205 protein-coding genes, 1 tRNA gene and 8 pseudogenes (1 of these 214 cut by a window edge) are annotated in these 230,686 nt (G+C 61.7%); 124 read left to right on the top strand and 90 right to left on the bottom strand.

Annotated elements, in window-relative coordinates:
* The 4 genes from AABE10_RS01070 to AABE10_RS01055 form a co-directional block, all read left to right on the top strand.
* A protein-coding gene (locus tag AABE10_RS01070) for an ABC transporter substrate-binding protein (RefSeq protein WP_342931452.1) crosses the window boundary here: on the top strand, positions 1-808 show its 3' portion. The gene continues 383 nt to the left of window position 1, outside the view; 808 of the gene's 1,191 nt are visible here — the last part of the coding sequence; the start codon falls outside the window, past its left edge; its stop codon occupies positions 806-808.
* Between the two features lie 155 nt (positions 809-963).
* Entirely contained in the window at positions 964-2,043 is a 1,080-nt protein-coding gene (locus AABE10_RS01065; protein WP_342931451.1) for an ABC transporter ATP-binding protein, read from the top strand.
* Positions 2,040-2,927: an ABC transporter permease gene (locus tag AABE10_RS01060; RefSeq protein WP_090864117.1), complete on the top strand. Its 888-nt coding sequence runs from the start codon at positions 2,040-2,042 to the stop codon at positions 2,925-2,927. Before AABE10_RS01065 ends, AABE10_RS01060 begins: the two co-directional genes overlap by 4 nt.
* Entirely contained in the window at positions 2,927-3,832 is a 906-nt protein-coding gene (locus AABE10_RS01055; RefSeq protein ID WP_342931450.1) for an ABC transporter permease, read from the top strand. The genes AABE10_RS01060 and AABE10_RS01055 overlap by 1 nt, the downstream gene beginning before the upstream one ends.
* A 116-nt stretch (positions 3,833-3,948) precedes the next feature.
* Here AABE10_RS01055 and AABE10_RS01050 read toward each other — a convergent pair whose 3' ends face one another.
* Entirely contained in the window at positions 3,949-4,554 is a 606-nt protein-coding gene (locus AABE10_RS01050; RefSeq protein ID WP_342931449.1) for a short chain dehydrogenase, read from the bottom strand.
* Between the two features lie 303 nt (positions 4,555-4,857).
* Positions 4,858-5,307 (bottom strand): DUF3005 domain-containing protein, encoded by a 450-nt coding sequence (locus AABE10_RS01045; RefSeq protein WP_342931448.1) that lies wholly within the window; start codon positions 5,305-5,307, stop codon positions 4,858-4,860.
* Positions 5,308-5,596: 289 nt separating this feature from the next.
* On the opposite strand from AABE10_RS01045, the gene AABE10_RS01040 reads away from it, so the two are divergent.
* The 4 genes from AABE10_RS01040 (at position 5,597) to AABE10_RS01025 (ending at position 8,877) form a co-directional block, all read left to right on the top strand.
* Positions 5,597-5,830: a hypothetical protein gene (locus AABE10_RS01040; protein ID WP_090864124.1), complete on the top strand. Its 234-nt coding sequence runs from the start codon at positions 5,597-5,599 to the stop codon at positions 5,828-5,830.
* Between the two features lie 189 nt (positions 5,831-6,019).
* Complete coding sequence (epsC, locus tag AABE10_RS01035) at positions 6,020-6,952, top strand: serine O-acetyltransferase EpsC (protein WP_342931447.1); 933 nt, start codon at positions 6,020-6,022, stop codon at positions 6,950-6,952.
* 72 nt (positions 6,953-7,024) lie between these two features.
* Complete coding sequence (locus tag AABE10_RS01030; protein ID WP_342931446.1) at positions 7,025-7,852, top strand: AraC family transcriptional regulator; 828 nt, start codon at positions 7,025-7,027, stop codon at positions 7,850-7,852.
* Between the two features lie 101 nt (positions 7,853-7,953).
* Positions 7,954-8,877 (top strand): DMT family transporter, encoded by a 924-nt coding sequence (locus AABE10_RS01025; RefSeq protein ID WP_342931445.1) that lies wholly within the window; start codon positions 7,954-7,956, stop codon positions 8,875-8,877.
* An 80-nt stretch (positions 8,878-8,957) separates the two neighbouring features.
* Here the strand turns inward: AABE10_RS01025 and folE are convergent, their stop codons facing one another.
* Both folE and AABE10_RS01015 read right to left on the bottom strand, forming a co-directional pair.
* On the bottom strand, positions 8,958-9,587 hold the full coding sequence (gene folE, locus AABE10_RS01020; RefSeq protein WP_342931444.1) for a GTP cyclohydrolase I FolE: 630 nt from the start codon (positions 9,585-9,587) through the stop codon (positions 8,958-8,960).
* A 111-nt stretch (positions 9,588-9,698) separates the two neighbouring features.
* The gene (locus AABE10_RS01015; RefSeq protein ID WP_342931443.1) at positions 9,699-10,622 is read right to left on the bottom strand and encodes a LysR family transcriptional regulator; all 924 of its coding nucleotides are present in this window, start codon (positions 10,620-10,622) and stop codon (positions 9,699-9,701) included.
* A 497-nt stretch (positions 10,623-11,119) separates the two neighbouring features.
* Here AABE10_RS01015 and AABE10_RS01010 point away from each other — a divergent pair, with 497 nt between their 5' ends.
* The 9 genes from AABE10_RS01010 to AABE10_RS00970 all read left to right on the top strand — a co-directional run bounded on the left by AABE10_RS01010 (position 11,120) and on the right by AABE10_RS00970 (position 20,148).
* Positions 11,120-11,821 carry a 3-oxoacid CoA-transferase subunit A gene (locus tag AABE10_RS01010; protein WP_152758285.1) on the top strand — a complete coding sequence of 234 codons (702 nt, stop codon included), beginning with the start codon at positions 11,120-11,122 and terminating at the stop codon, positions 11,819-11,821.
* A gap of 15 nt (positions 11,822-11,836) precedes the next feature.
* A complete protein-coding gene (locus AABE10_RS01005) occupies positions 11,837-12,496 on the top strand; it encodes a 3-oxoacid CoA-transferase subunit B (protein ID WP_342931442.1) in 660 nt (219 codons plus the stop codon).
* 171 nt (positions 12,497-12,667) lie between these two features.
* Complete coding sequence (locus AABE10_RS01000; RefSeq protein ID WP_342932222.1) at positions 12,668-14,050, top strand: 3-carboxy-cis,cis-muconate cycloisomerase; 1,383 nt, start codon at positions 12,668-12,670, stop codon at positions 14,048-14,050.
* 4 nt (positions 14,051-14,054) lie between these two features.
* A complete protein-coding gene (gene pcaD / locus AABE10_RS00995; protein WP_342931441.1) occupies positions 14,055-14,846 on the top strand; it encodes a 3-oxoadipate enol-lactonase in 792 nt (263 codons plus the stop codon).
* Positions 14,843-15,238 (top strand): 4-carboxymuconolactone decarboxylase, encoded by a 396-nt coding sequence (pcaC, locus tag AABE10_RS00990; protein WP_342931440.1) that lies wholly within the window; start codon positions 14,843-14,845, stop codon positions 15,236-15,238. Before pcaD ends, pcaC begins: the two co-directional genes overlap by 4 nt.
* A gap of 126 nt (positions 15,239-15,364) precedes the next feature.
* Positions 15,365-17,284: an ABC transporter permease gene (locus AABE10_RS00985; RefSeq protein ID WP_342931439.1), complete on the top strand. Its 1,920-nt coding sequence runs from the start codon at positions 15,365-15,367 to the stop codon at positions 17,282-17,284.
* On the top strand, positions 17,281-18,084 hold the full coding sequence (locus AABE10_RS00980) for an ABC transporter ATP-binding protein (protein ID WP_342931438.1): 804 nt from the start codon (positions 17,281-17,283) through the stop codon (positions 18,082-18,084). Before AABE10_RS00985 ends, AABE10_RS00980 begins: the two co-directional genes overlap by 4 nt.
* Positions 18,081-18,794, top strand: a complete 714-nt coding sequence (locus AABE10_RS00975; RefSeq protein ID WP_342931437.1) for an ABC transporter ATP-binding protein — start codon at positions 18,081-18,083, stop codon at positions 18,792-18,794. Before AABE10_RS00980 ends, AABE10_RS00975 begins: the two co-directional genes overlap by 4 nt.
* A gap of 133 nt (positions 18,795-18,927) precedes the next feature.
* A complete protein-coding gene (locus tag AABE10_RS00970; RefSeq protein ID WP_342931436.1) occupies positions 18,928-20,148 on the top strand; it encodes an ABC transporter substrate-binding protein in 1,221 nt (406 codons plus the stop codon).
* Between the two features lie 138 nt (positions 20,149-20,286).
* On the opposite strand, the gene AABE10_RS00965 is transcribed toward AABE10_RS00970, so the two are convergent.
* Positions 20,287-20,538: a hypothetical protein gene (locus AABE10_RS00965; RefSeq protein WP_087735112.1), complete on the bottom strand. Its 252-nt coding sequence runs from the start codon at positions 20,536-20,538 to the stop codon at positions 20,287-20,289.
* A gap of 283 nt (positions 20,539-20,821) precedes the next feature.
* Here AABE10_RS00965 and AABE10_RS00960 point away from each other — a divergent pair, with 283 nt between their 5' ends.
* Positions 20,822-21,403: a DUF6496 domain-containing protein gene (locus tag AABE10_RS00960; protein WP_342931435.1), complete on the top strand. Its 582-nt coding sequence runs from the start codon at positions 20,822-20,824 to the stop codon at positions 21,401-21,403.
* A 57-nt stretch (positions 21,404-21,460) separates the two neighbouring features.
* Here AABE10_RS00960 and AABE10_RS00955 read toward each other — a convergent pair whose 3' ends face one another.
* Positions 21,461-22,789 (bottom strand): aspartate aminotransferase family protein, encoded by a 1,329-nt coding sequence (locus AABE10_RS00955; protein ID WP_342931434.1) that lies wholly within the window; start codon positions 22,787-22,789, stop codon positions 21,461-21,463.
* 175 nt (positions 22,790-22,964) lie between these two features.
* Between AABE10_RS00955 and AABE10_RS00950 the strand changes: the two genes are divergently transcribed.
* Positions 22,965-24,383: a PLP-dependent aminotransferase family protein gene (locus AABE10_RS00950; protein ID WP_342932221.1), complete on the top strand. Its 1,419-nt coding sequence runs from the start codon at positions 22,965-22,967 to the stop codon at positions 24,381-24,383.
* A 51-nt stretch (positions 24,384-24,434) separates the two neighbouring features.
* Here AABE10_RS00950 and AABE10_RS00945 read toward each other — a convergent pair whose 3' ends face one another.
* The 4 genes from AABE10_RS00945 to AABE10_RS00930 all read right to left on the bottom strand — a co-directional run bounded on the left by AABE10_RS00945 (position 24,435) and on the right by AABE10_RS00930 (position 27,702).
* Positions 24,435-24,857: a hypothetical protein gene (locus AABE10_RS00945; RefSeq protein WP_342931433.1), complete on the bottom strand. Its 423-nt coding sequence runs from the start codon at positions 24,855-24,857 to the stop codon at positions 24,435-24,437.
* Between the two features lie 43 nt (positions 24,858-24,900).
* Positions 24,901-26,007, bottom strand: coding sequence for a GGDEF domain-containing protein (locus AABE10_RS00940; RefSeq protein WP_342931432.1), 1,107 nt, complete (start codon positions 26,005-26,007; stop codon positions 24,901-24,903).
* Positions 26,008-26,016: 9 nt separating this feature from the next.
* On the bottom strand, positions 26,017-26,724 hold the full coding sequence (locus tag AABE10_RS00935) for a hypothetical protein (protein WP_342931431.1): 708 nt from the start codon (positions 26,722-26,724) through the stop codon (positions 26,017-26,019).
* A 363-nt stretch (positions 26,725-27,087) separates the two neighbouring features.
* Positions 27,088-27,702, bottom strand: coding sequence for a LysE family translocator (locus tag AABE10_RS00930; RefSeq protein WP_342931430.1), 615 nt, complete (start codon positions 27,700-27,702; stop codon positions 27,088-27,090).
* 249 nt (positions 27,703-27,951) lie between these two features.
* Here AABE10_RS00930 and AABE10_RS00925 point away from each other — a divergent pair, with 249 nt between their 5' ends.
* Complete coding sequence (locus AABE10_RS00925; protein WP_342931429.1) at positions 27,952-29,199, top strand: GNAT family N-acetyltransferase; 1,248 nt, start codon at positions 27,952-27,954, stop codon at positions 29,197-29,199.
* 50 nt (positions 29,200-29,249) lie between these two features.
* On the opposite strand, the gene AABE10_RS00920 is transcribed toward AABE10_RS00925, so the two are convergent.
* Positions 29,250-30,158 (bottom strand): LysR family transcriptional regulator, encoded by a 909-nt coding sequence (locus AABE10_RS00920; protein WP_342931428.1) that lies wholly within the window; start codon positions 30,156-30,158, stop codon positions 29,250-29,252.
* A gap of 134 nt (positions 30,159-30,292) precedes the next feature.
* Here AABE10_RS00920 and AABE10_RS00915 point away from each other — a divergent pair, with 134 nt between their 5' ends.
* Both AABE10_RS00915 and AABE10_RS00910 read left to right on the top strand, forming a co-directional pair.
* The gene (locus AABE10_RS00915; RefSeq protein WP_342931427.1) at positions 30,293-30,934 is read left to right on the top strand and encodes a glutathione S-transferase; all 642 of its coding nucleotides are present in this window, start codon (positions 30,293-30,295) and stop codon (positions 30,932-30,934) included.
* Positions 30,935-30,994: 60 nt separating this feature from the next.
* Positions 30,995-33,064, top strand: coding sequence for a pyridoxamine 5'-phosphate oxidase family protein (locus AABE10_RS00910; protein ID WP_342931426.1), 2,070 nt, complete (start codon positions 30,995-30,997; stop codon positions 33,062-33,064).
* A 24-nt stretch (positions 33,065-33,088) separates the two neighbouring features.
* Here AABE10_RS00910 and AABE10_RS00905 read toward each other — a convergent pair whose 3' ends face one another.
* The 7 genes from AABE10_RS00905 to AABE10_RS00875 form a co-directional block, all read right to left on the bottom strand.
* A complete protein-coding gene (locus AABE10_RS00905; RefSeq protein WP_342931425.1) occupies positions 33,089-33,445 on the bottom strand; it encodes a hypothetical protein in 357 nt (118 codons plus the stop codon).
* 48 nt (positions 33,446-33,493) lie between these two features.
* A complete protein-coding gene (locus AABE10_RS00900; protein ID WP_342932220.1) occupies positions 33,494-34,213 on the bottom strand; it encodes an RNA polymerase sigma factor in 720 nt (239 codons plus the stop codon).
* Positions 34,214-34,254: 41 nt separating this feature from the next.
* On the bottom strand, positions 34,255-34,587 hold the full coding sequence (locus AABE10_RS00895; RefSeq protein ID WP_342931424.1) for a cupredoxin family copper-binding protein: 333 nt from the start codon (positions 34,585-34,587) through the stop codon (positions 34,255-34,257).
* A complete protein-coding gene (locus AABE10_RS00890) occupies positions 34,584-35,111 on the bottom strand; it encodes a DUF4142 domain-containing protein (RefSeq protein ID WP_342931423.1) in 528 nt (175 codons plus the stop codon). Before AABE10_RS00890 ends, AABE10_RS00895 begins: the two co-directional genes overlap by 4 nt.
* 190 nt (positions 35,112-35,301) lie before the next feature.
* Positions 35,302-37,119 (bottom strand): chloride channel protein, encoded by a 1,818-nt coding sequence (locus AABE10_RS00885; protein WP_342931422.1) that lies wholly within the window; start codon positions 37,117-37,119, stop codon positions 35,302-35,304.
* A gap of 24 nt (positions 37,120-37,143) precedes the next feature.
* A complete protein-coding gene (locus AABE10_RS00880) occupies positions 37,144-37,557 on the bottom strand; it encodes a MarR family winged helix-turn-helix transcriptional regulator (RefSeq protein ID WP_152758233.1) in 414 nt (137 codons plus the stop codon).
* Between the two features lie 119 nt (positions 37,558-37,676).
* A complete protein-coding gene (locus AABE10_RS00875; RefSeq protein ID WP_428983249.1) occupies positions 37,677-38,849 on the bottom strand; it encodes an HPP family protein in 1,173 nt (390 codons plus the stop codon).
* Between the two features lie 430 nt (positions 38,850-39,279).
* Between AABE10_RS00875 and AABE10_RS00870 the strand changes: the two genes are divergently transcribed.
* On the top strand, positions 39,280-39,699 hold the full coding sequence (locus AABE10_RS00870; protein WP_342931421.1) for a phasin family protein: 420 nt from the start codon (positions 39,280-39,282) through the stop codon (positions 39,697-39,699).
* A gap of 19 nt (positions 39,700-39,718) precedes the next feature.
* Here the strand turns inward: AABE10_RS00870 and AABE10_RS00865 are convergent, their stop codons facing one another.
* Positions 39,719-40,783, bottom strand: coding sequence for a putative zinc-binding metallopeptidase (locus tag AABE10_RS00865; protein ID WP_342931420.1), 1,065 nt, complete (start codon positions 40,781-40,783; stop codon positions 39,719-39,721).
* 338 nt (positions 40,784-41,121) lie between these two features.
* On the opposite strand from AABE10_RS00865, the gene AABE10_RS00860 reads away from it, so the two are divergent.
* The 11 genes from AABE10_RS00860 (at position 41,122) to AABE10_RS00810 (ending at position 55,902) form a co-directional block, all read left to right on the top strand.
* The gene (locus AABE10_RS00860; protein WP_342931419.1) at positions 41,122-44,559 is read left to right on the top strand and encodes a transglutaminase family protein; all 3,438 of its coding nucleotides are present in this window, start codon (positions 41,122-41,124) and stop codon (positions 44,557-44,559) included.
* Between the two features lie 42 nt (positions 44,560-44,601).
* On the top strand, positions 44,602-47,226 hold the full coding sequence (locus AABE10_RS00855; protein WP_342931418.1) for a circularly permuted type 2 ATP-grasp protein: 2,625 nt from the start codon (positions 44,602-44,604) through the stop codon (positions 47,224-47,226).
* Positions 47,227-47,231: 5 nt separating this feature from the next.
* Positions 47,232-48,122: a transglutaminase family protein gene (locus tag AABE10_RS00850; RefSeq protein ID WP_342932218.1), complete on the top strand. Its 891-nt coding sequence runs from the start codon at positions 47,232-47,234 to the stop codon at positions 48,120-48,122.
* A gap of 97 nt (positions 48,123-48,219) precedes the next feature.
* Positions 48,220-48,645 carry a MarR family winged helix-turn-helix transcriptional regulator gene (locus AABE10_RS00845; RefSeq protein WP_342931417.1) on the top strand — a complete coding sequence of 142 codons (426 nt, stop codon included), beginning with the start codon at positions 48,220-48,222 and terminating at the stop codon, positions 48,643-48,645.
* A gap of 63 nt (positions 48,646-48,708) precedes the next feature.
* Entirely contained in the window at positions 48,709-49,152 is a 444-nt protein-coding gene (locus AABE10_RS00840; protein ID WP_342932217.1) for a MarR family winged helix-turn-helix transcriptional regulator, read from the top strand.
* 73 nt (positions 49,153-49,225) lie between these two features.
* Positions 49,226-50,341 (top strand): HlyD family secretion protein, encoded by a 1,116-nt coding sequence (locus tag AABE10_RS00835; protein WP_342931416.1) that lies wholly within the window; start codon positions 49,226-49,228, stop codon positions 50,339-50,341.
* A gap of 22 nt (positions 50,342-50,363) precedes the next feature.
* The gene (locus AABE10_RS00830) at positions 50,364-51,944 is read left to right on the top strand and encodes a DHA2 family efflux MFS transporter permease subunit (protein WP_342931415.1); all 1,581 of its coding nucleotides are present in this window, start codon (positions 50,364-50,366) and stop codon (positions 51,942-51,944) included.
* A gap of 56 nt (positions 51,945-52,000) precedes the next feature.
* Complete coding sequence (locus tag AABE10_RS00825; RefSeq protein WP_342931414.1) at positions 52,001-53,458, top strand: efflux transporter outer membrane subunit; 1,458 nt, start codon at positions 52,001-52,003, stop codon at positions 53,456-53,458.
* A gap of 67 nt (positions 53,459-53,525) precedes the next feature.
* On the top strand, positions 53,526-54,710 hold the full coding sequence (locus AABE10_RS00820) for a thiolase family protein (protein ID WP_342931413.1): 1,185 nt from the start codon (positions 53,526-53,528) through the stop codon (positions 54,708-54,710).
* Positions 54,711-55,142: 432 nt separating this feature from the next.
* Positions 55,143-55,394, top strand: a complete 252-nt coding sequence (locus AABE10_RS00815; RefSeq protein WP_342931412.1) for a hypothetical protein — start codon at positions 55,143-55,145, stop codon at positions 55,392-55,394.
* Positions 55,395-55,425: 31 nt separating this feature from the next.
* Positions 55,426-55,902 carry a lytic transglycosylase domain-containing protein gene (locus tag AABE10_RS00810; protein WP_342931411.1) on the top strand — a complete coding sequence of 159 codons (477 nt, stop codon included), beginning with the start codon at positions 55,426-55,428 and terminating at the stop codon, positions 55,900-55,902.
* Positions 55,903-55,998: 96 nt separating this feature from the next.
* Here the strand turns inward: AABE10_RS00810 and AABE10_RS00805 are convergent, their stop codons facing one another.
* A complete protein-coding gene (locus AABE10_RS00805) occupies positions 55,999-57,462 on the bottom strand; it encodes a sugar transferase (RefSeq protein ID WP_342931410.1) in 1,464 nt (487 codons plus the stop codon).
* 481 nt (positions 57,463-57,943) lie between these two features.
* On the opposite strand from AABE10_RS00805, the gene AABE10_RS00800 reads away from it, so the two are divergent.
* The 15 genes from AABE10_RS00800 to AABE10_RS00730 all read left to right on the top strand — a co-directional run bounded on the left by AABE10_RS00800 (position 57,944) and on the right by AABE10_RS00730 (position 77,169).
* Positions 57,944-58,087, top strand: a complete 144-nt coding sequence (locus AABE10_RS00800; protein WP_342931409.1) for a hypothetical protein — start codon at positions 57,944-57,946, stop codon at positions 58,085-58,087.
* A gap of 114 nt (positions 58,088-58,201) precedes the next feature.
* On the top strand, positions 58,202-58,513 hold the full coding sequence (locus tag AABE10_RS00795) for a hypothetical protein (protein WP_342931408.1): 312 nt from the start codon (positions 58,202-58,204) through the stop codon (positions 58,511-58,513).
* A gap of 102 nt (positions 58,514-58,615) precedes the next feature.
* Positions 58,616-59,281: a hypothetical protein gene (locus AABE10_RS00790; protein ID WP_342931407.1), complete on the top strand. Its 666-nt coding sequence runs from the start codon at positions 58,616-58,618 to the stop codon at positions 59,279-59,281.
* Positions 59,271-62,285 (top strand): YjbH domain-containing protein, encoded by a 3,015-nt coding sequence (locus tag AABE10_RS00785; protein ID WP_342931406.1) that lies wholly within the window; start codon positions 59,271-59,273, stop codon positions 62,283-62,285. The genes AABE10_RS00790 and AABE10_RS00785 overlap by 11 nt, the downstream gene beginning before the upstream one ends.
* A 141-nt stretch (positions 62,286-62,426) precedes the next feature.
* A complete protein-coding gene (locus tag AABE10_RS00780) occupies positions 62,427-64,982 on the top strand; it encodes a polysaccharide biosynthesis/export family protein (RefSeq protein WP_342931405.1) in 2,556 nt (851 codons plus the stop codon).
* A 6-nt stretch (positions 64,983-64,988) separates the two neighbouring features.
* On the top strand, positions 64,989-66,197 hold the full coding sequence (locus tag AABE10_RS00775; protein ID WP_342931404.1) for a Wzz/FepE/Etk N-terminal domain-containing protein: 1,209 nt from the start codon (positions 64,989-64,991) through the stop codon (positions 66,195-66,197).
* Positions 66,198-66,381: 184 nt separating this feature from the next.
* Positions 66,382-67,542: an O-antigen ligase family protein gene (locus AABE10_RS00770; protein WP_342931403.1), complete on the top strand. Its 1,161-nt coding sequence runs from the start codon at positions 66,382-66,384 to the stop codon at positions 67,540-67,542.
* 27 nt (positions 67,543-67,569) lie between these two features.
* Complete coding sequence (locus AABE10_RS00765; protein ID WP_342931402.1) at positions 67,570-68,376, top strand: glycosyltransferase; 807 nt, start codon at positions 67,570-67,572, stop codon at positions 68,374-68,376.
* An 8-nt stretch (positions 68,377-68,384) separates the two neighbouring features.
* Entirely contained in the window at positions 68,385-69,545 is a 1,161-nt protein-coding gene (locus tag AABE10_RS00760; protein WP_342931401.1) for a glycosyltransferase, read from the top strand.
* A gap of 110 nt (positions 69,546-69,655) precedes the next feature.
* Positions 69,656-70,966: a hypothetical protein gene (locus AABE10_RS00755; protein ID WP_342931400.1), complete on the top strand. Its 1,311-nt coding sequence runs from the start codon at positions 69,656-69,658 to the stop codon at positions 70,964-70,966.
* A 5-nt stretch (positions 70,967-70,971) separates the two neighbouring features.
* Positions 70,972-71,880 (top strand): glycosyltransferase family A protein, encoded by a 909-nt coding sequence (locus AABE10_RS00750; protein WP_342931399.1) that lies wholly within the window; start codon positions 70,972-70,974, stop codon positions 71,878-71,880.
* 195 nt (positions 71,881-72,075) lie between these two features.
* Positions 72,076-73,335 carry a translocase gene (locus tag AABE10_RS00745; RefSeq protein WP_342931398.1) on the top strand — a complete coding sequence of 420 codons (1,260 nt, stop codon included), beginning with the start codon at positions 72,076-72,078 and terminating at the stop codon, positions 73,333-73,335.
* A complete protein-coding gene (locus AABE10_RS00740; RefSeq protein WP_342931397.1) occupies positions 73,332-74,564 on the top strand; it encodes a capsular biosynthesis protein in 1,233 nt (410 codons plus the stop codon). Before AABE10_RS00745 ends, AABE10_RS00740 begins: the two co-directional genes overlap by 4 nt.
* A gap of 1,293 nt (positions 74,565-75,857) precedes the next feature.
* Positions 75,858-76,793 carry a 2-dehydropantoate 2-reductase gene (panE, locus tag AABE10_RS00735; RefSeq protein WP_342931396.1) on the top strand — a complete coding sequence of 312 codons (936 nt, stop codon included), beginning with the start codon at positions 75,858-75,860 and terminating at the stop codon, positions 76,791-76,793.
* Positions 76,794-76,869: 76 nt separating this feature from the next.
* A complete protein-coding gene (locus tag AABE10_RS00730) occupies positions 76,870-77,169 on the top strand; it encodes a hypothetical protein (RefSeq protein ID WP_342931395.1) in 300 nt (99 codons plus the stop codon).
* Between the two features lie 78 nt (positions 77,170-77,247).
* Here AABE10_RS00730 and AABE10_RS00725 read toward each other — a convergent pair whose 3' ends face one another.
* From AABE10_RS00725 to AABE10_RS00695, 7 genes and pseudogenes are all read right to left on the bottom strand, one after another.
* Complete coding sequence (locus AABE10_RS00725) at positions 77,248-78,765, bottom strand: OprD family outer membrane porin (RefSeq protein ID WP_342931394.1); 1,518 nt, start codon at positions 78,763-78,765, stop codon at positions 77,248-77,250.
* Between the two features lie 155 nt (positions 78,766-78,920).
* Entirely contained in the window at positions 78,921-79,919 is a 999-nt protein-coding gene (locus AABE10_RS00720; protein WP_342931393.1) for an oligopeptide/dipeptide ABC transporter ATP-binding protein, read from the bottom strand.
* The gene (locus tag AABE10_RS00715; protein ID WP_342931392.1) at positions 79,916-80,905 is read right to left on the bottom strand and encodes an ABC transporter ATP-binding protein; all 990 of its coding nucleotides are present in this window, start codon (positions 80,903-80,905) and stop codon (positions 79,916-79,918) included. Before AABE10_RS00715 ends, AABE10_RS00720 begins: the two co-directional genes overlap by 4 nt.
* A gap of 13 nt (positions 80,906-80,918) precedes the next feature.
* A complete protein-coding gene (locus tag AABE10_RS00710; RefSeq protein WP_342931391.1) occupies positions 80,919-81,803 on the bottom strand; it encodes an ABC transporter permease in 885 nt (294 codons plus the stop codon).
* Between the two features lie 11 nt (positions 81,804-81,814).
* Positions 81,815-82,753 (bottom strand): ABC transporter permease subunit, encoded by a 939-nt coding sequence (locus AABE10_RS00705; protein ID WP_342931390.1) that lies wholly within the window; start codon positions 82,751-82,753, stop codon positions 81,815-81,817.
* Between the two features lie 18 nt (positions 82,754-82,771).
* Positions 82,772-83,530 (bottom strand): annotated as a pseudogene (locus AABE10_RS00700) (peptide ABC transporter substrate-binding protein); the annotation flags it as partial.
* 39 nt (positions 83,531-83,569) lie between these two features.
* Positions 83,570-83,758, bottom strand: coding sequence for a hypothetical protein (locus AABE10_RS00695; RefSeq protein WP_342931389.1), 189 nt, complete (start codon positions 83,756-83,758; stop codon positions 83,570-83,572).
* A 341-nt stretch (positions 83,759-84,099) separates the two neighbouring features.
* Here AABE10_RS00695 and AABE10_RS00690 point away from each other — a divergent pair, with 341 nt between their 5' ends.
* From AABE10_RS00690 to AABE10_RS00660, 7 genes are all read left to right on the top strand, one after another.
* Positions 84,100-85,620: an oligopeptide:H+ symporter gene (locus AABE10_RS00690; protein WP_342931388.1), complete on the top strand. Its 1,521-nt coding sequence runs from the start codon at positions 84,100-84,102 to the stop codon at positions 85,618-85,620.
* Between the two features lie 176 nt (positions 85,621-85,796).
* Complete coding sequence (locus tag AABE10_RS00685; RefSeq protein ID WP_342931387.1) at positions 85,797-87,302, top strand: PLP-dependent aminotransferase family protein; 1,506 nt, start codon at positions 85,797-85,799, stop codon at positions 87,300-87,302.
* A gap of 229 nt (positions 87,303-87,531) precedes the next feature.
* Positions 87,532-87,984 (top strand): HU family DNA-binding protein, encoded by a 453-nt coding sequence (locus tag AABE10_RS00680; RefSeq protein ID WP_054919981.1) that lies wholly within the window; start codon positions 87,532-87,534, stop codon positions 87,982-87,984.
* Positions 87,985-88,355: 371 nt separating this feature from the next.
* A complete protein-coding gene (locus AABE10_RS00675; protein WP_342931386.1) occupies positions 88,356-89,765 on the top strand; it encodes a circularly permuted type 2 ATP-grasp protein in 1,410 nt (469 codons plus the stop codon).
* A gap of 124 nt (positions 89,766-89,889) precedes the next feature.
* On the top strand, positions 89,890-90,840 hold the full coding sequence (locus AABE10_RS00670; protein ID WP_342931385.1) for an alpha-E domain-containing protein: 951 nt from the start codon (positions 89,890-89,892) through the stop codon (positions 90,838-90,840).
* 13 nt (positions 90,841-90,853) lie between these two features.
* Positions 90,854-91,660, top strand: coding sequence for a transglutaminase family protein (locus tag AABE10_RS00665; protein WP_342931384.1), 807 nt, complete (start codon positions 90,854-90,856; stop codon positions 91,658-91,660).
* A 549-nt stretch (positions 91,661-92,209) separates the two neighbouring features.
* Positions 92,210-93,112, top strand: a complete 903-nt coding sequence (locus tag AABE10_RS00660) for a hypothetical protein (protein ID WP_342931383.1) — start codon at positions 92,210-92,212, stop codon at positions 93,110-93,112.
* Positions 93,113-93,178: 66 nt separating this feature from the next.
* On the opposite strand, the gene AABE10_RS00655 is transcribed toward AABE10_RS00660, so the two are convergent.
* From AABE10_RS00655 to AABE10_RS00635, 5 genes are all read right to left on the bottom strand, one after another.
* Entirely contained in the window at positions 93,179-94,822 is a 1,644-nt protein-coding gene (locus AABE10_RS00655; RefSeq protein ID WP_342931382.1) for a DUF2334 domain-containing protein, read from the bottom strand.
* Between the two features lie 24 nt (positions 94,823-94,846).
* On the bottom strand, positions 94,847-95,194 hold the full coding sequence (locus tag AABE10_RS00650) for a hypothetical protein (RefSeq protein ID WP_342931381.1): 348 nt from the start codon (positions 95,192-95,194) through the stop codon (positions 94,847-94,849).
* A 63-nt stretch (positions 95,195-95,257) separates the two neighbouring features.
* Positions 95,258-96,583 (bottom strand): non-hydrolyzing UDP-N-acetylglucosamine 2-epimerase, encoded by a 1,326-nt coding sequence (wecB, locus tag AABE10_RS00645; protein ID WP_342931380.1) that lies wholly within the window; start codon positions 96,581-96,583, stop codon positions 95,258-95,260.
* A 23-nt stretch (positions 96,584-96,606) separates the two neighbouring features.
* Positions 96,607-98,292, bottom strand: coding sequence for an NfrA family protein (locus AABE10_RS00640; RefSeq protein WP_342931379.1), 1,686 nt, complete (start codon positions 98,290-98,292; stop codon positions 96,607-96,609).
* Complete coding sequence (locus AABE10_RS00635) at positions 98,289-100,379, bottom strand: glycosyl transferase family protein (protein ID WP_342931378.1); 2,091 nt, start codon at positions 100,377-100,379, stop codon at positions 98,289-98,291. Before AABE10_RS00635 ends, AABE10_RS00640 begins: the two co-directional genes overlap by 4 nt.
* A 27-nt stretch (positions 100,380-100,406) precedes the next feature.
* Between AABE10_RS00635 and glmS the strand changes: the two genes are divergently transcribed.
* Entirely contained in the window at positions 100,407-102,224 is a 1,818-nt protein-coding gene (gene glmS / locus AABE10_RS00630) for a glutamine--fructose-6-phosphate transaminase (isomerizing) (RefSeq protein ID WP_342931377.1), read from the top strand.
* Between the two features lie 43 nt (positions 102,225-102,267).
* Here glmS and AABE10_RS00625 read toward each other — a convergent pair whose 3' ends face one another.
* Positions 102,268-103,329, bottom strand: coding sequence for a helix-turn-helix transcriptional regulator (locus tag AABE10_RS00625; protein WP_342931376.1), 1,062 nt, complete (start codon positions 103,327-103,329; stop codon positions 102,268-102,270).
* 584 nt (positions 103,330-103,913) lie between these two features.
* Positions 103,914-104,813, bottom strand: coding sequence for a hypothetical protein (locus tag AABE10_RS00620; protein ID WP_342931375.1), 900 nt, complete (start codon positions 104,811-104,813; stop codon positions 103,914-103,916).
* A gap of 374 nt (positions 104,814-105,187) precedes the next feature.
* On the opposite strand from AABE10_RS00620, the gene AABE10_RS00615 reads away from it, so the two are divergent.
* Entirely contained in the window at positions 105,188-106,099 is a 912-nt protein-coding gene (locus AABE10_RS00615; protein ID WP_342931374.1) for a proteasome-type protease, read from the top strand.
* A gap of 123 nt (positions 106,100-106,222) precedes the next feature.
* On the opposite strand, the gene AABE10_RS00610 is transcribed toward AABE10_RS00615, so the two are convergent.
* On the bottom strand, positions 106,223-107,407 hold the full coding sequence (locus tag AABE10_RS00610; RefSeq protein WP_342931373.1) for a porin: 1,185 nt from the start codon (positions 107,405-107,407) through the stop codon (positions 106,223-106,225).
* A 396-nt stretch (positions 107,408-107,803) separates the two neighbouring features.
* Positions 107,804-109,246: a YihY/virulence factor BrkB family protein gene (locus AABE10_RS00605; protein ID WP_342931372.1), complete on the bottom strand. Its 1,443-nt coding sequence runs from the start codon at positions 109,244-109,246 to the stop codon at positions 107,804-107,806.
* 266 nt (positions 109,247-109,512) lie between these two features.
* Here AABE10_RS00605 and fdnG point away from each other — a divergent pair, with 266 nt between their 5' ends.
* The 8 genes from fdnG (at position 109,513) to AABE10_RS00565 (ending at position 119,740) form a co-directional block, all read left to right on the top strand.
* Positions 109,513-112,584 carry a formate dehydrogenase-N subunit alpha gene (gene fdnG / locus AABE10_RS00600; protein ID WP_342931371.1) on the top strand — a complete coding sequence of 1,024 codons (3,072 nt, stop codon included), beginning with the start codon at positions 109,513-109,515 and terminating at the stop codon, positions 112,582-112,584.
* 9 nt (positions 112,585-112,593) lie between these two features.
* On the top strand, positions 112,594-113,532 hold the full coding sequence (gene fdxH / locus AABE10_RS00595; protein ID WP_342931370.1) for a formate dehydrogenase subunit beta: 939 nt from the start codon (positions 112,594-112,596) through the stop codon (positions 113,530-113,532).
* Positions 113,529-114,164 (top strand): formate dehydrogenase subunit gamma, encoded by a 636-nt coding sequence (locus AABE10_RS00590; protein WP_342931369.1) that lies wholly within the window; start codon positions 113,529-113,531, stop codon positions 114,162-114,164. The genes fdxH and AABE10_RS00590 overlap by 4 nt, the downstream gene beginning before the upstream one ends.
* 88 nt (positions 114,165-114,252) lie before the next feature.
* Positions 114,253-115,185, top strand: a complete 933-nt coding sequence (gene fdhE / locus AABE10_RS00585) for a formate dehydrogenase accessory protein FdhE (protein WP_342931368.1) — start codon at positions 114,253-114,255, stop codon at positions 115,183-115,185.
* 30 nt (positions 115,186-115,215) lie between these two features.
* Positions 115,216-116,661, top strand: a complete 1,446-nt coding sequence (gene selA, locus AABE10_RS00580) for an L-seryl-tRNA(Sec) selenium transferase (RefSeq protein WP_342931367.1) — start codon at positions 115,216-115,218, stop codon at positions 116,659-116,661.
* Positions 116,658-118,598, top strand: a complete 1,941-nt coding sequence (selB, locus tag AABE10_RS00575) for a selenocysteine-specific translation elongation factor (protein ID WP_342931366.1) — start codon at positions 116,658-116,660, stop codon at positions 118,596-118,598. The genes selA and selB overlap by 4 nt, the downstream gene beginning before the upstream one ends.
* A gap of 131 nt (positions 118,599-118,729) precedes the next feature.
* Positions 118,730-118,825 (top strand) — tRNA-Sec (locus AABE10_RS00570).
* Positions 118,826-118,894: 69 nt separating this feature from the next.
* Positions 118,895-119,740 (top strand): hypothetical protein, encoded by an 846-nt coding sequence (locus tag AABE10_RS00565; protein WP_342931365.1) that lies wholly within the window; start codon positions 118,895-118,897, stop codon positions 119,738-119,740.
* A gap of 114 nt (positions 119,741-119,854) precedes the next feature.
* On the opposite strand, the pseudogene AABE10_RS00560 reads toward AABE10_RS00565, so the two are convergent.
* Positions 119,855-120,236, bottom strand: a pseudogene (locus tag AABE10_RS00560) (LysR family transcriptional regulator); the annotation flags it as partial.
* Positions 120,237-120,318: 82 nt separating this feature from the next.
* Between AABE10_RS00560 and AABE10_RS00555 the strand changes: the two are divergent.
* Entirely contained in the window at positions 120,319-120,723 is a 405-nt protein-coding gene (locus AABE10_RS00555; RefSeq protein ID WP_342931364.1) for an SAM-dependent methyltransferase, read from the top strand.
* Positions 120,724-121,126: 403 nt separating this feature from the next.
* Here the strand turns inward: AABE10_RS00555 and AABE10_RS00550 are convergent, their stop codons facing one another.
* Positions 121,127-121,924, bottom strand: a complete 798-nt coding sequence (locus tag AABE10_RS00550; protein WP_342931363.1) for an IclR family transcriptional regulator — start codon at positions 121,922-121,924, stop codon at positions 121,127-121,129.
* Between the two features lie 106 nt (positions 121,925-122,030).
* Here AABE10_RS00550 and AABE10_RS00545 point away from each other — a divergent pair, with 106 nt between their 5' ends.
* From AABE10_RS00545 to AABE10_RS00480, 14 genes and pseudogenes are all read left to right on the top strand, one after another.
* The gene (locus AABE10_RS00545; protein ID WP_342931362.1) at positions 122,031-124,013 is read left to right on the top strand and encodes a flavin-containing monooxygenase; all 1,983 of its coding nucleotides are present in this window, start codon (positions 122,031-122,033) and stop codon (positions 124,011-124,013) included.
* Positions 124,006-125,223 carry a CaiB/BaiF CoA-transferase family protein gene (locus AABE10_RS00540; protein WP_342931361.1) on the top strand — a complete coding sequence of 406 codons (1,218 nt, stop codon included), beginning with the start codon at positions 124,006-124,008 and terminating at the stop codon, positions 125,221-125,223. The genes AABE10_RS00545 and AABE10_RS00540 overlap by 8 nt, the downstream gene beginning before the upstream one ends.
* Positions 125,223-126,089 carry a patatin-like phospholipase family protein gene (locus AABE10_RS00535; protein ID WP_342931360.1) on the top strand — a complete coding sequence of 289 codons (867 nt, stop codon included), beginning with the start codon at positions 125,223-125,225 and terminating at the stop codon, positions 126,087-126,089. The genes AABE10_RS00540 and AABE10_RS00535 overlap by 1 nt, the downstream gene beginning before the upstream one ends.
* A gap of 23 nt (positions 126,090-126,112) precedes the next feature.
* Positions 126,113-126,694: a nuclear transport factor 2 family protein gene (locus tag AABE10_RS00530; RefSeq protein ID WP_342931359.1), complete on the top strand. Its 582-nt coding sequence runs from the start codon at positions 126,113-126,115 to the stop codon at positions 126,692-126,694.
* A gap of 33 nt (positions 126,695-126,727) precedes the next feature.
* Positions 126,728-127,729 (top strand): tripartite tricarboxylate transporter substrate binding protein, encoded by a 1,002-nt coding sequence (locus AABE10_RS00525; RefSeq protein WP_342931358.1) that lies wholly within the window; start codon positions 126,728-126,730, stop codon positions 127,727-127,729.
* A 69-nt stretch (positions 127,730-127,798) separates the two neighbouring features.
* Positions 127,799-128,773, top strand: a complete 975-nt coding sequence (locus AABE10_RS00520; protein ID WP_342931357.1) for a Bug family tripartite tricarboxylate transporter substrate binding protein — start codon at positions 127,799-127,801, stop codon at positions 128,771-128,773.
* Between the two features lie 67 nt (positions 128,774-128,840).
* On the top strand, positions 128,841-129,608 hold the full coding sequence (locus tag AABE10_RS00515) for an SDR family NAD(P)-dependent oxidoreductase (protein WP_342931356.1): 768 nt from the start codon (positions 128,841-128,843) through the stop codon (positions 129,606-129,608).
* 16 nt (positions 129,609-129,624) lie between these two features.
* Positions 129,625-130,806, top strand: a complete 1,182-nt coding sequence (locus AABE10_RS00510; protein ID WP_342931355.1) for an acetyl-CoA C-acyltransferase — start codon at positions 129,625-129,627, stop codon at positions 130,804-130,806.
* A 19-nt stretch (positions 130,807-130,825) separates the two neighbouring features.
* On the top strand, positions 130,826-131,317 hold the full coding sequence (locus AABE10_RS00505; protein ID WP_342931354.1) for a tripartite tricarboxylate transporter TctB family protein: 492 nt from the start codon (positions 130,826-130,828) through the stop codon (positions 131,315-131,317).
* 3 nt (positions 131,318-131,320) lie between these two features.
* Entirely contained in the window at positions 131,321-132,850 is a 1,530-nt protein-coding gene (locus tag AABE10_RS00500) for a tripartite tricarboxylate transporter permease (protein ID WP_342931353.1), read from the top strand.
* 600 nt (positions 132,851-133,450) lie between these two features.
* Positions 133,451-134,089 (top strand): hypothetical protein, encoded by a 639-nt coding sequence (locus tag AABE10_RS00495; protein ID WP_342931352.1) that lies wholly within the window; start codon positions 133,451-133,453, stop codon positions 134,087-134,089.
* Complete coding sequence (locus AABE10_RS00490; RefSeq protein WP_342931351.1) at positions 134,019-134,366, top strand: hypothetical protein; 348 nt, start codon at positions 134,019-134,021, stop codon at positions 134,364-134,366. The genes AABE10_RS00495 and AABE10_RS00490 overlap by 71 nt, the downstream gene beginning before the upstream one ends.
* 350 nt (positions 134,367-134,716) lie before the next feature.
* On the top strand, positions 134,717-135,076 hold the full coding sequence (locus AABE10_RS00485; RefSeq protein ID WP_342932273.1) for a hypothetical protein: 360 nt from the start codon (positions 134,717-134,719) through the stop codon (positions 135,074-135,076).
* Positions 135,051-136,114, top strand: a pseudogene (locus tag AABE10_RS00480) (glycosyltransferase). Before AABE10_RS00485 ends, AABE10_RS00480 begins: the two are co-directional and overlap by 26 nt.
* A 591-nt stretch (positions 136,115-136,705) precedes the next feature.
* On the opposite strand, the gene AABE10_RS00475 reads toward AABE10_RS00480, so the two are convergent.
* The 6 genes and pseudogenes from AABE10_RS00475 to AABE10_RS00450 form a co-directional block, all read right to left on the bottom strand.
* Positions 136,706-137,821 (bottom strand): succinylglutamate desuccinylase/aspartoacylase family protein, encoded by a 1,116-nt coding sequence (locus AABE10_RS00475; RefSeq protein WP_342931350.1) that lies wholly within the window; start codon positions 137,819-137,821, stop codon positions 136,706-136,708.
* Between the two features lie 93 nt (positions 137,822-137,914).
* On the bottom strand, positions 137,915-138,691 hold the full coding sequence (locus tag AABE10_RS00470) for an ABC transporter substrate-binding protein (RefSeq protein ID WP_342931349.1): 777 nt from the start codon (positions 138,689-138,691) through the stop codon (positions 137,915-137,917).
* A gap of 79 nt (positions 138,692-138,770) precedes the next feature.
* Positions 138,771-139,538: an ABC transporter ATP-binding protein gene (locus tag AABE10_RS00465; protein ID WP_342931348.1), complete on the bottom strand. Its 768-nt coding sequence runs from the start codon at positions 139,536-139,538 to the stop codon at positions 138,771-138,773.
* A gap of 31 nt (positions 139,539-139,569) precedes the next feature.
* On the bottom strand, positions 139,570-140,283 hold the full coding sequence (locus AABE10_RS00460; RefSeq protein ID WP_342931347.1) for an ABC transporter permease: 714 nt from the start codon (positions 140,281-140,283) through the stop codon (positions 139,570-139,572).
* The gene (locus AABE10_RS00455) at positions 140,280-140,969 is read right to left on the bottom strand and encodes a histidine ABC transporter permease HisQ (RefSeq protein WP_342931346.1); all 690 of its coding nucleotides are present in this window, start codon (positions 140,967-140,969) and stop codon (positions 140,280-140,282) included. The genes AABE10_RS00460 and AABE10_RS00455 overlap by 4 nt, the downstream gene beginning before the upstream one ends.
* A gap of 798 nt (positions 140,970-141,767) precedes the next feature.
* Positions 141,768-142,070 (bottom strand): annotated as a pseudogene (locus AABE10_RS00450) (ribbon-helix-helix domain-containing protein).
* Between the two features lie 954 nt (positions 142,071-143,024).
* Here AABE10_RS00450 and AABE10_RS00445 point away from each other — a divergent pair.
* The 3 genes from AABE10_RS00445 to AABE10_RS00435 all read left to right on the top strand — a co-directional run bounded on the left by AABE10_RS00445 (position 143,025) and on the right by AABE10_RS00435 (position 147,340).
* On the top strand, positions 143,025-144,485 hold the full coding sequence (locus AABE10_RS00445) for a methyl-accepting chemotaxis protein (protein WP_342931345.1): 1,461 nt from the start codon (positions 143,025-143,027) through the stop codon (positions 144,483-144,485).
* Between the two features lie 128 nt (positions 144,486-144,613).
* The gene (locus AABE10_RS00440; protein ID WP_342931344.1) at positions 144,614-146,680 is read left to right on the top strand and encodes a putative bifunctional diguanylate cyclase/phosphodiesterase; all 2,067 of its coding nucleotides are present in this window, start codon (positions 144,614-144,616) and stop codon (positions 146,678-146,680) included.
* 186 nt (positions 146,681-146,866) lie between these two features.
* Positions 146,867-147,340, top strand: a complete 474-nt coding sequence (locus AABE10_RS00435; RefSeq protein ID WP_342931343.1) for a helix-turn-helix transcriptional regulator — start codon at positions 146,867-146,869, stop codon at positions 147,338-147,340.
* Here AABE10_RS00435 and AABE10_RS00430 read toward each other — a convergent pair.
* Positions 147,232-148,080: a hypothetical protein gene (locus tag AABE10_RS00430; RefSeq protein WP_342932272.1), complete on the bottom strand. Its 849-nt coding sequence runs from the start codon at positions 148,078-148,080 to the stop codon at positions 147,232-147,234. The genes AABE10_RS00435 and AABE10_RS00430 overlap by 109 nt on opposite strands.
* Positions 148,081-148,298: 218 nt before the next feature.
* Between AABE10_RS00430 and AABE10_RS00425 the strand changes: the two genes are divergently transcribed.
* Complete coding sequence (locus tag AABE10_RS00425) at positions 148,299-148,919, top strand: hypothetical protein (protein WP_342931342.1); 621 nt, start codon at positions 148,299-148,301, stop codon at positions 148,917-148,919.
* A gap of 36 nt (positions 148,920-148,955) precedes the next feature.
* Here the strand turns inward: AABE10_RS00425 and AABE10_RS00420 are convergent, their stop codons facing one another.
* From AABE10_RS00420 to AABE10_RS00405, 4 genes and pseudogenes are all read right to left on the bottom strand, one after another.
* Complete coding sequence (locus tag AABE10_RS00420) at positions 148,956-149,219, bottom strand: hypothetical protein (protein ID WP_342931341.1); 264 nt, start codon at positions 149,217-149,219, stop codon at positions 148,956-148,958.
* Between the two features lie 82 nt (positions 149,220-149,301).
* Positions 149,302-149,709, bottom strand: a pseudogene (locus tag AABE10_RS00415) (MBL fold metallo-hydrolase RNA specificity domain-containing protein); the annotation flags it as partial.
* 95 nt (positions 149,710-149,804) lie between these two features.
* Positions 149,805-149,993, bottom strand: a pseudogene (gene actP / locus AABE10_RS00410) (cation acetate symporter); the annotation flags it as partial.
* Entirely contained in the window at positions 149,902-150,354 is a 453-nt protein-coding gene (locus AABE10_RS00405; protein ID WP_342932271.1) for a hypothetical protein, read from the bottom strand. The pseudogene actP and the gene AABE10_RS00405, both read right to left, overlap by 92 nt.
* Positions 150,355-150,494: 140 nt before the next feature.
* On the opposite strand from AABE10_RS00405, the pseudogene AABE10_RS00400 reads away from it, so the two are divergent.
* Positions 150,495-150,995: pseudogene (locus AABE10_RS00400) on the top strand (Crp/Fnr family transcriptional regulator); the annotation flags it as partial.
* Positions 150,996-151,054: 59 nt separating this feature from the next.
* On the opposite strand, the gene AABE10_RS00395 reads toward AABE10_RS00400, so the two are convergent.
* The 5 genes from AABE10_RS00395 to AABE10_RS00375 all read right to left on the bottom strand — a co-directional run bounded on the left by AABE10_RS00395 (position 151,055) and on the right by AABE10_RS00375 (position 157,146).
* Entirely contained in the window at positions 151,055-152,335 is a 1,281-nt protein-coding gene (locus AABE10_RS00395) for a serine hydrolase (protein ID WP_342931340.1), read from the bottom strand.
* 29 nt (positions 152,336-152,364) lie between these two features.
* Complete coding sequence (locus tag AABE10_RS00390; protein WP_342931339.1) at positions 152,365-153,561, bottom strand: serine hydrolase; 1,197 nt, start codon at positions 153,559-153,561, stop codon at positions 152,365-152,367.
* Between the two features lie 55 nt (positions 153,562-153,616).
* Positions 153,617-155,023 carry a dihydropyrimidinase gene (gene hydA, locus AABE10_RS00385; protein ID WP_342931338.1) on the bottom strand — a complete coding sequence of 469 codons (1,407 nt, stop codon included), beginning with the start codon at positions 155,021-155,023 and terminating at the stop codon, positions 153,617-153,619.
* Positions 155,024-155,033: 10 nt separating this feature from the next.
* On the bottom strand, positions 155,034-155,762 hold the full coding sequence (locus AABE10_RS00380) for a maleate cis-trans isomerase family protein (protein WP_342931337.1): 729 nt from the start codon (positions 155,760-155,762) through the stop codon (positions 155,034-155,036).
* Positions 155,763-155,847: 85 nt separating this feature from the next.
* The gene (locus tag AABE10_RS00375; protein ID WP_342931336.1) at positions 155,848-157,146 is read right to left on the bottom strand and encodes an MFS transporter; all 1,299 of its coding nucleotides are present in this window, start codon (positions 157,144-157,146) and stop codon (positions 155,848-155,850) included.
* A gap of 207 nt (positions 157,147-157,353) precedes the next feature.
* Between AABE10_RS00375 and AABE10_RS00370 the strand changes: the two genes are divergently transcribed.
* Positions 157,354-158,067 (top strand): GntR family transcriptional regulator, encoded by a 714-nt coding sequence (locus AABE10_RS00370; RefSeq protein ID WP_342932216.1) that lies wholly within the window; start codon positions 157,354-157,356, stop codon positions 158,065-158,067.
* Positions 158,068-158,286: 219 nt separating this feature from the next.
* Here AABE10_RS00370 and AABE10_RS00365 read toward each other — a convergent pair whose 3' ends face one another.
* Positions 158,287-158,538, bottom strand: coding sequence for a hypothetical protein (locus AABE10_RS00365; RefSeq protein WP_342932270.1), 252 nt, complete (start codon positions 158,536-158,538; stop codon positions 158,287-158,289).
* Here AABE10_RS00365 and AABE10_RS00360 point away from each other — a divergent pair.
* Positions 158,443-158,916 carry a class I SAM-dependent methyltransferase gene (locus tag AABE10_RS00360; protein WP_342932215.1) on the top strand — a complete coding sequence of 158 codons (474 nt, stop codon included), beginning with the start codon at positions 158,443-158,445 and terminating at the stop codon, positions 158,914-158,916. The genes AABE10_RS00365 and AABE10_RS00360 overlap by 96 nt on opposite strands.
* Before the next feature lie 314 nt (positions 158,917-159,230).
* A complete protein-coding gene (locus AABE10_RS00355; RefSeq protein WP_342931335.1) occupies positions 159,231-161,267 on the top strand; it encodes a hybrid sensor histidine kinase/response regulator in 2,037 nt (678 codons plus the stop codon).
* A 50-nt stretch (positions 161,268-161,317) separates the two neighbouring features.
* On the opposite strand, the gene AABE10_RS00350 is transcribed toward AABE10_RS00355, so the two are convergent.
* The 4 genes from AABE10_RS00350 to AABE10_RS00335 are packed head-to-tail and all read right to left on the bottom strand — an operon-like array spanning position 161,318 to position 164,793.
* Complete coding sequence (locus AABE10_RS00350) at positions 161,318-162,484, bottom strand: ABC transporter ATP-binding protein (protein WP_342931334.1); 1,167 nt, start codon at positions 162,482-162,484, stop codon at positions 161,318-161,320.
* On the bottom strand, positions 162,481-163,134 hold the full coding sequence (locus AABE10_RS00345; RefSeq protein WP_342931333.1) for an ABC transporter permease: 654 nt from the start codon (positions 163,132-163,134) through the stop codon (positions 162,481-162,483). The genes AABE10_RS00350 and AABE10_RS00345 overlap by 4 nt, the downstream gene beginning before the upstream one ends.
* 25 nt (positions 163,135-163,159) lie before the next feature.
* Positions 163,160-164,077 (bottom strand): glycine betaine ABC transporter substrate-binding protein, encoded by a 918-nt coding sequence (locus AABE10_RS00340; protein ID WP_342931332.1) that lies wholly within the window; start codon positions 164,075-164,077, stop codon positions 163,160-163,162.
* A complete protein-coding gene (locus AABE10_RS00335) occupies positions 164,074-164,793 on the bottom strand; it encodes an ABC transporter permease (protein WP_342931331.1) in 720 nt (239 codons plus the stop codon). Before AABE10_RS00335 ends, AABE10_RS00340 begins: the two co-directional genes overlap by 4 nt.
* 817 nt (positions 164,794-165,610) lie before the next feature.
* Between AABE10_RS00335 and AABE10_RS00330 the strand changes: the two genes are divergently transcribed.
* From AABE10_RS00330 to AABE10_RS00310, 5 genes are all read left to right on the top strand, one after another.
* Positions 165,611-167,164, top strand: a complete 1,554-nt coding sequence (locus AABE10_RS00330) for a hypothetical protein (protein ID WP_342931330.1) — start codon at positions 165,611-165,613, stop codon at positions 167,162-167,164.
* A gap of 39 nt (positions 167,165-167,203) precedes the next feature.
* Entirely contained in the window at positions 167,204-168,373 is a 1,170-nt protein-coding gene (locus AABE10_RS00325) for an FUSC family protein (RefSeq protein WP_342931329.1), read from the top strand.
* A 36-nt stretch (positions 168,374-168,409) separates the two neighbouring features.
* Positions 168,410-169,642: an acyltransferase gene (locus AABE10_RS00320; RefSeq protein ID WP_342931328.1), complete on the top strand. Its 1,233-nt coding sequence runs from the start codon at positions 168,410-168,412 to the stop codon at positions 169,640-169,642.
* A gap of 67 nt (positions 169,643-169,709) precedes the next feature.
* Positions 169,710-170,723 (top strand): AraC family transcriptional regulator, encoded by a 1,014-nt coding sequence (locus AABE10_RS00315; RefSeq protein ID WP_342931327.1) that lies wholly within the window; start codon positions 169,710-169,712, stop codon positions 170,721-170,723.
* Between the two features lie 181 nt (positions 170,724-170,904).
* Positions 170,905-172,695: an acyl-CoA dehydrogenase gene (locus AABE10_RS00310; RefSeq protein WP_342931326.1), complete on the top strand. Its 1,791-nt coding sequence runs from the start codon at positions 170,905-170,907 to the stop codon at positions 172,693-172,695.
* Positions 172,696-172,910: 215 nt separating this feature from the next.
* Here AABE10_RS00310 and AABE10_RS00305 read toward each other — a convergent pair whose 3' ends face one another.
* The gene (locus AABE10_RS00305; protein ID WP_342931325.1) at positions 172,911-173,252 is read right to left on the bottom strand and encodes a helix-turn-helix transcriptional regulator; all 342 of its coding nucleotides are present in this window, start codon (positions 173,250-173,252) and stop codon (positions 172,911-172,913) included.
* A gap of 80 nt (positions 173,253-173,332) precedes the next feature.
* On the opposite strand from AABE10_RS00305, the gene AABE10_RS00300 reads away from it, so the two are divergent.
* From AABE10_RS00300 to AABE10_RS00290, 3 genes are all read left to right on the top strand, one after another.
* On the top strand, positions 173,333-174,151 hold the full coding sequence (locus tag AABE10_RS00300) for a hypothetical protein (protein ID WP_342931324.1): 819 nt from the start codon (positions 173,333-173,335) through the stop codon (positions 174,149-174,151).
* 265 nt (positions 174,152-174,416) lie between these two features.
* Positions 174,417-174,647, top strand: a complete 231-nt coding sequence (locus AABE10_RS00295) for a hypothetical protein (protein ID WP_342931323.1) — start codon at positions 174,417-174,419, stop codon at positions 174,645-174,647.
* Positions 174,648-174,716: 69 nt separating this feature from the next.
* Positions 174,717-174,977: an H-NS family nucleoid-associated regulatory protein gene (locus AABE10_RS00290; RefSeq protein WP_342931322.1), complete on the top strand. Its 261-nt coding sequence runs from the start codon at positions 174,717-174,719 to the stop codon at positions 174,975-174,977.
* Here AABE10_RS00290 and AABE10_RS00285 read toward each other — a convergent pair.
* Positions 174,974-176,386: an MFS transporter gene (locus tag AABE10_RS00285; protein ID WP_342931321.1), complete on the bottom strand. Its 1,413-nt coding sequence runs from the start codon at positions 176,384-176,386 to the stop codon at positions 174,974-174,976. The genes AABE10_RS00290 and AABE10_RS00285 overlap by 4 nt on opposite strands.
* A gap of 267 nt (positions 176,387-176,653) precedes the next feature.
* Here AABE10_RS00285 and AABE10_RS00280 point away from each other — a divergent pair, with 267 nt between their 5' ends.
* Positions 176,654-177,544, top strand: a complete 891-nt coding sequence (locus tag AABE10_RS00280; protein WP_342931320.1) for an alpha/beta hydrolase — start codon at positions 176,654-176,656, stop codon at positions 177,542-177,544.
* Positions 177,545-177,638: 94 nt separating this feature from the next.
* Entirely contained in the window at positions 177,639-178,526 is an 888-nt protein-coding gene (locus tag AABE10_RS00275) for a ketopantoate reductase family protein (protein ID WP_342931319.1), read from the top strand.
* A gap of 40 nt (positions 178,527-178,566) precedes the next feature.
* On the opposite strand, the gene AABE10_RS00270 is transcribed toward AABE10_RS00275, so the two are convergent.
* Positions 178,567-178,917 (bottom strand): VOC family protein, encoded by a 351-nt coding sequence (locus AABE10_RS00270; RefSeq protein ID WP_342931318.1) that lies wholly within the window; start codon positions 178,915-178,917, stop codon positions 178,567-178,569.
* A 22-nt stretch (positions 178,918-178,939) separates the two neighbouring features.
* Complete coding sequence (locus AABE10_RS00265; RefSeq protein WP_342931317.1) at positions 178,940-179,569, bottom strand: glutathione binding-like protein; 630 nt, start codon at positions 179,567-179,569, stop codon at positions 178,940-178,942.
* 71 nt (positions 179,570-179,640) lie between these two features.
* Between AABE10_RS00265 and AABE10_RS00260 the strand changes: the two genes are divergently transcribed.
* Positions 179,641-180,333 (top strand): TetR/AcrR family transcriptional regulator, encoded by a 693-nt coding sequence (locus AABE10_RS00260; RefSeq protein ID WP_342931316.1) that lies wholly within the window; start codon positions 179,641-179,643, stop codon positions 180,331-180,333.
* 116 nt (positions 180,334-180,449) lie between these two features.
* Positions 180,450-180,788, top strand: coding sequence for a DUF4148 domain-containing protein (locus AABE10_RS00255; RefSeq protein WP_342931315.1), 339 nt, complete (start codon positions 180,450-180,452; stop codon positions 180,786-180,788).
* Positions 180,789-180,895: 107 nt separating this feature from the next.
* Here the strand turns inward: AABE10_RS00255 and AABE10_RS00250 are convergent, their stop codons facing one another.
* The 3 genes from AABE10_RS00250 to AABE10_RS00240 all read right to left on the bottom strand — a co-directional run bounded on the left by AABE10_RS00250 (position 180,896) and on the right by AABE10_RS00240 (position 183,070).
* Positions 180,896-181,963, bottom strand: a complete 1,068-nt coding sequence (locus AABE10_RS00250) for a hypothetical protein (RefSeq protein ID WP_342931314.1) — start codon at positions 181,961-181,963, stop codon at positions 180,896-180,898.
* Positions 181,964-182,213: 250 nt separating this feature from the next.
* Positions 182,214-182,726 (bottom strand): phasin family protein, encoded by a 513-nt coding sequence (locus AABE10_RS00245; protein WP_342931313.1) that lies wholly within the window; start codon positions 182,724-182,726, stop codon positions 182,214-182,216.
* A gap of 143 nt (positions 182,727-182,869) precedes the next feature.
* A complete protein-coding gene (locus tag AABE10_RS00240) occupies positions 182,870-183,070 on the bottom strand; it encodes a hypothetical protein (RefSeq protein ID WP_342931312.1) in 201 nt (66 codons plus the stop codon).
* Between the two features lie 798 nt (positions 183,071-183,868).
* On the opposite strand from AABE10_RS00240, the gene AABE10_RS00235 reads away from it, so the two are divergent.
* Positions 183,869-184,786 carry a LysR family transcriptional regulator gene (locus AABE10_RS00235; protein ID WP_342931311.1) on the top strand — a complete coding sequence of 306 codons (918 nt, stop codon included), beginning with the start codon at positions 183,869-183,871 and terminating at the stop codon, positions 184,784-184,786.
* A gap of 60 nt (positions 184,787-184,846) precedes the next feature.
* Here AABE10_RS00235 and AABE10_RS00230 read toward each other — a convergent pair whose 3' ends face one another.
* Positions 184,847-185,674 carry an SDR family oxidoreductase gene (locus AABE10_RS00230; RefSeq protein WP_342931310.1) on the bottom strand — a complete coding sequence of 276 codons (828 nt, stop codon included), beginning with the start codon at positions 185,672-185,674 and terminating at the stop codon, positions 184,847-184,849.
* A 128-nt stretch (positions 185,675-185,802) separates the two neighbouring features.
* Between AABE10_RS00230 and AABE10_RS00225 the strand changes: the two genes are divergently transcribed.
* Complete coding sequence (locus AABE10_RS00225) at positions 185,803-186,840, top strand: LacI family DNA-binding transcriptional regulator (protein ID WP_342931309.1); 1,038 nt, start codon at positions 185,803-185,805, stop codon at positions 186,838-186,840.
* An 11-nt stretch (positions 186,841-186,851) separates the two neighbouring features.
* Here AABE10_RS00225 and AABE10_RS00220 read toward each other — a convergent pair whose 3' ends face one another.
* The 7 genes from AABE10_RS00220 to AABE10_RS00190 all read right to left on the bottom strand — a co-directional run bounded on the left by AABE10_RS00220 (position 186,852) and on the right by AABE10_RS00190 (position 192,557).
* A complete protein-coding gene (locus AABE10_RS00220) occupies positions 186,852-188,099 on the bottom strand; it encodes an NAD(P)/FAD-dependent oxidoreductase (RefSeq protein ID WP_342931308.1) in 1,248 nt (415 codons plus the stop codon).
* Complete coding sequence (locus AABE10_RS00215; protein WP_342931307.1) at positions 188,096-188,443, bottom strand: MocE family 2Fe-2S type ferredoxin; 348 nt, start codon at positions 188,441-188,443, stop codon at positions 188,096-188,098. Before AABE10_RS00215 ends, AABE10_RS00220 begins: the two co-directional genes overlap by 4 nt.
* A gap of 32 nt (positions 188,444-188,475) precedes the next feature.
* Entirely contained in the window at positions 188,476-189,507 is a 1,032-nt protein-coding gene (locus AABE10_RS00210) for a fatty acid desaturase (protein WP_342931306.1), read from the bottom strand.
* 207 nt (positions 189,508-189,714) lie between these two features.
* Positions 189,715-189,849 (bottom strand): hypothetical protein, encoded by a 135-nt coding sequence (locus AABE10_RS00205; protein ID WP_342931305.1) that lies wholly within the window; start codon positions 189,847-189,849, stop codon positions 189,715-189,717.
* A gap of 176 nt (positions 189,850-190,025) precedes the next feature.
* Complete coding sequence (locus AABE10_RS00200) at positions 190,026-191,162, bottom strand: porin (protein ID WP_342931304.1); 1,137 nt, start codon at positions 191,160-191,162, stop codon at positions 190,026-190,028.
* A gap of 215 nt (positions 191,163-191,377) precedes the next feature.
* A complete protein-coding gene (locus tag AABE10_RS00195; protein ID WP_342931303.1) occupies positions 191,378-191,788 on the bottom strand; it encodes a DoxX family protein in 411 nt (136 codons plus the stop codon).
* A 43-nt stretch (positions 191,789-191,831) separates the two neighbouring features.
* Complete coding sequence (locus AABE10_RS00190) at positions 191,832-192,557, bottom strand: pirin family protein (RefSeq protein WP_342931302.1); 726 nt, start codon at positions 192,555-192,557, stop codon at positions 191,832-191,834.
* Between the two features lie 156 nt (positions 192,558-192,713).
* Between AABE10_RS00190 and AABE10_RS00185 the strand changes: the two genes are divergently transcribed.
* The 4 genes from AABE10_RS00185 (at position 192,714) to AABE10_RS00170 (ending at position 198,128) form a co-directional block, all read left to right on the top strand.
* On the top strand, positions 192,714-193,604 hold the full coding sequence (locus AABE10_RS00185) for a LysR family transcriptional regulator (RefSeq protein ID WP_342931301.1): 891 nt from the start codon (positions 192,714-192,716) through the stop codon (positions 193,602-193,604).
* A gap of 201 nt (positions 193,605-193,805) precedes the next feature.
* Complete coding sequence (locus AABE10_RS00180; RefSeq protein ID WP_342931300.1) at positions 193,806-194,003, top strand: DUF3311 domain-containing protein; 198 nt, start codon at positions 193,806-193,808, stop codon at positions 194,001-194,003.
* Positions 194,000-195,475: a monocarboxylate uptake permease MctP gene (mctP, locus tag AABE10_RS00175; protein ID WP_342931299.1), complete on the top strand. Its 1,476-nt coding sequence runs from the start codon at positions 194,000-194,002 to the stop codon at positions 195,473-195,475. Before AABE10_RS00180 ends, mctP begins: the two co-directional genes overlap by 4 nt.
* 160 nt (positions 195,476-195,635) lie before the next feature.
* A complete protein-coding gene (locus tag AABE10_RS00170) occupies positions 195,636-198,128 on the top strand; it encodes a transglycosylase domain-containing protein (protein WP_428983248.1) in 2,493 nt (830 codons plus the stop codon).
* Positions 198,129-198,136: 8 nt separating this feature from the next.
* Here AABE10_RS00170 and AABE10_RS00165 read toward each other — a convergent pair whose 3' ends face one another.
* From AABE10_RS00165 to AABE10_RS00155, 3 genes are all read right to left on the bottom strand, one after another.
* Complete coding sequence (locus AABE10_RS00165) at positions 198,137-198,952, bottom strand: hypothetical protein (protein ID WP_342931298.1); 816 nt, start codon at positions 198,950-198,952, stop codon at positions 198,137-198,139.
* 19 nt (positions 198,953-198,971) lie between these two features.
* Positions 198,972-200,435, bottom strand: coding sequence for a hypothetical protein (locus AABE10_RS00160; RefSeq protein WP_342932213.1), 1,464 nt, complete (start codon positions 200,433-200,435; stop codon positions 198,972-198,974).
* Positions 200,436-200,623: 188 nt separating this feature from the next.
* On the bottom strand, positions 200,624-201,523 hold the full coding sequence (locus tag AABE10_RS00155; RefSeq protein WP_342931297.1) for a DUF72 domain-containing protein: 900 nt from the start codon (positions 201,521-201,523) through the stop codon (positions 200,624-200,626).
* A gap of 423 nt (positions 201,524-201,946) precedes the next feature.
* On the opposite strand from AABE10_RS00155, the gene AABE10_RS00150 reads away from it, so the two are divergent.
* The 3 genes from AABE10_RS00150 (at position 201,947) to AABE10_RS00140 (ending at position 204,851) form a co-directional block, all read left to right on the top strand.
* Positions 201,947-202,255, top strand: coding sequence for a hypothetical protein (locus AABE10_RS00150; protein WP_090866828.1), 309 nt, complete (start codon positions 201,947-201,949; stop codon positions 202,253-202,255).
* Positions 202,256-202,605: 350 nt separating this feature from the next.
* The gene (locus AABE10_RS00145; RefSeq protein WP_342931296.1) at positions 202,606-204,258 is read left to right on the top strand and encodes an acyl-CoA synthetase; all 1,653 of its coding nucleotides are present in this window, start codon (positions 202,606-202,608) and stop codon (positions 204,256-204,258) included.
* 338 nt (positions 204,259-204,596) lie between these two features.
* The gene (locus AABE10_RS00140; protein ID WP_342931295.1) at positions 204,597-204,851 is read left to right on the top strand and encodes an H-NS family nucleoid-associated regulatory protein; all 255 of its coding nucleotides are present in this window, start codon (positions 204,597-204,599) and stop codon (positions 204,849-204,851) included.
* A gap of 227 nt (positions 204,852-205,078) precedes the next feature.
* Here AABE10_RS00140 and pcaG read toward each other — a convergent pair whose 3' ends face one another.
* Both pcaG and pcaH read right to left on the bottom strand, forming a co-directional pair.
* Positions 205,079-205,678, bottom strand: a complete 600-nt coding sequence (gene pcaG, locus AABE10_RS00135; RefSeq protein ID WP_342931294.1) for a protocatechuate 3,4-dioxygenase subunit alpha — start codon at positions 205,676-205,678, stop codon at positions 205,079-205,081.
* Between the two features lie 3 nt (positions 205,679-205,681).
* Positions 205,682-206,386: a protocatechuate 3,4-dioxygenase subunit beta gene (gene pcaH, locus AABE10_RS00130; RefSeq protein ID WP_342931293.1), complete on the bottom strand. Its 705-nt coding sequence runs from the start codon at positions 206,384-206,386 to the stop codon at positions 205,682-205,684.
* Positions 206,387-206,494: 108 nt separating this feature from the next.
* Between pcaH and pcaQ the strand changes: the two genes are divergently transcribed.
* Together pcaQ and AABE10_RS00120 are read left to right on the top strand one after the other, a co-directional pair.
* Positions 206,495-207,565 carry a pca operon transcription factor PcaQ gene (pcaQ, locus tag AABE10_RS00125; RefSeq protein WP_342931292.1) on the top strand — a complete coding sequence of 357 codons (1,071 nt, stop codon included), beginning with the start codon at positions 206,495-206,497 and terminating at the stop codon, positions 207,563-207,565.
* Positions 207,566-207,696: 131 nt separating this feature from the next.
* Positions 207,697-208,824: a 4-hydroxyphenylpyruvate dioxygenase family protein gene (locus tag AABE10_RS00120; RefSeq protein ID WP_342931291.1), complete on the top strand. Its 1,128-nt coding sequence runs from the start codon at positions 207,697-207,699 to the stop codon at positions 208,822-208,824.
* Between the two features lie 28 nt (positions 208,825-208,852).
* On the opposite strand, the gene AABE10_RS00115 is transcribed toward AABE10_RS00120, so the two are convergent.
* Positions 208,853-209,491 (bottom strand): XRE family transcriptional regulator, encoded by a 639-nt coding sequence (locus AABE10_RS00115; RefSeq protein ID WP_342931290.1) that lies wholly within the window; start codon positions 209,489-209,491, stop codon positions 208,853-208,855.
* 338 nt (positions 209,492-209,829) lie between these two features.
* Here AABE10_RS00115 and amaB point away from each other — a divergent pair, with 338 nt between their 5' ends.
* Both amaB and AABE10_RS00105 read left to right on the top strand, forming a co-directional pair.
* Complete coding sequence (amaB, locus tag AABE10_RS00110; RefSeq protein WP_342931289.1) at positions 209,830-211,329, top strand: L-piperidine-6-carboxylate dehydrogenase; 1,500 nt, start codon at positions 209,830-209,832, stop codon at positions 211,327-211,329.
* A 127-nt stretch (positions 211,330-211,456) separates the two neighbouring features.
* The gene (locus AABE10_RS00105; protein WP_342931288.1) at positions 211,457-212,629 is read left to right on the top strand and encodes an FAD-binding oxidoreductase; all 1,173 of its coding nucleotides are present in this window, start codon (positions 211,457-211,459) and stop codon (positions 212,627-212,629) included.
* Positions 212,630-212,675: 46 nt separating this feature from the next.
* On the opposite strand, the gene AABE10_RS00100 is transcribed toward AABE10_RS00105, so the two are convergent.
* The 4 genes from AABE10_RS00100 to AABE10_RS00085 all read right to left on the bottom strand — a co-directional run bounded on the left by AABE10_RS00100 (position 212,676) and on the right by AABE10_RS00085 (position 215,744).
* Positions 212,676-213,185: a metal-dependent hydrolase gene (locus AABE10_RS00100; protein ID WP_342931287.1), complete on the bottom strand. Its 510-nt coding sequence runs from the start codon at positions 213,183-213,185 to the stop codon at positions 212,676-212,678.
* 128 nt (positions 213,186-213,313) lie between these two features.
* Entirely contained in the window at positions 213,314-213,652 is a 339-nt protein-coding gene (locus AABE10_RS00095) for a sugar ABC transporter ATPase (RefSeq protein ID WP_342931286.1), read from the bottom strand.
* 350 nt (positions 213,653-214,002) lie between these two features.
* On the bottom strand, positions 214,003-215,157 hold the full coding sequence (locus AABE10_RS00090) for a porin (RefSeq protein ID WP_342931285.1): 1,155 nt from the start codon (positions 215,155-215,157) through the stop codon (positions 214,003-214,005).
* 221 nt (positions 215,158-215,378) lie between these two features.
* A complete protein-coding gene (locus AABE10_RS00085) occupies positions 215,379-215,744 on the bottom strand; it encodes a hypothetical protein (RefSeq protein ID WP_342931284.1) in 366 nt (121 codons plus the stop codon).
* Between the two features lie 98 nt (positions 215,745-215,842).
* Between AABE10_RS00085 and AABE10_RS00080 the strand changes: the two genes are divergently transcribed.
* The gene (locus AABE10_RS00080; RefSeq protein WP_342931283.1) at positions 215,843-216,346 is read left to right on the top strand and encodes a hypothetical protein; all 504 of its coding nucleotides are present in this window, start codon (positions 215,843-215,845) and stop codon (positions 216,344-216,346) included.
* 42 nt (positions 216,347-216,388) lie between these two features.
* Here the strand turns inward: AABE10_RS00080 and AABE10_RS00075 are convergent, their stop codons facing one another.
* Complete coding sequence (locus AABE10_RS00075) at positions 216,389-216,823, bottom strand: HIT family protein (RefSeq protein ID WP_342931282.1); 435 nt, start codon at positions 216,821-216,823, stop codon at positions 216,389-216,391.
* Positions 216,824-217,425: 602 nt separating this feature from the next.
* Positions 217,426-217,863, bottom strand: a complete 438-nt coding sequence (locus AABE10_RS00070; protein WP_342931281.1) for a hypothetical protein — start codon at positions 217,861-217,863, stop codon at positions 217,426-217,428.
* A gap of 345 nt (positions 217,864-218,208) precedes the next feature.
* Between AABE10_RS00070 and AABE10_RS00065 the strand changes: the two genes are divergently transcribed.
* From AABE10_RS00065 to AABE10_RS00045, 5 genes and pseudogenes are all read left to right on the top strand, one after another.
* Positions 218,209-218,898, top strand: coding sequence for a CDP-alcohol phosphatidyltransferase family protein (locus AABE10_RS00065; RefSeq protein ID WP_342931280.1), 690 nt, complete (start codon positions 218,209-218,211; stop codon positions 218,896-218,898).
* Positions 218,895-219,752: a HalD/BesD family halogenase gene (locus AABE10_RS00060; RefSeq protein ID WP_342931279.1), complete on the top strand. Its 858-nt coding sequence runs from the start codon at positions 218,895-218,897 to the stop codon at positions 219,750-219,752. The genes AABE10_RS00065 and AABE10_RS00060 overlap by 4 nt, the downstream gene beginning before the upstream one ends.
* The gene (locus tag AABE10_RS00055) at positions 219,749-220,753 is read left to right on the top strand and encodes a flippase-like domain-containing protein (protein ID WP_342931278.1); all 1,005 of its coding nucleotides are present in this window, start codon (positions 219,749-219,751) and stop codon (positions 220,751-220,753) included. Before AABE10_RS00060 ends, AABE10_RS00055 begins: the two co-directional genes overlap by 4 nt.
* Positions 220,754-220,774: 21 nt before the next feature.
* Complete coding sequence (locus tag AABE10_RS00050) at positions 220,775-221,539, top strand: phosphocholine cytidylyltransferase family protein (RefSeq protein WP_342931277.1); 765 nt, start codon at positions 220,775-220,777, stop codon at positions 221,537-221,539.
* 152 nt (positions 221,540-221,691) lie between these two features.
* A pseudogene (locus AABE10_RS00045) lies at positions 221,692-223,095 on the top strand (MFS transporter).
* 56 nt (positions 223,096-223,151) lie between these two features.
* On the opposite strand, the gene ehuA reads toward AABE10_RS00045, so the two are convergent.
* From ehuA to ehuB, 4 genes are all read right to left on the bottom strand, one after another.
* Positions 223,152-223,976: an ectoine/hydroxyectoine ABC transporter ATP-binding protein EhuA gene (ehuA, locus tag AABE10_RS00040; RefSeq protein ID WP_342931276.1), complete on the bottom strand. Its 825-nt coding sequence runs from the start codon at positions 223,974-223,976 to the stop codon at positions 223,152-223,154.
* A 59-nt stretch (positions 223,977-224,035) separates the two neighbouring features.
* On the bottom strand, positions 224,036-224,695 hold the full coding sequence (gene ehuD / locus AABE10_RS00035; protein ID WP_342931275.1) for an ectoine/hydroxyectoine ABC transporter permease subunit EhuD: 660 nt from the start codon (positions 224,693-224,695) through the stop codon (positions 224,036-224,038).
* Entirely contained in the window at positions 224,692-225,363 is a 672-nt protein-coding gene (gene ehuC, locus AABE10_RS00030; protein ID WP_342931274.1) for an ectoine/hydroxyectoine ABC transporter permease subunit EhuC, read from the bottom strand. The genes ehuD and ehuC overlap by 4 nt, the downstream gene beginning before the upstream one ends.
* Before the next feature lie 126 nt (positions 225,364-225,489).
* Positions 225,490-226,344 carry an ectoine/hydroxyectoine ABC transporter substrate-binding protein EhuB gene (ehuB, locus tag AABE10_RS00025; RefSeq protein WP_342931273.1) on the bottom strand — a complete coding sequence of 285 codons (855 nt, stop codon included), beginning with the start codon at positions 226,342-226,344 and terminating at the stop codon, positions 225,490-225,492.
* 221 nt (positions 226,345-226,565) lie between these two features.
* Between ehuB and AABE10_RS00020 the strand changes: the two genes are divergently transcribed.
* The 4 genes from AABE10_RS00020 to AABE10_RS00005 all read left to right on the top strand — a co-directional run.
* The gene (locus AABE10_RS00020) at positions 226,566-227,963 is read left to right on the top strand and encodes a PLP-dependent aminotransferase family protein (protein WP_342931272.1); all 1,398 of its coding nucleotides are present in this window, start codon (positions 226,566-226,568) and stop codon (positions 227,961-227,963) included.
* A gap of 184 nt (positions 227,964-228,147) precedes the next feature.
* On the top strand, positions 228,148-229,122 hold the full coding sequence (gene eutB, locus AABE10_RS00015; protein ID WP_342932212.1) for a hydroxyectoine utilization dehydratase EutB: 975 nt from the start codon (positions 228,148-228,150) through the stop codon (positions 229,120-229,122).
* Between the two features lie 159 nt (positions 229,123-229,281).
* The gene (locus AABE10_RS00010; protein ID WP_342931271.1) at positions 229,282-230,283 is read left to right on the top strand and encodes a cyclodeaminase; all 1,002 of its coding nucleotides are present in this window, start codon (positions 229,282-229,284) and stop codon (positions 230,281-230,283) included.
* 9 nt (positions 230,284-230,292) lie between these two features.
* Positions 230,293-230,686 (top strand): aminopeptidase P family N-terminal domain-containing protein (locus AABE10_RS00005; RefSeq protein ID WP_342931270.1); only part of this gene is annotated, 394 nt, incomplete at its 3' end.

Below are 230,686 nucleotides of genomic sequence, written 5' to 3'. Positions count from 1 at the left end.
CGTGCTCGACAAGTACGCGCCGGGTCCGCGCAAGATGCAGGACATCGCGCAAGGCTTTGGCATCGAAGTCGCATACATGCCGGCCGGTCCGCTGATCGAATACAACCCCGCCAAGGTCAGCGATCCGCCCAAGACGCCCGAGCAACTGCTCCAGTGGTGCAAGGCGCATCCGAACAAACTCATCTACGCGCGTCCGGCGAATTCCGGCCCGGGCCGCACGTTCCTGATGGGTCTGCCGTACGTACTCGGGGATAAAGACCCGAAAGATCCCGTCAACGGCTGGGACAAGACGTGGGCGTTCCTCAAGCAGCTGAACGATTGCATTCCTTACTATCCGGGCGGCACGTCAGCCGTGATGAAGGAGCTGGGCGAAGGCACGCGCGACATGACCGTGACGGTGACGGGCTGGGACATCAACCCGCGCGCGCTCGGCATTGTGCCGGCCGAGTTCAAGGTGCAGGCGTTCGACAACATGACGTGGGTGAACGACGCGCACTACATGGTGATTCCGAAGGGCGTGCCGAAGGAAAAGCTCGACGTGCTCTACAAGCTGATGAACTTCATGCTGGAGCCCGCGCAGCAGGCGATGACCTATGACGACGGCTACTTCTATCCGGGCCCGGCCGTCAAGGGCGTCACGGAAGCACAGGCGCCGGAGCACAGCCAGGAAGTGCTGAAGAAATTCGGCCGTCCCGAATACGCGAAGCTGCTCGCCGATCGTCCGCACGTTCTGCCGTTGAGCGCGGCGGCGATGGTGGCGGCGTTCCAGAAGTGGGATCGCGAAGTCGGCGCGCAGAAGACGAAATAAGACCGATAGCGCACCGTCACCGCGCCACACGGGGCAGCCGGTGCTCGTGTACCTTGCACGTTGTGCATGTTGTGCGCGCATCGGCGATTGTGACGGCGGGCCGCGAGCAGACCGTGCTTCGCGGCGCTGCCATGCAACATCGTAGGGAAGCGACCATGAAGCATCAATTTGAGCAGTTGCGCCTCGAGTCCGTCTGCCGCAATTTCGTCAATGCCGAAGGGCAGCCGGTAGCCGCGTTGCAGGGTCTCGATCTGAATATCCGCCGCGGCGAATTCATCGCGTTGCTGGGTCCGTCGGGCTGCGGCAAGTCGACGGCACTCAACTGCATCGCGGGGTTGCAGCCGCTGTCGGGCGGCGGCATCTGGCTCGACGAAAAACGTATCGACGTGCTGCCACCCGAAAAGCGCGGCTTCGGCATGGTGTTCCAGAACTACGCGCTGTTTCCGCACATGTCGGTGCTCGACAACGTCGGCTTCGGGCTGAAGATGCGCGGCGTCGCGAAGTCCGAAACGACGAAGCGCGCGCGAGAAGCGCTGCAACTCGTGCAACTGGTCGGCCACGAGAAGAAGCTGCCGGGCCAGCTGTCGGGCGGCCAGCAGCAGCGCGTCGCGATTGCGCGGGCGATCGTGATCGAGCCGCCTTTGATTCTGATGGACGAGCCGCTGTCGAATCTCGACACGAAGCTGCGCATCGAAATGCGCGCCGAGATTCGCCGCATTCATACGCAACTGGATCGCGCGACTATTTACGTGACGCACGATCAGGACGAAGCGCTGTCGATGGCCGACCGCATCGTCGTGATGCGAGAGGGCGTCGTGCAACAGGTCGCGACACCGAAGGAAGTCTACGGACGTCCGAAGAATCTGCACGTCGCGCGTTTCATGGGCTATCGCAACGTGCTGCCGTTCACGCTCGAAGGCACGCAGGGCGAAGGCGTGGCCGTCGAGGCAAACGGCGTGCGCCTGATCGGCACGGCGATGGACGGTTTCAGCAGCAAGCGCGTCGCCGTTGCGCTGCGTCCCGAGGACATGGAGCGCGCCGCGCCCGGTTCGCAGAACGCGTTCGACGCGCAGGTGACGACCGTCGAGTACGGCGGCCGCGATTCGCTGATTCGCGTGAAGAGCGCATTCGGCGAACTGTGGGCGCGCGTCGCGGGCGAATTCACCGAAGGCGAGCGCATCACGCTGCGCGTGCCGCCGGCGCGCACGCTGGTCTACGACGGAGAAGCGTCATGAGCACGGTGACGTCCGCCGCTTCCCGAGCGCTCGCTGCGCCGCGCGACGGCAAGGCGTGGCTCGTGTCGCCTGCCTTGCTGTTCATCCTTGCGCTCTTCGTCTATCCGTTCGTCTACGGGCTCGCGCTGTCGTTCAGTCCGATGGAAGGCGGCGGCATGTGGGCGAACTATGCGAAGTTCTTCAGCGACACGTCGATGTGGCCGACCATCCTCGTCACGCTGAAGCTCGCCGTGCCCGCGACGCTGATCAACGTCGGCGTGTCGGTGCCCGTCGCGTTCGCGCTGCGGCGTCCGTCGCCGTATCAGAAGTTCGTGACGACCTTGCTCGTGATTCCTATCACGCTCGGCACCGTGCTGATCGCCGACGGCATGCTCACGTACTTCGGCCCGAACGGATGGTTTCCGCAGGCGTTGCAAGGGCTGCATCTCTATACCGACGAAGTGCGCCTCACGCACAATTTCTGGGGCGTGCTGATCTCGCTGATCGTGTCGGGCTTTCCGTTCGCGTTCCTGCTCACGTTGTCGTACGTGACGGGCATCGATCCGACGCTCGCGAGCGCCGCCGCGACGCTCGGCGCGAATCCGTGGCAGCAGTTCCGGCAAATCTATCTGCCGCTGCTGGTGCCGGGGCTGACGATGGCGGCTTGCCTGTCGTTCGTGCAAGCGTTTTCGGTGTTTCCGTCGGCGGTGCTGCTGGGTGCGCCCGCTGGGCCGACGCGCGTGATGTCGATCGCTGCCGCCGAGGCTGCGTTCGAAAACTACGATTACTCGCTGGCTTCGGCGATTGCGATCGTGATGGGATTCGTGCAACTGGTGATCGTCGCCGCGATGCTGGGCGCGCGCCGCTTCTTCTACAGCGGACCGGCGACGGGAGGTAAGGGCTGATGGCAACCGATCGTCAAGTCGCGCATCCGTGGCCCGCCGCGCCGCAAGGGCAAACGGTGAAGTCGATGAAACCGCACGTCAGTCTGCGCGACCGCGTGTACAAGGCACTCGTCTGGGGCGCGATGATTTTCTTCCTGTTGAACATCGTGTTGCTGATCGCGACGGTCGCCGTCAATTCGATCGCGACGCGCTGGTTCGGCACGTTGCTGCCGCAGGGCTTCACGCTGCACTGGTATGCGCAGGCGTGGAGCGACTTTCAGCTCGCAGCCGTGCTGTGGGTGACGGTGGAAGTGGTCGGCGCGGTGGTGCTGCTGTCTATCATCCTCGGCGTGCCCGCCGCTTACGCGCTCGCGCGCGTGCAGTTTCGCGGCAAGCGTTTCGCGATGCTCGTGTTCCTGCTGCCGCTGATGGTGCCGCCCGTCACCTACGGCATTCCAATGGCCACCGTGATGTACAAGATCGGGCTCGCCGGCACGCTCGTCGGCGTGATCCTCGCGAACCTCGTGCCCGCGCTGCCGTTCGTCATACTCGTGATGACGCCGTTCATCGAGCAGATCGACCCGAATCTGGAGTCGGCGGCGCGCATTTTCGGCGCGAACACGTTTCGCTATTTCCGCTATGTGCTGCTGCCGTTGCTGGTGCCCGGCATGCTCGCGGCGGGCCTGCTCGTGCTGGTGCGCACGATCGGCATGTTCGAGCTGACGTTCTTCACAGCGGGGCCATCGACGCAAACACTCGTCGTCGCGTTGTACTACGCGGTGTTTTCGACAGGCGTGCGCGCGCCGCAATCGATCGACGCAATGGCGATGATCTACATGGCGATTACGCTGATCTGGGTGTTGATCGCGTTGCAGTTCGTGAGCCCGACGCAGATCGTGTCGCGCGTCAAGGAGCAGCGGGCATAGGCGCCCGCTTGCTTGTGCGCGTGGGCTTGCGCGCGTTGACCGGACTTAAATGGACCGGACGCGATAGCCCACGCTCAATACCCCGCGTTCAGCAGCCCAGCCTCAACAAGTCCCGCTCAATAGCCCACGCGATAAACCCGCCCCGTCTGCGCGCCCTCGACGCTGCGCAGATAGGCCTGCGCGGCCTTGCTTGCGTCGACGGGTTCGAAGCCGCGGAAGAACGGCGCATAACTTTCCATCGATTCGGTCAGCACGGTCGGACTGACTACGTTGATGCGGATGCCGCGCGGCAGCTCGATCGCCGCGCCGCGCACGAAGCCTTCGAGTGCGAGGTTCACGGTGGTCGCGCTGACGCCCTGGCTGATCGGCTCGTCGGCGAGAATGCCGCTCGTCAGCGTGAACGAGCCGCCGTCGTTCACGTACTTTTGCGCGGCGAGCACGAAATTGACCTGTCCCATCAGCTTGTCGCGCAGACCGATCCAGAACTGCTCGATCGTCATCCCGGTCAGCGGGCCGAAATGGACTTTGCCCGTCGCCGTGACGACGGCATCGACGTTGCCGATCTCCTGAAACAGCCGTTCGATGCTCGCCGGGTCCGTGCCGTCGACCTGATGCGCGCCGCGCATCGCGCCCACTTCGATGACTTCGTGACGCGCCTTCAATGCGGCGGCGACGGCCTGGCCCAGCGTGCCCGTTGCGCCGATCACGACGACTCTGCTCATGTGCTGCTCCGTGATGTCAATGAGATGCACCGATTATGCGGACTGCAATGCCGCCGAAAAAGGGATGTAAGCGACGAGGTCATGAAACCAGCGGTTTCGAATCGCGTGCGCGAATGCCCAACGAAACAACGCGCGATGATTACGCCAGCACACGCAAACGTTAGCTATCGCACAGACGAACGTTGCGAGAGCGGCTAACGCGCGATTGAAACGACAACGCGAAAATGCGCGCAGCGCCAGCCGCGCGAAAGCCTGTAAATGTCGGCGACGCATCAACGGCCAGACGCGCCGCCCGGACGACGCTTACTCGTCGCGTTCGAGCTCGATGACGCGCGTCGGCCGTTGATGATTGAGCGCGAAGTGCATGCGTCCGCGCAACTGATCGCCCGTATGCGAATACGACCGGTGGAAGCGGTCGTCGAAGCGTTCGACCGTCGCGGGCGCGATCATGCCCTTGTCGATCACACGATACCCCGGCTCCAGCGCGAGCAGCAGATGGTTGCCGCCGATACGGCTGTCGAACCCCGCCAGCTCCGCGAACGGATCGTCGGGCACGCTGTTGACGAGCGTCGCGTTGCTCGTCGTGACCTCATCGGGGCCGATGGGCGCATGGCCCGCGATACGCGCGGCTTCGTGGTTCTTGCTGTCGGTATCGACGGTGCTGTCGTGCGTGCGATCGTTATGCATTTCGGCGCTGCGCGCCATGGCGGTTCCGGACTGCGTCGCGGGCACCGGGCGTGTATTGAGGCTCATGTCGTGTCCTCCTTTGCTTGTGGTCCCAAACATAGGATAGGAGCAAAACCCGTTCCGTGCGAGCGTACGATTACCTGTAGGACCACGCGCGACGGCCTTTCGGGCGACCGGCAAATTTTTGCTAATTTTTTCGTGGACGTCCAATTTCTACAGAGTATGATTCCTGTTCGACGAGCGCAGCAACATCCAGCATGACCGCGGCGACCTCGCGGACTGTTTCAGCCCACGGCACTGCACTCGCGAGAGAACCATAAGGACCATCTATGGGGCAGTCAGGGGCGGGTGACTCATGCACGTTGATGCTGCATTCACACATCGTGGCTACTTGCTTAACTGCGCGCCGGCGCGCGCGGGCGATGGAACATGGCAACCGTATGTCGTCGTATCGCGTTCCAGCGATGGCGAACTGGTCGCGAACCGTTTCTTCCCCACTGACCTCCGTTTCACCGACGAAGCCGCTGCTATTGCGCACGCGCGCGACTGGGCCGTGCGCTGGATCGACGCGAGCAGCCTGACGGTCTAACACTGCATTGCGCGCCCTTTAGCACTTCACTTGCTGTGCGATGCCGCGCGTGACGCGGGCCGCATCGCTCGTCTTGCATCGCATGCCTTATGCAACGCGCACAAGCGCCGCACGGCATGCGGCGAAACGCGGTAATCTCCGGGGACAGTTCACTCTCATCGCGCCTCGCGCGCGAACGATGTTGTCGCCATGTCAAATGTTTCTTCTCATAACTGGGGCCTCGAACAGATCGTCGCCGATTTGCGCGCGTCGCGTGAAGAGTTGCATCGCACGCGCCATCCGCGCGGCATTCGCGAGCTGCCATCACGCGATGCCGTGATCAACATCGTCGGCGGATTGCGCGCCGCGCTTTTCCCGACGCACTACGGCGCGCCCGATCTGACCGACGAGAGCGTCGATTACTACGTCGGCCATACGCTCGAAAGCACGTTGCGCCTGCTCGCCGAACAGATCCGCCGCGCGTTGCGCTTTCTGCCCGAGCACGCCGAGACCACGGATGCCGAACTGAGCGCGCGCGCGTTCGATGTCGCGCGCGACTTCGGCAAGCAGTTGCCCGCGATCCGCGCGCTGCTCGTCAGCGACATTCAGGCTGCCTACATCGGCGACCCCGCCGCGCAGCACATCACGGAGATCCTGCTGTGCTATCCGGGCATCTGGGCGATGACGCATCACCGGCTCGCGCATGCGCTGCATCGGCTCGGCGTGCCGCTGCTCGCGCGCTTCATCAACGAGATCGCGCATTCGGCGACGGGCATCGACATACACCCCGGCGCGCAGATCGGCCCGAGCTTTTTCATCGATCACGGCACGGGCGTCGTGATCGGCGAAACGGCGATCATCGGAGAGCGCGTGCGTGTCTACCAGGCGGTCACGCTCGGCGCGAAAAGCTTTGCCGCAGATGAAGACGGCACGCTCGTGAAGGGCAACGCTCGCCACCCGATCGTCGAAGACGACGTCGTCATTTATGCGGGCGCGACGATTCTGGGCCGCGTGACGATCGGACGCGGCTCGGTGATCGGCGGTAACGTGTGGCTCACGCATAGCGTGCCGCCTGGCAGCAGCGTGTCGCAAGGCAAGATCCGCGAAGGCGAACGCGTGCGCAACGATGAAGGGCGCCGTTGATGGATGCATGTTCGATCGCGCGATGGATCGCGCCATTCGAACCGCGTCCGTTTGATATGAGCGAATGAAACGATGAAACCGCGAGGACGCGTCCAGATGCTGCGTTGTGCGCTCGACGGCGTCGAGGCGACGGCCGCGCATACGACGCATGCGTTCGCGCGTCACTCGCACGATCGCTTCGGCATCGGTGTCGTGATCGCGGGCGGGCAGCGTTCGGCAAGCGGGCGCGGCCCCGTCGAAGCGCGCGCGAACGACGTCATCACGGTCAACCCCGGCGAAGTGCACGACGGCAGCCCGCTCGACGAACACGGACGCGCGTGGCGCATGCTCTACTTCGAGCCGTCGCTCGTGTACGCGACGCTCGCCGAATGCGCGCATGCGCCCGTGCGCGAAGTGGAGCTGACGCGGCCCGTGCTGAACGATCCGCAACTGTCCGCATGCGTTACGCGCCTGTATTCGGCAGCGGTGAGCGCGGCGAACGAACGGACGCGCTTCGACGACTTCGCATGCGAAGAAGCGCTGCTCGCGCTATTCTCATATGTGGGCCGTCATCACGCGACGCCGTTCGCACCTGAACGCAAACGCATCGGCCCGATCGTCCGGGCAAGAAGCCGCATCGACGACGATCCCGCGTCGTCCGCGACGCTCGCGGACCTCGCCGCCGAAGCGGGCATGAGCCGCTTCCAGTTGCTGCGCAGCTTCGCGCATGAAGTCGGCTTGCCGCCGCACGCATACCGGATGCAGCGGCGCGTCGCGCTCGCGCGGCGGCTCATCGCCAACGGGACGGCGCTCGCGGATGCCGCAGCCTGCGCCGGTTTCTCGGACCAGAGCCACATGACACGCGCGTTCGTGCGGCTCCTCGGCGTCACGCCTGCGAGCTACGCGGCTGCTGTCCGCTGATTCGCGCGGCCGCTCGGCATAGAGTTCTGCAATAACGTTCAAGACCGCGTACTCGCGCGCAACATACGCTCCTCGCATCATTCGATATGAGGAGGCGCGGCATGCATGCGCGTTATGTCGGCTATGTCTTTTGCGCGCTCGCGATGATCGGCGTGGGCAGCACGGTCGTCGTCAGCAAGGCAATCGCGGGCGGCTTGCCGCCGTTCTCGGCGACTGCGCTGCGCTTCGCGATCGCGTTCCCGGTTTTCATCGCGATGATGCGCGCGCGGAAGCTTCCGTGGCCGAAGCTCGATGCGCACGACCGGTGGCTCGCGATTGCTCAGGCGGGCGCCGGGAGCGTCGGCTATACGGTTTGCCTGATCGGCGGGATGCGGCTCGCTTCGGCCGCGGATGCGGGCGTGATCGCGGGCACGCTGCCGGCCGTGTCGGCGACGGTGGCCGCACTGGCGCTCGGCGAGCGGCCGTCGCCCGCGCTGCTCGGCGCGATCGTGCTCGCGACAGGCGGCGTGCTCGCCTGCACCGTGCGGCTCGACGATCTGACGGCGTCGCGCGGCGCGCATTCTCTTGCGGGCAACGCGCTGGTGTTCGCGGCCGTCGTCTGCGAGGCGCTGTTCATTCTGCTCAACCGCAAGCTGCGTGCGCCTGTCGCCGCATTGCCGCTGTCGGCGCTGATGAGCGGGATCGGCTTTCTCGTCGCCATCGTGCCCGCATGCTTCGAAGCGCCGTGGCGTCTGCCGTTTGACGCGAGCCTGACGGCGGCGCTTGCGGGCGTCGTCTATTACGCGCTGGTGCCGACGGTGCTGGGTTTCGTGCTGTGGTACGCGGGCGCGGCGCGTGTGAGCGGCGCGGAGGCGGGGCTCGTGACGGCGCTCGTGCCCGTATCGACACTTGCGCTTGCGGCCGGCGTGCTGCACGAGCCGATTAGCCGGGCGCAGTTGATGGGCGTTGCGTGCGTGCTCATGGCCATGTTGCTCGCCACATTCGGGCAACGCAGGCCGATGAGCGCGCGTCGCGCGGCCGGTTAGGGCTGGCGACGCGGCGTTACGACATTTCGATGCAGCGGCGCGTCCGAATGCATGTCGGAAAGAACGGCGCTGCAAGCCGCTCAGGTGTTCGCCACGCTCACCGAAGTCGGGCTGTTGACGATCGACAGAAACTCGCGGCGCGTCGACGGGTCTGTGCGGAACGTGCCGAGCATGCGTGACGTGACCATCTCGACGCCCGCCTTGTGTACGCCGCGCGTCGACATGCATTGATGCGACGCTTCGAGAATCACGCCGACTCCCTTCGGCTGCAATACTTCGTTGAGCGTATCGGCGATCTGCACGGTCATCTTTTCCTGAATCTGCAGACGCTTGGCGAACGCATCGACGAGCCGCGCGAGCTTCGAAATGCCGACCACGCGATGCTCGGGCAAATAGGCGACATGCGCGCGCCCGATGATGGGGACCATGTGATGCTCGCAATAGCTCTCGAAGCGGATGTCCTTCAGCACGATCATCTCGTCGTAGCCGTCCACTTCGGAAAACGTGCGGGCGAGAATGTCGCGCGGCTCCACGTCGTAGCCCGCGAAAAATTCCTCATACGCACGCACGACGCGCGCCGGCGTATCGATCAGCCCTTCGCGCCGCGGATCGTCGCCGGCCCAGCGCAGCAGCACGCGCACCGCATCTTCGGCTTCCTCGCGGGTCGGACGGTTGGGTGTGACGGCGGGTGTTTTTGTCTTCGTAGTCATCCCTCGCTCCAGTTCCAGTAAAACGCGCATCGTACGTTGGGGCATTGTTCCATGTTTCGCGACCCCACGCCCGATATGGATATCCGTGCGTTCGGGAGCCACTTCGATGCGCTACTTCGGCCACTCGTCTTTCGCATCGTTGAACAGTTCCGCGACGACGCTGCGCAGCCAGCTCGCGCGCGGATCGTTGTGAAACTTGCGATGCCAGTGCTGGCGCAAGTCGAAACGGGGCAACGGCAAGGGCGGTTCGACCAGCGTGATCGACGCGTGTTCCGATACGTAGGCGAAGCCGATCGCGTGCGGCACCGTCGCGACGAGATCGCTGCGCGCAAGGATGAACGGCAGGCTCATGAAGTGCGGCGTCTCCAGCACGGCGCGGCGGCGAATGCGCTTTTTCTCCAGATACCGTTCGAGCACTTCCTGGCTGCGTCCTTCGGCGCGCACGACGGCGTGCCCGAGGCCGACGAACTGTTCGAGCGTGAGCGGCGCGCCCGCGAGCGGATGATCGCTGCGCAGCAGACAGATGAAGCGGTGCGTGAAGAGGCGCTGCTGGAAGAAGTTGTTGCCGGACAGATCGGGAAAGTAGCCGACGGCCAGATCGATGTCGCCCGATTCGAGGCCGCGTTCGACTAGCGCGGGCGGCGGCGACACCGAGCGCAGGTTGGCATGCGGCGCGCGCTCGGCGAAAAGCTGCAACAGGCGCGGCAGAAACACGATCTCGCCGACATCGGACAGCGCGAGCGAAAAGGTATGCGTCGATGTCGCGGGATCGAAGTCCTGCGTTTCGAGCATGCCTTTTTCGATGCGCGCGAGCGCCTCGCGAGCGGCGGGAATCAGCGCGAGCGCGCGCGGCGTCGGTTCCATGCCGCGCGACGTGCGCACGAACAAAGGATCGTTGAAGTACTCGCGCAGCCGGCCGAGCGCGGTGCTCACGCGCGGCTGGCTCACGCCGAGACGCTCGGCGGCGCGGCTCACGTTGCGCATGTCTTCGAGCGCGACGAGGTAGGGGATCAGGTTGAGATCGAGTTCGGCCATGCTGGGGCGCGGGCTTTGCGATGGCCCGCGCAGTATCGAAAAAACGTATACAACGTAGCCTGGCAATCGCGCTGCCGTATATCAGGGAAAGCGCCGACGACGGCTTGATGCGTTCCGATGCGGCCTCGCGGATGTGGGCGGAGAATGATGCGGGACTCGCGTTCGCCGATGGACGGGCGCGCGAAACCCAACGTCACGCAACGCCCGCGTAGGGCAAACCACGAATCCGTTGCCTTGACAAGAGACGCGCGCGCAAACCATAATGCGCCGGTACGTTCGCTAAACGAAACTGTGTTCGTATAAAGAACTTTTCGGGCATTCAGTGCGCGGCAGAAGCGGAAGGCGAACCAAACTCATGCGGCCTGCAGCAGGTCTGCATGCCGTCAGCAGGGCGTGAAGGACGAAAGCGGACGTGGAGACCGTCCGGCGCGCAAATCCGTCGAGCGGTTGGCGGGTTACGCGGCGCGCGGAACGACGCGTTCCAGAGGAAATTCGACATGATCAACAAGATTTTCGAGTCACTCCAGTCGGCGGTCGCCGACGTGCATGACGGCGCGACCGTCATGATCGGCGGCTTCGGGACGGCGGGCATGCCTTCCGAACTGATCGACGCGCTCATCGAGCAGGGCGCAAAAGAACTCACGATCGTCAACAACAATGCCGGCAACGGCGACACGGGCCTCGCGGCGCTGCTCAACGCGAAGCGCGTGCGCAAGATCATCTGCTCGTTCCCGCGTCAGACCGACTCGTATGTATTCGACGCGCTCTATCGCGCCGGCGAAATCGAACTGGAACTCGTGCCGCAAGGCAATCTGGCCGAGCGCATCCGCGCGGCGGGCGCGGGCATCGGCGGCTTCTTCACGCCGACGGGCTACGGCACGAAGCTCGCCGAAGGCAAGGAGACGCGCGTGATCGACGGCAAGCACTATGTGCTGGAATCGCCGCTGCACGCGGATTTCGCGCTGATCAAGGCCTACAAGGGCGACCGCTGGGGCAACCTCGTCTATCGCAAGACCGCGCGCAACTTCGGGCCGATCATGGCGAGCGCCGCGAAGACGGCGATCGTGCAGGTATCGGAAGTGGTGCCGCTCGGCGCGCTCGATCCCGAAGTGATCGTGACGCCGGGCATCTTCGTGCAGCGCATCGTCGAAGTGCCGCAAGCGGCGCATCAATCGCAGCGTCCCGAGCAAGCCGCCTGAAGGAAGGAGAACGACATGAAACGACTGACCCGCGATGAAATGGCGAAGCGCGTCGCGCAGGACATTCCTGAAGGCGCTTATGTGAACCTCGGCATCGGCGTGCCGACGCTGGTGGCGAACCACCTGGACGCGAACAAGGAAATCTTCCTGCACAGCGAAAACGGCCTGCTCGGCATGGGCCCGGCGCCCGCGAAAGGCGAGGAAGACGACGAGCTGATCAACGCCGGCAAGCAGCACGTCACGCTGCTGACGGGCGGTGCGTTCTTCCACCACGCGGATTCGTTCGCAATGATGCGCGGCGGCCATCTCGACTACTGCGTGCTCGGTGCGTTCCAGGTGTCGTCGAAGGGTGATCTCGCAAACTGGCACACGGGCGCGCCCGACGCGATTCCCGCTGTGGGCGGCGCGATGGATCTGGCCATCGGCGCGAAGCAGGTGTTCGTGATGATGGAGCATCTGACGAAGCAGGGCGAAAGCAAGATCGTCGCGGAGTGTTCGTATCCTGTGACGGGCGTCGGCTGCGTCGACCGTATCTATACGGACCTCGCGATGATCGACGTGACGAAGGACGGCCTCGTCGTGCGCGAAATCTTCTCCGATATCGACTTCGCGGAACTGGAAAAGCTGACGGGCGTCGCGCTGATCGACGGCACGCAGCAGGCTCGCGCGGCTTGAGGCTCGCGCAAGGCCACGCCTCCGCCTGAAGGAAAGCGCGGGAAAACGCGCGCAAGAGCGCGCGTGACCTCCGCACGGCGTTCAGCGACAATGAAGCCGAACGTCGCGCGCTTTCAGGCGCCGCATTCAGGCGCGATATCGACGCGCTTTCATCCCGAAGCACTGACCATCATGCTAGAAGCCAGCGCCCGCCTGACCATCCTGATCTGCGGCACGCCGCCGATGAACGACATCTGGTCGCCGCGCGCGACGCTGCAACGGATGCTGGACGTCGAAGCCGCGCTTGCGCGCGCATCGGCTGCGCACGGCGTGATTCCGCAGTCGGCCGTCGCCGCGATCGAATCGACGTGTCATGCTGAAAAACTCGATGCCGATGCGCTCGCACGCGATGCCGCGCTCGGCGGCAATCTCGCGATTCCCCTCGTCAAGCAGTTGACCGCGCGCGTGAAAGACGCCGACGCGGAAGCGTCGAAGTTCGTCCATTGGGGCGCGACGAGCCAGGACATCATCGATACGGCGACGGTGCTGCAACTGCGCGATACGTTCGATCTGCTCGACAGCGCTTTGTCGTCGACATGCGATGCGATCGCCGCGCTCGCGCAGCAGCATCGCGCGACGCCGATGATCGGCCGCACGTGGCTGCAACAGGCGCTGCCTATCACGCTCGGCCTGAAGTTCGCGCAATGGCTCGATGCGCTGCTGCGTCATCGCGAACGGCTCGACGCGCTGCGCGAACGCGTGCTCGTGCTGCAATTCGGTGGTGCTGCGGGCACGCTCGCGAGCCTGCGCGACAAAGGAAGCGCGGTTGCCGAAGCGTTGGCAAAAGAGTTGAAACTGGATACGCCCGCTGTGCCGTGGCACACGCAGCGCGACCGCATCGCCGAAACGGCGGCATTCTTCGGCATGCTGATCGGTACGCTCGGAAAGATCGCGCGCGACATCTCATTGCAAATGCAGACGGAGCTCGGTGAACTCGGCGAACCGGCTGCGGCCGGCAAGGGCGGTTCGTCGACGATGCCGCACAAGCGCAACCCAGTCGGCTGCGCGGCGGTGCTGACGGCGGCAACGCGCGCGCCCGGTCTGGTCGCGACGGTGTTCGCGGGCATGGTGCAGGAGCACGAACGCGCGCTCGGTGGCTGGCAGGCCGAGTGGGACGCGCTGCCCGATCTCGCGCGTCTCACGGGTGGCGCGCTCGCGAACATCGAGCAGATCGCGAAGGGACTCCAAGTGAACGTCGAGCGGCTCGCGGAGAATCTGAACGTGACGCACGGTCTGATTCTCGGCGAAGCGGTGATGCTCGCGCTCGGCGACAAGATCGGCCGGCTCGATGCGCATCATCTCGTCGAGCAGGCATCGAAGGAAACGGTGAAATCCGGCAAGACGCTCTTCGACGTGCTGGCTGCCGATGCATCCGTCACCCGGCACCTGCCCGTCGATCAACTGCGACGTCTGCTCGATCCCGCTCATTACGTCGGCAGCGCGCACGCTTTCGTGGACGCCGTGCTGGCTCTTCATACCGCGCGCAAAGAACGCGTGACACAACATCAGGAGTAAAGGAATGCCCTACGCCGCAGTGAATGGCATCGAGCTTCATTACCGGATCGACGGCGACCGTCACGGCAGCGCGCCGTGGCTCGTGTTGTCGAACTCGCTCGGCAGCGACCTGTCGATGTGGACGCCGCAAGTCGCCGAGTTCTCGAAGCACTTCCGCGTGCTGCGCTACGACACGCGCGGCCATGGCCACTCGGAAGCGCCGAAGGGACCGTACACGATCGAGCATCTGACGGGCGACGTGATCGGCCTGCTCGACACGTTGAAGATCGCGCGCGCGAATTTCTGCGGCGTATCGATGGGCGGGCTGACGGGCATCGGCCTCGCGGCGCGTCACGCGGACCGCATCGATCACATCGTGCTGAGCAACACGGCCGCGCGCATCGGTTCGCCGGAAGTGTGGGTGCCGCGCGCGGCGCGGGCTCGCAGCGAAGGCATGCTCGCGCTGTCGGATGCCGTGCTGCCGCGCTGGTTCACGGCCGAATTCATCGCACGCGAGCCGATCGTGTTCGGCTTTATCCGCGATGTGTTCGTGCATACCGACAAGGAAGGCTATGCGTTGAACTGCGAAGCCATCAACGCGACCGACTTGCGCCCCGAAGTGCACGGCATCAAGGCGCCTGCGCTCGTGATCTCCGGCACCCACGATCTGGCCGCGACGCCTGCGCAAGGCCGCGAGCTGGCTTCGGGGATCGCGGGTGCGCGTTACGTCGAACTGGACGCGTCGCACATTTCGAACATCGAAGTAGCGGACACGTTCACGAAGACCGTGCTCGATTTCCTGAAGGGGCAGCGATGAACGACGAACAACGTTACGAGGCAGGCATGGGCGTGCGCCGCGCGGTGCTGGGCGATGCGCACGTCGACCGGTCGATTGCGAACCGCACGGAAGTGACGGAAGAGTTTCAGAACCTCATCACGCGCTATGCGTGGGGCGAGATCTGGACGCGTGACGGCTTGCCGCGCCATACGCGCAGCTTGCTGACGATTGCGATGATGGTTGCGTTGAACCGCAGCGAGGAACTGGCGTTGCATCTGCGTGCCGCGCGGAATAATGGCGTGACGCGGGACCAGGTGAAGGAAGTGTTGCTGCAGACGGCGATTTATTGTGGGGTGCCGGCGGCGAATTCGGCGTTTCATCTCGCTGATAAGGTTTTTCGGGAGCAGGATGAGGAGGTGGTCAAGGGTTGATTGTTTGAATCTGCGACGGACAAAGTAATACGAAGAAAAGGCCGTCGCGGATACTAATGCACCTGCAACCCCCACCCATTTCCTGTATATGATGCAGCCCATCGCAACTCAACGCCGACGGGCACGATGCTTCCCAACCTGCTGGTCCAACTCGTCAACGGACTCGCCGACGCCTCCGCGCTCTTTCTCGTCGCGGCGGGCCTGTCGCTGATCTTCGGCGTCACGCGCATCGTCAACTTCGCGCACGGCTCGTTCTACATGCTGGGCATCTACGTTGCCTACAGCTTCGCGAGCCGCTTCGGCGCAAGCGTCGCAGGCTTCTGGCTGTCGATGCTCGCAGCCGCCGCCGTGACGGGCATATTGGGCGCGCTCGTCGAGTTGCTGGTGCTGAGGCGCATCTATCAGGCGCCTGAGCTGTTTCATCTGCTCGCGACGTTCGCGCTCGTGCTGATCATTCGCGATGCCGCGCTCGCGGTCTGGGGACCGCAGGACCTGTTCGGCCCTCGCGCGCCGCATCTTGCGGGTGCCGTCGACCTGCTGGGCCATCGGCTGCCGACATATGACATCGCGCTGATCGTCATCGGGCCGCTTGTGCTTCTGCTGCTGTGGTACGCGTTGACGCACACGCGATGGGGCACGCTCGTGCGCGCGGCGACGCAGGATCGCGAAATGCTCGGCGCGCTCGGCATCGATCAGGCGTGGCTGTTCACGGGCGTGTTCTTCGTCGGCGCGTTTCTCGCGGGGCTCGGCGGCGCGTTGCAGGGGCCGCGCATGTCCGCGAATCTCTCGCTCGATCTCGAGACCATCGGCAATGCATTCGTCGTCGTGGTGGTCGGCGGGATGGGTTCGATTCCGGGCGCGTTCGTCGCGGCGCTGTTGATCGCGGAAATCAAGGCGCTGTGCATCGGCATCGGGCACGTTTCGCTGTTCGGCGTCGATCTTTCGTTGAGCCGCTTCACGCTCGTCGCGGAGTTCGTCGTGATGGCCGTCGTGCTCGTCGTGCGGCCCTGGGGTTTGCTCGGGCGCGCCACGTCCGCCGTGCGCGCGATGTCCGTCGCCGAAGCGCCGCTCAAGCCCGCGGGCAAGCCTCTGAAGTGGCTGGCCGTGTGCGTGCTTGCCGCGCTCGTGCTCGCGCCGCTCGCGGCCAACGCGTTTCCGTACCTGCCCGTGCTGCTCGTCGAAATCCTGATCGCCGTTCTGTTCGCCGCAAGCCTGCACTTCATCATGGGACCGGGCGGCATGCATTCGTTCGGCCATGCCGCGTATTTCGGCCTGGGCGCATATGGCGCGGCGCTGTTTTTGAAAGTACTCGATTTGCCGATGGAAGCGGCGTTCGTCCTCGGCCCATCGCTGGCCGTGCTCGGCGCGCTCGTGTTCGGCTGGTTCTGCGTGCGGCTGTCGGGCGTGTATCTGGCGATGCTCACGCTCGCGTTCGCGCAGATCGTGTGGTCGGTCGTCTATCAATGGGATGACGTGACGGGCGGCAGCAACGGCGTTTTGGGCTTGTGGCCGTCGAACTGGCTGTCGTCGCCCGTCGCGTACTACTATCTGACGCTCGGGTGCGCCGCACTCGGCGTGTGGCTGTTGCGCCGCATGCTGTTTTCGCCGCTCGGTTACGCGATGCGCGCGTCGCGCGATTCTGCGTTGCGCGCCGAAGCGATCGGCATCGACACCAAGCGCGTGCAGTGGGCCGCGTTCGTGATCGCATCGCTGTTTTGCGGGCTCGCTGGCTCGCTTTACGCGTTTTCCAAGGGCACGATTTCGCCGGAGGTGATCAGCGTGAGCCGGTCAGTCGATGGACTCGTGATGGTGCTGCTCGGCGGCATTCAGACGTTGACGGGCCCCGTCGCGGGCGCGGCGTTGTTCACGTGGCTGCAGGATGCCGCCGCGCGGCAGACGGACTATTGGCAGGCGCTGCTCGGCGTCGCGATCCTGCTGCTCGTAATCGCGTTTCCGCAAGGCATCGTGGGCTTTGTTCGCGAACGCTTAGAGCGCGACGACTCGAACGAAGCAGGGCATCGGCAAGCAACGGGAGGCGGACGATGAGCCTTCTGCGCGTGTCGAATCTGTCGATGTCGTTCGGCGGCGTGAAAGCCGTCGACGATGTGTCGTTCGACGTTCAGCCCGGTGAACTGCTCGCGTTGATCGGCCCGAACGGCGCGGGCAAATCGACTTGCTTCAACATCGTCAACGGACAGCTGCGTCCTTCGCATGGCTCGGTTGTGCTCGACGGCCATGAACTCGTCGGCATGCGGCCGCGCGATATCTGGCGGCGCGGCGTCGGCCGCACGTTTCAGGTGGCCGCGACGTTCAATTCGATGACCGTGCTCGAAAACGTGCAGATGGCGCTCGTGTCGCGCGAAAAGCGCCTATACGGTTTGTGGAAACCGGCCGCGTCGTGCTTCGAAGACGAAGCGATGGCGCTGCTCGATCAGGTCGGCATGACCGCGCATGCGCGGCGCGCATGCAGCGTGCTCGCGTATGGCGACGTGAAGCGCGTCGATCTCGCCATCGCGCTCGCCAACCGCCCCAAGCTGCTGCTGATGGACGAACCGACCGCGGGCATGGCGCCGAAGGAACGCAACGATCTGATGGCGCTGACGAAGCGTCTCGTCGCGGAGCGCGGGATCGGCGTGCTGTTCACCGAGCACAGCATGGACGTGGTGTTCTCGTACGCGGACCGCGTGATCGTGCTCGCGCGCGGCAAGCTGATCGCGCAAGGCGACGCGGACACGATACGCAACGACGCGAACGTGCAGGCCGTGTACTTCGGCACGGGCAAGACTTTTCAGCCGCGCGCATCGCTGTCGCACGACGGCGCGACGCAAACGGAGCCGCGCGCGTGAACGCACCGATGCTGAAAGTCGACAAGCTGAACGCGTACTACGGGCGTGCGCATATCCTCTTCGACGTGAGCCTAGAAGTGGGGCGCGGCGAAGTCGTCGCGCTGATGGGCCGCAACGGCGCGGGCAAATCGACGACGATGAAAGCCATCATGGGCCTCGTGCCGCGTCGCGAAGGCGTGATCGAGTTCGACGGGGCAACTATCTCGACGCTCGCTTCGCACAAGATCGCGCGCATGGGGCTCGGCTATGTGCCGGAAGACCGCCGCGTGTTTGCGGACCTGACCGTGATGGAGAATCTCGACACGGGACGTCAGCCGCCGCGCGAAGGCGCGCCCACGTGGACGCCCGAAAAGCTCTTCAGGCTGTTTCCGAATCTCGGCGAAATGCCAAAGCGCCTCGGCGGCCAGATGAGCGGCGGCGAGCAGCAGATGCTGACGGTCTCGCGCACGCTGATGGGCAATCCGTGGCTGGTGCTGCTCGACGAGCCGTCCGAAGGCGTCGCGCCCGTGATCGTCGAACAGATGGCGAACATGATTCTCGAACTGAAACGCGAAGGGCTGTCGATCCTGTTGTCCGAGCAGAACCTGCATTTCGCGGAACTCGTCAGCGATCGCGCTTATGTGCTGGAAAAAGGCCAGATACGCTTTGACGGCACGATGCGCGAACTTGCGCAAAACGATGTCCTCCGGCGCGCCTATCTGAGCGTTTGATGGGTTGACGGCCTCGTATCGAGCGACTCGCGTTGAAAGCGTGTCCGCGAAACTCCGGTACGATGCACCGTCCGGCGGCTTGGGTTCGTCTCGTCTCGCCGCATCGCTCAACTGACAATAAACGGAGTTACGCATGACCTCGCGCGCAGCCTGGATCTCTCGCATGACCGCTTCGCTGACTGTCTCGCTGGCGCTGTCCCTCACGGCGACAGGCGCATCGGCGCAGCAGACGATCAAGATTGGCGAAATCAACAGCTATAAGGCGCAGCCCGCTTTTCTGATGCCGTACCGGAACGGCTGGAATCTCGCGCTCGATCAGGTGAACGCGGCGGGCGGCGTGCTCGGCAAGAAGCTCGAAGTGGTTTCGCGCGACGACAACGCGAATCCCGGCGACACGATCCGCGTCGCGCAGGAGCTGATCGCGCGCGAGCAGGTGCAATTGCTGTTCGGCGGCTATCTGTCGAATACGGGTCTCGCGCTGACGGACTTCGCGAAGCAGAAGCGCATTTTCTTCCTCGCCGCCGAGCCGCTGACCGACAAGATCGTCTGGGCCGACGGCAACAAGTACACGTACCGTCTGCGTCCGTCCACTTACATGCAGGTCGCGATGCTCGTGCCCGAAGCGGCGAAGCTGAAAAAGAAGCGCTGGGCGCTCGTGTATCCGAACTATGAATACGGGCAGTCGGCTGTGGCGACGTTCAAGAAGCTGTTGAAGGCCGCGCAGCCCGACGTCGAGTTCGTCACCGAGCAGGCGACGCCGCTCGGCAATCTCGACGCGGGCGCGACCGTGCAGGCGCTCGCCGATGCGAAGCCCGACGCGATCTTCAACGTGCTGTTCAGCGCGGACCTCGGCAAGTTCGTGCGCGAAGGCAATACGCGCGGGCTGTTCAAGGATCGCAGCGTCGTGTCGCTGCTGACGGGCGAGCCCGATTATCTCGATCCGCTCGGCGCCGAAGCGCCCACTGGCTGGATCGTGACGGGCTACCCGTGGTACTCGATCGATACGTCCGCGAACAGGAAGTTCGTCGCCGACTATCAGGCGAAGTATCACGACTATCCGCGTCTGGGCTCGGTGGTCGGCTACGCGGCGCTGATGTCGATCGCGAACGGCATCAAGAAGGCCGGCTCGACCGATCCCGACAAGCTCGCGGCCGCGTTCAAGGGCTTGAACGTCGATACGCCGTTTGGGCCGATCACCTATCGGCCACAAGACAACCAGTCGACGATGGGCGCGTTCGTCGGCGTGACCGCGCTGAAGGACGGCAAGGGCGTGATGACGTCGTACCGCTATATCGACGGCGCGAGCGTGCAGCCGTCCGATGCGGAAGTGAAGAAGCTGCGCCCCGCCGAATAACGCTGACTGTTGCCGGATAAACCCGGACAAAAGGCGCTCAGAAAGACATATCCCGAAGGCGCACCCCGAAGGCCAGCTACGCACACTGCGCGGCTGGCCTTTTTCTTTACGCGCGGCGCAGGACGTCACTGCCTGGCGTCACTCCTCCGCGTCGTGCTCGGCCACGAAATGCCGCAGATACGCGAGCACGGCCGCTTCTGCCGCGCGATGGTCCGCGCAGCTCTTCGAGCCAGCGTTTTCTTCGTCACCGAAGAGCGTCGACGGCGCGTCGTGCACGTCCACTTCCTGCCCCTCGCGGAAGATGCGGATCTCATGCACGTCCTCGACATACTCCGCGATCCAGTGGATGCCTTCGATGTGCGTGCCTGCCCTGACTGTCGGTGTATTCATGACGCGTCTCCCGGCGGGCCGGGTCATCGTGCCAGCCCTTCACGTGCCTCCACGTAAACCATAGACGCTCGGCGCGCATCGCGCAGCCTCTGTTGCGCATCGAATCCGCGTCCATTGCGCCGTTCCCGCTTCAACGCAGCCTGCAATTTGCGCATGCTTTCCCACGCAGATTCGCCTGCAGAGCGGAAAACGCAGCGATTCGACGGACGTTGCGCGGCATCGGATCGGCGAGGCACACACGTTGCTGGCATGCATAGGCCACCAGTCAAACGGGAGCACTGTCATGCCTGAAAAAGCAACCCTCAAGCGAGCCGCCGCCGACAAGCGCGCCGGCAAGTCGTCGAGCACCCAGGCCGGCGAGTTCGTGAAGGAAGAAATCGACCACGTGCGCGAAGGCAAACACGGCGTGAAATCGGCGAAGCAGGCGGTCGCGATCGGCCTGTCGAAGGCGCGCCGCGCGGGCGTCGCGCTGAAGCAGCCAAAGGCGGGGACGACGAGCGAATCCACCCGCAAGAAGGCCGCCGCCGATACGGCAGCGGGTCAGAAGAAGTCACCAGCCGCGAAGCGCACGGCGGCCAAAAAGGCTGTTGCAAAGACGACGGGCAAGAAGACGGCGGCACGCAAGCCGAGCAGCGAATCGACGGCGAAGCGCTCGCGCGTCTCGGAGTCCGTGCTGAAGCGCGAAAGCGGACGCGGTGCATCGAAGGAAGCGCTGTCGAAGCAGACGAAGACGGCGGCGGCGAAGCGTCCAGCGGCAAGCCGCTCGGCCGCCGCGAAGAAGGCTGCTGCGACGAAGGGCGCGGCGGGGCGTTCAGCCGCGGCGAAGAAGGCCGCGCATACGCGGGCTGCGCGCGCGCATCACTAGCGTCTGTGTTGAAGCGCCGCCGCGTTCGTCATGAAGCGGCGGCGCGGCGCAAAGGACTTATTGAATCGAAGCCAGCGCGTTGCGCACGGTCTGGAAGACCTGATCGATCTGCGCTTCGTCGATGATCAGCGGCGGCGAGAACGCCAGAATGTCGCCCGTGAAGCGAATCAGCACGCCTGCTTCGAAGCACTTGACGAACGCCTCGTATGCGCGAGCGCCCGGCGCGCCGTTGCGCGGCTCCAGTTCGATGCCCGCGACCATCCCGAGATTGCGGACGTCCTTCACATGCTTCGCGTCGCGCAGCGCGTGGGCGGCGGCTTCGAACTTCGGCGCCAGCGACGCCGCGCGCTCAAAGAGGCCTTCGCGACGATACAGGTCGAGCGTCGCGACACACGCGGCGGCGGCGAGCGGGTGCGCCGAATACGTGTAGCCGTGGAACAGCTCGATCGCGCCTTGCGCGCCGCTGTTGACGATCGTGTCGTGCACCGTGCGGCTCGCCGCGACAGCGCCCATCGGCACGGCCGCGTTGTTGATCGCCTTCGCCATCGTCAGCAGGTCGGGCTTCACGCCGAAGTATTCGCTCGCCGTCGCCGCGCCCAGACGGCCGAAGCCGGTGATCACCTCGTCGAAGATCAGCAGGATGCCGTGCTTCGTGCAGATGTCGCGCAGCTTCTGCAGGTAGCCTTGCGGCGGAATCAGCACGCCCGTCGATCCCGCGACGGGTTCGACGATCACGGCGGCGATCGTCGACGGATCGTGCAGCGTGACGATGCGCTCGAGTTCGTCGGCGAGCTGTGCGCCCCACGCGGGCTGGCCCTTCGAGAACGCGTTGCGTTCGAGGTTGTGCGTGTGCGGCAGATGATCGACGGACGGCAGCAGCGCGCCCGAGAACGTCTTTCGGTTCGGCGCGATGCCGCCGACGGAAATGCCGCCGAAGCCCACGCCGTGATAGCCGCGCTCGCGGCCGATCAGACGCGTGCGCTGCGCTTCGCCGCGCGCGCGGTGGTAGGCGAGCGCGATCTTCAGCGCGGTATCCACGGACTCGGAGCCCGAGTTCGTGAAGAAGATGCGGTCGAGCCCTTCGGGCATCAGTTCCGCGACCTTCGACGCCGCTTCGAATGCGAGCGGATGGCCCATCTGGAACGTCGGCGCGAAATCGAGCGTGGCGGCCTGCTTCTGCACGGCGGCAACGATCTCGTCGCGGCCATGGCCCGCGTTCACGCACCACAGGCCCGCGCATGCGTCGAGCACGTCGCGCCCGTCGGTCGAGCGGTAGTACATCCCTTTCGCCGATTCCAGCAGGCGCGGCGCGGCCTTGAACTGGCGGTTGGCGGTGAACGGCATCCAGAAGCTCGACAGGTCGTCGATGACGGGGCGCGAAGTCATGGGTTTCTCCTCGAATGGGTAGCGAAACTGTAGCGTCCGAGGTTAAATGACGGACATAAACAGTTGACTCACTGCGCTGCTAACTGTGCTGGCCGAATCGCATCGACTGTGCTGTTACCGGCAGCGCGTGACACGCACCTCAAGCCACGACCGCCGCCCTGTCTTGACGCTGAAGATGATCGAACTCGAACTGGACCGTGACCGCCGTTCCGCGCCGACGCTCGTCGAGCAGGTCGTGCAAGGCTTCGCGCGCGCGATCGATACGCAGGCGCTGCGCGCGGGCGCGCTGCTGCCGTCGGTGCGGCAGCTTGCGCAGTCGCACTCGCTGAGCACGTTCACGGTGACGGAGGCGTACAACCGGCTCGTGTCGATGGGGCTCGTGATTGCGCGGCGCGGCTCCGGCTATCGCGTCGCGCCGCACTCGCGGGCCACGCATTCGAGCACCGTCGACTGGCAGCCGCCGAGCCTCACCGCGACGTGGCTGCTGTCCGACGTGTTCGCCGACCATTCCGTGCCGATCAAGGCGGGCGGCGGCTGGCTGCCGAACGAATGGATCAACGAAACGGGCATGCAGCACGCGTTTCGCGCGATGAGCCGCGTGCCTGCCGCGCGTCTCGGCGACTATGGGCATCCGTATGGCTTCGCGCCGCTGCGCGCGAAGATCGCCGAGCAGATGGACCGGCGCGGCCTGCCCGTCGACGTGTCGAACGTGTTGCTCGCCCAAGGCGCGACCCAGGCGCTCGATCTGATCGTGCGCACGCTGCTGCGCGCGGGCGACGCCGTCGTGGTCGAAGATCCCGGCTACTGCAACCTGCTGCAGATCCTCAAGCTCGCGGGGCTCACCGTGATCGGCGTGCCGCGCACCCCGGCGGGCGTCGATACGGACGTGCTCGAAAAGATCGTCGACCAGCATCATCCGAAAGCGATCTTCGTCAACACGACCTTGCAGAACCCGACGGGCGCGACGTATGGGATGGCGTCCGCATTCCGGCTGCTGCAGATCGCCGAGCGCAACCGCATGTGGGTGATCGAGGACGACGTGAGCCGCGAGCTTTGCGCGCCCGGCGCGCCCGTTTTCGCGGCGATGGAAGGCTTGCGGCGCGTGCTGTACATCAGCGGCTTTTCTAAGACCGTGACGCCCGCGCTGCGCTGCGGCTATGTCGTCGCCGAGCGCGACGTGCTGCGCGAACTGGCGCGCACAAAGATGGCGGTGGGGCTGACGTCGTCGGAGGCGATCGAGCGGATCGTCGACAAGGTGCTGCACGAAGGCCGTTACGCGCGTCACGTCGAACTGGTCAACGACCGGCTGCGCGCCGCGCATGCGAGCGTCGAAGAGCGGCTCGATGCGTTGGGCCTGGAGGTGTTTCACCGGCCGCGCGCGGGGCTCTTTTTGTTCGCGCGCCTGCCGATCGAGCCCGAACGCGCGGGAGAGATCGCGACGGCGGCGCTATCGGACGGAATCTGGCTCGCGCCCGGTTCCTATTTCCGTCCCGACGACGCGCCGAGCGCGTGGTTCCGCTTCAACGTCCCGCATTCCACCGACGACGCGTTGTGGCGCTTCATCGAACGGATCGGCCGCGACGTTGTCGCGTGAGAACGCGTGGAGCTTTCGCGTCGTGATGTGACCATAGATGTGCGCGCGGCGTCAGGGCCGCGCGAGCGCGTCGATCAGCTCGACGATGTGTTCCGCACCAACGTTGTCTTCCAGCAGCCCGATAAAGACGCGGCTGTACAACTGGTCCTGCTGGACTTCGGGAAGATCCATCCGGGCGTTTGCGATCGCTTCAGCCGCGCGGTGCGCTGAGCTGACGATTCGTTGTGCGAGTTTCTTTTCCATACCCTGCGCTATCGACAGCCAACTGAAAAGCTTGAGCCGATTCGTCCAAATTGTGCGTTGGTGCTTCAGCGGAACGAACGCGTACGTGGCGCATGTAGCGTCTTGCTGCCGCCATTGCCGATGCCCGTCCGTTCGCGAAGTTGCAGCGCACCCCGTCGCCCTGCTGCTTCCATATAACGGCAGCGCCGCACGGAAGTTGATCGGGATTTGCAATTTCTGACGATCGCGCATGTGTGCGTCGCGCCGGGCGTTGCATGGCGGACTTGCGCGCGGATCACGCGCGCGGAATCGAACGGGCGGCGAATGCGTAGCCGTTCTTGCCGCTACGCTTGACTTCGTACATCGCGCCGTCGGCGGCCGCGACGAGCAGACGGTGATCGGCGACGCGATCCGGAAACGTCGCGATGCCGACGCTCGCGCGCACGAGGGCGAGGCCCATCTGCGTATCGGTTTCGCCGACGCAGTTCATCAGACGCGTGGCGATGCCCGCGAGTTCGCTATCGCTGCCGAAGCCCGACACGAGCGCCGCGAATTCGTCGCCGCCGATTCGCGCGACGAGATCGCCCGGCCGCAGCGACTGGCGAAAGCGCTGCGCGAGCGCGATCAGAAAGGCATCGCCGACGCCGTGGCCCAGCGTGTCGTTGACCTGCTTGAAGCCGTCGAGGTCGATGAAAAGCACCGCGCATTTTTCGGGCGTGCGGTCGGCCGCGAGCTGCTCGAGCCGCGCGAGGAATTGCTGACGGTTCGGCAGACCCGTCATCGCGTCGTGCTGCGCCGCATGCTGGAACCGATGCGTCAGCCCCGCGAGACGCCGATGACGCCGCGCGAACACGACGAGCGCCGCGAGCAACGCGCCCGCCACCACGACCATCAGCACGGCGAGCACGCTGGCGACGCGCAGCGTGCGTGCGCGGACGTCGGCGCCGATGCTGTCGCGGCGCGCGCGCCAATAGTCCTCGGTGGCGGCGAGCGTGCGCTTCATGTCGTCGATGCTGGTCGCCTTTTCGGGCAACTGCTGCCGCACGCTGGGCGCGGGAATCGGACTGGAGGCGATCAGCGCGTCGAGCGCGGCGATGCGCACGCGCAGTTCGTTCAACGCCTGCTGATAGTCGGGTTGACTGGCGGCGGCCATTGGCGCGTTCGCGGGCGCGAGCCGTTTCAGCAGGCTCACGGCATTGCGCGCGTTCTCCGCGCGTTCGACGGCTTCGAGCACGAGCGCGGCGTATTGCTGCTGAAAGTGATCGGCGTAGAGCGCCTTGACCTGAATCGCGATAAAGACCAGCCCGATCACGAGGCACACCAGCGCGGCCATGCCGACCGCGATGGGCTGCGGACGCCAGCGCGGGCGAGGAGGCTGATACGGCGTGATGGTCTCCTCCACGCCGCCCGGTCAGGGATGGGAATACGGATCGAGGTTGTTGTTCCGCTCGTGGCCGCGATGGTAGGCGACCTTGCGAAACATCGCCGTCAGCCGGGAGACGAACGTTTGCTTCTTCGCGCGTTGCGGCGAGTGGTGGCCCGCGACGGCCGTCTGCTTGCCACGGTCGGCGCGAGTCGCGGAACCGGCCACAGCCGCTTGCGCGCGCCGCGCGGCCGATTGCGTATCGTCGGCGGCATCGGTGGGATCAGTGGCATCGGCGGTGTCGACGGGATCGACCGCATCGTTGGACGCTTGCTTCGTAGCCAGCGCGCGATTGGGCTCATTGCTCAAGCTGGGCGGGTTGGCTTGACTGGCCTCGGCGTAGCGCGGCTGCCGTGTCGGCGTTGCGGGAATCACGCGGCCCGTCACGGAGCTGGTCGGCAGCGCGGCGCGCGCGGGGACGGCCGATTCGGCATCGGGTATGACGGCGACAGCCGTCGGCGGCGGATGTTTCGCCGCCTGCACGGCGTCGCTGTAAGTCTGCTGATCGCGGCTGAACCAGATCACATAGGCGGCCGTGCCCATTACACCGACGGCGAGGCCCATCGCCGAAATCAGGCAGATTTGCACCCAGTTATAGTGCGGAGCTTGCGGGTCTTCGCTGTCATACGGAAAAAAGCTTGTGTCGTGCGTTTGCCGAGGGCCGCTCTCGCGGTCCGGCGAATCATTTGCGTCCATGTGCAACGCCTCCGACCTGCGCGGTCTGCGTTCGTCAATGGCGAATCCGGCGCTGCGTGCCGCGCACGAGCGCCAGGAAATTTTGCCTTGCGGATAACCTGCGTCCCGGAGCAATTTGCGAGCCCGATGAACGCCGATGCTCATTGAATGGATCGGTTCGGATGGCGCGGCCCGCGCTCGTGACGTCAGGGGTTATGACCGGGCTATTCTACTGTCAAATCGCGAAGATGGCAGTCGCAAAACGGGGACGTTTGCAGCGCGCGACAGTCAGGCAAAAAACGACACCGTCTGGAAGAAATTGCACAGTGTCCGCGCGCGGCGAACATCGGCGACCCCGGCGAATGCGCGCCGGAGCGCGGCGCGTTAAGCGAAAAAGCGCAGCATGATCGGATACAGCGAGCCCACCAACAGCAGCGCCATGACGACATTGAACGCGCGCAGATAAGCGGGCTTCGACAGCGCGCGTCGCATGGCCGTGCCGAACGCGGCCCATAGGCAGATGCTCGGCAAGCCGATCACGTAGAACAGCACGGCCATCAGCAGCGCATTCGTTCCGAAGTCGGCGCTCAGGTGGATCGTGGTAGCGGCCGTCAGCACCATCATCCACGCTTTGGGATTGACCCACTGGAACGCGATGGCTTCGTGAAAGCGCATCGGCCGGCGTTCGCCTTTCTTCATCTGCATCTCGCCGGAGGTCGCGATCTTCCACGCGAGGTACAGCAGATACACGACGCTCAACGCTTCGAGCACCGTGTACAGCACCTCGAAGCGCCGGAACGCTTCGCCGAGACCGAAACCCACCGACAGCATCAGCAGCGCGACACCCGCGCTGATGCCGAGAATATGCGGCAGCGTGCGGCGGAAACCGAAGTTGACGCCCGACGCGAGAAGCATCGTGTTGTTCGGTCCGGGCGTGATGGTCGTGACGAGCGCGAACAGGATGCCGGCGGGCAGGGCGCTCAAGGTTTCGAAGGACATCGGACGGCTCCGCGAGAGTTTCGGTTTGCGACAGTGTAGCGACGGAAGCCGGTACAGTACCTGTACAGATAGATGGATGATTTCCGGTACGGAAAAGCGGCGGCTGGCTGGTTATCCAAGGCCGTCAGGCCGCGCCCCTTTTCAATCGCCTGCAACCGTGCGCCCACGCACACACCCTGTCGATGCAAACGCGCATGCTTGCCCACACCCGACGCCGCTGCGCCCGCGGCTGTTGCTCGTGAGGCATCGATGAAGTACACGGATTCGCAGTACGAGATCGTCACTGATGAAAGCGCGTTGCGCGCGCTGCAAGCCGAATGGAACGAGTTGTGGGCCCGCGCAAGAGGCGCCCACAATCAGTCGTTCGACTTTTGCTGGATCGCGTGGGAGCAGATCGCGAAGCCCAACGGCAGGTCGTTGCGCTGCATCGTTCGCCGCGACGCGGGCAGGGTCGTGATGGTGTGGCCGCTCGTTACGTATCGCCGCTTGTTCTTGTGGACCTGTCTGATTCCGCTCAGCCCAGAATCGGCGGGCTACTCGCGCGTGCTCGTCGAAGACGGCGCACAGACGGCGGCGTGGATCGAAGCCGCGTGGCGTGTCGCACGGATGCGCTGCGGCGCCGATTTCATTCACATGCCTTATGTTCCCGAAGACACAGTGCTCGGCGGGCTTGTCGCGAATGCGCATCGTCCCGTGATACGGGAGCGCGTCGACGCGTACATCGCGCGACTCAGCACGGAAAGCCGCCGACATGACTGGCAGGGCTTTTGCGATTCGCTCGGCACGCTACACAAGAAGAGGCCGGGCAAGGCTGAACAGCGCATGTCGAAGGCGGGCAAAGTCAGTGTGCGGCTCGTCGATCCGTTCGATACAGTGCGAATCGCCGAGTCCGTCGATGCGATGCTCAACTGGAAGCGTAGCTGGGGCTCGCGCGTGAACAAGCGCGGCCATTGGCTCGACTCGGCGCATTACCGCAATTTTCTGGTCGCGTGGTTGACCTCGGGCGCTGCTTCAACGGCAATGACAATCCCAGCGCCAACGACAACCCCAGCGGCAACCCCAGCGCGACTCCTCGTCGTCACGCTCGACGGCCGGCCCGTTGCCGTCAACATCTTCTGCACCGACATGCGCGGCGTGTCCGGCATCATCTCCGGCTTCGATCCCGACTGCTCGAAGTGGTCGCCAGGGCTGATCGGGGTCGAGCATGTTGCGAAGTGGGCATTCGAGCGGCAACTGGATTTCGACTTCGGCACGGGCTCCGAGCACTTCAAGTCGTTCTGGTCGCGCGGCAACCTGTCGTATTGCTGGACGGTGCAGAGCGTCAATTCGTGGTGGGGACGCGTGGCGCTCGACGTCCGCCGCTTTCCGCGCGCGTTCCTCGCGATGGTCCGCGCGCTCGCGCGCCGCGACCCCGAACAGCCACGCGTCGACGATGCCCCGACGTCCGGCCACGCGACGCTCAGCCAATGCGCGCAGACAGACAACCCGATGCGTTGACCGCACATGCGGCGGCAGTCGCCGCTCGCAGCGCCACTGACAAGCAACCGTCATCCGTTGCGCGCGAGATGCGTCCTGAACGTATCGATCAACGCGCGCACTTTCGGCGGCGTGTGCTGCGTCGGCGGAAAGACGGCCTGAATGCCGGCGGCCTCGGTCGACCACGCCGGCAATAGACGCACGAGCCGTCCTGCGGCGACATCGGCGGCAATCGAAAAATCCGTCAGCAGGCCGATGCCGCCGCCCGCGAGGGTCGCGGCGCGCGCGGCTTCGGCCGTATTGACGAGGAACGCGTTCTCACAGCGCACGCTCTGCGCGCTGCCATCCGTATGGCGCAAATCGAGCGTCTGCGGGTGCGGCAACACGGTGAGCGCGACGAACGGCAACGCGGGCAGTTCGGCGGGCGCGCGCGGCTCGCCCCACGTTTCGATGAACTGCGGACTCGCGACGACCCACTTCTCGTAGGTGCCCAGCTTCACCGCGCGATAGTTGGAGTCGGCGAGCCGTCCGAGACGAATCGCGACGTCGATGCCATCCGCGATCAGATCGACGAAGTGATCGCTGCACAGCAGTTCGATATCGAGTTGCGGATGCGCGCGGCGCAGTTCGACCAGCGCGGGCGCGACGGCGAGCGTGCCGTAGTCGATCGGCGAACTGACGCGCAGCGTGCCGCGCACGGGCGCTTCTTCGCCGCCGATTTCGGCGAGCGCTTCCTCGGCGGTGCGCAGGATCTTCACGCTCGCGTCGTAGAACGCGCGGCCCGCCTCGGTGACGCCGAGCCGCCGCGTCGTGCGCGCGAGCAGACTCGCGCCGACTTCCGCTTCGAGACGCTGCATGTGCGTGCTGACCATCGTCTTCGCGAGCCCGAGACGCGCGGCGGCCGCCGTCAGCGATCCCGCCTCGACGACGGCGACGAAGACGGCCAGCCGGTTCAGGTTGACGTCGCGCACATCGGTCATGATCGATTGTCCACTTTCGAAGGATTATGTGTTCAAGATTATCAGGCTTCTGCGCTCGGGCGGCGCACGCTAATCTGAAGCTGTCGTTTCACCGTCGATCCACTGTCCATCGCGACCGAACTCTGGAGCCTTCGATGCCCGCTGCCAAGCCCGCCCAGCCGATCCGCCTGTACACGACCCTGCTATCGGGTCACGGCCACCGCGTGAAGCTGTTCCTGACTCTGCTCGATCTGCCGTTCGAAGTGATCGAGCTCGACATGCGTGCGGGCGACAACCGCAAGCCCGAGTATCTGGCGCTCAATCCGTTCGGCCAGGTGCCGACGATTCAGGACGGCGACGTGACGCTGTTCGATTCGAACGCGATCCTCGTGTATCTGGCGAAGCGCTACGGCGACGCATCGTGGCTGCCCGACGATCCGCACGGGGCGGCTGCCGTGCAGCGCTGGCTGTCGCTGGCGGCGGGCCAGATCGCGTATGGTCCATGCGCGGCGCGGCTCGTCACCGTATTCGGCGCGCCGCTCGATCACGAAACGGCGAAGCGCATCGCGGCGAAGCTGTTCGATGTGATTGACCGCGAACTGGCGACGAAGCCGTTCGCCGCCGGCGAGCACGTGACGATCGCCGATATCGCCGCGCACACGTACATCGCGCATGCGCCGGAAGGCGGCGTGTCGCTCGATCCGTATCCGCACATCCGTGCGTGGCTGCGCCGCGTCGAGGCGCTGCCGCGCTTCGTCGCGATGCCGGTCACGAAGGCGGGATTGCTTGCCGCCTGACGTTTGCACGACGCGCCCGATTCACGCCGCCCTCATGTATTGCCTCGCGGGAGCCGCATCATGTCCGATTTCATTCCTCTGAACGGCTGGGGCAACGAAGCCTCGCCGTTTCATGCCGACGAACTGGCCGCGCAGCGGCTCGCAGGCGTGGACAGCCAGGCGGATTCCTCGGGCCGTCGCGGCATTCGCCGCTACATGCCGGATCAGCATCGCGAGTTTTACGCGCAGCAGCCGTTCATGATCTTCGGCGGCGTCGATGCAAGCGGGCAGCCGTGGGCGACCGTGCGCGTCGGCGAGCCGGGCTTCGTGTCGTCGCCGGATGCACGCACGCTGCGCATCGACGGCGGCGCATTGCCCGGCGATCCGCTCGACGGGCGCTGGCAGACGGGCGCGCTGATCGGCGGGCTCGGCATTCAGCCGCATACGCGGCGTCGCAACCGGATCAACGGCGTCGTGACGGCTGTCGATGGCGGCACTGTCACGCTCGAAGTGAGCCAGAGCTTCGGCAATTGCGCGAAGTACATCCAAGGGCGCAAGCCCACATTCATCGAACAGGCTACGCATGCGGCACACGCGCCGCAACAGATCGCGACGCAACTGAGCGACGGGGACCGCGCGCTGCTGTCGCGCGCCGACACGTTCTATATCGCGAGCGCGAACACATCCGACGATGCGGGTTTCGCGCGCGGCGTCGACGTCTCGCATCGCGGCGGCACGCCCGGCTTCGTGCGCATCGACGATGCGTCTACGCTGACCACGCCCGACTTCAGCGGCAACAAGTTCTTCAATACGATCGGCAATCTGCTGCACGATCCGCGCGCAGGGCTGCTCTTCATCAATTTCGCGACGGGCGATCTGCTGTATCTCGCCGTGCTCGCCGAAATCGTCTGGCAAGGTCCCGAGCTGACGGCGTTCGAAGGCGCCGAGCGGCTCGTGCGATTTCATGTGCAAGAAGTGCGGCGCAGCAAGGGCGTATTGCCGTTTCGCTGGTCCGATGTCGAATACGCGCCGCAATTCGCGGCGGCCTTCAATACCCTCGGCAAGCAGCGCAAGCAGTTGGCGGCATCGCCGTGGCACAAGCTGAAGGTTGCGGCCGTCGTCGAAGAAACGCCGTCCATTCGCTCGTTCTATTTCGAACCGACGGACGGCGCGCCGTTGGCTGCGTATCAGCCTGGACAGTATCTGCCGATCCGCATCCCCGCCGATGCTCACGACGCGCCGTTGATGCGCACCTACACGCTCTCCGACGCACACGATCCGCGTCGTTGCCGTATCAGCGTGAAGCGCGAGGGCGTGGCGTCGAACTGGTTGCACGACCATCTCGCGGCGGGCATGGAGATCGAAGCGATGGCGCCGCGCGGCGCCTTCGTCTACGACGCGGCCAGCCCGCGCCCGGCCGTGTTGATTTCCGCCGGCATCGGCATCACGCCGATGATCGCGATGCTGCATCACGATCTGCGAGCGCGCGACGGCGACGCAGCGCACGCGAAGCCCGTGTTCTTCTTTCATGGCGCCCGCAGCGATCGCGAGCGTCCGTTCAGCGCGCATCTGAAAGAGGTCGCGGCGCGCAATCCGTCATTGTCGCTACATCTGTTCGACAGCGCGGCGAACGCGCCTGCCGATGGCGTCGCGCGAGGCCGCGTGAGCGTTGCCGAACTAAAACGCGCGCTGCCTTTCGACGACTACGACTTCTATCTTTGCGGCCCCGAGCGATTCATGCGCGACTTGTACGAAGGACTGCGCGCATTGAATGTCGCCGATGAACGCATTCGCTTCGAAGCGTTCGGACCCGCGAGCGTGAAGCGCGCGCCTGCTGCCGCTCAGACGGCGGAGCAAGCGGCGACGGAAGATGAAAAGGCCGGCGCGCAGGTGACGTTCGCGCGCTCGCAACGCACGATCCGATGGCTGCCGAAGCACGGCAGCCTGCTCGAATTCGCGGAAAAGAACGGCATCGAAGCGCAGTCGAGTTGCCGCTCGGGCCTGTGCGGCACGTGCTCGACGAGAGTGTTGTCGGGCGCGTTCGCGTATAACGGCGCCGTTGAGGCCGAAGTCGAGAACGGCTGCGCGTTGATCTGCATGGCGCGTCCCGTCGTCGAAGGGGAAGGCGCCAGCCTGACGCTCGATCTCTGAAGCGTTCGTGGGTCTGATTGCGGGTTATTTGCCCGCGCCCGTCGAAGGCACGCACGTGATCATCAACGAGCTGCCGGTGTTTGCTCCGGCGCTCAGCATCGCGCGATGAAACTCGTGATGGTCGCACGACCATTCGGCGATGAAGTCAGCGGCGCATGACGGATGCGGCTTGAGGTCGAGCTTCGCGTTCACGATGTAGCGGCATGTCGCGTGTGAATTGCAATGGCTCGCGAGGTCACGCGTGACATTGCCAGGCGCCGCGCCGCAATTCGCGCCATAGGTGCCCGATGCGATGCGTATCTGTTGCTGCGCGTGCACGCTCACGCTGGCGAGCGCACTGGCGATGACGACGCACACGAACAAGCCGTTTCTTCGCGCCATGATCTTTCTCCCGTCGTAGCGCTTGAGGGGTTTCACGCAGACCGGTCGCTACGAATCCCGCAAGCGCTCAAGCACCGTTGCAACGATGCGATCGCAATGCGCGCCGCCGAATTCGAAGATCTCCGGACCGATCTTCTCGACTTCCTCGGCGAGCGATTCACGCAATAACACTTTAGCCCTGAAATGACGGCTTCGCACGGTGGCTTCGGGAATGTCGAGGCACTGCGCCGTTTCTTCGACGCTCATCTCTTCGACCGATCTCAGCATGAACACGGTGCGAAAACTCGCAGGCAACGCGTCGAGTTTGCGTTCCAGCAGCGCGCGCATTTCCGCGCGGGCGGCTGCATGATCGGGGGCGCTGTCGTGATGGGCGGTCGTTGTGTGCATGGCAGTGGACATCTGCTCGTCGTCGGGACAATCGTGCAGCATCGGAAGCAGGTTCTGGCGGCGCGCATCGCGGCGCATTCTCGCGAAGCATTCGTTCAGCACGAGACGCGACAGCCACGTGAAGAGTTGCGCATCGCCGCGAAACTGGGCGATCGCGCGATACGCGTTCAGGTATGCGTCCTGCAATGCGTCTTCCGCTTCGGCATCGTGGCGCAGCGTCGCGCGCGCGAGCCGATACAGACGCCGGTTGTAGCGGCGCATCAGCAACTCGAACGCGGTGCGCTCGCCCGCTACGATGCGGCGCACGATGTCTGCGTCATCATCGGATAGCGGGTTGGTCTGCGGTTTCGTATGTGGTTTATCGGCGATCGTGCCGTCCATCGTGTCGTCCCTCGTGTCGTCCCTCGTGTATTCACATGCTGTCATGGCGACGGCTCGACGATCAGCGTGCCATGCATCGTCGGATGAAAGATGCAGCGGTACGCATGGCGGCCGGGCTTTTGTACCTTGTAGCGCCATGATGCATTGGGCGCAATGCTCTGCGAATCGAAGCCCTTCGCGTCGGTGCTCGCCGTGTGCGCGACGAGATCCTTGTTGACCCACACGACTTCGTCGCCGCGATGCACGGTCAGTGTCGGCGGATTGAAGCGCATCTGCTCGATCGTCACGACATAGGTGCTCGCCATCGCCTGCGTTGCGGCGGCGAGCAACACCGGCGCGCACGCGAGGCGCACGGCATTGCGCACGCGGCTCATTGCGTCTGCGGCAGCGACGACCGCACCATCTTCGCGTGCTCCAGATGCGCGACGAACGCGGGCCTGACCTTCACCAGCAGCGCTTTCAGTTCGGCGTTTTGCGCGCTCGGAATCAGCGTCTTGTCGAGCGCATCGATCACGTTCTGGTGATAGATCACTTCGTGATCGATATACGCGCGGTCGAACGTCGCGCCTTGCAGCGGCTTCAGATTCGCGATGTTCGTTTCGCCGCCCTGTTTGAGGCTGTCGCTTGTCGGATTCGATTCTGGCTTGACGCCGAGCTTCTGCACGAGATCGACGGCTGCCTTGTTGACGCCCGTGTGGTCCTCGACCATCTGCTCCGCAAATGCCTTGACGTCTTTCGAATGCGTCTTCGATTCCGCGAGTTTGCCCGCGTCGATATCGGCCTGATTCGCGGCGACGACGATCGCGGCGATCTGCGGATCGGTCGGGCCCGAGCCTTGAGCCCAGGCACACGCGCTTGCGAGCGAAAGCGCGGAGAGCAACCAGCGTGTCGATTTCATCTGAGGTCTCCTCGATAAGGCGAGCCGCCCGCCCATCGTGACGAAGGGCAGGCGCTCGTATGCGATTCGAGAAGTTAGATGTCACGTGCCGGAAGGCTGTTCCGGCACGCGGATCGTGTGCGATGTGTGGCGCGATGTCTGATGTGACGTATCGCGCGACTGGCCGTGGAATGTCCGCGGAGAGAGAGCGTCAGCCGTGCGTATGCGTCGGCGTCTTGCGCACGGGCGGGAACTGCTTCTTGCCGGAGGAGAACGTCAGACGCCGAAAACGCTCGCGCTTGTGCTCTTCCTCGAAGTGCGCGAACGACGTCTTCACGAGATCGCTGCGCGACACGACGCCCAGCAGATGCATCGAATCGCGATCGGCAACGACAGGCAGCCGTTCGAGATCGTGCACGGCAAGACGCGTGGCGATGAGACGGCAGGTTTCATCGGGCAGCGCGACGACGAGCGACTGGTCTTGCAGCACGTCGGCAAGCGGCGTATCGAGCGTGTGACGCGTTGCGCCTTCGCGAACAGCGTCGAGCGACGCGCGATCGACGATGCCGAGCACGATGCCGTTGCCGCGCACGACGGGATACGCGCGGCGCTTCTGCGTTGCGCCGAAATACTGCGCAAGCGCGTCGCGCACGGTGATCGCGCCGTCGATCGCGTCGACCTTCTGCGTCATGACTTCATCGACGTAATGCCGTTCGAGCGGATCGACGCCGTACTCGCGATAGATGTGATAACCGCGACGCGCGATCTTCTCCGTCATGATCGAGCGCTTCATCACGACGGTCGCGAAGCCGTGCGCGACGAGCGTCGCGGCGAGCAACGGCAGCAGCGCATTCGCGTCGTGCGTGAGCCCGAACGCGAACACGATGGCCGTGAGCGGCGCGCCCAGCGTCGCGCCGAGCGTCGCGGCCATGCAGACGAGCGGCCACAGCGCCGGCTCGTTGCCCGGCAGCACATGGGCGAGCACGGTGCCGAGACCGGCGCCCAGCATCAGCAGCGGCGCAAGCACGCCGCCCGACGTGCCCGAGCCGAGCGCGACCACCCAGATCACCGCTTTCACGACGAGAATCGCAATCGCGATCTGCAAGACGATGTGTTGATGCAGCAGATCGCCGATCACGTCATAGCCGACGCCGAGCGCGCGCGGCTCGATGAAGCCGCCGATGCCGACGACGAGGCCGCCGATCGCGGGCCACCACATCCAGTGCACGGGCAGCTTGTGAAACAGGTCTTCCGTCTTGTACAGCGCCGCCGACAGGCCCGACGCGAGCGCGCCCGACAACAGTCCCGCGATCACGCACGACACCAGCGAAATGGCCGTCGGCGCAGCCGTTTCGAGCGGAAACAGCGGACCCGTGCCGAAGAAGATCGCGCGTGCGAAGCCCGCGACCGCGCACGCCAGCGCGACGGGCAGGAAGCTACGCGGCCGCCATTCGAAGAGCAGCAATTCGACGGCGAGCAGCACGGCGGCAACGGGCGTGCCGAACACGGCCGTCATGCCCGCCGCGGCGCCCGCGACGAGCAGCGTCTTGCGTTCCGCCGAGGTCAGCCGAACGCACTGCGCGATCAGCGAGCCGAGCGCGCCGCCCGTCATGATGATCGGGCCTTCCGCGCCGAACGGGCCGCCGCTGCCGATCACGATGCCCGACGACAGCGGCTTCAGTACCGCGACCTTCGGCGACATGCGGCTCTTGCCGAACAGAATCGCTTCGATGGCTTCGGGAATGCCGTGTCCACGAATCTTCTCGGAACCGAAGCGCGCCATCAGGCCGACGATCAGTCCACCGACGAGGGGAATCGCGATCACCCACACGCCGAGCGTATTCGTTGCCGGTGAGCGGTCGGCGAACGAAAAGCTGCCGAAGAAAAAGAGGTTCGTGAACAGATGAATCAGGCTCAGCAGCACGAAGGCCGCAAGCGTGCTGAGAAAGCCGATGCCCGCTGCCAGCGCGGAAATGCCGGGTAATCGCGCGTTGCTGGAAAAGTCCCGCTTGTGAGAGTTGTCGCTCATGTGTCTACTGCTGCGTTTAGCTGATTAAAAGTCGATTTGCGGAATGGTGAACGCGCCCTTGAGCGAGCGCAGTTCGGCGCGATGCAGTTCGGCAAGGCGCGCGAGCACTCGTTCTCCGGCTTTCAGCAGATGTACTTCCACCTGGCGCCGGTCGGTTTCGCTGATCTTGCGCTTGACGAGTTCGAGCGCTTCGCAGCGCGAAACCAGCGCGACGACGCCGTGATGCTGCGCCTGCAGCCGTTCCGCCAGTTCGCCGATGGTCGCCCATTCGCGGTCGGGATAGCCCTTGATATGCAGCAGCAACAGATATTGCAGCGGCGTGATGCCTTCGCCCTGCGCGGCCTGTTCGGAAAAGCGCTCGAAGCGCCGCATCTGATAGCGGAATTCCGAAAGCTGTTCGTAGTCCGCTTTATTCAACGTGCGTGTGAGTACTTTCATCTTGCTCGCGCCAAAGGGGAAACAAAAAATCTATCACAAAATGATATACCCGGCGATGCCTGCGCATCGCCGGACAAAAGATGTATTGCTGCTGCGTTAAAAGCGCTGCGTGAACTGCATCAGGCGGCGGGGCGCTGTTGCACCTCGGCCTGCATCTGGGTCTGCCGGTAGAGACCCGCGATCAGATCGGATTGGGTAATGATGCCGACCAGCCTGTCATGCGTATCGATGACGGGAATGTGGTGATGATCGTCGTCGGCGAAGAGCGGCACGAGTTCGACGATCGGCGTGCTCGTCGCGACCGTGCGCACGTGCGTCGTCATCACGGTGCTGACGAGCCGCGCGCGCGTCGCGTCACGCTTGAAGAGGCGCGCCGCAATCGTGTCCATCAGGCGCAGATCGGCCGTCTTGCCCTTGTTCGCGAGATCCGCGCGCGTGACGATGCCGACCACGTGCTGGCGCTTGTCGATGACGGGCAGCGCCTTGATCGAATGGCGCTGCAACAGATCGGCGGCCGCGCGCAGCGTCGTGTCGGGCATGATGCTGACGACGGGCGTCGACATCACGTCGCGGCACGCCAGTTCGCTGAACGTGCGCGTGTAGGCCTGCAACTGCGTTTCGCGGAACAGCGTTTCGAGGTCGTCGGGATCGATGTCGAGCAGTTCGCCGCGCCGGTTCAGCACGGCCTCGAGGTCGGCGCGCGTGATGTTGTTGCCCGACACAGGGGCTTGCGGAGCGGCGGGCGTCGCGCGCGATGCCGCGTGCGGATAACGATGGCCCGTGACGGCGTGATAGACGAGCGCCGCGCCGAGCAGCGCCGCCGACTGGATCAGGATCGGCTCGAGCACGAAACGAAAGCCGAGCGCGTGAATCGCGGGGCCGCCGAGCACGGCCGTCAGCGCGACGGCGCCTGACGGCGGGTGCACGCAGCGCAACGCGAACATCGCCGCGATCGCCACGCACACGGCCAGTGCCCCTGCCGCGACGGGATCGGAGATGAACATCGCGCACGCGACGCCCACCGTCGCCGACACGAGGTTCCCGCCGATGATCGACCACGGCTGCGCAAGCGGACTCGCGGGCACGCCGAACAACAGCACGGCGGACGCGCCCATCGGCGCGACCAGCATCGGAATGTTCGCGTTCGGCCCCAGCAGCAGATGCATGCTGCCGCCCGTGAAGGCGATGCCGATCAGCGCGCCGAGCGCCGAGCGCATGCGCTCGGGCCATTTGACGTTCATCGCGGCCGGATAAAAACGCGCCAGCCAGCGGAAAAAAGGGGAACTGGTCAAGATGTTGTTCTGTTGGTTGTGGTAGGGAGCGAGGCAGGCGTACGTTAAGGGAAAACCCCTCAGAAAGGAAACAACTTGTGGTCATGGATATATGCCATTGTGATATAAATCCGCGCTCTCGCAGTACAGGCGGGCCTCGGCAGGGCCCCGAGAATACAGGGAAAACCCGCATCGGCAGCCCCGTCGGACTGCATCACAACGTGATATGAATCGGGGGCGGAACGCGAGTCGATCGCATAACGCCGCACAAAAACGGCGTTTGCGTTTTGCGTTGCAGCAGCGCACTGCGCGGCACAGGCATCCGTCTTGCGACCAGATGGCGAAACGTGCCTTCGCTGGCACGTCGCCGCATTAACGGGCATGATCGAGCCGTGTGCGCACTCGATCCCGAGCGGCACATCCCCACCGACGCGCCCCTAGGAGATCGAGCATGGAACCCTTTGACGCCGCCAATCCGTTCGCCGAATTCAACAAGTTATTCGAACAGTTCAAGCTGCCCGGATTCGACGTGCCCTCCGTGATGGAAGCGCGCCGCAAAGACGTCGAGGCGCTGATCGCAGCGAATCAGACGGCCGTGCAGGGCATGCAGTCGCTCGCGCAAAAGCAGGCCGAAATGCTGCGCTCGACGCTGACGGAGCTTCAGGAAGTCGTGCAGAAGCAGGCGGCGGCGGGCGGCATGCCGTCGGCCCAGACGGCGGAACTTGTTCAGCAGACGCTGCACAAGGCGCTCGCCGACATGCAGCAGTTGACGCAAGCCGCGTATCGCACGCAGGCCGACTCGTATGCGGTGATCGCGAAGCGGGTCGAAGAAAACGTCGAGGAGCTGAAAGCGCTATTGCAGAAGAAGTGACGGCGAGCGCGTCGAGTGGCTACCTGCGCGCCGACGCCTGCGCGATCACGCGATGCACGAAGCGCAGCTTGTCGACGACGGGCGGCGCGAGCGTGAACGGATAGCCGTCGGGCATGCCGAGACTGCGGTTCAGGCTGTTCAGCGCGTCCGTCAATGGAAACCAGCGTTTCATCAGATTATCGAAGCTCGCTTCCTCGACGGGCGTCTGGTCAGTGAGCCGCGGCTCGTTCGACGCCGGTGGCAGGAGCGCGAGCCCGTATGCGGTCGACGTGTCGAGCACATCGACGATCAGCAGATAGTGCGCCCACGTTTCGGCCCAGTCTTCCCACGGGTGCATCGTCGCATAGGCGCTGATGTAGCTGTTCTCCCATTCGTCGGGCGCGCCGTCGCGATAGTACGCGTCGAGCGCTTCGCCGTAGTCGGCCTGCTCATCGCCGAACCGCTCGCGAAACGGCCTGAGCCAGCGCGTGCCCGCAATCAGCTTTTCGAAGTAGTAATGCCCCGACTCGTGACGAAAGTGGCCGAGCAGCGTCCGATACGGCTCGCGCATGTCGGCGCGGACTTTTTCGCGGTGTGCGTCGTCGGCTTCGGCGACATTCAGCGTGATGCGGCCGTTGTCGTGGCCCGTCATCACGGGCGCGGCTTCGTCGATGTTTTCGAGGAAATCGAATTCGAGTCCGTTCTCCGGGTCGGCCCGGCGCGATTCGATCGCGAGGCCGAGCGCGGCGAGCGTGTAGAGCAGCCGACGTTTCGCCGTCTCCAGCCGATACCAGTAGAGGCGGTTGTTCGGCTCGGCGAGATTCGGAATCGTGCGCGTGAGGCGGCATGAGCGGCATAGCGTGTCGGGGTCGTCGGCGGGCAGCATCCAGTTGCAGACGTTCTCGACCGCGTAGTTGTGGCACTGTCGATACAGCGCGCCCTTCGCGTCGGGATGCAGGCTGCGCCACTGGCCATCGGCCGCGTCTTCGAATGCGCTGATTTCGCCCAACTCGGGCACGTAGCCGAGCAGCGCCTCGCAGCGCTCGCACAGCACGTTCTCGAAGAACACGCGCTGGTCGCATCGATTGCAGTGAAACGCTTTCATCGCTTCAACCTTTGATGTGAAAGTGATGGCGGACGGCTGTGCAACGCGCGGCGTTGCGGCATCTGGCAGCGCGAGCCTACGCGCAATGTTCATGCCGCATCGCTATAACGTCGATGAACCTGCGCACAGTGCGTGCGCGTTCCCTTCGCCGATGCGCCGCTTTGGTGCGCATAACCGGGCATGCCATGCAGTCGTATCGTCTGTCGAAGCATGCAGCGCCGATGTGACGACGCGTTCGATGTAAGCGCGGCACCGGCATTACTTGGCAGCGACGCTTCAAGCTGTCAACGGCATGAAGCTTGCTTTTTGCGGCTGCCCCTTCTCGCCAGGAGTCTGGAGTGTCCATACGTGTCGCGTTGAACCATGTCACGCACTACCGCTATGACCGGCTCGTCGGACTGTCGCCGCAAGTCGTGCGGCTGCGCCCGGCGCCGCATTGCCGCACGCCGATCCTGTCGTACTCGATGCGCGTCGAGCCCGAAGAGCACTTCATCAACTGGCAACAGGATGCGTTCGCGAACTATCAGGCGCGGCTCGTCTTTCCCGAGCGCACGCCGGAGTTCAAGATCACGGTCGATCTCGTCGCGGAGATGGCCGTCTACAACCCGTTCGATTTCTTCCTCGAACCGGCCGCCGAGGAATTTCCGTTCGAGTACGCGCCCGAACTGGCCGCCGAGCTTGCGCCGTATCGCATCAGGCGCGAGATGACGCCGCGCTTCGCGGAGTTCGTCGCGAGCATCGACCGCTCGCCGCGCCGCACGAGCGACTTTCTCGTCGACCTGAACCAGCGGCTGCAACACGAGATCCGCTATCTGATCCGGATGGAGCCGGGCGTGCAGACGCCGGAGGAAACGCTCGTCAACGCGTCGGGTTCGTGTCGCGATTCGGGCTGGCTGCTTGTCGAAACGCTGCGCCAACTGGGGCTCGCCGCGCGTTTCGTGTCGGGTTATCTGCTGCAACTCGCGCCCGATGTGAAGTCGCTCGATGGCCCGAGCGGCACCGAATACGACTTCACCGATCTGCACGCGTGGTGCGAAGTGTTCCTGCCGGGCGCGGGCTGGATCGGCTTCGATCCGACTTCGGGGCTGCTCGCGGGCGAGGGCCATATTCCCGTCGCGTGCACGCCGGAGCCGGGCAGCGCCGCGCCGATCTCCGGTTCCGTCGACGACTCCGAAGTCGAGTTCGCGCATGCGATGTCGATCACGCGCGTGCTCGAAACGCCGCGCGTGACGAAGCCCTACACGGAAGCCGCGTGGGGCGGTGTGCTGACGATGGGCGCGCACGTCGACAGCCAGCTCGACGCGATGGACGTGCGCCTGACGATGGGCGGCGAGCCGACGTTCGTCGCGGTTCGTGACCGCGATGCGGCCGAATGGAACACCGATGCGCTCGGCCCGACCAAGCGCGGCTATGCCGTCGCGCTGATGGACAAGCTGCGCGCGTACTACGGCGCGAACGGCTTTCTGCATGTCGGCCAGGGCAAGTGGTATCCGGGCGAGCAGTTGCCGCGCTGGGCGCTGTCGTTGTACTGGCGCACGGACGGCGAGCCGTGCTGGCACGATCCCTCGCTTTTCGCCGACGAGCGCAGCCCCGGCCGCTACACATCGGACGATGCACGCCGTTTCATCACGCTGCTCGCCGACAAGCTGAGCGTCGACAGCCAGCACGTTCAGGCGGGCCATGAAGACACGTGGTACTACCTGTGGCGCGAGCGGCGCTTGCCCGTCAACGTCGATCCGTTCGATTCGCGTCTCGACGACGAACTGGAGCGCGCGCGTCTGTGGCGCGTGTTCGACGCGGGGCTGTCGAGCGTGACGGGCTATGTGCTGCCGCTCGCGCGCGACGATAGCGGCACAGGCGCGCGCGGCTGGACGAGCGGCGCGTGGTTCTTCCGCGACGAGCGCATGTACCTGATTCCCGGCGATTCGCCGATGGGCCTCAGATTGCCGCTCGATTCGCTGCCGTGGGTCACGAAGGCGGACTATCCGTACCAATATGCGCACGATCCGTTTGCCGAGCCTGTGCCGCTGCGCACGTCGGCGGAACTGAGGATGCAGTATGCGGGCATGTCGCATGCGCAGGCGCGTCGTGGAGATGCGGGCGCGGGCGCAGGTGCGAGCGACACGAGCGCCTTTGGGCCGGGCGCCGCGCCGCAAGACAGCATGCCCGAGCGCGGCGAATCGGCGTCGTCGGTGATTCGCACGGCGCTGTGCGTCGAGGCGCGCCATCCCGCGCGCGCGGCGGGACCGAAAGCGGAAGCCGATGCCGCCGGCGACGGTCACGCGCTGCTGCATGTCTTCATGCCGCCGCTCACGGCGCTCGACGATTATCTCGATCTGCTGGCCGCCGTCGAAGCGACGGCCACCGAACTGAAGATGCAAGTGGTCATCGAAGGCTATCCGCCGCCGCGCGATCCGCGTCTGTCGCTGTTGCAGGTGACGCCCGATCCGGGCGTGATCGAAGTGAACATCCATCCGGCGAAGAACTGGGACGAACTCGTCGATCACACCGAGTTCCTTTATCAGGCCGCGCACGAGTCGTATCTGAGCACGGAAAAGTTCATGCTCGACGGCCGCCATGCGGGCACGGGCGGCGGCAATCATTTCGTGCTCGGCGGCGCGACGCCCGCCGACAGTCCTTTCCTGCGCCGCCCCGATCTGCTCGCGAGCCTCGTCGCGTACTGGCACAACCATCCGTCGCTGTCGTATCTGTTTTCAGGGCTTTTCATTGGACCGACGAGCCAGGCGCCGCGCGTCGACGAAGCGCGCAACGACCAGGTCTACGAGCTCGAACTCGCGTTCGACGAACTGCAACGGCAGGTCGGCCGGCTCGGCGGACAAAGCAACGAGCGGCTGCCGCCGTGGATGATCGACCGCGCGCTGCGCAACATCCTGATCGACGTGACGGGCAACACGCACCGCGCCGAATTCTGTATCGACAAGCTCTATTCGCCCGATGGCCCGACGGGGCGCCTCGGCCTGCTCGAACTGCGCGGCTTCGAGATGCCGCCGCATGCGCGCATGAGCCTCGTGCAGCAATTGCTGCTGCGAGCGCTCGTCGCGCGGTTCTGGAAAACGCCGTACACGGCGCGGCTCACGCGCTGGGGCACCGAGCTGCACGACCGCTTCCTGCTCGGCACGTTCGTGCAGATGGATTTCGACGACGTGCTCGACGATCTGCGCGACGCGGGCTATCCATTCGACAGCGAATGGTTCGCGCCGCATTTCGCGTTCCGTTTCCCGGCCATCGGCGAAATGCACGCGAACGGCATCGCGCTGACGATCCGCGGCGCACTGGAGCCGTGGCACGTGATGGGCGAGGAAGGCTCGGCGGGCACGACGGTGCGCTATGTGGATTCGTCGGTGGAGCGGCTCGAAGTGAAGGTGCTGGGCCTGAACGACAACCGTCATCGGGTGGCCGTGAACGGCGTGCCGCTGCCGTTGCAGCCCACGGGGCGAGTCAGCGAATTCGTCGCGGGCGTGCGCTTTCGTGCCTGGCAGCAGGCGTCGTCGCTGCATCCTACGATAGGCGTGCACGCGCCGCTGACATTCGATATCGTCGATACGTGGACGGGGCGTTCGATCGGCGGATGTCAGTATCATGTCGCTCATCCGGGCGGGCGCAATTACCAGACGTTCCCGGTGAACGCCTACGAAGCGGAAAGCAGGCGTCGCGCGCGCTTCTTCACGATGGGCCATACGCCCGGTCCGCTCGTCGTGGAAACGCCGCCGCGCAGCCTCGAATTTCCGTTCACGCTCGATTTGCGGCACGGGTAAACAAACGGGTCGAACCCACAACAACAGAATCGCGATACCACCTTGGCCTTTCAATCGACCTTTCCGTTCGAAGCGGCAGCGGGCCATCCCGACGCGCTGGCGCTGCTGCGCACGATGCCGCTGCTCGATGTGCGCGAGGGCCACTGGGACGAGTTGCGCGACGCATCGGGCGCGCTGCGCGAGCCGTGGCGGCGCTTTTTCGAACTGCTCGGCGAGGAAGGCATCGCGGGTCTCGCGCCGGGGCGCGCGTCGGTCGCGCAGCAGGTGCGCGACAACGACATCACGTACAACGTGTACGCGGACAAAGGCGAGCCGCGACCGTGGGCGCTCGATCTGCTGCCGTTCATCATCGATGAAAGCGAGTGGGCGCAGATCGAGCGCGGCGTGAAGCAGCGCGCGCAACTGCTCAATGCGATCGTCGCCGATGTGTATGGCCCGCAGACGCTGCTGCGCGAGAGCAAGCTGCCGCCCGCGCTTGTTTATGGGCATCCGGGCTATCTGCGCGCAGTGAAGGGCTTCGCGCCGCTGGGCGGCCAGTTTCTGCAGGTGGTCGGCGTCGATCTGGCGCGCGCGCCGAGCGGCGAATGGACGGTCGTGTCACATCGCACGGAAGCGCCGTCGGGTCTCGGCTACGCGCTGGAAAATCGGCTGATCGTATCGAACGTATTCGCCGATGCGTTCCGCGAACTGCACGTGAGCCGGCTCGCGCCGACGTTCTCGACGCTGGTCGCGACGCTCGCCGAATGGGCGCGCGCAACGATGCCGAAGGACAGTGGCTCGGGCAAGTCCGAGAGCGCCGCGCATATCGCGCTGCTCACGCCGGGGCCGTTCGCCGAAACTTATTTCGAGCATGCGTTTCTCGCGCGCTATCTGGGCGTGACGCTTGTCGAAGGCAAAGACCTGACGGTGCGCAACGACATGCTGTACCTGAAGACGCTCACAGGCTTGGAGCGCGTGCATGTCGTGCTGCGACGCCTCGACGACGCATTCTGCGATCCCGTCGAACTGCGCGCCGATTCGACGATCGGCGTGCCTGGTCTTTTGCAGGTGATGCGCGCGGGCAATGTGATCGTGTCGAACGTGCCGGGCTCGGGCTTTCTCGAATCACCCGCGATGCACGGCTTTTTGCCCGGCGTCGCGCAGACGCTGCTCGGCGAGCCGCTGCTGCTCAACGGCGTGTCGACGTGGTGGTGCGGCGAGGACGCCGCGCGCGAGCACGCGTTCACGAACATGGACGAAGCGTTTCTTCAGCCGACGTGGCCCGCGCGCGCGCCCGATGGACCGCCAGGGATCGCGCGCGGCGCGCAGCGGCTCGAAGAATGGCGCGGTCGCATCGAGCGTTCTCCCGATGCGTTCACGATCCAGCAGCCGTTGCCGTATTCGTGCACGCCGCGCTACGACGACGGCGCGCTCGGCAACCGGCCGTGCGTGTTGCGCGCGATTGCCGTCGCCGATGCGAACGGCGGCTGGCACGTGCTGCCCGGCGGCTTCACGCGTCTCGCGGCGGAGCGGCAGTCGTCGGTGTCGATGCAGTTCGGCGGCAGCAGCGTCGATACGTGGGTGCTGTCGAGCCATCCCGGCTCGACGTTCACGCTGTTGCCTTCGCCGCTCAAGCCCGCCGATCTCGCGCGCAAGCATCGCACGGTGTCGAGTCGCGCGGCCGAGAATCTGTTCTGGAGCGGCCGTTACGGCGAACGCGCGGAAAACAACGTGCGGATTCTGCGGCTGATACTCGGCTCGCTCGAAAGCAATGGCGCGGACACGATGTTCTCGACGCTCGTCAAGCTCGCGCTGCATTTTGGTCTCGTGCAATCCGGCGATATGGTTGCGGGCCAGACGTTGCAGGCGTTCGAGCGCACGCTGGTCGCGAATCTGCACGAAAGCACGGGTGCTTACAGCATCGGCCAAAACCTCGCGAGTCAGGCGCGCGCGAGCGGCGAGATTCGCGGGCGGCTGTCGAACGATCACTGGCGCATCACGCTCGCCGCGCGCAACGACTTCCGCGACGCGCTGCACGAGCTGACACCTGCTGCGGCCGTGTCGTCGAATGCGTCGTCGCGCGGCAAGGCGCGCTACAACCGCGTCACATTGATGAACGCGCTCGAGCATCTCGCGACGCAGCTCGCCGCGATCAGCGGCTCGCAAGGCGACCGCATGACGCGCGACGAAGCATGGCGCCTGATGTTCGCGGGCCGCCACATCGAGCGCGTGTGGGCGATGACGTCGATCTTGCGCGTCGTCGCGATGCAGCATCAGATCGCGACACCTGCCGGCTTCGATCTGCTGCTGCAACTGTTCGACAGCACGCTGACGTATCGCTCGCTGTATCCGGGGCGTTTCGAAGTGCCCGCGCTGCTCGATCTGCTCGTCATCGAGCCGACCAACCCGCGCGGCCTGTACGGTGTGTACGCGCGACTGTGCGCAAAGCTCGACGATATTTCGAATGCGGCGGGCGGCGGGCGTCACCGGCCGTTCAGCGATCTGCTGCCGCATACGGACATGCTGCCGTCCCTCGAACGACTGTGCGCGACGGACACCAACGGCATGTACGCAGAACTGGTTTCGCTGTGCGACCGTCTCGCGATGAGCGTCACGGCGGCTGCGAATGAAATCAGCGCGCGCTATTTCAGCCACGCGAATACGCTCGCCGCGCAGGTGTCGTCATGAATGGCATGAAAGGCGAACAGACGTTGCTGTCCGTGTCGCATCGCACGACCTATCAGTACTCGACGCTCGTCGAAACGGCGCAGCACCTGGCGACGATCCGACCGCTCGCGTGCGCATGGCAGCGCGTAGTCGAGCACACGGAGCGCATCGAGCCGGCGCCTTCGTATCTGCATAGCCGCATCGACGCGTTCGGCAACGATGTGCTGTATTTCGCGCTCGATGCGCCGCACGAACGTTTGCAAATGATCAGCGAAACGACGGTCGAACTCGCGCCGCGCTGGACATATCTCGATCCCGACGCGACGCCCGCATGGGAAGCCGTCGCGGATTCGTTGCGTTTTCGCGCGGGCGGCGTGTGCCATCCGCAGGTGGAGTTTTGCTTTGCGTCGCCGAATATCGCGTTGCGGCCGTCGTTGCGCGACTATGCGCTGCGCAGTTTCAAGCCGGGGACGCCCATCGTCGCGGGCGCGATCGATCTGATGCATCGCATTCACGCGGACTTCGACTACAGGCCATCGGCGACGATGTTCGATACGCCCGCCGAACGCGCATTCGATATGAAGAGCGGCGTTTGCCAGGACTTCGCGCAAGTGATGATCGGCTGTTTGCGCGCGCTCGGTCTGCCGGCGCGCTACGTGAGCGGCTATTTGCGCAACGATCCGCCGCCGGGCCAGCCGCGTCTGATCGGCGCGGACGCGTCGCATGCGTGGGTGTCCGTGCATTGTCCCGAAAGCGGCTGGATCGACCTCGATCCGACCAACGACGTGCTCGCCGACGTGGACCACGTGACGCTCGCGATCGGCCGCGATTACAGCGACGTGTCGCTGCTGCGCGGCATGATACTCGGTGGCGGTGCGCATCGCGTCGAGGTTGCCGTCAGCGTGCTCGCGCTCTGACCGGCGATTCTCTGCGCGGCAACTGCAACAATGAATTTCACTTTCTACGCCGTTGCACGATTTGACGACGTGCATACGCACATATAGACTGGCGTTCATGAGCAAGCCCATTTCCCACGACGATTGCAACTGTTTCGCGCTTCGCCAGGCGGCGCGCTATGTGACGCAGATCTACGAGCGCCATCTGGGGCAGGTCGGCGTGACGGCGGCGCAGTTCACGATTCTCGCCAAGCTCGCGCGCAAGCGGGGCCTGACGATGGTGGAACTCGCCGACACGATGGTGATGGAGCGCACCACGCTCGTGCGCGCGCTGAAGCCGTTGCAGCGCGATGGTCTGGTGCTCAGCGAGCCGTCGCCGCATGACGGGCGTACGTTCCGGTTCAGTCTTTCGGATGCGGGCAAGAAGACGTTCGAGCAGGCCGCGCTCGCATGGCGCGCCGCGCAGGACGAGTTCGAAGGCAAGTTCGGCCGCGGCCGCGCCAAGGCGTTGCGAGCGGAACTGTTCAACCTCACGTCGTCGTAATCCCTTGTGTTTTTTTGGTGCGTCGAAAGACGCGTTCGATCAAATCGATTCATTGGTGTGCATATGCACGTAGAGACGGAAGCCCCCGAAATGCAGTTCTCGCCCGACGACGATTGCTTCGCGATCCGGCAGGCGGCGCGTTTCGTGACGCAGGTTTACGACCGGCATCTTGCGCGCGTCGGCCTGAAGACGACGCAGTTTTCGATCATGTGCCGGCTGCGGCATCGCAAGTGGATGACGATGAAGGAGCTCGCGGATTCGATGGTGATGGAGCGCACGTCGCTGGTTCGCGCGATCCAGCCGCTGCAACGCGACGGGCTTGTGTTCACGGAAGCGTCGCGTAGCAATCGACGCGTGCTCACCGTGATGCTGACGTCGGCAGGCGAAGAACGTTTGAAGCAGGCTCGCGAGCATTGGCATGCGGCGCAACACGAATTCGAGGAGCGCTTCGGCACGAAGCGTGCCGCGTCGCTGCGAGACGAACTGTTCGATATGACGAAGCGATAGTAACCAGCAGGAACGCAGCGGCGCATTTACGCGCTTTTTTTCAACGATTTTCAGTGCATACGCACATACAAACATGTCTACTTCACCTTCCGTTGCACCGCCCAGCGTCGCCGGCGCCGCGAAACAGGCCCGCAGCATTCCGTGGATGCTGTTAGCGGTGATCGCCGTGATAACCGCAATCGCGGCGGCGGGATCGTACTGGTTCTTCGTCGGCCGGTTTATCGAAACGACTGACGATGCGTACGTGGGCGGCGACGTCACCGTGCTCGCGCCGAAGGTGAACGGCTTCGTTACCGATGTGCTGGTGCAGGACAACCAGTACGTCAAAGCAGGGCAGGTGCTGATCCGGCTTGATGCGCGCGATTACGACGCGCGTCTCGCGCAGGCCAACGCCGAAGTCGCGAGCGCGCAGGCGTCCGTGACGGAACTCGAGGCGAAGAAGTCGCTGCAACTCGCGACGATCAACGAGCAATCCGCCGAGGTGCGCGCATCGAGTGCCGAGCTTACGCGCAGCGCGTCCGACTCGACGCGCTATCGCCAACTGGTGAAGGATGATGCCGTGTCGAACCAGGTCGTCGAGCGCGCGGACGCGGATCTCCTGAAAGCGCGCGCCGCCGTGGATCGTAGCGGCGCGGCGCTGATCGCGGCGCAACGTCAGTTGAGCGTGCTCGACGCACAGATCGGCGATGCGCATGCGCGTGTCGCGACAGCCGAAGCGGCGCAGCGCGTGGCCGCGCTGAACGTCGAGTACACGACGATCCGTTCCCCCATCGACGGCTATGTCGGCAATCGCACGGCGCGCGTCGGCGTGCTCGCGAATGTCGGCGTGTCGTTGCTGACGGTGGTGCCCGCGAGCGGCCTGTGGATCGACGCGAACTTCAAGGAAGACCAGTTGAAGAAGATGAAGATCGGCGATACCGTCGACATCGATCTCGATGCATCGAGCCACCGCATCGAAGGCACCGTCGAGAGCCTGGCGCCTGCGACGGGCGCGACGTTCAGCGTGCTGCCCGCCGAGAACGCCACCGGTAACTTCACGAAGATCGTGCAGCGCGTGCCCGTGCGCGTGCGCCTGTCGGTGCCGAAAGAGATGCAAGGCGTGCTGCGCCCCGGCCTCTCCGCGACGGTGAAAGTGCATCTGCGCAGCGACGGCGAAACGGCGCGCGACTCTGCACGCACGGCTTCGTAACCCGACGGATGCGACGCCCATCATGAGCAAGACCCCATCCGTCCCGATGAACCCCGCCGATCTGCCGACGGGCACCAAAGTCTTCGCGTTCTCGCTGCTGTGCCTCGGCTTCTTCATGGCGACGCTCGATATCCAGATCGTCGCGTCGTCGCTGAAGGACATCGGCGGCGGTCTGTCCGCGAGCCAGGACGAACTCTCCTGGGTGCAGACCTCGTATCTGATCGCCGAGATTCTGGTGATTCCGATGTCGGGCTGGCTCACGCGCGTGTTCTCGACGCGCTGGGTGTTCGCCTTCTCCGCATTCGGCTTCACGTTGACGAGCATGCTGTGCGGACTCGCATGGGACATCAACTCGATGATCCTGTTTCGCGCGCTGCAAGGCGCGCTCGGCGCCGCGATGATTCCCACCGTATTCACGACGGCATTCGTGCTGTTTCCGGGCAAGCAGCGTCTGATTGCATCGACAACGATCGGCGCACTCGCGTCACTTGCGCCGACGATCGGTCCCGTGATCGGCGGCTGGATCACCGATCAATGGTCGTGGCACTGGCTCTTCTATCTGAACCTCGCGCCGGGCGCACTGGTGACGGTGCTGGTGCCGCGTTTCGTCAACGTCGACCATGCCGATGTGTCGCTGCTCAAGCGCGGCGACTACCTCGGCATCCTGCTGATGTCGGGCTTTCTCGGCTGCCTCGAATATGTGCTCGAAGAAGGTCCGCGCAAGAACTGGTTCGGCGATCACGCGATTCTGTTCTGCACATGGATTTCCGTGATCTGCGGCTTTCTGTTCCTCGTACATGCGTTCACCGCGAAGGAACCGATCGTCGATCTGCGCGCGCTCGCCGTCCGCAACTTCGGCATCGGCAGTCTGCTGTCGTTCATCACGGGCATCGGGCTCTTCTGCGCAGTGTTTCTTACGCCCGTGTTCCTGTCGCGCGTGCGCGGTTTCGATTCGCTGCAGATCGGCATCGCGCTGCTGTCGGTCGGCTGCTTCCAGTTGATCGCGCTGGCCGCGTATTCGTTTCTCGCGCGCTTCGTCGACATGCGTCTCTTGATGGTGTTCGGGCTGATCTGTTTCGGCGTCGGCTGCTATCTGTATGTGCCGTTGACGAATCAATGGGGCTGGCACGAACTGCTGATTCCGCAGGCGCTGCGCGGCATCGGCCAGCAGTTCTGCGTGCCGCCCATCGTGACGATGGCGCTCGGTTCGCTGCCGCCGTCGCGGCTCAAGTCGGCGAGCGGGCTCTTCAATCTGATGCGCAACCTGGGCGGCGCAATCGGCATCGCCGTATGCAGCACGATGCTCAACGACCGCCTGAACCTGCATTACGAGCGTCTCGACGAACACGTAAGCGCTGGACGCCCGGTGATCGAAGCATTGCTGCGCGATCAGGCTGCGCATTTCGCGGCTGTCGGCGGCGATGTGCTGAATGGGGCAGCAGCGGGGCTCGGCGCGCTGCACGCGCTCGTGATGCGCGAAGCGCTCGTACTCACGTTCTCCGATACGTTCCTTGCGGTATCGCTGTGTTTCGTCGTCGGTCTCGCGAGCGTGCTGTTCTCGCGGCCTTTCGGCAACACAGCGCCGCCGCCCGATGCGCACTGAACGCGCGCTGCTCATTGAACCGCTGCTCTTCAACGATTCCGACTGGAAAACCCGACATGAAATCGATCGTAGCCAAAGCGCTTGCCGTTGCTGCCGCGATGACACTTGCTGCCTGCGCCGTGCAGCCCGCGACGCACGCGGATTTGCCGCAGACCGTGAAGACGGTCGCGCCCGATGCGTGGAGCGTCGATGCGCCCAAAGACACCGTCGATGCCGACACATGGTGGTCGCAATTCGGCGACCCGACGATGCATCGGCTCGTCGATATCGTGCTCGGCGACAACCTCGATGTGAAAGCGGCCGTCGAGCGCGTGAAGCAGGCACAGGACATCACGAAGCAGCAGCGCGCAGCGCTCGCCCCGCAACTCGATGCGGGCGCAACGGCCGCGTATCAGCGGCAGAACACGCCGCCGCCGCTCGGCTATGTGAAGCAGGCGGGTATCGGCTTGACGGCCTCGTGGCAACCCGACGTATTCGGCGGCGAGCGGCTCGCGGTGCTCGCCGCGCAGGCGCAGGTGGCGGGACGCCAGTCGGCGCTCAACGAATTGCGGCTTGCGCTGGCCGCGAACACGGCCGCTGCGTATATCGACTTGCGCTGGGCGCAGGCGCAATTGCAGATCATCAACGACAACGAGCAGATTCGCAGCCGCGCGCTGAAGCTCACGCAGGAGCGCCTGCAATACGGACTGTCGACGCAACTCGACGTCGCGCGTGCGCAGAATCAGTTGCAGGATTTGCAGGCGCAGATTCCGAAGATCAGGTCGGACATTCAGCACGACATGAGCCTGATCGCGGTGTACTCGGGACGCACGCCGGAGAACGTCGGCAGCCTGCTGATCGACGAAGCGCGGCCGATTCCCGCGCCCGCGCAAAGCGCGCCGCAGACGCTGCCTTCCGAAGCGCTGCTGCGCCGTCCCGATGTCCGCACCGCTTATGCAACCGTCGAGCAGCGCGCGGCCGAAGTGGGCGTCGCGCGAGCGGACCGCTATCCGAAGTTCCGTTTGAGCCTGAGCGACGGCATTCTCGCATCGTCGTATCTCGGCATGCCGACGCTGACCGACAACCTCTTCAGCGCCGCGTTGAGCGCGACGAGCCCGATCTTCAACGCGGGCCGTATCACCGCGCACATCGACGAAAACGAAAGCCGCATGCGCGAATCGCAACTCGGCTTGCAGCAGACGATGCTGAACGCGCTGAAGGAAATCGAGGACACGCGCAGCGATCTCGTCAACGGCGATGCGCAGGTCGCGAAGCTCGCCGGCGCGCTCGATGCGTCGGGTCATGCGCTGCGTCTGTCGAATGAACTGTACAAGGGCGGTGCGTCGAGCTTCCTCGATGTGCTCGACGCGCAAGAGGCGTATCTGCGCGACGCCGAATCGTTGAATCAGGCGAAGCGCGAGCATGCGCAGGCGGCCGTCGCGCTGTACCGGTCGCTGGGCGGCGGCTGGGATGCGCCCGCCGATGGCGATGTCGTGAAGACAACGCATCCCTCGACGGACGTGGCCGCCAACTGAAGCCTTCAACGAAGCGCCTCGTTCACGCGAGGCATCGAAGTGCAGTAGTTCAACTTGAGGAATAGCGATGAATGCACGCGATGTAGTGATTGCCTATCCCGTCCGCACGCCGATCGGCGCGTTCGGCGGATCGTTGAAAGAAGTCCCCGCGACACAACTCGGCGCGGTTGCCGTGCGCGAGACGCTGCGGCGTGGCGGGATCGACGCGAAGACGTTGTCGTCGGTGGTGATGGGCAACGTGATCCAGGCAGGCAACAAGATGAACCCCGCGCGGCAGGCGGCGGTCGGCGGCGGCGTGCCTGTGTCGGTACCGGCGCTGACCGTGAACCGCGTGTGCGGATCGGGCGCGCAGGCGATCATATCGGCCGCGCAGGAGATCGCGCTCGGGCTCGGCGATGTGGCCGTCGCGGGCGGCATGGAGAACATGGACCGTGCGCCGTATCTGCTCGAAAGCGGCCGCTGGGGCAGCCGCATGGGCAACGCGCAGGTGCACGACAGCATGTTGCGGGATGGGCTCGTCGATGCGTTCTCGAACGAGCACTCGGGCTGGCACACGGAAGACCTCGTGAAGAAAGCCGAGCTGACGCGCGCCGCGCAGGACGAATGGGCGGCGCGCTCGCAACAGCGCTTCGTGGCCGCGCAGGAACGCGGCGCATTCGACGCGGAACTCGTGGCCGTCGAAATCGAAGGACGCAAGGGCACTGTGCAGTTCACGCGCGACGAGCAGCCGCGCGCCGACACGACGGTCGAAACGCTCGCGAAGTTGCGCCCCGCGTTCCGTCCCGACGGCACGATCACGGCGGGCAATGCGCCCGGCCTCAATAGCGGCGCGGCGGCGATGATCGTCGCGGGGCGCGACTATGCGGACGCACATGGCATCGAAGCGTCGGCGCGGCTCGTTGCGTTCGGCATCGCGGCCGTCGAGCCGGGCATGTTTGGACTCGGCCCCGTGCCCGCCGTGCAGATCGCGCTGGGACGCGCGGGCTGGAAGCTCGGCGATGTGGAGCGCGTCGAGATCAACGAGGCGTTCGCAGCGGTGCCGCTAGCGGTCGCGCAAAAGCTCGGGCTCGCGCACGACATCGTCAACGTTCAAGGGGGCGCGATCGCGCACGGTCATCCGATCGGCGCAACGGGTGCGGTGCTCACGACGCGACTCATCCATTCGATGCGCCGCGACGGGTTGAAGCGCGGCATCGTTACATTGTGCATCGGCGGCGGGCAGGGGATTGCCCTTGCGATTGAAATCGTTTGAGGTGCGGTTGAGCGGCTTGTGAGGATTCGCGGCGGGTTGGGCAGGCCCGCTGCGGTTTGCGAGGATTTACGACGTGCTGGCTTCGTAGGTTCACGAAAATCAGATGGCCGCCTGTCGGCCGGTGCGGACAACGTTCAATATCGGTTACTAATACCTTGACCGACACGGTCGATTTTCTGGCCGTTGACACTGCCCATTGCGCGGACCTTCACGCGCTGCACATGTACGGCGTTCTTGCTGGCGGGAATCCCGGGCATGCACCCGGTCGCACGTCTCACACCACCCTCAAGTTTTCGGCGTAATTGCCGACATGGGAAACAAGGCAATGCAGCGCCAGGACGCTTCGCATCGTCGGTAAAATGTGCGGTCCGGACGGCGACCGTCTCCTCCGGACTGACAATGCGCATTAGACGAAACATCAAAGATTGAATCGTGAAGAACTTTTTCGATAACAAGCTTGCCGAGCGCTACGGCTACGGGATCGCCATACTCATCGCCGCAAAGACTGCCGATTTGCAGCGCGGAATTGATGCAACGAATGCCCGACGCAGGATTGAGGGCCGTCGTCTGCTCGACGACGCGCGCGTGGAAGAGGTGATCGCGGGTCTGCGCAATAACGGGCTGCTCACTGAAGAAAGGAATGTGGACGGCGCTGATCTGCCTGATGTGGGGGCTGCGGGGTGAGTGTCATCTGCCGTTAGCTTCGCGTCCGACCATGACCTCGTTGTCTCGCTCGCTATGGATCCGTCGTGCGTTGCTTTGCGGTGCGCTCGCGGCGCCGCTCGCCGCACACGCCGACTGCGTGCTCGACGCGGCCAAATATCATCGCGTCAATCCGACTGTTCTATTGGCCATTGCCGTCGTCGAGAGCAAAATGCGTCCGGATGCGATGCACGTGAATGCAAACGGATCACATGACATGGGCGTCATGCAGATCAACTCGATACATTTGCCGGAGCTGGCGCGTTACGGCGTGAAGCGCGAGGACTTATACGACGGCTGCAAGAACGTGTACACAGGTGCGTGGATCTTGCGCAAACGGCTCGACGAGTACGGCAACACGTGGGCCGCGATCGGCGCCTATCATTCCGCGACACCAGCGCTTCGCGACGGCTACGCTGCGCGTGTGCATGCGACGGTGCGCTGGCTTGTCGATTCGGGTTACGCGTATCCAGATCACCCCGTTAAATAATGAGCTTTCGAGCTGGCAGATAAAGCTACGATGTCCGTTTTTCAGGCGAACGGTAAGCGGCCCGTTCGCCTTTTTTCGTTGCGGACTCCGGACGCGTCAATAAGCTCCGCGCCGGCCGAATACCACGCCAATCGTCTGCAAGAGAATCTTCAGGTCCTGCCAGAGCGACCAGTTCAACACATAACGGCAATCGAGTCGCACGCGCGACGTATAAGTCACGTCGTTGCGTCCGCTGACCTGCCACAGACCCGTCATGCCGGGGCGCGCCGCGTAGTAGTACTGGATCGCGCTGCCATATTTCGAAACCTCCTCATCGACGATCGGGCGCGGGCCGACTAGGCTCATCTCGCCGCGAATCACGTTGTAGAGCTGCGGAAGTTCATCGAGGCTCGTCGCGCGCAACAGACGGCCGATTCCCGTGATGCGCGGATCGTTCTTGAGCTTGTGGTCGGCGGCCCACTCGGCGCGTGCCTGCGGGTCGCTCGCGAGCAGTTCTTCAAGGATGCGCTGCGAATCCATCACCATCGAGCGGAACTTGTACACCTTGAAACGCGTTCCGTTGGCGCCGATGCGCGTGTGACCATAGAACACCGGCCCCGGCGAAGAGAAGCGCACGGCGAGCACGATGCAGAGCATGATCGGCGAGAGCGCGACGAGCAACGCGGCTGCGCATGTCCGGTCGAATATCTCTTTGAGGAACCCTTGCACGCCAGGCGCTGGCATGTGGTTAAGATCGATCGCCAGTTGCCCGAATGTCTCGCCCGAACGATGCGTGATGAAGCTCGCAGTCGACGCGTCGGGAATCCAGCGAATTTCGACGGGCGCGCCGCGCAATCCGGCGACGACGTGTTCCATATCCGCATAGGCGGTCAGCGGCAGTGTCAACCAGACTTCGTCGACGTCGCGAGCGGTCACGAATGCACGAATGTCCTCGATCTTGTCCACACGCGGAATTTCGCTTGGGGCGGCGCTGACGTCGCGGGTGAAATAGCCGATGACGTCGTATCCCATCGTCGGCGTCTGCTTGGCTTTCTGATGAAACTCCTGCCCGTGCCGCCCATAGCCGACAATGAAGACGGTCTTGGTATTGAAGCCGCGTCCCCGAATCACGCGCAGCGCGCAATAGATCGCGACGCGGTCGAGCACGAGCAGCACGCTCGCTGAGACGAGCCAGCTGAGCATCCACGCGCGCGAAATCGATCCGCTCTGGTGAACGAGGAAAGTGGCGAAGATGCCCGCGAGCCAGGCCGAGAGCCACGCGCCGACAGCCTGCATCGACATCGTGGCTATGCTGCGGCCGCGCCACGATTCGTAAAGCCGGAAATAATCGAAAACCGTGAAAGCGTAAAACGAACAAAAGAGAATCACGAAACGATAAATCAACGGCAAAAGGCCATGCGAATTGCCGTGAACCAATGGTTTCGCGCAGAAATAGCCGGTCAACGCGATGATTGCAACGTCGAGAATGCGCGTGACGAAACGGCGCTTATCGCCGCGATAAAAACGCTTTCGGCTCGGCAGACTCGGCACGGACGTGCCGGACGATTGGGCAGAATTCATGGCAGCTTAAACAGTCGGAACCAGCGCATTGGTCTACGCTTTGCGGCGTACCGCAAAGTGTTAATTGTTAGAAACTTCCAGTCCTAAACCAGTTCTACGGAGTCACACGACGCGGCGCGTGACGGCGAGCCGTAATCCCGAGGTAATAAGCAAGCAACACGGCCGCGCCTAAGCGGGAGCCGGGGAACGGGTAGGAGAGGGTAAAGCGCGCATTAACGGCATGCGTTGAGACGAACATGTGAGCTGGCATGCTGGCGCGCGCGGCTGGCCTGTGGCGATCGCGCGCGGCGTCAACTGCCAGCTGGGCAGTGTGTTGCCGCTGCATACTGCTGTATTCCCCGAAATCGACTTGTTTCTAATTGCTTTTTTGTACTAGTACATGCGGTCTCTCGTCCTGCACATACCCCCGTAATTTCTTCCGGCATTGAAAGCCGCGTAATCATTATCGACAAACTCGTTTCAGGCGCAACCGATTTTTTTAATGCACGAAGAAAAAAGTTCTGGATACGAGAAGAAAAACGTTTGCGCCCACCTCATGAATTTTTTATGGCAGACGATGATTGGGTTTTTTGCAACGTCCGCAAAAGCCGCTTTGGACGGCGGCGTGGTGTTCCACCGTCGATGAGCACCGAAATGCTTCATGAACATCAGGATTCTTTTGACAGCGCAACCGAATGTTTGCTAGATTTCGCCGCTTACGGGGTTACAAATTTTTTCATAAGCGCGGGGCAATAAGAACATGAAATTCAAACAACTGATCGTGGCGGCCGTTGTTTCTTCCATGGCATTGGCGCCGCTGGCGCATGCTCAGTCCACGGGCGCAGCGGGCGCGGCTACAGGCGGCACCGGCACCACGGGTGCGGGTGCGGGCGCGGGCGCAGGTGCTGCTGCTGGCGCGGCAGGTGCAGCAGGCATGAGCGTCGCCACGATCGCCGGTGTGGCGGCGGGTGTCGCTGCGGTAGCAGGCGTCGCAGCGGCTGTCGCATCGGCGACGGGTGGCGGCAGCGGAGGTAATGCGACCGCGACGACGACCGTTACCGCAACGCGCTAACTTATCAATTCACTGTTTCTGGCTGTCAGCGGAAAGCCCCTGCAAGGGCTTTCCGCACGTCTTGCTTGAATCGAATCATTCCCTACGTATTCCGAAGAAAAGATGCGCTCGCAGTTGCTGGGCCTCCTCGGCGCGTTGCTCCTTTGCGCATGCTCGACATCGCTGCAAGGAGTCGGTGACGCCTACCGCGTCGTGCGCACGACCGGCGCGCGCAACTCAGGCGATACAGGCGGTCTCGATCCGACATATTCCTGGCTGAGGTTCACGCTGCACGGACATTCGACCGTCTTCGCGCTCGGCTATGTGGACCCGGACCCGAACGGCGCGATCGAGGTGTGGTACGGAGCAGGCCGTGAGGTTCTGCGGTTGCAGAACGGCCGCGTAATCGATACGGCTGGTTTGCCCGTGAACTGGTCCAGCGTGCGCTTTTCCGCGCGGCCAGCGTGGCAGAGCGCGAATGCGTCGCTCACATTCACGCGGACGCGGGACGTGATGCCGGGCTACCAGTTCGGTGTCGTCGATACCTTGATGCTCGCGCCGATCAAGCCGCCGTCCGGTTCCGACCTGACGGGCATCGCACCTGCTGAACTCACGTGGTTCGAGGAAACATCACGAGGATCGCAGCCGCTACCGCGCGCACGCTATGCAGTCGCGACGCAAGGCGGGAAGGCGATCGTCGTTTATGGCGAACAGTGCTTGAGCAAGGCGTTTTGCCTCAGCTGGCAGCGCTTGCCGGCCCGTGCGCCAGAAAAGAGTCATGCAGAGTAGAGAACGTTTCCTCGGCAAGCGAGCAACCTATTTGACGACGTGCCTGCTTGCTTGCGGCCTGCCGCTGTCTTCGCTTGCAAGCGAGACGCTCGTGGTCAAGTCGCAAGTATTGCTCGGCGACTGGCTGGCCGAGCGCGTCAACGCACAGGCATCGACGGCGCAAGGCGGGGGAGAGCCTGCGCTGTTTGCGCCCGGCGTGACATGGTTCGCTCAGCGCGAAGTCGCGCTGCAGGATACACAGCGCCGGCAACTTCTCGACGACATCAACGCGCTGCGCGGCCGCGATGCCTCGCGCTCGATTGCACGCGACGGCGTCTACGCGCTGATCGATGCGCGCGCGGCGACGGGCCGCGTGCCGCTTGCGAGCGGCGACCCGCGCTGGCTGCAGGCGAATCGCGCAAGCGATCCGATGCTCGAGCCGGGGGACATCGTCAAGCTTCCTGATCGACCCAGGACGGTGACGGTGATTCGTTCGACGGGGTCGCTCTGCGTGCTCCCGTTCGTCGTGAACGCGGAAGCGATGTACTACGTGCGCGCGTGCAATTCGCACGCGAGTCCGGACACGGCATGGATCGCTCAACCCGACGGCCGTGTTGCGCGCTTCGATATCGCGCTGTGGAATCGCGAGCCGCAGGATCTGCCTGCACCGGGCTCATGGATCTGGGCCCCGGATCGCAGCGAGCGGTGGCCCGAGGACATGTCGCGCCGCATTGCTGCGTTCTTCGCGACACAAGGCGTGTCCGAAACCGATGATCCGCGCTTCAAGCCAACCGTCGAGATTCCGCAGCCGCCGCCGAGCACGGCGCCGCGCTCGCGATCGTTTCCTGTGACGGGCGGTGACTGGGGCAGCGTCGGCATTCTGCAGACGCCCACGGCGCGCATGAACGAAGCGGGCGAAGCGTCGTTCAGCGTGTCGACGGCCAACCCGTATACGCGCATCAACGTGATGCTTCAGCCGCTCGATTTTCTTGAGGTGGGCTTTCGCTATACCGACGTCTCCAATCAGCCTTATGGGCCGTCGTCATGGAGCGGTTCGCAGTCGTACAAGGACAAGAGCGTCGACGTGAAGCTGCGGCTGATGAAGGAATCCGCGTGGCTGCCCGAACTGGCTGTCGGCTTTCGCGATATCGCCGGCACAGGTCTCTTCTCGGGCGAATATCTGGTGGCTAACAAGCGGTTCGGCGACTTCGACTGGAGTGCCGGCCTCGGCTGGGGCTATGTCGGTGGGCGCGAGAATCTGCCGAACCCGCTATCACACGTCAGCAGCCGGTTCGATACGCGGCCGTCGAGCGAATCGACGGGCACGTTTTCGACCGCATATTTCCGCGGACGCACTTCGTTCTTCGGCGGCGTCCAGTATCAGACGCCCATCGACAAGCTGATCCTGAAGCTCGAATACGACGGCAACAACTATCAGCATGAGCCGTTTGGCGTCGCGCTTACGGACCGCTCGCCGATCAACGTGGGTGTTGTCTATCGGGCGACTTCGTACCTCGATCTGAGCATGGCGTTCGAGCGCGGCAGCCGCCTGATGCTCGGCTTTGCGCTGCATGGCAATCTGAAGAACGCCGGCATGCCGAAGATCGGCGATCCGAAACCGTGGCCGCTGGCGACGCCGCCTGCGCCCGTTGCGCTCGCCGCCGCGCAGCCGGCTTCCTCGCGCATTGCGCCGAGCGGATTCAAGCGGATAGTGGCCGATAACGCGCAATCCGGTCTGGCTCTCGGCATGACGACGGCCAGCATCACGAACGTTGCAAGCGACCTGGCAGTTGCGTCCGCGTTTGATGCAGACGCAACCGACTGGCATCGGATCGCAACAGATGTCGAGGATCAGACGCGCTGGCGCGTCGTCAGCGTGCGCGTGCATGACGACGACATGCTGGTCGAATTCGACAATCCGAGCGCATTCTATCTGCAAGAGCAGATCGACCGTATCGTCAACGTACTCGATCGCGATGCGCCGGCCGGCATCGCGACGTTCACGTTGCAGATTCGCCAGCGAGGCATCGCGATCGCGACGTACACGATCCATCGCGCCGCCTGGTACGCGAGCCACAGCCGCGTCGTGACGCCGGGCGAACAGACGCCTGTCATGCAGAGCCGCCCGCCTCTCTCCGAACGCGAAGCTGCGAGCATGGACGAAGTTTTTGCCCAGAAGCCGAAACGCTTCACAGGCTCGATCGGGCCTGGCTATCAGCAATCGTTCGGTGGCCCCAATGGCTTCCTGTATGCGATCTCTGTGGTGGCGACGGGCGAGATGCGCGTCACGCAGACGTCCTGGCTGGCCGGCGCAATCAACGTGAATCTGCTCAACAACTTCAGCAAGTACAAGGCAGATACGATCAGCGACCTGCCGCACGTGCGCACCGACATCCGTCAGTACGTGACGAGCTCTCGCGTGACGATTCCGTTTTTGCAGGCGACGAAAGTCGGCCGGCTCGGCGACAGCAGTTTCTACAGCATGTACGGCGGCCTGCTCGAAAGCATGTTCGCGGGCGTCGGCGCCGAGTGGTTGTATCGCCCGTATGGAAGCCGCTTCGCGATCGGTGTCGACGCAAACGAAGTGCGTCAGCGTGGCTACGACCAGAACTTCTCGATGCTCGATTACAGGACCTTCACGGGCCACGTGACCGCATACTGGGATACGGGCTGGCATGGGGTGCAGGCGAACGTGAGCGTCGGCCGCTATCTGGCCAAAGATGTGGGCGTGACGGTCGATATTTCCCGGCGTTTCCGTAACGGCGTGACGATGGGCGCGTATTTCACGAAGACGAATGTGTCGTCCGCGGAGTTCGGCGAAGGCGGATTCGATAAGGGCATCTATCTGACGTTCCCGTTCGACATCATGTTGACGCGCTCAAGCGGCGAATCGGGCAAGGTGCTATGGCAGCCGCTGTTGCGAGACGGCGGCGCGAAACTGAACAGGCAGTACCCGCTGTACAACCTGACTGACGAAAGCGATCCGCGCAGCCTTTGGTACGGACCTTCCACAATTGGCAGGTGAAACGAGGAACATGCCTTCTTTTCGGCGGATTGAGAAAAGTCGGGGCGGGCTAAGCTTCCTCACCTTCTTATGGCAGCATTTAGTGAGTTGCGCGTGCTACGACGTAAGGACCATACGGGCGAGCGGCGTTAGAAGAAGACAATGTTCAATCATTTAAAGAATCCGCACTACGAGGACACCACGCAATTCCGCACACTGCCCGCGCGTACGTGCGGACAACGGATAAGCGCCCGTGTCGCTCGCAAGATGCTTGCAGCTGCAACCACAGCTATTCAACTCACGCTGCTGGCGTGCGGCCACGCTCACGCGGCCGACGCGCCGTATCCGCCGATTCCTGCATGGGTGCAAAACGACAGCGCCGCGAGCGCCGCTTCGGCGATGCCTGCACTGCCCGGTGCGCAACTTCAGAACGCGCCGGCGCCGAGCGGTCATGTATCGCTGAACCCCACGCCGTCGGAAGGTGTTCTGCCGAATGCGGCGTCGCCGGAGGCGGGACAGGCGTTCGCCGTGTCGCCGGACGCAGCGCAGCTGCGCGCCGCCCAGGCACGAGCGAAGATGGGCGCGAATGGCGTTCCCGCCGATCCGCCGACGGCATTCCAGCGCTTCGTCGCCGACTCCACGGGACGCACGCTGCCTATCTTCGGTCAGGATCTGTTCAGCGGCGCAGACGCGGGCACTTATGCGTCCGTTCAGAACGTGCCCGCTCCGTCCGATTATGTGATCGGCGTCGGCGACGAAATTCAGTTGCAGGTATGGGGTGGAGTCGACGGCAACATGACGCTTACCGTCGACCGCAACGGTCAGGTCAATATCCCGAAGGTGGGCGCCGTGACCGTGGCGGGCGTGCGTGCCGGCGAGCTCGACAGCGTGCTGCAGCGTCAGATCGGCCGCGTGTTCAGCAACTTCAAGGTCAACGCATCGCTTGGCCGGATGCGTTCGATTCAGGTCTATGTCGTCGGGCAGGCGCGGCGTCCGGGTGCCTACACGGTGTCGAGCCTCTCGACGCTCGTGAACGCGCTGTTTGCGAGCGGCGGCCCCGGGCCGAATGGCTCGATGCGCAGTATCGAACTGCGACGCGGCGGCGCGCTCGTCGCGACGCTCGACCTGTATGGCTTCATCACGTCCGGCCGCGCAGACGGCGACATGCATCTGCTGCCGGGCGATGTCATCGTGATTCCGTCTGCCGGTCCGCGCGTCGCGTTGATGGGTGCGCTCGATACGCCTGCGATTTACGAACTGAAGCCGCAAGGCGAATCGCTGCGCCAGTTGCTCGGCTATGCGGGCGGTACGTCGGCATTGACCAGCACGGACAAGGTGACGATCGAACGCGTGACCGACCCGACGATGAGCGAGCCGTCGCGCCGCGTGGAAGAGCGCAGCCTCGATTCGACAGGGCTCGCGAGCGCAGTGAAGGACGGCGACATCGTCACGCTGCAGAAAATCAATCCGGGTTTCGCCAACGCGGTGACGTTGCGCGGCAATGTGGCTGCGCCGCTGCGTTATCCGTACAGGCAGGGAATGAAGCTATCGGATCTGCTGCCGGAACCTGACGCACTGCTCACTGCGGATTACTTCAAGCGGAAGAATGTGCTGGTTCAGTTCGAGCGCAATGGGCGCGAGCCGACTAACGATCGTCCGAACTCGCTTCTGCTCCAGCCACTGGATTCGGGGCGGGGTAGTCGTCTAGATCGCCTCGAAGCCGGTCGCGACAATCGGGTCGAGAATCTTGTCGATGAGCCGAACTGGAATTATGCGGTCATCGAACGCCTTAACCGCCATGACTTAACAACCGAACTCATTCCATTCAATCTTGGTGCGATCGTGCATAAGACCGATTCCAAGGCGGACCTCGCACTGGAACCCGGCGATGTTGTAACGATTTTCGGCAAGAAGGACATGCGTCTTCCGCTCGCCGACCATACACGCTTTGTGCGGGTCGACGGCGAAGTGCGCGCTGCAGGCGTTTACCAATTGCAGCCGGGTGATACATTGCAGACAGTATTGCGCCGGGCGGGCGGACTTACGTCGCAGGCCTACGTTTACGGCATCGAATTCACGCGTGAGCAGACGCGCGAGGCCCAGACGCAGAACCTAGGGGCTGCCATCGCTCGCTCGGAGCAGCAGTCGGGGGCGAAGCTTGCGGCAGCGATCGCAAACATGCCGACGTCCGCGGACACAAAGGCCCTCCAAGATCAGATGGCGCAGGAGCAGCGTGCCCAGATCGCACGTCTTCGGCAGCTCAAACCGAGCGGGCGCATGTCGCTCGAGCTGGCCACAGACGCACACGACATTGGAGATCTCCCTGATCTCCCACTCGATAACGGCGACGCGATTTACGTGCCCCCGCATCCCGCATTTGTGACCGTGGTCGGCGCGGTTGACAATGAAAATGCACTGATCTGGAAGCCGGGGCGTACGGTCGGCGATGCGCTGCGCGTCGCTGGCGTGCAACAGGATATTGCGGAGCCGGATTCGGCATTCGTACTCCGTGCGGACGGCAGCGTTCAGAATCGCGATTCGATGCACTGGATGAGTTCGTTCGACTCATTGAAGCTGATGCCGGGCGATACCGTTGTCATGCCAGAGAAGATTGACCCGCGCTCGCCAATGACGAAGTTCATTGCGGGCCTTAAGGACTGGTCGCAGGTACTAGCGAACTTCGGTCTGGGTGCAGCCGCTATCAAAGTGCTTAGGTGAATCGTCATGAACGATATGCAACTTAATTCAATAAGCGCGCCGACCGCCGCAAGGAAATCAACGTTGTTCGCCGAGCAAAACATCGACGTGATCGAGGTGCTCGTCACTCTCGGTGAACAAAAATGGCGGTTGCTCTGTAAGACCGTGATCGGCGCGATGTTAGGTGTTGCCATCAGCTTCGCGCTACCGCCGCTCTATACCAGCAATACGGTGTTGCTGCCCCCTCAACAACAAAAGGGTGGCCTAAGTGCAATGGCGGAACTGGGTGCGTTGTCGGAACTAGGTGGCGCAGTCGGCATCAAGACTCCCGATGAGATGTATGTCGGCTTACTGAAAAGTGACACAGTCGCGGACGATTTGATCAAGCGCTTCAACTTGCGGCAGCGTTACGACGAGAAATTGATGCGGGATGTCCGTGAACGGCTAAAGCGCAATGTGTTGATTACGAGCGACAAGAAGACGGGGTTCATTACGATAGAAGCCTCGGATCGCGTTCCGGAATTCGCGGCTCAACTTGCCAACGCCTACGTAGACGAACTGCGGTTGGCTGTGGACCGGTTGGCCGTGACGGATGCACAGCAGCGCCGTGTGTTCTTCCAGCAGCAAATAGCGAAGACACTCGATCGACTTAGCGAGGCCGAAATCGCCTTTGATGAAGCGCGCCGTAAATCAGGAGTGGTCAGTCTGGACGGCCAGGTTGCCAACACAATACGGACGTCGGCGGAATTGCGCGCGCGTATTGCGGCGACGGAAATCGAGCTGCAGGCGATGCGGACCTATGAAACTGACGAAAACGCTGATGTACAACGCGCGTTAGCAACAATCGAAGCAATGCGGGGGCAACTGCAGGCGTTAGAGCAGGGCGGTAACGATGGTGCCCAAGGCGCAGCGAATCGCGACTCCTCGGCGCTCGCGAACATCAGGGCCTATCGAGAAGTAAAGTACCAAGAGGCAATGCTCGATCAACTGCGCAAGCAGTTGGCGCTCGCGCAAGTTGACGAAGCGAAGGAAGGCCCGCTTGTACAGCAGATCGACGTTGCCGTCGCTCCGGAAAAGAAGTCATGGCCAAAGCGGTGGCTCTTCGGCGCGCTCGCAGGGCTGCTCGGTCTGTTGATCGGTGTGGCACCAGTCGTTATCCGTCACGCTTTGCAGAAAAATCAACACTTGCTCGGCGACGTGATCCGCCTGAGCAGAGCTTGGCGTCTAAAGCGTTGATGGAGTGCTGACGCGACTGCAGTTCTATATCGATCGTAAAGACGTCAGTAACGGGTGGGTTCTTTGGGCAAGAGTTTGTACCCCACTGCAGCTTAATGCCAGGCGCAAACTGCGCGCACTGATTTTGTCAGCGGCAACACGCTCCAGCTTAAATCGTCTACAAAACTGTATGTCGCCTTAGCTCATGATTGGTATCCTATATATATTGCTGTCTCTTCAAAATCTTACGCTGGTTCCAATCGGAGAGAATGGATTCAAGGCCTTTCATGTCGGCATTATCATGCTCTTTCTGGTCGCGCTGACGCGACTCGGCAAGACGAGTGACATGGCGGTCATTTATAGGTATTTGACCTTTGTCATCTGTGTATCGCTGATTGACTATATCGGCGAACCCGTGGACCCGCTTATCGCTAACTACGTCCTCTGTTATGTCCTCGCACTGTCGGTAAATTCCCTATACGCGGAAGCCGAATACGAGACAACATTGAAATCGTTGCGGTGGGGCGCGGTTGTTATTCTTGCGATCTCTGCCACGAACGTACTGCTTCACTTCAGCGAAGTCCGAACCGTCCAATCGATCGATGCAAATCAAGGCGTTCGACCTGAGTTGCCTTATCTCGTTTATGCTGGTGGCGCGAATCTGGAGGCATCGTGGATTGCGCTTGCCGGTGCATTCTTCGTGCGTGAACGGCGCTTGGGGCTTCTTTATGTGCTGGCGTCGATATTCATTGACTACAGTTTTATCTCCCGTTCCGGCTTCATCGCGACTGTTCTAGTCGGGACGGTCTGGTTTTACCACAATGTTAGGTCGAAGAAACTCTGGGTCCTTGCCGCTACGATTACGGTAATTGCGGCAGGCACGATGAATGATGCTTCACTTACGTCATTTGCGCTATTTGATCGTTTTTCGAATGTTGGCAGCGAGCCGGGAAGCCTAGGTCGTCTCTTAATGTGGGCATATATTCCCGATGCGTTCTTGAAGCATCCGTTTTTCGGCTATGGCGCAGGCAATGCAATCAATTCGATACGCGATCTAGGTTTCAACGGACTTGAGAACAACGTTCATAACTACTTTTTTCATAACGTTCTGGAATTCGGGCCACTTGGCCTGATTCTATGGTTGCTGCTTCTACTCGGTGTCATGCGTATCCGCGCGAAGCCTGAACTTCGAACCTATTGTGGCAGTTTTCTGCTTTTGAGCATGATCGAATTTCGCGGTGCCGAGCCGCTGCTCTACTTCGTTCTATCGATACTGATTATTGGAAAGCTGACCAATGACGATAAGCAGCAATCGCGAACGCAACAACAGGCTGTGTTACCGGATGCAGCAGAGCCTCTCAACTAAAGCGCTAAGATCATGAAGGCATGTTGTGTGTTGATTCCCTACTACAATGCGGGCGATGCATTGGTCGAGGCTATTCAATCCATCGACTACGATCCAATCCGTCCCGATGTCATCGTAGTTGACGATGGGAGCATGAAACTGCGCGCGAAGGAAGCCTTGCGCAGTTATGCAGGGCCGCTGACGGTGAAATTGCTCGAGCTTCCCAACAATGTGGGGATTGAAAACGCTCTCAACGTTGGGTTATCGGAACACGGACGAGAATACCAGTACATCGCGCGACTCGATTGTGGCGATGTTTGCATTAATAGCAGAATTGCCAGACAAGTTCAGCTACTTGAGGCTAACCCCAACATTCATCTTGTGGGAAGCTGGGTCGAATTCATCAACCTGGAAAACGTCACTCAATTTGAGCTAAGACATCCATCGCGATTCGACATCATACAAAAGCGCATGTTCTTGAATCCAACTTTTACGCATCCGTCAGTTATGTTCCGTAGCTCGGTTCTTGATACAGTGGGATTGTATCCAACAGAATTCAAGGCCGCGGAAGATTACGCTTACTTCTTCAATATTATTGCGAAGCACGAGGCTACCAACATTGAGGAATCGCTTGTTCGCTGTTTGATCGATCCTCACGGCATTTCTACACAGAAGAGAAAACGTCAAATCGTCAGCAGGATAAGAATTATTCTTGCAAATTTTCATCTCGATGCATGGGCCGTCTATGGCCTTGTGCGATCACTGATCCTTTTAATGGCGCCGCGGGAACTTACGGTCGTTTTGAACTCTTTGCGGGGTAGGTTCATGCACAAAGCTCAGGCGATGATGGAGTAAGCGTCGTCATGAAGGTCATGCACATTGTCGAAGCAACTGCCACTGGCACGCTCTCCATGGTTGTGCTGCTTGCGAATGGGCAGGTGGAAGCCGGTCATTCCGTGGAAGTCGTCTATTCGCTGCGACCGGAAAGTCCAACAGACATTTCGATCTTGTTCCGGCCCGAAGTCTCCCTAAACATTGTGAATCTCCGCGGACCGATCAACAAGCTGACGGGTTTTGCGCGTGTTCGTCGGTTGTTGCTTGGTTCTGCGCCAGATGCGGTGTTTATGCATTCGTCTTTTGCGGGATTTATTGGTCGGGTGGCGGCGTTTGGCGTGCTGAAAGAGACGAAGTTTTATTACATCCCGCACTGTATCTCGTTCATGCGGGCGGACATTTCCGGACTGAAGAAGTGGATCTTCGTTCTGCTCGAGATGATTGCCTCGCTTAAAAAATCAGAGTTTCTTGCATGTTCAGAAAGTGAGCGCAATAAGATCGAAAACTATATCCGTTTCAGAAATTGCAGGCTGATTGAGAACGCCGTTGATTTCAGCGACGCGTTCGATTGGAAGGAGCCGATGTCTGGCGCGACGCAGACTGTCGTGACCGTTGGGCACATCAGGGAACAAAAAGGACCTCGGGAATTTGCCCGAATCGCTGCCAGGGCGCGCGACACGGGCATGAACATTTCATTCTTGTGGATCGGCGATGGCGATGCAACATTCCGGGATGAGTTAGAGGCTGAGGGCGTGACCGTCACCGGCTGGATGTCGCGACCGAACGTGATCGAGCAACTTAAGCGGGCGAATATCTATTTGTCTACTTCGCATTGGGAAGGTATGCCCGTTGCAATGATCGAGGCGATAGGGGTGTCGTTACCCATCGTCGCATCAAAGTGCGATGGGAACGTAGACGTTGTGGATCACGGGCGCACGGGACTGCTGTTCGACGTTGTTGAAGAGGCAGGCGAGGCGCTGCTTTCTTTGATAAAGAATCCAATGTTTGCGCGGAAACTCGCAAGTGCAGCGTGGATCGATTCAAAGCGGCGCTTTAATCGCGAGAGGTATCTGGCTGAGTTCTCTCAGCTTGTGCAGCCGACTGCTCATCCGAAATTTTCGAATGAGAACATGCTGGACAGACCCCAGCTCGATGGTGCGCTGACCAGGAGTCTGGAAAATGATGAGTAGCTGTTGGCAGTGCGCTGCGAAATAGTGTTCCCTTGTGCCGATTACTGCGCAGGCTTTCGGATTTCAGCCTGTGCCCCATGAACTGCTCGCAGGCCGAGGACTGGCAGAAAATGAAAGCGGTAGCTCTTATCGTACGATTCGGGAATTCCGATATGAACCGTATCGTGACCAACATTGGATGGCTATGTCTCGAGCGCGCGTCGCAGATCGTGATTACGGTGCTGGTTAGCGGTATATTTGCGCGCTATTTTGGACCGAATCTCTTTGGCAAATGGCAGTACGCTAACACATTGCTCGCAGTTATCATCCCTGTTACCTGGGTATGTGGTGCGGAGATCTTGGTTCCAACTATAGTGAAGCGGTCATTAGGCGACCTCGGTTCAGTGTTGGGCAGCGCCTTTGTACTCCGGATGAGTGTGTCGTTCTTGGCCGTCCTTGTGACATGGGGCTGCATCTACGCAGGTCTTACCGATCCTATCGTGGGGAGCATGCTAGCGGGACTGGCTGTCACGATGCTATTTCGCGAACCCATTGTCGGTGTGGTCAATGCCTGGCTACAGAGCATTACGTTCAGCCGACCACAATTGCTGACTAGCACGTTGACGGCGATGGGAAAGGCTGTTGCTGTATATGCCTTTGCTCGAACGTGTGTCGCGGCGTCTTGGTTCGGTTGGCTTTGGGCGCTTGAATCGGCCATTGTCGCTTTTGCCATGGTGATTTATTTCCGTGGTCGCCATGGGGGAGTCTTGGGCTGGCACGTAGACAAACGGCTCCTTGTGCAGTTCGCGAAATCGGGGCTCGTTTTTTGGCTAGGCTTGATCTGCATGTATTTTTTTCTAAAGATAGATCGCCTAATGTTGGCGCGTGAGGTGTCTTTCGCAGCATTGGGAAAGTATTCGGCAGCCTTGCAATTGAACGAGAGTTGGATAGCGGTTACGTTGATGCTCGCGCAAACTGTCGCGCCAACGTTTGTCTACAGTGTTCAGAAATATACGGAGCTGCGTCGCAATCTCGTCCTTCTACTCGTATTGACTGCGGCGTTGATGACCGTGGGTGCTACCGCACTAGACTTACTCGCGCGAATCATCATTACAAAGATATTCGGGCCGGCCTATGTTGAGTCAGTGCGTATTTTTCGCTTAGCCGTATGGCTTGCACTGCCCGCGGGAATTGAGGCAATCGGTAATCTCGTCTTGCTTAAATTTCAAGCGAAATACGTCGTGCTGACTAAGTGGATCCTGGCTCTCGCCGTAGCGTTTATTATGAACCGATGGGCTATCCCTAGATACGGCGTGGATGGGGCACTGATAGGGCTCGCTTCGGGCTATCTGTCTGCATTGCTTGTTGATGGGGGTTACATCGTGGCAAGACTTCGCCTGGAAAGGGATCAAATAGAAGTATCTAAGGTGGTAGGAGCATAATGAGCATGCCATTAGTTACGGTGCTGATGCCCGTCTATAACGGAGCGGCATATCTGCGATCGGCTATTCAATCGATCCTGGATCAGACCTTCAAAGACTTCGAATTTTTGATCATCGACGACGGTTCGGTGGATGGCACGGCGGAAATACTCGCGTACTTTGCGCGTCTAGATCGGCGCGTGCGGATCCTTGCACAGGAAAATGCTGGGATCGTGGTTGCGCTTAATCGCGGGATGGCGGAAGCTCGCGGAACCTATCTCGCTCGTATGGACGCGGACGATGTGGCAGCCCCGACGCGCCTAGAATTGCAGGTGGCGGAATTCGAGCGTGATGTACACCTCGTGGCCTGTGGAAGCGACTTCATCAAGTTCGGCACGGCAGAACGCAACGTCAAGATGCCAAAGACGCATGCGCAGTGCAATTTGTTCCAGCTAATCAAGCCATGCTTTGCCCATCCGAGCGTGATGCTTCGTATGGAGGTCATGAGAAAGAACGACCTGTTTTATGCCGCCGAATACACCTATGCCGAAGACTACAAGCTTTGGTCCGACCTTGCGCCACTGGGGACCTTCCATAATATCTCGCGTCCTTTGTTGCGCTATCGTTTGCATCCCGCGCAAATTGGCGCGACAAAGGTTGTGCTGCAGCGGGCGATGCATTTGCGGGTTGCGACAGAGAATTTCGCAAGGTTGAAGATTTCAATCGACTCGTCGGAACTTGAGTCATTTCTGTGGCCTGCCGATGGGGGGGGGTATGGGGCAGTGCGTTACCTTCTTCGCGCAGGCCGCTTTGTCTGTGGACTTTTGATGCACCGGCAACTCAGGGAGTTCTATTTCTTACAGATTATTTCGCGTATTTTTGTTGTTAACTTATTCCGTACTGTTTTCAAATCGGTTACGATTCAAGCATCATGAAAGATTAAGTAGGAAGCAGCCAGCCAGCTCTGGCTGCCCAGCACTATTTGGAAAATAACATGTACGTCGTTCGAGAATGGCCTCACTCGGCGTTCCCTGAGGCCGGTCGTGTGTCCCATACATGCGCCAAACGTGCTGGTGGTGGTTCCCAGCGTTTAGTCTTACAACATATCCGCTCGCGCCGCGGAGTGGCGCGTGATTAGACTCCGTGACTCCGCCATCTCTCTTACTGGTGTGATCTTTGGGCAGGGTATTTTTTTTGCGTGCGTGACGTTGATCGGTCGCGAACAGGGGCCTGCCATGCTCGGTCGCTTTAATGCGTATCTGGCGATGGGCACTCTTGCAGGCACCCTAGCGGTGCTGCGCTATGAACTTGCATGCATTAGCGATTCGCCGGCCAAAGCGTTCGAAGCACTGCTTCATTCGATTCTTCTGGCACTTTCCCTTGGTATAGCCGCGGCAGCTGCACTCTGGATGTTAGGCTTAACACAGTATTGGGTAGTCGAAGTTTTTGCATTTTCGCTGTTGGTGCAGAACGTCGGGTCGCTTTATCTCAACAGCCTGCGTCGCTATACCCTTATCTTCGTCTGCAGGTCTATCGCGAACTTTGTTTTTCTCGTTTGGGTCTGGTACGCATCCTTGGTTAATTTGGCTTATGACGCATTTTCCGTCTATGCCGCGATCTATTTTTTCGTGGGTACTGGGACGCTATTTTGCATCTTGATGGATGGACGACGGAATGGATATACGTTCCGTTTGCGGAGGGGGTTTTATGTGGAGCATGCGCGGTACCCTAAATACCTCCTACCGTCTACCCTGCTTGGCTCGGTCTTGGCGTATGCGCTCTCGATACTCATGCCGGTCTGGTACAACGCCGAACAAGTGGGCTATTTCGCCGTGGCCTATCGTTTTGGTGTCTTTCCCGTCTCCTTGATTGGCCAAAGCATTGGTGGCGTGTTTCGTCGTGACGCGGTCGGTGTAGCTCAAGCGTCGACGCCGGCAGCTTCACTGCAATATGTTTTTGTCGCTTATGCGTGCGGTCTGGTGGTGATCGCTGTTGCTTACGCGCTGACTGTCACTGTTTTGTTTGAACCTTTGGTAAGCGTATTGTTCGGGGCTCATTGGTCCGGCGCCTCCGCTACTTACCTGCATGTGTTAACGCCACTATTCGCGCTTCAAATTATATATGTTCCGCTTTCGCAGGTTTTCCTGGCTACAAAGCAACAGCGTCTTGATTTCGCCGTGCAGCTTTTGACGGCGTCGGCTCTGGGCGTGACGTTATACGCGGTTCACAAATGGTGGCTTGGGTTGACTACCACACTACTGTCGTTTTCGTGTGTGGGGGCTGTATGCACACTCGTGGGAATATACGCCACATCAAGGGCCGCTGAACTAAGCTTGCGCGACGTACGCGGCGTGTTCCAACTGAGTTGGATTGGGAGGCGAAGTAAATGATTCTGCTTCTTGTGGACTCGATGGAACGTGCTTACTTTTTTGAACGACTTGTGCACGAGGTACGGAGCGAATTCGACGTTCTCTTCGTGACGGGAGAACCCATGGCACATCTCCGTCTGCGTCGAGCGGGTTATCGGTCTGTCTACCTGCGGCGTCCACTGATCGGTATTGGTGAAACAGCCGAGATACTGCGTGGCGCTCGAATCGAAGCGTCGATTGAAGTTTTGAATGAAAAAGTTACTCTGAAGAATGCCTATCGGGATGCGACTGCAGCGGTTAATATCTTGGGCAGAGTATTCTCGAACAACGTAATCAGCCGTTGTCTCGTCTGGAATGGTCAGCAAATACTAGGACGTACGGTGACCGCCGTGGCTGCAAGCATGGGCATTCCGGTCCTTTATCTCGAGATTTCAAACCTTCCTTCAAAGCTGTTCGTCGATCCTGAAGGAGTCAATGCGCTTTCTTCGATTCGGCGCGACAACCGCGCAATCAATCAATGTTGTGTGCCGTTGCAGGAAGAGCATGCAGCATGGATGGTCGAATACGAGCGCTACAAATCGGCTCCGCTGCCGCAGGCACGGGTTCACTGGAAGTGGCAACTTGCTTCTTTGTGCAACATCGCAGTAAAGCATGCAACACGTGGCGTGATACAAGGCACATTGAGCCTCGCGACAGTAAGTCGTCGTGCGGCTTCAATCTTGGATGCACGAGAACATTCGGAAGCCGAGCTGGCTGCAATGCCTTATGTGTTCCTGCCTCTGCAAGTATCGGCGGATACGCAAATCAAACTGCATTCGGATGTTGACAATTTTCAGGCGATCGAGCGTGCCGCGAAAATCGCGGAAGAGTTAGAGTTAGGTTTGCTGGTGAAACTGCATCCTGCTGAGCGCGATGCAAACTCAATTCGCCGCCTGTTTCAATTGCGGGAACAGCTGTCGTTCGAATTCACTGGGTCGCCAACCGTCACGCTTATTCGTCATGCGCACAGAGTCGTTACGATCAATTCAACGGTAGGACTAGAGGCACTGCTTTATGATAAGCCTCTCACTACGCTTGGACGCGCGTTCTACGAAGGCTTCGATCGCGACACTCTACTCAAGTATATTCACGGTTTCCTGTTCGACGGCATCGATTATTTTGGCAAAGTACCTGTGCCTGCCGTAGCTGCCAGACGGGTGCTCGCATGGACGGAGGGGCGAGAATCTGCTGGCTTTCACAAGGGATCTTGAATCCAATCACCGCAGTGGGCGCGGCGCTCGGAACTGCTGTATAGACCTGTACAAGGAAGCGGTCGACCCGACGTGGAAAAACGTATCGGCATTCGCTGCGCGACTTGCCGAGCCGCGACTGCCATGGATCGCGGTCTATGATTAGTCCGACATCGGGCTCGTTCAACTGACAGACTGCTTGCAAACCTGGCTTCCCTAAGACGTTGGGGTTTTCTTTCAGGATGGTTGCGCGTCTATGCGCGCGAACCGTGCATCGCGCGTCAATATCTGGATGTACTGTCGAAATGAATAAGAATGCAGCGCATTCGAGTGATAGCCCAAGCGTTTCATCCGGCTGGCGGGGAGACTTTCCGTCCCGCCACGGCCGGTGAAATTCATTCTCGACTGTTCGCCTCTAAAGGGTATTCGGTGTATCTGTTCGACGGCTCGCTCGCACTACGTTTCAGACAGCACTATTCGGCCGCTCGCGCCCGAGGCGTCAGCGCGCAAAGGCTTGTAGCCGACTCAACGCAATGCGCGCCGTCACGACGACAGGCGCGCATTGACAGAGCATCACCGCGCCGCTACCGCCCGGTACTGGCATCGACAAACGTAAAGCCGAACCTGGTGACAACCCCTCGATGATCGACTTGAAATCAGCCGACCCGGGGACAACGACGCGAATCCATCATGCACGGTAAGTGCATATTGTGCGTTCGTCAGAATGTCCTGCACCTTGTACGTAAGACACGAAAACGAATCGATCGAACAGACGTTGTACCCGCGGCTTTTACAAGGTTCTCAGGCAATACCAGTTGCCGTAGTAACGTCTCTTGATAATCTAAGGAAAGAACTGGCCGACCTCGACGTCCTTGTTTGACACATTCGAATCGAGCCGGGGCGTATCGACTGTGTAGTACACGACGCGCTGATACGTCTTCTTGAAGATCGGCGGCACGGCCTTGATCGAAAGTGGCGATGACTGATAGTGCGGCGCTTCCTAGGCAAGCGTCGTATAGCGTTTTGCGAAAGTTCCATTAAGTAAGCCCGTCGAAAGACGCGTTTGGAAGTCTCCGCTCGCGCTTGCTTTGTATCAGGGAGCCGCGTGAGGAGATAAAACGTAGTGATTCCGTGCCGGCGAAGACTCGCGATGCGATGCCGAGCCACTGGCGGGCGTACATGAAACCTGCCGCAACGCGCATATATTCCCCGCGAGCAGAGATCCCGTCCCCACGATAGACTGATTCACACAGGCATCGTGTCAAACGCATAAAGCGCGCGATGTCAACACGAAAGAAACCCCAAGGAGCAGCAATGCGAATTCTCATAGTCGGCGCGGGCGCCACAGGCGGATATTTCGGCGGTCGTCTTGCGCAAGCGGGCCGCGACGTCACATTTCTCGTGCGCGCAAAACGCGCCGAAGAACTGCAACACTCTGGGCTCGTCATCAAAAGCCCGCGCGGCGATGTCACGTTACGCGACGTAAAGACCGTGCTCGCCGATCAGATCAGCGAGCCCTACGATGTCGTGCTGCTGAGCTGCAAGGCCTACAGCCTCGACGATGCAATCGAATCGTTCGCGCCCGCCGTCGGCGACGCGACGATGATCCTGCCCGTGCTGAACGGCATGCATCACGTCGATGTGCTGAAAGCGAAGTTCGGCGCATCGAAAGTATTGGGCGGCCAGTGCGTGATCGCCGCGACGCTCAATCGCGAGCGCGAAATCGTACATCTGAACGACATGCATTCGATCGGCTTCGGCGAACTCGGCGGCGGCATCAGCGAGCGCGTGCGCGCGATTGCGTCGACGTTCGAAGGCGCGGGCTTCGACTTCGCCGTGGCCGACGACATCCTTCAGCAGATGTGGGAGAAGTGGGTGTTCCTCGCGACGCTCGCGGCCACTACCTGTCTGCATCGCGCCGCCATCGGCGACATTCTGAACACGCCGGATGGGCGGCGCGTGATCGAAGGCGTGCTGGGCGAATGCAAGGCCGTCGCGGCGGCGAACGGGTATCCGCTCGGCGACGCATCCAATACGCGCGCGCAGACGATTCTCTTTGCCGAGGGCTCGCCGCTGACGGCATCGATGCTGCGCGATATCGAAGGGCAGTCGCGCATCGAGGCAGACCATATCGTCGGCGATCTGATCGCGCGTGGCGGCGACGCGCAACATGGCGCGCTGTCGTCGCTGCGCATCGCGTACAGCCATCTGAAAGCATACGAGGCACGGCAGGCGCGGCAATCGGCTTAGGCCGCGAACGCAGGGCGGGGCGATGCGTTACGAAGCTGACGTAGAATCGACGGCACTGACTCACGCGAGATGGATCATGCCCACTCCTCAAGGATCGGTGCCCGCCCTCTGCACGGCTTCCGCGACGATGTTCTCGATCGGGATCATCTTTCTCGGCTACTGGGGCCTGCAGGAAGCAGGCGACTGGACGCTCGCCGACAAGTTCGTCGCGGGACTCGCGATACTAGGCTTTGCGTTTCTCGGGCTCGTGCCATGGATGGCGACGAGTCCCGTCGAACCGGACACGAACGACACGAAGATTCGCATCGCGCGCGTGATGTTTCTGACGGGCGTCATCGCGGTGTGGATGGCGATCGTGGTGTCGGTTATCTTCTGAACATTCACGCGAGCCGATGCTGCGCTTGCGGCCATCGAATGTCGATGCCCGCAAGCGTAAACAGCATCGACGCCCCGCTTAGAACACCTTCACCGGCACATTCACGACAAGCCGGTACTCCATGTTGTCCGGGTCCGAGTAGTGCGCGGTCGACTTGTGATACATCGCGATGAACGTGATCTTCGTATCCTTGAGGCGGCCGCTTTGCAGCGTATAGCTTGGAATAAAGCCGATTTCATGGTGCGTGCCGTGCACATACTCGCCATTTCGCGTGTACGGGCCGATAGCATTCGAAGCTGCGCCTGCCGACGCATCGGCGCCCCAACCCGTCACACCCCACACCATCGCCTTGAAGCCGGGCAGACCCGCATACTTGCCGTCGAACGTGTAGCGCAACTGAAACGACTTTTCGTGCGGCGCGTTGTAGTCCACGTCCATCGAGTTCACGAGATAAATGCCGTTGGTCTCGTTCACATAGTCGAAGAACTGGTCGCCGAGAATCTGCTGATAGCCGAGCAGCACCTGATGCGGTCCATGTTGCGCCGACAGCGACAGGCTATACGCATTGTTGTTGATGTGCCCTTGCAGCGCGGAACCCGTCTGGTGCGTCGAGTAGATGTTCGCGAGGCCTGCCCACTTGACGCTATTCACGTCGCCGATCGAATGTGAGATCGACGCATAGAACTGATTCCACACGTCTTCAGCCTGGTCGGCGTACAGCGTGACCGTGCCGTTAGGCGCATAGTCCCAGTTGCCGCCGAAGTAGGAGAGGCGCTTGAACGTCGTGCCGCCATACGACGTGTTCATATCGGTCAGGTTCGTGTGGCCGCGCGCGTCGACCTTCGTGAAGCTGCCCGCTTGCAGCGTGACGTTGTGAATGTCGTTGCTCACGGCCGACACGCCGAGGAACGTCGGCGGCAACGAGCGGTTGTCGTGCGGTTCCAGGAACGGATTGTTGTCGACGATCTGCAAGCCGTATTTGACGACCGTCTCGGAGATGCGCCCCTTGATGTCGTACATGCCCGGATACGCCCACGCGAGCTGATCGGAGCCGCCGCCGCCCTTGCGCACATGCACCATGTTGCCCGCGCCGTTGCCGCCGTCGAGCTTCAATGCGGCGAACAGCGACGCATCGACGCCCAGACCGACGAGCCCTTGCGTATAGCCGGATTCGAAGTTCGCCTGCATGCCTTGAACCCACGCGTGACGATGCGGGCCGCCTTCGTTGTCGAACTGGTCGGCGTAGTTGCGGAACAGCAGGTTCAGATGGCTATCGGCGACAAGGCCCTTGCTCTTCGCCTGGCTCGACAACTGCTCGGGCGGCGTGACGGCCTGCGTGGCTTCGGCGTTCACGACGGCGTTGTTCGTTTCGGGCGTAGCCTGCGCGAGCGTCGTGGCCGCGGGTTTAGCCTTCGCTTGAGGCGCGGGCGTCGTCTGCGCTGCCGTTTGCGGCGCGGTCTGCGCCACGGCTGCGCTTGCGGCGGCGGGAGCGGCCGCGTCGTCGGCGAGCGCGCTCGTCGCCATCGTCAACGCGGGCAGGCCGATCGCCAACAGCGCGAGTGTCGAAGCTCCTGATGTGGTTCGTTGGGTCGTCATTGAAACTCCAGCTTTTTTCTAGTTGATTGAACAGTGGCGCGGCGGTCGGCCGAACCACGCTTTCCGCCCGTTTCCACCGTCGCGGAAACGAACGCCTCCCCTGACGCAGCGGCTGGCTGCGTCGTGGAATCGGGTTTCGTCGATACGAGTGCCTGTCAGGTCATCGCGGCGCGAATGCAGGCGACCTGCGTGTTGCCGATGCCTGTGGTTGTTACGACAGGTCGCTCTTGCGCGCACGCGTCGATCGCATCCGGGCAGCGCGTGCGAAACGCGCAGCCGGAAGGCGGCTTGAGCGGCGATGGAATCTCGCCGCGCAACAGCACGTGTTCGCGCGCGCGTTCTGCGGCGGGATCGGGCAGCGGCACGGCCGACAGCAGCGCGCGCGTGTACGGATGCTGCGGTTCGCGATACACGTCGCGCTTGTCGCCGAACTCCATCACGCGGCCCAGGTACATCACGAGCACGCGCTGGCTGATGGCTTTGACAACGGCGAGGTCGTGCGCGACGAACAGCAGCGACAGCGACAGTTCACGTTGCAGGTCGCGCAGCAGGTTGACGATCTGCGCCTGGATCGACACATCGAGCGCCGACACGGGCTCGTCGCAGATCACGAGTTGCGGCTCGCCGATCAATGCGCGCGCAATGCCCACGCGCTGGCACTGTCCCCCCGAAAACTCATGCGGATAGCGGCGCAGATGATGACTGTTCAAGCCGACGCGTTCGAGCATCGTCCGCACGCGCACGCGCGTTTCCTCGCGGCCCGGTTGCGGCTGATGCGTCTTTAGCGGCTCCGCGACGATCTGTTCAATCGTCATGCGCGGATCGAGCGATGCAAGCGGGTCCTGGAAAATCATCTGCACGTCGCGGCGAATCTGCGTCGTGTCTCGCCTTGCGTCGGCGCCAACCGTTTCGCGGCCTTTCCACTGCACGCTGCCCGACGTCACCGGCGCAAGCCCGATGATCGCGCGCGCGAGCGTCGACTTTCCGCAGCCCGATTCGCCGACGAGGCCGACCGTTTCGCCGCGACGCACGTCGAACGACACGCCGTCGACGGCGCGCAACGTCGCCTTCTTCGACCACGGGAAGCCGCCCTGAGCGATCTGAAAATGCACGCTGAGGTTGTCGACTTCGAGTAGCGTTTCGTGAGCGCTCATAGCACCTCCGCGATGGTCTGGACGGGTCGATGACACGCGCGCAATGCACGCGCTTCATCGCCGATCGATTCGAGCGCAGGGCGCGTCGCGCGGCACGCGTCCCCGGCGAACGCGCAGCGCGGCGCAAACGCGCAACCCCGCGACGCCTCGCCCGGCAGCGGCGGATTGCCCGCAATGGTCTGCAGCGGCTGATCGTCTTCGTCGCTGAGGCGCGGCAGCGCGTTCAGCAAGCCGATCGTGTACGGATGCGTCGGCGCGGCGAACAGTTGCGGCGCGGGCGCCTGCTCGACCGTCTGACCCGCGTACATCACCATCACGTCGTCGCACAGGCCCGCAACCACGCCCATGTCGTGCGTGATCAGGATGATCGCGGTGCCGCGCTCGCGGTTCAGCTCGCGCAGCAGCTCGATGATCTGCGCCTGCACGGTGACGTCGAGGGCCGTCGTCGGCTCGTCGGCGATCAGAATTTCTGGCTCGGATAACAGCGCCATCGCGATCATCACGCGCTGGCGCATGCCGCCCGAGAACTCGTGCGGATACATGCCGATGCGTCGCGCGGCATCCGGAATGCGCACGCGTTCGAGCGCTTCGATTGCGCGCGCTTTCGCTTCGCGGCGCGACAGCTTGCGATGCAGTTGCAGCGTCTCCGTCATCTGCCGCTCGATCGTGAGGAACGGATTGAGCGACGTCATCGGGTCCTGGAAGATCATGCCGATGCGGTCGCCGCGAATGCGGTTGAGCGCCGCTTCGTTCAGCGTCAGCAGGTTGGCGCCGTCGTACAGCGCTTCGCCGCTGACCTTGCCGTTCTTCGCGAGCAGCCCGAGCAGCGCCATCACCGTCTGGCTCTTGCCCGAGCCCGATTCGCCGACGATGCCGAGCGTCCTGCCTTTGTCGAGCGAGAACGACACGCGCTGCACGGCGTCCACGGGCGCGCCGTCGCGGCGCGAGAAGCGCACGCTCAGGTCGTTTACTTCGAGTAGTGCCATCGTGCGTGCCCTCTCAGCGGTCTTTCGGATCTAGCGCATCGTGCAGGCCGTCGCCGACGAAGCTCACGCAATACAGCGTCGCGCACAGCATGAGGGCGGGGCACAGCAGCAGCCACGGCGTCGATTCGAGCTTCTGTGCGCCGTCCTGGATCAGCACGCCCCAGCTCGTCATCGGCTCCTGCACGCCAAGCCCGAGAAACGACAGCACGGATTCCGTCAGCACGATCGTCGGCACCGTGACCGTTGCATAGACGACCACCACGCCGATCAGATTCGGCACGATATGACGCGCGATGATCGAACGCGAGTTGACGCCGATCGCCTTCGCCGCGTCGATGAACTCGCGCGAGCGCAACGACAACGTTTGACCGCGCACGACGCGCGCCATGTCGAGCCACGAGAACGCGCTGATCGTCAGCACGACCAGATAGAACGCGCGACCGAAGAGCGTCATCATCAGGATCGCGATCAGCATGTAGGGGATCGCATACATCATGTCGACGATGCGCATCATCACGGCATCGACGCGCCCGCCCATATAACCGGCCGTCGCGCCCCACGCGACGCCGATCAGTCCCGACACGAGCGTGCCGAGCAAGCCGACTTCGAGCGACACGCGCCCGCCCACGAGCGTGCGCACGAGCAGGTCGCGGCCGAGTTCGTCGGTGCCGAACCAGCGCATGTTGTCGAAGGTCGGCGCGAGGCTGATCGCGGACCAGTCGCTATCGATCGCATTGTTCGGCGACAGAAGCGGCCCGACGAAGCACGCGAGCACGATGAGGACCAGCAACAGCAGCGCGATGAAGGCTGCTCGGTTGCGCATGAAACGGCGCGCGGCAGTCGCGAGCGGGCTGCGCGAAGGCGGCGCGTCGACGACAGTCAAGGTGACAGGTGGCATTCTCATCGGTATCAATAGCGGATACGCGGATCGAGCCATGCATACGCAAGGTCGACGAGCAGGTTGAAGAGGACGGCGACGGCCGTGGTCAGCACGACGAGGCCGAGCACGAGCGTGTAGTCGCGATTGATTGCGCCGTTGACGACGAGCTGCCCGAGCCCCGGCAGCGCGAACACCGATTCCGTGACGACGGCCGCCGTGATCGACGAGATGCACACCGAGCCGAGCAGCGAGACGACGGGCATCAGCGCGGGCTTCATCGCGTGGCGCAGGACGATCGTGCGCGCGGGCAGGCCCTTCGCGCGCGCGGTGCGGATGAAGTTGCCCGACAGCACTTCGATCATGCTGCCGCGCATTACGCGTGCGATCAGCGCGACGTTGATGATCGTCAGCAGCACGATGGGCAGCACACGATAACGCCACTCGCCTTCGCCCCAGCCGCCCGCGGGCAGCCAGCCGTGGCCGTCCGCGGTCTTCAGCAGAATGGCGAACACCCATACGAGCAGCGGGCCGAGCACGAACGGCGGCACGACGTTGCCTATATTGCCGAGCACCATCACCGCGTGATCGATCACGCTGTCGCGCCGCACGGCTGCAATCGTGCCGAGCGCGACGCCGATCACGACAGCGATCGGCACCGACACGCCGCCGACGCCGAGACTCACGGGCAACGCCTTCAGCACGAGATCGGTGACGGACCAGTCGGTGTAGCGGAACGACAGCCCGAGGTCGCCGTGCAGCAGTCCCCACAGATAGTGCAGATACTGCTTCCACAGCGGCTCGTCGAGGTGATAGCGCGCGTTAAGGTTCGCGATCGTGGCCGCCGACAACTGTTTCTCGGTGTCGAACGGGCCGCCCGGCGTGAGGTGCAGCAGCAGATAGCACGCGGTGATCACGGCGAGGATCGTCGGAATCGCCCACAACGTGCGGCGCAATGTGTATGCAAGCATGGGTGCGGTTCCTGCCGTTTAGTGCTTGAGCACGTACATGTCTTGCGAAGCGCGCTGGTCGACATAGTTCGTCGCCGTATAGCCGCCAACATAGGGCTTCACGAGACGCGCCGCCGAGTATTGAAACAGCGGGATCATCGGATAGTCGTTCATCGCGAGCTCATGCGCCTGCGTGAGCAGCGCGGTGCGCTGTTTGTCGTCGGTCTGCTGGTTGCCTTGCTCGATCAGCGCATCGACCTTCGGATTGCAGTAGTGCTGGTCGTTCTGCACGCTGCCGCAGCGGATCAGGTCGAAGTACGACATTGCGTCGTTGTAGTCGACGAACCAGCCGTCGCGCGACGCCTGCACCTTGCCGTCGTGGCGCTGCTTGAGCAGCACCTTGTACTCGACGTTTTCGAGCTTCGCGTTCACGCCGAGCTTCGTGCGCCATTCGGACGTGACGAAGAGCGCGACCTTCTTGTGCAGATCGTTCGTGTTGTACGTGAACGTGAAGGCGAGCGGCTTCGCATCGGAGTAGCCCGCTTCTTTCAGCAGATTGCGCGCGTAGTCGACGCGTTTGGCCATCGGCCACGACGCCCATTCCGGCTTGTAGACGGATGCGCCTTCCGTGCCTTTCGAGATCAGGCCGTACATCGGAAGCTCGCCGCTTGACGTGAGCTTCGATGTAAGCAGGTCGCGGTCCACGACCATCGACAGCGCCTCGCGCACGCGCTTGTCCTTGAACGCGGGGTCGTCGTTGTTTAGGCTGTAGTAGTACGTGGCGATCTGCAGACCAGTGGACGGCGCGTGAATTCCACGAGAGTTTTAATCCCGATCTCAGTGAATTCCCGAAGCGACAAGACGCTTGCTGATGCGCAAAATCGCTACCTCGCGCGCTTCGGCCTTGCAGGGCCGATCCGCCAGCACTTCCGTTTGCAGCGATCCTGCGGCGGTCTCTTGATCGGTACGTCCTGACCGGGCTGCCACCGATAACCGAAGGTGAACACGCATGTCGATCCATTCCACAGACTTTCCTGCCGTCTTTCTTCCGCCATCGCATCTGTCGCGCACGAGTGTCCAGAACGGCCCGCAAAAACGGTCCGGGCGCCCAATGCTTTATCATTGAGCCTTCGTCACGCGGTCTTTTCGCGTTGACGGCCTCCCGCTGAAGTCCTGGTTGTTCCGTTTTCGACGCGGACCGCATCGTCCGTCGCTCGTACCGCACTCAACCGTCGTTGTGTGCCGCTTTGCGTGCATCGACCACGGCAAGTCACCGACGATCTCCAGTTTTTCCAGCTTCGCCACGTGGCATGGCGTCGTATCGACGCGTGCGCGCACGGCTGCTTTTGCATGAATACGAGGAACACATGAACTCACCCGTATCCCAGACCCGGTCGTTTTCGACCGTCTTTCTCATCGAGATGTGGGAGCGTTTCGGCTACTACGGCATGGCGGCACTGCTCGTGCTGTTCATGATCGACAAGCTCGGTTTCGACGACAGCCACGCGAATCTCACGTGGGGCGCGTTCGCGGCGCTTGTGTATGCGTCGCCGTCGATCGGCGGCTGGATCGGCGACAAGGTTCTCGGCGCGCGCCGCTCGATGATCTTCGGCGCGCTCGTGCTCGCGGCCGGCTATCTGATGCTGGCGCTGCCGAACGACAGCCTCGACTATATGTATGCGTCGCTCGGCGTGATCGTGGTCGGCAACGGCCTCTTCAAGTCGAACGCGGCGAATCTCGTGCGCCGCATTTACGAAGGCGACGACGCGCGCATCGACAGCGCGTTCACGATCTATTACATGGCGGTGAACATCGGTTCGACGGTGTCGATGCTCGCGACGCCGTGGATCAAGGATCACTGGGGCTGGCACACGGCGTTTGCCGTCTGCTGCTGCGGCATGCTGATCGGCGTGATCAACTACTTCCTGATGTTCCGCACGCTGTCGCATGTCGGTTCCGCGCCGGATGCGCAACCCGTGCGCTGGATGCGCGTGCTGGCCGTCGCGCTCGGCGGCATCGCGCTCGGCACGGCGACGATGTTCGTATTGCAGCACAAGGCGATCGCCGTCGCATGCGTGTATACGGCGGGCGTCGCGATTCTCGCGATCTTCGCGTACATGCTGCTCAAGTGCGAGCGCTCCGAGCGTTCGGGCCTGCTCGCCGCGCTGATTCTCGTGTTGCAGGTGATTCTGTTCTTCGTGTTCTATCAGCAGATGTCGACGTCGCTGACGCTCTTTGCGCTGCGCAACGTCGATCCGACGTTTTCGCTGTTCGGCTCGCATCTGTTCACGTGGAGCGCCGCGCAGTTCCAGGCGCTGAACCCGATCTGGATCATGCTGCTGAGCCCGATTCTCGCGATGCTGTATACGAAGCTCGCGAAAAACGGCAAGGACGTGCCCGTTGCGGCGAAGTACGCATTCGGTTTCGCGGTGGTCGCGGCAGGCTTTTTCGTCTATGCATGGAGCGGCAGCTTCGCGGTGAACGGGCGCGTGTCGTCGTGGTGGATGGTCGGCGGCTATGGGCTGTACTCGCTCGGCGAGCTGCTGGTGAGCGGCCTCGGTCTCGCGATGATCGCGCGCTACGTGCCGGCTCGCATGAGCGGCTTCATGATGGGCGCGTATTTCGTGGCGACGGGTGTCTCGCAGTATCTGGGCAGCGTCGTCGCGAATCTGGCGAAGATGCCGGCCGGCGATCTCGATCCGATGACTTCGCTGCCGCTGTATACGAAGCTCTTTACCGAACTCGGCTGGCTTGCGGCGTTCGGCGCCGTGGTCGCGATCCTGCTGTTGCCGCTGATGGGCAAGCTGTCGCGCGCGCATCATCGCTGCGCCGAAGAAGCGCGGGAGAATTCGCGCAAGGCGGGGGCGGTGGCCGCTTCGGCGCAATGACGCCGCGGCCCTGCGGGGCCGTTCAGTTTCGATCAATGCCGGAAGGCGCGCCGTCGGGCGCGCCTTTTGTTTTTTGTGCTCCGTTTCCACGCGCCGCGTTCGCACGCCAATCAGGCGATATCGCCGATTCCCACGGTAAGCTTGCAAAAACACAGCAAGCGAAGCAACGGGACGACATGGACATTCACATCGCCGTCGAGGGCCGCCACGATCTCGCCGGGCAGATCTACCGGCAACTGCGGGCGGGGATCATCGAAGGGCGCCTTGCGGGCGGCACGCAACTGCCGTCGACGCGCGATCTCGCGACGCAACTCGGCGTGTCCCGCAAGACGACGCTCGACGTATTCGAGCGTCTGCTCGCCGAAGGCTTCCTGAATGCGCGCGCGGGCTCGGGCACGTTCGTCGCCGAAGGATTGCAGCGCCTGCCCGCCGAACGTTCGTCGCACGCGCGCGCCGCGCATGACGCGTTGAGCACGCGCGGCTTGCGTGGTGCGCATGGCACAAGCGCCGCTGCGCAACCCAGCGCTCGCGCGCAGCCGGTGTGGTCCGCCGTGCCCGAGGTGCTCGGTCCGCAGCCGACGCTCGGCGCGTCATTCGACTTCATCGGCGGCATCACCGACAAGTCCCATTTTCCGTTCGACGTCTGGCGCCGCTGCGTGAATCACGCGCTGCGGGTGCAATCGCGCGGACGCGGCATCTATCGCGACGCCGCCGGCGAACAGGAACTGCGGCTTGCGATTTCGCGGTATCTCGCATTCAGCCGCGCGGTCGCGAGCAACTGGGAGGACGTCATCGTGACGCAGGGCGCGCAGCATGCGCTCGATCTGATCGCGCGTGTCACGCTGCGTCCCGGCGACGTCGCCGTTATCGAAGATCCCGGTTATCCGCCCGCGCGCGCGTGTCTGACGGCCGTGGGCGCGAAGGTCGTGCCCGTACCAGTCGATGCCGACGGCCTGATCGTCAGCAAGCTGCCGAAGAACGCGCGTCTCGTTTACGTGACGCCGTCGCATCAGTTTCCGCTCGGCATGCCGATGAGTCTTGCGCGGCGCGTCGAGCTGCTCGAATGGGCGCAGCAACGCGACGCCGTCATCATCGAAGACGACTACGACTGCGAATATCGCTTCGAAGGCCGGCCGATGGAGCCTTTGAAAAGCCTCGATCGCGCGGGCCTCGTCGCCTACGTGGGAACGTTTTCGAAGACGATCTTTCCCGAGCTTCGTGTCGGTTACACGGTGCCGCCCGCGTCGCTGTTCGACACGCTGAAGAAGGCGAGGCAGATCGGCGACTGGCACGGCTGCTCGCTGACCCAGACGGCGCTGGGCAATTTCATGCTGAACGGCGACTTCGCGAAGCACGTCAAGCGCATGCACAAGCTCTACGCCGCGCGCCGCGCGTGCCTGCTTGCGCATCTTCAAGGCAGCCTCGCGCGCTGGTTCGAGCCGATCGTGCCGACGGCGGGCATTCACCTGGCCGCGCTGCTCAAGGCGCCGATTACAGAGGCAGCCGTGATCGAAGCGGCGCGCGACGAGTCGATTGCGCTGCACGGGCTCGCGCCTTTCTTCGTCCGCGCGAAACAGCGGCCGGGGTTCATCTTCGGCTATGGCGGCATCGAGGCGGAGCATATCGACGCGGCGCTCACGAAGCTCGCGAAGCTGATGCCGCGTGTCGAATCAAGGACTTGAGTCTCGACGATTCGCGCTGGACAGGTGTGTCGATTTCGCTTGCCGTTCACGTTTACCCCTTAAAAACAGGCGTGAAATGGGCGAGGTAGTCTGCGCCGCGCAACAAACCGTAACCGTTACACACAAAAGATTCGCTCAGAAACCAAAAGCGCTTGTAGAATCCGGCCTTGAAGCGTGTGCATATCGCGTGCGCTTCTCGCTTTTACTGAACCCTAGAGGTAGGAGAAACATGGCGACTTCCGCAAAAAAGGTAGCCAAGAAGGCTGCTACGGTACCGACCAAGAAGGTTGCTGCAAAGAAAGCTGCTGCTCCCGCAAAGAAAGTCACGGCTAAGAAGGTCGCCGTGAAGGCGTCCGGCGCACCGTCGCCGATCAAGGACACCTTCACGAAGGCCTCGCTGGCTGCACACGTTGCGGAGCGTGCAGGCGTCGAGCCGAAGTCGGCGAAGGCCGTTCTGGCTGCTCTCGAAGACACGATCCTCGGTTCGGTCCACAAGAAGGGCGCTGGCGAATTCACGCTGTCGGGTCTTCTGAAGATCGTCGTTCAGGCTGTTCCGGCAAAGAAGAAGCGCTTCGGCAAGGACCCGTTCACGGGTGAAGAGCGCTGGTTCCCGGCCAAGCCGGCAAGCGTGCGCATCAAGGCTCGCGCGCTGAAGAAGCTGAAGGACGCAGCAGCAGCGTAATCGATGTCGTCGGCAGCGGCGCAAACCGCTGCCGCGTTCATCCCAATCCCCGCAACGCGCAAGCTTGCGGGGATTTTTTTGTCCGCACGTATTCGTCGCTGCATCGTCACTGCATCTCGTCACATTCCCAAAGACGGTTCGCGTCTGCCTCGAATCGAGCCGCGCGCGCGGCGCCACGCACTTTAGTGGCGCATCGCGTACCGCCGCGCTACGATGGCGTCGGGTCGTCTGCCCATCCGCGTGCGCGCTTCGAGTGCATCCGCTGCGCGCCGCGCGTGTAAAGCAAATGGCATAACGCTTGCTTGAACGTGATCGAAAACCGAATGCGCAGCGCATTCGCCTTCGATCCGACAAAAAGAGTGGGGCGTGACATGCGATGCTATGACGAGATGCGTCATCACGATGACGCCGTGCGGCCGCATTATCAGCGGTTCGAACGCTGGCTCGTGCAGCAGGGCAACGAAGCGATCGCGAGAAAGCGGGCTGAAGCCGATCTTCTGTTTCGCCGGGTCGGCATCACGTTCGCAGTCAACGGCGATCTGTCCGGCACCGAGCGCCTCATCCCTTTCGATCTGATTCCGCGCATCATTCCGCGCGGCGAGTGGCTGACGCTCGAAGCGGGACTGCGGCAACGCGTGCAGGCGCTCAACCTCTTCATCCACGACGTCTATCACGAGCGCAAGATCGTGCACGCGGGCGTCGTGCCCGCCGATCAGGTCTACACGAACGCGCAATACCGGCCGGAGATGCAGGGCGTCGACGTGCCGCTCGGCGTCTATGCGCACATCGCGGGCGTCGATGTCGTGCGCGCCGGCGAGAACGGCGACTTCTACGTGCTCGAAGACAACCTGCGCGTGCCGTCGGGTGTCTCGTACATGCTGGAGAACCGCAAGATGATGATGCGGCTCTTCCCCGAACTCTTCGTGCAGAACCGCATCGCGCCCGTCGCGCATTATCCCGACCTGCTGCTCGATATGCTGCGCTCGGTGGCGCCCGCAGGCGTCGACGATCCCGTTGTCGTGGTGCTGACGCCGGGCATGTACAACTCCGCTTACTTCGAGCACACGTTTCTCGCGCAGCAGATGGGCGTCGAGCTGGTGGAAGGCAAGGATCTGTTCGTCGACGACAACTACGTGTTCATGCGCACGACGCAGGGGCCGCGGCGTGTCGACGTGATCTACCGGCGCGTCGACGACGACTTTCTCGATCCGCTCGCGTTTCGTCCCGATTCGGCGCTCGGCGTACCGGGACTGTTGACGTCGTATCGCGCGGGCCGCGTGGCGCTCGCGAACGCGATGGGCACGGGCATCGCCGACGACAAGTCGATTTATCCGTACGTGCCCGAGATGATCGAGTTTTATCTGGGCGAGAAGCCGATCCTGAACAACGTGCCGACCTACCAGTGCCGCAAGCCGGACGATCTCGCGTACACGCTCGCGCATCTGCCCGAACTCGTCGTCAAGGAAGTGCACGGCGCGGGCGGCTACGGGATGCTGGTCGGGCCGGCGTCGACGTCGGCGGAAATCGAGGCGTTCCGCCAGCGGTTGATCGAGAAACCGGCGGGCTATATCGCGCAGCCGACGCTCGCGCTGTCCGCGTGTCCGACCTTCGTCGAAGCGGGCATTGCGCCGCGCCATATCGACCTGCGTCCGTTCGTGCTGTCGGGCAAGACGGTGACGATGTGCGCGGGCGGACTCACGCGCGTCGCGTTGCAGGAAGGCTCGCTTGTCGTCAACTCATCGCAGGGGGGCGGCACGAAAGACACGTGGATGGTCGACTGACTGCATTCGACCGATGTTCTTTAGAGCCTGCATCGCGTGATGCAGGCATGAAAAAAACGGGCAACCGGTGCGCTTCGCGTCACATCCCGACGCGAAGCGCGCCTCATCAACACGGAAAGCCGACATGCTGAGCCGCACCGCCGATCATCTGTTCTGGATGGCCCGTTACATGGAGCGCGCCGAGAACACCGCGCGCATGCTCGACATCAACCTGAAAGCGCAACTGCTGCCGCAGACGTCTGAGCAGGAAGAGCGCGCGCAGCGCTCGGTGCTGCGCATCTCCGAGCTCGAAGACGCGTTCGCGCAGCGCCATTCGGAGCCGACGCGCGAAAACGTGCTCGACTTCATGGTCGCCGATCCGGCGAATCCGTCGAGCATTCATGCGTGCCTGCAGGCGGCGCGCGAGAATGCGCGCGCGGTGCGCGGCACGCTGACGACGGAGTGGTGGGAAACAATCAACGACACGTGGCTCGAATTCAACGAGCGCACGCGCCATGGCCAGGTGTCGAGCAATCCCGCCGCGCTCTTCGAATGGGTGAAGTTCCGCTCGCATCTGTCGCGCGGCGTGACGATCGGCACCGCGTTGCAGGACGACGCGTTTTTCTTCACGCAACTCGGCACCTTTCTTGAACGCGCGGACAACACGGCGCGCATTCTCGACGTGCGTTTCGCCGACGTCGAGCCGAATTCGCGCGAGGCCGCGCGTCAGCTCGAAGACTTCTATTACTGGACGTCGATTCTGAGTTCGGTGTCGGCGCTGGAAATCTACCGCAAGGTGTATCGCGATGTCGTGACGCCCGCGCGCGTGGTCGAGCTGATGATCCTCAATTCGCAGATGCCGCGCTCGCTGCTGGCGTCGCTCGACAGCGTCTGCGAGAACCTCGCGATGCTGCGCACGCAAGGCTCGAACCAGTGCGAGCGCTTCGCCGGCAAGCTGCGCGCCGAGCTGCTTTACGCGGATATCCGGCAGATCTTGGAAGCCGGCCTGCATGCGTGGCTTACGCAGTTCCTTGCCCGCGTGTTCGAACTCGGCAACATGGTCGCGCGGACCTATCTGATGCTGCCTGTTGCATGACGGAGTCTCCTCAATGTTTCTCTCGATCCGCCACGACACGTACTACCGTTACGAATCGACGGTCCATTATTCGATCCAGCAGTTGCGCGTTACGCCGTCGAGCGGTGCTTCGCAGGTCGTGCGGCGCTGGACGCTCGATGCGCCCGGCAAGCTCGACTCGACCTTCGATGCCTACGGCAACGTGCTGCACACGCTCGTGCTGAACAAGCCGCACGACGAGATTCGCGTGCACGTATCGGGCGAAATCGACACTTTTCCGCTGGTCGACGGGCGGCTCGGCGATGGCGCGGGCGCGATTCCGCTCGAGCATTTCACGTGCGCGACGCGGCTGACCGAGTGCGATTCCGCGATTCGCGATCTGGCTGCGTCGGCGCCGCCCCTGGACAGGCCGGCGGCGCTGATCGCGCTGGCCGAGAAAATCGTGGACCGAGTGACGTTCGAGCCTGGCGTCACGGGCGTGGCGAGCACGGCGTCGCAGGCGCTCGCGCTCGGCAAGGGCGTCTGCCAGGACCACGCGCATCTGATGCTCGCATGCTGCCGCGCGCGCGGCCTGCCGGCGCGCTACGTGAGCGGCTATATCGAACCCGGCGACGTCGAGCATGCGGCGAGTCACGCGTGGGTCGACGTATGGCTCGCGGGCCTGGGCTGGATTTCCGTCGACGTCACGCACGCAGCGTTCGCAAGCGAGATGTATTGCCGGCTCGCGGCGGCGCGCGATTACGAAGCGGCGTCGCCTGTGCGTGGACGGAGGATCGGTGGGCTGGAGGAGACGCTCGATGTGTCGGTGGCGGTGAAGGGGCAGGGGCAGGCCGGGCAGTAGGAGCGTCTGGGTCGGTTTCCTTGATCGCGAGCGTCACCTTCTCTTTTCAGTTCATCGGTTCTGTCTGCGGCGTTGCCTTGTCGACAGCCGTCCTGAGCCGTCTGATCGGGTGCTCGAACTGGCCTTCGCAGATCAGGAAGTCCGCCCACCTATCATCAAATTTTGACGTGGTAGATGCCTTGCCCGTTGCTCTCGATGCAGAAAAGAAATAGCGTCCAACGTCATATCGGGAAGGCGTTTGCAGCTTGCAATTCCATTGAGCGCGTTAAAAACACGAGTGGCATTTGCGAAAACAAAAGAGCTCTCATTTGATTGCGCGCAATGGAATTCGCGCTACTTGAGAGCCATACCTTTCATAAAAGCGTCTGCGCAAACATAAAGGCAGCGGCAAACGTTTGCGCCAGAATCCTCGTAGACAAAATCGCCGCGCAACCAAGTTGAATTACCCCCTCGCACAAACTACGATTAACAACGCCGGGCACTGCAGTCATCAAAGCAGCAACCACGGCGCAAAAACCCGCAGTAGCACAGCGCCAACCGCGAGTTCACATGACCGAAACGGCAACAGGAACACTACGACGTGGCACCGCCGTTAAAGCGATCTCTCATCTCCGCCTGCTGGCGTTCATGTCAGCGCTCGTCCCAATGATCGCGGGCTGCTCCACCATGGCGCAAGATGTCCACGTCGACGGTACTGTCTGGCAGCCGGACGAGCAGACGTCGTATCCATCGGGACATTGGGACGTACTGGGAGCCCAGAACCTCCTCGTTCAATGGACGGCATTCGATGACATGTCCCTCATCGATGGCAGCGCGTTACCGCTGGCAACGTACCGTGTCGACTGGCAGCGAATCGGCGAGCAACCATGGGCTAGAAACGTCATACTCGGACTGGCTACGTATCCGTCAGAACCCAAGGCGCGCGCGAACGTCGCAAAGCTCGTTGCCCAGTCGCTCGATATCGCGCGAATACCCGTCCCGCTGCATGTGACGGGTTACTACTTTCCCGTTGAGGTCGACCCGACGTGGAAAGACGTATCGGCATTCGCCGCACGACTTGCCGATCTGCCGCGGCCGCTGTGGATCACGGTCTACGATCAGTCAAACATCGGGCCCGTTCCGCTGGCAGACTGGTTGCAAACCTGGCTGCCTTCAGACGTGGGTGTCTTCTTCCAGGATGGTTGCGGCGTCTATGCCCGTGAGCCGCGCATCGCGCGTCAATATCTGGACGTATTGTCGGAACGGTTTGGCAAGCAGCGCATTCGAGTGATAGCCGAAGCGTTTCGTCCCGCTGGCGGCGAGACTTTCCGTCCCGCCACGGCCGACGAAATACGTCCTCAGCTGCTCGCCTATAAAGGGTATTCGGTGTATCTGTTCGACGGCCCGCACTACGTTTCGGACAGCACTATCAGGCTGCTCGCACCCGAGGCGTCCGCGCGTAAAGGCTTGTAGTCGACTCAAAGGCAATGCGCGCCGTCACAAGGACAGGCGCGCACGCAGAAGAGCTTTGCCGCGCCGCTACTGCGCGGTACTGGCATCGACAAACGTAAAGCCAAGCCCTGTGATACCCGTAATGATCGATTTGAAATCCGCTAATCCGGGTTGACCCAGATCGGGTTCGAGCCAGAACGGATGGAAGAAGAACGACGCGAATCCATCACGTACGGTGAGCGCATATTGCGCATTCGTCAGAATGTCCTGCGCCGTGTACGTCAGGCAAGAAAACGGATCGATCGAACAAATGTTGTACTCGACGTTCCCGAGGTTCTCAGGCAATACCAGTTGTCCGTAGTAGTCGCTCCTGATGATGTACGGAAAGAACTGGCCGACCTCGAAGTCCTTGTTTGGCACATTCGAATTGAGCTGGGGGGTATCGGACGTGTAGTACACGACGCGCTGATACGTCTTCTTGAAGAGCGGCGGCACGGCCTTGATCGAAAGCGGCGACGACTGATAGTGCGGCGCCTCCCACGCAAAAGGCGTATAGCCGTTTTGCGAAAGCTCCAGCAAGCCAGCAGAGAGACGGCCCGAAGCCCATTGTGTCGAGTCTTCATCCACTGGCCGCTCTTGAGGCTTGTACCAGAACTCGTAATCGTTCGCGCTGACCGCGTTTTCCGTATCGGGAACCGAGTTGTACTGGTGCGTGTACCCGTGCATCACGATCTTGCCGCCTCTCGTGAGTGCATAGTTCAGCGCCTGTTTCAGGCCGGTCGCCTGCGCAAGGTGAATGGTTTGCGGCACGCCACCGTTATACGCGCCAAGCGGATCTTTATACAGTGGAATGGTTGCGATCGAGAAAGGCACTTTCTTCGACAGTAGATAGTCGGTCAGCGACTTCATTGAACTGACCGTCGTCACCGCGCTGACATCTTCCAGTCTGACCAGAGCTCGATGATTCGTGGCTGCACCGCTTTGCAGAATGTCGTGCAGCATGTCACAGATGACGAGGTAGCGATCACGCGGTCCAATGAACGAAAAGGGTACGTCGGCGAAGTACCAGAAATTGCCCGCCTTGACGACGTAGGGCGCGACTTCACTGGTCTGGCTGTCTTTAATCGTGACAAGCGTCGTTGCCTTGGTCGGATCGGCGATTGCGACGACGCCGATATCCGGGTCGGCGCTGATGATGCCCGACGTGGAATCATAGGAATAGTACTTCACCATATTGAGGTTCTTGTAGCTGACCGTGTCGAAGAAATCGGGCGTTGGATTACTCGACGACGGGGTCGTACTCAGGCCTCGCAGACCCGAGAACGTCATGCCTGTTCTTCCGGTGAAGTTGTACGTCTGGTCCCATGCGAGGTTCCAGATGTTGTACTTGAACCAGACGACCGTCTTGGCGCTCGCCGATACATCGGAGAGGAAAGCGGTCGGCGTGTTATTGCCATAATAGCTGCCGATGTAGAAGACAGCGGAGTAAGGCGCGAGGGTGCCCGCCGTGTAGTTGTTGACGGGCTTCAGATCGACCGTTGCATTGAAGTGGCCGATCAGGTTGCGAAGCATGATCGCATAGGCGAGGCCGAGATTCGAATAGAGATCGTTGGCGGGTGCATCGTACAGGACGAGCACTTTCGCCGTGGTCGTTTGCGCATTTGTCAGGCGAGGTGCGCCAGCCAGACATATCGCGCAGACGAGTACTGCAATCGTCATGAGCTTTTTCATGATGAGACTCCTGTGTGCGCGTCGCTACTGACGAACGAATGTGCCGTCAGCGCGGCTAAATTGCCGCAGATTCTGACCGTTCCGTTGACCATGGCCTTTTTCGCTATCGTTCTTGTCTTTGTCCGGCATGCCCGGTGAAATGACAGAAACGACAGGCGGCTTGTCGGGCGGCGTCACTTTTCCGCCGGTCTTGGGCGTCGGTGGCTTCTTGCCGTAGACCTGCAGGTTCTGCGTCACTGCGAGCCCGCCTGGACGCGCCACGGCAGCGGAATTGACAACACTGGCGACCTGCTGTGCAGCCGCCGGCCACACTGCACAGAGACAGGCGGCGCACACTGCGGTGCTTGCTATAAATTTCAGCGGTTTCATCATGAACTCTCCATTGCCCTTTCGTGAACGAACGAATGTGAACGTCGACGCGAAAGAGCGAAGTGGTTAGTCGGGGCGTACGTTGACATTGCCGATTTCATCGACCGACACGTCGATTGAAGGCTCACTGTCGGATTTCTTTGTCCCGGGAATGTCGAGGTCCGGAACCACGATGTCTTTGGACCCTTCGACAGTCAGATACGGCGATGCGATTGGAGCAAGTACGTCAACAAGCGTGGGTGCGTTTGCCACTTCGATCGGTGGATGCGCAGACGCTTCTTCTAGAGCGGCGACGATTCTTGCGCACGCCTGTCCATCGCCATAAGGATTCGTCGCGCAGGCCATGCTGCGATACGCATGTTCGTTGTCTAGCAAACTCGATGCTTCCGTAAGAATGCGGCCGATATCTGTACCGACGAGCCGTGCTGTTCCCGCTTCTATCGCTTCGGGCCGCTCGGTCGTATCGCGTGTCACCAGTACGGGCTTCCCAAGCGACGGCGCCTCTTCCTGCACGCCGCCCGAATCGGTTATCACAAGATATGCGCGCGTCATGAGGAACACGAAAGGCAAATAGTCTTGTGGACCGGTCAGATAAATATTCGGTGAATCGCGAAGTATTTGTTCAGCCGGCTCTCGTACATTCGGATTGAGATGCACCGGGTAGACGATCTGCACATCTGGATATGACTGCGCGAGAATGCGCAGCGCAGTGCAAAATTTCCGGAACGGCTCGCCAAAGCTTTCCCGGCGATGTCCTGTCACGAGGATGATGCGGCGTGTCCAGTCGATGCCGGGAAATCGTAGCGAGATTGCTTCGGCCAGCGTGAAGTCACTTTCGATTTTTCTCCGCACGCCTAGCAGCGCGTCGATCACGGTATTGCCCGTTAGCACAATTTGCTTGGCATCTGCGCCTTCGGCCAACAGGTTGTCCCGGGCCCGTGCGGTTGGCGCGAAATGCCAGCTCGACACGGCATCGCAGAGCTTGCGATTCAATTCTTCCGGCCACGGAGACCAGATATTCCCCGTCCGCAGCCCGGCCTCGACGTGTCCCACCTTTACGCGGCGATAAAAGGCCGCAAGACTCGCGGCGAGCGTCGTCGTCGTGTCGCCATGCACGAGTACGATCTCCGGATTCACCGAGTCATAAACCTCGCCGATGTTGTTGAGAATATGCGACGTGATCTCCGTCAGCGACTGCCGTTTGCGCATGACGTCCAGATCGAAATCGGGCGATATGTCGAACAGACCGAGTACCTGATCGAGCATTTCGCGGTGTTGGCCCGTCACGCAAACCTGAACATCGAAACCCGGCGCTTCGCGCAGTTTCTGGACGAGCGGCGCCATCTTGATCGCCTCGGGCCGGGTGCCGAACACCGTCAGTACTTTCCTCATCGTGATCTCCTTCAGTTGCGTCTTCAGAACCATAGAGTTGCGCGCACGACGAGACCGCGTGCGCGTGCGGCCGAAGTCAACGGGAAGCGGTATTGCACCGTTATGTCAGCCCAGCTTGCCGGGGCACGATATTTCGATTCGCGAAACCAGAAACGGAATTGCACGCCAGGACCGATGCCGAGTGCCGTCTGATCGGTTGCCTTGTTGTCGTGGTCACCCGCGAGTGCGACGTGGGGATACACGGTGAGCTTTTCGCTGATGGGCGTCACGCGCCACGTATGCCCATAGCGAAGTTCTGTGTAGATGATGTAGCGGCCTGCATTGACGAAGTACGCGCCTTCGATATAGGCCTGCCAGCTTCGCCAGCTCGGTTCGGTGACGCGCAGGTCGGTACCGTCTTCGGACGAATAGCCGAGCCTGAACAGAAGATCGTTTGTCGAGAGGCTTCCGATCTTGAAGAGCCGCTCGCCCGTCACAACCAGGTTCTGAGACGGGAGTGGCTTATAGCGCACACCGACCGACCCCTGAATTGTCGGCGCGCCCGTCACATTGCCGGCGCCATCGTAGGCCGTGCCGTAACCACGCACAAAGAACTGCAGAATGCGTCCGTCCCGATAGCCGATCTTCGGCGGTTGCCAATAGGCTTCGAAACCAGGCTGCAATACGTCGACCGTTCCTTCGGGACCGAAAGCGGCCGTCTGATACGGCAAGCTCAGTTGAAAGCCCCATTCTCTTTGCAGTTCTTCGACCTCACGCTTGTATCCGAAGCGCCGCTGCTCATCGAAAGCGTGCTCTTTGTCGTCGGCATCGAGGCTTTGCTCGAAAAGCTTGACTGAGCGATCGTTGTCGAAAGTACGTTTTGCGGCGTAAGCGGCGTCTGCGTAATTCCCGGCGTTGCCTGCGCCCTTATCGAAACCCGCCTGAAACTCTTCTAGTGCCTGCGAGTCCTTGCGCTCTCGCAAAAGGTCATACGCAGCCTGCAGATGCGCTGTGGCGGCGGCCTGCGTTTCCTGTAGCTCGGCATTGTGGGCCTGGTCGATGATTGCCTGCGCGTACGTGCGGTCCGCGTCCGTCGTCGCGTGATCGAGTGCCGTCTGTGCAGCCGAAACCGCTGATTGACGGTCGCCTTCGATCAGTCGTGTTTGCGCGAGCCGCAACTGCACGGCGGCGTCCGTTTGATCCGCCAGTGGGGCGAGGGCTTTCTCAGCCTCGTCAGGACGCTGCGCAGTGAGCGCGCTATCGGCCCACGCAAGACGCAAGGTCCGTTGTTGTTCTGCTGTCCACTTTCCTTTCTCAAGCGCCGCCGACAGATAGCGGAAAGCCATCTGGCTTCGTTGCTGACGTTGTGCGAGAAAGCCGTTTTGCGCAAGTACTTGCGGACTTTCAGGAAAACGCTCTAACAGCGCTTCCGCAAGTGCGTCCGCCTCGGGCGTTTTGCCTTCGCGGACGTACACATCGAGCAGCAGCAGGCCCAGTTGCTCGCTACCTGGCTGCACTTTCCATGCGCGTTCGGCGTAACTTTCCGCGCGAGGCAGATTGCCGTCAGCAATCGATTTGTACGCGGCGTCCGCCAGCCGATACGCGCGCGGAGTCAACTTCGGTTGCGCATACGCGTCGATGCTGCAAAGCGTAAGACACACGAGTACGGCAGCCGCACAACCGAGCGGCTTGCGCGTGAAGTCGGATGCTGTTTGCCGGGTTGTGTTCATGCGACCCCCGGTCCGGGGCTTATCTTCGGGTCGACGAACGGCAAAACCTGCGCGCGCGCCCGTTCCAGCTCTTCATATCGTGCGTGCTTGCGCAGGTGGTTTTTCAGTTCTGAATCGGCAGCAATGAAATACGCGACTTTAGTTCCGGCACCTCGGCGGACGATCCCTTGTTCGTCCGCTGTCAAGGGACTGCCGACTGCGCAATTTAGCGTGCCGTCTTCGCCAATCGAAAAAGGAACCATCGTGAACGCATGCTGAAGCTCATAAGGCAACGCGCCGGCGCAGAGATCGACGGCTACATTGGCGAGGCTCACGCGTGGTAGTTCCGACTGCTCTGCAAGAGCGTCGGCGAGTGTGTCGGCCATGACATATGCCTGCTCGAGAAGAAGTTCTCCGAGCTTTCTGCCGCACTGGCCTTGCAGCGTCAAAATCGCCTCGAGCTTTTCCTGAGTCAGCACGCCCCAGTCGATGAGAATCTCGCCAAGGCGTCGGCGGCACTTCCCCATTGCCGCATTAGACAGAAACGTATGAGCTGTCTTGTCCCAGGCTATCGGTTTGCCCGTCGCGAGGTGCCGGATATAGATCTTCCACGCACGGCATACGGCGCAGAAGTTGATGAGGTTGTTGACGATGAGGCGTGGGATCGATAAGAGCCCTTGCAGACGTCCATTGAGCTTTGCAACAAAGTAATATCGCTCCCATACACGTAGAAAAAGCATTGCTGCATTGATCGACAGCAACGGATATAGATAATCGGTGGCCATTGCGAGCCGTGCATCGACGTATACGTCAAAGCCGCCCGCCTGCAGCGTGGCAAGCGCAATGAAATTGACCAGTACGACATAGGCGACCACGGAGGCAACCGACGTAACCATGCCTTTGCGATCGCGAAAAAACATATAGCGCGCCCGCAGGCTGCCGTTCCAGCCCAGCTGCTCCCAGCCCTGGAAGGCAATGCCGAGAATCCAGCGAGCCCGTTGACGATAGGCGGTTCTGAACGTGTCGGGAAAGTACTCGCGGGTGGCGAGCAGTGCGCGCGTCGTGTGCTGATTGCGCCCGCCGCGCACACTGGGCAGATCGGTCGAATTTTCCGAAATCGAAAAGTGCGCGAACGTCTCCGTCATGCCCATCTCGCGAAGCCGAAAGCTGAAGTCGTAGTCTTCCGTCAGCGAGTCGGTGTTGAACGGACAGCCGCCGCGCAGTCTCATGGCCGTTTCGATTGCGCGGCGCCCGTAGCACGAAGCGACACCGGCACCGGGCACGACGCCCGTCAAGCGTTCACGTGTTGGAATATCTTTTTGATGCGTCTCGCTGAAATCGTCCATATACGTTCCCGCGACGAACTCGTTCCATTTGCGCGGCAGCGAGAGAACAGGCAGTTGCACGAGATCGTGGCGTTCAACGGCATAGTTGAAGTACTTCAGTTCGATCGGGTGAATGACATCCTCGCAATCGTGCATCACGACACCCGCAAAGCGGATGTGATGTGTCTCCTCGTAACGCAATATCGCGGCGACGATCCAGTTCAAGCAGTCCGCCTTGCACGTCGGTCCGTCGTTGAGCACGGTCGCGCGCGTGACGCGCCCCGGATAGCGGCGAATCATGCGCTCGACTTCAGCCGTCGTTTCCGCATCGTTGTGATACGTGCCGACGAAGATCGTGTAGTGGTCGTACTCGATAGTCGAAAGCGTGTTCTCGACCATTTTGGCGATCACGTCATATTCTTTCCACGCGGGCACCATGATGGCGAAGTGCTGTTCGCTTAGCTGTCTTAGCATCGGCACGTCGACTGTTTGTCTCTTCTCGCCGCGCACTCGCCTCCTCAACTCGGTCAGCCAGAAAAAGCCGTCGAGCATCAGATCGTCGATTGTGCTGACAAAAATGACACACGCGGTGAAAAGCGCGACGACGTTGAGTGCGGTCAGGTACAGAGTCCAGAGGGCAGTCGTTTGCATGGCGTCTTCATGCTCGCGTGATCTCGGCACTCTCATTGAAGGCGGCGCGTGTCCAATCAGCAATGGAACATTTGAACCATTGATCGCGACTTCTCCAACGCCTATCACTTTGACATCGTCCTTGAGTCGCAATCGAATGATTTGCTCAGGAGGTGCGTCATGTGTGGAATCGTGGGAGCTGTGTCGCAGCGGAACGTCGTGCCAATGTTGATCGAAGGACTACGCCGGCTGGAGTATCGAGGCTACGATTCGTGCGGCGTGGCCGTGCACCGGGCTGGAATGCCTCGTCGAGCGCGATGTACCGCGCGCGTCAATTCGCTGGCGAGAACGATCTCCGACATTCATCTGGAAGGATCGCTTGGTATTGCACATACACGATGGGCGACGCACGGTGCGCCTGCAACTGAAAACGCACATCCGATCTTCTCGCGGGATCTGATCGCGATCGTGCACAACGGCATCATCGAAAATCACGAATCGTTGAAGTCGATTTTGATGGCGCAAGGCTATGAGTTCCAGACCGAGACCGATACGGAAGTCATTGCGCATCTCGTGCATTCTTTCTATGACGGCGATCTTCTTTCTGCCGTGATCCGCGCAACCCGCATGTTCCGTGGCGCCTATGCGATCGCCGCATTCAGCAATGATGAGCCGGGCCGCATGGTCGGCGCGAGAGATGGATCGCCGCTGGTGGCGGGCATTGGTGAGACGGAAGCGTTTCTGGCATCGGACGCCATCGCGCTTGCAGGCTATACCAATCGCTTCGTCTTCCTGGAAGATGGCGATGTCGTAGATCTGACACCGGGCAACCTCATCACATGTGATCGCAATGGTCGCAGCGTGAAGCGTCCGGACCGCATGATCACGCAATCGCTCGACGGCGCCTCACTCGGTTCGTTCTCGCACTACATGCAAAAGGAAATTTTCGAGCAGCCGCTTGCGATTGCCCGAACGCTGGGGGAAATCGATGCGCTAACTCCGTCGATTTTTCAGGGTGCCGATCGATCGACATTTGAATCGGTCGGTAAAGTCCTGCTGTTGGGATGCGGCACGAGCCACCACGCTGGGCTAGTCGCGCAGCAGTGGTTCGAGACCATTGCGAGGGTGCCTGTGCAGGTGGAGATCGCCAGCGAATTCCGCTATCGGGATCAATGCCACCATCCGCACACGTTGGTCGTGCCCGTCTCGCAGTCGGGAGAAACGGCCGACACCCTGGCCGCGCTAAAGTACGCGCAAATGATGGGGCTCGACAACACGCTGGCAATCGGCAATGTCGCGAACAGCGCGATGATGCGAGCGACGCGCAGCACGTTTCTAACCGGTGCGGGCATGGAAATCGGCGTCGCTTCGACTAAGGCGTTCACGACGCAACTTACAGCTCTCTTTCTTCTTGCGGCGACATTGGGGCGCGTGCGTGGCACGGTGTCATCGCAACAGGAGAGTGCCTATCTCCAGCAATTGCAGGATTTGCCCATAGCATGCCGTGCAGTGCTTGCGCAAGAACCGCAAATCATCGCGTGGGCCAGCGAGATCAGCCAGCATGAGAACGCGTTCTATCTGGGACGCGGCGCGCATTATCCAATTGCAATGGAAGGGGCGCTAAAGCTCAAGGAAATTGCGTACATTCACGCTGAAGCGTACGCCGCGGGCGAATTGAAGCATGGGCCGCTGGCGCTCGTTACTCCGGAAATGCCGACTATCGTTTCCGCGCCGAACGATGCGCTTCTGGATAAGCTTAAATCGAACATGCAGGAGGTGCGCGCTCGGGGAGGCCAGTTGTTCGTGATCGCCGATAGCGGAACAGGACTTTCGTGCGCGAGCGGATTGCGGGTTCTCGAAACGGGAGCTTATTTCGGGCTTCTATCGCCGATACTCCATGTGCTGCCCATGCAATTGCTCGCGTATCACTGTGCGAGTGCGAGACAGACCGACATCGACAAGCCGCGCAATCTCGCGAAGTCGGTGACAGTTGAATGAGCTAGCGGAGATTCGCTAGATTCACCAATGCGTGAATTTGTGGTTACTGGCTAAGGCCTGGGCCGAGCTGAGCCGCAAGTTCCGCATTGTTGCGTACACCCATTCGCTCGTGTATCGACACGATCTGTTTCCTGACAGTACTCGGTGAGACGCCGAACAGTCGCGCGATTTCCTTGTGAGTCAGGCCCGATGCCACCTTTTGCGCAACCTGTAGCTCTCGCGCCGTCAGGGTATCGACGGCTCTTCTCGGGTGCGCGTAAATGTACGCGATCGTTCCCTCGCGCATGATCCGGTATCCATGCGTGTTTTCTATGTGGCGCGTTTTCTCGGCGGCCAGTGCGAGGCGCAGCGGTTCGGGCAAACGTGCATCGATGGGTCTCGGCCATCGCTCGGCGAGGTGGCGGAAAAACAGCTCGTCGCCAAATAACAGGACGCCGTCCGCAGTCACAATCGCGCCCGCCCGATCTCGTTCGTGCTGATCGTATTGGAACCGCTGCAGTCCATCGGATGCGTTGGTCGCCCACGCCTCACTGATATGCGTGTGCAGCGTCTGAACGATATCGCGTTCGTTGTCGGTGAATGAACGCATCGCGCCATCGCGATGTAATGAAAGAACGAGAAACGAGAGCGTTGCAAAGCGCAGATTGGGCTCGCCGAGGCGCGCCTCTTCGTGTCCGGCGAAGCGATACCAGACGGCAACGGTGTTCGCACGGTGTTCGAATTCATAGCAATCGCGCGTTTCCTCTTCCAGCCTCCCGACGATTCGCGGCAGAAGTACAGGCTTGTCGTCACCCGTCGATTGATGACCATCGCTTCCAATGTTGATCAGATGGTCTGTGGGTGCATGAGGCGTCGCGAGCGAGCCAAGCGTATAGATGACGAGGCCCGTGTCGCCCGTGACGCCGGCGCGCCAGCGAAGCCGGTTGAACGGTACATACTCGCTGATGGTGCGAAAGGCGTACATCAAAAACTGGGTCTGCGTACTGCTCTTCGAAGCTTTGTAGATAGACAGTATTGCGTCACTCAATTGCCGCATGATGGTCACCTCGCTATTTTTCCTTTTACGGCCTCGCTTTCCACAAAGAAGATTGCAAAGATCGACCATGACAGATCGATGTCGCCTGTCAGATCGATTCAACGGTCTTCTTCGGGATAGGAAATACGAGTCGACGGCTTTTTACGTTCTTTGACGCAATGCCGCTATTTGGCGTCTTTTGGAATTCTCATACGACGTATCGTCCGTCGTGGACAACTTGTTATTGGAGCGTCTGCGCACTATCTTCCGGCACCGGTCACTGATATGGTGCGGCGAAAAGGTTTTAACGATTCAACCATGCAGGAGCACTGCAAAGCAACATGTTCAGCCAAAGAGAGCGACTGACGTTGTTATCGTGCAGTAGGGAAAGAGCATTCTTTTTCGCGAAAGAACAAAAGGCAAGTCGTACTTCGAGGGCATCGTCAGATGCACGATCCTACCTTTGGGCGTCTTTCAATTATTCGACAACGTTGAGCGTGTCGCGCTGGCAGGACTGTATTTGCGGGCAACCGAAGATAGGTACTTTCACCCAGAGTCGGCGCAGTCATTAATCTAATTAATATGATTGCGTGCATTGCGAAAGCACGAGCACCATGCGGAACCCGTGCTACGAATGCATAGCTTTAACGTGATCGCCATTCGGCGTCACTGTATTAGCTGGGTGCTTTCAGGTTGATCATCGTCTGACGAAGCAGTTGCCAATAGCTGCTCGTCGAATACGGGAGCATCTGCTCGACATAGTTCCACCAGAAGAAGCCGCCGATAAAGCGTGGATCGGTCATCGTGTTGACCATCGGATAGTACGTCTTGATCAGGTTCTGCTGAACGGACGCGGGCGCGGAAGTGCTGGAAGTGCCGATCTCGCCGAAGCCCACCTTTGCATTGGGGAAGATCTTCTCGAGCGCGGCGAAGTCCGCGTTCCATGACGGCGACAGTCCCGTGCAATCCTGATACGGGTAGTAGCTGAAAAGCGCGTAGTCAGTCGCCTGAAGCACAGACGCCGGCAAGAAACTCGTCGGCCAGGTTTTCCAGTAGTCTTGCGGCTTTTCCCAGCAGTTATTGCCCTTGCTGTCGTCGTTGTAGTACAGCGTGATTGCCGTCTTGCCGCCAGCCGCCTTGACGATCGAGTTGGCCGCCAGAACCATCTGTCCGATCTGTGTCTCTTCCGAATTGACTGTGGCAGCCGAACCGGAAGGATGTTTGCGCAGCCACTCCCCGTTGATTTCGTTTGCGATTTCCCAGACGTCGACGGTGCCGTTCAACTTCGACACCAGTTCCTGGGTGCGTGCCTTATACGTGGCGAGATCCGTCGGGAAGTAATACGAGTCCATGACTTCGCCCATCACGTACGCGACGGCATGCAGACGCAGCAGCGGCGCGTAGTAATCGGATGCGGGTGTGCCGGGATCGAACACGACACGCACGGTCGGACGATAGGGCAAATTGCTGAGCGATGCGACGATCGCATCCAGTTTCGTCAGATCACCGAGCGTCACGCCGTAGACGGGTGCTTTCAATGTTTCGACTTGTGCCTGGACGGACGGCGCGAACATCAGAGATGTCGTTGCCAGACACGCGGCAACGGCCGCGGCGGGGAGGGATTTTTTGGTTTTGGCGAGAAAAGTCATTCGTCTGAAAAGAGCAAAAAGGCGCGATGTTATCAGCAAGTTAGGCGGTAATTGTCTGAAGATAAATGATTGTTGTTGCAACTTGCGTTGTCGCGAGATGGCGTTTTCCACTCTGTTTCTGCTGTAGCGGAGCACCCGGCATGCGGTACCATGCGAAAGAGAGAGCGTAAAAGTGAGCCCGTCGCCATCGGGTATGGCGACGGGTTTTTTCTGGGCGTTTCCAGTGGCCCATCCGCACGTCGTCTATCGTCGGGAGATCGAGAGATCGAGACATCGCGAAAGACGCGGGGAGTACCGAAATGACCTACTGTGTGGCGATGTGCGTCGACGAAGGCCTCGTGTTCCTCTCGGACACGCGGACCAACGCCGGTGTCGATCACATCAGCACGGCGCGCAAGATGTCGGTGTTCGAAGAGGCGGGCGAGCGTGTACTGGTGCTGCTCAGCGCGGGCAACCTGTCGCTCACGCAGGCCGTGCTGCACGAGCTGTCCGAGCCCGCCGATTCGTCGCGGCCCACGCTATGGACCGTCTCGACGATGGCGGACGCCGCGCGCGTCGTTGGCCAGGCGGTGCGCGACGTCCATCAGCGTGAAGCAAGCGCGCTGCAGGCGTTCGGCGTCGAGTTCAATTGCAGCTTCATTCTCGGCGGCCAGATTCTCGATGGCGGCGCGAGCGGCAATGGCGCGGGGCAGCCGCGTCCGCGTCTCTTCATGATCTACGCGGCGGGCAATTTCATCGAGTCGTCACGCGTGAATCCGTACTTTCAGATCGGCGAGTCGAAGTATGGCAAGCCGATCATCGACCGCGTGCTCGTGCCGTCGACGCCGCTCGACGAAGCCGCCAAGTGCGCTTTGATCTCGATGGATTCGACGCTGCGCTCGAACCTTTCCGTCGGACTGCCGCTCGATCTGCTCGTCTACGAAAAGGATGCGCTGCGCGTGACGCGCTTCGTATCGATCGATCAGGACAACACGTATTACCAGATGATTCACCGCACGTGGGGCGATCGGCTGCGGCAGGTGTTCAGCGAGATTCCGGAGCCGGACTGGCGAAGCGCGAGCGATGTGCCGCGCGACGGACATATCGGCGAGATGGTGCTATATCGCGCGCCAGGCGCGTTGCACGCCGACGTCGATGAGACACCTGTGGATGCCGGCGCGCGTCCCGCCCAGACCCTCGCGCAAGCCGACAAGCCCAAAGCGCGCGGTTGATCCCGGGCGCGGGGGCTTGAAACAAGCCGGCACCAATAAAAAAACCAGCCTTCGGCTTGCGCCTCCGGCTGGCTTCTGAAATACGGCTCGACGTCTCGAGCCGTACGCCATTCGTTCTTCGTATTAGAACTTGTGACGGATACCCAGGCTGACGATTTCTTGCGACTTGTCGCCTGCGTTGTTGCCGTACGAACCGATCGACGCGCCTGCCTCTTGCGTCGTGGTTGCGTTGACGCGCTGCGTGCCGCTTGCGTGCTGGTATGCGCCGAGCAGGTAGATGTCGGTACGCTTCGACAGCGAGTAGTCGCCGCCCAGCGAAACCTGGTGGTAGTTCGCCGACGTGTCGCCCGCGCCGTGCGTGTACGTGTAGCCCAGACCGACCAGCATCGCCGGCGTGACCTGGTAGCCAGCGAACGCGCCAGCAACGTGGAACTTCTCCTGCTCGTGGAACGCCGAGAAGCCGTCCGGCTTGTATTGCGCGAAGCTGTAGCGGATGTTGAACGTGAACGGACCCGTCACGTACTGTCCCGCAGCCGACGTGATGCTGATCGACTTGGCCGACGAGTAGCCGCCGTTGATCTGCGAGTCGAGCGTGCCATCCGACGTTGCGCCCGAGCCCCACACGCCTGCCGGCGTCGCCGGCGTGATGCCGCGGCTTGCCAGCGTGCTGCCGTTGTCCATGCGGATGTAGCCGGCTGCGACGCTGAACGGACCGAAGCCGTACGTTGCCGCGCCCGACCACGTCTGGCCCGAGCCCGTTGCGCCTGCGACGCCGCCCAGCGCGTACAAGCCTTCGAACTGGAAGCCGCTGAAGACAGGCGACACGTACTTGACCGCGTTGTTCGTACGCGAGCTGTTGTCGTTGTTGTCGACGTCGCCCGGCGTGGTGAACGTGCTGCCGAAGTAGTTGTCAGCCGTCAGCGGCTGAACCATGTCGACCAGCGGGTCGTACTGGCGGCCCAACGTCAGCGTACCGTACGCGTCGTGCGTCAAACCGACGTATGCCTGACGGCCGAACAGACGGCTGCCCTGACCGAGCTTGCCCGAGTTCACGTCAAAGCCGTTTTCCAACTGGAAGATTGCCTTCAGGCCGCCGCCCAGGTCTTCCGTGCCCTTCAGGCCGAAGCGGTCACCCTGGATGTTGCCGGCGTACATTTGCCACAGGTTGTCGTTCGCGCGGTTCGCGTTGTGAACGTACTGGATCGATTCATCGATCAAGCCGTAGAGCGTCACGCTGCTTTGTGCATGTGCTGCGCCAGCAGCGCCAAGCAGTGCCAGCGAGAGGGTAGACAGTGCGATTCGTTTCATCCATTTCTCCACGCAGATGATTGGTTTCGTTGTTGCGAATCGGAGAATAGCGCAGTGTCCCCAAGTGTAAGAACTGAAAAAAATTAAGGTGTATCGAAAATGTGACAGCCCGGTCGGGCCCTTGTGTTGCAGGGTTGTGAACGATTGTTGCTCTTTCGGCAATATTGAATCGTTGACTATGCATTATTGTTGTTTTTATGACAGTGATCGTGCAAGTCGGTAGCCGTTGCACGTTCTCGCGCAAGTGCAGTGTAAGAAAGTTGTCTAATCAAATGCGGAAACTTCCGTCTCTAAATAAAGAAGCGGTCGGCGCGGGCGGAGCAACGCCTTGACTTCGTGGGTGGACATCCGCGCGTCGATGTGATGACGCAAGCGCAGTTTCGTTGAAGCGAACGCTTAACGGGCGTCGCTGGCGGCGGGCGGCGCTTCGGCATCGTCGGCGCCGTTGTGGCGGCCGGCCACTGTGGCGACAAAGAGAGCCGTCCCGGCTGCGACCAGCACCGAGGTCCACGGGTGGCGTCGGACGTATCGGTCCGCGGCCACCGCCGTGCGGCCCGCGCGCACCAGCGTATTCGCGGCGGCGCGGGTCGCGTGCGTTTCTGCTTCCACAACCGTTTTGCCGATGGTCACGGCTTTGCTGATACCGGCGTCATGCGTCGCGACGAGCTTTGCCACAACTGATGGCCGCCGGGGTTTTGTGTCTGTCGTCACACCGGCTCTGCCTGCCGTGAGGTCGCGAGCGCCCGCCGTCGTGCCGGCGTCGCCCGCTCTCAGGCCGGCTGTGCCTGCCGTGGCCTCGGCAGATCCGGCAGCGCGCGCCCTTACACCCGCTGCTGGCAACGGCGCAGCCCCCCGTACTGAACCGCGCTTCGCAGCACCGGCCGCCACCGTCGACGCGGCCATGACCGACGCGAGCATCGCGCGGCTGCCGGGCGGCGTGGCGCGCGCGAACCCCCACGCGCCGCGCGGATCGTGCATGCGTCCGCGCGCGGCGGCAAACTCGGCGCCGAGCAGCAGCACGACGGCCGAAAAGTACAGCCACATCAGAAGCACCGCGAGCGAGCCCGCCGCGCCGAACGAATTCGCCATGCCCGCGTGCGCAAGGTAGAGCGCGAAGAGCTTCTTGCCCGCCGAGAACAGCGCGGCCGCCACCGTCCCGCCGACGAGCGCATCGCGCCAGCGCACGGGCGCGTCGGGCAGGAACTTGAGCAGCGCGGCAAAGGCGAAGGCGAGCACCATCCAGCCGACGAGCAGTTGCAGCAGGTTGCCGATCACCACATAAGGCGAATCGCCCCACAGCATGTTGCCGATGAACGTGATCGCCGTATCGAGCACGAGCGACACGATCAGCAGGAACGCGACGCCGAGCACAAGCCCGAACGAAATCAGCCGCACGCGCACGAGCGCCATTACGCTCGACGTGCGCGGCGTTTCGGACGGCCAGACGACATTGAGCGCGCTGTTCAGCGATGAGAAGGTTGCCGAAGCGCCGATCGCGAGCATCGTGAACGAAATGACCGCGGCGATGCCGCCTGCGCCGCCGCTGCGATGCGCGTTCTGCACGATCGTCGTGACAGCAGCGGCGGCATCGTTGCCGAGCACGCCGTGCACCTGTCGAAAGAGCTCGCCGCGCGCGGCCTCGGCGCCGAAGAACCAGCCGGATACCGCGATCACCATGACGAGCGTCGGCGCGAGCGAGAACGCCGCATAGAACGCGATGCTGGCCGCCATCGCGGCGCAGCGATTATCGGCGAACTGCCGCAGCGCGCCGACGGCCCACGACGCCTGTTTTTTCGCGACCGACTGCAACTTCCCGGCGGAGAGTGAATCGAGTTCCATGGGGTCCTTGTTGACGAGGATTCCGATGAGACTTCATGCAGGCAGCAATGCACGTGCTCGCAGATTCGCCATGCATCGCAGTGCTCGTACGCGCCGCGAGTGTCAATGGTATGACGCAAGCGTCGTGCCCATCTATCTATGTCGATACAACAACCGCGAAGCATCAGGCATATGACGTGCTGTCGTTCTGCTCTGTTGTGCTTACGACGTGCAAGAAACGACTTATACTTTTTCTCACCTCCCCACAAATAGAACGAGAGGCGATCATGTTGCAAATGTCCCGCCGTCAGTTCCTGAAGGTGACGGCGAGCACGCTAACGGGATCGAGCCTGGCCCTGCTGGGCTTCTCGCCTGAACCCGCGCTCGCCGAAGTCCGTCAGTACAAGCTGGCTCGTACTACCGAAACGCGCAACACGTGTCCTTACTGCTCAGTCGGCTGCGGCATTCTGATGTATGGCCTCGGCGACGGCGCAAAGAACGCGACCGCGAGCATCATTCATATTGAAGGCGACCCGGATCACCCCGTCAATCGCGGCACGTTGTGCCCGAAAGGCGCGAGCCTGATCGACTTCATCCATAGCGAGAGCCGCCTCAAATACCCCGAGTACCGCGCCGCCGGTTCGGATCACTGGCAACGCCTGTCGTGGGACGACGCGCTCGATCGCATCGCGAAGCTGATGAAGGAAGACCGCGACGCGAACTTCGTCGAGAGCACGCCCGACGGCAAGAAGGTCAACCGCTGGCTGACCACGGGCATGCTCGCGGCATCGGCGGGCACCAACGAGGTCGGCTATCTGACGCACAAGACCGTGCGCAGCATGGGGATGCTCGCGTTCGACAATCAGGCGCGTGTCTGACACGGCCCGACGGTGGCAGGTCTTGCCCCGACGTTTGGCCGTGGAGCGATGACGAACCATTGGGTCGACATCAAGAACGCGGACGTGATTCTCGTGATGGGCGGCAATTCGGCCGAGGCGCACCCATGCGGTTTCAAATGGGTGACTGAGGCGAAGGCGCACAACAAGGCTAAGCTGATGGTCGTCGATCCGCGCTTCACGCGCACGGCGTCCGTCGCGGACTTCTATGCGCCCATTCGCACCGGCACCGACATCGCGTTCCTTGGCGGCGTGATCAACTACCTGCTGACGAACGACAAGATCCAGCACGACTATGTGAAGAACTACACGGACTTTCCGTTCATCGTCCGTGAAGACTTTGCGTTCAACGACGGCATCTACTCCGGCTACGACGCGAACGCGCACAAGTACGCCGACAAGTCGACGTGGGACTACGAACGCGGCGACGACGGCTTCGTGAAAGTGGACATCTCGTTGCAGCATCCGCGTTGCGTGTACAACCTGCTCAAGCAGCACTACTCGCGCTACACGCCGGAGATGGTCGAGAAGACCTGCGGCACGCCGAAGGACAAATTCCTGCACGTGTGCGAGACGCTCGCGACGACGGCGGCGCCCGATCGCGCGGGCACGATCCTCTATGCGCTCGGCTGGACGCATCACTCGGTCGGCTCGCAGATGATTCGCACGGGCGCGATGGTGCAACTGCTGCTGGGCAATATCGGCGTCGCGGGCGGCGGCATGAACGCGCTGCGCGGACACTCGAACATCCAGGGCCTGACAGACCTCGGCTTGATGTCGAATCTGCTGACGGGCTATATGACGCTGCCGAACGAGCCCGAGCAGGACTACGAGGGCTACATCAAGAAACGCGCGTCGCAGCCGCTGCGGCCCAATCAGCTGAGCTACTGGAAGAACTACCGCGCGTTTTACGTCAGCATGATGAAGTCGTGGTGGGGCGATGCCGCGACGGCCGACAACAACTGGGGCTATGACTATCTGCCGAAGCTCGACAAGCCGTACGATCTGCTGCAGGCGATCGAGCTGATGAACCAGGGCAAGATGAACGGCTATATCTGCCAGGGCTTCAATCCGCTCGCGGCCGCGCCCAACAAGGGCAAGACGTCGTTGAGCCTCGCGAAGCTGAAGTGGCTCGTCATCATGGACCCGCTCGCGACGGAAACATCCGAGTTTTGGAAGAACCACGGCGAGCACAACGACGTGGACTCGTCGAAGATCCAGACGGAAGTTTTCCGTCTGCCGACGACGTGCTTCGCCGAAGAGCGCGGCTCGCTCGTCAGTTCGAGCCGCGTGCTGCAATGGCACTGGCAGGGCGCGACAGGACCGGGCGAAGCGCGCAGCGATCTCGAGATCATGTCGGGCCTGTTCCTGCGCATGCGCAAGGCGTACAAGGAAAAGGGCGGCAAGTACCCGGACCCCATCGTCAATCTGAGCTGGCCCTACGCGCATCCGGACAGCCCGACGCCCGAAGAGATCGCGATGGAGTACAACGGCCGCGCGCTCGCCGATCTGCCCGATCCGAAAGACCCGAGCAAGGTGCTGGTGAAGAAGGGCGATCAACTGTCGGGATTCGCGCAACTGAAGGACGACGGCACGACATCGAGCGGCTGCTGGATCTTCTGTGGCGCGTGGACCCAGGCGGGCAACCAGATGGGCCGGCGCGACAACTCCGATCCCACGGGCATCGGCCAGACGCTGAACTGGGCGTGGGCATGGCCCGCGAACCGGCGCGTGCTGTACAACCGCGCATCGTGCGATGTGAACGGCAAGCCGTTCGATCCCGAACGCAAGCTGATCGCGTGGAACGGCACGAGCTGGAGCGGCACCGACGTGCCCGACTTCAAGCTCGACGAGCCGCCCGAAAACGGCATGGGTCCGTTCATCATGAACCCGGAAGGCGTCGCGCGTTTCTTCGCGCGCGACGGGATGAACGAAGGTCCGTTCCCCGAGCATTACGAGCCGTTCGAGAATCCGCTCGGCTACAACACGTTCCATCCGAACAATCCGCAAGCGACGAGCAACCCGGCCGCGCGCGTGTTCCCGGATGACCGTGCCGCGTTCGGCAAGGCGGCGGACTTTCCGCATACGGGCACCACGTACCGTCTGACGGAGCACTTCCACTTCTGGACCAAGCACGCGCGCCTCAATGCGATCATCCAGCCGCAGCAGTTCGTCGAGATCGGCGAGGACCTCGCGAAGCAGATCGGCGTGGTGGCAGGCGATCGCGTGAAAGTGTCGAGCAACCGCGGACATATCGTCGCCGTGGCCGTCGTGACGAAGCGCATCAAGCCGCTGATGATCGACGGCAAGAAGGTGCAGACGGTCGGCATTCCGCTGCACTGGGGCTTCACGGGGCTCACGAAGCCGGGCTATATCACCAACACGTTGACGCCTGTCGTGGCCGACGCGAATTCGCAGACACCGGAATTCAAGTCGTTCCTCGTGAAGGTCGAGAAGGCATAGGGAGGCGTCATGGCATATCAATCGCTCGATATCAGACGTATCTCCGCCACGACCGTGCAGCCCACGTCGGTGCGCGAGCCGGCGACGGGCGGCGTCGCGAAGCTGATCGACGTGACCAAGTGCATCGGCTGCAAGGCGTGCCAGACGGCGTGCATGGAGTGGAACGACCTGCGCGACGAAATCGGCGTCAACACGGGCGTCTACGACAACCCGCACGATCTCACCGAGCATTCGTGGACGCTGATGCGCTTCACCGAATACGAGAACCCGAAAGGCGATCTCGAATGGCTGATCCGCAAGGACGGCTGCATGCATTGCGAAGATCCCGGCTGTCTGAAGGCGTGTCCGTCGCCGGGCGCGATCGTGCAGTACACGAATGGAATCGTCGATTTCCACGAGGAAAACTGCATCGGCTGCGGCTATTGCATTTCGGGCTGCCCGTTCAACATTCCACGGCTGTCGAAGGCGGATCATCGCGTCTACAAGTGCACGCTCTGCTCGGATCGCGTGGGCGTCGGCCAGGAGCCGGCGTGCGTGAAGACGTGTCCGACGGGCGCGATCGTGTTCGGCACGAAAGAGGACATGAAGGCGCACGCCGAAGAGCGCATCGCTGATTTGAAAGAGCGTGGCTTCGAGAAAGCGGGACTATACGATCCGGCGGGCGTGGGCGGCACGCACGTGATGTACGTGCTGCATCACGCGGACAAGCCGTCGCTTTATCACGGCCTGCCCGACGATCCGCACATCAGCCCCTTCGTGCAGTTGTGGAAGGGCATCGCGAAGCCGCTCGCCGTCGCCGCGATGGCGCTCACGGCGCTGGCGGGTTTCTTCCACTACACGCGCGTCGGGCCGAACGAGGTGTCGGACGAAGACGAAGATGCCGCCCGCAACGCCGCGCGCGACATCCGCGAGCGTGGCGAACACAAGCCCGAGGAGCCCGTCAAATGAAACACCATCGGAATGGCAATCCGGATTTGATCGTGCGCTACACCGCGAACGAGCGCATGAATCACTGGATTACGGCGATCACGTTCGTCCTGCTCGCGCTGTCGGGCCTTGCGTTCTTCCACCCGTCGATGTTCTGGCTCACCGCGCTGTTCGGCGGCGGCCAATGGGCGCGCATTCTGCATCCGTTCATCGGCATCGTGATGTTCGTGTCGTTCCTGATTCTTGCGCTGCGCTTCTGGCATCACAATTATCTGAACGACGACGACTGGCAATGGATGCGTCAGTACAAGGACGTGCTCGCCGCGCGCGAGGACCGGCTGCCGGAAGTCGGGCGCTACAACGCCGGGCAGAAGCTGCTGTTCTTCGTGATGGTGCTGTGCCTCGTGCTGTTGCTGCTTAGCGGAATCGTGATCTGGCGGGCGTATTTCTCGTTCTATTTTTCCGTCGATGTGGTGCGCGTCGCGGCTGTCATTCATGCGATCACGGCCTTCGTGCTGATCTGCGGAATCATCATTCACATCTATGCGGCGCTGTGGGTCAAGGGCTCGGTGGGCGCGATGGTGCGAGGCACAGTGACGCTCGGCTGGGCGCGCAAGCATCATCCGAAATGGTTCCGCGAAAGCATCAAGTAACAGGCGGCGCGCGTGCCGGGAAGCGCGCGCCGTATCCGCATATCTGCTACTGTTGACGCCATCCAGACCCTAACGGCAGGAGCCTGAATTGGTGCAACGCATCCTGGAGCCCGGCCAGATCGAAGCAATCGATCATTCAGCCCTTCCCCGCATTCGCCGGCCCGAGCGCGCGACGCTGTTCTCGACGCGCGCCGCGCGTCTTCGCGAGCTTGCAGGCGCGAGCCCGATCGGCGGGTATATCCGGCTGATGGCGTCGCTCGCCGACGCGCAACAGCAGGCGCTCTTGCAAGTGAGCGCGACGATGCCTGCCGCCGAATCCATCGCCCTCGCGCAGCAGCATTCGATGCCGATCGCGCCGTCGTCGACACCAGAGCGCGACCCGGTGTGGCGAGACGTGTTGCAGCGCCTGCTCGATCGCGTCGAAGCGGCCGGTCTCGTGACGCCAGCGCTCGCGCGCGTGATCGACGGCTTGCGCATGAAGAGCGAGCAGGAACTCGATGCGCTCGCCGACGCGGTGCTCGCGCTGCGCTTCAACGAAGTCGATCCGGCGTCCGCGCCGTTCGTGATGGCGGCGCTGCAAGTGGTGTGGACGGACATCGCGAGCCGCATCGACGAGCGCGACGTGCCGTATCTCGACACGCCTGGCACATGCCCCGTATGCGGCGCGCAGCCGGTGGCGAGCATCGTGCGCGTCGGCGGGCAGTTTCAGGGCTTGCGCTATCTGCAATGCGGACTGTGCTCGACGGAGTGGCACGTGGTGCGCGTCAAGTGCTCGAACTGCGATTCGACGAAGGGCATCGCGTATCACGGCATCGACGGCGGCAGCGAAGCGCTGAAGGCCGAATCGTGCGACGAGTGCCACACGTACCGCAAGATCGGCTATCAGGAGAAGGACTACGACTTCGAGCCGCTTGCCGACGATCTCGCGAGCCTCACGCTCGATCTGCTGATGAGCGAAGCGGGCTACCGGCGCAGCAGTCCGAATCCGCTGCTGTGGCCCGAAGTGCCGTCGGACGAGTGAAGCTCATCTATATGCACGGGGAGTGCGAGCGTGAGCGAAGTGTCGGGTAACAAGTTGGGCGATGACCCGCGCGCGTTGCTTGCGCGCGTGCCTGCCGTCGAGCGCGTGCTGTCGACGCCGATGGCGCAGCGTTTGATCGACGAATATGGCCACACGCAGGTCGTCGATGCGATACGCGCCGCAACCGATACGCTCAGGCGTGAACTGCTCGCGGGCCTTCAGTTCGACGCGTCGTTCAGTTTCGAAGCAAAGCTCGTCGACGATGCACAGCGCGCGCTCGCCGCGCGCGTTCGGCCCCATCTGCGCGCTGTGTTCAATCTGACGGGCACGGTGCTGCATACGAATCTGGGCCGCGCGTTGCTGCCCGACGAAGCGGTGCGCGCGGTGGCCGAAGCGCTCACGCGGCCAATGAACCTCGAATTCGATCTCGCGACGGGCGGGCGCGGCGATCGCGACGACCTGATCGATGAACTCATCTGCGAATTGACGGGCGCCGAGGCTGCCACCGTCGTCAACAATAACGCGGCGGCCGTGCTGCTCACGCTGTCGGCGCTTGCGTCGAAGAAGGAAGTGGTGGTGTCGCGCGGCGAACTCGTCGAGATCGGCGGCGCGTTCCGCATTCCCGACATCATGTCGCGCGCGGGCGCGAAGCTGCGCGAAATCGGCACGACGAACCGCACGCATCTGAAGGATTACGAGGAAGCGATCAACGCGCGCACGGCCTTGCTGATGAAAGTCCATTGCAGCAACTATGCAATCGAGGGCTTTACGAAAAGCGTATCCGTCGATGACGTCGCGCAGCTTGCGCATGCGCATGGCCTGCCGATGGCCGTCGATCTCGGCAGCGGCACGCTTGTCGATCTCGCGCAATATGGCTTGCCTCGCGAGCCGACTGTGCGCGAGACCGTCGATGTGGGCGCCGATCTCGTCACGTTCAGCGGCGACAAGCTGCTGGGCGGCCCGCAGGCGGGGTTGATCGTCGGACGCGCGGAGCTGATCCGCAAGATCAAGAAGCATCCGTTGAAGCGCGCGCTGCGTGTCGGCAAGCTCACGCTCGCGGCGCTCGAGCCTGTGTTGCAGGTTTATCGCGCGCCCGAACTGTTGCGCGAGCGGTTGACGACGCTGCGTCTGTTGACGCGTCCCGCTTCTGAAATGCAGGTTCAAGCTTCGCGTCTCCAAGACGTGCTGCAACGCGCGCTCGGGTCGGCGTATGCGGTGACGGCTGAACCGATGGCAAGCCAGATCGGCAGCGGCGCATTGCCTGTCGACCGGTTGCCAAGCTATGGGCTGGTGGTGCGCAACGCACATGGCAAGCGCGGCGGCCGTGCGCTGATGAAGCTCGAAGAAGCGCTGCGCGCGTTGCGTCGCCCCGTGATCGGCCGCATCGCCGACGATGCGCTGCATCTCGATCTGCGCTGCCTCGAAGCCGCCGACGAAGCGGACTTCGCCGCGCAATGCGCGGAGCTACGTCTATGATCATCGGCACGGCTGGGCATATCGATCATGGCAAGACGACGCTCGTGCGCGCATTGACGGGCGTCGACACGGACCGTCTGAAAGAAGAGAAAGCGCGCGGCATCTCGATCGAACTCGGCTACGCGTACACGCCGCTCGATAACGGCGACGTGCTCGGCATGATCGACGTGCCCGGGCACGAAAAGCTCGTGCATACGATGGCGGCGGGCGCATCCGGCATCGACTATGCACTGCTCGTGATCGCGGCCGACGACGGCATCATGCCGCAGACGCGCGAGCATCTGGCGATCCTGCAACTGCTGGGCGTCACGCGCGGGGCGATTGCACTGACGAAGGCCGATCGCGTCGACGCGGCGCGTCTCGCGCAGGTGCGAAACGAAGTACGCGCATGGCTCGCATCGACGCCGTTCAGCGGCGCGCCTTTCTTCGAAACGAACGCTACCGCGCCGGACGATACCGGCGTGCGCACGCTTTCGCTTCATCTGCGTGAAACGGCTGTCGCATGGCGAGGCCGGCGCGACGATGGCCTGTTCCGGCTTGCGATCGATCGCGTGTTCACGCTCGCGGGGCAGGGCACGATCGTGACGGGCACGGTGTTCGCGGGACGCGTGGCGACAGGCGACACGTTGATGCTCGAGCCTTCGCATCAGACCGTGCGCGTGCGCAGCATCCACGCGCAAAACCGGGCAGCAGATGCGGGCCGCGCGGGACAGCGCTGTGCGCTGAATCTCGCGGGCATCGACAAGGACGCGATTGCGCGCGGCGACTGGATCGTCGATGCGCGGCTCGCGAAGCCGGGCGAACGGCTCGACGTCGAACTGACGCTGCTCGACGATGCGGGCATCACGCTGCAACACTGGGCGCCGCTGCATGTGCATATCGGCACGCTGCATCGCGTCGCGCATGTCGCATTGCTCGATGACGATACGCTCGCTGCGGGGCGCTCAGCGCGCGTGCAACTCGTGTTGGATGTGCCCGTGTGCGCACTGCCCGGCGATCGTTTCATCGTGCGCAATGCACAGGCGACGCGCACAGTCGGCGGCGGCCGCGTGCTCGATCCGTTCGGTCCGCCGCGCAAACGCCGGACGGCGGGACGGCGCGCGTGGCTCGATGCGTTGCGCGTGTGGCTCGATGACGGGCGCATCGGTCCGCTACTCGAAGAAGCGCCGCGCGGTGTAGCGCGTTCGATGCTGATGCAACTGACTGGCTTGCCCGCCGAAGCATTGCCCCTTCCTGCCGATGCCGATGAAATTGCACTGCATGGCAAGGGTGCCGGCGATGCCGTGATCGTGCTGCGCTCGCATTGGGCGCGTCTGCGTTCGCAGGTGCTGGCGGCGCTCGATCAGTATCACGCGCGCTCGCCGGACGAACTGGGACCGGACGCCGCGCGCTTGCGGCGCATCGCCTCGCCGCTGGTGCCGGATGCGATGTGGCGCGCGTTGATCGATTCGCTCGTCGACGAGGGCGCGGTTGCGAGAAGCGGGCCGTGGCTGCATCTGCCGGCACATACCGTTTCGCTCGATGCGCGCGAGCAGGTTCTCGCAAACGCGCTGCTGCCGCTGATTGCGCAAGGCCGATGCGACCCGCCGTGGGTGCGCGATCTCGCGAAGGCAACAGCGCGCGACGAAGACGCGGTGCGCCAGGTGCTGCGCAAGGTTGCCAGGCAGGGCGATGTGTATCAGATCGTGCGCGATCTGTTCTACCACCGCGAGGTCGTGGATGAGCTGGCGCGGCTCGTTGCAGCTATCGCCGGCGATGGTGGCGGCGCGCTGGGGGCGTCGGCGTTTCGCGATGCGACGGGTCTGGGACGCAAGCGCGCGATCCAGATTCTCGAGTTCTTCGATCGCATCGGCTACACGCGCTTTCAGCGTGGCGTTCACTGGCTGAGGCCGGATTCGCAATTGCATGAAGCGTTGGCGCGCGAACCGGCTTTGTAATGCCGATCGCTCGTTGCAGGCACAACAGGCTGACGATGAAAATGAGTGGCCCGCTATAATCGGTTGCGGTAAGCCGTGCGTTTCAGGGTGATGTTTTCTCATTGTACGCACGGCTGATCGAAGTTGGACACGGAAGGCATTCGTATCTGGTGGTGCGGCTGGGCTTCAAACCCAGTGAGGGGTGTCAGCCACTCCTCGGTCGGTTCGACTCCGGCTGCCTTCCGCCATTCAATGGCGCCAGGCGGGCGCTGTGATTGTAAAGTTCATCAATTAATGTCGTAAACGACACGAATTGGTTGTCTTGGGCGAAGATTCGTCCAAACTCGGACTTATTCCATAATCTAGTCTGGGTCTCATCAACGGGCATCGACGACAATGACCTGCCTTCAGACTCGCTTGCGTTGAGCGCCTTGCGGGGCATCGTCCGGCACGGTGCCGACGATGCCATGTCTGTCGAGGCGATGAACGCCGCAGTCGCGGCCGGTGCGACTGCGTCCGGAACAGGTGACCCGTCGCCCGATACCGGCCCGACGGCCGTCGCTGATATCGGCCGGATCGTGACGGCACTGGATGCGACGCGTGCTGCGGCGTCGTTGATTCTCAACGGGCTGGAAAACCTCGGGAGTGCAATCACGCCGGAAGCCAGGGCAGAGCTGACGCGCCAGGTGCGGCAACACATCAACGAGCACGAGCATAGCGCCCTGCAAGGACTCGCCGACGCTTCGCCGGTCAGGCGGTTGCCGCTTTCGCGCGCCGGGATGGAGGCGAAGGCCGTTGCCGCCGTGCTCAACGGAACGACATGGTTGACCGCCCAGACAGTGGGCAGGCGGCAGCATCCTGATGCCTCGAATCTGCAGGCGGTGACGAGCCGTTGGGAGCAGGAGGGCAAGGTCTTTTCCATCGAGCGGGCCGGACAGACCTTATATCCAACATACATTTTTGACGAACTCGGCAATCCCATCTCCGAAGTCGCCGAAATTCTGAAAGTCTTTCACGATTACACGCCGTTCCGGATTGCCTCATGGTTCGAGTCGACGAACAGCATGCTCCAGGGCAAACGTCCTCGTGAGAGCCTGGCAGCAGATCCGTCGGCCGTAGTCGATGCCGCCCGGGATCATGTAAAAGGATCGACGCATGGATAGCACGGTATCGCTTTGCATTTAACGTCGGACATCGTTTCCGTCGCACATCGTTTCATGCCGCGGCTTGCGAATGGGCGGCGGGGTTCGGCCCATCAACGGCCGTTCATGGCAACCGGGATAGGCCTTGCAGAAGGATGCGATCAGTGGCTCCAGCAGGATCGGCACCACCGCACGCGGCACGGAAAGACGCAACAATCCGGCGGGCCGCTGGCCGAGTCCCGCGCGCAACCGCGCTTGCGGCGACAAGCTCCTCGAAGGCGGGCTTTGCGCGCGAGAGAAACCGTTCGCCCGCTTCCGTGAGGCCAACGCTACGCGTGGTGCGTATGAACAGCGCTGCGCCAATGCGCGTTTCCAGTACACGCACCGCCTGACCGATGGCTGATGGCGTAACGCCGAGTTCCGCGGCTGCCCTGCGGAAACTCCGATGCTGGGCCACGCTCAGGAACGCCTCCACACCATCGAGCGCTCCCTGTCTGACTGTGAAGTTCTGCTTCATGGCCCATCAACATTGTGATGAATAGTCGTTCACGCAAGACGATGGTACATCTAACGTACAAATCAGAGTGAGGAGCCTTGCAATGACTGATGCACTTGATGGTGTGCGCGATCACTATCGCGCGACTGGCCTGACCGGGCGGCTGAAGGCCGCGCTCACGGTTCTTGGACCTGAGGACCAGCCGCTCACACCGCAGCAACTGGTCGCGCTCGACCAGTTTCACACCCGTGGGTTCGCTGCGACCGCCGAGCTTGCCAAACTGGCTGGCATCACCGCCGGCATGTCGGTGCTGGACGTCGGCTCGGGCGTTGGCGGCCCGGCCCGTCTGATCGCTGCAACCTGTGGCTGCCGCGTGACGGGTATCGATCTCAGCGAAGCGTTCGTGGATGCCGCACGCTATCTCACCCGGCGAACAGGGCAGAGCGAACAGGTGTCGAAGAAATGCACGCGTGTGCGCTGCTCACGGATTGATGACAATGGATGTTGAGCTTTAGATTGCATAGCCAAGTTATGCAGCAAGACCTTGCTGTTGGGAAACGAAAAGTTATCTTAATAGCATGATTTGTGCGTGCGTTTTTTTTTTGAAAACAGGACCTTGACGATCGATGTATTCACTCACTCATCGAGATCGAAGGAGCGAACCAAAGAAAAGGTCAGCACTCCATGGAAAAACGCTCGCGAACTCGCAGAACACGAGCCAAAATGGAAGACTGTAGGCATGACCGTGTAGCCCGCGTGCGCATTCATGAATCGAATGGCCGTACTTGATTGATCAGTTTTCCGACCTTTTTTCCTCGTGAGCGATTCACCTCGGACTTCGGATCGCACGGCTGCATTTATGAGAGGAGGAGCGACTACGTCGGTACTTTTCGGCACAGGAAGGGTCGAGTTCAGCTCGAGATGCGAGTTCGCTCATTACCCGGCATCGCCACCATAAAACCTGCGGCACATAGTTCCGTGAACATGACGCGCGTGAGCCACTTTATCCGTTCATCGCTCATCCGACTGCGGATGGCAGCAACGGAGATTGCAGCGTACCCATCGGCATCGATATCGAAACTCATGCCTACGCCCGATACACCTTCGTGGATGAGTCCGCCTGTTGCCGAGAAACCGTTCTTGCGTGTTCGCTCGACGATATGACGGATTCTCGGCAACGCAAGACCGACCGGCCTGAACTCCTCGCGGTGCCGTGCATAAATTTCTGCGATTGCCGTGTCGGTCTGTCGCGCAAGTAGTGCCATGCCCGCCGAACCCACTCCAAGCACACGCATGCCGCCCACTGGCAACACCAGCGTGCGAACAGGTGATCGCCCCTCCTCATAGTGCAGACAATGGGCGTAATCGCCACTGCGAACCACCAGAAACACCGAATCTTCGGTGAGATGAGCCAGTCGCTTGAGCATGGGCCGACAGGCCTCGAGAATAGGTGCACGCTTCATCGACGCGAGTCCGATCTGCATGGCCTGCATACCGAGCCGGATACGCTTTCCATCTCCGCGCTCAATGAATCCTGAGCTCTCCAGGCTCTTGAGAAGCCGATGAGCGGTTGTTCTATCGATTCCTGCCGCCTGCGCCAGATCAGTGACCGTTGCGCCGTCCGGATGCAATCCGGCCACACGTCGCAGCAGATCAAGAGCGCGGTCCACCGACTGGGTCCCTGTCCTGACGGAAATCGAGCTTGTCATGGTTCTCCCTAAATGTGTGCACAATGTGAACGATCTAACTGCTAATCATTGTGCACGGTTTCAGTGTGCGGTGGAATGCGTTGACTACCCCACCACTTCTCTTTTTATGATCAACGATCCGCACAACATTCCCGTTCTCTCCAACGACGAATGGACCGCACAACTGAAGGCTTCCCTGCCCTCGGCGAATATCCCGACCCTGCTGATGACCTTGATCCACCTGACGGGCGACCGCAAATGGCTGACCGAAAGGTATCAATGCTCGCGTGTTCGCGGCATCGACGACAACGATCCTGGCGGCCTGCCGGAGGAAGTGCAGAAGGAGATCCGCGACGCCGCGTTCGAAGCGCTCGTCGAGTGGAAGAAAAATGGCACGGTCAAGTTGCGGGCACCAGGCTTTGAGACTTTGGTCGAGATGCTCAAACTGAACGTCGGCGAGGACATTCCGCAGTCGTATGGCCCTATGATCAGTTCGTGGCTCGGCTTCGACGAGGACATGGTGATCGACCAGAAGGGTCGCTTCAAGATCCCCGATGGCTTCAAGGTCGTGGTCATCGGTGCGGGCGTTGCAGGCTTGGCCTCGGCGATCCGTCTGCAAGGCGCTGGCATTCCGTTCGTTGTCGTCGAGAAGAATGCCGAAGTTGGCGGCACATGGTATGAAAACCATTACCCGGGTTGCGGTGTCGATACGCCGAACCACATCTACTCGTATTCCTTTACCAAGGGCGACTGGTCGAAGTACTTTGCGTTGCAGGAAGAGATTCAGAAATACTTCGAAGGCGTCGCTGACAAGTTCAACCTGCGTCAGTACATCCGCTTCAACACGAAGGTCGAAGCCGCACGCTACGATGAAGCAACGATGACGTGGGTCGTGGACACGAAGAACAAGGATGGCGAAACCGACCGTCTTATTGCAAATGTTCTGCTCTCCGCAGTCGGCCTGCTCAACGTGCCGAAGATGCCGCAGATCCCCGGCCTCGACAAATTCAAAGGCGTGTGCTTCCACAGCACTCAGTGGCCGGAAGGTCTTGATCTGAAGGGCAAGCGCGTGGGCGTCATCGGCAACGGTGCTACGTCGATGCAGATCGTGCCGGAAATCTCGCAGATCGAAGGCATTCAACTGACGGTGTTCCAGCGCTCGAAGCAATGGGCCGCACCATTCGAGAAGTTCCGCCTCGAAGTGCCACAGGAAAAGCGCTTCCTGCTTTCGCAACTGCCGTTCTATCAGGAATGGTATCGCCAGCGTCTCGCCTACATCTTCAACGATCGCATCCACAAGTCGTTGCAAATCGATCCGCAATGGCCGCATCCCGAGCGTTCAATCAACCGCACGAACGAACGTCATCGTGAGCATTTCGTGGCCTATATCAAGGCAGAACTCGGCGATCGCCAGGACCTGCTGCCGGATGTGACGCCCGACTATCCGCCGTTCGGCAAGCGCATGCTGATGGACAACGGCTGGTTCCGCACGATGGCCAAGGCAAACGTCCGACTCGTGACGGGTGGCATTCCTGAAATCCGTGGCAACGCCGTGATCGATGAAAAAGGCAATGCGCACGAGCTAGATGTGCTGATCGTCTGCACCGGCTTCGATGCGATCAACATGCTCGCGTCGTTCAACCTCGTCGGCAAAGGCGGTCGCAGCATTCGTGAAGTTTGGGCCGACAACGGCGCGGAAGCATATCTTGGCGTTGCAGCGCCGGGGTTCCCGAATTTCTTCATGCTCGCGGGCCCGAATACAGCACTCGGCCACGGCGGTTCGGTCGTCGCCCTGATGGAAACGCAGGTTGCGTATGTCATGAATATCCTGCGTCAGGCGATGGACAAGACGCCGGAAGGCCAGCGCTTCGAATTCGACGTGCTCAAGGACTGCCACGACAACTACAACGCGCGCGTGCAGGCTGCTCACGGCAAGATGATCTGGACGCACAAAGGCATGAGCAACTGGTATCGCAATGCTGCCGGCCGCGTGATCGCCACCACGCCGTGGCGTAACGACGACTACTGGCACATGGCTCGCAAGGCCGACTTCGACGATTACGTTTTCCGCACGGAAAGCGCCGGTCTGAGAGGAGCCGATCATGACTGAAAACCAGCGTAAGCCCGGCCCTCACATGCTGAGCGGGGTGCGGATTCTCGATCTCGGCACGATGGTCGCCGGTCCCCAATCGGCTACGCTCTTCGGCGACTTCGGTGCCGACGTGATCAAGATCGAGGTGCCCGAGCGTGGCGACACGGTTCGCGATATAGGCCCGTTCGTGGATGGCGAGTGTCTCTACTGGGAAGTCGAGAACCGCAACAAGCGTTCGATCACTTTGAACCTGCGTGAAAAAGAAGGCCAGGACCTCCTGTGCAAACTCGTCTCGCAGTGTGACGCAGTGGTAGAGAATTTCCGTCCCGGCACACTCGAGAAGTGGGGTCTCACTTTCGAGGCGCTGAAGAAGCACAATCCGAAACTCGTGCTGCTGCGAGTGTCGGGTTTCGGCCAGACGGGTCCGTACAGTTCACGTGCAGGCTATGACCGTATCGGCCTCGCCTTCGGTGGCCTGATGGGTATCACCGGATATCCGGATCGCCCTCCCGTGCGTATCGGAACCTCGACCGCCGACTATCAGACCGCGATTCTCGGCGCGTTCTCACTGATGATGGCGCTGTATCACCGCGACTGTCTGGGCGGCAAAGGGCAGGAAATCGACCTCGCGATGTACGAAGCGGTTATCCGTTTCACCGAAGTGCTGGTACCCGAATACGATCGCATGGGCTATGTCCGCGGGCCGCGCGGGAACGTACATTTTGCGGCCGCACCAGGCGACCACTTCCCGATGCAGGACGGTAGTTACGTCATTATCACGTGCTCGGCACAAACCGGTTGGGAACGTCTGTGCGCAGCGATGGACCGTCTGGACCTGCTCGAAGATCCGCGCATGGCCACGCACGAACTGCGCTGGCAGCACATCGACGAACTGAACAAGGAGGTGGCGGAATTCGTCATGTCGATGCCGCCCGAGCAGGTTTTCGCAAAACTCGACGAAGCGAAGGCCGCGTACGCTCCGATTCTGACCATCGACAAGATCATGCAGAACGAGCACTACAAGGCTCGAAATACCATCGTCTCGGTGGAGAATCCGCGCATTGGTCCGGTTCGCATGACGGGTGTCGTGCCCAAGATTTCCGGTATTGCCGAGAAGCCGATCGCACCGGCTCCGGCACTCGGTGAACATAACGCCGAGGTCTATGGCGAACTGCTGGGCCTCACTGAATCCGATCTCTCGGCTCTAAAAGAGAAAGGCACGATCTGATGTCCACCATCAACACCCACGCGATCGTGTTCGGCGGCGGTGGCCTGACTGGTATCGCATGGGAAGCCGGCCTAATCCACGCCCTCGCGAAAACGGGTTTCGACGTCGGACTCGCCGACCTTCTGGTCGGCACCTCCGCTGGTTCGGTGATTTCGGCGCAACTGGCCTCCGGCATCAGCATCGACATCCTGTTCAACGAGCAGGCCAATCCGAACCCGGATTCCGTCGAGAAATTCCGGCCTTACTCGCAGGAGGAAGCGGACAAAGCGAATCAGACATTGATGGCCAAAGTGAATGGCGATTTGACTGCCGCACGCAAACGGATCGGAGCGTTTGCGAGGCGCAGCGAAACCCCCTCTCTGGACGAACGCAAAGCAATTATTGCTTCACGTCTTTCCGAGTATGAATGGCTCTCTCGCAGTCTGCGTCTCGTTGCGGTGGATGTGGATACAGGTGAGCCGCGCGTATTCGATTCCGAATCCGGGTGCTCTCTGATCGACGCTGTTGCAGCGTCGTGTGCTGTGCCAGGTGTATGGCCCACAGTACCGATCGAAGGAAAGCACTATATGGATGGGGGAATCATGTCGATGAACAATGCCTGGGTTGCAAGCGGGAGCAAACGCGTTCTCGTTCTGGCGCCTCTCGGCTACTCAGACGGCAACCCCGTCAGCGGTCATTTGCGTGATGAAGTGAGAGCACTCGAAGACCAGGGTGCAAGCGTTCGCGTGATCACGCCGAACGAATCCTCACTCAAAGCCTTCGGTGGCAATGTGCTCGATCCGGCACGTCGCTCGCCTGCGGCACACGCCGGTTATAGCCAGGGTCTGGGCCAAGCCTCGGAGCTGGTGGCCTGGTGGCTCGCTTGAATACCCCTGAAGGAAACGCTCAAATGTCGAAAATTGAACAGTTTTCCCCCGAACGCATCGCCGACCGCATGATGATCCAGCATCTGATGGCACGCTGGTGTCATGCGGTGGATCGCCTGGATGCACCGGGTATGCTCGCGTGCTTCGTGCCCGGCTGCATCGACAGTCATGGTCCGTATATCGGCCCTGTCGAAGGCCTCGTTGAATGGATTCTTGAACGTCACCAAAAGATCCACTTCAGCTCGCATTTCATCGGCAACATGCTTGTCGACTTCGTCGATGAAGACACGGCAATTGTGGAAACGTATGTCCGGACGAACCAGCAGTATCCGCCCGAAGCAAAAGCCGCGATCGCTCAATTCACGGGTGGTGCATCCGGCGCCGAAGACTGCTATGTGGACGTGTTCACGTCGTCGCGCTACATGGATCGCATCATTCGTATCGACGGCGAATGGAAGATCGCCGAGCGTCGCCTGATCCAGGACTGGAAGCGTCTGGACGAAGTAAAAGTTCAGGCACTGGCACCCAAGGAAGGCTGGATTCTGGGCAAGCGTGATGGCAACGATGAGTCGCAAGTCATGCGTCGCGAATTCGGCCTCGAATAATCGCATATCACAACGATAGGAGGAGACACAGCAATGAAGCTGACACGCCGTCAATTCAATCTCCATGCCCTTGCAGGTGTCGGTAGCCTCGCCCTCGGTGGCGTGAAGTTCGCGAACGCCGATGAAGCGTGGCCGCCCGCGTCGCCGATCAATGTTATTGTTCCGTTCCCTGCCGGCGGCACGACCGACATTCTCGGTCGCTTCGTTGCCGAAGCCGTGACCAAACGCATTCCGGGCGCAAAGGCAATCGTCCAGAACGTGCCCGGTGCCACCGGAATCATTGGATGCGGCCAGGTCGCGCGCTCGAAGCCCGATGGCGGCATGCTCCTGATGGCTTCAATCGGCACCGTCGTGACCAATCAGTTCACGTATCCAAACTTGCCGTTCAAACAGTCGGATTTGATGCCTGTCGTCAATCTGGCCGAAATCCCGAACTGCGTGATGGTGCGTTCCGACCTCGGTGTGAACACGGTGCAGGAATTTGCTGAACTGTTGCGCAAGAATCCGGACAAGTACAAGTACGGCTCGCCGGGTTTCGGCGCCAGCGGCCATATCTCAGGGGTACTGTTCTGCCAGCAGGCGAACGTCAAGGCAATCCATGTCCCGTACAAGGGCGGGGCGCCGATGATCACCGATCTGATGGGCGGTCACATTGACTTCGTGATCGACCAGCTTTCGGGTGCCATCGAACTGATCAAGGCCGGCAAGATCAAGGCACTGGCCGTGACGTCGAAGACGCGCTCGCCGGTGCTGCCGAATCTGCCGACCATGATCGAATCGGGTTATCCGAACTATGTGATGGCTCCGTGGTATTGCGTGGAAGCGCGTGCCGGCACGCCGCGTCCGATCATCGACAAGATGAACGCGGCACTAAACCAGATGCTTAAGGATCCGATGATCATCCAGAAATTCCACGAACAGGCGATGACCCCTATCGGCGGCACACCTGAAGATCTGCAGGCGGTCGAAGATCGCGATTACGCCGTCATCAAGGAGATGTCGAAGACGATCAACTTCCACGGCAGCGGTGCTTGACGACTGAGTGCCAAGGCGGAGTTCACTGGACTTCCTTTCCTGAGCTTACTCACCAAAAAACTATCCGATATGAAAACCCTCTCCTGCATTGCAGCGTTACTGATTGGTGCGAGCATCGTCGCACCCGTTGCCGCTCACGCCGCCGATACCTTTCCGGGCTCGAAGCGGGTCCGCCTCATCGTCGGCTACACGCCGGGCGGTGCTTCGGATATCGTCGGTCGTCTCGTGGCCAAGGGTATGGCGGAAGTCAATGGCGGCAACTTCATCGTCGAAAACCGTCCGGGCGACGGCGGCATGGTCGGCATGGCCTATGTCAAGAATGCGCCGGCTGACGGCTCTGTGCTCGGCATCGCGGTGTCGGGCACGCTGGTGACGGGTCCGCATCTGCAAAAGAACGTGCCGTACGATGCCCTCACGTCGTTTGCAGACGTCGGCAAGATCGCTAAGGCTCCGATGGTCATGCTGGCATCGCCCTCATACAAGGATCCAACCGTCGCACACGTGATCGCGGATGCGAAGACTCGCCCGGGACAGATCAAGTCGGCACAGGGCGCCAAGGCTTTTGAACTTTCGCAGTACCTCTTCAACTCGCTGGCGGGCGTCAACGTTGGCGTCGTCCCGTATCCTGGCGGTGCGCAGGCCGCGATCGACGTGATGGCGGGCCGTGTCACGCTGATGGTGGATACGATCGGTGCACAGATCGGCGCAATCAAGGGTGGCAAGCTCGTGCCGGTGGCGGTTCTCGATTCGAAGCGCTCGCCACTGCTGCCGAAAGTGCCGACGATGCAGGAAGAAGGTGTGAAAGACTACGAAGCGGTTGGCTGGATGGGCCTCGTCGCACCGAAGGGCACGCCCCCCGAAGTTGTGGCGAAGATCAACGCGGACCTGAATAAGGCACTGGCGCTTCCGGAAGTCAGGGAGAAGCTTCAGTCGCTCGGCTACGATCCGGACCCCAGCACGCCCGCGCAATTCCAGGAGACGGTGAGCAAGGAATTCGCGAAGTGGGGCAAGGTCTGCAAGGACGCAGGCATCCAGCCATCGTAATCAAACCCGCAGTGATACTCACAGATGTGGGCCTGCGCTCCTGAAAGTACCAAAACTCATTAGCTCGATGAATATCTCTGATAGCGTTTTCGTCATCACAGGCGGTGCGTCGGGTTTGGGCGCCGCAGTGGCACGCAAGGTCGTGGCGGCGGGTGGCAAGGTCATGCTTGTCGATATTCGTGAAGAGCCGCTCCACGCGTTTGCCGCCAAACTCGGCGATCGGGCTGCATACAGCGTCGCCGACGTGACCAGCGAAGAACAAGGTGCGGCTGCAATCGACGCAACGGTGAGCGGGTTCGGCCGTATCGATGCGCTGGTCAACTGTGCAGGTGTCGAACTCGGCTCGCGCGTCGTGGGTCGCAACGGACCCCATGATCTGTCCAGCTTCGCACGGACGATCGGCATCAACCTGATCGGTACGTTCAACATGCTTCGTCTTGCTGCTGCTGCAATGGCAAAGCAGGAACCGCGTGAAGGCGGTGAACGTGGCGTGATCGTCAATACGGCGTCGATCGCTGCGTTTGACGGTCAGATCGGGCAGGCCGCCTATTCGGCGTCGAAGGCCGGTGTTGTCGGCATGACGCTCCCGATTGCGCGTGAACTGGCGCGCTCGGGGATCCGTGTCATGACTGTCGCCCCCGGCATCTTCCGCACGCCAATGGTCGAGGGTATGGCACAGGAGGTGCAGGAATCACTCGCCTCGAATGTACCGTTCCCTTCGCGTTTCGGGGAACCCCATGAATTCGCTGCGCTCGTTGCCCACATTGCCGAAAACCAGATGCTCAACGGCGAGGTCATCCGTCTCGACGGTGCAGTCCGCATGACCGCCAGATAATCAGAGGAGACAGGGAATGAATGCTGATCCCGTTGTTATTGTTGCTGCAACCCGTACGCCCATGGGAGGCTTTCAGGGCGACTTCGCGAACCTCACTGCATCGGATCTCGGTGCCGTTGCAATCAGGTCCGCGCTCGAACGTGCGGGCGTGGGCGGTGAGCAGGTCGATGAGGTAATCATGGGTTGCGTGTTGCCCGCTGGCCAGGGACAGGCACCGGCGCGTCAAGCCATGATAAAGGCCGGTGTTCCCGTCTCGACGGGTGCTCTCACCGTCAACAAGATGTGCGGCTCGGGTATGAAGGCGATCATGCTTTCGCATGATCTGATCCTGGCCGGTTCGAGCAGCGTCATGGTCGCCGGCGGCATGGAAAGCATGACCAATGCCCCTTACCTGCTGCCCAAGGGTCGAGCAGGCCTGCGTATGGGGCATGGCCAGGTCCTCGATCACATGTTCTTCGACGGCCTGGAAGATGCGTACGACAAGGGCCGCCTGATGGGCACCTTCGCCGAAGACTGTGCCTCCGAGTACAAGTTCACGCGTGAACAGCAGGACGAGTTTGCGATCGCTTCGCTCACGCGCGCACAGACCGCGATCGCCGATGGTTCGTTTGTCAACGAAATCACGCCGGTCACCGTCCCGGGCAAGACCGAAACCGTGGTGTCGATCGACGAAGCGCCGGGCAAGGCAAAACTCGACAAGATTCCGGGCCTCAGACCGGCCTTCCGTGCTGGCGGTACGGTTACGGCTGCGAACTCGTCGTCGATCTCGGATGGTGCGGCAGCACTCGTGCTGATGCGCAAATCAGAGGCCGGGAAACGCGGTTTGAAGCCGCTGGCGACGATCGCCGGGCATGCGACCTATGCATTCAAGCCAAACCTGTTCCCGACCGCTCCAACGGGCGCATTGCGCAAGGTCTCGGAGAACACGGGATGGCATCTGAAGGACGTGGATCTGTTCGAACTGAACGAGGCATTCGCCGTCGTGCCGATGGCTGCAATGAAAGATCTCGATCTGCCGCATGACAAGGTCAATGTGAACGGTGGCGCCTGTGCACTGGGCCATCCGATCGGTGCGTCGGGTGCCCGTATCGTTGTCACGCTTCTGCATGCCCTGCGCAATCGCGGCCTCAAGCGCGGCATCGCCGGCATCTGTCTCGCAGGCGGCGAAGCTACTGCGATCGCTCTCCAGATCGACTGAACCTGGAATGGGAGGAGACATGAGGACCAAATCGTTGCTTCCAGATATCAACAAAGACTATTACGGCGGGGCGCTTCTGCTCGTCATCGGCATGTATGTGACGTTCGTCGGACGCACATACGAGCGAGGCACCCTTAACCACATGGGTCCCGGATTCTTTCCCGTCGTGCTGGGCATCCTCCTCTCGGTGCTTGGCATCATCGTGGCACTGGGTGCGTGTCGAGGCAGCACGGATTCAACAGAAGAAAAAGACCATAACGAGGCGCCGCGCACTGCTGACTGGCATGGCTGGCTTTGCATCATTTTCAGCATCGTGGCATTCGTCGTTTTTAGTCATTATTTCGGCTTCATCCCTGCGAGTTTCGCCACGGTCTTCATCTCGGCCATGGGCGACCGGGAGAACACCTGGAAGTCGGCATGCGTTCTGGCGGTCCTGGCTACAGTCTTCGGCGTCATCGTTTTCGAATTCGCACTGAAAATTCAGTTGCCCATGATTGCATTTGGAGGCTAAGCGATGATTGATCAATCGCTCATTGATCTTTGGCACGGGTTTGGAGTCGCATTCCAGTTCCATAACCTGATGTGGTCGTTCTTCGGCGTGCTGGTTGGCAATCTCATCGGCGTGCTTCCGGGCATGGGCGCCATGTCCGCAATGTCGATGCTGCTCCCGCTTACCTATGTGATGAATCCAGTGTCGGCAATTCTCATGCTGGCCGGCATCTTCTATGGTTCGCAATACGGTGGCGCAATCGGTGCGATTCTGCTGAATCTTCCGTGTCACCCGCCTCATGCCGTGACCTGTATCGACGGGTATCCGCTCACGAAGAGGGGTAAGGGCGGAACTGCGCTCGGCATCACGATGATCAGTTCGTTCTTCGCGGCGTCAGTTGGCATCATCGTGATGATTTTTGCGTCGCCACTGCTCGTTCAGATCGCGTTCAAGTTTGGTCCCGCCGAACTGTTCTCGATCATGCTGGTGGGCCTGATCGCAGGCGGAACGATGTCTCGCGGCGCCCCGATCAAGGGCGTGTCGATGACCGTTTTGGGACTGATTCTGGGTATGGTCGGTACGGACGTGAATTCGGGCGTTCAGCGTTTCACGTTCGGCTTCCCGGATCTCGCGGACAACATCGAGATAGTTGCGCTCGCACTCGGTCTGTTCGGTGTCGCCGAGTTCCTGCTCAACGTTAACCGCATGGGTGGGGTCGGTTCCCACATGAAACTCGGCATGAAGGACATGCGGCCCTCGCGTGCGGAACTGAAAACCGCGTTCTGGCCGATGGTCCGTGGCACGCTAATGGGCACGCTTTTCGGTGCGATGCCCGGCACTGGCCCCACGATCACGACGTTCCTTGCCTACTCGGTCGAGAAGAAAATATCGAGGAATCCGAAATCGTTCGGCACGGGCAACATCGCGGGTGTCGCTGCACCCGAAGCGGCGTCGCACTCGAAGACGCAGGTGGACTTCATTCCGACCATGAGTCTCGGTATTCCTGGCGACCCGGTGATGGCACTGATTCTCGGTGCACTGCTGATCCAGGGTATCCAGCCGGGTCCGCAACTGATCACGGAACACGCAGACATCTTCTGGGGCCTCATTGCATCCTTCTGGATCGGTAATATTCTGCTGATTATCCTGAACGTTCCGCTGATCGGCGTATGGGTAAAAATGCTTCGCGTTCCCTATAAATACCTTTTCCCGCTGGCGATGATTTTTATCTGCGTCGGCGTGTTCACGACTCAAAACAACCTGTTTAGAGTCGGCGAAGTTGCGGTATTCGGCATCCTTGGTGCGATTCTCCTGCTACTCAGGTTCCCAGTATCGCCGATTCTGTTGGGCTATGTTTTGGGACCCATGCTCGAAGAGAACTTCCGCCGCGCACTTTTAATCTCGGACGGCAGTTTGCAGGTATTTGTCGCTACGCCTATCTCGGCGGTTTTTATCGGCATCTCGTGTCTGCTGATCTTGCTGCAACTGTTGTTTTGGCTACGCAATCTTATGAGAACACGGAAGGTCCGCGAATCTGAGGGCGTGCCGACATAGGTTGGGCAGCCTGCGAAAGAAACAAAATCAGTCGTAGTGCACGGAGATGAGTGTGGTGGCGCAGGGTTCAAAGAACTGTATCCACCTGGCACTACATCGGGCGGCGTGATCGCGCCGGATGACTGGCTTTGTCGCGGCAAACGAAAGCTTGTCCAGAATCGCCTCTATGTGTTCTGCCGCGCGCAGTCCGGTGGCGTACAGCTTGAAACATCGGGGCTAAGCAGTGAGCTGCAAGCGTTGCTTCGCTCGCGGCTCCCGTGCCTACTCGCGTCAATATTTGTAGATGATGGCAATTTTCGCCTCTCGCCCGTGCAGCAGTTCGTCGCCGACTGCTGGCCGGGCATGAGCCGCGGCCAGCTGGTGGCCCGCGCCCGCCGTCTTACGTTGCGACCGTCACTCAAGGCGTATGGCGCGAGCGCGCCGGGTGAGGTCAGCCGGTTTGCGTTGACCCTCACCGCCGGGCGCGCAGCTTGTATTGCTGGTCGCGCACCTGCGCGGCGTGGCCACGCGCCGTGCGCCGTCGCGCAGCCGCCGGGCGGCCAACGCGTCGCGACTGCCCGCGCGCGATCCGCGCCAGACGTCACTCTTCCTGGGGCCGGGATGGGACGACCGCGCATTGAGTGGGACGACGCGCAACTGCGCGCGATCATGGGCGCGCTGGCGGGACTCGACCGGAACTTCCTGCTGAACAGCGTGCGCTTCCTTGATGGATTGGTCGCCGCGGTGCGCGCGATCACGGGCCGCGTCTACGGCGCGACGACCTATGGCCGGCTGCTGCGCGATGTCGCGCCTCAGGCGGGCGTCACGCGGCGCCCGAGCACGCCGACGATCCAGGCGGCGGTGCTGCGCGCGCATGCCCTCGCGCCCGTTGCATCACGATTCACGTCGCGTTTCGTGCCGACGGCACGTGACGCGATGCGAGCGGCCGCAGCGCAAGGCGACGTGGGTGGGGCGGGCGAGGGCAGCGGACTGCCGGTCGCCGTGGACACCGATGCGCTGCGCGGGGCACTCGCGCCGCTGGTGCGCGACCTGCTGCGCGACAGCCTCGCGCCCGTGCATGCGCTGCTGGCCCAGCCGAGAAGGTCGGCTGCGGCAGGCGACGGCGAGGGACGCCAGCTGCGGCTGACGACGGCCGCGCTGGAGGACGGGCACGCGCGGATCCGCCAGCTTGAAAAGGAAATGGGCGAAACCGCGGCGGAAGCTGGGCGCCGCGCAGGCCGCGCGCGACCTCGCGGGTGAGCACGTCAACGCGATGCTCGCGGACCTCGCGAGACGATCACCTCATCGGGCCGGGATGCCGAGTCGCTTGCCCCGGGCAGCGGATCGTCTGGCCGCTACCGAAAAATTCCTCAAGGCGCAGAACAATGCGGTGCGGCTGCAGGCTTCGGCCGAAGCCGACGCGCTGCGCACACAGAACCAGCAACTGAGGGAGTGCATTGATCACCTGCTGGTCGACAATGACCGGTACCGGCGCACGCTCGCAGCGCGTGGCCCGGGAACGGCAGGCAGTCGCTGACACGGGGGCAGGTCGACGCTTGAGGAGCGACGACTGACAACCGGCAGTCCATGCTCACGATGGCGGCCAGGGGATAAGCGATGCAGTACGACGGACCGCCGCCGCGGCGCGAACGATCGCGGAAATCCCGTACGTAACTGGGAGGGTCGCGACAACGAGTTGCTACCGGTCGCACGGCGGACGTCACCGCATGGGCCCTTTCCCTGCACGCCGCTTCCCGATGTATGGCAGAACTCCGCCGTTGGCTGGCGAAAGGCGCCTCGTGACTGCCGCAGAGACTGTGTTGCTCTTTCATGCTGCGTGCGATTGACTGCTGCGCCATATGTACCGGCAACGGGCGGAATCGAGAAATGTTTGCCGAATCTCGGTTTATCTTGAGAGACGACATGCGTTGTTCGCGGGCCGGGCGGTCCCCGTCGTACCTGATGCGCGGGCTTGTGGCAATCGGGTTTATCGCGATCGGCCGCATTCTCGGACCGGGGGCGATCGGTAGCGTAAGCGTCGCGCAGCTGGCCGTCGCTATGGCGGAATCCACGCAGGCGTCGGTGATCCAGGTCATCGTGCTGCTCGCCTGCGTGCTGCCCGCGACGACTACTGCGGCGTCATTGGCATTGCGTGGGCCACGTGCTCGGACTGGGTTGTGCGGCGATGGGGATGGCGTATCGGACGGCAAGGGGTGCTTTGATGCGGATTCTCCATCTCGTGCTTGAGCCGCGTCTGTCGGGCGCGGAAGTGCTCGCGAAGAATCTGGCGATCCATCAGCAGCGCGAGGGAAGCGTGGTCGGCGTGACCTCGCTGTTGCCCGAGCACGTGGATTTCGCGCCGCTCACGCGCGAGCTGGCGAGTCACGGCGTCGAGTGTGTCTTTCCTTGCAGGCGTTCGACACTGCCGGGGAAGCTCGTTTTTCTCGCCCGCATGCTGCGGCATTTCAGGCCCGACGTCATGTTCGCTCACGCGACGATTCCCGCCTTTTATGCACGCGCGCTGCCGACCAAAGTGCCCGTGATCTACGTGATGCATTCGGCCGTCAACGATTTCGAGCGGGCGCGCTTTCGCTACGTCGAACGGATATTGTCGTCGAGGGCGAGGGCGGTGATCGGCGTGTCACCGGCCAATCTGCATGACTACAGGAACAGTGTGCGCGCGCATCCGTCGTTGACGCTGATTCCGAACGGCGTCGATACGACGCGCTTCGCATTCGACGATCGCCCGCGCGACGGCGATGCGCCGCTGCAGATTGTGCAGATCGGGCGATACACGTCGGTGAAGAACCAGTTGCAGACGGTGCATGCGTTTTACGAAGTTGCTGCGCAGCTGAAGGATGTGCGGCTGCAACTGTATGGCGTCGTCGAGGACCCGGCTTATCTGGCCGCGGTTCAGGATCTGGTGAAGAAGCTCGCGCTCGAAGCGCGCGTGAGCGTGGAGGGGCCGCACCCGGATGTGTGCGGCGTGCTTCGGGCGTCGAATGTGTTCGCGATGCCGTCGCGTTCCGAGGGACACAGCATCGCGTTTCTGGAGGCGCTGGCTTCGGGGATTCCCGTCGTCGCCAGCACGATCATGCCGTTCCAGTTCGCGAAGACGTCGCCTGGCGTGCAACTGGTCGATACCGACGTACGGCCGCTTATGCCGCGGCGTTGCTTGCGGCGTCGGCTCAGCCCAAGGTGCAGCGTTCTCTTGCAGGACTGACGTTGCAGGATACTGCGCAAAGGTATCTGTCTATCGCACGGGAGGTTGCAGAAAAGGTTTAGGCGAAGGTGATCAAGTCTTCCACTGCGGAGCTACTCCGAGCGTTACCGATCGGACTGGAAAAGGCAGGATACGATGAAGCAGCAGACGCTGGTGATGGCGAGTGACGAAGGTGCGGGCTTCGAGAAGGACCGGAGCCAGGCGATGGCGGGTTCCAGAGCCGCGGCGACCGCGTCACGCTGCTGGTAGAACGCGGCCTCCGGCGCTAGCGTGTGAGTGACGCTTGCGCGGTCCTCAATGATCGCGCGGCCTGATACCTGCCGTCGCCAGAGCGCGTAAAGACGGGCCGGTGCCTTATGCGAGCGCGAGTGCCTTGGCTCTTCACGTCTTGCGTCGCACATCAAATGCGCACACAGTTCAGATCACGATAGTGAAGTCACGATGAGACCGATGCACGCTATCTTGCCCACCTGTTCCGGCTCGGTATCCTGCCCGAGGGCACGATCCTACCGCCCGAGATACGGATGGTGCGCGATCTCGCACGCAAGCGGCAACACTTAGCACGTGTGTTAAAAACGAAAGTTATCTTAATAGTATGGTTTTGATTTCCCGCTCTTCGGAAATTTGAGCCTGGATAGGGCACCGTGATGCGTTCAGTTCGGAAGCAACGAGCCGCTGCGAATCGGCTTGGCCCCAGCGATGCACGCCACCTCCTGCCCCGCGGTGGTGAAGCGCGCACGCTGCCGCGCATACAGCACGCCGGCGATGGAACTGGTAATCGTGACGACGCGATCGGCGAGTGGATCGACGACGTCGGCGATCGCCTGGCCGGGTTCGACCCAGATTCCGATCGGTGTGCGGAACACGAGCACACCGGAGATGGGAGCGAGGAGGGGCTCGGTGCCGGAGAACGGCGTCGCGTCGAACTCGAGCGGCGGCAAGGGGGCGGGCGTCCCATCGATGACGCCTCGGTAGGTCAGGTATTCGACGATTGCGTTCGCGTCGCGCTCGGCGAATGCGTAGGTCACGTCCGCCTGACCGCGCAGCTCGATCGTCACTGAAATCGCGCCGTTCGGTATTGGGTAGCGCTCGCCATAGCGCGCCCGCAACTCCGACCAGCAGAAGCTGTGGATCTCATCGAATGGATTGCCGATCGAATTGAGCGCGAACAGCGAGGCCTTCGAATCGAGATAGCGCGCGAGCGGCTCGACGTCCGGCCACAAGTCGGGGTTCGTGAAGAGATGCATCGCGCCTTCGAAGTCGCAGTGCAGATCGAGCACGATGTCGGCGTCGTATGACAGTCGCTGCAGCGCGAGGCGCTGGGATTCGAGCTCGGTGGTCGGCGTCTGCTCGTCCAGTGCTTCGCGCGTGGCGTCGCGCACGGCGAGCAGGTTCTGTTGCGCGTCGCCCGTCAGCCGAGGCTCGATACGGGGGATCACGAGCGCGGCCAGGTCATGGAAGTTCCGGTTGAAGTTCGACGCAGTGCCGGATTCGAAGCGGCCGAGCATCTGGCCGAGCAGCCGCTGGTTGAGCCCGATCGGATTCGGCACGGGCACGATGACGATTTCACCGCGCAGCTTGCCCGCTGTCTCCAGCGCGGCGAGTCGCTTGCGCAGTGTCCAGGCGACGAGCATGCCAGGCAACTCGTCAGCGTGCAGCGACGACTGAATGTAGACCTTTTGTCCGCCCGCAGGGCCATAGTGGAAGCTCGTCAGGTGCCGCTGCGTGCCGAGCGCCGGGGAGATCAACGGGTGCGTTTGTGTTTGCATGATGGGTTGAGCGCGCGCCGGATGATACCGGCGCGCGGGATGAGGTATTGCGATTCAGGCGATCGCTGCAGAGCGTCACGGTTCCCGTGTGTGTCAGGTGCCGTACACGTCGAATGCGAAGTACCTGGCCTCGATCTTCTTGTAGGTGCCGTCCTTGATCATGTCCGCGATCGCGTTGTCGATCTTTGCCTTCAGGTCGGTATCTTCCCTGCGCAGACCGATGGCCGCGCCACTGCCGAGCGTCCCCTGTGGATCGGTCAGTTCACTGCCTGCGAACGCGAAGCCTGCGCCGCGCGCGGTCTTCAGAAAGCCCATGTCGGCCTGCACGGCGTCTTGCAATGCCGCGTCGAGACGGCCTGAGGTCAGGTCTGCATAGACCTGGTCCTGATCCTGATAGGGGATGACATTCACGCCCTTCGGCGCCCAGTTGATCTTTGCATAGGTTTCCTGGATAGAACCCTGCTCGACACCGACCGCCTTTCCTTTCAGCGCATCTGCCGCCGGCTGGAGGTTTGAGCCTTTCTTCGCAACGAGGCGAGTCGGCGTGTGGAACAGCCTCGCCGAGAACGCGATCTGCGCTTCACGCTGCGGCGTCATCGACATCGCCGACAGCACGCCGTCGAACTTTTTCGCCTTCAGCGCCGGGATCATCCCGTCAAACGCACTCTCGACCCACACGCACTTCGCATTCAGTCGCTTGCAGATCTCGTTGCCCAGGTCGATATCGAAGCCGACCAGTTGACCGTTCGCACTCTTCGATTCAAACGGAGGGTAACTCGCATCGACACCGAACCGGACGGTGGACCAGTCCTTCGCGCAGGCGGAGGTTGCGATCGCCAGCGTCGCCATGAACAGAGCAAACTTCTTCATTGATGTGGGTTCCAAAGTTGTGAAAGTTGGATTGATGGAGATGCCGGGAAATTTCGAGCACGAAGCGCATCGAATGGGCTTACTTCAGCCGTCCTGCCAGAAACTGCTGCAGCCGCTCGCTGCGCGGTGCGGTCAGCACTTCACGCGGGTCGCCTTGCTCCTCGATCTTGCCCTTGTGCAGGAAGACAACGTGATTCGAAACATTCCGCGCGAAGCCCATTTCATGCGTCACGACGATCATCGTGCGGCCTTCTTCTGCGAGCGCCTGCATCACTCTCAGCACCTCGCCGACGAGTTCGGGATCGAGCGCGGAGGTCGGTTCGTCGAACAGCATGACTTCCGGTTCCATCGCCAGCGCGCGGGCGATCGCCACGCGCTGCTGCTGGCCACCGGACAGATGCGATGGATATTTCTGCTCGACATCGGCCGAAAGCCCCACTTTCTCGAGGTACTTTCGGGCGCGCGCTTGCGCGTCGCTGCGGCTCAATCCCAGCACGCTCACGGGTGCTTCGATGATGTTCTCTAGCACGGTCATGTGAGCCCACAGGTTGAAATGCTGGAAGACCATCGACAGACGTGTGCGCATCATCCGCAGTTGCTTCGGGTCACTCACGCGCAGTCCGCCGCTGCCGTCAGTTGTGGTGCGGATTTCCTCGCGGTTCAGCGTAATGCGCCCGGAGCACGGCAATTCGAGAAAGTTAATGCAACGCAGGAACGTGCTCTTTCCCGAGCCGCTAGAACCAATCAGGCTGATCACATCACCGGCTTTCGCCTTGAGCGATACCCCCTTCAAGACTTCGTTCTCTCCAAACTTCTTGTGCAGATCGTCGACAGTCAGCTTGTACATTCTCAATGCTCTCCATCAGGGCTGGACGGGTTCAGTGCCCTTGAGGTTTCAGGTAAGCCAGCATTCGCATTTCCACGCGGTGAAATACCCAGATCAGCGCGAACACGATAGACGCATACAAAGCGGCTGCGATGCCGTATGCCTGGAACGTCATATAGGTGGCCGAATTCGCGTCGCGTGCCACTTTCAGGATGTCGGGCACGGTCGCGGTGAAGGCCAGCGTCGTGGCGTGCAGCATTAGGATCACTTCATTGCTGTAGGCGGGCAACGCACGCCGCAATGCGGAGGGCAGGATGATGCGCGTATAGACCTTGTAATTCGACATGCCATAAGCTCGGGCAGCTTCGATCTCGCTGTGGGAGGTCTCCCTGATCGCGCCGGCAAAGATCTCAGTGGCGTAGGCGCATTCGTTCAGCGTGAAAGCCAGCAGCGTGCAGTTCATCGCGCTGCGAAAGAACGCTCCGAGCCATTCGTGAGAATGGACGAAGTGCAGGCTGTAGATGCCCGTGTAACAAAGCAGCAACTGGACGTAGAGCGGCGTGCCGCGAAACACATAGGTGTAGAGCCAGACCGGTCGCGAAACAAAAGCTTTGCGAGACGCGCGCGCGATGGCGAGCGGCACGGCGAGCAGAAAACCGAGTGCGATCGAAACGACCAGCAGCCAAAGCGTGATGACGAGGCCGCTGTAGTTGAAGCCGTCGCTGTAAAGATAGTTCGGCCAGTATTGGTGAATGAGTTCGATCACAGCGCAGCCCTCCGCACACCGATCGAATAGCGCTTCTCGAGGTGGTGCAATGCCAGGTTGGAAACGGTGGTGATCACGAGATAGATTGCACCGGTTGCGAGCGTGAAAAAGAAAAATGCCTGTGTCGCCTTGCCCGCGTCCTGAGCGGCTTTCACAACGTCGGCGAGACCGATGATCGACACGAGCGCAGTCGCCTTCACGAGCACCTGCCAGTTGTTGGCGATGCCCGGCAGCGCGAAGCGCATCATCTGTGGGAACAGAATGCGCATGAACACGCGCGTAGAGTTCATGCCGTATGCAAAGCCAGCCTCGATTTGCCCGCGGGGAACGGCGAGAAAGGCACCGCGAAACGTTTCGGTGAAGTACGCGCCGTAGATAAAGCCGAGCGTGATGACGCCCGCCACAAACGGATCAATGTCGATCTGGTTCATGGCGAGCATGTCAGTCGCGTCGTTGAGCCAGATCTGAATGCTGTAGAACAGCAGCAGCATCAGCACAAGGTCGGGTACCGCGCGAATCAGCGTCGTGTACATCGCGCCGAGGCGCGCGAGCATGCGATTGTGCGAGAGCTTCGCCGCGGCGCCGGCGAGGCCCAGCAGAAAGGCCGCAGCGAGCGAAAGAACCGCGAGCTTGAGAGTTTCGAGCGTGCCCGCCAGCAGCAGCGGGCCGAAGCCTTGAAAAAGCATGGAAGGATGTCCCTGGTGACAGGGAGCGCACGCCGCGCGTCCGCGCAGCCTGTGCCCCTGTGTTGATGCGAGTGAATGCGACAGCACTTAACCGCCGCATACGTCGAAGTCGAAATACCTCAACTCGTTCCTCTTGTGTATGTCCCGTCCTTGACCATGTGGACGAAAGCTGTTCGCCGTTCGCTTTGGGCGAGCGCGCTTTTTCATGAAAGTCGCCGAAAGCGATGTTCGATGCGGCATCCCGCACGCGGGCGTCCCTATCGAAAGCCTTGGATGCCCCGGTCTGACGTCCGAGGCCGGTTCCGCAGCTTGTATATACAATTATCGAGGCATCTCAGGAACGAACAATCGGTGTTATTACCAACACGTGCCCGATGCGGAAGTCAAAAGGGGGCCCTGTTTCTGGTGCTAAACTGGTGACAACGCATGTTGTAAGGGTACGCAAAACGGTCATAGACGAAGTCATTCGCGCATCCAATTGGCAACTTGTCCATACAACATCGTGTTGGTCGATTACGTGTGGGCGCACGTTTTCAGCCCATGTCGTTCGCTGGAACGGACGGCAGTTGCGCTTGCACTCGCCCAGCATGCGCAATTTCTCATTCGATGCAGTTCGCTCAGGTTGCGTTCGAGCCGAGGAAACGATCAGGCGGCCGCGACCGCAGGCCCGATATGTAGCTCGTATGTAATGCGGAGACCCGACGTTGGGATGCCTGGAGAGATGCTCGTATGCCCGCTCGATCTCCGCGATGAACCCGAGCGCTGCCTGCGCCGAGCCCTCGTCCACAAGATGGTGGGTCACCTCGTCCTCGACGTCCTGCCTGGCCAGCCGTGTCGGAATGACGGACTTAGCCGTCGTTTGCGAGAAGTGCGCACGCGAGCACGCAACGATTCGAAGTAGTCGGCGTCGACAGGTGCTGCGAGGCCTGCCGTCGCGCCCTGCAAGATCATCGCGCCCAGACGCTTGCGATCCTGGTCCTTTCGGATCAGTTCGCGGACGTACTCGCTGCTGGTGCCGTAGCCGCTATAGCCGACCTAGCCAACCTGTTCGTCGACGTACTCCTTCAGCGAATCAGGCAGGGAAATGTTTATCGTGGTCATGAAACGACTCGAGCACGATTGCACAAGTTTTGCCGAACTGCGCTATCAGTAGCGTACCGACTTAAAGTCGAGCATGTCTAAAGCAGCCTGTCGGCGCACTCGAGTACGAAACCGTCGACTTCCCTGCGTCGTAATACCTGTTCTTCGCGCGCCGCTATGCCAGTTGGACCGCTCGATGCCTCGACCGTCAGCAATTCGCCACATTGTTGACCTCTAAAACCCAGTCAGCTCCAATGCTGGCTTTGGCCGATAATTGCCCTCCAGCGAAGGCAGGAAATGAGCACGCACTCTGGTAGATGTCGTTGAGACTGCGTGTGTTCGATCGGCAGCGAAGGTATTGGTACGACGGCGGCGTAGAGTCGGGCCAACTTCCATCGAAGTCCGAGCCGTGATGAACTCACATTGCCTTATAACACAAAGGGACAGATCGTCGAAAATTTAAGTGTCTGCGTGTCAAGGCGACACGAAATGGTTGGACATCGAGCGGACGGGTGCGAAATTGGCCGGCGCGACCCGTGAAAAACGACATGAATTGGTTGTCAAACCGCGACATCAATTGCTGAACTCTACAGTGATGATTCTGTTGTGGAGTTAATCAATTGATGTTGTTTACGGCAATTTCACCGCTTTACGCTCGATAGTTTCGCTAATCGCATTGCCATCGCGTGGAACGTGCAAGCTTAAAAAGCGTTGATCTTCTTTCCGGCACGCGGAGACATTCGCATCGCAACTGTTTTTCCCGTTGGTCTTTTGTTCTCTTGGCATAACTGTTGGAAGGATTGCCAGCAGGCGTTAAAACGAGCTTTTTCGCCTTCGATCTTCTCTTGATGTCTAGCCTCCCGTCTTTGCGCTGCTTTGAGACTTCCGGGGAAACCCCAATTCAGACCATCGTACCGCGTGTCGTTATTGACTGAGCGCAGGCATACGATTTGGCTAACCTTGGCGCAGAACAATATGAAAAAACGAGAGAGTGTTTCCGGGAATCGCCGTACCGTCTCATCGCGCGATCTGCTGCAATCGCAATATATAAAGGCGGACCGCCTTCTTGGTGGCGTGGTCTGGCTTCTGTTTCTGGTCTCGTGTGTTTTTGCCCGCGACTACGACACATGGCAAGGCGTCTACACGGTGGGTGCGCCAACTGCGATCATTACTTCCGCACTGGTCCTGTGGCTTCCGGGAACGCTCGTGACGCGTCTGGGCGTGGCCACAAGCCTGATGACATTTGCCGCGCTGCACATCCATCAGGAACACGGCGTGACGGAACTGCATTTTGGCGTATTCGTGTTCATGTCATTTCTGCTCGCGTACCGCGACTGGAAACCGATCGTCTGCGCAGCACTGGTCATCGCCATTCATCACCTGTTGTTCAGTTATCTGCAACTGGGCGGTTTCGCGGTCTATTGTCTTACCAGGCCTTCGTATTCACTGGTACTGGTACATGCCGCTTATGTCGTTGTACAGGCTGCGCTACTGATATTTATCTCACGGTACATGAGCAAGGAAGCGCGTATGGGGCGCGAACTCGCTATTCTGAGTGCGGAGCTCTCACGCGAAACGGGGCGTTTCGATCTACGCCTGACGTCGATGCCACTGGAAGGGAGCAGCAGTCGCGAATTCAAGGCGACTCTCGATGCCATCCACCATGCGATGCGCCAGATCACACGGACGATCCAGCGTATTGCATTGTCATCGCAAGAAATTGCAGCCGGCAATGGGGAACTGGTCCAGCAGATCGCGACGCAGGCGGACATGTTAAAGGACACAACCAGGGCGATGGCACAGATCGCCGACCAGGTGCAGGAAAACGCCGCTGATGCGCTCAATGCAAACGGACTCACTCAGCAAACTGCAGACGTCGTGCGGCAGAGCGGAAGCGCGGTAGGGGAACTCGTCAAAAAAATGATCGAGATAGAAGACGCATCGCGGCGCATGGGTGAGATGACGTCAACGATCGAGGGTATCGCCTTTCAAACAAATATTCTTGCACTCAATGCTTCGGTAGAAGCAGCGCGGGCCGGTACGCACGGTCGTGGTTTCGCTGTCGTGGCCGAAGAAGTGCGCAAACTCGCACAACGCAGCGCGGACGCGGCGCGCGAAATCAAGATGCTGATCACTGAATCGCTGGAACGCATCGAACACGGGTCATTGGTCGCGAGTCGTACGGGGGCAGCGATGCGCAGCGTCGTTGGGCAAGTAGAGGAAGTCGCGCGGCTTGTGAGCCAGATCAGCACGACGAGTGATGCACAGAGTCAGGACATCGGCCGGATCAGCATCGCAATAAAAGAGATGGATGCAATGCTGACACGCGACGTTGCGTACGTCGAGGATGTAGCGTCTGCGTCCGGTCATCTGCGCAAGCAGACCTTGGCGCTCAACGATGAAGTGTCGCTGTTTGTAGTCGATCCTCTTGTGTAAGAGAAGTTACACCGAGCCGGAATGACAGCGCCGTTCTACGGCTGCACCAGTCCTCAATGGTTGCGCGATTTGCCGGACCGGGACGTGTTCGGAATCAGGAAACATGATCAGCAATTCCGGGGGAACTCATGCTCATCGGCAGCTATAACAGCCTGTTGGTCCTGTTTTCGCTTCTGGTCGCGATGCTCGCTGCGTATACGGCCCTCGACATGGCTGGGCGCATCAATACAGCGGATGGTAGCGCGGCGCGCTGCTGGCTCGCGGGTGGTGCGTTCGCGATGGGCATGGGTATCTGGTCGATGCACTTCATCGGCATGCTGGCTTTCAGTCTGCCCATCCCGATTGGTTTCGATCCGGCGATTACATCGCTTTCACTGCTGATTGCGATTGTGTCGTCCGCATTCGCATTGTGGCTGGTCTGTCAGAAGGAACTGCGCCGGACGCGCCTTCTCATCGGTGCGCTACTGATGGGCACCGGCGTGGCTGGCATGCACTACACCGGCATGGCAGCCATGCGAATGCAACCGGGCATTCAATATACGCCGTCGATATTTGCCGTTTCAGTGCTTATTGCGGTTGTCGCATCGGGCGTCGCGCTGTGGGTAGCATTCAATTTGCGCCAGAATTCGCCCCGTGTGCGCCCGCTACGGGCGGGTGCAGCCGTGGCCATGGGGTTCGCCATTGTGGGCATGCACTACACCGGCATGGCTGCTGCGGAATTTCCGTTGGGAAGCGTGTGTGCAGCGGCACGTAACGGAATGCATCAAGGATGGGTGGCGATCACGATCATCATCGTGACGTTAATCGTGCTTTCTGTCGCCCTGACCATTTCGGTGTTAGAAGATATGCGACTTGCCTCCCGTGCGGCGATACTTGCCGCTTCGCTGGCGCAAGCCAACGAAGAACTGACGTATCTTGCGCTACATGACAGCCTCACCAAGCTGCCCAACCGCGTACTTCTCGAGGACCGGCTCGGGCAGGCGATCCAGCAGGCGAACGGCGAGAGGAAAGGCTTTGCCCTCATGTTCATGGACCTGGACGGATTCAAGATCATCAACGACGCCTACGGGCATCAAACCGGCGATCAACTGCTCGCCATTGTCGCCGAGCGCGTCGGCGCGATAGTTCGCCGGGAAGACACGGTTGCCCGCTTGGGCGGCGACGAATTTGTCCTGTTGGTCCATGTGAGCGATCCGATCGAGGTCGCTACGCTCGCCGAACGACTGCAGGCAGTGATCAGGGAGCCGTTCCATGTGCATGGCCACGCGTTGTGTGTCTCGACCAGTATCGGCATTGCCATGTACCCGGAGGACGCGATGCATATGCATGATCTGCTGGTCCACGCCGATACGGCGATGTATCACGCGAAGTCGCTAGGCCGCGGTCGTCACTGTTTTTTTGAATCGTCGATGAGCGCGAACGCGCGGCAACACATGCAACTGGCACAGGACCTGCACGACGCACTCCCGCGACACGAACTGGTCCTGCATTACCAACCCAAACTTGCGGCTCCGCGTGGTCCGGTGATTGGCGTCGAGGCACTGGTGCGCTGGATGCATCCGGTTCACGGACTGCTCATGCCCGATCAGTTCATTTCTCTGGCAGAAAAAGGCGGCCAGATCATCCCGATCGGCGAATGGGTACTCGACGAGGCCTGTCGCCAGCTTCGCGCGTGGCATGATGCGGGCTATCGTGACTGGACCATGGCCGTCAATCTTTCCCCGATGCAGTTCTGTCACTCGGACCTGATCGCGATGGTGCGCGCGACGTTGCAGCGTCATGCGCTTGCGCCGGCATCCCTGACGCTCGAAATCACGGAATCGGTGGCCATGCGAGACTTCGAGGCCAGTCTCAGGATCCTGCAGCAGCTACGCGATATGGGCGTACGGATATCGATCGACGACTTTGGCACCGGCTATTCCAGTCTGCTTTACCTGAAACGCCTGCCCGCTAACGAGCTAAAAATTGACCGCGGCTTTGTGCGCGACCTCCTGCACGACCCTGAAGACGAAGCGATCGTTTCAGCGATCGTGGCATTGGGGCAGAAACTGCATCTGACGATCGTCGCAGAGGGAGTGGAAACGACCGCACAGCAGGAGTTTCTGACGGGCGTTGGCTGTGACTCCCTTCAGGGCTTTCTGCTTGGCCGCCCAATGCCTGCGACTGGCTTTGTCCAGTTGGGGCAGACGGTCTGAGCGACATGGGCAAGGTACGGTGCCTGACTATTGTGCCCGGACATGCCATCATCATCTGGGTGTCCGAAAGGAGATTTCTTGCGGTCAAGCTTCAACCGGAGGTAGCACTGGCAGGTCGAATGGAAACGGTTGAAGCTGATCGGATGAAGAGAGTGCCACGCTGAGCCAGCCGATCGTAACCGATGTATGCAGGGTAGGTCCCGACGGGCGCCGGGTGAGTTGGCAAATGCCATCAACTGGAGGTGGCGTGCTTTGGCGCCCTCGAGCGCGAGCGTTGCGGTCGAGCACTACCTCGCGGGTGCCTCGGAAGTGTTCGATCTCGAGACGACCGGGCCAATCTTGTCCCTGTATCTGAAGATGCCAGCAAAGCTGGAAGCCTTGAGTTATCCCGGCGATCTTTATTCGTTTATCCGAGTCTTCAAGAGGGCTAATGGATTGACACCGCACCAATACCTTATCGAAACCCGCTTGCAAGCCGCCCGCGATCTTATCGAGCGTGGTCAACGCGATGTGACGGAAGCTGCGCTCAACTGCGGCTTTTCGACAATGAGTCACTTTTCAGTGGCATTCCGTAAGCGTTGGAGAATTCCTCCGTCGGCGCTGAAGCCGCGTTCCATGATCTCTATGCGAGAGGAAGTGAGAGAATCCATAGACCGCTGATGGACAATACGATTGTGAGCGCGAGCAATGAGTTGCGACGTCGCCGTGTACTCATCCGGCAAAATCGATAGCAGGTGCCAGCCGACTCCAAGTGGGTCGGACGCGAGCGAGAGGATTTGGCGCCCCTGAGCCAGACATAATGTAAAGTAGTGGCAAACGTTGTAAAACAATGCAATCGGCAACAGCAAGAGGCTGAACTGCTGTGCGAAGACCCTCCCATTCATTGGGGATTGCGCACCGAGTGCCCCCAGCGCGTCGTAGGCGGTCGATGAGAGCATGAACGAGAGAAAAGATATCATGCTGGCGTCCAGTGGTTGTTCGGACGCCATCTCGTCGATGGGATTTCTCAGCCGAACGCGGACGCCCTTCCCCGGTAGCTGGGACCACTTGTATGGCGAAAGTTTTGCGCACAATCTGCGAAGGATGCCGAACGCGTCAAAGTGATTGAGCCATACTTCACGTCCAAAGCAAAGGGAGCTGGCAAAAGCATAGATGCTATAGCCAATAAGAAACAGGCTCGCATCTCTCGGTCTCCCAGAGCCAAACAACTCAAGGGAAATAAGTACGATATAAGTCAGCAGTGCGGGATAGGATGCGAGGCATCGAGGATATCGGAACCGAATTTTCTCGATGCTAGGGAAGCAACGCGCCGCGATCCGCAGCATCAACGCAAATGGATTAATGAACGAGTAGATGTCACCGAATGATGCACTGACATAGACCGATCCCAGGTAAACCATATCCAGAAGCCCGACATATTGATATTTAGAAACGGGTTCTGGGTGCCAAAAATGCCGGAAACTATCAGAAACACAACGAAGTTCGCGCTTGCAATTTGTCCGGCACCGAGTATTGCAGTTCTAATTCGCAGCTCTCTGTTCGATTGATTTGCCTGTGTGCTCGTGCGGGCGATTCCTGTGTCCGATACAAACACCAGAATCATGAAGGAAAGGCCACAATGTCCAGCTTACGTTTGCATTTCTGGTCGATCACCGGCACCGTGATCGCGTTCGTGGTGTCACTATGGGTCAACCAGGAGGTATTTACGCATACGTCGTTTGTGCGAGGCATCAACTGGATATTCCTTCCTTCGGGCGTACGGCTTTTGAGCACGTTGCTGGTTGGTGTCGATGGTTTTCTTGGCTTGCTGCTTGCCGGTCTGCTAACGGACTTTCTTTACTGGTTTCCGCATGACCCGGTGAGAGCGATCGCTGGTGCAGTACTTGGGTCAGCGGCTCCGTATCTGGTCTACCGGTTCGCGACGGAATACTACGGTTTGCGGGCATCGTTGACGAACCTGACACCGAAACGCCTTCTTGTGCTTGCGCTTGCGTATTCGGTCGCGAATCCGTTGTTACATCACCTGTGGTTCGCGCTGACCGGTACGATGGAGAACTTCTTCGAAAGCCTGTTCAGCATGTTTGTGGGCGACCTGACCGGCGCGCTAATCACGCTGTATGCGATGAAGGGACTTCTGGCCTTATTGCCGAAACGGCCCGGCGATTCCCGCCTCACGAATGGCATGTTCAGCATTCACGCGGCGTTAAACAGCGCATATGACAATCAGGCGGCACGCTAAGTCACGGAATCGATCCGGACGGTGTTTTTCGCTCAGCTAGAGTCCGTGCGCTTCCTGCAATCCGCCGGATTTTTCGAGTCGTTGAGCGGTGCAGACGTGAAATCCCGCGGCGATGACAAGGAGGATGCCAGCTACGGGCCAGACATAGATTGCAGCGGCGACACAGAGCCAGCATGCATCCTGAGGCGGGTACGCGTGGAGCGCCCAGAAAAAACAGGCAACTGGCAACATCAACAGGAACAGTGCCGACCGATGTAGAAAAACGGCGACCTTTGCTCTCTTTTGCGTATCAGATTGCATGCCTGTCTCCATGTGGAATGGCATTGGCGTATACCGTCTCACGTCAGTCATTTCGCGAATACTTGGGAAAATCCCTGATTGGTCAGGATCTGCGACATGCAGCTTGCAGTGCGAAACAGCTTTTCGGAAAGTAGCACGAGCCATCGCACGGCCACCCGAATTTCTCGGAGATGCGCCGGCGCATCGTGTCTGCCGCTGAGGGTTCGCCGCGCGTGACGAAGACTCGCGACGGTGCGTCCGTCAGACTCGACAGCCATAGCAGCACTTCGCGGTAATCGGCGTGCGCCGAAAGCGACGCGATCGACGCGACGTTGGCGCGCACGCGTACATATTCGCCGTGCACCTTGATCGACGGTCCGTGGGCGGGGAGCGCCGCGCCGCGTGTGCCTGCCGCCCGCAAACCGACGAGCGCGATCGTGTTGCGAGGGTCCGACGCATACAGGCTCAGGTAATGCGGCACGCGGCCGCCCATCGCCATTCCATCGCGCGCGGACGGTCATCTTTCCGACACTGTGGGATGCTGGCCGGTCGATGTCCGCCGCGACGGAAACACCGACCGTGGCCGTCAAGTCGCGCCTTGTCTGTTTAGTGGCTGATGCCTTCCACAGCACCCATCCCCGTTTCGGAGCGCACGGCCTGCGCCTCGGAACCGGCCCGGTCGATGCGCACGCGATTCGATCTGTCAGTCGCCGAGAAGAATCAGATGCCGAAGAAGCCCATTGCCATCGAGAAGAGCGCGGGTGATGCATACGGAAACGGCGCCCTCGCGTAGTGGATCGCTTGTCACGAGCCACACGAGCGTGCCGAACAACCAGCATCCCGCGCCCAGCATCAGGACCCACAGATGCAATGCCGACTGCTCGCGAAGTATCTGCGCATTGCCGATGAGTGAAGCGATTGAAGCGAGCAACAGCAACGCCTGTGCAAAGGCAACGGGTGCCCCGGCAACGAGCGCGATCCCCGCGCGGCCTGACGCAGCCGGCACGATGTAGCTCCACGCGCGCTTGCGCGCTACGGCGCGTTCGATGCCGATGACCGCGCCGAAGAACACGGGAATCGTCAGGACGCCACGTCGCTCGACGCGCGACACCGCGTGTTGCGGCACGGTCACGCCCAAACGGGCGAGGCCGGTCATGAGGCCGCATATGAAGGTAAGAAGCACGTTCCCACGAACGCCGCGCGTATCGACAGCTCGACAGGGCGAACGGTTGACATGCGATGCGCGTCCGAATGCGTGTTTTCAAACCGGTGAATGGTTGCTCATACATCCGTCCGCTGAGTTTCATCTCTCCCGTTGGAGAAGAGAAGATCGCGCGTCTCGTGAGGCCGGGTGATGGTTTTGGCGAAGCGCCGATGTTCCAGGATAAGGACCACATCGTGTCGGCCCATGCACTGGCCGACACCTTGCTGCGGCATGTGTCGAAGTCGATGGTCTTTTCGGAGCTTGAATGACACCCGGCCTTTGCATGCAAAATGCTGGCCGGCCTTAGCATACGTCTTCACAATTTGATGAACGACGTCGAGGCCTACTCGTTGCAATCCGGAACGCAGCGCGTAAGCAGCTACTTGCTGCGCCTTGCGGACAGCGGGTGCCAAACAGGTCAGCAAGTGCGGCTCGATACCGGCAAGAGGATCATTGCATCGCGGGTGAATCTCACGCCCGAGCATTTCTCGCGCATCTTGCGCGACCTGAGCGACCCCAAGCTGATCGAGATAAACGGGCGAGAGATCACCATTCCCGACGTCGCGCGTTTAAGAAGTGAGTGCCCTGATTGACCTTGTTGTGCCGTACGCGCAAGCGCGCGTCCGGTATGCGCATCAACAGCAGCAGTGCCTCAAAGTTTCGGTCGATCGGTCGCGTCCAGTTGCGTTCCTGGGATACCTGGCGAATGTGCGCTTACAGCCAGTTCGCGTTGCAGTGCCACGCGACGTTCGTTCGTCGGCTTTGCGTGCGTCACGTTGTCGAGCGCGGGAACGATATAGGCGTTCACTATCTGCCGGAACATCTGTACATTTTTCGCGTCGCGTAAGCCGCCGTCCACTGGCAGCATGCTCGTCATCACAATGACCGTATTGCGTCTCGGAAGCACCGTGATGAACTGCCCCTTGAAGCCCATCGCGTCATATTCGGGCTCGCTCTGTACGACGTTGTTGATCCACCAGTAGTATCCGAAGTAAGGCGCGACGGCAGGCGACGTCATCTGCTCGATCCAGTGCTGTGGCACCACCTGGCGCCCCTGCCAGCGTCCGTGATCGAGTACGAGCATGCCGATCTTTGCCATGTCGATCGCCCGCAGCCGCAAGCCCCAGCCCGCTGATACAAGGCCCTGATGGTCGGCGCGCTCCCAGGCCGCGTGCTTCATGCCAAGCGGGCCGAACAGATGTGTCTGTGCATACTGCTCGACGGGCTCGCGCGCTGCTGCGCTTAGCATCGCCGACGCGAGAATCGGATTGATGTCGGTGTATTCGAACGCGGTGCCGGGCGCAGCCTTTGGGCTCGTTTGCGCCGCGAGCTTCAGACGATCGGGCGCGGCGTAGTAAATGGGATCGTCCTTGGGTCTGAAATCGTAGTGCAGTCCGCTCGACATCGACAGGACATGTCGAAGCTCGACGTCGCGCTTGTCGGCGAAGTCCGCGCGCAGGTCGGGGCGCCACGCAGCCAGCGTGGCGGCAACCGAATCGTGCAGGCTGATGGCGCCCTCGTCGATCAACATCCCCGCGACGAGCGATGTGACCGCCTTGGTGACGGAGTACAACTCGTAGTTCGCGTCGCGCGATGCGTTCGGGCCGTACCGCTCGAAAATCAGCTTACCGTCTTTCACGACGAGCAGGCTGTAGACGTCGAGCTTCTGCTCGCGAATCCATCGCGATAGCCGCACGAGTTCACGGGAATCGACGCCTGTATCCTCGGGTGATGCGGCCTCGATGCCTGTTTCGCGAAGCGGCGCAGGGGCAGCGGGCGTTTGCTGCGCCGTCGATGTGACAGGCGCGAGTGCGCTTGCCGCCATCACGAACGGCGCAAGCCGGGCGCGCAGCCAGCGCGTAGCCGAACGCGCGTGCGTTACGCGCAAGACGGCGCGCCGCGAATCGAACGAGTGGATTCGTGAAATTGCCATCGTTGCGCTTTTCTTCGTCGAGTGTCTCATCAGCTTTCGGGGGCATCGTTGAACGCGGCAGCCGTGCCGGGAATACCTTGCGTCTGCCGGCTGCGCGTCAGTTCATCGCGCAGCGCCTGTGTCTTTGCGGCTGTCGCGACGGGTTTGCGTGCGGGCGTCAAGGCGGGAAGGATGTAGTCGTTGACCATCCGGCGATACTGTTTCAGATAGGTCGCATCGCGCAGTCCGCCATCCGTCGGCAGCAGGCTCGTCATCACGACGACGGCATGCTGTGCAGGCAGCACGGTGATGAACTGTCCTTTGAATCCCATCGCGCCGAACTCGGGCTGCCCCTTCTCGACCACGTGCTGAATCCAGCAGTAGTAGCCGTAGTCAGCGGCGGCGGGCGAGGGCGTTTTCATCTGTGCGATCCATGCTTGCGGTACGACCTGCCTGCCTTGCCAGCGTCCGTTGTCGAGCAGCAGCACGCCGATCTTCGCCATGTCGACGGCGCGCAGCCGCAGTCCCCAGCCGCCGGATACGGCGCCCGTCCGATCGGCGCCCGTCCAGCGGTAATGCGACATGCCGAGCGGCTCGAACAGCTTGTCGCGCGCGAATTCGTCTTCGCGCTCGTGCGCCGCAACCGCGACGGCCGTGCCCGCGAGCACCGGGTTCACGTCGATATAGTCGAAGCGCGTGCCGGGCGTCGTTGCAGCGCGGCTCGTCACCGCGACGTGCAGCCGGTCGGGCGCGCTGTAATAGAGCGGGTCGGTGCCTTCGCGTGTCTGATAGCTGAGGCCGCTCGACATCGACATCAGATGGCGCAGCTCGATGTCCTGCTTGTCCGCGAGATCGCTCGCGAGATCGGGCCGCGCGTTCGCGATCAGCGGAGCAATTTTCGTCGATGGGCTGAGCTTGCCTTCGCCTTCGAGGATGCCCACGAGCAGCGACGTGATCGTCTTCGTGACGGAGTACAGCTCGTAGTTGTTGTCGCGCGTGAGTCCGCCGCTGTATCGCTCGAATACGATCTTGCCGTCCTTCACGACCACGAGGCTTCTGACATCCATGCGGTCGCCGCGCAGCCATTCCGACATGCGCACGAGCGGCGCCGAATCGACGCCGACCGATTCGGGCGCAACGGTCGGCATGTCCTGCGACGCCGCGCCTGCCGCGTGCGCATGTCCCGTCGAACCGACGACGAACGCTGTTGCCGTCGCCATCGTGCACAACGCGTGAGGAATTTTCATCGCTTGCTCCTTCATCGTGCGGCGCGCGAACGCACCGCGTCAGTTCAATGCAGCGTCAATCCAGGCAGGGCTTGCCGGCAGGCAGGAAGCGTCCGCGCCCGGCTTCTGTTGCCACGAGCTTGCCGTTCTCGACGAGCACTTCGCCGCGCGACAGGCAGTGGCGCGGCCAGCCCGTCACCTCGACGCCCTCATAGGGCGTGTAATCGACGGCGTGATGCAGCGACGCATTGCCGATCTTCACGCGCTTGTCCGGGTTCCACACGACGATGTCGGCATCCGCGCCGACTGCGATGGTTCCTTTGCGCGGATAGAGCCCATAGAGCTTTGCGGGCCGCAGCGAGGTCAGCTCGACGAACCGATGAAGCGATAGCCGCCCTTGCCGCACGCCGTCGAACAGCAGCGGCAGACGCGTTTCAAGACCGGGAATGCCGTTCGGAATGTGATCGAACGACACCTGCTTGCCGCCGGGTTTCTTGCCTTGCGGATCGTCGTAGGAGAACGGCGCGTGGTCCGACGACACGATCGAGAACACACCCTGGCGCAGCGCTTTCCACACCGCCTGCTGGTTAGCCGGATCGCGCGGCGGCGGACTGCATACGCATTTCGCGCCCTCGTACTCGCCACAGCCCAGATCGGCAGCCGTCAGATACATGTACTGCGGACAGGTCTCGGCGAGAATGGGCAGCCCGCGCGATTGCCCCCAGCGGATCTGCTCGATGGCATCCGCACCCGACACATGCACGATGAGAATCGGCACGTCGACGAGTTCCGCGAATGCGATCGCGCGATGCGTGGCCTCCCGTTCGACGACTGCGGGCCGCGCGTGCGCATGGAAATGCGGCGCGTGATGCCCATTGCCGAGCAGCCGCTCGGTTAGCCAGCCGATGCAGTCCGAGTTCTCCGCATGCACCATCACGAGCGCGCCGTGTTGCCTCGCGACGGAAAGCACGTCAAGCATCTCGCGATCGTTGAGCTTGAGATCGTCGTAGGTCATGTAGACCTTGAACGATGTGTAGCCGCTGGCAATGAGGCGTGGCAGCTCTTCGGCAAGCACCTGCGGCGTCGGATCCGCGACGATCAGATGAAAGCCGTAATCGATCAGCGCGCGGCCTTCCGCGCGCCGGTGATAGTCGTCCACGGCGGCCTGCAACGACTGTCCCTTGTGCTGCGCGGCGAACGGGATCACTGTGGTCGTGCCGCCGCAGATCGCCGAGCGCGTGCCCGTGAAAAAGTCATCGGCCATGCGCAAGCCGTCGGGCATCGGCTGATCGAGATGGCAGTGCCCGTCCACGCCGCCCGGCAGCACCAGCATTCCGCTCGCGTCGAGTTCGCGCGGCGCGCGCGGCAGACCGTGCCCGAGCATCGCCACGCGACCGTCGCGAATGCCGATGTCGCACGAAAAACGGTCCGACGCGGTGACGACGTCGGCGTGACGGATCACGAGATCGAGATCGTTCGACATCGCCGCTTCCTCAGATGACTTCGCTGAACAGACGTCCCCAGCCAGTCACGCGGCGGGTGTCGTAATCGGCGAGTTGCAGCGACTTCCAGACGACCGTCGAGATCGTGTCGTAGATCGGAATGCCCGTTTCTTCTTCGAGTTCGGGGACGAGATGCGCGGCGTTCAGGTTCGTGCAGAAGATCGAGATCGCGCGCGGCTTCGATTCGGCCACTGCGCGCACCATGCGGCGGATTTCGTCGGGCGTTACCTCGGAGAACGAGAAGTTCACCTTCAGGTTCAGATGGCGCTCGGCGATGCAGTGCAAGTTCTCGCCGCGATAATTGGAGACGATCTTCTCCTGCACGTCATCCAGATACGGCGTGACGAGACCGAATTCATTGGCGCGAGTCTTCTTGAGGATCTCGTTCAGCGCGAGCACCGATGTGGTCGCGGGAATGCCCGTCGCTTCCGTGATGCGCCGGCACAAGCGCTCGTCGGCTTCGAAGCCGAGCCATCCGGACGACGTGCCGTTCCATGCGATCACGTCCACTTTCGCGTCGGCGAGCAGTTGCGCGGCTTGCAGGATCTTCGAATCGTCGAACTGGCCGAGCGCGTGATCGGCGAGCGAAATCTCCGTGACGGGAAAGCGGGCGAAGTGCGCCGAGACGTCGGGCAGGCCGGACACCATCGCGCTCGTCAATGGTTCGAGCGACGTGTTGGAAGAAGGCGTGAGCATGCCGAGCAAGGTACGTTTTTTCATCGTGATATCTCTGATGTGATGAGTGAATCAAAGCAATACGGCGGAAGCGATGCAGCAGAGGTAATGCCGCAGGCGCAACGGCCCGTCAGACAGGAATCTTCTTTTCGTAATCGATGGCGCTCGAGCACAACAGCAGACCGACACCGGCCGCCGCGAAGAACATCAGCGCGAGGAAGTACGAGTGCGTGAGCTGCACGATCGCGCCGACGATGACCGGCACCGTGATGCCGCCGATATTGCCGCCTAGATTCATGAAGCCGCCGAGAAAGCCGATCTTGTTGCGCGTGCCGAGCGCCGACGGAATGCACCAGTAAAGTCCGCACCAGCGCAGGAAGAAGAGCGTCGTCGACAGCAGCGCGACCACGGCGATCGGGTTGGTCACGTAAGCGACGGAGAAGATCGACACCGTGGCGACGATTGCCGCGATGCCGAACAGCGTGCGCATCACGGTGTTCGGACGGCCGCCTGCGGCCTTCCATTTGTCGGCGATCCAGCCGCCGAACAGCTCGCCGATGAAGCCGCTGAAAAAGATGATGAAGCTCGAACCGCCCATCTGCTTGATGTCGAAGCCGTGGACCATGTGCAGGTAGTTCGGCATCCACGTGAGCAGGCCGTAGAACACGCTGTTGAAGCACATCCAGCCGAAGAACATGCCCCACACCGAGCGGTACTTCAGGAAGTCGCGCGTGCGTCCGGAGAGCGACGGCGGTTCGAGTGCGGCGTCGCGTGCATGCGATTCCTCGATGTACGCGGCTTCCTGTTCGTTCACGCCCGGATGCTCGCGCGGCGTATTGCGCACGTAGAACCACGCGAGAATGCCGGCGAGCACGGTGCCGACGCCCGCCACCGCGAACGCAAGGCGCCACGAACCAAGTACCGCGATGAGTCCGGTGATGAGGATCGCGCCCAGCGCCGCGCCGAGGGGCGCGCCGCCGTCGAGCAGCGTGGCGCCACGGCCGCGTTCGGTCTGCGTCATCCAGATGGCGTTGAGCTTGCCGCCCGCGGGGTAGATGGGCGCTTCCGATGCGCCGAGCCCAAGACGAGTCAGCAGCAGGCTCGGCGCGTTCGTGCACATCGCAGCGATGGCCTGGAAGAAGCCCCAGAAGACCGTCGCCGAAGCGATGACGATGCGCGGCTTGAAGCGGTCGGCGAGCATGCCGCCCGGAATCTGCATGACCGCGTAAGTCCAGAAGAACGAACTGAGGATGAGTCCCTCCATCGCGGGACCGATCTCGAACTCCTTCGAAATGAGCGGCATGGCAACCGACAGCGACGCGCGGTCGATGTAGTTGATCGCGATGAGGCTGAGCATGACGACGAAAATCTTCCAGCGGACGGTGGACTTACCCACCGCCATTGCGGCTACACCGGATGTTGAAGACATGAGCGGCTCCTGAGATAGGCAGGTGTTTTCGTGACGTCGCGCAACGTATGGCAGAGTATAGGATTAGAAATTTATAATTACAAACGCGATAAACCATTGATATAAAAGAATTCATGTAAAAATTCAGGGTATGTCCCAGGATCGTGTTAAGCTTGCGCTACGATGAATCAGGCAAACGGAACTCCTCTTTTGTTGCGCACCCGCGGCATGGCTGCGGAGATCGCCGCGCGTCTGCGCGTGATGATCGACGAGGGCGAATTGCCGCCTGGCGCGCGCATCGACGAGAAGGAACTGAGCACGGCATTCGACGTGTCGAAGACGCCATTGCGCGAGGCGCTCAAGGTGCTGGTGTCGGAAGGGCGGGTGACGCATCGGCAATACATCGGCTATCGCGTTGCGCCGATCGATCTCGACGACCTGGCCAGCACCTTCGAGATGCTTCACGGCCTGGAAGCGATGGCGGGCGAGCTGTTGCGCCAGCGCGTGAGCCCGGCACAGGTGGCGGCCATCGCGGCGAAGCATCGGCGCATGGTCGACTGTCACAACGCCGGCAAGCGGCTCGAGTACTTCCGGCTCAATCAGCAGATCCACCAGATGATCGTCGATGCAGCCGGCAATCCCGTGCTGACGAATGTGTACGCGTCGTTGATGTCGAAGGTGCATCGCGCGCGCGGTGCCGCCAATGCGGATACGTTGCGCTGGGCCGAGTCGCTCGGCGAACACGAGGCCATTCTTGCCGCGCTCGAAGATTCCGGTCATGCGAACCTGCCGCAAATCCTGCGCGAGCATTCGGAAAATACCGCTCGCGAAGTACTCGCTGTTTTGAATCGCACGCGCGGCAATGCTGCTTCGTCCCGTGAAGCGAGTGCTCTGGAAGCATCCGGCAAGGACGAAGAAGTCGCGCAGTCCGATCAGCCTTGACGGGCGCCGCAAATCGTTTTGCTGCCTGAAGTCTCTACAGCCGCAATGCGCTGAACTCCTTTCTCCACCAGATTCTCCGGCCATTCAAACGCCGGCTCCATGCCGTAGACCAATACGCGGGGGCGCTGAGGGCCGCAGAAAACGCGTCTCTGCGGCCCTCGGACGGAGTGCCCACACGATCATCTGGCAAACTTCGCGAATCACAAGCCCGGAGACTCGTCAGTGTCTATCAACGTGAGCGGTACGGAGGGCTACGCGCAAGCCGCTCAATCGCTGATCGGTCAATGGCGGAACATCTCGTTTGCCGAACACCACGCGGCTGTTTTGCATTTGATCCCAGCGCGCCCGTCCAATGTACTCGACGTTGGCGCGGGTATAGGAACCGACGCGGCTGCGCTTGCAGCAATGGGGCATAAGGTAGTCGCCGTCGAGCCCGTCGACGAGTTCAGAGCGGCTGGCGGCAAGCTGCATCCGGCATCGCGGATCGAATGGCTCGACGATAGCCTTCCGGACCTCAGCGTCCTGCGCGCGATGACACGACGTTTCGATCTCACAATGCTGACGGCCGTCTGGATGCATCTCGACGAAGAAGAACGTCGTCGCGCGATGCCGAATGTCGCTCGTCTGCTGTCCGACGGCGCTTTGCTGATGATGTCATTGCGACATGGGCCGATCCCTGACGGCCGGCGAACGTTCGACGTCTCGGCCGAAGAGACCATTCAGCTCGCGAATCTCCACGGTTTGCAACCGATATTCATTGTTCGATCAGAATCCGTGCAGCGATCGAACCGGCGCATGAATGTGACGTGGACTCGACTCGTATTTGCCAAAGGCGCTGGATCGCTCTGACGTCAACCGAATACGGAAGCGAGAACTTTTCAATTCAATCAGGCATCGTTCCGTTACGCCACTGAAATCGCTTTCATAGGGGAAGGTCCGGGTTTCTCTCGGTTAAACAGTCGCCGGACGGCAGGTACAGTGTCACGCGCGGCACGGTGAACCCGCGTGGACCGACATCGAGCGCCCGCCGGTCGATATCTTCAGTCACACGCAAATGTAATCTTGAAGAAACAGTCGATGAGAAAGAGGCTGATTGACACGACGGGGCGTCCCGCTGCCCGCAAGGTATGGCGGCTCGAGTGCTTTCGCCTGTGGGGGCATGCATGAAGCGGGACCTTTTGCCGGAGTCGCAAGGCGCCTCCAGCCTCGGCGAACTCGCTCGCAGGCTGGCGCGCACACGTCGTCAACTGTTGCGTCGCTGGTTAGCCGAGACGTTGAAACAGTGCGCGCACACCGATGCGAACGCCAAACGGGGACTCATCGGCTATTTCGCTTACGTGCTGTCCGAAGTGTGCGCCGCGCTGCTGATCGCCGAGTGCGACGCTTCCATATCGGTGAATGCGGGCATCGCCCAGCCTGGCAGATTCTGGCCAGCCGAGTGGCGAGTCACGGACCTGTTTCGCAACATCGAATTGCTGCAACGCTGTCTGAAGGACGAAATCCGCGCCTATTTCGGTCCCGTGGCCGCTTCCGTCGATGTGCACATGCGGGCGCACGAGATCGTCGAGCGCACGTTTCGCGCGATTATCGAAAGCGCGATCGACGGGCAACTGCAACGTCAGGCCGCCGAGGTATCGACGGCACAGGACAGCCTGCAAAAGGCTTTGACCACGCTTCAGGCCACGGAGGAGCGGTTGCGTGTCGCGACGAGCGCGGCGGGCATCGGCATCTTCGAGTGGAGTGGCGCTTCACGCAAAGGCGTGTGGGAAAACCGGCAGATGTTCGAGATCACCGGACAGCCGGAGCATCGCGGCCCGTTGACGGAAACCGAGTTCATGACGTCAGTCGTCCACCCTGCCGACGTCGAATTGCTGCGATCGCATTTCCAGTCGCGGCTGGTGTCGGGGGAGCCTGTGCATGTCGCGTTCCGGCTGTACCGGGTAACGGACCGGGCGCTCAGGACCGTCGAAATGTTCGGGTTCCTTCGTCCTCCCGTGCAGCAGGACGATTATGTGTTCGTCGGCAGCCTGTGCGACGTGACAGAGCGCGCGGACGCGGAGGCGAAGCTGAAGGATGCCGATCGGCGCAAGGACATCTTTCTTGCGACGCTGGCTCATGAACTGCGCAACCCGTTGGCGCCCGTGCGCAACGCGGCGCATCTGCTGGGCCACAGCGCGGGCGCTGATCCCGTCAAGCGAGAGTGGCTGCGCAATGTAATCGAACGCCAGACCGGTCATCTGTCGCATCTGATTGACGACCTGCTCGACGTATCGCGGATCACGACGGGCAAGATCGAATTGCGGCGCGAGATCTTCGATATCCGGCGAGCACTGGACCATGCGCTCGAAATCACGATGCCGGCTGCGTTGCAGCGGCATCATGAGATCGTGCGCCTGCCGCTGGAACAGCCTGTTCATGTCGATGGCGATCCCGCACGGTTGACGCAGATGTTTTCGAACCTGCTGGACAACGCCATCAAATACACGGATGACGGCGGGCGCATCGTTGTAGGCGCAAAGGTTGTCGGGCGGGACATATCCGTCACGGTGTCGGACACGGGCACGGGCATTTCCGACGATGCGCTTCCTCACGTGTTCGATCTGTTCGTACAGGGCTCCGGCCACGGCGAGCAATCGAGAGGCGGTCTCGGTATCGGGCTGTCGGTTTGCAAGACGTTGACCGAGATGCACGGAGGGACGATTGCTGCGAGGAGTGAAGGCAGAAACCGGGGCAGTGAGTTCGAGATACGTCTGCCCATCTGCCTGCATAACAATCAGCAGGCGACGGACGCGGACGAAGCCGGGCAACGGCCGCCTGTTTCGCTGCGCATCCTGATCGTAGACGACAACACCGATGCGGCACTATCGCTCGCGATGATCTTCGACACGCACGATGTGCGCACCGCGCACAGCGGGGAAGACGCGCTTCAGATTGCCGCTGCCTTCGAACCGCAGGTCGTGTTTCTCGACCTTGGCCTGCCGGGGATCAGCGGCTACGACGTCGCGCGTCGGCTGAGGGAGCAGGCGAGAGAACAGCAGGCCGCCGGTCAACGCGTCGAAATCGTTGCCGTGTCGGGTTATGGTCAGCCCGAGGACCAGGCTCGCTCGATAATGGCAGGCTGCGACAGTCACCTGGTCAAGCCCGTCAAGATCGAGGAATTGCTCGCGATCGTGGCGCGTATCGCCGGCGATAGAGATTGAGCGCATCGCATGCCTCAAGTGCCGGAAGTGCTCCAAGTGCCCCAAGTGCCTCAGGTGCCCGCCATTTCGCTTGCCTTGCCCTGCGGCGCCATGCCCGTCTGATGACGTGAGCGGCCCGAACTCAGATAGTCCGCAATCGAGTCTTGCGTGACTTCGCCGACATATACGCCATCGGCGTCGAGTACCGGCATCCACGACGTTCGAAACTGGTACATCTTCGAGAGCACGATGCGCAGATTGTCGCCGTCGGATACGGTGGACGGAAATTCGGCCAGCTTGTCCGCGCATACGCCTTCGGCATTGCGTGCGGAGCGGCGCGTGACGAAGCCGCGCGCGTGGAAGCTTTCGTCCACCACGGTCAGATAGCGAAAGTCGTTTTCGTCCATCGTCGTGAACGCCTGCGAGAGCGGCGTATCGGGACGCGCGGTCTCAGGCGTCGTCGCGGCATCGCCGGCCTTTACCAGCAACAGACGCTTCAACGTGCTGTCCGCGCCGACAAACTGACCGACGAAGTCATCGCGCGGATGAGCGAGCAGCGTGTCCGGATGGTCGTACTGCACGAGCTTGCCGCGCCGGAACACGGCCACGCGATCGCCGAGCTTGATCGCCTCGTCGATGTCATGGCTCACCATGATCACGGTCTTCTTCAGTTGCCGCTGCATCTGGAAGAACTCGTTCTGGATCGACTCGCGGTTGATTGGATCGACTGCCCCGAACGGCTCGTCCATCAGAAGCACGGGCGGGTCCGCCGCGAGCGCGCGAATCACGCCGATGCGCTGCTGCTGTCCACCCGACAGCTCGCGCGGATAGCGCTTCAGATACTGCTTCGGATCGAGCGCGACCATCGACATCAGTTCGGTCGCACGCTCCGCGCAACGCTTCTTGTCCCAGCCCAGCAGGCGCGGCACGACCGTGATGTTTTCCTCGATCGACATGTTCGGGAACAGGCCGATCTGCTGGATCACGTAGCCGATATGACGGCGCAGGTCCGTTTCGTTCAGCTTGCCGGTGTCCTCGCCGTTGATCAGCACGCGGCCCGAGGTCGGCTCGATCAACCGGTTGATCATCTTGAGCGTGGTCGTCTTGCCGCAACCGGACGGTCCGAGAAACACGCAGATTTCGCCCTCGTCCACCTTGAGGCTGACAGAATCGACGGCGTGCACTTGCTGGCCGTCTTTCTGCGTAAAAGTCTTGGTCAACTGGTCGAGTTCGATCATGTTTCCTGTACTCCCTTCGGTGTCAGTACGCGCTGCAACAGTTGCAGCAGCAAATCGGCGACGATCGCGAGGATGCTCACGAGCACCGCGCCCACCAGCAGCTTCATCATGCTGCTCTGGCTGATCGCGCGCAGAATCAGCGTGCCGAGGCCGCCCGCGCCGATCACCGCGGCAATCGTCATCACGCCGATGTTCATCACGACGGCGGTGCGCACGCCGCCCAGGATCACTGGCACGGCAAGCGGCAACTCCACGAGCCGCAGTCGCTGCCAGCGTGTCATGCCGATGCCGATGCCCGCTTCCTTGATGCTCGCTTCGACGTTATGCAGCGCGAGATAGGTGTTGCGCATGATCGGCAGCAGCGAATAGAGAAAGACGGCGGTGATCGCCGGCACAGCGCCGATGCCCTCGCCGAAGCGCGAGAAGACCGGGATCATCAGGCCGAACAGCGCGATCGACGGCAGCGTGAGGATCACCGTCGCGATGCCCAGCAGCGGCGCGGCGAGCCATTCCCAGCGGCTCATCAGGACGCCGAGCGGCACGCCGGCAATGATCGCGCAGCCGACCGCGAGGCTCACGAGCCACGCATGCTGCAGCGTGAGTTGAAGCAGTTCAGGCCAGTTCGCCGACAGATAGTCGAACAGGTTCATCGTTCCTCCGTTGTTGCGGCAATCGTTATGGCAATTGATGCGCGCGCAGGAATTCGGCCGCGACCGCTTGCACCGACTTGCCGTCTATATCGACCTGCTTGTCCATGTCGAGGACCACGTCGTTGTTCAAGAGCGCCGACAGTGCATTCAGTTGTTCCGTGAGCTTCGGGTTCTGCTGAAGGATCGGCGCGCGTACCACGGGGGTCGCGTTGTACGGCGGGAAGAAGTGCTTGTCGTCCTCGAGCGGCACGATGCCGAAGCCCTTCACGCGGCCGTCCGTCGTGTAGACAAGGCCGATCGCGATCTGGTTGTTGTGGAGCGCGGTGTAGACAAGACCAGGGTCCATCTGGCGCGTCTCCTTGCGCGTGAAGTGCATGTCGTAAGCGGCTTCGAGCGGCTTCAGTCCGTCCGGACGATTCGCGAATTCCGCGTCCATGCCGAACACGTGACCCACGCCTTTGGGGTCGCTCTTCATCTTCGCGGCCAGTTGCGAGATCGTGCGTATGCCGGTTTTTTTGGCCGCTTCGGCGGGCAGCGCGAGCGCATACGTGTCGTTCATCGGCGATTTGTTCATCCATATCAGGCCGCGCTTCGCATCGAGATCTTTCACGCGCTGGTACATCTCGTCGGGTGTCATCTTTTCGGTGAGCTTGTCGTAGACGAGCGCTGCCGTGCCCGTGTACTCCCACGTCAGGTCGATCTGGTTGTTCTCCTGCGCGCTGCGCAACAGCACGCTGCCGAGGCCCGTGCGCGTTTCGATGGTGTAGCCGCGCGAGCGCAGATACTGTGCCGTGATCTCGACGAGCACGTATTGCTCGGTGAAGTTCTTGCCACCGACGACGATCTTCGCGGCCCATACGGGCATGCTAAGACATGCGGTGACACAACCGGCGATGATGAACGTGACGATGCGGTTCAGTCGATCAGCAATGAGTCGTGTCATGCCGCCACCCCCTTGCGTGTGAGCCATACGCGGCTGACCGTCGAGACGATCGCATCGAGCAGCAGCGCGAGAATGGCCGTGGCGGCCGCGCCGAGAAGCAGCATCTGGTTGTTGTTGAGGTTGATGCCGGGAAAGATCAGCGTGCCGAGGCTGTCCGCGCCGATCAGATACGCAAGCGGCGCCGTGCCCACATTGATCGCGAGCGCGGTGCGAATGCCGCCGACGATGATCGGCATCGAGTTGGGCAACTCGACTCGCAACAGCGATTGCGTATTCGTCATGCCGAGCCCGCGCGCCGCTTCGAGCAGCGCCGGCGCGACGCCTTTCATGCCGACGTACGCGTTTCGTGTGATCGGCAGGAGCGAGGCGAAGAACAGCGCGACGATGGCCGGCACGTCACCGATGCCGAAGATGCCGAGCGCGATCGCCAGCACGGCGAGCGACGGCACCGTGTTGCCGATGTTGAAAATCTGCATGAACGCTTCGGCCTGGCGCGCCATCGACGGCCGGCTCAGCAGCACGCCGATCGGCACGCCCACGAGAATCGCAAGCACCATCGAATAGCCCACCAGCACCAGATGCCGGATCGCGTAGTAAGCGAGGTCGCCAGAGTACTGACGATATGTGTCGGGCTCGATCGCCTGTGTGAGAAACACGACGATGAGCGCGACGAAGATCAGGCTGCCCGCAAAGCGGACAGTGCGTCGATTAGGCAAGATGGCCTCCCTTTTCTGGCTGAAGCGGAGCCTGTGGCCGCTATGGAAGCATCCGGCAGAGCACGCAGTCCCGCAGTCCATTTGGGCGGCGGCGGCTCAGGCCGGTGACGAAGGCGACAGCCTCGGCGGCACGGAGGCGACCGGATGCTGCATACGGTCAGGCCGATGGTCTGCCGCTCATTGAACAAGGAACGCACGCGTGGCGACGTTCCGCAGATTGCAAAGGGGTGGTTGTTGGCTTCCCTGTGTGTTGCTGCGAACTCGGGTGCTTCGCGATGAGCACCGGGAGGGATGCAGCAAGCAGCGTGCCTGATCGCGTTGGCGATCGCGAGTGAAGGCCGATATTTCTGCGAAGTCATTCCCTATCCAAAGCAATGTCCTTCACTAATTAACTGTATAAGAATTGGGGATCGATAAAGAATAAAATTCCGAAAATAGGGGAACGAATCCCCTTGCCGTCGCATATAAACGTTTTCTTCGTTACATCGTGTTACACGATGCAAAGACGCTACTCCATATCGACGAATACGCGAAAAATATCTCTTGCATCTGTATTCATCAGAAGAATCGACCTATTTCATTTTTCGCCCTAATGCGTGGCCTCTTTGCTGCCGAAAACCAAGCATTAATTACGCGTATTCGCGAGCACGAAGGCAGTAATTACCGATAAAAGCCATTGACCCCGCTTTGCGTTTTTCGAGCAGGTCAATGGCAGATATTTCGTCATCCGAAGTAAATGCGTCGGTCGTCACTCACCCATATGTGCCGCTGTAGCGACCGTTCCCTTTTTAGCCATTTTCGGCAGCGGACCCTTTCCATGATTAATCGACGTCAATTTTTAGGCCGCGTCGCGGCACTTGGTGGCAGCTATGTGCTCAGCGCATGCGGCGGCTCATCCGATTTCGGCACGAGCGACACTGCTGCGGCTAAGGCAGCCAAGGGAGCGAAAGCGGCAGCGGCATCCGCCAACGGCACAACGATTCCGCCCGCCAGCTCGATCATCGACAATCACGGCAGCGTCTGGACGCTGGTTGGCGGCTCCGTCTACAAAGATGGCGTCAAGGCCAACAACAACTACAACGTGTCGATGGTGCTGTGGTACGGCGGCGGCGTGTATCACCAGGGAACGGGCGGGCAGTTCTACGGATGGAACGGCACCACATGGATCGCATGCAACGATCCGCGGCTGGGCGGCACTTCTGCCGATGGCACGGCGATTCCGTCCGCCTCGTACATCATCGACAAGGTCGGTAATGTGTGGACCGTCGTGAGCGGCGTCATCTATCGGAATAACAACACCGTCGGCAATACCTACAACGTTTCGCTGCTGCTGTGGTACGGCAGCAAGATCTGGCATTGCGGCACGGGTGGGCAGTTCTACGTCTACACGGACGCGGGCACCTGGTTGCCGTGCAACGATCCCCGCATCGTGTCGGCAGCGACGGCCGGCACGTTCTACGGTATCAACGGACACTACGACTATCGCTACACGCCGGACCAGATCGTGTCGATCATGAAGAGCATGGGGTGCTCGACTTATCGCGTCGGTTGCATCGACGACCCGGTATCGCTAGGCGCAGTCGTCGAGCTGGCCAAGGCCTTCCAGGCAGCGAGTCTCACGTTGTTCGTGCTCGTCAATTTCGGCATCCACGAATCCCCCGGCGTCATGTTCGCGAGCGAATCGGCGGCCTACAACCGCACACGCGCAGGCGCGGCCACGATCGCAGCGGCGCTTGCGCCATGGGGCGTCACGATGTACGAATGCGGCAACGAGCTGACCCGGGAAAGCGAGATCATCCTCGATCAGACCAATGCCGGATCGAAACCAGCCGACTTCAACAACGCGAACTGGCCGATCATGCGCGGCGCGATGCGCGGCATGATCGACGGTGTGAAGTCGGTGCAGCCCATCGCCAAATGCGGCGTCAACTTTTGCGTGGCCGACGTCGGCGCATCCGACGCGCTGTGGGACGGCATGCAGCCGGACGGCACGGGCGGCTATCCGCAAGTGCGCTGGGATATGACGACGTGGCACAACTATGAAGTGTACGGCGACATCTTCAACGTCGGCACGGACGGAGCAGGCCCAGGGTTCGATCTGCCGAGCTACTGCAAGGCTCGCTACGGCGTACCGTTCCTGATCACGGAATGGAACACGGGACCGGAAAGCACAGAAGCCTATCGCGCGAACTACATCAGCACGCAGTTCGCTAACTACTATCGCGCGCGGAAGACGAAGAACATCCAGTCGGTGATGTACTACGTGCTCGACAGCGGAGACACGACTTACGGCCTGATGATCGACGGAGCCGTGGTGCCTCAACCCTATAACGCATTTACCGCTTTCGTCGCCGGCAACCCTGATGTCTGATGGACGAATCGCTTCGTGAAGGCCCAGGCGCATCAAGGGATGCGTCTGGACCGTTCTCTTGGCATGCCGGCGCGCGGCCGGAGCAACACGATCGAACAGTGCGGAACGACGCGTGCTCACGTAAGGGACGTGACAGCCAGCCGAAACCGCAAACGCCACCACCGCCTGCGCATCGCCCGATCCGACGCGTTCCGCCTCTGCATGCAGTCGCTCGTCGCAAGCGCGCTTGCGTACGGGAGCATGAAGCTCGTCGATTCGCCGAGTCTTACATGGTGCGTTTTCTCGAGCCTTTTTACGTTGCAAGTGAATCTCGACCGTAGCCTGAAGAGCGGCGTCGGACAGATCATCGGCGCGACGCTCGGCACCGTGGCGGGACTCGCGGCCTTGTACTTCTTTCCCATTGCCGCCGATGCGTTGCCGAGGCTCGGTCTTGCCACGCTTGTAACGTGCCTGACATCGACGATCTTTCCCACCACGAACTACAGCATCTTCGTGGCCGCGGCGCTTGCGCTGGAGCCCTCCGCGGGCATCGCGGGCGCGCTATCGCGCGCTTTGGCGGTCGTGCTCGGCTCGGCCATTGCCATCGTGGTGTCCCTGACTGTCTGGCCCAAACTTGCCCGCTCGCACGCGTTCGACATCATGGGCGAACTGCTCGACGATTGCCGCGCGCTGCTTGCGACGCTGCCGATACTGAATCCGCTCGAAAACCGCTCGAACGTCGATGCGCTTCACGAGCGCTTTCTACGTCACCTTGTCGATGCGAGAGCGACCAGCGGAGAAACGCGCCTGCAGGCGCGCTTCCGGAGCGGCCCGCCGTTGCACGTGGCGCTCACCGCGTTCGAAGCGCTGTGGCACGGACTGGTGCTGCTGGATCGCGTCGGCCAGACGCATGGCGGTGTGCTGTCCGACGAAGACCGCAAGGCGTTGATCAAATGCGTCGACGCGGCGAGCGACAATGCTTGCGCCTATCTCGAACAGCTTGCCGCGTACATGCGCAACAACGCGCCGCTGCCGTCGACCCAACGTTGCTTGCGACCGCTTCACGATGCCGCGACAGCCGCGCGATCGCACTTCGCGGCGGCTGTCGCGAAGCGCGATCAATGCCCGGAGCAAATGCAGGCGTTGTGCACGTTGTCGTTCGCGCTCGACCAGATCGAGTCGAACCTGAACCACATCGGCGAGTTGCTGGAACCGCGATCGGGAAGGTGAGCCGTCACGCGTTGTACGCGGTGAAGGCGCGCTTCCTTGCTGTCATATAATTCTGGCTCGATCGCCGCCCCCTCTTTTATGTCCCTGCTCGAAAGTCATCCTGCCATTCCGGTGCTAGCCCTGCTCGTTGTGTCGCTCGCGACAGCGAGCTTGCTCGCATCGAAACTTTCGTTTTTCCGGTCGGCGATCGACCGTGAAATCGCTTCGCGAAGATTTCACGCGATAGACGGCTTGCGAGGCTTTCTCGCCGTTGCAGTGGTGATCCACCACATAGGCATCAACTACCTCTATTACCAGACTGGCGTCTGGCAACTCACACCGTCCCGCGTGAACACGTTCCTCGGACGCGGTGCCGTCGCAATGTTCTTCATGATCACCGCTTTCCTGTTCTGGGGCCGCGTGATCGCTTCGAGTGGCCGTCTGGATACTCGCCAATTTTTTGTCTCGCGAATTGCCCGCATGGTGCCGATGTATCTGCTCGCATCCCTTTTGCTGGTTGTCACTGCCCTCTCATTGACGCACTTCAGGCTGGTTGTCGGCGCACGTGATCTGCTGCAGCAGGTCTTGTCATGGGCACTGTTTACAATCCCGGGCGCACCCGCCATCAACGGATTCGAGAAGACGTCACTCATCAATACAGTCTTCTGGTCGCTTGCCTATGAATGGAAGTTCTACCTGATGCTTCCCTTGCTGGCGATCTTCGCAAGCGGAAGAAGCCAGTGGGTTCTCGCGGCCGCGTCTGCTGTGATGATCTATGTCTTCTCGCAGAGCAACCTGGAATGGTTCTTTCTGGCTGGTTGCATGACTGCTGTTGTCATTCGCATCGAGCAAGTGCGTTACATGGCGTGTGGTTGGCCAGCGACAGTGCTTGCGATCTCGTGCATGGCTGCCACGCTGACCTGGCAACCCTCGGTCTACACGATGCTCGGCGCGGCACTTCTTTTCGTGCCGTTCTCGATTTTTGCGAGCGGCAATAGCGTCTTCGGGATTCTGACGTGTCGTCCTGCTCGACTGCTCGGGCTGGTCAGCTACAGTATCTATTTGCTGCACAACTGGCTGCTTTACCTCGCGTCAAGAGCATTCGACCATTTCACGCCGGTTGCACGCCTGACCCCGGTCGAGTATTGGCTCTTTGGCATGCTCGTATTGGTCGTGACGATCATGCTTTCGCTGATAACATTTCGATTCGTCGAGCACCCGTTCATCGATCGCCGACGAGCACCGTCAAATCAAAAACTCGAACTCATCAAAGTCGCAGATCCACAATAATGCGTGAGCCGTACATGCGGCGACGCGTGCCGTAGAGCATGAAGTCCCCACCTCGACGGGATCACGAATGCAAACACCAAATGCAACTGTCCCGATCTCTCTCGTCAACGGCTTTCTAAAAGCCTGCGGCGCGCAGCCCGACGTCACGCATCGCTATCTTCACGGGGCGGGCATCACGCCCGCGCTACTCGGCAAGCGAGGCGCCCGCGTGACCGAGGAGCAGTTCTCCACGCTGTATCGCACGCTCGCGATCGAGATGGATGACGAAATGCCGGGCATCTTCAGTCGTCCGCTACGCAGCGGCACATTGAAGTTTCTCTGCCTCAGTCTGCTGGATGCGCCGAACCTCGAAACGGCGCTGCACCGCTTCGGGCAGTTCTTTCATATCGTGCTCGACGACTTTCGTCTGGAATCGCGCCGCAGCGATCTGATGGCGCAGGTCGAACTGCGACCGAATCCCGTGTATGGGAACATCGGACCGTTCGGCCAGGAGCTGATGCTCAAGCTCGTGCACGGTGTCTCGTCGTGGCTCGTCGGGCAGAAAATACCGCTGCTGCGCGTCGATTTCGCGTGTCCGCAACCGCCGCATGCCGTCGATCACCGCTACTTCTTTTCGGGCCCGGTGCGCTTCGGCTGCGATGCCACGCTGATGCGCTTCAGCGCAGCCTTTCTCGACATGCCGATCCGCCAGCGCAAACGCAATCTGCGCAAGTTTCTCGCGCGCTCTCCGGGCGAATGGATCTTCGAGTCGTTCAGCGAGCAACTCGTCAGTCATCGCGTTCGCCAATATCTCGCGAGCGATCTGCCCGACCTGCCGACGATCGAGCAGGCTGCGAAAAATCTCCACTGCTCGGTGCGCACGCTGTGCAGGCGCCTTTCCTCCGAAGAGACGACCTTTCAGATGCTCAAAGACGAACTGCGGCGCGACATCGCTATCCAGCGGCTGACCGAGACACACGATACGATTGCCGTGATTGCCGGCGACATCGGCTTCGACGATCCAAGCGCATTTCATCGCGCTTTCCGGCACTGGACGGGCAGCACGCCCGGCACCTACCGGCGGCCCATCGAGGCTGGGTGAAAAGCCTCGGGCCACTACGGGCGCGCCCGCTCGTCGTGGCCGGATTTGTCACTACGTGGGCATGTTTGGACAGCCTGTGCACGGCATATGCCGGTACGATCGTTTGCATCGTCACCGCCTGGCCATTTCGTTTCGGGCGTCGTGGCAGTTATCCATCGACCGCTTGATTGGACGAATCACCATGAGCTACACCGCCCCCGTCAAAGACATGCTTTTCGTGCTCAGCGAGCTGAGCGGCATCGCAGACATCGCTGAACTGCCCGGCTTCGAAGAGGCCGGCCTTGAAACGGCCCAGGCCGTAATCGAAGAATCCGCGAAGCTGTGCGGCGAAGTGCTGGCGCCGCTGAACGTCGAAGGCGACCGGAACCCGAGCAGCTGGAAGGACGGCGTCGTCACGGCCACGCCCGGTTTCGCCGATGCGTTTCGCCAGTTCGCCGCGGGCGGCTGGCAGGGCGTGCAGCATCCCGTCGAATACGAAGGCCAGGGGCTGCCCAAGCTGATCGCGGCGGCCTGCATCGAGATGCTCAACGCGTCGAACCTGTCGTTCGCGCTGTGCCCGCTGCTGACGGACGGCGCAATCGAGGCGCTGCTCACGGCCGGCAGCGAAGAACAGAAGCGCACCTACGTGCCGAAACTGATCTCGGGCGAATGGACGGGCACGATGAACCTCACCGAGCCGCAGGCGGGCAGCGATCTCGCGCTGGTGCGCACGCGCGCCGAGCCGCAGGGCGACGGCTCGTACAGGCTCTTCGGCACGAAGATCTTTATCACGTGGGGCGAGCACGACATGGCCGGGAACATCGTCCACCTGGTGCTCGCGCGCACGCCGGATGCGCCCGAAGGCGTGAAGGGCATTTCGCTTTTCATCGTGCCGAAGTTCGTCGTCAACGAGGACGGCTCGCTGGGCGAGCGCAACGACGTGCATTGCGTGTCGATCGAGCACAAGCTCGGCATCAAGGCGAGCCCGACGGCGGTGCTTCAGTTCGGCGATCACGGCGGCGCGATCGGCCACCTGATCGGCGAGGAGAATCGCGGCCTCGAGTACATGTTCATCATGATGAATGCGGCGCGCTTTGCTGTCGGCATGCAGGGCGTCGCCGTGTCGGATCGCGCGTACCAGAAGGCCGTCGCGTATGCGAAGGAGCGCGTGCAGAGCCGGCCCGTCGATGGCTCGGCGAAGCAGGCGGTGTCGATCATCCATCATGCCGACGTGCGCCGCATGCTCGCCACGATGCGCGCGCTCACGGAAGCGTCGCGCGCGCTCGCGTATGTCGCGGCGTCGCACTGCGATTTCGCGCACCGTCATCCCGACGACGCGAAGCGTGCTGAACATCAGGCGATCTACGAGTACATGGTGCCGATCGTGAAGGGCTGGAGCACGGAGCTGTCGATCGACGTGACGAGCCTCGGCGTGCAGGTGCATGGCGGCATGGGTTTCATCGAGGAGACGGGCGCGGCGCAGTACTACCGCGATGCGCGCATCCTGCCGATCTACGAAGGCACGACGGCGATCCAGGCGAACGACCTGATCGGACGCAAGACGGCGCGCGATGGCGGCGCGGTCGCGAAGGCGCTGCTCGCACAGATCGCGCAGACGGTCGAAGCGCTGAAGCAGCACGATGGCGCGGCGTTCGCGGCGATGCACAAGCATCTGTCGCATGGACATGATGCGTTGCAGTCGGTCGTGGCCTTTGTCGTTGCGAACGTGAAGCGCGACCCGAACGCGGTGTTCGCGGGCAGCGTGCTGTATCTGAAGCTCGCGGGCATCGCGCTGGGCGGCTGGCAGATGGCGCGCGCGATGCTCGTCGCGCAGCAGAAGCACGCGGATGACCCGTCGTTTTACGGCGCGAAGATCGCTACCGCGCAGTTCTATGCCGAGCACGTGCTGCCGCAGGCGGTGGCGCTGGAAGCGTCGATTGTCAGCGCGAAGGGCGCGGAAGGCGTGCTGGCGCTGTCGGAGGATCAGTTCTGAGGACAGGCGCCGACAAGCTCGACCGAGCGGGCAGCGACATCTAACGCTGCCCGTCATGTTCCACTCAATGCATGGCGATGCGGGCAAGCGACAAAACCGCATTCGCTATTTGCTCGCCCCCTCTTCACCAACGGCCGCCACGCGGCTGTTTCATCGCGTCCCGCACCGCCTCATCCCGCACGGCATAGGCCGTCGAGCGTCGCGACACGCGCCGCTCACCCCATCTTCCCGCTCAACCCCTTCAGTCCTTTGATCACGACGAGTAGTGCGCGGCCGTGCTCTTCCGAGCCGTCCCATGCGTCGACGATCGCGTTACGCAGCAGCTCGTTGTAACCCGCTGCCCGGCCGCTCGCGCGGCGCGGCGCCACGCCATAGAAACTGCATAGCTTATTGAATGACGCGCTCTTGCGAACGCGCTGCCCCTCCGATAGCCGAAGCCGCGACACAGTAGGCTGGCTGACGCCAGAAAGCCGCGCTATTTCGCTGGACGAACGCGTATCCGCCAGCAAGCGGCGCATCAGATCCTGCACGGGAAAATCGCTCTTCGGGGCTTCCATTCGACGCATTATAGCTATACATTAACGCTTATTGAATTGGCCGATAGATTTTGACGAATGGCCGCCTCCCGAGGAAGTGAATGACACTGAAGCACCTACCGCCCACGTTCTGCTGGACCAAGACAGGCCACGAGTCCAGTGAAGATCTGCCTGTCGTCGTTCTTCAAAAGGAATGGGAGCGCAGGCTGGGCGGCGGGCGTTTTCTGTGGGGCGTCGGCCAGTCGCTAGGCAACAGCGCGCAAGTTGCAGCGCACCGCACGGGTTCGCTGCTCGCGCTCCTTTCGCCGGCATCGAGCATGTCCAGACACGCCGGCCGCAAAAAGGAAGACATGCTGTTGTGGAACGCGTGGATCGACAGCGCGGGGCAGGTGCGGCAGCTTCCGCCTCACGCGTTCATCGTCAGCCGTGCGACGCTGCCTTCCGGGCAGCGCAGGGAACAGCATTACGCGCTGGTGTGCTCGTCGCCGATGGAACTAAGCATGGGCACGCGCTTGCGCGTGTACCCGGAACATCTGCGCAGCGTGAGCACGGGCAAAGCGCTCGGCGCCGCGCATGGCACGGCCGTCGTCAATTGCATCGCGCGCGCGGGCAACCTGAATGGCGAGAACGGAAAGACCGGCAAGAGCTATCCGATTGCGCTCGCCGTCGAACTCGAAGCGCCGTATTTCGTGCGGCTCACGCAACCCGGCGTGCTCAAGGCGCGCGATTTCGCGGAGATCAACAAAGCTACGCGCGACGGCGATCTCGCAACGTACATCGAACTGGTCGGGCGTTGGCGCAGCCGGCCGCCGCAAGAGCGCGTGCGCGGCTTCACGCGTGATCTGTTCGATATGCCGCCCGTCGAAGCGATGACTGCATTCGGCAACGCCGCACATGCGCAGCCAGGCTTCGCGACGTGACAGAGGCGGACTATCGGCGCGTATTTGTTGCATGGAACCTGGGAACACTGAATTTTCAGTGCTCGCGTTAAAAAAGCGCGTGTTGTTGTATTCCCGCCCTGGCGCTTGGCCGCGACCGGAGAGAAAATCGGCGTGTCGCGCAATGTAGTGCGACCGATATCCGTTCAAGTCGCTGGCTCCACTCCGTAGCTATTGCCGCACCGTGAGCTTGCGCACGTGAAGGCAAATGAAGTACTCGAACCTGAAACGAAATGGAGGAATGCCCATGTCGGCGATCACACATTCGCGGCAGGCTCAGGCCGCTCAGCGCTTTGTCCAGGCGACGCGAAATGTCGATCTGGCGTTTCGCGCCGTGCGCGGCGATCCGGAAGACGGCACATCGAATGTCGAATACGCAGCCGCCGTCGCGCAACTCGACCGCGCGCTCGACGAGCTTGCGCGTGCGCAGGCGCTGTTCGACTCGGCGGTTCGCAACGACGCGCGGCGGCGCAATTGAGTTCGTCACGCATGGCTACGCCCGTACGAATGGATTGTTGAACCCATCACCTTTCGAATCGCACGAGCAATGTCTACATCAATCGCAAAACTCGACGGCCAGGCCAGAGAGCGCCTGATCGCATGGATTCGACACAAGATGACCGAGTTCGGCATCACGGTCGACGCGATCGAGCGGTCGCTTGCTGAAGACGAGAAGTCGGCTCGCGCGGTGCGCTATCAGGACGCGCTCGGGCACGTGTGGGACGGCCACGGCGATTTGCCCGACTGGCTGCGCCGCGCTGTTGCATCGGGCCAAAGCATCGACTTTTTCCGCTGCGAGCAGGGCTAAACCGAACGATTCGCTGATACCGAAGCGCGCAGGCTGCGCAGCGTCAGCAGAACGAGCACGCCCATTACGAGGGCCGTGAACAGATAGAGGCCGGCAGGGCCCGCGATCGCCATCATCGCGGATGCGAGCGTCGGGCCGCCGCTCGCGCCGAACGAAAAGATCAACAGCAGCGCGGCGCTCACGGCGATCCGCTCGTCGGCGGGAATGCAGTCGTTCACATAAGACGCGACGACGCCATACATCGAAAACGCGACGGCAACATACAGATAACCGAGCGTCTCGATCAGCGCGCCGTCGCGCAGCACGAACAGCAGGATGCTCAACGTTCCGGCGCTCGCGGCGAGACTGAGCAGAACCTTGCGCCGGTCGAACCGATCGGCGACGCGCGCGACGGGCCATTGCGGCACGAGCGCCGCGAGCAGCGCAAAGCCCATGAAATGCGCTACGTCCGGCACCGAATAGCCGACGCGCCGCATGAATACCGGCTGCATCGTGTAGAACGCGCTGTTCAGCAGCCCGGCCGCCAGACACGCGATCACGCCGAGCGGCGCCCATCGATAGATCGTCCGCAGCCCCGACAGGCCGCGCGCGAGACGCGAGCCATAGGGCGCGCCGTGAGCATCGTGAGCGATGGCGGGCGCGGGCGCCGTGCCCGCAAGCGCGACGGGAATCAGCGATGCCGCAAACAGTGCGCTGACGGCGCTGAAGAGTTCGAAGCCCGCCGGATCGGCGAGGCCGATCAGAAACTGGCCTGTTCCGACGCCGAGATAGTTCGTGATCAGATACGCCGAGAACACGCGTCCGCGCTGCGCGTTGCTTGCGACCTGATGCAGCCAGCTTTCTATCACCGTGAAGATGCCGACCAGACAGAAGCCCGTGATGAAGCGCAGCGCGGCCCAGGTCGCGGCGCTGCTCCACACCGCATAGCCGAGCGCGCAACACGCCGATGCCGCGGCGAACGTGACGAATGCGCGATGATGACCGACGCGCCCGATCAGCGAGCCGCCATATACGGCGCCCAGCATGAAGCCGACGTAGTACGCGGACTGCACGACGCCGACGACGATCGACGGTGCCTGTTGCTGAATGAGCCGCAGCGAGATCAGCGTGCCGAGCAGGCCATTGCCTGTGATCAGGATCGCGTAGCCGAGCAGCAGGATCGCGGTGGAGCGCAGGCTGCTGACGGGAGGCAGCGGCGCGGGGACGGGCGCAGGAGTGGACTCATGGGTGGACCCATAACCCGACCCATAAGCCGACCCATAACCCGGCTCGTAACCGGCCTCATGAACGGGCGCAACCGGTGCGTTCGACGAAGGACCGCTTTCGATGAAATCGGCGCGCGGCTGCGCATCCGACAGGGAGAATGCGCCGCGCGGCTCGTGGGCCGCCGATTCGTGTGCCTGTGTCATCGTGCTCAGTCTCGTTCGTCTCTCGCGGCACCCGGATCGCGACGTTTTGCGGGCTTTCTCTCGTCGAATGTAGCGGGCGCGTGCGTCGCCGGCATGGCACGAATCCGACATCGGTTTGCGGTAAAACGACTTCTCTTTCGCGCTGCTCTTTCGCATTGGTCTTTCACGACGCGCAAGCGCGCGGCCGTCGGCGCATTTCGCGCGTCGGCGCTACCATGAACGCTCGCTGCGTTGTCGCCGTCAGCGCTTGATGCGGAGCCGCCGATCATGCTGAAGCACGTGAACACCGAACTGCTGGACATCGCCTATGAAGAAACGGGCGATACGCAAGGCTGGCCTGTCGTGCTGTCGCACGGCTTCCCGTATGACATCCATGCATACGACGAAGTCGCGCCGCTGCTGGCTGCGCAGGGCGCGCGCGTGATCGTGCCGTATCTGCGAGGCTACGGGCCCACGCGCTTTCTTTCCGCCGGCACGCCGCGCTCGGGCCAGCAGGCCGCGCTCGCCGCCGATCTGCTCGCGCTGCTCGATGCGCTGCATTTCGAGCGCGCGCTGCTCGGCGGCTACGACTGGGGCGGCCGCGCCGGCTGCATCGTCGCGGCGCTGTATCCGCAGCGCGTGCAGGGGCTCGTGACCGTCAACGGCTACAACATCCAGGACATCGCTGCATCGGGCAAGCCCGCGCCGCCCGAGAACGAGCAGCGCCATTGGTACCAGTACTACTTTCACGGCGAGCGCGGCCGCGCGGGGCTCGCGGAAAACCGGCGCGCGCTGTGCCGCCTGCTGTGGACACTCTGGTCGCCCACATGGCATTTCGACGACGCGTGCTACGAACGCACGGCGGCATCGTTCGATCACGCCGATTTCGTCGATGTCGTGATTCATTCGTACCGGCATCGCTATGCGCTCGTCGAAGGCGACCCGCGTTACGACGACATCGAACGGCGGCTCGCGGCGCAACCGCCCATCGGCGTGCCGTCGATTTCACTCGACGGCAGCGTCGACGGCGTGATGCCTGTCGGCGGCACCGCGCATCATGCGCCGCATTTCACGGGGTCTTACGAGTATCGCGTGATCGCGAATGCCGGACACAATCTGCCGCAGGAAGCGCCCGCCGCATTCGCCGACGCGCTGCTGGCCGTGCGCACGCGCGCCTGATCAGAAGCCTCTTCGCATGTTCTCCGGCGATCCGTTCTCGCACGCCATGTGGTAACTTTTGACGGTTCAAAACCATTCGAAAAGAGCGTTGCTTATGAAAGTTGCGGTGATGGGCGCGGGCGCGGTGGGCTGCTATTACGGCGGGATGCTGGCGCGCGCGGGACATGAAGTGGTATTGATCGGACGCCCTCAGCATGTCGACGCGATCGCGCGTCGCGGCCTTCGGCTCGAAACGCAGACATTCGACGAGCACATCCCTCTCGCCGCCAGCACGAATGCGAGCGCCGCGCAGGGCGCGAAGCTCGTGTTGTTCTGCGTGAAGTCCACCGACACCCACAGCGCCGCTCTCGCAATCAGGCCCTTTCTCGCGCCCGATACGCTGGTTCTCTCGCTGCAAAACGGCGTCGAAAATGCCGACGAAGTGCGCAGCATCGTGCCGCAGGAAGTGGCCGCGGCCGTCGTCTACGTCGCGACCGAAATGGCGGGACCGGGGCACGTCCGTCATCATGGGCGCGGCGAGCTGGTGATCGAGCCGTCGAAGGCAAGCGCGGCAGTCGCGCAGGCGCTGATCGCGGCGGGCGTGCCGACGGAGCTCTCCGGCAACGTGCGCGGCGCGCTATGGGCAAAGCTGATTCTGAACTGTGCGTACAACGCACTGTCGGCGATTACGCAGTTGCCTTATGGCCAGCTCGTGCAGGGCGAGGGCGTGAAGGCAGTGATGCGCGACATCGTCGACGAATGTCTTGCCGTCGCCAAGGCGGACGGCGTCACCGTTCCCGGCGACGTCGACGCGGCCGTGCGCATGATCGCGGAGACGATGCCGGGGCAATACTCGTCGACGGCACAGGACCTGTCGCGCGGCAAGCGCAGCGAGATCGACCATCTGAATGGGCTGATCGTGCGGCGCGGCGAAGCACTCGGCGTGGCGACGCCGTCGAACCGGCTGTTGCATACGCTCGTCAAACTGATCGAGAGCAAGTAATGCGGCGTTTAGCGTTCACGATGCGTGGACGCGCCCGCGTCTAGCGATGCGCGAGGATGTTCACGAGCTTGCCGAACGGATCGCGCACATAAAAACGCCGCACGCCCCACGGCTCGTCGACGGGACCGTATTCGATCGCGAAGCCCGCTGCGTTCATTGCGCCGAATGCGGCGTCCACGTCATCGACTTCGCTTGAAATATCGGGCACGGGCGTGCCCGAACCGCCTTCCTGCGCGAAGCTGATTTGCACGCTCATCGACTGGTCTGAACCGTATGTGCGAACCCAGCCGAGATCCATCAGCAAGTCGAGACCGAGAATCTCCTGATAGAAGCGCTGCGCTAGCGCCGTGTCCTTGACCTCGACGTTCGAGACGATCCGGTTGACTTTCATCGCTCAAGCCTCGGTTGGTCCGCTATTGCTGGGCCTGTTCTTCCCGAAACAGCGCCGTCTCTTCCGATAGCGCTCTCGCCACGTGCGGGCGCGCGACGTTGCGCTGGAAGTACGCATCGATAGCCGGCCATTGCGCGAGATCGACGCCGCAATACTTCGCCCAGTTCAGCACAGTCGTCAGATACGCATCGGCGACGCTGAAGCGATCGACCAGGTACTCGTGTGTCGCGAGATGCGTCTGCAACAGATCGAACCGACGCGCGAGCTTCTGCCGCGCATATTCCGCTGCTTCAGGCGGCGCGGTGGGATCGAGCACCGGCACGAACACACCTTTGTGCAATTCCGTGCTGATAAAGCCGAGCCATTGCTGCAGTTGCGCGCGTTCGGGTGTGCCCGGTGAAGGCGCGAGCCCTGCTGCCGGAAACAGGTCGGCGACGTAGGGCAGGATAGCCGTGTTTTCCGTCAACAGCCAGCCTTCGTCGGTGCGCAATACGGGCACCTGGCCGAGTGTGTTGATCGCATAGAAATCGGAACCGTCGCGCAGCTTCTTCTTTTTCGTGTCGACCTGAATGAACCCGGCTGGCGCGTCGGCTTCGTAAAATGCGATGCGCGTAGCCATCGAGCACGCGAGCGGCGAAAAATAAAGATCCATGGTGACGTCTCCCGAACGTTGCGTTGTTTTTGTACTATAGTGAACAAAAATCGACGGTGTCAAATATTTCTATGCGAAACGGTACAAAAAATGAAAAGCGCGCGCGTGGCCGGCCACGCGCGTACGACGCGGACGAAGCGCTGAGCAATGCCACTGACGCGTTCTGGGTGAACGGCTATTCGGGCACGTCGCTCGACGCGCTGAGCGAGGCAACGGGCATGAACCGCCCGAGCCTCTATGGCGCGTTCGGGGACAAGCATGCGCTCTATCTGAACGCGCTGGACCGCTATGTCGAAGCGGGTGTGCAGGCAATGGAATCTGCACTGAGCGACGACATTCCGTTGGGGCAAGCATTGCAGCGCGTCTATGACGGAGCGCTCGCGATCTACTTGCCGGCGGGCGGCGCGCCGCGTGGCTGCTTTCTGATCGGCACGGCGGTTGTCGAATCGAAAGTCGATGAAGAAGTGCGTATCCGATTGACGCGAGGGCTCAAATCGTTTGATCGTGCGTTCGAAAAACGCATACGTCGCGCGCAGGCCGACGGAGAACTTTCTGCCAATGCGGATGCTGCCGTTTTGGCGCGCGTCGCGTCCGCGATCATGCATAGCCTCGCGCTTCGTTCGCGTGCTGGCGATTCGCGGGCGTCGCTGCGCGCGACGGCGGCAGAAGGCGTCGCGTTGATTTGTGATGCATGTAACGAGAGCACGTTGAAACCTGCCAAGAGCGCATCTGTTACGCGTCCGGTAAAGCCTGCAAGGAAATAGACGATGCGCGTCGATTAGCGTCATTTCATGCGCCTTTTTCGATGCGCGTTTCATGGCGTTCACTGGTACAGGGTTTGCGCAATAACACTCGTACTAGTTACTTCATGGAGGAAGTCATGAAACTGGTCAAGCATGTCGCTATTCTTGCAGCGGTGACAGGTATTTCCACGGCGGCTTACGCGCAAACAGCCGTTCAGCAGAATCAGCCGGTTACTCGCGGCGAAGTGAAACAGGATCTGAGAAACGTCGAAAGCGAAGGCTATCGTCCGGGCGATGGCGACCGCACCGATTATCCGCAAAACGCACAGGCAGCCGAACGTCGTCTGTCGAGACAGCAGGGGCAGACGGGAGGCTACGGTGGCGTGACCAATGGCGCGACTGCATCGGGTATGGCGCCGCAGCCAATGAACAAGCGCAATAACGACGGCACGAAGGGCGTGTATTTCGGCCAATAAAGAGTCGCCGCGCAAGTAAGCGCATCGGGCAACTGAGCGCATGAGCAAGGACGGGCCGTGTGAAAATGCGGCCTCGTTCTTCTGTTGTGCCCGCATCGACGTATGCATCAGTTCGCGGGAATCGTCACGATGGGCGCCTTGCTGCTCGTTTCCGCTTCGGCGAGCGCCATCAGATTCTGGACGACCGTGAATGCATATTTCGAATCGAAGTCCGCGCGGTCGACCCAGTACGTGGACGGACCATAACGAACGGCTGCGTATGCATCGGCGGGCGGCTTGTCACCCGTCCGCACGATGATGGTCGGTCGCGTTTCTCCGCCGACTAGCGTGACAGTCGGCTTCGTCGAACCATCTTCGATCTTCTCATCGGGCACGTGCACCTGCGCGCCGAGATCGGTCAGGATGCCGAGCACTGAGCGCGTCAACAGTGCGATCTGATTTCCGCCGCGCGACGACTGCCCGTAAACGATTTCATAATCGCCCGTTTTTGCATCGAGATGCAGGAGCTTGCGGACCAGTTGCAAATCAGGTGCGGCCTTTTGGGCGTCCGTCGTCGTTGCCGTGCCCAGTATCAGATACACGTGCTGCTCGTTTTTCACACTACGCGATTCGACATTCAGTTCGCCCGCCATTTGCAGGCGGCGCAATGCCTGGATCAGTTGAAAGAACTGCGGCGACCCCGCGCTGTTTTCTCCGCCGAGTGCGCTACCGTTTTGCAGACCGCCGAGCGATTGCGCCGAAATGCGCAGCAACAGATCGATCGGTATGCCGCCTTCGGCGAGCGGAAGGACGAGCGTAGGCGCGAGTGGGCGGATATACGCCTGCGCATAGGCTTCGCCTGTCGTCGGTGTGAAGGTGAATGTCGGGTGATTCGAGTACGACACCGTTCCCGTCACGGACGCATAGTTCGGCACCGCGCCCGATCCGGCGTTGAGCGTGGACGAAGCGGATGCATCGACGTTATAGGCCGCGATGATCTGGCTGACGGTCAGAAACGAGGGCGCGTCGGCGAAGCGCAACGCGATGATGGCCGCGAGTATTTCCCGCTTCTTTGCTTCGCCGAGTGCGCGCGAATAGTCGACCTGATCGGCCTTTAGCAGCGTCGGGCCGACGCCGCTGCATGCCGCGAGCAGGCTGGCTGCGCAGCAGGCGAGTACACCTGGAAGTCTTTTCATCGGTGTAGAAATATTTGCGTGAATGGCATGGGCGGACGGCATGTGCCGGTAAAGACGTCCGTGGCGAGGTAGCACGTCGCGTGCCTCGCTCTCGACATGCAACGGTCAGCGCGAGATGTACAGCGGGAGATGTATGACTGCGGTACGGCTGCGGGACGAAAAAAAGCCCGCTCGAAAGCGGGCTGCCAAATGCGCCTGACGCGGGGAATCGCGTCCGGTTTCCTACTCCTTTTTGCCGCGCACCTCGCTATCAGGCCGCGTGCGAAATGTTTTTCGCGCTGCGCGTCACCACGTTCAGATTGCTCTCCGCGGTTTCGACTGCCTGCCGCGCCGTCTTCCAGATGCTCTCGTAAAACTCGTTCGCCGCCGCAATGGCCGTGTTCATCGCCGTGACGGCGACCTCGGCGCCTGCCGGCGCGCGTTGCGCGGCGTCGTCCAGATCGGCCTTGACCGCGCCGATCTGCGATTCGTACTGCGCGGTCGCGCGTTTCATGATGGCCGCCTGCGTACTCGCGATGATGTCGTACACCTGCTGGTTGTAAAGCGCGGTGCGCTCGACAACGGAGAGATCGCCCGCCTTGATCTCGCCGGCGCCCGGCATCTCGCCGTTTGCCAGTGCATTCATCGCGCGTTGCGTGCCGTCGCGCAATACCTGGAAATTCAATTGAACGAGCTTCTCAAAGCCACTCACCGCTTCATTCGCGATGTCGTAAAACGTCTGAACCCGGGCTTTCTGTGCGGCAGTCACTTCGTCGATGGACATGAACATCGCAGGGCCTCGCAAGGTTGAATGCGCGAAAGATTGACTGGCATCGATCGCTCGGCGATCGGCGCCAACCGGTTGCATGGGAGTTGTCGTAACGCGTTTATCCGTCCGGCGACGGCGTGTATGCGCGCCGGCTGACGTCATGGCTGCGCAGCGCCGAGCCGCGCGAGCAGCGCATGTCCGCGGTCTGTGACGCACGGATCGATGCGGGGTGCGTCAGGCAGGCCGATGGTGATCAGATCGCGGTCGGCCAGCGCGATCAGGTCGGCCCGATCGAGGTCCGACTGGTGTTTCGCGTCCTTGATAAGCATGAGCGTCGCAAATTCGTGTGGGCTGAGCACGTGTGTCTCCTAAAAGGCGCATCGCGCCCGCTCGCATGCATAAATGACCTGTGAATGCATTTGCGAGCGGTAAATATTGATTCGACGTTTTCCGTCTGAGGATGCTGCGACATCGACGGGGAACTCATACTAATGCGGCAATTGTCAAAATTCAATCGGAATTAGCAGTATATTTGCGGCCGGTTTTGTCGCGGGAATGCGCGGCAATTATTGCTGTGCGAAGCGCGATTAACAGGAAAATGTACCGGTGCTTTTCCGGCTGACCGGCAATCGTTAGCCCCGGCCTTTTCGCGAGGTTCGGCGAGCCTCGCAGGCATTATTTGGCGTCTGACATCGGACAGTCACATTTTTAGGCGTGTTCGAGACGATCCAGATAATCACGTTTGCAGGTTGTAGACACTAACGCGAACCATTCTTGGGTATTTACTTAAAACCGGTAGCGCTCGTTCTGAGTCTAGAGAAAACTTCGCTTTAACAATGAATATCGTTTTCATCGGAAGTGGAAATAATATTAGTCATAACCGGGCTAATGTTCTTTGCGCGAGGCCAATAAATCGGTGGCCTTTATAAGGCCTTTAAAACCCGCTGCGAGGAATCCGCTATCGGCAGATAAAGCCACGCTGTTCGCGCCCCTTCTCGCGCACGGCGATTTTCTACATGCTATTTTTGCGTCAGCCAGTCTGCGCGCAAGAGCAGACGGGCAGCCGGACCGACGGCACGTCGAACCCCTCCGACATGGCAGAACAAAACCCGCCACGCCGGATGTTTTCGCCGCCACACAATGACAGGGCACAGGAAATGGACCGCTTCGAGGCAATGGAGATCTTCACGCGTGTAGTAGATGCGAACAGCTTTTCAAAAGTATCTGAGATGCTCGATTTGCCGCGCGCAAAGGTGAGCAGGACGATTCAGGCGCTGGAAGAGCATGTGGGCGTGCGTCTGTTGAATCGGTCGACGCGTCAGGTCAGCGTCACTGAAGACGGCGCGCTGTTTTACGAGCGATGCGTGCGCATACTCGCCGAAGTGGCGGACGCCGAATCGTCGTTATCGAACAAGCGAGAGAGCCCGACGGGCACGATACGCGTCGATACGTCGGGCACGCTTGCGCGCGCGTTGCTGCTCCCGTCGCTCGAAGACTTCTATCAACGCTATCCGCAAATCGACGTGCGCCTGGGGCTCGCCGACCGCAATATCGATCTGATTCAGGACGGCGTGGATTGCGTGATCCGCATGGGCATGCTCGAAGAGTCGAGTCTCGTTGCGAAGCGCATCGGCAATGCACGCATCGTCACGTGCGCGTCGCCTGCCTATCTTGAACGGCACGGCACGCCGAAAACGCTCGAAGAACTTAGCCAGCATCAGGCAGTGAACTATGTGTCGGCGCGCTCGGGAAGAACTTTTCCATTCGAGTACAGCGTCGGCGGAGAAGTGGTGAGAGTGCAGATGAAGAGCGTGCTGGCCGTCAATGACGGCTCGGTCTATATCAATGCGGGCGCGCTGGGGCACGGCATCATCCAGCCGTCGCGCTTCATGGTGGCCGAGCTCATCAAGCAGGGCGCGCTGCGGGAAATCCTGAGCGAATACAACATTCCATCGACGCCGCTTTCGGTCGTCTATCCGCATCGCCGCAATCTCAGCTCGCGGCTGCGCGCGTTCGTCGACTGGGTATCGGAAATCGCGCAGAGAAATCCCGACCTGCGCATCACACAAGAGTGACGCTCTCGCGCTTGCCTGCTGCGCGATGCAACGTTAAGGCTACGCAGCAGGCAACGCAGCTCAGATTGACTTCAAGGGCTCGGCGGGATGCGGCGCATTTTCATAGGCGCCCCACACCGTCTGATCGAAGTTGACGATCGAGCCTGTCATCAAGCCCGATTCATCGCTTGCGAGAAACGCGACGGCGCGCGCAGCTTCTGCCGGATCGATGAGTCTGCCGAACGGCTGCATGGCGGCCGCCTGTTGCAGCCAGTCATCGGTTGCGCCATGAAACTCGCGCTGAATGCGGTCTTCGCCCGCCGAAGCCATCCAGCCCAGATTCAGCGCGTTCACGCGAATACGATTGCGCAATAGCGCATACGCGGTATTCTGCGTGAGCGTCGCGAGCGCGCCTTTGGATGCGCAATACGCGGAAATGAACGGCTGCCCCGCCTTTGCGGACATCGAGCCGATATTCACGATCGTCCCTTCGATCCGCTCGCGCAGCATCACGCGAATCGTCTCCTGCATCAGAAAGAACGGTGCGCGCACATTGGTCGCGAAGATACGGTCGAACAGCATGGGATCCGTATCGAGGATCGTGCCGCGATCGGTGAGTGCCGCCGCATTCACGAGCACGTCGATGCGCCCGAATTGTCGATCGGCAGTGGCGACGACACTGCGGCAATCATCGACATTCGCGAGGTCCGCCTGCACGAATACGACCTTTGCGCCACGCGTTTCGCCGAGCTGGTCCAGCTCGCGCGCTTTCGCTTCGCCTTTCTCTTTTGCGCGGCCGCAAATGACGATGCCACGCGCGCCGCGCTCGACGAATAGCGCGGCAATTGCGGCGCCTAGCCCTTGTGATCCGCCCGTGACAATGGCGATCTTCGAATCGAACTGGCCCATACGTTGTCTCCTGACATTCGTTCAATGGTGAGAGCAAGGTACTGCTACGAAGAGCGGAATCGCGCGGCTTGCTGCGCGCGCGGCGTGGATGCGATCATTGCGCTATTCCGATCACAACGAATCCGATCATGACCGAGTCCCGCCGCCGCAAGACGAGCATGAGTGACATCGCGCGCGCGGCGGATGTCAGCGAGGCGACCGTCGATCGCGTATTGAACGGACGCGGCGGCGTCTCGCGCGACAAGGAAACACGGGTGCTCGAGTGGGCGCGCAAGCTGAAAATCGATCGCGCGCTGGAGTCCGTGTCGGTGCGCTGGCTGCGCATCGCGATCCTGTTGCAGCAGCCCGTCGCGCAGTACTACGTGCATTTGAAGCAGGGTTTCGAGCTCGCGCAAAAGACGTTCGAAACGCAGCGTGTGATTTGCGCGGTCACGTACTTCGACAGCCTCGAACCACACGCCGTCGTCGAAGCGATCGAGCGGGCGACACGCAAGGCCGATGCGCTCGTGATCGTCGCGTACGAGCATCCGGATATCACAGCGGCACTGCGCCATGTGAGCCACAGGATGCCCGTCGTCACGCTTGCAAGCGATCTGCCGGGCACGGGCCGGCTCGCGTATGTGGGCATCGACAACCGCTGCGCGGGGCGGGTCGCCGGCGAGCTGATGGGCCGCTTTCTCGGCGATGCGGGCGGCAAGGTGCTCGTGATGACGGGCATGCATGATTTCCTCGGCCATGAAGAGCGCGAGAGCGGTTTTCGTTCCGTGCTGCGGCGACGCTTTCCGGCTTGCTACATCGTCGAGACAGTCGAAAGCCGCGAACAGTCGTCGATCACCGAAAGCCTGACGCGCGACGCGTTTCGCCGCTATCCGGACCTGCGCGGCATCTACAACATCTCGGTCGGCGACGAAGGCATCGGCAACGCGCTGCGCGCAATCGATCGCGTGCACAAGACCGTGCTGATCGGACACGAACTCAACGACACATCGCGACGTCTTCTGATCGAAGGGGTGCTCGATGCCGTGCTCGATCAAAACCCGATCGGAGAAGCGCTGCATTCGATCGAAATCATCCTGCGTCACTATCATCGCGATCCGGGCGTGACGTTGGCGCAGCAGATTCCCGTGTCGGTACTATTGCGCGAGAACCTGCCGCTTACCGATTAGTCTTGAGCCGGTCATGCCGTCTCCGCAGCGACGAGTTCTTTCAGCTTGACGGCGGGATCTTCGAGCTTTGCAGGCTCGATGCATGCGCGTTGCGCGATCAGCGCTTGTGCGACGCGCACATCGCGCGCGATCTCCGCGAGCTTGCCGACGCCGCTCGCGCCAACCAGCACGCCGTCGCGATCGAGCGCGAAGAAAATGCGCGACGTCGCCCCTGTTTCGCGCACGACGGTCTGCACGCCAAACGCAGGCATGCCCGCGATCTGTATCGTCATGTCGTATTGGTTCGACCAGAACCACGGCACTTCCGAATACGTTTCGCCGCGCTCCAGCATGTTGCGGGCGACGATGCGCGCGTGGTCCTCCGCGTTCTTCCAGCATTCGAGCCGCATGCGCCGCCTGAACAGACGATGCGGAAACGAACATACGTCGCCTGCTGCGAAGATATGCGGGTCGTTCGTGCGCAACGTATCGTCGACGGCGATGCCGTCCGCGACGTCGATGCCGGCGGCTTCGGCCAGTTCCGTGCGCGGCTTCACGCCGATGCCGACGACCACGCAATCGCAAGGGATTTGCGTGCCGTCCTTGAGCTTGACGCCCGTCACGCGCGTCGTGCCGAGCAGCCGTTCGATCTGCGCGGCGAAATGGATCTTCACGCCCATCTCGCGATGCCGGTCGATCAGATAGCCCGCGACGACTTCGGGCACCGCGCGCATCAACGCACGCGCGCCCGCTTCGATGACGACCACTTCGCAGCCGCGCGCCACAGCCGACGCCGCGACTTCGAGGCCGATGAAGCCCGCGCCGACAATCGCGATGCGCCGTGAAGGCTGCAATGCTTCGGCGAGCGCATTGGCGTCGTTTGCCGTACGCAGCAGATACACGCCTTCGAGATTCGCGCCCGGCACATCGAGACGCCTCGGCTCGGCGCCCGTCGCGATCAGCAGACGCTGATAGTCGATGCTGCGTCCGTCCTTCAGGATGACCTTGCGCGCGCCGCGATCGATCTGCTGCACGCACGCATCGACACGCAGATCGATGCGCCGATCGCAATAGAACGCTTCGTCATAGAACGCGCATTGCGCCGTGCTTCGCTCGCCGAGCAGCACGGCTTTCGACAGCGGCGGCCGGTCATAAGGGGTCATGCATTCATTGCCGAGCAGCGTGATCTCGCCGTCCCAGCCGTTTTCGCGCAGCGCATGCGCGGTACGCGCGCCGCATTGGCCTGCGCCTATGATCACCATCGCGGGACGCGTGCTCATGACGCCTCCTGCACGGGAAGGCCAAGCAGTACTTCGCCGTTTTCGACACGCACGGGGTACGTTTTCAGATGCACGCACACGGGCGCGCTCATCGCCTTGCCGCTGGGAATGTCGAAACGCCCCTGGTGCAGTGGACATTCGATTTCGCCATTCACGACGAAGCCATCGGCGAGATGCGTCTGCTCATGCGTGCACCAGCCGTCCGATGCGTAGTAGCCATCCGCGATTCGATAGACGGCGTAGCTCGCGCCATCGTGATCGAAGCGCATGACGTCTTCTTCGTCGATATCGTCGGGCGCGCACGCCGCAATCCAGTGGATCTTTGCATTCGTTTCGACGCTCATGGTGCTGTTCTCCTTTTTAGTGTTGTTCTACGTCAGGCAGTCGGAAGGCTTCGTTCGATCACGTGCGTGGGGTCCGTGCGCTGCTTCCACAACGCGGGCACCATTTCGCGGTACACCGCATACACACTCGGATACGCGGGAGGCAACTGGTCCTTGATCGCTTCGTGAAGACGCGGCAGTGCATGAAACGGCACCATCGGCAGCAGATGATGCTCGAGGTGATAGTTCATGTTCAGATATAGAAAGCGGAACACGAAGTTGGTATGAAGGGTGCGCGTATTCAGCCGATGGTCTTTCACGTTGACGGCAAGCCCCGCATGCTGCGTGAGGCCGAGCAGCTGATGCAGCCAGCCGCCATAAAAGCGCGGCGTCCATACGAACATCAGCGGGAGAAAGCTGCGCATTGCAATCGCCAGTGCGATCGTGCCGATGACGATGGTCAGATAGATGCGGCACGACCAGATCATCTTGGACTTTTCGCTTGTGGGCAGAAAGGCGTCGGTGGCGGCATCCACGCGGCCGAATGCGTGGCGCACGATCTTCACGATTTCGAGCGAGCTGCCGACCAGTCCGATGAAATCGAGGATGATGGGGAGTACTTTCGTCGGGCGCGTGACCTGAATTTCGGGGTCGCGCGTCTGGAAATACGTATGCGTGTGATGGCGCGCATGGCTCCAGCGCCACCAGTAGCCTTCGCGGATCGTCATGAACGACGACAGATGGTAAAGCGCGTCGTTGATCCAGCGTGTCTTGAACGGCGTGCCGTGCGACAGCTCATGCCAGCGCGCGTCGCTCGACGAATAGATCGTGCCGTAGACGAAGAACGCGGGCGCGGCCCACCACGTGCCCCACGCGAAGGCCGCCACCGCGCCGGAGGCGACGAGCAGCATGAGCCACGGAATGAAATTGCGCAGGCCCGCGGCATCGTCGCGCTTCATCAGTTCTTTGAGCACCGCGCGCGGAATGCGCGGCTGATACCACTGCTGCGCGATGCGTGCGTCGAACGAGGAGTCGTCTGCCTGGGGCGCCGTTGCGCGGCCATCGACGGCTGAAGTCGAGGACATGAGCTGTCTCCTTACTCGGATCCCATGCAAGCTTGTCGTTGCATGCTTTGCGTTTGCGGGTTTTCCTTCAGCGGGACGCTTCAGGACTTATTCCGTTTGCACAAAGATAGTAGAAGGAGAGCTTCGCCTCACGCCGAAAAATGATGGATTTCCATCATGCCACACAGACAACGCATGGATGACGCGGTAAAGCGGAGCGTGGGACGCTCAGGGGCGCAACAGATCGAATCCGCCGAACGCGATCACACCGCTCAACACGATGAGTGAAACCGAGTGCTGGCCGAAATAGAGAACTGCTGCGGCGGACCACATCGTCAGGCAAAAGGCGGCAATGCGTTTCATGCGGGTACTGCCCGAATAGAGCAACTGCGAATCAAGGGTTTTCCCTGTATATCATAGTTCTTCCGCGCAGGTGTTTTGCGCGGCTGAAATGAAAAGCGGGCGAGATGACCTTTCAAAAGCCATTCGCCCGTGCTGAAGCACGTACGCGCGTTACCGAACGCGCGTGCCGGCCATCATCAGAAGATATTGCGGATGCCCACCGAAACGCCCGTCTGGTTCGACGTGCCGGGCAGTTCGACTGTCGCTGCGCCCGTGACCTTGTTGAAGTCGACGGTGCCGTACACTTCCGTGCGCTTGGACAGCGCGTATTCCGCCACGGCCACGCCCGTATAGCGGTTGCCGCTGCCGAGCGCGCCGCCGCCGATTGCCGCGTTCTTCATGTGATCGTAGTAGAACGCGCCCGTCAGCAGCAGTGCGGGTGTCGCTTGCCACGTCACGCCTGCGAACGGACCGTCGTCCTTGCGGCCGGAACCCTTCAGGATGTCGACGCCGAGCGTCAGATCGCGCTGCGAGAGCGTGCTGTCGACGAAGCCTGTGTCGTCCTTCGAATGCAGATAGCCGATATAGATCTTCGCGGTGCTGAACGCGTAGACGGCATTCGCGTTGAAGATCGTCTGCTTGTGATTCGAGTTGTCGCTGTTCTGCTGCACGCCGGCCGCGACGCTCAGCGGACCGAACGCATACGACGCCGTGAAGCCGTACATATTGCCCGCGCCAAGGTGGCCGGGGATCTGGCCGGAGAAGCCATTTGCGCCCGTCGACGTCGAGTCCGTGCCGAACGAATACATCGCCTTGACGTTCAGGCCGCCGAACGTGCCGTCGTACTTCACGGCATTGTCCGCGTAGAGTCCTGCGCCCAATGCAACGGGCAGCCACGCGTTCTCGAAGTAGTTGCCGACGGTGAGAGGATCGTACGTATCGCCGAGCAGATCGAACAGCGGTGTCTTTTGACGGCCCAGCGTCAGCGTGCCGTAGTTGCTCGACAGGCCGACGTAGGCGGCGCGATTGAAGAGGCGCTTGCTGTCCGATTGCGCGCCGCTTTGCAGATCGATGCCGCTTTCCAGTCTGAAGATCGCCTTCAGCCCATTGCCCAGATCTTCGGAACCCTTCAGGCCGAAACGGCTGTTCGTAATCGCGCCGTTGGTCATGAAGAGGCGCCCGTCATTGTTCGCGTTGGAGTGCGTCAGATAGCGAATGCCGACGTCTGCGACGCCATACAGCGTGACCGAGCTTTGCGCGAAGGCAGACTGGCAGGCGAGGGCGATCGCCGATGCGCCCAATGCCGCGGCAGATCGTTTGAGTTGTTTGTTCATGGTTGTCTTTTCATCTGTTGAGAACCCTGCGTGAGCTTTTTGTTTTATGCGCGCCTCGCTCGATGCAGGCAGGCGGACTTTTATCACATCAATTTCGGCGACGCCGCGAACGTGACAATAGTGTTGCGCCGATGCCTCAGATGCGCCCAGTTGCGAGTCCAACAACGAAAAAAGGCGGCCAGTGGCCGCCCTGCTCGACAACTCTCTAACGCTGCTTAGACGCGATCGATCGAGTACTTGCCCGGACCCGTCACGAACAACAGCAGCAGTCCGCCGATGATGCTGATGTTCTTGTAGAAGTTGATCATATTGACGAATTGCTCCATGCCCGTTTGCGTCCAGTAATGGTGGCCGATAAACGCAGTGGCGAGCGTATAGACGGCAAGCAGCAGCGCGAGCAGACGCGTCTTGAAGCCGATGGCGATCACGATGCCGACCGCCAGTTCCATCACGATCGCAATGATCGCCGATAGAGCGGGCGCGGGCGCGCCCGTTGCCGCCATGTACTGCTCGGTGCCGGAAAAGCCGGTCAGCTTGCTCCAGCCAAACAGCACGAAAAGCACGACCAAAAGCACACGTCCGACGAGCAGCAGTGCATCCTTGCGTTGTTCGATAAAAGCGTTCATTTCAAAGCCTCTTTCAAGTTAATTGAGCAGTCAGCGCCGTCGCTTACGACCACAGTTCCGATACTTCGTTATTGCGCAGGTCGAATACGAGTACTTCCGCGTCGTGCCCATCCGTCAATTCGAGTCGGCGTTCGTTGCGAATGCGCGCGCCGTCGCCTTCTTTCAGCTCGACACCGTTCAGCTTCACGCTGCCGCGCGCGACATGCACATACGCGTAGCGATCGGTGGCGATCTCGACGCCTGCCGTTTCTCTGCCGTCGAGAAGACCGGCGTACACACGCGCGTCCTGGCGCAATTCGAGCGATCCGTTCTCGCCATCGGGCGACAACACCAGACGCAGCTTGCCGCGCTTTTCCTGCGCAGCAAAGTTCTGCTGCTGATAACGCGGCGTCGCGCCCTTCACCGACGGCGCGATCCATATCTGCAGGAAGTGCACCGGTTCGCTTGCCGAATGGTTGAACTCGCTATGCGCGACACCCGTGCCCGCGCTCATCAGCTGCACGTCGCCGGGGACGATCACCGAGCCCGTGCCCATCGAGTCCTTGTGCTCGAGCGCGCCTTCCAGCACGTAAGAGAAGATCTCCATGTCGCGATGCGGGTGCTTGCCGAAACCACGGGCCGGGGCCACGCGGTCGTCGTTGATCACGAGCAGATCGGAGAAGCCGATCTGCTTCGGGTCGTAGTAGTTCGCGAACGAGAAGGTATGGCGCGAGCTGAGCCAGCCGTGTTCGGCGCGCCCGCGTTCATTCGCGTGTCTGATGTCGATCATTTCCCATCTCCGTTTATCGATTGCCTTGGCTTCTCACGACAGCGACGGTGTCGTTGTCTGAAGCGGTGAAAGAAGTGTAGGTCAATCTGGGTGAACGTAATCAGCGTAAAATGCGAATCACTGTCGCATTATTGTGGACAAAAGAGGTGTGACCCGGTGCAACTAGATGATTTGAAAATCTTCGTCGCCACCGTCGACGCGCGCAATTTCACGGCGGCCGCGAACCGTCTGCAACTGTCGAAGCAGTTCGTCAGCCGGCGCGTGATGGCGCTCGAAGCGAGCCTCGGCGTGCGCCTGCTCGTGCGCAACACGCGCAAGCTCGCCGTGACCGACCTTGGCTATGAGTTCTATCAGCGCGCGATGCGCATTCTCGCGGACGTGGAAGACGCCGAGCAGGCGATGTCGTCGGGACGCTCGGACCCGCGTGGGCTTCTGCGGGTCAGCGCGCCGATGTCGTTCGGCATGATTCACCTGTCGCCGCTCGTGGCCGCATTCCTGCGCGCGAATCCCGATGTGCGCATCGACATGGATCTGAGCGACCGCGTCGTCGACGTGGTAGGCGAGGGCTTCGACATGGCGCTGCGCATCGGCACGCTGGCGGACTCGACGCTGATCGCGCAGAAGCTCGCGGAAATGCGCATGGTGTCGTGTTGCAGTCCCGCTTATCGAAAGGCACGACGTCCGCCCGCGACGCCCGACGATCTCGCGCGCCACGCGTGCCTGCTGTACGGACAGGAAGGGCGCACCGGCTGGGAGTACATCGTCGACGGCGCGAGCAAGACGATCGAAGTGCATGGTCCGCTGCGCGTGAACAACGGCGAAGTGATCCGCGACGCTGCGGTCGCCGGGCTCGGCATTGCGCGCCTGCCGGAATTCATCGTGGCCGATGCACTGGCAAGCGGCAAGCTCGTCGAAGTACTCGACACATTCGTCTCGCCGCCGTTGACGCTCTATGCGGTACACCCGCAGCACAGGCAGGCGTCCGTGACGATCCGCGCGTTCACGCAGTTCCTGCGCGACCGTTTTGCGAAGGCATTGCGCAAATAGCCTGCAAACCATTTGCGCGCAGAGGAGTCGATGGATCGGCCGAGAGACCCTAAAGGCCGGTTGCCCTGCCAGCACTTTTGAAAGTTTTCGCAGATAATGCGCGTACCTTTGCGGGTGCAGGCCGAAATATGCACGCGCGCGCATATTGACGCGGCGACACAGCAAGGCTGAATCAATCAGATAGACCAAAGAGGGACAATCGTGGAACCTACCGAACCGGCCGGCCGCTCATGGCTATGGCTCATCTTGCTGATCCCCTATATCGCGTTGTTGTGGCTGCCGTTCTATAACGACACGCGCCCTTCGTTCGCGGGCTTTCCATTCTTCTACTGGTATCAGTTACTGTGGGTTCCGCTCACGTCGCTGCTGATCTACGTCGTTTACCGGGGTATTAAATGAGCGAACTCAACCCCGTGAACCCGGTCGCGATGGCCGTATTCATCGCATTCTTTCTTCTCGTCACCGTACTCGGCTTCATTGCCGCGCGATGGAAAGCAGGCGACCTCACGCAATTGCACGAGTGGGGCCTCGGCGGACGCCAGTTCGGCACGATCATTTCGTGGTTCCTCGTTGGCGGCGATTTCTATACGGCCTATACGGTAATCGCCGTGCCCGCGCTGGTCTATTCGGTCGGCGCGTATGGCTTCTTCGCGCTTCCTTATACGATCATCGTCTATCCGTTCGTGTTTGCGGTAATGCCGAAACTGTGGAAGATCGCGCACGCGAAGAACCACATTACGGCTGCCGATTACGTGCACGGCGAGTACGGCGGCAAATGGTTTCCCGCTGCCGTCGCGCTGACGGGCATCGTCGCGACGATGCCGTATATCGCGCTGCAACTGGTCGGCATGCAGGTCGTGATCAAGGGGCTCGGCGTGACGGGCGAAGCGCCTCTCGTCATCGCGTTCGTGATCCTCGCGCTCTATACGTATACGAGCGGCCTGCGCGCACCGGCGATGATCGCGTTCGTCAAGGACATCATGATCTATATCGTCGTGATCGCGGCGGTGTGGCTGATTCCGCTGAAGCTCGGCGGCTATGGTCATGTGTTCGATGCGGCGGACCAGTACTTCCAGGCGAAGGGCGGCGCAACGGGCATCATCCTGAAGCCTTCGCAATTCACCGCGTTTGCATCGCTGGCGCTCGGCTCGGCGCTTGCGGCGTTCATGTATCCGCATACGATGACGGCCGTGCTGTCGTCCTCGTCGATGCAGACGGTGCGCAAGAACGCGATCTTTCTGCCCGCTTATACGCTGCTGCTCGGCCTGATCGCGCTGCTCGGCTATATGGCGATTGCGGCCGGCGTACACGTGAAATCGGCATCCGACGTCGTGCCGATGCTCTTCGGCACGCTGTTCCCGTCGTGGTTCGTGGGCTTTGCGGCGGCGGCGATTGCGATCAGCGCGCTGGTGCCCGCTGCGATCATGTCGATCGGCGCGGCGAATCTGTTCACGCGCAACCTGTGGCGTCCCATTGTCTCGCCGAGCATGGGGCCGGCTGCGGAAGCCTCCACCGCGAAGATCGTGTCGCTCGTCGTGAAGTTCGGCGCGCTGCTCTTCATCGTGTTCCTGCCGACGCAATACGCGATCGACCTGCAACTGCTCGGCGGCGTGTGGATTCTGCAGATCTTCCCGGCCATCGTGTTCACGCTGTACACGCGCCGCCTGAATACGCCGGGGCTGTTTCTCGGCTGGCTGGTCGGCATTGTCGTCGGCACGGGGCTCGCGATTTCGCAAGGCCTCAAGCCCGTGTATGCGCTGCATATCGGCGATTCGACGTGGCCGATCTATATCGGTCTGATTGCGCTCGTCGTGAATATCGTCGTGACGTTCGTCGTTTCGATGATCACGCCAAAGCGCGCGCACGCCTGATAACGCTTTAGCACTACGCTTCGGCCGAGCCCGTCTTCGCAAGCGGGTTCGGCCGTTGTCTTTGCGGCATTGCATCGGTGGGTCGGCGATTCTTGCAAAACGCCTGTACTTGCCCGCTCTTTTGGTAGGATGCACGCTTTTCTGCCGATGGTGCGTTAGCGTGGGACGGTCGATACTGTCGTTTCTCCGGGAAATCTTCTTCAGGGCGTGGGCCTGGCTGAAGCCGTACGCAATGAGCGCGGTGCAACGTTTGCGCCACCCGACATGGCGTGGCGTGGCGTTGTCGATTGCGGCCATTCCGGCGCTCGTGCTGCTTTACGTGCTGATCCTGATTCCGTTCACTCCGGGTATCGGGGACATTCGCAAGGCGAAGATCGAACAGCCCGCGCGGATCTATTCGGCCGACGGCAAGCTGCTCGCCGAGTTCAAGCCGACCAATCGCGTATGGGTGAAGCTCTCCGATATTTCTCCGCACGTCATCGACGCATTGATCTCGACGGAAGATCACCGCTTCTACGAGCATCACGGCATCGACTTTCGCCGCACGGCGGGCGCCGCGCTGCACACGTTTTCGGGCGACCGCCAGGGCGGATCGACGATCACGCAGCAGCTTGCGCGCAATCTCTATCCCGACGACATTGGCCGCGCGCCGACACTCACGCGCAAGATCAAGGAAGCGATCACGGCATTCAAGATCGAAGCCGTCTATACGAAGAGCGAGATTCTTGAAACCTATCTGAACACGGTTCCGTTTCTCTATAACGCCTACGGCATCGAAATGGCGGCGCGCACCTATTTCGACAAGTCCGCCCACGATCTCACCGTGCTCGAAAGCGCAACGCTGATCGGCATGCTGAAAGGCAACAGTTACTACAACCCGGTGATCAATCCCGAGCGCGCGCTGGACAGGCGCAATATCGTGCTTGGGCAGATGGTGAAATACAGTCGTCTTTCGGTGGCGCAATTCAATTCGCTCAAGGGCAAGCCGCTGCGTGTCGATTTCGAACGGCAGATGGAGCCGCCCGGTCCCGCGCCGCATTTCGCGCAACAGTTGAAAAAATGGCTGATCGCATGGGCCGATGCGAACGACTACAACATCTATTCGGATGGCCTCGTCGTGCGCACGACGATCGACGCGCGTCTTCAGACGATGGCCACGCAAGCGCTGACATGGCAGGGCAATCAGCTGCAATCGATTGCGAATGCGGCGTGGAATGCACGCGGCGGATGCGCTGGCCATAAAGATCTGTTCGACGCGTTCGTTCGCGAGACGCCCGAATATCGCAGCGCAAAAGACTCGGGCACGAGCGATGAAGATGCGCTCAAGCACCTGTCGGCGGATCGCGCGTTCATGAAATCGCTGTGCGAAAGCAAGACGCGCGTGCAGGCGGCATTCATCGCAATGGACCCGCGCGACGGGCAGATCAAGGCGTGGGTGGGCAGCCGCGACTTCACGCAGGATCAGTACGATCACGTTTCGCAGGCGCGGCGTCAGCCGGGGTCGACGTTCAAGCCCTTCGTGTACGGCGCGGCCTTCGAGCAGGGCGCGAAACCCGACGACACGTTCCCCGATCAGGCCGTCGAAATTCCGCTCGCGGGCGGCGAGGTCTGGCGCCCGAGCGACGAAGACGCGCCGAGCGGCCGTCCGATCACCTTGCGCGACGGCCTTGCGTATTCGCGCAATCGCATCACTGCGCAATTGATGGAGACGGTCGGTCCTGCAAAGGTCGCGCGGCTTGCGCGCGCGATGGGCGTGCGCGAGAGCCCGCTCGAAGCAGTGCCGTCGCTGGCTCTCGGCACGAGCCCCGTGTCGCTGAAGGAGATGGTGTCGTCGTACAGCACGATCGCAAATGAAGGCGCGTATCTCGCGCCGATGACCGTCACGCGCATCGAAGACCGCAAAGGCGAAGTGCTCGCCGAATTTCAGCCGTCGCGCGCGGATCAGGTGATGCCCGTCGCGAGCGCGCTGACCTTGATCGATACGATGCGCTCGGTCGTCAACAAGGGAACGGGCTCGGCGATTCGCACGCGCTTTGGCATTCGCGCCGACGTCGCGGGCAAGACGGGAACAACGCAGGACAACGCGGACGGCTGGTTCATCCTGATGCACCCGCAGCTCGTTGCGGGCGCATGGGTCGGCTTCAACGACAGCCGCGTCACGTTGCGCAGCGATTACTGGGGGCAGGGCGCGCATAGCGCGTTGCCGATCGTCGGCGACTTCTTCCAGCGGGCGTTGCGCTCGCGTCTGGTCGATTCGCGCGTGAAGTTCGAACAGGAGCCACCGCCGGGCATGTTCGAGACGTTCCGCGAGAAGCTGCGTGCGTGGATGCAGCACTTGTTTCCGTCGTCGAGGAAGAGCGAAACGCCTGCGCCCCCTCAGCGCGCGAAGCCGCGTCCGGCGCCTGCCGTGCCCGCGTCACCTGTCGTGGAGAACGCGCAGCCCGCATCCGAAGCGTCCGCGCCGACGGATGTCGAGCCGCCGCAGATCATCTCGCCCGCCGCATCGCAGCCGCCGATTCTCCCAACGCCTGGCGAGGCAAGCGCGGCAGCATCGGCGAGCGCGCCCGCTGCGGGCGCTAGCGAATCACAGCCGCCCGTGCTCGCGCCGACGCCTGCTCTGCCGTCCGACAGTGCGCCTGCTTCGCGGCCCTGATCTGGCGCTCATCGCTTCGTCTTGCGCTTAGGCGCAGATGATGGTGAAGGCGCATCCGGTACGGACGGCTCGACGATCGGATACGTATGCGGCGTGAAATAGCGGCCTATCGGTTCTCTGCCATTGAACTTCTCGAAGTACTCGTGCCAGTAGTTCGCGGCGGCCCAGATCGCTTCGGGGCATGACGCTCTCGATTCGAGCCCCGGCGTGAGGTCGAAATTGGCGGCCGCGCAGACTGTTTCGATCATGCACGTCGACGGCAAGCCATAGTTGTCATGCAGCGGATTCGGCGTGCGCGCCGCGCCCCATGCAAACGCGAGCCAGCGCAACACGTGTTCGAGCGCATCGAGCGTCGCGCGCGACTGCTCAAAGCTCGGCACCTTGCCGACTACTTTCTCTTGCGCGACGGGCAATGCGATGACCGCGATATTCGGAAAGCGCTTCGTGTCGTCGAAATCCGTGAGCGGACGCGCGACGACACCATTCACGCGCGCCGCAAATGCGGGCCCCTCCGGCTGATGCAAGGGCACATGCAGCGCTTGAGCATTGACGAGCGACGCGTCGGCGAGCTCGACGAGTATCGATTCGGACCAGAACGACGGCAACATGTCGTGCCGCAGATGCGATTGCGCGACGCGCACGCGAAACGCCAACGTATCGCTGCCGCCGAGCAGCACCACATAGGTCCACTCGTCGGGGCCGCCTGCTTTCATGTCGAGCACCGCGCGCTCGCCCCATGCGGTATTGCTCTCGCCGTCCTTGCGGTCGAATGAAACGAACTGCGGATTCGATTGCGTCGTTGTCGATCGTACGATCTTGAGCATGGCCTCGCCTCATTTCTTGTTAGCGTGCGCGCAGTTCGAAGCGCGTGGTGGATACCGATTGCGAAATCGCCTTATCGCGGGAAATGCCGTAGTACATGACCTGCATATCGACGCCGCTGCCGACGCGCGTGAACGACACGATCGCCACCTGATCGCCGCGCTGCCCATATTCCTGCTTGAGCGCAAAGCGATGATTGACGCCGAAGCGGTCGGGCGCGGGCTCCGGATCGGAATGGCGTGGCCACGGCGCTTTCGCGCCGAAAATGCCCTTGATCGAATTGGCCGCTTCTTTAGCCGTGTCGAGAAACGGCACGCGAATGAGCCGCGATGGCGATGCAATCACTTCATACAGCGCCGTGTTCGTCGGCAGATCGTGGCCCGATGCGACGCGCCCCCAATGCACGTCACCCGTCATGTAGACAACGGGAATGCCGTTATCCGCAAGCCGGCCTAGCGTCGATTGCAATACGCTGAACTGCTTGTAATTCGGCATCTCCGCATCGAAGGTTTTCGTGCTCCAGTCGCTTTGCGGCGGATCGATAAAGAGCGCCTGGCCCGACGCAAGCAGGCCGACGACGGGCTTGCCCGCCGCGTGCGCATCGATAAGATCTTTTTCCCACGCGTTCATTGCGGCGACAGCCTTGGGGCCCATCAACGAGGTGAGCGTGTTGTCGCGATCGCAGCGCATATCGACGAAGAGCATCTTCAAGGGCTCGACGTCGAGCCGTATTGCACCGCCCGCGCCGCCTGGCGGCCCGCCGATCTGATAGTCCTCGTATAGCGCGCGCGCCGTATCGCCGAGCAGTTGACGCGACGCATCCGTCCAGGTATCGGGCAACTGCTTTTGCGCGAACGGGTAGTTGTTCCAGAACTCGTGATCGTCGGGAATGCACACGACGGGTGCGCGCTCAAGCACCGATTGCAGGCCCGGCACGCGCAGCGCGCTCGAGAGCCAGTTGAGGTAGTACTTGTTGGCGAGCAGATGCGCGCGGTCCGGGTTCTGGTCGGGCACATGCTGCGTGAGCGGCAGATCGAGATACACCTGGTCGCCTGCGAGCACCGTCAGATGCGGTTGCACCTTGATCTGCGAGACGATCGTGCCGAGTAGTCCATCGAGATCTTCCGGCTGCGAATAGCACGACGACAGCAGGATATTGAAGCTGCCGTTCATTAGAGTCGGCACTTCTCGAGGCAATGAAGTACTCGCAAATTCGAACGATTCGCCGTCGGCGTCGATTCGAATCTGGCGCGGTCGCGATTCGTCGGGCACCTTGAAGCGCATCACGCATTGATGATTGATCGGCTGGCCGGCGTTGTCGATGCTGAAATCGCGGATCGGAAAGAACTGCGCCGGCGCGAGAGGAACAGCCGCTTGCCGGTCGATGAAAACCTGTGGCGCGGGCGGCGCGGCCACGCCGAATATGCCGACCCACAATTGCAGCACGCCGGGCTCGCTGGCCTGCACATAGCCGGTCAATAGCATCGACACACCCTCGCGTCGTTATTCATGAGCGTCGCTTGCCTTATTCATCTTATGAAAGCTGGTTGTAATGGGTTTGAATAAGACGAGGCTAGTCGATGCAGACTGAATTGCAACTGGGAAAGTAGCGCGATGAATTCCGCGCGCTAATGCGCGGCTTGCTAAAAACTATTCAGTGGCAATGCAATGGGTTACGCAAAGCGCTCTTGCTGAAGGATGCGAATCATCGAATGCGCGTTGCGCTGCGCGGAGTCTTCGAAGCAATTGTTGAAAACCACATGCGTGCGACCCGCGCGTTTGGCGATCTCGCGCACGGGCACTGCGATCTCTTGTAGTTCCCGCTCCGAGTAGTCGTAGTTGAAGCGGCCCGACGCCGTCGTGCTGCCGCTCCACGTTTCTGCGTTGCGGCCATGCATGCGCACGATCACCAGTTCCGGCGATGTCGCTTCCCACACGGTATGCGCGCGGTTCGCGACGCCCTCGGGGGCATCCATCACGACATGCACGAGGCCGCGCTCGCGTTCGAAGGCGAGCGTCGATTCGCGTTGCCGGTCATCGAACCAGCTCGAGTTGCGAAACTCGAAGGCCGTCAGATACGGTTCCATCCGCTCCGCGCAGTGCTTGACGTGCGCCTTGTCGCGCGGCGCGGTGGATATCCACGGCGCGAACTGGAACAGGATCGCGCCGAGCTTGCCCGCTGTGCGCAACGGTTCGAGCGCCTCGAAGAAACGACGCCACATCTCGTCGATGATGTCGGGCGGCACGTCGCGGTAATAGAGATTCCGCTTGTCGTTCTGCGGCAATAGCGGCTGGATGTCCGGCGGAAAGAACTTGCGCTCTGTCTGGTGTCCCGTGAAAAGCCGGAACGCCTTGACGTCGAACGTGAAGTGCCCGGGCGTGCGCTCGGCCCACTGCGCGCAGTTCGCCGCGCTGGGCATCGCGTAGTACGACGCGTCGACCTCGACCATCGGAAACTGGCTCGAATAGAAACGCAGGCGCGCTTCCGCGCTCGTGCAGCCCTTCGGATAGAAGCGGCCGGATTTGATGAGCGTGGCGTCGGTCCACGACGCCGTCCCGACTTCGATCGACATGGCGGGCCTTTTACGCGGGTCAGTGCGGTCATCGTACTGCATGTTGCGTCGATGCATTCCCGCCGATCTTCTGCGCCACATCCCGTATTGGGGCAAACCCGGGTTTAGTCCGATTTGCGCACGACCGTTATACAAAATGGAAGCCATTCGATATTGCAGTCCATTCCGTGCACAGCGGTTGTTACGCGGCGGTCGGCGTCGCAGAGTACATCCGGACAACGGCCGTGCAGGGAAGCGCCCGCCTTCGAATGGTTCCATCGGTATGCGGCCCGCGGCCGCGTCCGTCTTCTTCTCTGACGCCGCGTATCGCGCCTGATGCGTTCGCGTTGCTCCGCACTGCCCCAAAAATACCGATCACGCGGGTTCGCTTCGTCTAACCAGACATAAGTGCTACGATGCCTTCAGACGACGATGGAGGTGGAAATGGCAACCTATGCTATCGATGCCGTACGCATTAACCCTATGACGGATCGCGTCACCCACGTCCGGTGGGCCCTCGTCAATCCAAAAACGAATGAATGGCTCTCTCCGCATGAAATCGTCGAAGTCTCGGACGTCGTGACGGCAATTCATTCCGGCAATGCCGTCTGGTCGCTGTTCACGCTAGGCGGCATGAAACTGCTGGGTCCCAAGATCAAAACGGTCTCGCACGCCGATGGCATCGACGGGATCGACACCGACGTGCCGGATGGCCACGTCGAAAAGTTTATCGACGATCTGCCACGTGTCTGATTACGCGTTTTAGCACGCGTTTCAGCGGGTGATTCAATAAAAGGCATTACGCGGTATTGCGCTTTTCGCCTGCGACGCGCGCGTGATTCGTACGCCGCGCGCGTCGGCTTCACGCGTTTTCGCATTGCACGATCAGACACGTTCCGGCACCAGATCCTTTTGCGGCGCTCGTGTTCAATCATCGGCGCTGGCCACTACAACGCGGGCCCGGTGGCGCTCAGGCACGCGCGCTCGCATGTCGATTCGCGTGCCGCGTTCAACAGGTGCATGCGTCGGGCGCTTCTGCCATGCTTCGCATAACGACATCACGTGATTAACGGAGCCGCACGCGCTCCGCAGGAGACACAGCCATGACGCACATGTTCGACGCGGGCCTCGAGCGCCGCGAGGCCAACTATGTTCCGCTGACCCCGATCGACTTCATCGCGCGAGCCGCCGATGTCTACGGCGACCGTCTCGCCGTCGTGCATGGCCACCTGCGCCGCACGTGGCGCGAGACGTACGAGCGCGCGCGTCGACTCGCGAGCGCGCTGCAACGCGCGGGAGTCGGCCGCGGCGATACCGTCGCCGCGCTGCTGCCCAATATCCCACCGATGATCGAAGCGCATTTCGGCGTGCCGATGGCGGGCGCCGTCCTGAACACGCTTAACACGCGGCTCGATATTCCGTCGATTCTTTACATGCTCCGTCATGGCGAAGCGAAAGTGCTGATCGTCGATACGGAATTCGGCGAGCTTGCACAGCGCGCCGCGCAGGAATGCGCGCCATTGCGCATCGTCAGCGTGAGCGACGCGATGCCCGCGCGTGCGCAACATTTCGCGGGCGCAACCGACTACGAAGCGTTCCTGCAAGACGGCGATCCGCAATTCGCGTGGACGCCGCCCGCCGACGAATGGGACGCCATCGCGCTCAACTACACATCGGGCACGACGGGCGAGCCGAAGGGCGTCGTCTATCACCATCGCGGTGCGTATCTGAACGCGCTCAGCAATATCCTCGAATGGGACATGCCGAAGCACGCGGTGTATCTGTGGACGCTTCCGCTCTTTCACTGCAACGGCTGGTGTTTTCCGTGGACGGTCGCGGCGCGCGCGGGCGTCAACGTCTGTCTGCGCAGGTTCGATCCGAAGCTCGTGTTCGAGCTGATCCGGCGCGAGCGCGTCACGCACTACTGCGGCGCGCCCATCGTGCAAAGCGCGCTCGCGAATGCGCCCGCCGAATGGCGCGAGGGCATTGCGCATCGCGTGTCGACGATGGTCGCGGGCGCGGCGCCATCGCCTGCCGTGATCGCGCGCATGAAGGCGATCGGTTTCGATCTGACGCACGTGTACGGCCTCACGGAAGTGTATGGACCGGCCTCCGTGTGCGCGAAGCAGGACGCGTGGGAAGAACTCGCCGACGACGAACGCGCGCGGCTCAATGCCCGTCAGGGCGTGCGTTATCACCTGCAGGCGGCGGTCGACGTGCGCGATCCCGAGACGCTCGAGTCCGTGCCGCGCGACGGCGAGACGATCGGCGAGCTGATGTTTCGCGGCAATATCTGCATGAAGGGCTATCTGAAGAACGAGCGCGCGACGGACGCCGCATTTCGCGGCGGCTGGTTCCATACGGGCGATCTCGGCGTGATCACGGAAGACGGCTACGTGCGCATCAAGGACCGCAGCAAGGACATCATCATTTCGGGCGGCGAGAACATTTCCAGCATCGAGATCGAAGATGCGCTGTACCGGCATCCCGCCGTATCGGTTGTCGCCGTCGTCGCGATGCCGGACCCGAAATGGGGCGAAGTGCCGTGCGCATTCGTCGAACTGAAAGACGGCATGGACGCGAGCGCAGAAGAAATCATCGCGCACTGCCGGCAATTCCTTGCGGGGTTCAAATTGCCGAAAGCCGTCGTGTTTGGCGAATTACCGAAAACGTCTACCGGCAAGATTCAAAAGTTCGAATTGCGCGCGCGCGTGAAGTCGTCGAGTGCGATCGACCAGACGCGCGGCGATGCCTAGCACGCAAATCCGCGCATCGCGCAAAGCGAGAGCCTGCGCCGTTTTTCGCGGGCGCGCGTATCATGGGGAAAGCGGCGCGAACGCGGGAATGAATGCTAGAATTGGGTTCAATTCAGGGAACCGGCCTTGGCCCTTCAAGGTCCGTTGATGAGATCCAGTACTCACCGTGCGGGTTTTCACGACCATTCAATCGGCCGGAAATCAGTTAGTCCGGGCCGATTATCTGCGGGCCGCAAATATTGGCAGAGTCGTATTAAGGCTTCGCTGCAAGCGCGAGGCCTTTAATCTATTTGACGCGAGCTTATTGGCCGCGTCGTTCTAAACGTTATCGGCACGTTATGAAAGAGCGAGAGGAACAACGGACGCTCGACCTCGACGGTCAAGCGCGTGAACGGTTGATCTTGTGGATTCGGCGCCGCATGGACGAATTCGGCATTACGCTCGAAGCGCTCGAAGCGGCACTGATCGCCGATGCCGCCATACCCAGATATCGCGATGCTTTTGGACACGAATGGGACGGCACGGGCGAGCGTCCCGATTGGCTCACGCGTGCGATCAACGCAGGGCAGGACATCGAGCACTTCCGCGTCTGAGCGTCGCTCGTCGTGCTGTCGATGCGAACGGGCCCGCACGGCCAGAACGAGCCGAAACGAAAAAAGGCCCGCAATGCAGCGGGCTTCGAAAATACTGCTCGGAGTTTCGTTGCGCGATTTGACTCGCGCAACGCATCCTAACGCCCATTTATGAATACGCGATGAACCTTGCATGGAATGCATGCAAGGCTCGCGCGATATCGACGCGTCGCGCGTCGCATTACAGGTCACAAGTCGAAGAACACCGTTTCGTTCGGGCCTTGCATGTGAATGTCAAAGCGATACGCGACCTTGCCGCCGCGCTCCTCGCGCTTTGCGATCAGCGTCGCGCGGCGCTCTGCGGGAACGCTCGCGAGCACCGGGTCCTTGTCGTTCGCGGCGGCTTCGTCGTCGAAGTAGACGCGCGTGAACGTGTGCAACAGCATGCCGCGCATCGTCACGATCAGGTTCAGATGCGGCGCTTCTTCGGGCGATGCGCGGCCGGGCTTCACCGTCTCGATGATGAAGCGCTTGTGCGGGTCCGTGCCCGTGCCGAAGCGCGCAAAGCCGCGAAAACCCGTCTTCGCCACTTCCTCGCGCGATTGCGGATAGCGTCCTTCGCTGTCCACTTGCGACACTTCGAGCATCGCATCGCCGATCGCCTCGCCGTTGCCGTCGAATACCTGGCCGATGAGCGTGATGTGCTCGCCCGCCGCTTCGCGCTCCGCTAGCGTCCCCGTGAACAGGCTCTTGAAATCGAAGTCGTATTGCTGCGGGCACAGGCCATATGCGAAGTACGGCCCGACCGTTTGCGAAGGGGTTTCCTTAAGCTCTTTAAGCGTCGTCATGATTTAGCGCTCCATCGGGGTTTCGTTCGCGCCGCGCAGCACGATGTCGAATTCGTAGCCGAGCGCGAAGCCTTCCTGCGTCACGTCGAGCGTGAAGCGCGAGATCAGCCGGTCGCGCGCCTGTTCCGGCGTGCCCTGGAAGATCGGGTCGTATTGCAGGAGCGGATCGCCGGGGAAGTACATCTGCGTGACGAGACGCGAGCCGAAGTAATCGCCGAACAGGGAGAAGTGGATGTGATTCGGGCGCCATGCGTTCGGGTGATTGCCCCACGGATACGCACCGGGCTTGATCGTCAGGAAGCGGTAGCGGCCTTCGTTATCGGTCAGGCAGCGGCCCGCGCCGAGAAAGTTCGGATCGAGCGGCGCATCGTGCTGATCGTTCTTGTGCACGTAGCGGCCAGCGGCATTCGCCTGCCACACTTCGACGAGCGTGTTGCGCACCGGGCGGCCGCCTTCGTCGAGCACGCGTCCCGTCACGATGATGCGCTCGCCGAGCGGCTCGCCGTTTTTCACTGCATTGCGCGTGAGATCGTGATCGAGCGCGCCGAGATCTTCCGCGCCATAGACGGGCACGCGCTGGTCGCGCAGCCGCTCCTTCAGCGGAATCAACGGACGCGTCGGGCCGCGCTTGACGGACGAGCCATACGGCGAATGGACATAGGCGGGATGCGAAGCGAAGTCGCGCGGACTCAGACTGGAATCGTCCATCAGATGTCTCCTTGGGGATTCGATTATGGGTAGTGGATGACGTGACTTTATAGAAGCGAAGAAGTTATGCAAAATGACGTTTTTTCCCGCCTCGTATAACGATCCGTTATGCAACGCAGTCTCGCGGACAGCCGCGTCAAGTTCCGTCATCTGCAGTGCTTTCTCGCGGTCGCGCAGTTCGGCGGCGTGCAGAAGGCGGCCGAGAGCCTGTCGATCACGCAGCCTGCCGTATCGAAGACGGTCGCCGAACTCGAAGATATTCTCGGCGTGCGCCTTTTCGAGCGCGGCCGCCACGGCGCCGTGCCGACGCGCGAAGGGCTGCTTTTCATGCCGCACGCGAGCGCGTGTGTGAGTGCGCTGCGCCAGGGCGTCGATCTGCTCGCGCGCGCGGAAGGCGAGGCCGCCGCAACGCTCGATATCGGCGTGCTGCCGACGGTGGCCACGTCGCTCGTGCCGCCCGTGATGCGGCTTTTCGCGGAGCAGTGGCCCAATGCTATCGTGCGGCTCAAGACGGCTTCGAACACCGAATTGCTCGAGCGCCTTAAGGCGGGCACGATCGAATTCGCCGTCGGCAGGCTCGCCGATCCCGAGCGGATGGTCGGCCTCACGTTCGAGCAGCTATTTAGCGAGCCGCTTGTGGCCGTCGTGCGCGCCGGGCATGCGATGGCTTCGGGCGCCGCATCGCCTGCTACGCAATTGCATCGCTATCCCGTCGTCGTGCCGCCGTATGGCACGCTGATCCGGCAGTCGGCGGAGAGCCTGCTGCGCGCCTGGGCCGTGCCGCCGCTGTCGTCGTTCGTCGAGGTGCTGTCGGTGTCGGTGGGGCGCGCGCTTGCGCTCGAAAACGATGCCGTATGGTTCGTGCCCCGCAGCGCGATCGAATACGAACTGGCGCATGGCTTGCTCGTTCCGCTGCCGTTGCCCGTTGCGGGCACGGAGGAACCCGTCGGGCTGATCCTGCGCTCGGACACGCAGCCCACGCCCGTAGGCCGCGCATTGATCGACGCGGTGCGCAAGGTCGCGCGCGAGCGCCTGGCGCGCAATGGCAAGGTGGCCACGACAGGCCATACGGGCACGACGGGCGCTGCGCGCTCGCAAGGGCGGCGCGGCAAGGCGGCGGCGACGAAGAGCGCAAAGCCGCAGCAGCGCAGCGCGAAAAACACAAAAGCGTCGCGCTAGAGATGCATCTTTGAACCAATTAGTACAAAATCGAGCTTGCGGGAGGGGCGGCGCGCGGTGTAAAACACGGGGCGCGGCAACCTGATCCGTTTGTCCGTCGAGTTCAAACAGCAAGAGCCATGGAGACGCACATGCCCAGCGACCTGCCGACCCCCACCGACGCGCTCAAGGCCGTCGCGGACCCGGAGCACAATCCGCTGGGCACGGCGGGTATCGAGTTCGTCGAATTCGCCGCGCGCCATCCGCAGGTGCTGGCCGATATCTTCGTGAAGCTCGGCTTCAAGCCGATCGCGCGTCACATCAGCAAGGACGTGACGCTGTTTCGCCAGGCCGATATGAATTTCCTGCTGAACGCCGAGCCGGATTCGTTCGCCGAGCGCTATGCGGAGGAATACGGCGTGGGCATTTGCGCGATCGGCATTCGCGTCGCCGATGCGCAGCGCGCTTACGATCGCGCAATCGAACTGGGCGCGTGGGCATTCGAAGGCGAGCGCGTCGGCAAGGGCGAGCTGGTGATCCCGGCCATACAGGGCATCGGCGATTCGCACATTTACTTCGTGGACCGCTGGCGCGGACGCGGCGGACAGAAGGGCGGCCTCGGCGACATTTCCATTTTCGACATCGATTTTCGTCCGATCGAAGTCGCGACCGCGCAGGCCGATCTGAGTCACGCGGGCATGGGCCTCGTCGCCGTCGATCATCTGACGCAAACGGTCGGCGCGGGCCGCATGCAGGAATGGCTCGACTTCTATCGCGATCTGCTCAACTTCCGCGAGATTCACGAGCTGCATGCGAACTGGCATGTGTCGGCAGAGTCGCGCGTGATGGTGTCGCCGTGCGGCGCGATCCGCATTCCGCTCTATGAGGAAGGCACGCGGCGCACGAACCTCATGCACGAGTATCTGCCCGATCATCCGGGCGAAGGCGTGCAGCACATCGCGCTCGCCACCGACGATATCTTCGCGTGCGTCGAACGGCTGCTCGCGAACGGCATCGAACTGGTCGAGCCGCCGGCGCGCTACTACGATCAGATCGATGCGCGCTTGCCGGGGCATGGGCTCGATGTCGAGCGGCTCAAGCGAGGCCGGATTCTCGTCGATGGCGAGATCGGCGCGGACGGCGTGCCACAACTGTTTTTCCAGACTTTCGTGCTGCGGCACGAAGGGGAAATCTTCTTCGAAATCGTGCAGCGCAAAGGCCATCACGGTTTCGGCGAGGGCAATCTCAGCGCACTTGCGCAGGCGCGCGCTGCTTCATAATCGGCCTGATTCAGGCGCTTGCCGCGCTTTACTTCTTCGACGCATTGGACGTATTGCCCTTGCCCGCATGGGGCAGATCGGCGTTCGTCGCCATCCACAGCACTTCGGCGTCTTCTTCGCTCGTCGAGACGGCCGCATGGCCCGTGCGGCTGTCGAAATAGAGGCTGTCGCCCGCGTTCAGATGCGTCGGCGCGTACAGCTCCGAATACAGGCACACGCTGCCGCTGATCACGTACAGGAATTCTTCGCCTTCGTGGCGGCCCCAGTCGTCGAAGGCGTCGAGCGTGTGCGCCGTGATGCGGATGCGAAACGGCAGCATCGCCTTGTGCGCGAGGTCCGTCGCGAGCAATTCCATCTGATAGCCGCGATACGCGTGCCGCTGGCCCGCGTCCTTGCGCGTGAGCGCGCGCCGGCCGCTCGCGTTGACCTTCGGCGTCGAGCCGAACAGCTCGCCGAGATCGATCTTCAGGCCCACGACGATTTTTTGCAGCACGTCGAAGGTGGGCGACATCAGGCCGTTTTCGATTTTCGACAACGTGGAGCGCGAGACGCCGCACAAGCGGCTGGCCGTTTCGAGCGTCAGGTCGTGTGCGAGCCGCGCGGCACGCACGCGCCGGCCGAGGTCCGACGTCGAGGTTTCAGGCGACTTGGTGAGTGAGGTATCCATGAGCGTGAATGACAAATGCGGCGTGGCGCTTTCGGGCATTTTCGGGGCTGTTTCCGATCATAACATCCGCGTGCCAGCGCACTGTTGCCCGGCCTCCCGCAACCGGCGCGGTGCACATGGATTTCCGATCTGAAACGAACCCGGACAGTGTGCACGAGCCTCGTTCGCGCTGAAAAGCATGCGGTGTCAAAACTCGGGAAAACCCTCATATTTCCCCTGTTTTGCGAACCAGTGGAATCTTGCAGAAACGTGTCGCGGCGCCGCTTGTCGCCATAAATCGCGGCGTGTATAGTTTCCGAACTTACTTTTGTTTCGTATCGGAAATCAAAGGAATCCAGATGAACGCATCGAGCATCCTTGCCGATCTCGGCATTGCGAACGCCGCACAAGCAGGCGACATCGCCGTCCATTCCCCCATCACGGGCGAACTCATCGGCCGCGTGGCGAGCCGCACGGCGGCGGAAGTCGATACCGTGCTGGCCAGCGCGAAGCAGGCATTCGAGCAGTGGCGCAACGTTCCCGCGCCTCGCCGCGGCGAACTCGTGCGCATCCTCGGGCAGAAGCTGCGCGAGAAGAAGCAGGCGCTCGGCGGCATCATCACGTTGGAGACGGGCAAGATCCTCCAGGAAGGTCTTGGCGAAGTACAGGAGATGATCGACATCTGCGATTTCGCCGTCGGCCTGTCGCGCCAGCTATACGGCCTCACGATCGCTTCGGAGCGCCCCGGTCACCGGATGGCCGAAACGTGGCATCCGATGGGCACCTGCGTCGTCATTTCGGCGTTCAATTTCCCGGCGGCCGTGTGGTCGTGGAATGCGGCGCTCGCGCTCGTGTGCGGCAATGCCGTGGTCTGGAAGCCGTCTGAGAAAACGCCGCTGACGGCGCTCGCCGTCAACCACATCCTCGACGAGGCATTGAAGGAATTCGGCGATGCGCCCGCGGGCCTCACGACCGTCGTCATCGGCGGGCGCGACGTCGGCGCGAAGCTGGTCGCGGACCCGCGCGCGTCGGTCGTCAGCGCGACGGGCAGCACGGAAATGGGCCGCACGGTCGGCGTCGAAGTGGCGAAGCGCTTCGGCCGCTCGCTGCTCGAACTCGGCGGCAACAACGCCGGCATCGTCACGCAGACGGCGGACCGGGAACTCGCGCTGCGCGGCATCCTGTTCTCGGCGGTCGGCACGGCGGGGCAGCGATGCACGTCGCTGCGGCGCCTGTTCGTGCACGAGAGCGTGTACGAGCAGACCGTCGAGCGGCTGAAGCAGCTCTATGCGAAAGTGCCGATCGGCAATCCGCTCGAAAAGGGCACGCTGATGGGACCGCTGATCGACAAGCAGTCGTTCGCGCGCATGCAGGAAGCGCTGCAACAGGCGGCGGCCGAAGGCGGCAAGGTGTTCGGCGGCGAGCGCGTCGAAGTGAAGGGCTATGAGGGCGGTTATTACGTGCGTCCCGCGCTCGTCGAAATGCCGTCGCAAACGGCCGTCGTGCTCAAGGAGACGTTTGCGCCGATTCTCTACGTGCTGCGCTACAAGGACTTCGACGATGCGATCGCGGCGAACAACGCGGCGCATCACGGTCTGTCGTCGTGCGTATTCACGACCGATCTGCGCGAAGCCGAACGCTTCACGTCGGACTCGGGCAGCGATTGCGGCATCGCGAACGTGAACATCGGACCGAGCGGCGCGGAAATCGGCGGCGCGTTCGGCGGCGAGAAGGAAACGGGCGGCGGACGCGAATCGGGCTCGGATGCGTGGAAGGCCTATATGCGACGCGCGACGAACACCGTCAACTATTCGTCGGCACTGCCGCTTGCTCAAGGCATCGACTTCAATCTCGGCTGATCGTGAAGGGCGGCGCGCTTTTTCCTGCCGCGCGCCGCTTCGTTGTATTTAAAACGCCTCGCATTCTTCAACCTGTCGCGGACTTGTGCGTTCGATGTCCGCTGACCCGCTTCGCCTGGAGTGGCACGTGAGTTCGAAAGTCGTCATTGTCGGTGGAGGCGTGATCGGCAGCTCGATCGCGTATTTCTTGCGGCTGTCGGACCCGACGGTCAGCGTCACGGTGATCGAGCGCGATCCGGCTTATACGCGATCGTCTTCGGCGCTGTCCGCGGCATCGATCCGGCAGCAGTTCTCGACGCCGCTGTCGATCCAGATGTCGCTGTACGGCATCGAGTTCCTGCGATCGATCGGCGAGCGGCTGGAGGTCGACGGCGCGAAGCCTTCGATCGATCTGCACGAAGGCGGCTATCTGTTTCTCGCGACACCTTCAGGCGAAGCGACGTTGCGCGAGAACCATGCGTTGCAAAAGAGCCTTGGCGCCGATATCACGCTGCTCGACAAGCCTTCGCTCGGCGCGCGCTTTCCGTGGCTCAACACGGATGATCTGAGCGCGGGCGCATTCGGCGAAACAGGCGAGGGCTGGTTCGACGGCTACGGTCTCGTTCAGGCGTTGCGCAAGAAGTCGCAAGCGCTCGGCGCGCGCTTTGTCGCCGACGACGTGACCGCGTTGAATCGCGAAGGCCGCCGCATCACGGGCGTCGTGACTTCACGCGGCGAGACGTACGTGTGCGATGTCGTCGTGAACGCGGCGGGCGCGTGGGCGCGGCGCGTGGCATCGATGGCGGGCATCGACATTCCTGTGTTCGCGCGGCGCCGCAGTATCTTCAACGTGAGTTCGCCAGCGAAGCTCGAACGCTGTCCGCTGCTGATCGACCCGACGGGCGTGTACTTTCGTCCCGAGGGCGCGACGTTCATCTGCGGGACTTCGCCTTCGCCCGACAACGACCCCGACGATCTGCCGCTCGACGAAGTCGATCACGCGCTGTTCGACGACGTGATCTGGCCGACGCTCGCGCATCGCGTGCCGCAGTTCGAGGCGTTGCGCGTCGAGCATTGCTGGTCCGGGTACTACGAGTACAACGTGTTCGATCAGAACGCGATCATCGGACATCATCCCGATGTCGATAATTGCATTTTCGCCAATGGGTTCAGCGGGCACGGATTGCAGCAGGGACCGGCTACGGGACGCGGCATCAGCGAACTCATCTTGCGTGGGCGCTATGTGACGCTCGATCTGTCGGCGCTTGGCTTCGATCGTGTGCTGGAAAACCGGCCGATCGTGGAGAAGAACGTCGTTTGACGGTGGTGTCGACGATGATGGCGGTGGTGTCGTCTGCGGTAGCACGCTAGAACAGATGCTTCAGCAAACCCAACGGCCCACCGGCTTGCACCCACACACGAGACACCACGAACCAGGCGCCCGCCCAGGACGCGGCGACAACGATCAGATCGCAATGCCCGCTGTTCCACAGATTCAGCGAATGACGCCCGAGGAGCCAGGGCACGCCTAAAGGATTCGGCCAGTCAGCGAGCAGATGCATCACGCCGCCGCATGCGAATCCAAACGCGACGGCGGCAGCAGGATGATGTGGCATCGCTTGCCACGAAAAGAAGAGCAGCGCGATCCAGCCGATACCCCAGTGCGTCGCCGTGCGATGCGTGATCCACAGACGCCGCTTGCGTGACCACCACGCCACTTCGAGCCAGTCGGGCGCCGTCGCGCCGGCGAGCCCCGCTGCAAACGCCAGCCAGATCCACACGTGAAAAGTGCCGCGGTATCCGTACCGCGCAGCCAGCGCAGCGGAGATCGCTCCAGCCGCCCAACCCGTCGCGTGATGTGCGTTGCTCGATGCCATTGATATCGCGCGCCGATGCACGACGCGGTAAAACACGGGCGGCCATCTTCGCAGAAGCATGCGCAAAAAAATAGCCCGCGACTCTCGCGGGCTCATGCGTGGGACGTGCTGTTACGAAGACTTACACATCATGTCGTGCAGCGCGCGATTGCAAAGCGCAGTTCTTCTTCAGGCGGATCGTCGCCCGTGCCGCGCACGACCTTGATGACGGAGCCGCGACCCGAGGGCGTCAGTGAAATGAAATACGAACTGTTCGACGAAGAGCCGATGGTCAGATCGGTCACGCCATTGTTCTTCGAAACGTGCACGCGCGACAGGCGGCTGTCGAGGCATCGCGCGATTTCGGATGCGGGCCGCGCCGACGACGCATACACCATCGGTTCCGCTGAAGCGCCGGATTCGGGGCCGCGCGACGATCCGCATGCAGCAAGAACGGCCAGTGGGGCGAGAAGAATGAGTCGTTTCATGATGTGTCGTCGGCGTCTCCATGTGGCGGGATCGTGGGGCGCAAGCGGGATGCAATGCGTCGCGACAAGACCGCTTGCGTTGTCACGATGTTCATTCAACGTTCATTCATCGAATGGTCTGGCGACGATCGCAAACAGTTCGCATCGAAGTATAGCCATGCGAGTCGCGCGCAATTGCCACATCGTGTTAGAAATTGAATCGAAGCGCAACGCGGTGGTGTCGAATAGCGCATGCTTTCGCGCAGCAATAAAAACGCGCGCGTCGGACTGCACGCGCGCGTTTGTCTTCGGTTGCTCGTCGAAGACGGAGTCGGCTGCATTTTCGCGCCGCCGTCTTCGCGAATACCTGCTTAGAAGCGGTGACGCAGACCCACTGCCACAGCCGTCTGGTTTTGCGTCGACGACGGCGTCAACGTGTTGATCGCCGCGACGTTCTCGCCGAAGTTGCCGAGGTTGCCCGAAGCGTGCTGGTAGACGCCTTCGAGGTATACATCGGTGCGCTTGCTCAGCGAGTAGTCGCCCTGCAGCGAAACCGTGTGCCACTTCGGCGAGCCCGAGCCGTTCGAACCCGACACCTTGCCGTCCGTGAACGTGTACGCGGCGGCGAGCGCGAGAGCCGGCGTCAGTGCGTAGCGGCCGTTCACTTCGTAGTTGTCCATGTGCAGGTTCGTGCCCGCCAGACCGTTGATGAACGTGCCGCCGACGTTCGCGCTCTGCAGGTTGTCGAGTTGCGTGTGCGTCCACAGCAGGCCGACGGTTGCCGGGCCATACGTGTAATTCGCGCCGACGCCATACGAGCGCTGCGTCTGTGCTGCCAGTTGCGCTGCGCCGCCCCGGCCTGCCGAGATCGCGCCGTTGGTATTGTTGCTGCCCGCATTGTTCAGTTGCAGGTAGGCGGCCGCGATGTTCAACGGACCGTTCTTGTACGAAGCGCCCGCGCTCCATGCCCGGTTGTCCGCGAAGCCGTTTGCTTCGTTCGAGAAGCCATACAGGCCGCCGAATTGCAGGCCAGCGTAGTTCGCGCTCGTGTACTTGACTGCGTTCTTGATCGAGAACGAGTTGTCGAGGTTGTCGTTGTCGAACGGGTGGCCGGCCAGGTTGTTGCCGAAGCCCGAACCTGCTGCCGACAGCGGCGCCAGATAGTCGACCATCGAGTCGTACTGGCGGCCGAGGGTCAGCGTGCCGAACTGGTTGCTCTGCAGGCCGACGTAAGCCTGGCGGTTGAACAGCGTGTTGCTTTCCTTCAGGCTACCGTTGTTCAGGTCGAAGCCGTTTTCCAACGTGAAGATTGCATGCAGGCCGTTACCCAGGTCTTCGCTGCCGCGCAGGCCGAAGTACGTATCCGAGACCGTGCCGCTGCCTTGCTGCCAGTTGCTGTGACCAGCCTGGTTGTTCGTATAGACGAGGCCGGCGTCCAGCGTGCCGTACAGCGTCACGCTGCTTTGCGCGTGGGCCGTTGCCGCGAATGCGCCGAGAATGCCCGCGACGATAAGGGTTTTTTTCATGCTTTATTACTCCGAGACTTTGCGTGGAGATCGCAATACAGAACACGTGCTGCGATGCGTGCTGTCGATCCGGAGCGAAGTGTATTACCGATATGCATTCGCTTATTTCCGTCCCGTGCAACAATACTTTCCAGAATCGGGAATAGATGAATTAACGCCGCTAAGTATTTTTGTTTAAAGGATTTTTTGAAATCGATGAGCGTCGCGCGCGACGTTGTCAATCAGTCGATTGTTGCGCCAGAGCGACGATGCACGGCGGGCTTGCGCGGGTTAACCCAGATGTAAACCGTTTTCAGCGACATCTGCGAGCGTCGATTCATGCGATTTCCGGAAAGGTACTGTTCCAGCCAATGGGCTCGAACCGGGCGCGCGTAGCTTATAGAATCCATCTCACCCCTTGACCTAGGGTTGTCTTTTTCATCTGTTTTTATGCGGCCTTCGGGCCGCTTTTTTTTGCCCGATTCAAACACGGATTGAGTCATTTGAATAATCGGGAATGGACTATTTCGTAAATCGATAGCAATTCGATTGAACCTTTTATTAGAGCGCGAATTGCCATCGTTTTCTTGTCCTGTCGTTATAGGCATGGCTCCAGGCCGGATTTGCGACGGCGGGCGCGGGTAGAATGCGTGCCTTCGCGCCGAAATCTCTCGATGGCGCCTGACGACACGCGAGCATCCCCGCAATGACCGATACGCTTCTTCCCGAATCCGACGCTGGCAACGCATCCGAAGCCGTGCGCGAAGACCGCCTCTGGTGCGACAACGGCTGGACCGCGCGCATCATCAAGAACGAGGACGACGACGGCTGGGCCGTCGAGATGATCAAGGACGGCGAGGCAGAGCCTGCGCTGGTGGGCCCGTGGACGATGGGCCGCGACAAGAAGAATCCGAAGCCGCTCGATGTTGCCGCTTTCAATACGCTGGTGAAGACGGCATCCGAAGTGCTGCGCCGGCATGAGCAGCAACTGCACGCGCAGTTGCACAAGCGGCTGATGGTGGAATCGGGCAAGGGGAGCGTCGACGTCACGCTCGACATCGTCCCCGACGAGGACGATCCCTATGCGCTGCTCACCGCGTTCGACGCACTCGGCGAGCAGTTGGCGCAGGTTAAAGTCGCGCCGAACTTCAAGCTCAGCAGGGCGAGCGCGGCGTCGTGGGTCGAGAACGGCTTTTGCCGACCGGGCTGACGCCGCTTTATATCGCTGGTAGCTGATCCTCGCTGGTTGCGTTCAGGCGGACGCGTTCTTGTCCAGCTCCGTCCTGATGCGCTCGGCCAGTGCGCGCAGTTCATCGAGGTCGGCGCGTTCGGCCGCGTGAATCTTGAGCGGGATGCCGTCATGGCGCGGAATCACGTGGAAGTGCACGTGAGGCACCGTCTGCCCCGAAGCGGCGCCGTTCAGTTGCGCGATCATCATGCCGGGCGGATTGAGCACGGCCTTCACGGCGATGGCCACCTTGCGCGTCGTGCGTATCGCGGCGGCGGTTGCGTCCTCGGACAGTTCGAAGAGTTCGGCAGCGGGCTCTTTAGGCAGAACCAGTACGTGACCTTCGGCCTGCGGCATGATGTCCATGAACGCGACGGTGTGCTCGTCTTCATAGATGCGGATCGACGGCAGTTCATCGCGCAGGATGCGGGCAAACGGGTTCTGCTGATCGTAAGGCATGGGGGTCTCCGGTGGTCGGGCGCATCGGCTGTGAGTCGAAGGCCGTGCATGAATGATCCGGAGATTTTAGCCGACGAGATCGGTCGTATCGCATTCGCTGGCGTATCGGCGCGTTGCATCGATGCACTGCATTGACCCGTTGCATCGACCTTTGCACGACTGTTGCATCGATCCGCAACGCACATCGATTTCTCTTTCGCGCTCGGTACTTGCGCGGCGTGTGCTCAGGTTATCCACATCGTTGCCCACGAATTCTGTGGACAAAGCTGGCGTCACGCTTCGGCACGAGCGAGGATTCGTCAACGATGTGGCGGCGCGTGCATCGTGCGCAATTCGAGTCGCATCAATGACTTGCCTGGGTCTTGCCCAGGTTACTCACAGCCTTTTGAACAGAAAGTGTGGACAACCTCACTGGGGATTCAGGCTGCACCGACCCGTCGATACACGACGAAAGCGCAGAGGCATGCAGTCCACACATTCCGAGCCGCATCAACGACTTGCCGTGTTCATGCGCAGGTTACTCACAGCCTTACCCACGAAAAGTGTTGATAACTGACGTGCTTCGCATGCGCCAGCCAATGGGGAATCGCAAGCGCGTTGACTTAACTCCGTTTGCAAAAAATCGCCGTCACATGCGGCGCAACGCGATGGACGATTGCGGTGCTGCCTGCTGCGGTGACGGCGGCTTGCACTTTCTCGTCGCTGCCCCAGACCACCGCGCCATAAGCCGACTTCGCCAGCGGCTCGCCGCTGCCGACGCGAAAGATGGGATCGTCCTGTTCGTATCCGACGACGGCGAACACACTGAAGCCATACGCGTCCAGGTTCGCGCCGCGCACGGGACTAAACGCGTTGATCGAATTGCTCTCGACGCGCATCGGCTTCGGATCGATCAGTTGCTGGGCGGCCAGATCCGCGATGAACTTGTGCGCCGATTCGTCGCAAGCGAGCGCGGCGTCGAGCGACGCGGCGCGCGCGGCAAACGGCAGCGCCGACAGCATCAGCGCAAAGAGAACAGGGCGGACAGAAAAGCGTTTCATGGTATCGACAAGACATCCGCGCAACGGCTCGCGCGCGGTCAGCTTCAAATGAAAGAGCAATGGGAAAATCAACGGCGATTCACGCGAGGCGAATCAAAATAACGGCTACATAACCGGCAAATGCGCGGGCAAACGCACGGGCAAATGCACGGGCAAACGCACGGCCAAAAGCGCTCCACGCCGCAACTGCGCGACAAGACCCGGTAACAACTGCGCAACAGACGCGCACTGTACCTGCGTTCGACAAATCGTGCTGTCAGGTCAACCATGGGTAGGTCATTGAAAAGCCACATAATTGTGAGTGACCGAGGCAAGAAAACGCGATCCCGTATATATTTCCGGGTTATGACTTCGCAATCCAATCCCCCTCGGAACGTCCCGCCGCCCAAAATGTGGGACGCCCGGCTCGCCCGGCGGCTCATCATGCCGCTCGTCGATACACCCGTTACGCCCAACCATCTGACGACGGTACGCCTGCTGATCGGTCTTGCAGGCGGCCTCGCATTGGCGCGCGGCGGTTTCGCGTGGACCAACGTCGGCGCGTTTCTGATCGTGCTGTCCAACTTCGTCGATCACACGGACGGCGAGCTTGCGCGCGTCAGCGGCAAGTCGAGCCGCATCGGTCACTTTTACGACCTCGCCTCCGATGCGCTCGTCACCGTGCTGCTGTTCGCCGGAATGGGCTACGGAATGACGTCATCGCAAGTCGGCAGTCTGATCGGCGTCGCCGTGCCGCCGTTCCTGCTCGGCACCGTCGCGGGCATCGCGGTTGCGCTGATCTTTTTCCTGCGCATGCGCATCGAGGAGATGGCGGGCAAGGCGGGCACCAAACAGGCGTCCGTCGGCGGCTTCGAGACGGAAGACATTCTGTATCTGCTGCCCCTCGTCACGCTGATGAACGGCGTAGCACCGTTTCTCGTGGCCGCGTCGATCGGCGCTCCGCTCTTTGCTGTGTATGTGGTGATCGACTACCGTCGCGTCGCGCGCCGATCGCGCTCGGCGCAAGAAACCAGTCAGGCATGGGTGAGCCGATGAGCACGCCCGCAGAAGAACACGTGACCACATCCAACTCGTTGAACAATGCCGGCCTCGCGCCGGCTTCTGCTGTTTCCGGGACCGCTTCGTCATCCGCGAACGCCGCGCCGGATGCGGACCTCGCCGTCGCGAGCCGCGTCCGCGCGTTCGACAACGCGCAGTTGCGCAAGAATTTCGACGACCAGAGCGCGTTTCTTTACCTCGAAGATTTCCTCGCGCCGGAAGTGACGGCGCAACTGATCGCAGCCGCGCGCGCGCTCTTGCCCGAAGTGAACCGCAACTATCTGCCGGGGCACAAGCAGGGCGGCAGCGTCAGCCGCCATACGATCGACCGTCTCGCGCCGTTCATCGCGCAGCTTTATCGCTCGAAGGAGCTGATCGGCTGGCTCGAGCATCTGACGGGCGACACGCTGCTGCTGTCGCCGCCCGACGATCCGCACGCGTACGCGCTCTACTACTACACGAAGCCCGGCGACCATATCGGCTGGCACTACGACACGTCGTATTACGACGGTCGCCGCTATACGCTGCTGCTCGGCGTGATCGACGAATCGTCGTGCCGTCTCGACTACGAGCTGCACACGCGCAACCCCGACAAAGCCGATGTGCCCGGTTCGGTGCAGATTCCGCCGGGCGGCCTCGTGTTCTTCGATGGCGACAAGCTGCGTCATCGCATCACGCCCGCACTCGACAACGAAATGCGCGTGTCGCTGACGTTCGAATACGTGACGGACCCGAACATGCGCCCGTGGCGCCGCGTGATTTCGAATCTGAAGGACGCGATCGCGTACTTCGGCTTCCGCCAGGTGTTCAGCCAGTTCGCGCGCCGCAACGCCAGGGGAGAAGGCGTGTGACGCGCGCCGCGATGATCCTGCTGTCGATCGGCGGCGCGCTGTTCGTCGCACTGCTCGCATGGCAGGGTTTCGGCCCTGTCGTGTCGACGCTGATGGCAGCGGGCTGGGGCCTCGCGCTCGTCGCCGCGTTCCATCTGCTGCCGCTCGTGCTCGACGCGGGAGCGATTTCTGTGATGTTCGACAGGAAAGCAAGGCACGTCACCGGGCGCGACGCGGTGTTCGCGCGCTGGATCGGCGAATCGGTAAACAGCCTGTTGCCGGCCGGTCAGATTGGCGGGCCGGTGATGATGGTGCGCCAACTGTCGCAGCGCGGTCTGCGCATGCGCGACGCCGCTGCGGCGATCACCGTCAGCACGACATTGCAGGCGCTCGCGCAGATCGTCTTCGCGATGCTCGGCTTGCTGCTGTTCGGCGCATCGGCGGCGCACGGCGCGATGCACGACCTGCAGACGGCCGCGCTGATCGCAACGGGCGTGCTCGGCGCGATGATCGTCGGCTTCTATATGGCGCAGCGGCGCGGCCTGTTCGGAAAGGCGCTGCGCGTGCTGTCGAAGGTGTTCGGCAAGCGCGACTGGTCGTCGCTGACAACGCGCGCCGATGCCGTCGACGTTGCCGTGCGCGAACTGTACGGCAAGCGTCGCAAGGTCGCTGCGAGCTTTGCGCTGAGCCTCGCGGGCTGGATCGTCGGCACCGCTGAGGTGTGGCTCGCGCTGCGCTTTCTCGGCCATCCCGTCGGCTGGATCGACGCGCTGTTGCTCGAAAGCCTCGGCCAGGCGATCCGCGGCGCGGCCTTCGCAATTCCTGGCTCGCTCGGCGTCCAGGAAGGCGGCTATCTGCTGCTCGCGCCGCTCGTCGGCCTGCCGCCCGAAGCGGCGCTCGCGCTGTCGCTGGTGAAGCGCGCGCGCGAGCTGCTGCTCGGCTTGCCGGGCCTGCTCTATCTGCATTTCAGCGAACGTAGCTGGCAGCGGCGGCGCGCAACGCGTCTGCCCGCTGTCGATTGATATCTTTGGAAAGGACCGCGAATGCGCGCCATCATTCTTGCTGCAGGTCTTGGCCTGCGTCTCCAGCAACCCGCCGGAGAACAGTTTCCCAAATGCCTGCTGCGTTTCGACGGCGTGACCCTGCTCGAGCGTCATCTGCAGATGCTCGATGCTGCGGGCGTCGATGAAGTCGTGCTCGCGCTCGGCTTCCAGCCGGAACTGGTCGAAGCCGAACTGAAGCGGATCGAATGGCCGCACAAGGTCGAGATCAAGCTGAACCCGCGCTTTGACCTCGGCAGCGTGCTGACGGTGCACACGGTCGCGGACGCCATGACGCGCGGCGGCGACGTGCTGCTGATGGACGCCGACGTGCTGTACGACGAACGCATCCTGAGCGCGCTGGTCGCAGGCGATCATACGAACCGCCTGCTCATCGACCGCGATTTCGAAACGGGCGACGAGCCCGTCAAGCTGTGCCTGAAAAACGGCGTGCCCGTCGAGTTGCGCAAGCAACTGGCCGTCGGGCTCGATTACGACACGATCGGCGAATCGGTCGGCTTTTTCCGTCTGCGCGAAGAAACGGCGAAGCGCTTTGCCGAGATCGTCGCGGGCTACGTCGATAGCGGCCGCGCGAAAATGCCTCACGAAGAAGCCGTGCGCGATCTGCTGCTTGAACGCAGCCATGTATTCGATACGGCTGACGTGACGGGCGCGCCGTGGATCGAAATCGACTTCCAGAACGACGTCGAGCGCGCGGCGGCGGAAATCCTGCCGATGCTGCAACCGCTGGTGGGCGCGGCGCGCTAAGCCGGCATCATAGACAGCGCTGTAAAGAATCGCGTGCACGGGCAACCGGCACGCGATTTTCTTTAGCTGCAAGCGTCGCAACATCGTTTGTTGAGCCGGTGCGATAATTGCGGCTTTACGCCGACGGTCGCCCCGTTGTCGCTTGCTCAACCATGCCCCTGGCACTAGGCGCATTCATCGTTCCGTTGATCGTCGCGTGCGCGATGTTCATGGAAAACGTCGATTCGACGGTTCTCGTCACATCCCTGCCGGTTCTCGCCCGCGACCTCGGGCACGATCCCATCACACTGAAGCTCGCGATCACCAGCTACGTGATCGGCCTGGGCGTCTTCATTCCCGTTTGCGGCTGGGTCGCCGACCGCTATGGTCCGCGTTCCGTGTTTCGCACGGCGATCGGCGTCTTCATGGCGGGCTCGCTGATGGCGGCGGCCTCGACGAATCTGCCGCTCTTCGTCGCCGCGCGTTTCGTGCAAGGCATCGGCGGCGCGATGATGGTGCCCGTCGGACGCATCATTATTTTCCGTTCGGTGCCGAAGTCGGACTTCATCCGCGCGGTCAACTAGCTGACCGTGCCGGCGCTGCTCGGGCCCGTGATCGGACCGCCGCTCGGCGGCTTCATCACGACGTATCTGCACTGGCGCCTGATCTTCATCGTCAACATTCCGATTGGCCTTTTCGGCATCTGGCTCACGAACCGGCACATCGCGAACATGCGCGAAGCGCATCCGGGGCCGCTCGACTGGGCGGGCTTCTTTCTGTCGGCGAGCGGCGCGTCGCTCTTCATGCTGGGGTTGTCGCTGGTGGGCGGCGAACTCGTATCGAACAGCGTATCCGTGACGATGTGCGTGCTCGGCGCGGCATTGCTGTTGGTCTACTGGCGTTACGCGAGCCGTGTCGAGCGGCCCGTGCTCGATCTGAAGCTGCTGCGCATTCCGAGCTTTCATGCGAGCGTGGTCGGCGGCTCGCTCTTTCGCATCGGGCTTGGCGCCGTACCGTTTCTGCTGCCGCTGAAGCTGCAGGAAGGGCTCGGCATGACGCCGTTCGTTGCGGGCACAATCACGTGCGCGTCGGCGTTCGGCTCGATATTTATGAAGACGATTGCTTCGTCGGTGCTCGCGCGCTTCGGCTTTCGACGCGTGCTGATGTTCAACGCGCTGCTCGCAGGCTGCGCGATCGCGAGCTATGCATTGTTCACGCCGAACACGCCGCACATGTTGATCTGGTGTGTCGTGCTGTTCGGCGGCGTGTTTCCGTCGTTGCAGTTCACGTCGCTGAACTCGCTCGCGTATGCGGACATTCCGAGCAGCGACGTCGGACGCGCGACGAGTGTCGCGAGCGTCGTCCAGCAGATATCGCTGGGTCTCGGCGTGACGGTTGCGGGGATCGTGCTGCAGATTTCGCACGAATTGCAAGGCCATCCGTCCATCGTATGGACCGACTTCTGGCCCGCGTTTCTCGCGATCGGCCTGTTCTCGCTGGCTTCAATACCCGTCACGGCGAAGCTGCCGCACAACAGCGGGGAAGAACTCGCGCGCGGCGGCAGAGGGCGGGCCTGACGCGCGCGCTCCGCTAATGCGGGATGAACGCCGCGTCGAAGCCCGCGATCAAACCGTCAAACGGCTTCGCGCACCGCGCGCAGGAACTGCTGCGTGCGCTCATGTTGCGGTGACGTGAAGAACTGCTGCGGCGGCCCTTGTTCGATGATCTTGCCTTGCGAGAAGAAGCACACGCGATCCGCGAATTCGCGTGCGAAGCCCATCTGGTGCGTGACCATCAGCATCGTCAGATTGTGTTCTTCGCCGAGCCGGCGAATCACGTTCAGCACTTCGCCGCATAACTCGGGGTCGAGCGCGGACGTCACTTCGTCGAACAGCATCACCTTCGGACGCATCGCGAGCGCACGCGCGATCGCGACGCGCTGCTGCTGACCGCCCGACAGCTGCGACGGATAGTGATTGCACTTGTCCTCGAGCCCGACCATCGACAGCAGTTCGCGCGAGCGTTCCGTCGCTTCCTTGCGCGACAGCCCGAGCACCTGCATCGGCGCTTCGATCGTATTCGCGAGTGCTGTCATGTGCGGGAACAGATTGAAGCTCTGAAACACCATGCCGATCTTGCTGCGCACGCGCCGCAAATGCGCAGGCGATGCGGGCACAAGGCCGCCGTTCTTGCGCATATGGGTCAACGGCTCGCCGTCCACTTCGATCATGCCGCCCGTCAGCGGATCGAGCGTCATCAATACGCGCAGCAGCGTCGACTTGCCCGAGCCGCTCGGCCCGATGATGGCGACTTTCTCGTTGGGCGCAATGTCCAGATCGAGTTCGTCGAGCACGGTGAGCGCGCCGTAGCGCTTCGTCACGCCCGCGAAGCGCACCATCGGCTGTTGGCCGCTTGCATTCGGCGTGCCGCTGAGCGCGGATACAGTGTCTCGCTTCATCTCTTTCTCCATCACGGGGGACTCGGAGTGCAAGTGGGTATCGATGTCGGTGCGCGACTTCATGGCAGCCTCAAACGGAATTCGAGTCGCCGCACGAGTTGTGCGAACGTAATGCTGATGACAAGAAAGAACAAGCCAGCGAGCGTGATCGGCTCCAGATAGCGGAATGTTTCCGAGCCGACGTTCTTCGCCTGCTGCATCAGTTCGACGACGGTGATGGCCGACAGCACGGGCGTGTCCTTGAACATCGCGACGAGATAGTTGCCGAGCGCGGGAATGACGGGCCGCACCGCTTGCGGAAGAATCACGCCGGCATACGTGCGCCACGGCGACAGCGACAACGCGCACGCCGCTTCCCACTGCCCGCGCGCGACGCCGTTCAGGCCCGCGCGATACACCTCGGACGTATAGCACGCATAGTGCAGCGCAATGCCGATCGTGCCCGCCATCAGCGCGGACATCGTGATGCCGTAGACGGGCAGCACATAGTAGAGCACGTACACCTGGATCAGCAGCGGCGTGCTGCGGATGAACTCGACGATGAACGCCACCGTGCGCGACACGGCCTTGACGTGGCTGCGCCGCAGGATCGCGAGCACGAGGCCAAGCACGAGCGCGATCGCGAAGCCGACCAGCGTGATCAATATCGTGTACACCGATGCGCGCGCGAGTTGAGGCAGGATGTGCGCGGCGTACTGCAAATCGAAGAATTGATTCATGACGCCGCCTTTGGCACGGTTCGAACGACGATGCCGTGGCTCACGCGCCGCTCGAAGTAGCGCATCAGCGTGGCGAGCAACTGCGCGAGCACGAAGTAGATGACGAGCGTGAGGCAGAAGATCTCGGCCGTCTTGAACGTCGCTTCGTCGAGCTGGCGTGCGCGGAACGTGAGATCGGACAGCGTAATGAGCGATACGAGCGACGTGCCCTTCAGCAATTCGATCATCAGATTGGTTGCGGGCGGCAGCGCGTTGATCATCGCTTGCGGCAGGATGATGCGGCGCATGCGCGAGAATGCCGACATGTTCAACGCGAGCGCCGCTTCGAACTGGCCGCCCGGCACCGAGCGCAGCGCGCCGCGCAGGATCTCCGAACCATACGCGCCGTAGTGCAGGCCGAGCCCGACGATCGCCACCGTGAACGGCGTCAGTTCGATCCGGAACGGCGGCAGCGGCAGCACGAAGAAGAACCAGAAGAGCTGCACGAGCAGCGACGTGCCGCGAAACACCTCGACATACACGTTGCCGATCCAGCGCAACGGCGCCCACGGCGAGAGCCTCGTGGCCGTGCCGACGAACGCCATCACGATTGCGAGCAGCGTGCCGAACACGGCGATCTCGATCGTGACGAGCGTGCCTTGCAGCAGCAGGGGAAACAGTTCACGCATGGCGGTGGCCTCGCTTGCATGACGGCGCATCGGCGCGCCTCGGATTGAACTGGGGAAGCATTTTGAGTGCCTCCCCCGGCGTGCGATCGCGCTGCATGGTCTGCGGCCCGATGCGTGAGCGGCGAATCACTGGCCGCAGATTTCGGCGGCCGTCTTCGTCGTCACATTGGACTTGTCGAAGCCGAACGGTCCGACGGTCGCGAGATGATCGGGCGTGCCGAGCCATTGATGCAGCTGCTTGTTCACGGCATCGCGCAGATCGGTGTCTTCGGGGCGGAACGCGAGCGCGCCATAGCCCGTATGCTTCGGATCGTCCTTGAAAAAGGAGACCGTTTCGACCTGGCCCGCGTCCTTCGCGGCGAGGCCCTTCATCGTGAGCGCCGTGCCCGCTGCCGCATCGGCACGGCGCGTGCGCACTGCCTGAAGCTGCGCCGTCGTATCGGGAACCTGCAGCAGTTGCGTGTCCTTCACGCCCGCGTCGCGCGAATTGGCGACTTCGACGGCGCCCGCCATCACGGCCAGCTTCAGGTCCGGCTGCTTCGCGATATCGGCAAAGCTATGCAGGTTCTTCGGGTTGCCCTTCGTCACGAGCAGCGTGTCCTGGATCTGATATTGCGGATCGGCAAAAGCGACCTGCTTGCAGCGCTCCGGCGTGATGTACATGCCGGCGGCAATGACGTCGAAGCGGCCCGCGCGCAGGCCCGGAATCAGCGAGCCCCATTCGGTCAACACGGCATCCACTTTCTTTACGCCGAGCTTCTCGAAGACCTTGCGCGAGATTTCCGGCGATTCGCCCGTCACCTTGCCATCGGGTGTCGTATAGGCGAACGGTGCTTCGTTCGCATAGCCGATGCGGACTTCGCCGGTGCGCTGGATGCGCTGCAACGTCGTTTCAGCCGACGCGAACTGGGTGTGCATGGCAAGGCCGGCTGCCGCGAGGCAGAGGGCGCCGAGCATGACGGACGTGCGCTTCGATTTCATGTCGATTCCGTAGGGCGAAAGTAAAAGTAATGAATGTCGTGCCGCAGCGGCGCGATCCCCGGGAAAACCCGGTGTGGCAAGGGTTCCAGCGTTTTTCGCGACCCGGAACCGAACCATGAGCGCAGCATACAAAGCCATTTTTTTGTTCCCATTGCACTAGGACAATTATTTTCCGGGCTGCTTTCGTCGCACTATGCATGCTGTAGATACTGGAGACTGTAGTGATAGAACAATGGCGTGATGCGGTCGGCGCGGTGCGTGGCGTCGAGTCGAAATACAAACGGCTGGTGAAGGCGATTGCAACGGATATCGAAAGCGAATCGCTGCGCGCGGGCGCGCGTCTGCCGCCGCAGCGCGATGTCGCTTCGGAACTGTCGATCAGCGTGCAGACGGTGACGAACGCTTATAAGGAGCTGGAGCGGCAAGGGCTGATCCGCTGCGAAGTGGGGCGCGGCAGCTTCGTCGCCGAGCGCGTGACGGAGACGATGTCGAACTACATGCTCGATACGGCCGAGCGCTCCGTGGTCGACTTTTCGATTGCGCGCATCATCCATACGCCCGAGCACGACGCGATGTGGCGCAAGGTCTGCGCGACGCTCGCGAAGATCGACGACCAGCCGTGGATACGCGCGTTCAGGCCCATCGCGGGCTTCGAGCATCACCGGCAGGCGGGCATTGCGTGGCTGGAGTCGCTCGGCATGCCGGCTTCCGTCGATACGCTGCTCGTCACCAACGGCGCGGCCCACGGCATCTTTCTCGCGCTTGCATCGCTGGTCGGTCCCGGCGATACCGTGCTGTGCGAAAGTCTGACCGATCACGGCGTGATCGGCTCCGCGAATGTCCTGGGGTTTACGTTGAAAGGGCTGGAGATCGACGAATACGGCATCCATCCCGAGCATTTCGAAGAGATGTGCGATAGCGAGCGCATTACCGCGCTGGTCTGCACGCCGACGCTCAACAATCCGACCGTCGCGCTGATGCCCGAATCGCGGCGCCGTGCGATTGCGCGCATCGCCGAGCGCTATGGCGTGTACATAATCGAAGACGACGTCTATGGTCCGTTGCCTGCCACGCGTCCCGCGCCGATTTCGAGCCACATCCCCGAGCTGTCGTTCTACTGCACGAGCATGACGAAATCGGTGATGGCGGGCTTGCGCACGGGCTATATGACGACGCCGCGACGTCTCGCGCTGCGGGTCGAGAGCGTGTTGCGCGTCAGCAGCTGGATGGCGAACTCGCCGATCGCGGAAGTAGCGACGCGCTGGATCAACGACGGCACGGCCGCGCGTCTGGTGGAGATGCAGCGCGAGCGGCTCGCGAAGCGCCAGGCGCTCGTGCAGAAAATACTCGGACCGTATGTGCTCGGCTCGCATCCGCATGCGCTGTCCGTGTGGCTGCGCGTGCCCGATCACTGGCAGGCGGACCGGCTCGTGCGCGAGTTGCGCAATCGCGATATCGCGGTGACGTCGCCCGATCCGTTCCTCGTGCGCGGCGCGGAACGGCCCAATGCGGTGCGGCTGTGCGTGGGCGCGGAAGTGAGCGAAGAGGTGTATCAGGAAGCGCTTGAAACGATGCACGACGTGTTCGAGCAGTATCCGCAGGTGCATGACTTCGGGTGATCGTATGGCTGCATCGGGCGAGCGCGCAGCGATGCAAAACGAAATGTACCAGGACAATAGAAAAGAATATTTAGAACATTAGACTGGCCGCACTGAGTCCGGTGTGGCCCACCTTCAACGTACTGAAATACTGACGTCTGGGGTTTTCCGCATCGGTCGCGTTTTTCATGCAGGGCCGATGCCAATGTCCGTTCTCTCGCTTGCCGATGTCTATCGCGCTCGACGCCGTATCGAAGGGCGCGTGCTGCGCACGCCGCTCGTCGAATCGCCCACGTTGTCGGCGATTGCGAAAAATCCTGTCTATCTGAAGCTCGAAACGGTCCAGCCGACGGGCAGCTTCAAGCTGCGCGGCGCGACGAACGCGCTCGTGCGTCTTGCGGAAACGGGATGCAAGCGCGTGGTGACGGCGTCGACGGGCAATCATGGGCGCGCCGTCGCGCATGCGGCGCGCGCGCTCGGCATCAAAGCGGCGGTGTGCATGTCGTCGCTCGTGCCGTCGAACAAGGTCGAGGCCGTGCGCGCGCTCGGCGCGCAGGCGCGCATCGTCGGCAAGAGCCAGGACGACGCGCAGGTGGAAGCACAACGCCTCGTGCGCGAAGAGGGCTATGCGTATGTGCCGCCGTTCGATCATCTCGACGTCATCGCGGGACAGGCGACCATCGGCGTCGAAATCGCCGAAGACTTGCCCGATGTCGCGCACGTCGTCGTCCCGTTGTCGGGCGGCGGGCTCTTCGCGGGTATCGCGTTTGCGTCGAAGCAGATCAATCGCGCGGTGCGCATGACGGGCGTGACGATGGAACGCGGCGCCGCGATGCACGCGAGCCTCGAGGCGGGCAAGCCCGTGCTCGTCGATGAAGTCGAGTCGCTCGCGGATTCGCTGGGCGGCGGCATCGGGCTCGACAACCAGTACACGTTCCCGATCACGCGCGAGCTGATCGACGAAGTCGTGCTGCTCGACGAAGCGACGATCGCGCGCGGCCTCGTGCATGCCTACGAACACGAACGGCTGGTGCTCGAAGGTGCGGCCGCCGTCGGCATCGCGGCGGTGCTCGCGCAGCGTTTGCACAATGCCCCTGATTTTCAAGGCCCGATCGTGCTGATCGTGACGGGCGCCAATATCGACATGAGCCAGCATCGCCGCATCGTGCGCGCGGGCTGAACAGGTTGCGTGGGCCAGCGCCGAGAGTCAAAGCCGACGCTGGCCGCGCAAACAGGTTGCACGGGATCGGAGCAAGAGCTTTGCATGGGGCTGGAGTAAGTGCTGAAGCACTAACTCCAGCCGACAAGCGCCAACTCGGGTCCAGAAAGGAGACACTGCATGACTGCCATTACTCTCTTGGGCGAATCGCAATTGCGCGAACTCGTGCCGCTCGATCTGGCCGCGATCGATCAGGTCGAATCCGCGTTTCTATCGCTCGCCACGGAGCCCGTCGCGATGCCGCCCATCTTGCGGCTCGATCTGCCCGAGCATCGCGGCGAAGTCGATGTGAAGACGGCCTACCTGCCGCGCTTCGACAGCTTCGCGATCAAGGTGAGCCCCGGCTTCTTCGATAACCCGAAGCTCGGTCTGCCGAGCCTCAACGGACTGATGCTCGTTCTGTCCGCAAAAACAGGCCTCACGGAAGCGGTGTTGCTCGACAACGGCTATCTGACGGCCGTGCGGACGGCGGCCGCAGGCGCCGTCGCGGCGCGCTGGCTCGCGAAGCAACAGGCGCCGAGCGTTGCCGTGATCGGCGCGGGCGAGCAGGCGCGTCTGCAATTGCACGCATTGTCGATGGTGCGGAAGATCGAGCGCGTCAACGTGTGGGCGCGCAATCGCGCGAACGCCGAGCAATTCGCAGCCGACATGTCCGCGCAATTGCACATTGCCGCTGAAGTCGCGCGCGACGTTCATCACGCGCTCGCCGAAGCCGACATCGCTATCACCACGACGCCGAGCACCGAGCCGCTGATCCACGCCGCCGATCTGCATCCCGGCCTGCACATCACGGCGATGGGCTCGGACGCGGAACACAAGAACGAAATTGCGCCGCAAGCACTCGCGGCGGCGCGCTACGTGTGCGATCGCGTCACGCAGACGCGCGTGCTCGGCGAATTGCATCACGCGATCGAGGCCAGTGTCGTCGATGCGAATGCAAAGCACGCAGAGCTTGGACAGGTCATCGCAGGACAGGCCAAAGGACGCACGAGCGACAGCGACATCACGCTGTGCGATCTCACGGGCACGGGCGCGCAGGACACGGCCATCGCGACGCTCGCCGTCGCGCGCGCCCGCGCGGCCAACGCAGGCACCATTTTCCGTAACGACATGAAGCGCTGAGAGGAGACCATGTCAGATACATCCCAACAGGCGGCGACCCCCGTGGTTCGTTTGCCTTTCGATCGCGCCGAATACGACGCACGCATCGCGAAGACACGCAAGGCGATGGAGAAGGCGCAGATCGATCTGCTGATCGTCACCGACCCGACCAACATGGCGTGGCTCACGGGCTACGACGGCTGGTCGTTCTACGTGCATCAATGCGTGCTGCTCGCGCTCGACGGCGAGCCCGTCTGGTACGGCCGTGGACAGGATGCGAACGGCGCGCTGCGCACGGTGTTCATGAAGCGCGAGAACATCATCGGCTATCCCGATCACTACGTGCAGTCCACCGAGCGTCATCCGATGGACTATCTCGCGCGCGAAGTGATCGAGGCGCGCGGCTGGCAGTCGCGCCGCATCG

This window comes from Paraburkholderia diazotrophica, from assembly GCF_038900755.1.
Classification (GTDB): domain Bacteria; phylum Pseudomonadota; class Gammaproteobacteria; order Burkholderiales; family Burkholderiaceae; genus Paraburkholderia; species Paraburkholderia diazotrophica_A.
This window is presented reverse-complemented; position numbering and strand designations above follow the sequence as displayed.

Bases quoted from the DNA above. Each gene is read 5' to 3' on its own strand.
- AABE10_RS01065 (WP_342931451.1), top strand. From the start codon at position 964: ATGAAGCATCAATTTGAGCAGTTGCGCCTCGAGTCCGTCTGCCGCAAT.
- AABE10_RS01060 (WP_090864117.1), top strand. From the start codon at position 2,040: ATGAGCACGGTGACGTCCGCCGCTTCCCGAGCGCTCGCTGCGCCGCGC.
- AABE10_RS01055 (WP_342931450.1), top strand. From the start codon at position 2,927: ATGGCAACCGATCGTCAAGTCGCGCATCCGTGGCCCGCCGCGCCGCAA.
- AABE10_RS01050 (WP_342931449.1), bottom strand. From the start codon at position 4,554: ATGAGCAGAGTCGTCGTGATCGGCGCAACGGGCACGCTGGGCCAGGCC.
- AABE10_RS01045 (WP_342931448.1), bottom strand. From the start codon at position 5,307: ATGAGCCTCAATACACGCCCGGTGCCCGCGACGCAGTCCGGAACCGCC.
- AABE10_RS01040 (WP_090864124.1), top strand. From the start codon at position 5,597: ATGCACGTTGATGCTGCATTCACACATCGTGGCTACTTGCTTAACTGC.
- epsC (WP_342931447.1), top strand. From the start codon at position 6,020: ATGTCAAATGTTTCTTCTCATAACTGGGGCCTCGAACAGATCGTCGCC.
- AABE10_RS01030 (WP_342931446.1), top strand. From the start codon at position 7,025: ATGAAACCGCGAGGACGCGTCCAGATGCTGCGTTGTGCGCTCGACGGC.
- AABE10_RS01025 (WP_342931445.1), top strand. From the start codon at position 7,954: ATGCATGCGCGTTATGTCGGCTATGTCTTTTGCGCGCTCGCGATGATC.
- folE (WP_342931444.1), bottom strand. From the start codon at position 9,587: ATGACTACGAAGACAAAAACACCCGCCGTCACACCCAACCGTCCGACC.
- AABE10_RS01015 (WP_342931443.1), bottom strand. From the start codon at position 10,622: ATGGCCGAACTCGATCTCAACCTGATCCCCTACCTCGTCGCGCTCGAA.
- AABE10_RS01010 (WP_152758285.1), top strand. From the start codon at position 11,120: ATGATCAACAAGATTTTCGAGTCACTCCAGTCGGCGGTCGCCGACGTG.
- AABE10_RS01005 (WP_342931442.1), top strand. From the start codon at position 11,837: ATGAAACGACTGACCCGCGATGAAATGGCGAAGCGCGTCGCGCAGGAC.
- AABE10_RS01000 (WP_342932222.1), top strand. From the start codon at position 12,668: ATGCTAGAAGCCAGCGCCCGCCTGACCATCCTGATCTGCGGCACGCCG.
- pcaD (WP_342931441.1), top strand. From the start codon at position 14,055: ATGCCCTACGCCGCAGTGAATGGCATCGAGCTTCATTACCGGATCGAC.
- pcaC (WP_342931440.1), top strand. From the start codon at position 14,843: ATGAACGACGAACAACGTTACGAGGCAGGCATGGGCGTGCGCCGCGCG.
- AABE10_RS00985 (WP_342931439.1), top strand. From the start codon at position 15,365: ATGCTTCCCAACCTGCTGGTCCAACTCGTCAACGGACTCGCCGACGCC.
- AABE10_RS00980 (WP_342931438.1), top strand. From the start codon at position 17,281: ATGAGCCTTCTGCGCGTGTCGAATCTGTCGATGTCGTTCGGCGGCGTG.
- AABE10_RS00970 (WP_342931436.1), top strand. From the start codon at position 18,928: ATGACCTCGCGCGCAGCCTGGATCTCTCGCATGACCGCTTCGCTGACT.
- AABE10_RS00965 (WP_087735112.1), bottom strand. From the start codon at position 20,538: ATGAATACACCGACAGTCAGGGCAGGCACGCACATCGAAGGCATCCAC.
- AABE10_RS00960 (WP_342931435.1), top strand. From the start codon at position 20,822: ATGCCTGAAAAAGCAACCCTCAAGCGAGCCGCCGCCGACAAGCGCGCC.
- AABE10_RS00955 (WP_342931434.1), bottom strand. From the start codon at position 22,789: ATGACTTCGCGCCCCGTCATCGACGACCTGTCGAGCTTCTGGATGCCG.
- AABE10_RS00950 (WP_342932221.1), top strand. From the start codon at position 22,965: ATGATCGAACTCGAACTGGACCGTGACCGCCGTTCCGCGCCGACGCTC.
- AABE10_RS00945 (WP_342931433.1), bottom strand. From the start codon at position 24,857: ATGCGCGATCGTCAGAAATTGCAAATCCCGATCAACTTCCGTGCGGCG.
- AABE10_RS00935 (WP_342931431.1), bottom strand. From the start codon at position 26,724: ATGGACGCAAATGATTCGCCGGACCGCGAGAGCGGCCCTCGGCAAACG.
- AABE10_RS00930 (WP_342931430.1), bottom strand. From the start codon at position 27,702: ATGTCCTTCGAAACCTTGAGCGCCCTGCCCGCCGGCATCCTGTTCGCG.
- AABE10_RS00925 (WP_342931429.1), top strand. From the start codon at position 27,952: ATGAAGTACACGGATTCGCAGTACGAGATCGTCACTGATGAAAGCGCG.
- AABE10_RS00920 (WP_342931428.1), bottom strand. From the start codon at position 30,158: ATGACCGATGTGCGCGACGTCAACCTGAACCGGCTGGCCGTCTTCGTC.
- AABE10_RS00915 (WP_342931427.1), top strand. From the start codon at position 30,293: ATGCCCGCTGCCAAGCCCGCCCAGCCGATCCGCCTGTACACGACCCTG.
- AABE10_RS00910 (WP_342931426.1), top strand. From the start codon at position 30,995: ATGTCCGATTTCATTCCTCTGAACGGCTGGGGCAACGAAGCCTCGCCG.
- AABE10_RS00905 (WP_342931425.1), bottom strand. From the start codon at position 33,445: ATGGCGCGAAGAAACGGCTTGTTCGTGTGCGTCGTCATCGCCAGTGCG.
- AABE10_RS00900 (WP_342932220.1), bottom strand. From the start codon at position 34,213: ATGGACGGCACGATCGCCGATAAACCACATACGAAACCGCAGACCAAC.
- AABE10_RS00895 (WP_342931424.1), bottom strand. From the start codon at position 34,587: ATGAGCCGCGTGCGCAATGCCGTGCGCCTCGCGTGCGCGCCGGTGTTG.
- AABE10_RS00890 (WP_342931423.1), bottom strand. From the start codon at position 35,111: ATGAAATCGACACGCTGGTTGCTCTCCGCGCTTTCGCTCGCAAGCGCG.
- AABE10_RS00885 (WP_342931422.1), bottom strand. From the start codon at position 37,119: ATGAGCGACAACTCTCACAAGCGGGACTTTTCCAGCAACGCGCGATTA.
- AABE10_RS00880 (WP_152758233.1), bottom strand. From the start codon at position 37,557: ATGAAAGTACTCACACGCACGTTGAATAAAGCGGACTACGAACAGCTT.
- AABE10_RS00870 (WP_342931421.1), top strand. From the start codon at position 39,280: ATGGAACCCTTTGACGCCGCCAATCCGTTCGCCGAATTCAACAAGTTA.
- AABE10_RS00865 (WP_342931420.1), bottom strand. From the start codon at position 40,783: ATGAAAGCGTTTCACTGCAATCGATGCGACCAGCGCGTGTTCTTCGAG.
- AABE10_RS00850 (WP_342932218.1), top strand. From the start codon at position 47,232: ATGAAAGGCGAACAGACGTTGCTGTCCGTGTCGCATCGCACGACCTAT.
- AABE10_RS00845 (WP_342931417.1), top strand. From the start codon at position 48,220: ATGAGCAAGCCCATTTCCCACGACGATTGCAACTGTTTCGCGCTTCGC.
- AABE10_RS00840 (WP_342932217.1), top strand. From the start codon at position 48,709: ATGCACGTAGAGACGGAAGCCCCCGAAATGCAGTTCTCGCCCGACGAC.
- AABE10_RS00835 (WP_342931416.1), top strand. From the start codon at position 49,226: ATGTCTACTTCACCTTCCGTTGCACCGCCCAGCGTCGCCGGCGCCGCG.
- AABE10_RS00830 (WP_342931415.1), top strand. From the start codon at position 50,364: ATGAGCAAGACCCCATCCGTCCCGATGAACCCCGCCGATCTGCCGACG.
- AABE10_RS00825 (WP_342931414.1), top strand. From the start codon at position 52,001: ATGAAATCGATCGTAGCCAAAGCGCTTGCCGTTGCTGCCGCGATGACA.
- AABE10_RS00820 (WP_342931413.1), top strand. From the start codon at position 53,526: ATGAATGCACGCGATGTAGTGATTGCCTATCCCGTCCGCACGCCGATC.
- AABE10_RS00810 (WP_342931411.1), top strand. From the start codon at position 55,426: ATGACCTCGTTGTCTCGCTCGCTATGGATCCGTCGTGCGTTGCTTTGC.
- AABE10_RS00805 (WP_342931410.1), bottom strand. From the start codon at position 57,462: ATGAATTCTGCCCAATCGTCCGGCACGTCCGTGCCGAGTCTGCCGAGC.
- AABE10_RS00800 (WP_342931409.1), top strand. From the start codon at position 57,944: ATGCACGAAGAAAAAAGTTCTGGATACGAGAAGAAAAACGTTTGCGCC.
- AABE10_RS00795 (WP_342931408.1), top strand. From the start codon at position 58,202: ATGAAATTCAAACAACTGATCGTGGCGGCCGTTGTTTCTTCCATGGCA.
- AABE10_RS00790 (WP_342931407.1), top strand. From the start codon at position 58,616: ATGCGCTCGCAGTTGCTGGGCCTCCTCGGCGCGTTGCTCCTTTGCGCA.
- AABE10_RS00785 (WP_342931406.1), top strand. From the start codon at position 59,271: ATGCAGAGTAGAGAACGTTTCCTCGGCAAGCGAGCAACCTATTTGACG.
- AABE10_RS00780 (WP_342931405.1), top strand. From the start codon at position 62,427: ATGTTCAATCATTTAAAGAATCCGCACTACGAGGACACCACGCAATTC.
- AABE10_RS00775 (WP_342931404.1), top strand. From the start codon at position 64,989: ATGAACGATATGCAACTTAATTCAATAAGCGCGCCGACCGCCGCAAGG.
- AABE10_RS00770 (WP_342931403.1), top strand. From the start codon at position 66,382: ATGATTGGTATCCTATATATATTGCTGTCTCTTCAAAATCTTACGCTG.
- AABE10_RS00760 (WP_342931401.1), top strand. From the start codon at position 68,385: ATGAAGGTCATGCACATTGTCGAAGCAACTGCCACTGGCACGCTCTCC.
- AABE10_RS00755 (WP_342931400.1), top strand. From the start codon at position 69,656: ATGAAAGCGGTAGCTCTTATCGTACGATTCGGGAATTCCGATATGAAC.
- AABE10_RS00750 (WP_342931399.1), top strand. From the start codon at position 70,972: ATGCCATTAGTTACGGTGCTGATGCCCGTCTATAACGGAGCGGCATAT.
- AABE10_RS00740 (WP_342931397.1), top strand. From the start codon at position 73,332: ATGATTCTGCTTCTTGTGGACTCGATGGAACGTGCTTACTTTTTTGAA.
- panE (WP_342931396.1), top strand. From the start codon at position 75,858: ATGCGAATTCTCATAGTCGGCGCGGGCGCCACAGGCGGATATTTCGGC.
- AABE10_RS00730 (WP_342931395.1), top strand. From the start codon at position 76,870: ATGCCCACTCCTCAAGGATCGGTGCCCGCCCTCTGCACGGCTTCCGCG.
- AABE10_RS00725 (WP_342931394.1), bottom strand. From the start codon at position 78,765: ATGACGACCCAACGAACCACATCAGGAGCTTCGACACTCGCGCTGTTG.
- AABE10_RS00720 (WP_342931393.1), bottom strand. From the start codon at position 79,919: ATGAGCGCTCACGAAACGCTACTCGAAGTCGACAACCTCAGCGTGCAT.
- AABE10_RS00715 (WP_342931392.1), bottom strand. From the start codon at position 80,905: ATGGCACTACTCGAAGTAAACGACCTGAGCGTGCGCTTCTCGCGCCGC.
- AABE10_RS00710 (WP_342931391.1), bottom strand. From the start codon at position 81,803: ATGCCACCTGTCACCTTGACTGTCGTCGACGCGCCGCCTTCGCGCAGC.
- AABE10_RS00705 (WP_342931390.1), bottom strand. From the start codon at position 82,753: ATGCTTGCATACACATTGCGCCGCACGTTGTGGGCGATTCCGACGATC.
- AABE10_RS00690 (WP_342931388.1), top strand. From the start codon at position 84,100: ATGAACTCACCCGTATCCCAGACCCGGTCGTTTTCGACCGTCTTTCTC.
- AABE10_RS00685 (WP_342931387.1), top strand. From the start codon at position 85,797: ATGGACATTCACATCGCCGTCGAGGGCCGCCACGATCTCGCCGGGCAG.
- AABE10_RS00680 (WP_054919981.1), top strand. From the start codon at position 87,532: ATGGCGACTTCCGCAAAAAAGGTAGCCAAGAAGGCTGCTACGGTACCG.
- AABE10_RS00675 (WP_342931386.1), top strand. From the start codon at position 88,356: ATGCGATGCTATGACGAGATGCGTCATCACGATGACGCCGTGCGGCCG.
- AABE10_RS00670 (WP_342931385.1), top strand. From the start codon at position 89,890: ATGCTGAGCCGCACCGCCGATCATCTGTTCTGGATGGCCCGTTACATG.
- AABE10_RS00665 (WP_342931384.1), top strand. From the start codon at position 90,854: ATGTTTCTCTCGATCCGCCACGACACGTACTACCGTTACGAATCGACG.
- AABE10_RS00660 (WP_342931383.1), top strand. From the start codon at position 92,210: ATGACCGAAACGGCAACAGGAACACTACGACGTGGCACCGCCGTTAAA.
- AABE10_RS00655 (WP_342931382.1), bottom strand. From the start codon at position 94,822: ATGAAAAAGCTCATGACGATTGCAGTACTCGTCTGCGCGATATGTCTG.
- AABE10_RS00650 (WP_342931381.1), bottom strand. From the start codon at position 95,194: ATGATGAAACCGCTGAAATTTATAGCAAGCACCGCAGTGTGCGCCGCC.
- wecB (WP_342931380.1), bottom strand. From the start codon at position 96,583: ATGAGGAAAGTACTGACGGTGTTCGGCACCCGGCCCGAGGCGATCAAG.
- AABE10_RS00640 (WP_342931379.1), bottom strand. From the start codon at position 98,292: ATGAACACAACCCGGCAAACAGCATCCGACTTCACGCGCAAGCCGCTC.
- glmS (WP_342931377.1), top strand. From the start codon at position 100,407: ATGTGTGGAATCGTGGGAGCTGTGTCGCAGCGGAACGTCGTGCCAATG.
- AABE10_RS00625 (WP_342931376.1), bottom strand. From the start codon at position 103,329: ATGGTCGATCTTTGCAATCTTCTTTGTGGAAAGCGAGGCCGTAAAAGG.
- AABE10_RS00620 (WP_342931375.1), bottom strand. From the start codon at position 104,813: ATGTTCGCGCCGTCCGTCCAGGCACAAGTCGAAACATTGAAAGCACCC.
- AABE10_RS00615 (WP_342931374.1), top strand. From the start codon at position 105,188: ATGACCTACTGTGTGGCGATGTGCGTCGACGAAGGCCTCGTGTTCCTC.
- AABE10_RS00610 (WP_342931373.1), bottom strand. From the start codon at position 107,407: ATGAAACGAATCGCACTGTCTACCCTCTCGCTGGCACTGCTTGGCGCT.
- AABE10_RS00605 (WP_342931372.1), bottom strand. From the start codon at position 109,246: ATGGAACTCGATTCACTCTCCGCCGGGAAGTTGCAGTCGGTCGCGAAA.
- fdxH (WP_342931370.1), top strand. From the start codon at position 112,594: ATGGCATATCAATCGCTCGATATCAGACGTATCTCCGCCACGACCGTG.
- AABE10_RS00590 (WP_342931369.1), top strand. From the start codon at position 113,529: ATGAAACACCATCGGAATGGCAATCCGGATTTGATCGTGCGCTACACC.
- selB (WP_342931366.1), top strand. From the start codon at position 116,658: ATGATCATCGGCACGGCTGGGCATATCGATCATGGCAAGACGACGCTC.
- AABE10_RS00555 (WP_342931364.1), top strand. From the start codon at position 120,319: ATGACTGATGCACTTGATGGTGTGCGCGATCACTATCGCGCGACTGGC.
- AABE10_RS00550 (WP_342931363.1), bottom strand. From the start codon at position 121,924: ATGACAAGCTCGATTTCCGTCAGGACAGGGACCCAGTCGGTGGACCGC.
- AABE10_RS00545 (WP_342931362.1), top strand. From the start codon at position 122,031: ATGATCAACGATCCGCACAACATTCCCGTTCTCTCCAACGACGAATGG.
- AABE10_RS00540 (WP_342931361.1), top strand. From the start codon at position 124,006: ATGACTGAAAACCAGCGTAAGCCCGGCCCTCACATGCTGAGCGGGGTG.
- AABE10_RS00535 (WP_342931360.1), top strand. From the start codon at position 125,223: ATGTCCACCATCAACACCCACGCGATCGTGTTCGGCGGCGGTGGCCTG.
- AABE10_RS00530 (WP_342931359.1), top strand. From the start codon at position 126,113: ATGTCGAAAATTGAACAGTTTTCCCCCGAACGCATCGCCGACCGCATG.
- AABE10_RS00525 (WP_342931358.1), top strand. From the start codon at position 126,728: ATGAAGCTGACACGCCGTCAATTCAATCTCCATGCCCTTGCAGGTGTC.
- AABE10_RS00520 (WP_342931357.1), top strand. From the start codon at position 127,799: ATGAAAACCCTCTCCTGCATTGCAGCGTTACTGATTGGTGCGAGCATC.
- AABE10_RS00515 (WP_342931356.1), top strand. From the start codon at position 128,841: ATGAATATCTCTGATAGCGTTTTCGTCATCACAGGCGGTGCGTCGGGT.
- AABE10_RS00510 (WP_342931355.1), top strand. From the start codon at position 129,625: ATGAATGCTGATCCCGTTGTTATTGTTGCTGCAACCCGTACGCCCATG.
- AABE10_RS00505 (WP_342931354.1), top strand. From the start codon at position 130,826: ATGAGGACCAAATCGTTGCTTCCAGATATCAACAAAGACTATTACGGC.
- AABE10_RS00500 (WP_342931353.1), top strand. From the start codon at position 131,321: ATGATTGATCAATCGCTCATTGATCTTTGGCACGGGTTTGGAGTCGCA.
- AABE10_RS00495 (WP_342931352.1), top strand. From the start codon at position 133,451: ATGGGACGACCGCGCATTGAGTGGGACGACGCGCAACTGCGCGCGATC.
- AABE10_RS00485 (WP_342932273.1), top strand. From the start codon at position 134,717: ATGTTTGCCGAATCTCGGTTTATCTTGAGAGACGACATGCGTTGTTCG.
- AABE10_RS00475 (WP_342931350.1), bottom strand. From the start codon at position 137,821: ATGCAAACACAAACGCACCCGTTGATCTCCCCGGCGCTCGGCACGCAG.
- AABE10_RS00470 (WP_342931349.1), bottom strand. From the start codon at position 138,691: ATGAAGAAGTTTGCTCTGTTCATGGCGACGCTGGCGATCGCAACCTCC.
- AABE10_RS00465 (WP_342931348.1), bottom strand. From the start codon at position 139,538: ATGTACAAGCTGACTGTCGACGATCTGCACAAGAAGTTTGGAGAGAAC.
- AABE10_RS00455 (WP_342931346.1), bottom strand. From the start codon at position 140,969: ATGCTTTTTCAAGGCTTCGGCCCGCTGCTGCTGGCGGGCACGCTCGAA.
- AABE10_RS00445 (WP_342931345.1), top strand. From the start codon at position 143,025: ATGAAAAAACGAGAGAGTGTTTCCGGGAATCGCCGTACCGTCTCATCG.
- AABE10_RS00440 (WP_342931344.1), top strand. From the start codon at position 144,614: ATGCTCATCGGCAGCTATAACAGCCTGTTGGTCCTGTTTTCGCTTCTG.
- AABE10_RS00435 (WP_342931343.1), top strand. From the start codon at position 146,867: ATGCAGGGTAGGTCCCGACGGGCGCCGGGTGAGTTGGCAAATGCCATC.
- AABE10_RS00430 (WP_342932272.1), bottom strand. From the start codon at position 148,080: ATGGTTTACCTGGGATCGGTCTATGTCAGTGCATCATTCGGTGACATC.
- AABE10_RS00425 (WP_342931342.1), top strand. From the start codon at position 148,299: ATGTCCAGCTTACGTTTGCATTTCTGGTCGATCACCGGCACCGTGATC.
- AABE10_RS00420 (WP_342931341.1), bottom strand. From the start codon at position 149,219: ATGCAATCTGATACGCAAAAGAGAGCAAAGGTCGCCGTTTTTCTACAT.
- AABE10_RS00405 (WP_342932271.1), bottom strand. From the start codon at position 150,354: ATGACCGGCCTCGCCCGTTTGGGCGTGACCGTGCCGCAACACGCGGTG.
- AABE10_RS00395 (WP_342931340.1), bottom strand. From the start codon at position 152,335: ATGGCAATTTCACGAATCCACTCGTTCGATTCGCGGCGCGCCGTCTTG.
- AABE10_RS00390 (WP_342931339.1), bottom strand. From the start codon at position 153,561: ATGAAAATTCCTCACGCGTTGTGCACGATGGCGACGGCAACAGCGTTC.
- hydA (WP_342931338.1), bottom strand. From the start codon at position 155,023: ATGTCGAACGATCTCGATCTCGTGATCCGTCACGCCGACGTCGTCACC.
- AABE10_RS00380 (WP_342931337.1), bottom strand. From the start codon at position 155,762: ATGAAAAAACGTACCTTGCTCGGCATGCTCACGCCTTCTTCCAACACG.
- AABE10_RS00375 (WP_342931336.1), bottom strand. From the start codon at position 157,146: ATGTCTTCAACATCCGGTGTAGCCGCAATGGCGGTGGGTAAGTCCACC.
- AABE10_RS00370 (WP_342932216.1), top strand. From the start codon at position 157,354: ATGGCTGCGGAGATCGCCGCGCGTCTGCGCGTGATGATCGACGAGGGC.
- AABE10_RS00365 (WP_342932270.1), bottom strand. From the start codon at position 158,538: ATGCAGCTTGCCGCCAGCCGCTCTGAACTCGTCGACGGGCTCGACGGC.
- AABE10_RS00355 (WP_342931335.1), top strand. From the start codon at position 159,231: ATGAAGCGGGACCTTTTGCCGGAGTCGCAAGGCGCCTCCAGCCTCGGC.
- AABE10_RS00350 (WP_342931334.1), bottom strand. From the start codon at position 162,484: ATGATCGAACTCGACCAGTTGACCAAGACTTTTACGCAGAAAGACGGC.
- AABE10_RS00345 (WP_342931333.1), bottom strand. From the start codon at position 163,134: ATGAACCTGTTCGACTATCTGTCGGCGAACTGGCCTGAACTGCTTCAA.
- AABE10_RS00340 (WP_342931332.1), bottom strand. From the start codon at position 164,077: ATGACACGACTCATTGCTGATCGACTGAACCGCATCGTCACGTTCATC.
- AABE10_RS00330 (WP_342931330.1), top strand. From the start codon at position 165,611: ATGATTAATCGACGTCAATTTTTAGGCCGCGTCGCGGCACTTGGTGGC.
- AABE10_RS00325 (WP_342931329.1), top strand. From the start codon at position 167,204: ATGCGTCTGGACCGTTCTCTTGGCATGCCGGCGCGCGGCCGGAGCAAC.
- AABE10_RS00315 (WP_342931327.1), top strand. From the start codon at position 169,710: ATGCAAACACCAAATGCAACTGTCCCGATCTCTCTCGTCAACGGCTTT.
- AABE10_RS00310 (WP_342931326.1), top strand. From the start codon at position 170,905: ATGAGCTACACCGCCCCCGTCAAAGACATGCTTTTCGTGCTCAGCGAG.
- AABE10_RS00305 (WP_342931325.1), bottom strand. From the start codon at position 173,252: ATGGAAGCCCCGAAGAGCGATTTTCCCGTGCAGGATCTGATGCGCCGC.
- AABE10_RS00300 (WP_342931324.1), top strand. From the start codon at position 173,333: ATGACACTGAAGCACCTACCGCCCACGTTCTGCTGGACCAAGACAGGC.
- AABE10_RS00295 (WP_342931323.1), top strand. From the start codon at position 174,417: ATGTCGGCGATCACACATTCGCGGCAGGCTCAGGCCGCTCAGCGCTTT.
- AABE10_RS00290 (WP_342931322.1), top strand. From the start codon at position 174,717: ATGTCTACATCAATCGCAAAACTCGACGGCCAGGCCAGAGAGCGCCTG.
- AABE10_RS00285 (WP_342931321.1), bottom strand. From the start codon at position 176,386: ATGACACAGGCACACGAATCGGCGGCCCACGAGCCGCGCGGCGCATTC.
- AABE10_RS00280 (WP_342931320.1), top strand. From the start codon at position 176,654: ATGCTGAAGCACGTGAACACCGAACTGCTGGACATCGCCTATGAAGAA.
- AABE10_RS00275 (WP_342931319.1), top strand. From the start codon at position 177,639: ATGAAAGTTGCGGTGATGGGCGCGGGCGCGGTGGGCTGCTATTACGGC.
- AABE10_RS00270 (WP_342931318.1), bottom strand. From the start codon at position 178,917: ATGAAAGTCAACCGGATCGTCTCGAACGTCGAGGTCAAGGACACGGCG.
- AABE10_RS00265 (WP_342931317.1), bottom strand. From the start codon at position 179,569: ATGGATCTTTATTTTTCGCCGCTCGCGTGCTCGATGGCTACGCGCATC.
- AABE10_RS00260 (WP_342931316.1), top strand. From the start codon at position 179,641: ATGCGAAACGGTACAAAAAATGAAAAGCGCGCGCGTGGCCGGCCACGC.
- AABE10_RS00255 (WP_342931315.1), top strand. From the start codon at position 180,450: ATGAAACTGGTCAAGCATGTCGCTATTCTTGCAGCGGTGACAGGTATT.
- AABE10_RS00250 (WP_342931314.1), bottom strand. From the start codon at position 181,963: ATGAAAAGACTTCCAGGTGTACTCGCCTGCTGCGCAGCCAGCCTGCTC.
- AABE10_RS00245 (WP_342931313.1), bottom strand. From the start codon at position 182,726: ATGTCCATCGACGAAGTGACTGCCGCACAGAAAGCCCGGGTTCAGACG.
- AABE10_RS00235 (WP_342931311.1), top strand. From the start codon at position 183,869: ATGGACCGCTTCGAGGCAATGGAGATCTTCACGCGTGTAGTAGATGCG.
- AABE10_RS00230 (WP_342931310.1), bottom strand. From the start codon at position 185,674: ATGGGCCAGTTCGATTCGAAGATCGCCATTGTCACGGGCGGATCACAA.
- AABE10_RS00225 (WP_342931309.1), top strand. From the start codon at position 185,803: ATGACCGAGTCCCGCCGCCGCAAGACGAGCATGAGTGACATCGCGCGC.
- AABE10_RS00220 (WP_342931308.1), bottom strand. From the start codon at position 188,099: ATGAGCACGCGTCCCGCGATGGTGATCATAGGCGCAGGCCAATGCGGC.
- AABE10_RS00215 (WP_342931307.1), bottom strand. From the start codon at position 188,443: ATGAGCGTCGAAACGAATGCAAAGATCCACTGGATTGCGGCGTGCGCG.
- AABE10_RS00210 (WP_342931306.1), bottom strand. From the start codon at position 189,507: ATGTCCTCGACTTCAGCCGTCGATGGCCGCGCAACGGCGCCCCAGGCA.
- AABE10_RS00205 (WP_342931305.1), bottom strand. From the start codon at position 189,849: ATGAAACGCATTGCCGCCTTTTGCCTGACGATGTGGTCCGCCGCAGCA.
- AABE10_RS00200 (WP_342931304.1), bottom strand. From the start codon at position 191,162: ATGAACAAACAACTCAAACGATCTGCCGCGGCATTGGGCGCATCGGCG.
- AABE10_RS00195 (WP_342931303.1), bottom strand. From the start codon at position 191,788: ATGAACGCTTTTATCGAACAACGCAAGGATGCACTGCTGCTCGTCGGA.
- AABE10_RS00190 (WP_342931302.1), bottom strand. From the start codon at position 192,557: ATGATCGACATCAGACACGCGAATGAACGCGGGCGCGCCGAACACGGC.
- mctP (WP_342931299.1), top strand. From the start codon at position 194,000: ATGAGCGAACTCAACCCCGTGAACCCGGTCGCGATGGCCGTATTCATC.
- AABE10_RS00165 (WP_342931298.1), bottom strand. From the start codon at position 198,952: ATGCTCAAGATCGTACGATCGACAACGACGCAATCGAATCCGCAGTTC.
- AABE10_RS00160 (WP_342932213.1), bottom strand. From the start codon at position 200,435: ATGCTATTGACCGGCTATGTGCAGGCCAGCGAGCCCGGCGTGCTGCAA.
- AABE10_RS00155 (WP_342931297.1), bottom strand. From the start codon at position 201,523: ATGTCGATCGAAGTCGGGACGGCGTCGTGGACCGACGCCACGCTCATC.
- AABE10_RS00150 (WP_090866828.1), top strand. From the start codon at position 201,947: ATGGCAACCTATGCTATCGATGCCGTACGCATTAACCCTATGACGGAT.
- AABE10_RS00145 (WP_342931296.1), top strand. From the start codon at position 202,606: ATGACGCACATGTTCGACGCGGGCCTCGAGCGCCGCGAGGCCAACTAT.
- AABE10_RS00140 (WP_342931295.1), top strand. From the start codon at position 204,597: ATGAAAGAGCGAGAGGAACAACGGACGCTCGACCTCGACGGTCAAGCG.
- pcaG (WP_342931294.1), bottom strand. From the start codon at position 205,678: ATGACGACGCTTAAAGAGCTTAAGGAAACCCCTTCGCAAACGGTCGGG.
- pcaH (WP_342931293.1), bottom strand. From the start codon at position 206,386: ATGGACGATTCCAGTCTGAGTCCGCGCGACTTCGCTTCGCATCCCGCC.
- pcaQ (WP_342931292.1), top strand. From the start codon at position 206,495: ATGCAACGCAGTCTCGCGGACAGCCGCGTCAAGTTCCGTCATCTGCAG.
- AABE10_RS00120 (WP_342931291.1), top strand. From the start codon at position 207,697: ATGCCCAGCGACCTGCCGACCCCCACCGACGCGCTCAAGGCCGTCGCG.
- AABE10_RS00115 (WP_342931290.1), bottom strand. From the start codon at position 209,491: ATGGATACCTCACTCACCAAGTCGCCTGAAACCTCGACGTCGGACCTC.
- amaB (WP_342931289.1), top strand. From the start codon at position 209,830: ATGAACGCATCGAGCATCCTTGCCGATCTCGGCATTGCGAACGCCGCA.
- AABE10_RS00100 (WP_342931287.1), bottom strand. From the start codon at position 213,185: ATGGCATCGAGCAACGCACATCACGCGACGGGTTGGGCGGCTGGAGCG.
- AABE10_RS00095 (WP_342931286.1), bottom strand. From the start codon at position 213,652: ATGAAACGACTCATTCTTCTCGCCCCACTGGCCGTTCTTGCTGCATGC.
- AABE10_RS00090 (WP_342931285.1), bottom strand. From the start codon at position 215,157: ATGAAAAAAACCCTTATCGTCGCGGGCATTCTCGGCGCATTCGCGGCA.
- AABE10_RS00085 (WP_342931284.1), bottom strand. From the start codon at position 215,744: ATGCCTATAACGACAGGACAAGAAAACGATGGCAATTCGCGCTCTAAT.
- AABE10_RS00080 (WP_342931283.1), top strand. From the start codon at position 215,843: ATGACCGATACGCTTCTTCCCGAATCCGACGCTGGCAACGCATCCGAA.
- AABE10_RS00075 (WP_342931282.1), bottom strand. From the start codon at position 216,823: ATGCCTTACGATCAGCAGAACCCGTTTGCCCGCATCCTGCGCGATGAA.
- AABE10_RS00070 (WP_342931281.1), bottom strand. From the start codon at position 217,863: ATGAAACGCTTTTCTGTCCGCCCTGTTCTCTTTGCGCTGATGCTGTCG.
- AABE10_RS00065 (WP_342931280.1), top strand. From the start codon at position 218,209: ATGACTTCGCAATCCAATCCCCCTCGGAACGTCCCGCCGCCCAAAATG.
- AABE10_RS00060 (WP_342931279.1), top strand. From the start codon at position 218,895: ATGAGCACGCCCGCAGAAGAACACGTGACCACATCCAACTCGTTGAAC.
- AABE10_RS00050 (WP_342931277.1), top strand. From the start codon at position 220,775: ATGCGCGCCATCATTCTTGCTGCAGGTCTTGGCCTGCGTCTCCAGCAA.
- ehuA (WP_342931276.1), bottom strand. From the start codon at position 223,976: ATGAAGCGAGACACTGTATCCGCGCTCAGCGGCACGCCGAATGCAAGC.
- ehuD (WP_342931275.1), bottom strand. From the start codon at position 224,695: ATGAATCAATTCTTCGATTTGCAGTACGCCGCGCACATCCTGCCTCAA.
- ehuC (WP_342931274.1), bottom strand. From the start codon at position 225,363: ATGCGTGAACTGTTTCCCCTGCTGCTGCAAGGCACGCTCGTCACGATC.
- ehuB (WP_342931273.1), bottom strand. From the start codon at position 226,344: ATGAAATCGAAGCGCACGTCCGTCATGCTCGGCGCCCTCTGCCTCGCG.
- eutB (WP_342932212.1), top strand. From the start codon at position 228,148: ATGTCCGTTCTCTCGCTTGCCGATGTCTATCGCGCTCGACGCCGTATC.
- AABE10_RS00010 (WP_342931271.1), top strand. From the start codon at position 229,282: ATGACTGCCATTACTCTCTTGGGCGAATCGCAATTGCGCGAACTCGTG.